General features: G+C 68.6%; 176 protein-coding genes and 2 pseudogenes (1 of these 178 cut by a window edge). 102 read left to right on the plus strand and 76 right to left on the minus strand.

The window, feature by feature from the left end:
• Positions 1-252: 252 nt before the first annotated feature.
• The gene (locus DAT35_RS62160; RefSeq protein ID WP_158501960.1) at positions 253-2,580 is read left to right on the plus strand and encodes a serine/threonine-protein kinase; all 2,328 of its coding nucleotides are present in this window, start codon (positions 253-255) and stop codon (positions 2,578-2,580) included.
• Positions 2,581-2,598: 18 nt separating this feature from the next.
• Here the strand turns inward: DAT35_RS62160 and DAT35_RS30630 are convergent, their stop codons facing one another.
• Together DAT35_RS30630 and DAT35_RS30635 are read right to left on the minus strand one after the other, a co-directional pair.
• Positions 2,599-5,463, minus strand: a complete 2,865-nt coding sequence (locus DAT35_RS30630; protein WP_108072136.1) for a TonB-dependent receptor domain-containing protein — start codon at positions 5,461-5,463, stop codon at positions 2,599-2,601.
• A gap of 35 nt (positions 5,464-5,498) precedes the next feature.
• Entirely contained in the window at positions 5,499-5,948 is a 450-nt protein-coding gene (locus tag DAT35_RS30635) for an HIT family protein (protein ID WP_108071608.1), read from the minus strand.
• A gap of 124 nt (positions 5,949-6,072) precedes the next feature.
• On the opposite strand from DAT35_RS30635, the gene DAT35_RS30640 reads away from it, so the two are divergent.
• The 8 genes from DAT35_RS30640 (at position 6,073) to DAT35_RS30675 (ending at position 19,734) form a co-directional block, all read left to right on the plus strand.
• Positions 6,073-7,722: a carboxypeptidase-like regulatory domain-containing protein gene (locus DAT35_RS30640; protein WP_108071610.1), complete on the plus strand. Its 1,650-nt coding sequence runs from the start codon at positions 6,073-6,075 to the stop codon at positions 7,720-7,722.
• Positions 7,723-7,913: 191 nt separating this feature from the next.
• The gene (locus DAT35_RS30645; RefSeq protein WP_108071612.1) at positions 7,914-8,372 is read left to right on the plus strand and encodes a response regulator; all 459 of its coding nucleotides are present in this window, start codon (positions 7,914-7,916) and stop codon (positions 8,370-8,372) included.
• Between the two features lie 46 nt (positions 8,373-8,418).
• Positions 8,419-12,231 carry a bifunctional serine/threonine-protein kinase/formylglycine-generating enzyme family protein gene (locus DAT35_RS30650; RefSeq protein ID WP_108071614.1) on the plus strand — a complete coding sequence of 1,271 codons (3,813 nt, stop codon included), beginning with the start codon at positions 8,419-8,421 and terminating at the stop codon, positions 12,229-12,231.
• 132 nt (positions 12,232-12,363) lie between these two features.
• Positions 12,364-13,377, plus strand: coding sequence for an ADYC domain-containing protein (locus DAT35_RS30655; protein ID WP_108071616.1), 1,014 nt, complete (start codon positions 12,364-12,366; stop codon positions 13,375-13,377).
• 139 nt (positions 13,378-13,516) lie between these two features.
• Positions 13,517-15,046, plus strand: a complete 1,530-nt coding sequence (locus DAT35_RS30660) for an acyl--CoA ligase (RefSeq protein WP_108071618.1) — start codon at positions 13,517-13,519, stop codon at positions 15,044-15,046.
• Positions 15,043-16,032: a 2-dehydropantoate 2-reductase gene (locus tag DAT35_RS30665; RefSeq protein ID WP_108071620.1), complete on the plus strand. Its 990-nt coding sequence runs from the start codon at positions 15,043-15,045 to the stop codon at positions 16,030-16,032. The genes DAT35_RS30660 and DAT35_RS30665 overlap by 4 nt, the downstream gene beginning before the upstream one ends.
• Before the next feature lie 94 nt (positions 16,033-16,126).
• The gene (locus DAT35_RS30670) at positions 16,127-18,397 is read left to right on the plus strand and encodes a hypothetical protein (protein ID WP_108071622.1); all 2,271 of its coding nucleotides are present in this window, start codon (positions 16,127-16,129) and stop codon (positions 18,395-18,397) included.
• Positions 18,394-19,734, plus strand: a complete 1,341-nt coding sequence (locus DAT35_RS30675) for a hypothetical protein (RefSeq protein ID WP_108071624.1) — start codon at positions 18,394-18,396, stop codon at positions 19,732-19,734. Before DAT35_RS30670 ends, DAT35_RS30675 begins: the two co-directional genes overlap by 4 nt.
• 75 nt (positions 19,735-19,809) lie before the next feature.
• Here DAT35_RS30675 and DAT35_RS30680 read toward each other — a convergent pair whose 3' ends face one another.
• From DAT35_RS30680 to DAT35_RS30690, 3 genes are all read right to left on the minus strand, one after another.
• On the minus strand, positions 19,810-22,026 hold the full coding sequence (locus DAT35_RS30680; protein ID WP_108072138.1) for a M4 family metallopeptidase: 2,217 nt from the start codon (positions 22,024-22,026) through the stop codon (positions 19,810-19,812).
• 198 nt (positions 22,027-22,224) lie between these two features.
• Positions 22,225-23,784, minus strand: coding sequence for a cell wall metabolism sensor histidine kinase WalK (locus DAT35_RS30685; RefSeq protein WP_108071626.1), 1,560 nt, complete (start codon positions 23,782-23,784; stop codon positions 22,225-22,227).
• On the minus strand, positions 23,781-24,452 hold the full coding sequence (locus tag DAT35_RS30690) for a response regulator transcription factor (RefSeq protein WP_108071628.1): 672 nt from the start codon (positions 24,450-24,452) through the stop codon (positions 23,781-23,783). The genes DAT35_RS30685 and DAT35_RS30690 overlap by 4 nt, the downstream gene beginning before the upstream one ends.
• 316 nt (positions 24,453-24,768) lie before the next feature.
• On the opposite strand from DAT35_RS30690, the gene DAT35_RS30695 reads away from it, so the two are divergent.
• The 5 genes from DAT35_RS30695 (at position 24,769) to DAT35_RS30715 (ending at position 31,297) form a co-directional block, all read left to right on the plus strand.
• Positions 24,769-25,986 (plus strand): efflux RND transporter periplasmic adaptor subunit, encoded by a 1,218-nt coding sequence (locus DAT35_RS30695; protein WP_233261820.1) that lies wholly within the window; start codon positions 24,769-24,771, stop codon positions 25,984-25,986.
• Between the two features lie 36 nt (positions 25,987-26,022).
• The gene (locus DAT35_RS30700; RefSeq protein ID WP_108071630.1) at positions 26,023-29,187 is read left to right on the plus strand and encodes an efflux RND transporter permease subunit; all 3,165 of its coding nucleotides are present in this window, start codon (positions 26,023-26,025) and stop codon (positions 29,185-29,187) included.
• 10 nt (positions 29,188-29,197) lie between these two features.
• Complete coding sequence (locus tag DAT35_RS30705; protein WP_108071632.1) at positions 29,198-29,770, plus strand: sensor histidine kinase KdpD; 573 nt, start codon at positions 29,198-29,200, stop codon at positions 29,768-29,770.
• A complete protein-coding gene (locus DAT35_RS30710; RefSeq protein ID WP_108071634.1) occupies positions 29,767-30,057 on the plus strand; it encodes an ATP-binding protein in 291 nt (96 codons plus the stop codon). The genes DAT35_RS30705 and DAT35_RS30710 overlap by 4 nt, the downstream gene beginning before the upstream one ends.
• A 103-nt stretch (positions 30,058-30,160) precedes the next feature.
• Positions 30,161-31,297 (plus strand): oxygenase MpaB family protein, encoded by a 1,137-nt coding sequence (locus tag DAT35_RS30715; RefSeq protein WP_146209959.1) that lies wholly within the window; start codon positions 30,161-30,163, stop codon positions 31,295-31,297.
• A 51-nt stretch (positions 31,298-31,348) separates the two neighbouring features.
• On the opposite strand, the gene DAT35_RS30720 is transcribed toward DAT35_RS30715, so the two are convergent.
• Positions 31,349-31,774, minus strand: a complete 426-nt coding sequence (locus DAT35_RS30720; protein WP_108071638.1) for a YciI family protein — start codon at positions 31,772-31,774, stop codon at positions 31,349-31,351.
• A gap of 153 nt (positions 31,775-31,927) precedes the next feature.
• Between DAT35_RS30720 and DAT35_RS30725 the strand changes: the two genes are divergently transcribed.
• Positions 31,928-32,257: a multidrug efflux SMR transporter gene (locus DAT35_RS30725; RefSeq protein WP_108071640.1), complete on the plus strand. Its 330-nt coding sequence runs from the start codon at positions 31,928-31,930 to the stop codon at positions 32,255-32,257.
• A gap of 4 nt (positions 32,258-32,261) precedes the next feature.
• On the opposite strand, the gene DAT35_RS30730 is transcribed toward DAT35_RS30725, so the two are convergent.
• The gene (locus DAT35_RS30730; RefSeq protein ID WP_108071642.1) at positions 32,262-34,487 is read right to left on the minus strand and encodes an ATP-binding protein; all 2,226 of its coding nucleotides are present in this window, start codon (positions 34,485-34,487) and stop codon (positions 32,262-32,264) included.
• A gap of 238 nt (positions 34,488-34,725) precedes the next feature.
• Between DAT35_RS30730 and DAT35_RS30735 the strand changes: the two genes are divergently transcribed.
• Entirely contained in the window at positions 34,726-35,496 is a 771-nt protein-coding gene (locus DAT35_RS30735) for a hypothetical protein (protein WP_108071644.1), read from the plus strand.
• A gap of 5 nt (positions 35,497-35,501) precedes the next feature.
• Here the strand turns inward: DAT35_RS30735 and DAT35_RS30740 are convergent, their stop codons facing one another.
• A complete protein-coding gene (locus tag DAT35_RS30740; protein WP_108071646.1) occupies positions 35,502-35,918 on the minus strand; it encodes a type II secretion system protein GspG in 417 nt (138 codons plus the stop codon).
• Between the two features lie 222 nt (positions 35,919-36,140).
• On the opposite strand from DAT35_RS30740, the gene DAT35_RS30745 reads away from it, so the two are divergent.
• Positions 36,141-38,108, plus strand: a complete 1,968-nt coding sequence (locus tag DAT35_RS30745; protein ID WP_108071649.1) for a 4-alpha-glucanotransferase — start codon at positions 36,141-36,143, stop codon at positions 38,106-38,108.
• Between the two features lie 9 nt (positions 38,109-38,117).
• Here the strand turns inward: DAT35_RS30745 and DAT35_RS30750 are convergent, their stop codons facing one another.
• Entirely contained in the window at positions 38,118-38,873 is a 756-nt protein-coding gene (locus DAT35_RS30750) for a hypothetical protein (protein WP_233261821.1), read from the minus strand.
• A gap of 91 nt (positions 38,874-38,964) precedes the next feature.
• On the minus strand, positions 38,965-39,438 hold the full coding sequence (locus tag DAT35_RS30755) for a CHRD domain-containing protein (protein ID WP_108071653.1): 474 nt from the start codon (positions 39,436-39,438) through the stop codon (positions 38,965-38,967).
• A 280-nt stretch (positions 39,439-39,718) separates the two neighbouring features.
• On the opposite strand from DAT35_RS30755, the gene DAT35_RS30760 reads away from it, so the two are divergent.
• The 3 genes from DAT35_RS30760 to DAT35_RS30770 all read left to right on the plus strand — a co-directional run bounded on the left by DAT35_RS30760 (position 39,719) and on the right by DAT35_RS30770 (position 43,692).
• The gene (locus tag DAT35_RS30760; RefSeq protein WP_108071655.1) at positions 39,719-41,011 is read left to right on the plus strand and encodes a pyridoxal phosphate-dependent aminotransferase; all 1,293 of its coding nucleotides are present in this window, start codon (positions 39,719-39,721) and stop codon (positions 41,009-41,011) included.
• 175 nt (positions 41,012-41,186) lie between these two features.
• Positions 41,187-42,473 carry an NTP/NDP exchange transporter gene (locus tag DAT35_RS30765; RefSeq protein ID WP_108072142.1) on the plus strand — a complete coding sequence of 429 codons (1,287 nt, stop codon included), beginning with the start codon at positions 41,187-41,189 and terminating at the stop codon, positions 42,471-42,473.
• A 52-nt stretch (positions 42,474-42,525) separates the two neighbouring features.
• On the plus strand, positions 42,526-43,692 hold the full coding sequence (locus DAT35_RS30770; protein WP_108071657.1) for an SDR family oxidoreductase: 1,167 nt from the start codon (positions 42,526-42,528) through the stop codon (positions 43,690-43,692).
• 180 nt (positions 43,693-43,872) lie between these two features.
• Here DAT35_RS30770 and DAT35_RS30775 read toward each other — a convergent pair whose 3' ends face one another.
• Positions 43,873-44,343, minus strand: a complete 471-nt coding sequence (locus DAT35_RS30775) for a hypothetical protein (RefSeq protein ID WP_108071659.1) — start codon at positions 44,341-44,343, stop codon at positions 43,873-43,875.
• A 281-nt stretch (positions 44,344-44,624) separates the two neighbouring features.
• On the opposite strand from DAT35_RS30775, the gene DAT35_RS30780 reads away from it, so the two are divergent.
• Both DAT35_RS30780 and DAT35_RS30785 read left to right on the plus strand, forming a co-directional pair.
• Positions 44,625-49,040, plus strand: a complete 4,416-nt coding sequence (locus DAT35_RS30780; RefSeq protein ID WP_108071661.1) for a DNA topoisomerase 3 — start codon at positions 44,625-44,627, stop codon at positions 49,038-49,040.
• Positions 49,041-49,200: 160 nt separating this feature from the next.
• Positions 49,201-49,773, plus strand: a complete 573-nt coding sequence (locus tag DAT35_RS30785) for a DUF2378 family protein (protein WP_108071663.1) — start codon at positions 49,201-49,203, stop codon at positions 49,771-49,773.
• Between the two features lie 12 nt (positions 49,774-49,785).
• Here the strand turns inward: DAT35_RS30785 and DAT35_RS30790 are convergent, their stop codons facing one another.
• Complete coding sequence (locus tag DAT35_RS30790; RefSeq protein WP_108071665.1) at positions 49,786-51,228, minus strand: phosphatidylserine/phosphatidylglycerophosphate/cardiolipin synthase family protein; 1,443 nt, start codon at positions 51,226-51,228, stop codon at positions 49,786-49,788.
• A gap of 163 nt (positions 51,229-51,391) precedes the next feature.
• On the opposite strand from DAT35_RS30790, the gene DAT35_RS30795 reads away from it, so the two are divergent.
• Complete coding sequence (locus DAT35_RS30795) at positions 51,392-52,435, plus strand: Rieske 2Fe-2S domain-containing protein (RefSeq protein WP_233261822.1); 1,044 nt, start codon at positions 51,392-51,394, stop codon at positions 52,433-52,435.
• Between the two features lie 411 nt (positions 52,436-52,846).
• On the plus strand, positions 52,847-53,650 hold the full coding sequence (locus tag DAT35_RS30805) for a M57 family metalloprotease (RefSeq protein ID WP_108071672.1): 804 nt from the start codon (positions 52,847-52,849) through the stop codon (positions 53,648-53,650).
• Between the two features lie 90 nt (positions 53,651-53,740).
• Here the strand turns inward: DAT35_RS30805 and DAT35_RS30810 are convergent, their stop codons facing one another.
• A complete protein-coding gene (locus tag DAT35_RS30810) occupies positions 53,741-54,124 on the minus strand; it encodes a DUF5335 family protein (RefSeq protein WP_108071674.1) in 384 nt (127 codons plus the stop codon).
• 250 nt (positions 54,125-54,374) lie between these two features.
• On the opposite strand from DAT35_RS30810, the gene DAT35_RS30815 reads away from it, so the two are divergent.
• Positions 54,375-55,523 (plus strand): pyridoxal phosphate-dependent aminotransferase, encoded by a 1,149-nt coding sequence (locus DAT35_RS30815; RefSeq protein ID WP_158501961.1) that lies wholly within the window; start codon positions 54,375-54,377, stop codon positions 55,521-55,523.
• A gap of 96 nt (positions 55,524-55,619) precedes the next feature.
• Positions 55,620-55,940, plus strand: a complete 321-nt coding sequence (locus tag DAT35_RS30820) for a hypothetical protein (protein WP_108071678.1) — start codon at positions 55,620-55,622, stop codon at positions 55,938-55,940.
• A 227-nt stretch (positions 55,941-56,167) separates the two neighbouring features.
• On the opposite strand, the gene DAT35_RS59235 is transcribed toward DAT35_RS30820, so the two are convergent.
• Positions 56,168-56,707, minus strand: a complete 540-nt coding sequence (locus tag DAT35_RS59235) for a hypothetical protein (RefSeq protein WP_108071680.1) — start codon at positions 56,705-56,707, stop codon at positions 56,168-56,170.
• A 311-nt stretch (positions 56,708-57,018) separates the two neighbouring features.
• Positions 57,019-57,204 (minus strand): hypothetical protein, encoded by a 186-nt coding sequence (locus DAT35_RS30830; RefSeq protein ID WP_108071682.1) that lies wholly within the window; start codon positions 57,202-57,204, stop codon positions 57,019-57,021.
• A gap of 751 nt (positions 57,205-57,955) precedes the next feature.
• On the opposite strand from DAT35_RS30830, the gene DAT35_RS30835 reads away from it, so the two are divergent.
• Positions 57,956-58,336: a hypothetical protein gene (locus DAT35_RS30835; RefSeq protein ID WP_108071684.1), complete on the plus strand. Its 381-nt coding sequence runs from the start codon at positions 57,956-57,958 to the stop codon at positions 58,334-58,336.
• A gap of 86 nt (positions 58,337-58,422) precedes the next feature.
• Positions 58,423-58,584, plus strand: a pseudogene (locus DAT35_RS30840) (peptidoglycan-binding protein LysM); the annotation flags it as partial.
• A gap of 128 nt (positions 58,585-58,712) precedes the next feature.
• Here DAT35_RS30840 and DAT35_RS30845 read toward each other — a convergent pair.
• From DAT35_RS30845 to DAT35_RS30865, 5 genes are all read right to left on the minus strand, one after another.
• Entirely contained in the window at positions 58,713-59,063 is a 351-nt protein-coding gene (locus DAT35_RS30845; RefSeq protein ID WP_108072144.1) for a DUF2019 domain-containing protein, read from the minus strand.
• Positions 59,060-60,697 (minus strand): hypothetical protein, encoded by a 1,638-nt coding sequence (locus DAT35_RS58355; RefSeq protein ID WP_146209961.1) that lies wholly within the window; start codon positions 60,695-60,697, stop codon positions 59,060-59,062. Before DAT35_RS58355 ends, DAT35_RS30845 begins: the two co-directional genes overlap by 4 nt.
• A gap of 45 nt (positions 60,698-60,742) precedes the next feature.
• A complete protein-coding gene (locus DAT35_RS30855) occupies positions 60,743-61,561 on the minus strand; it encodes an HNH endonuclease (protein WP_108071688.1) in 819 nt (272 codons plus the stop codon).
• The gene (locus tag DAT35_RS30860) at positions 61,558-62,907 is read right to left on the minus strand and encodes an AAA family ATPase (protein ID WP_108071690.1); all 1,350 of its coding nucleotides are present in this window, start codon (positions 62,905-62,907) and stop codon (positions 61,558-61,560) included. The genes DAT35_RS30855 and DAT35_RS30860 overlap by 4 nt, the downstream gene beginning before the upstream one ends.
• A 198-nt stretch (positions 62,908-63,105) precedes the next feature.
• Positions 63,106-64,248, minus strand: a complete 1,143-nt coding sequence (locus tag DAT35_RS30865; protein ID WP_108071692.1) for an AAA family ATPase — start codon at positions 64,246-64,248, stop codon at positions 63,106-63,108.
• A 187-nt stretch (positions 64,249-64,435) separates the two neighbouring features.
• On the opposite strand from DAT35_RS30865, the gene treZ reads away from it, so the two are divergent.
• Complete coding sequence (gene treZ / locus DAT35_RS30870) at positions 64,436-66,280, plus strand: malto-oligosyltrehalose trehalohydrolase (RefSeq protein WP_108071694.1); 1,845 nt, start codon at positions 64,436-64,438, stop codon at positions 66,278-66,280.
• Positions 66,281-66,306: 26 nt separating this feature from the next.
• Here the strand turns inward: treZ and DAT35_RS30875 are convergent, their stop codons facing one another.
• Positions 66,307-66,912 carry an outer membrane beta-barrel protein gene (locus tag DAT35_RS30875; protein WP_108071696.1) on the minus strand — a complete coding sequence of 202 codons (606 nt, stop codon included), beginning with the start codon at positions 66,910-66,912 and terminating at the stop codon, positions 66,307-66,309.
• A gap of 445 nt (positions 66,913-67,357) precedes the next feature.
• Here DAT35_RS30875 and DAT35_RS30880 point away from each other — a divergent pair, with 445 nt between their 5' ends.
• The 7 genes from DAT35_RS30880 (at position 67,358) to DAT35_RS30910 (ending at position 74,895) form a co-directional block, all read left to right on the plus strand.
• A complete protein-coding gene (locus DAT35_RS30880; protein WP_233261823.1) occupies positions 67,358-68,713 on the plus strand; it encodes a discoidin domain-containing protein in 1,356 nt (451 codons plus the stop codon).
• Between the two features lie 115 nt (positions 68,714-68,828).
• Positions 68,829-70,136 carry an NCS2 family permease gene (locus DAT35_RS30885; protein ID WP_108071700.1) on the plus strand — a complete coding sequence of 436 codons (1,308 nt, stop codon included), beginning with the start codon at positions 68,829-68,831 and terminating at the stop codon, positions 70,134-70,136.
• 163 nt (positions 70,137-70,299) lie between these two features.
• Positions 70,300-71,244, plus strand: a complete 945-nt coding sequence (locus DAT35_RS30890) for an efflux RND transporter periplasmic adaptor subunit (RefSeq protein WP_108071703.1) — start codon at positions 70,300-70,302, stop codon at positions 71,242-71,244.
• Entirely contained in the window at positions 71,234-73,474 is a 2,241-nt protein-coding gene (locus tag DAT35_RS30895; protein ID WP_108071705.1) for a peptidase domain-containing ABC transporter, read from the plus strand. The genes DAT35_RS30890 and DAT35_RS30895 overlap by 11 nt, the downstream gene beginning before the upstream one ends.
• 252 nt (positions 73,475-73,726) lie before the next feature.
• The gene (locus tag DAT35_RS30900; protein ID WP_108071707.1) at positions 73,727-74,053 is read left to right on the plus strand and encodes a DsrE family protein; all 327 of its coding nucleotides are present in this window, start codon (positions 73,727-73,729) and stop codon (positions 74,051-74,053) included.
• Positions 74,054-74,080: 27 nt separating this feature from the next.
• Positions 74,081-74,494: a DsrE/DsrF/TusD sulfur relay family protein gene (locus DAT35_RS30905; protein WP_108071709.1), complete on the plus strand. Its 414-nt coding sequence runs from the start codon at positions 74,081-74,083 to the stop codon at positions 74,492-74,494.
• A gap of 14 nt (positions 74,495-74,508) precedes the next feature.
• Positions 74,509-74,895: a DsrE family protein gene (locus tag DAT35_RS30910; RefSeq protein ID WP_108071711.1), complete on the plus strand. Its 387-nt coding sequence runs from the start codon at positions 74,509-74,511 to the stop codon at positions 74,893-74,895.
• 6 nt (positions 74,896-74,901) lie between these two features.
• Here DAT35_RS30910 and DAT35_RS30915 read toward each other — a convergent pair whose 3' ends face one another.
• Positions 74,902-75,585 carry a methionine ABC transporter permease gene (locus tag DAT35_RS30915; RefSeq protein WP_108071713.1) on the minus strand — a complete coding sequence of 228 codons (684 nt, stop codon included), beginning with the start codon at positions 75,583-75,585 and terminating at the stop codon, positions 74,902-74,904.
• Entirely contained in the window at positions 75,578-76,576 is a 999-nt protein-coding gene (locus DAT35_RS30920; RefSeq protein ID WP_108071714.1) for a methionine ABC transporter ATP-binding protein, read from the minus strand. The genes DAT35_RS30915 and DAT35_RS30920 overlap by 8 nt, the downstream gene beginning before the upstream one ends.
• A 209-nt stretch (positions 76,577-76,785) precedes the next feature.
• On the opposite strand from DAT35_RS30920, the gene DAT35_RS30925 reads away from it, so the two are divergent.
• From DAT35_RS30925 to DAT35_RS30935, 3 genes are all read left to right on the plus strand, one after another.
• A complete protein-coding gene (locus DAT35_RS30925; protein WP_108072146.1) occupies positions 76,786-78,018 on the plus strand; it encodes an MFS transporter in 1,233 nt (410 codons plus the stop codon).
• A 79-nt stretch (positions 78,019-78,097) separates the two neighbouring features.
• Positions 78,098-79,123: an SPFH domain-containing protein gene (locus DAT35_RS30930; RefSeq protein ID WP_108071716.1), complete on the plus strand. Its 1,026-nt coding sequence runs from the start codon at positions 78,098-78,100 to the stop codon at positions 79,121-79,123.
• Positions 79,120-80,025: an SPFH domain-containing protein gene (locus DAT35_RS30935; RefSeq protein ID WP_108071718.1), complete on the plus strand. Its 906-nt coding sequence runs from the start codon at positions 79,120-79,122 to the stop codon at positions 80,023-80,025. Before DAT35_RS30930 ends, DAT35_RS30935 begins: the two co-directional genes overlap by 4 nt.
• 2 nt (positions 80,026-80,027) lie before the next feature.
• On the opposite strand, the gene DAT35_RS30940 is transcribed toward DAT35_RS30935, so the two are convergent.
• Positions 80,028-82,043: a Dyp-type peroxidase gene (locus DAT35_RS30940; protein WP_158501962.1), complete on the minus strand. Its 2,016-nt coding sequence runs from the start codon at positions 82,041-82,043 to the stop codon at positions 80,028-80,030.
• 151 nt (positions 82,044-82,194) lie between these two features.
• Positions 82,195-84,414: a transporter substrate-binding domain-containing protein gene (locus DAT35_RS30945; protein ID WP_108071722.1), complete on the minus strand. Its 2,220-nt coding sequence runs from the start codon at positions 84,412-84,414 to the stop codon at positions 82,195-82,197.
• Positions 84,415-84,653: 239 nt separating this feature from the next.
• On the opposite strand from DAT35_RS30945, the gene DAT35_RS30950 reads away from it, so the two are divergent.
• Positions 84,654-85,061 (plus strand): hypothetical protein, encoded by a 408-nt coding sequence (locus DAT35_RS30950; protein ID WP_108071724.1) that lies wholly within the window; start codon positions 84,654-84,656, stop codon positions 85,059-85,061.
• 12 nt (positions 85,062-85,073) lie between these two features.
• Here DAT35_RS30950 and DAT35_RS30955 read toward each other — a convergent pair whose 3' ends face one another.
• The 4 genes from DAT35_RS30955 to DAT35_RS30970 form a co-directional block, all read right to left on the minus strand.
• Entirely contained in the window at positions 85,074-86,216 is a 1,143-nt protein-coding gene (locus DAT35_RS30955; protein ID WP_233261824.1) for a serine hydrolase, read from the minus strand.
• 96 nt (positions 86,217-86,312) lie between these two features.
• A complete protein-coding gene (locus tag DAT35_RS30960) occupies positions 86,313-87,896 on the minus strand; it encodes a serine/threonine-protein kinase (protein WP_108071729.1) in 1,584 nt (527 codons plus the stop codon).
• Positions 87,897-87,988: 92 nt separating this feature from the next.
• Positions 87,989-88,735 (minus strand): ABC transporter permease, encoded by a 747-nt coding sequence (locus tag DAT35_RS30965; protein ID WP_233261825.1) that lies wholly within the window; start codon positions 88,733-88,735, stop codon positions 87,989-87,991.
• 51 nt (positions 88,736-88,786) lie between these two features.
• Positions 88,787-89,734, minus strand: coding sequence for an ABC transporter ATP-binding protein (locus DAT35_RS30970; RefSeq protein WP_108071732.1), 948 nt, complete (start codon positions 89,732-89,734; stop codon positions 88,787-88,789).
• Between the two features lie 76 nt (positions 89,735-89,810).
• On the opposite strand from DAT35_RS30970, the gene DAT35_RS30975 reads away from it, so the two are divergent.
• Together DAT35_RS30975 and ettA are read left to right on the plus strand one after the other, a co-directional pair.
• Entirely contained in the window at positions 89,811-90,338 is a 528-nt protein-coding gene (locus DAT35_RS30975; protein WP_158501963.1) for an FHA domain-containing protein, read from the plus strand.
• 244 nt (positions 90,339-90,582) lie between these two features.
• Positions 90,583-92,262, plus strand: coding sequence for an energy-dependent translational throttle protein EttA (gene ettA, locus DAT35_RS30980; protein ID WP_108071736.1), 1,680 nt, complete (start codon positions 90,583-90,585; stop codon positions 92,260-92,262).
• Positions 92,263-92,338: 76 nt separating this feature from the next.
• On the opposite strand, the gene DAT35_RS30985 is transcribed toward ettA, so the two are convergent.
• A complete protein-coding gene (locus tag DAT35_RS30985; protein ID WP_108071738.1) occupies positions 92,339-93,289 on the minus strand; it encodes an AraC family transcriptional regulator in 951 nt (316 codons plus the stop codon).
• 145 nt (positions 93,290-93,434) lie between these two features.
• Between DAT35_RS30985 and DAT35_RS30990 the strand changes: the two genes are divergently transcribed.
• From DAT35_RS30990 to DAT35_RS31000, 3 genes are all read left to right on the plus strand, one after another.
• Positions 93,435-94,427 (plus strand): NADPH:quinone oxidoreductase family protein, encoded by a 993-nt coding sequence (locus DAT35_RS30990; protein WP_108071740.1) that lies wholly within the window; start codon positions 93,435-93,437, stop codon positions 94,425-94,427.
• A 190-nt stretch (positions 94,428-94,617) separates the two neighbouring features.
• The gene (locus DAT35_RS30995) at positions 94,618-100,344 is read left to right on the plus strand and encodes an ATP-binding sensor histidine kinase (protein WP_108071741.1); all 5,727 of its coding nucleotides are present in this window, start codon (positions 94,618-94,620) and stop codon (positions 100,342-100,344) included.
• A 152-nt stretch (positions 100,345-100,496) separates the two neighbouring features.
• A complete protein-coding gene (locus DAT35_RS31000; protein WP_108071743.1) occupies positions 100,497-101,099 on the plus strand; it encodes an alpha/beta fold hydrolase in 603 nt (200 codons plus the stop codon).
• 39 nt (positions 101,100-101,138) lie between these two features.
• Here the strand turns inward: DAT35_RS31000 and DAT35_RS31005 are convergent, their stop codons facing one another.
• Positions 101,139-106,790 carry an AAA family ATPase gene (locus tag DAT35_RS31005; RefSeq protein WP_158501964.1) on the minus strand — a complete coding sequence of 1,884 codons (5,652 nt, stop codon included), beginning with the start codon at positions 106,788-106,790 and terminating at the stop codon, positions 101,139-101,141.
• 260 nt (positions 106,791-107,050) lie between these two features.
• Here DAT35_RS31005 and DAT35_RS31010 point away from each other — a divergent pair, with 260 nt between their 5' ends.
• From DAT35_RS31010 to DAT35_RS31025, 4 genes are all read left to right on the plus strand, one after another.
• On the plus strand, positions 107,051-107,872 hold the full coding sequence (locus tag DAT35_RS31010; RefSeq protein WP_108071747.1) for an AraC family transcriptional regulator: 822 nt from the start codon (positions 107,051-107,053) through the stop codon (positions 107,870-107,872).
• Between the two features lie 86 nt (positions 107,873-107,958).
• Positions 107,959-108,699 (plus strand): dienelactone hydrolase family protein, encoded by a 741-nt coding sequence (locus DAT35_RS31015; RefSeq protein ID WP_108071749.1) that lies wholly within the window; start codon positions 107,959-107,961, stop codon positions 108,697-108,699.
• Positions 108,700-109,000: 301 nt separating this feature from the next.
• The gene (locus DAT35_RS31020; RefSeq protein WP_108072148.1) at positions 109,001-111,127 is read left to right on the plus strand and encodes an ATP-binding protein; all 2,127 of its coding nucleotides are present in this window, start codon (positions 109,001-109,003) and stop codon (positions 111,125-111,127) included.
• Between the two features lie 74 nt (positions 111,128-111,201).
• Complete coding sequence (locus tag DAT35_RS31025; protein ID WP_108071751.1) at positions 111,202-111,498, plus strand: cupin domain-containing protein; 297 nt, start codon at positions 111,202-111,204, stop codon at positions 111,496-111,498.
• A 267-nt stretch (positions 111,499-111,765) separates the two neighbouring features.
• On the opposite strand, the gene DAT35_RS31030 is transcribed toward DAT35_RS31025, so the two are convergent.
• Complete coding sequence (locus tag DAT35_RS31030; RefSeq protein ID WP_108072150.1) at positions 111,766-112,146, minus strand: VOC family protein; 381 nt, start codon at positions 112,144-112,146, stop codon at positions 111,766-111,768.
• Positions 112,147-112,509: 363 nt separating this feature from the next.
• Between DAT35_RS31030 and DAT35_RS31035 the strand changes: the two genes are divergently transcribed.
• The 3 genes from DAT35_RS31035 (at position 112,510) to DAT35_RS31040 (ending at position 113,765) form a co-directional block, all read left to right on the plus strand.
• Complete coding sequence (locus DAT35_RS31035) at positions 112,510-113,046, plus strand: hypothetical protein (RefSeq protein ID WP_233261826.1); 537 nt, start codon at positions 112,510-112,512, stop codon at positions 113,044-113,046.
• On the plus strand, positions 113,009-113,335 hold the full coding sequence (locus DAT35_RS61090; RefSeq protein ID WP_233261827.1) for a hypothetical protein: 327 nt from the start codon (positions 113,009-113,011) through the stop codon (positions 113,333-113,335). The genes DAT35_RS31035 and DAT35_RS61090 overlap by 38 nt, the downstream gene beginning before the upstream one ends.
• 154 nt (positions 113,336-113,489) lie before the next feature.
• Positions 113,490-113,765 (plus strand): hypothetical protein, encoded by a 276-nt coding sequence (locus DAT35_RS31040; RefSeq protein WP_108071753.1) that lies wholly within the window; start codon positions 113,490-113,492, stop codon positions 113,763-113,765.
• A 42-nt stretch (positions 113,766-113,807) separates the two neighbouring features.
• Here DAT35_RS31040 and DAT35_RS31045 read toward each other — a convergent pair whose 3' ends face one another.
• The gene (locus DAT35_RS31045) at positions 113,808-114,599 is read right to left on the minus strand and encodes a hypothetical protein (RefSeq protein ID WP_108071755.1); all 792 of its coding nucleotides are present in this window, start codon (positions 114,597-114,599) and stop codon (positions 113,808-113,810) included.
• A 148-nt stretch (positions 114,600-114,747) separates the two neighbouring features.
• Here DAT35_RS31045 and DAT35_RS31050 point away from each other — a divergent pair, with 148 nt between their 5' ends.
• A complete protein-coding gene (locus tag DAT35_RS31050) occupies positions 114,748-116,322 on the plus strand; it encodes a DEAD/DEAH box helicase (RefSeq protein WP_108071757.1) in 1,575 nt (524 codons plus the stop codon).
• Positions 116,323-116,455: 133 nt separating this feature from the next.
• Here the strand turns inward: DAT35_RS31050 and DAT35_RS31055 are convergent, their stop codons facing one another.
• Positions 116,456-117,040 (minus strand): head protein, encoded by a 585-nt coding sequence (locus tag DAT35_RS31055; protein ID WP_108071759.1) that lies wholly within the window; start codon positions 117,038-117,040, stop codon positions 116,456-116,458.
• Between the two features lie 284 nt (positions 117,041-117,324).
• Positions 117,325-118,110, minus strand: a complete 786-nt coding sequence (locus DAT35_RS31060; RefSeq protein ID WP_108071761.1) for a TetR/AcrR family transcriptional regulator — start codon at positions 118,108-118,110, stop codon at positions 117,325-117,327.
• Positions 118,111-118,202: 92 nt separating this feature from the next.
• Here DAT35_RS31060 and DAT35_RS31065 point away from each other — a divergent pair, with 92 nt between their 5' ends.
• Positions 118,203-119,387 carry an epoxide hydrolase family protein gene (locus DAT35_RS31065; RefSeq protein ID WP_108071763.1) on the plus strand — a complete coding sequence of 395 codons (1,185 nt, stop codon included), beginning with the start codon at positions 118,203-118,205 and terminating at the stop codon, positions 119,385-119,387.
• Between the two features lie 133 nt (positions 119,388-119,520).
• Entirely contained in the window at positions 119,521-120,681 is a 1,161-nt protein-coding gene (locus DAT35_RS31070) for an acetyl-CoA carboxylase biotin carboxylase subunit family protein (protein ID WP_108071765.1), read from the plus strand.
• A 1-nt stretch (position 120,682) separates the two neighbouring features.
• Here DAT35_RS31070 and DAT35_RS31075 read toward each other — a convergent pair whose 3' ends face one another.
• Positions 120,683-121,219, minus strand: a complete 537-nt coding sequence (locus tag DAT35_RS31075) for a DUF2378 family protein (RefSeq protein WP_108071767.1) — start codon at positions 121,217-121,219, stop codon at positions 120,683-120,685.
• A gap of 46 nt (positions 121,220-121,265) precedes the next feature.
• Positions 121,266-122,039, minus strand: coding sequence for an alpha/beta hydrolase (locus DAT35_RS31080; RefSeq protein ID WP_108071769.1), 774 nt, complete (start codon positions 122,037-122,039; stop codon positions 121,266-121,268).
• Positions 122,040-122,214: 175 nt separating this feature from the next.
• Between DAT35_RS31080 and DAT35_RS31085 the strand changes: the two genes are divergently transcribed.
• The 3 genes from DAT35_RS31085 to DAT35_RS31095 are packed head-to-tail and all read left to right on the plus strand — an operon-like array spanning position 122,215 to position 126,053.
• Complete coding sequence (locus tag DAT35_RS31085) at positions 122,215-124,323, plus strand: helix-hairpin-helix domain-containing protein (protein WP_233261828.1); 2,109 nt, start codon at positions 122,215-122,217, stop codon at positions 124,321-124,323.
• A 15-nt stretch (positions 124,324-124,338) separates the two neighbouring features.
• Positions 124,339-125,565, plus strand: coding sequence for a lamin tail domain-containing protein (locus tag DAT35_RS31090; RefSeq protein ID WP_233261829.1), 1,227 nt, complete (start codon positions 124,339-124,341; stop codon positions 125,563-125,565).
• Positions 125,553-126,053 (plus strand): thermonuclease family protein, encoded by a 501-nt coding sequence (locus tag DAT35_RS31095; protein ID WP_233261830.1) that lies wholly within the window; start codon positions 125,553-125,555, stop codon positions 126,051-126,053. The genes DAT35_RS31090 and DAT35_RS31095 overlap by 13 nt, the downstream gene beginning before the upstream one ends.
• Positions 126,054-126,083: 30 nt before the next feature.
• On the opposite strand, the gene DAT35_RS31100 is transcribed toward DAT35_RS31095, so the two are convergent.
• Positions 126,084-127,976, minus strand: a complete 1,893-nt coding sequence (locus DAT35_RS31100) for a hypothetical protein (RefSeq protein WP_108071771.1) — start codon at positions 127,974-127,976, stop codon at positions 126,084-126,086.
• A gap of 204 nt (positions 127,977-128,180) precedes the next feature.
• Between DAT35_RS31100 and DAT35_RS31105 the strand changes: the two genes are divergently transcribed.
• The 4 genes from DAT35_RS31105 to DAT35_RS31120 all read left to right on the plus strand — a co-directional run bounded on the left by DAT35_RS31105 (position 128,181) and on the right by DAT35_RS31120 (position 133,747).
• Complete coding sequence (locus DAT35_RS31105; protein WP_108071773.1) at positions 128,181-128,924, plus strand: ATP-binding cassette domain-containing protein; 744 nt, start codon at positions 128,181-128,183, stop codon at positions 128,922-128,924.
• Positions 128,921-130,405 (plus strand): glycine betaine ABC transporter substrate-binding protein, encoded by a 1,485-nt coding sequence (locus DAT35_RS31110; RefSeq protein ID WP_108071776.1) that lies wholly within the window; start codon positions 128,921-128,923, stop codon positions 130,403-130,405. The genes DAT35_RS31105 and DAT35_RS31110 overlap by 4 nt, the downstream gene beginning before the upstream one ends.
• Before the next feature lie 186 nt (positions 130,406-130,591).
• On the plus strand, positions 130,592-131,392 hold the full coding sequence (locus tag DAT35_RS31115; protein WP_108071778.1) for a hypothetical protein: 801 nt from the start codon (positions 130,592-130,594) through the stop codon (positions 131,390-131,392).
• Positions 131,393-131,437: 45 nt separating this feature from the next.
• A complete protein-coding gene (locus DAT35_RS31120; protein ID WP_108071780.1) occupies positions 131,438-133,747 on the plus strand; it encodes a CHAT domain-containing protein in 2,310 nt (769 codons plus the stop codon).
• Between the two features lie 63 nt (positions 133,748-133,810).
• On the opposite strand, the gene DAT35_RS31125 is transcribed toward DAT35_RS31120, so the two are convergent.
• The 6 genes from DAT35_RS31125 to DAT35_RS31145 form a co-directional block, all read right to left on the minus strand.
• A complete protein-coding gene (locus DAT35_RS31125) occupies positions 133,811-134,632 on the minus strand; it encodes a hypothetical protein (RefSeq protein WP_108071782.1) in 822 nt (273 codons plus the stop codon).
• A gap of 14 nt (positions 134,633-134,646) precedes the next feature.
• Positions 134,647-134,787: a hypothetical protein gene (locus DAT35_RS59240; protein ID WP_158501965.1), complete on the minus strand. Its 141-nt coding sequence runs from the start codon at positions 134,785-134,787 to the stop codon at positions 134,647-134,649.
• 29 nt (positions 134,788-134,816) lie between these two features.
• Positions 134,817-137,618 carry a pyruvate, phosphate dikinase gene (gene ppdK / locus DAT35_RS31130; protein ID WP_108071784.1) on the minus strand — a complete coding sequence of 934 codons (2,802 nt, stop codon included), beginning with the start codon at positions 137,616-137,618 and terminating at the stop codon, positions 134,817-134,819.
• 171 nt (positions 137,619-137,789) lie between these two features.
• Entirely contained in the window at positions 137,790-139,556 is a 1,767-nt protein-coding gene (locus DAT35_RS31135) for a M48 family metalloprotease (RefSeq protein ID WP_108071786.1), read from the minus strand.
• Between the two features lie 135 nt (positions 139,557-139,691).
• A complete protein-coding gene (locus DAT35_RS31140; protein WP_108071788.1) occupies positions 139,692-140,717 on the minus strand; it encodes a kinetoplast-associated protein in 1,026 nt (341 codons plus the stop codon).
• 276 nt (positions 140,718-140,993) lie between these two features.
• A complete protein-coding gene (locus DAT35_RS31145; protein ID WP_158501966.1) occupies positions 140,994-141,614 on the minus strand; it encodes a DUF2378 family protein in 621 nt (206 codons plus the stop codon).
• 132 nt (positions 141,615-141,746) lie between these two features.
• Here DAT35_RS31145 and DAT35_RS31150 point away from each other — a divergent pair, with 132 nt between their 5' ends.
• Both DAT35_RS31150 and DAT35_RS31155 read left to right on the plus strand, forming a co-directional pair.
• Entirely contained in the window at positions 141,747-143,516 is a 1,770-nt protein-coding gene (locus DAT35_RS31150) for a hypothetical protein (protein ID WP_108071792.1), read from the plus strand.
• 11 nt (positions 143,517-143,527) lie between these two features.
• Positions 143,528-144,358: a Sir2 family NAD-dependent protein deacetylase gene (locus tag DAT35_RS31155; RefSeq protein WP_108071794.1), complete on the plus strand. Its 831-nt coding sequence runs from the start codon at positions 143,528-143,530 to the stop codon at positions 144,356-144,358.
• 4 nt (positions 144,359-144,362) lie between these two features.
• Here DAT35_RS31155 and DAT35_RS31160 read toward each other — a convergent pair whose 3' ends face one another.
• The 3 genes from DAT35_RS31160 to DAT35_RS62165 all read right to left on the minus strand — a co-directional run bounded on the left by DAT35_RS31160 (position 144,363) and on the right by DAT35_RS62165 (position 150,379).
• A complete protein-coding gene (locus DAT35_RS31160) occupies positions 144,363-146,012 on the minus strand; it encodes a M28 family metallopeptidase (RefSeq protein ID WP_108072158.1) in 1,650 nt (549 codons plus the stop codon).
• 52 nt (positions 146,013-146,064) lie between these two features.
• On the minus strand, positions 146,065-147,027 hold the full coding sequence (locus DAT35_RS31165; RefSeq protein ID WP_108071796.1) for a COX15/CtaA family protein: 963 nt from the start codon (positions 147,025-147,027) through the stop codon (positions 146,065-146,067).
• Between the two features lie 418 nt (positions 147,028-147,445).
• Positions 147,446-150,379 (minus strand): sigma-54 dependent transcriptional regulator, encoded by a 2,934-nt coding sequence (locus DAT35_RS62165; RefSeq protein WP_304466073.1) that lies wholly within the window; start codon positions 150,377-150,379, stop codon positions 147,446-147,448.
• 255 nt (positions 150,380-150,634) lie between these two features.
• On the opposite strand from DAT35_RS62165, the gene DAT35_RS31175 reads away from it, so the two are divergent.
• Positions 150,635-151,864, plus strand: coding sequence for an SdpI family protein (locus DAT35_RS31175; protein WP_108071799.1), 1,230 nt, complete (start codon positions 150,635-150,637; stop codon positions 151,862-151,864).
• Here the strand turns inward: DAT35_RS31175 and DAT35_RS31180 are convergent.
• Entirely contained in the window at positions 151,854-153,266 is a 1,413-nt protein-coding gene (locus DAT35_RS31180; protein WP_108071801.1) for an NAD-dependent succinate-semialdehyde dehydrogenase, read from the minus strand. The two genes, DAT35_RS31175 and DAT35_RS31180, sit on opposite strands and share 11 nt — an antisense overlap.
• Positions 153,267-153,686: 420 nt before the next feature.
• Between DAT35_RS31180 and DAT35_RS31185 the strand changes: the two genes are divergently transcribed.
• Together DAT35_RS31185 and DAT35_RS31190 are read left to right on the plus strand one after the other, a co-directional pair.
• Entirely contained in the window at positions 153,687-155,120 is a 1,434-nt protein-coding gene (locus tag DAT35_RS31185; protein ID WP_108071803.1) for a hypothetical protein, read from the plus strand.
• A 176-nt stretch (positions 155,121-155,296) separates the two neighbouring features.
• Positions 155,297-155,995, plus strand: a complete 699-nt coding sequence (locus tag DAT35_RS31190) for a bifunctional 2-polyprenyl-6-hydroxyphenol methylase/3-demethylubiquinol 3-O-methyltransferase UbiG (protein WP_108072160.1) — start codon at positions 155,297-155,299, stop codon at positions 155,993-155,995.
• A gap of 24 nt (positions 155,996-156,019) precedes the next feature.
• On the opposite strand, the gene DAT35_RS31195 is transcribed toward DAT35_RS31190, so the two are convergent.
• A complete protein-coding gene (locus DAT35_RS31195) occupies positions 156,020-156,493 on the minus strand; it encodes a DofA protein (RefSeq protein WP_233261831.1) in 474 nt (157 codons plus the stop codon).
• Between the two features lie 221 nt (positions 156,494-156,714).
• Here DAT35_RS31195 and DAT35_RS31200 point away from each other — a divergent pair, with 221 nt between their 5' ends.
• Complete coding sequence (locus DAT35_RS31200; protein WP_108071805.1) at positions 156,715-157,461, plus strand: phosphatase PAP2 family protein; 747 nt, start codon at positions 156,715-156,717, stop codon at positions 157,459-157,461.
• Here DAT35_RS31200 and DAT35_RS31205 read toward each other — a convergent pair.
• The 9 genes from DAT35_RS31205 to DAT35_RS61105 form a co-directional block, all read right to left on the minus strand.
• The gene (locus tag DAT35_RS31205; RefSeq protein WP_108071807.1) at positions 157,456-158,724 is read right to left on the minus strand and encodes a GAF domain-containing sensor histidine kinase; all 1,269 of its coding nucleotides are present in this window, start codon (positions 158,722-158,724) and stop codon (positions 157,456-157,458) included. The genes DAT35_RS31200 and DAT35_RS31205 overlap by 6 nt on opposite strands.
• A 193-nt stretch (positions 158,725-158,917) precedes the next feature.
• Positions 158,918-159,541 (minus strand): head protein, encoded by a 624-nt coding sequence (locus tag DAT35_RS31210; RefSeq protein WP_199243049.1) that lies wholly within the window; start codon positions 159,539-159,541, stop codon positions 158,918-158,920.
• A 37-nt stretch (positions 159,542-159,578) separates the two neighbouring features.
• Positions 159,579-160,169, minus strand: a complete 591-nt coding sequence (locus DAT35_RS61100) for a hypothetical protein (protein ID WP_108071809.1) — start codon at positions 160,167-160,169, stop codon at positions 159,579-159,581.
• Between the two features lie 95 nt (positions 160,170-160,264).
• Positions 160,265-160,654 carry a BsuBI/PstI family type II restriction endonuclease gene (locus DAT35_RS62470; RefSeq protein ID WP_108071811.1) on the minus strand — a complete coding sequence of 130 codons (390 nt, stop codon included), beginning with the start codon at positions 160,652-160,654 and terminating at the stop codon, positions 160,265-160,267.
• 35 nt (positions 160,655-160,689) lie between these two features.
• Complete coding sequence (locus DAT35_RS31225) at positions 160,690-162,465, minus strand: protein kinase (RefSeq protein WP_108071813.1); 1,776 nt, start codon at positions 162,463-162,465, stop codon at positions 160,690-160,692.
• A gap of 11 nt (positions 162,466-162,476) precedes the next feature.
• The gene (locus tag DAT35_RS31230; protein WP_369946188.1) at positions 162,477-163,397 is read right to left on the minus strand and encodes a DUF2381 family protein; all 921 of its coding nucleotides are present in this window, start codon (positions 163,395-163,397) and stop codon (positions 162,477-162,479) included.
• A gap of 78 nt (positions 163,398-163,475) precedes the next feature.
• Complete coding sequence (locus DAT35_RS31235; protein ID WP_146209963.1) at positions 163,476-164,054, minus strand: head protein; 579 nt, start codon at positions 164,052-164,054, stop codon at positions 163,476-163,478.
• Between the two features lie 188 nt (positions 164,055-164,242).
• On the minus strand, positions 164,243-164,869 hold the full coding sequence (locus DAT35_RS31240; protein WP_199243051.1) for a head protein: 627 nt from the start codon (positions 164,867-164,869) through the stop codon (positions 164,243-164,245).
• Positions 164,870-164,906: 37 nt separating this feature from the next.
• Positions 164,907-165,497 (minus strand): hypothetical protein, encoded by a 591-nt coding sequence (locus tag DAT35_RS61105; RefSeq protein ID WP_108071819.1) that lies wholly within the window; start codon positions 165,495-165,497, stop codon positions 164,907-164,909.
• A 182-nt stretch (positions 165,498-165,679) separates the two neighbouring features.
• On the opposite strand from DAT35_RS61105, the gene DAT35_RS31250 reads away from it, so the two are divergent.
• The 3 genes from DAT35_RS31250 (at position 165,680) to DAT35_RS31260 (ending at position 169,878) form a co-directional block, all read left to right on the plus strand.
• A complete protein-coding gene (locus DAT35_RS31250) occupies positions 165,680-166,300 on the plus strand; it encodes a DapH/DapD/GlmU-related protein (RefSeq protein ID WP_108072164.1) in 621 nt (206 codons plus the stop codon).
• Between the two features lie 217 nt (positions 166,301-166,517).
• Complete coding sequence (locus DAT35_RS31255; RefSeq protein ID WP_108071821.1) at positions 166,518-167,708, plus strand: nitrogen regulation protein NR(II); 1,191 nt, start codon at positions 166,518-166,520, stop codon at positions 167,706-167,708.
• Between the two features lie 175 nt (positions 167,709-167,883).
• Positions 167,884-169,878, plus strand: a complete 1,995-nt coding sequence (locus tag DAT35_RS31260) for a neutral/alkaline non-lysosomal ceramidase N-terminal domain-containing protein (RefSeq protein ID WP_108072166.1) — start codon at positions 167,884-167,886, stop codon at positions 169,876-169,878.
• An 18-nt stretch (positions 169,879-169,896) separates the two neighbouring features.
• On the opposite strand, the gene DAT35_RS31265 is transcribed toward DAT35_RS31260, so the two are convergent.
• Both DAT35_RS31265 and DAT35_RS31270 read right to left on the minus strand, forming a co-directional pair.
• A complete protein-coding gene (locus DAT35_RS31265) occupies positions 169,897-170,730 on the minus strand; it encodes a hypothetical protein (RefSeq protein WP_233261832.1) in 834 nt (277 codons plus the stop codon).
• Between the two features lie 115 nt (positions 170,731-170,845).
• Positions 170,846-172,171: a serine/threonine-protein kinase gene (locus tag DAT35_RS31270; protein WP_233261833.1), complete on the minus strand. Its 1,326-nt coding sequence runs from the start codon at positions 172,169-172,171 to the stop codon at positions 170,846-170,848.
• A 406-nt stretch (positions 172,172-172,577) separates the two neighbouring features.
• On the opposite strand from DAT35_RS31270, the gene DAT35_RS31275 reads away from it, so the two are divergent.
• Positions 172,578-173,075: a gluconokinase gene (locus tag DAT35_RS31275; RefSeq protein WP_108071825.1), complete on the plus strand. Its 498-nt coding sequence runs from the start codon at positions 172,578-172,580 to the stop codon at positions 173,073-173,075.
• On the opposite strand, the gene DAT35_RS31280 is transcribed toward DAT35_RS31275, so the two are convergent.
• The 4 genes from DAT35_RS31280 to DAT35_RS31295 all read right to left on the minus strand — a co-directional run bounded on the left by DAT35_RS31280 (position 173,060) and on the right by DAT35_RS31295 (position 177,034).
• Positions 173,060-174,103, minus strand: a complete 1,044-nt coding sequence (locus DAT35_RS31280) for a phosphotransferase family protein (protein WP_158501967.1) — start codon at positions 174,101-174,103, stop codon at positions 173,060-173,062. The genes DAT35_RS31275 and DAT35_RS31280 overlap by 16 nt on opposite strands.
• A gap of 68 nt (positions 174,104-174,171) precedes the next feature.
• Complete coding sequence (locus tag DAT35_RS31285; RefSeq protein WP_108071829.1) at positions 174,172-174,798, minus strand: hypothetical protein; 627 nt, start codon at positions 174,796-174,798, stop codon at positions 174,172-174,174.
• A 9-nt stretch (positions 174,799-174,807) separates the two neighbouring features.
• Positions 174,808-176,247 carry an aldehyde dehydrogenase family protein gene (locus DAT35_RS31290; RefSeq protein ID WP_108071831.1) on the minus strand — a complete coding sequence of 480 codons (1,440 nt, stop codon included), beginning with the start codon at positions 176,245-176,247 and terminating at the stop codon, positions 174,808-174,810.
• A gap of 112 nt (positions 176,248-176,359) precedes the next feature.
• Positions 176,360-177,034 (minus strand): TetR/AcrR family transcriptional regulator, encoded by a 675-nt coding sequence (locus tag DAT35_RS31295; RefSeq protein WP_108071833.1) that lies wholly within the window; start codon positions 177,032-177,034, stop codon positions 176,360-176,362.
• A 108-nt stretch (positions 177,035-177,142) separates the two neighbouring features.
• On the opposite strand from DAT35_RS31295, the gene DAT35_RS31300 reads away from it, so the two are divergent.
• The 3 genes from DAT35_RS31300 to DAT35_RS31310 all read left to right on the plus strand — a co-directional run bounded on the left by DAT35_RS31300 (position 177,143) and on the right by DAT35_RS31310 (position 179,778).
• Positions 177,143-177,769: a phospholipase D-like domain-containing protein gene (locus DAT35_RS31300; protein ID WP_108071835.1), complete on the plus strand. Its 627-nt coding sequence runs from the start codon at positions 177,143-177,145 to the stop codon at positions 177,767-177,769.
• Positions 177,766-178,371 carry a glutathione S-transferase family protein gene (locus DAT35_RS31305; protein ID WP_108071837.1) on the plus strand — a complete coding sequence of 202 codons (606 nt, stop codon included), beginning with the start codon at positions 177,766-177,768 and terminating at the stop codon, positions 178,369-178,371. Before DAT35_RS31300 ends, DAT35_RS31305 begins: the two co-directional genes overlap by 4 nt.
• 78 nt (positions 178,372-178,449) lie before the next feature.
• Entirely contained in the window at positions 178,450-179,778 is a 1,329-nt protein-coding gene (locus DAT35_RS31310) for a sensor histidine kinase (protein WP_108071839.1), read from the plus strand.
• 9 nt (positions 179,779-179,787) lie between these two features.
• Here the strand turns inward: DAT35_RS31310 and DAT35_RS31315 are convergent, their stop codons facing one another.
• The 3 genes from DAT35_RS31315 to DAT35_RS31325 form a co-directional block, all read right to left on the minus strand.
• The gene (locus DAT35_RS31315; protein WP_108072172.1) at positions 179,788-180,465 is read right to left on the minus strand and encodes an AraC family transcriptional regulator; all 678 of its coding nucleotides are present in this window, start codon (positions 180,463-180,465) and stop codon (positions 179,788-179,790) included.
• An 80-nt stretch (positions 180,466-180,545) separates the two neighbouring features.
• Complete coding sequence (locus tag DAT35_RS31320; protein WP_108071841.1) at positions 180,546-181,448, minus strand: fatty acid desaturase; 903 nt, start codon at positions 181,446-181,448, stop codon at positions 180,546-180,548.
• A 195-nt stretch (positions 181,449-181,643) separates the two neighbouring features.
• Positions 181,644-182,108 carry a helix-turn-helix domain-containing protein gene (locus DAT35_RS31325; RefSeq protein ID WP_108071843.1) on the minus strand — a complete coding sequence of 155 codons (465 nt, stop codon included), beginning with the start codon at positions 182,106-182,108 and terminating at the stop codon, positions 181,644-181,646.
• 636 nt (positions 182,109-182,744) lie between these two features.
• Between DAT35_RS31325 and DAT35_RS31330 the strand changes: the two genes are divergently transcribed.
• The 5 genes from DAT35_RS31330 (at position 182,745) to DAT35_RS31350 (ending at position 188,368) form a co-directional block, all read left to right on the plus strand.
• Positions 182,745-184,481, plus strand: coding sequence for a HEAT repeat domain-containing protein (locus DAT35_RS31330; RefSeq protein WP_199243052.1), 1,737 nt, complete (start codon positions 182,745-182,747; stop codon positions 184,479-184,481).
• 40 nt (positions 184,482-184,521) lie between these two features.
• Entirely contained in the window at positions 184,522-185,481 is a 960-nt protein-coding gene (locus DAT35_RS31335) for a ParA family protein (RefSeq protein WP_108071848.1), read from the plus strand.
• 35 nt (positions 185,482-185,516) lie between these two features.
• A complete protein-coding gene (locus DAT35_RS31340; RefSeq protein ID WP_108071850.1) occupies positions 185,517-186,587 on the plus strand; it encodes an extensin-like protein in 1,071 nt (356 codons plus the stop codon).
• Between the two features lie 110 nt (positions 186,588-186,697).
• Positions 186,698-187,396 carry a DUF4382 domain-containing protein gene (locus tag DAT35_RS31345; protein WP_108071852.1) on the plus strand — a complete coding sequence of 233 codons (699 nt, stop codon included), beginning with the start codon at positions 186,698-186,700 and terminating at the stop codon, positions 187,394-187,396.
• Between the two features lie 384 nt (positions 187,397-187,780).
• The gene (locus DAT35_RS31350) at positions 187,781-188,368 is read left to right on the plus strand and encodes a DUF6484 domain-containing protein (RefSeq protein ID WP_108071854.1); all 588 of its coding nucleotides are present in this window, start codon (positions 187,781-187,783) and stop codon (positions 188,366-188,368) included.
• Between the two features lie 204 nt (positions 188,369-188,572).
• On the opposite strand, the gene DAT35_RS31355 is transcribed toward DAT35_RS31350, so the two are convergent.
• A protein-coding gene (locus DAT35_RS31355) for an IS5 family transposase (RefSeq protein WP_199243053.1) occupies positions 188,573-189,387 on the minus strand; the annotation gives its coding sequence in 2 pieces (ribosomal slippage) (positions 188,573-189,045 and positions 189,045-189,387; 816 coding nt in all).
• A 141-nt stretch (positions 189,388-189,528) separates the two neighbouring features.
• On the opposite strand from DAT35_RS31355, the gene DAT35_RS31360 reads away from it, so the two are divergent.
• From DAT35_RS31360 to DAT35_RS31405, 10 genes are all read left to right on the plus strand, one after another.
• Positions 189,529-190,818, plus strand: a complete 1,290-nt coding sequence (locus DAT35_RS31360) for a TIGR02270 family protein (protein ID WP_108071858.1) — start codon at positions 189,529-189,531, stop codon at positions 190,816-190,818.
• Between the two features lie 6 nt (positions 190,819-190,824).
• The gene (locus DAT35_RS31365; protein ID WP_108071860.1) at positions 190,825-191,847 is read left to right on the plus strand and encodes a DUF2169 domain-containing protein; all 1,023 of its coding nucleotides are present in this window, start codon (positions 190,825-190,827) and stop codon (positions 191,845-191,847) included.
• Positions 191,844-192,893: a 3-oxoacyl-ACP synthase gene (locus tag DAT35_RS31370; protein ID WP_108071862.1), complete on the plus strand. Its 1,050-nt coding sequence runs from the start codon at positions 191,844-191,846 to the stop codon at positions 192,891-192,893. The genes DAT35_RS31365 and DAT35_RS31370 overlap by 4 nt, the downstream gene beginning before the upstream one ends.
• Complete coding sequence (locus DAT35_RS31375) at positions 192,890-194,215, plus strand: DUF4150 domain-containing protein (RefSeq protein ID WP_108071864.1); 1,326 nt, start codon at positions 192,890-192,892, stop codon at positions 194,213-194,215. The genes DAT35_RS31370 and DAT35_RS31375 overlap by 4 nt, the downstream gene beginning before the upstream one ends.
• A 38-nt stretch (positions 194,216-194,253) precedes the next feature.
• Positions 194,254-195,012 carry an SMI1/KNR4 family protein gene (locus tag DAT35_RS31380; RefSeq protein WP_233261850.1) on the plus strand — a complete coding sequence of 253 codons (759 nt, stop codon included), beginning with the start codon at positions 194,254-194,256 and terminating at the stop codon, positions 195,010-195,012.
• Between the two features lie 150 nt (positions 195,013-195,162).
• Positions 195,163-195,924, plus strand: a complete 762-nt coding sequence (locus DAT35_RS31385) for an SMI1/KNR4 family protein (protein ID WP_233261851.1) — start codon at positions 195,163-195,165, stop codon at positions 195,922-195,924.
• 118 nt (positions 195,925-196,042) lie between these two features.
• Positions 196,043-196,540: a DUF2169 domain-containing protein gene (locus tag DAT35_RS31390; protein ID WP_233261834.1), complete on the plus strand. Its 498-nt coding sequence runs from the start codon at positions 196,043-196,045 to the stop codon at positions 196,538-196,540.
• 1 nt (position 196,541) lies between these two features.
• Positions 196,542-196,964, plus strand: coding sequence for a hypothetical protein (locus DAT35_RS31395; protein ID WP_233261835.1), 423 nt, complete (start codon positions 196,542-196,544; stop codon positions 196,962-196,964).
• A gap of 82 nt (positions 196,965-197,046) precedes the next feature.
• Positions 197,047-198,243 (plus strand): hypothetical protein, encoded by a 1,197-nt coding sequence (locus tag DAT35_RS31400; RefSeq protein WP_108071870.1) that lies wholly within the window; start codon positions 197,047-197,049, stop codon positions 198,241-198,243.
• Positions 198,243-198,998: a ferritin-like domain-containing protein gene (locus DAT35_RS31405; protein ID WP_108071872.1), complete on the plus strand. Its 756-nt coding sequence runs from the start codon at positions 198,243-198,245 to the stop codon at positions 198,996-198,998. Before DAT35_RS31400 ends, DAT35_RS31405 begins: the two co-directional genes overlap by 1 nt.
• On the opposite strand, the gene DAT35_RS31410 is transcribed toward DAT35_RS31405, so the two are convergent.
• Positions 198,999-199,586 carry a DUF924 family protein gene (locus DAT35_RS31410; RefSeq protein WP_108071874.1) on the minus strand — a complete coding sequence of 196 codons (588 nt, stop codon included), beginning with the start codon at positions 199,584-199,586 and terminating at the stop codon, positions 198,999-199,001.
• Between the two features lie 74 nt (positions 199,587-199,660).
• Here DAT35_RS31410 and DAT35_RS31415 point away from each other — a divergent pair, with 74 nt between their 5' ends.
• The 3 genes from DAT35_RS31415 to DAT35_RS31425 are packed head-to-tail and all read left to right on the plus strand — an operon-like array spanning position 199,661 to position 204,718.
• Positions 199,661-200,191: a TspO/MBR family protein gene (locus tag DAT35_RS31415; protein ID WP_108071876.1), complete on the plus strand. Its 531-nt coding sequence runs from the start codon at positions 199,661-199,663 to the stop codon at positions 200,189-200,191.
• A gap of 32 nt (positions 200,192-200,223) precedes the next feature.
• On the plus strand, positions 200,224-201,135 hold the full coding sequence (locus DAT35_RS31420; protein WP_108071878.1) for an ABC transporter ATP-binding protein: 912 nt from the start codon (positions 200,224-200,226) through the stop codon (positions 201,133-201,135).
• A 13-nt stretch (positions 201,136-201,148) separates the two neighbouring features.
• The gene (locus DAT35_RS31425) at positions 201,149-204,718 is read left to right on the plus strand and encodes a M1 family aminopeptidase (protein ID WP_108071880.1); all 3,570 of its coding nucleotides are present in this window, start codon (positions 201,149-201,151) and stop codon (positions 204,716-204,718) included.
• 16 nt (positions 204,719-204,734) lie between these two features.
• On the opposite strand, the gene DAT35_RS31430 is transcribed toward DAT35_RS31425, so the two are convergent.
• Genes DAT35_RS31430 through DAT35_RS31440 form a run of 3 tightly spaced genes read right to left on the minus strand, consistent with a single transcriptional unit; the run spans position 204,735 to position 210,071 of the window.
• Positions 204,735-205,904 (minus strand): NAD(P)/FAD-dependent oxidoreductase, encoded by a 1,170-nt coding sequence (locus DAT35_RS31430; RefSeq protein ID WP_108071882.1) that lies wholly within the window; start codon positions 205,902-205,904, stop codon positions 204,735-204,737.
• Positions 205,904-207,772 carry a LodA/GoxA family CTQ-dependent oxidase gene (locus tag DAT35_RS31435; RefSeq protein ID WP_108071883.1) on the minus strand — a complete coding sequence of 623 codons (1,869 nt, stop codon included), beginning with the start codon at positions 207,770-207,772 and terminating at the stop codon, positions 205,904-205,906. Before DAT35_RS31435 ends, DAT35_RS31430 begins: the two co-directional genes overlap by 1 nt.
• A 16-nt stretch (positions 207,773-207,788) precedes the next feature.
• Positions 207,789-210,071 carry a hypothetical protein gene (locus DAT35_RS31440; protein ID WP_108071885.1) on the minus strand — a complete coding sequence of 761 codons (2,283 nt, stop codon included), beginning with the start codon at positions 210,069-210,071 and terminating at the stop codon, positions 207,789-207,791.
• Between the two features lie 1,450 nt (positions 210,072-211,521).
• On the opposite strand from DAT35_RS31440, the pseudogene DAT35_RS61110 reads away from it, so the two are divergent.
• Positions 211,522-211,988: pseudogene (locus tag DAT35_RS61110) on the plus strand (DUF6310 domain-containing protein).
• Position 211,989: 1 nt separating this feature from the next.
• The gene (locus DAT35_RS31455; RefSeq protein WP_108071891.1) at positions 211,990-212,742 is read left to right on the plus strand and encodes a DUF5953 family protein; all 753 of its coding nucleotides are present in this window, start codon (positions 211,990-211,992) and stop codon (positions 212,740-212,742) included.
• Positions 212,743-212,945: 203 nt separating this feature from the next.
• On the opposite strand, the gene DAT35_RS31460 is transcribed toward DAT35_RS31455, so the two are convergent.
• Complete coding sequence (locus DAT35_RS31460; RefSeq protein ID WP_108071893.1) at positions 212,946-213,998, minus strand: hypothetical protein; 1,053 nt, start codon at positions 213,996-213,998, stop codon at positions 212,946-212,948.
• 209 nt (positions 213,999-214,207) lie between these two features.
• Between DAT35_RS31460 and DAT35_RS31465 the strand changes: the two genes are divergently transcribed.
• Positions 214,208-214,927: a dienelactone hydrolase family protein gene (locus DAT35_RS31465; protein ID WP_108072174.1), complete on the plus strand. Its 720-nt coding sequence runs from the start codon at positions 214,208-214,210 to the stop codon at positions 214,925-214,927.
• Between the two features lie 59 nt (positions 214,928-214,986).
• Here DAT35_RS31465 and DAT35_RS31470 read toward each other — a convergent pair whose 3' ends face one another.
• A complete protein-coding gene (locus DAT35_RS31470; protein ID WP_158501969.1) occupies positions 214,987-215,442 on the minus strand; it encodes a DUF2071 domain-containing protein in 456 nt (151 codons plus the stop codon).
• Positions 215,443-215,649: 207 nt separating this feature from the next.
• Here DAT35_RS31470 and DAT35_RS31475 point away from each other — a divergent pair, with 207 nt between their 5' ends.
• Together DAT35_RS31475 and DAT35_RS31480 are read left to right on the plus strand one after the other, a co-directional pair.
• Positions 215,650-216,186 (plus strand): restriction endonuclease, encoded by a 537-nt coding sequence (locus tag DAT35_RS31475; RefSeq protein WP_108071898.1) that lies wholly within the window; start codon positions 215,650-215,652, stop codon positions 216,184-216,186.
• Complete coding sequence (locus tag DAT35_RS31480) at positions 216,183-216,728, plus strand: hypothetical protein (RefSeq protein WP_108071900.1); 546 nt, start codon at positions 216,183-216,185, stop codon at positions 216,726-216,728. The genes DAT35_RS31475 and DAT35_RS31480 overlap by 4 nt, the downstream gene beginning before the upstream one ends.
• Positions 216,729-216,740: 12 nt before the next feature.
• Here DAT35_RS31480 and DAT35_RS31485 read toward each other — a convergent pair whose 3' ends face one another.
• Positions 216,741-217,541: a M50 family metallopeptidase gene (locus tag DAT35_RS31485; protein ID WP_108071902.1), complete on the minus strand. Its 801-nt coding sequence runs from the start codon at positions 217,539-217,541 to the stop codon at positions 216,741-216,743.
• 87 nt (positions 217,542-217,628) lie between these two features.
• On the opposite strand from DAT35_RS31485, the gene DAT35_RS31490 reads away from it, so the two are divergent.
• On the plus strand, positions 217,629-219,839 hold the full coding sequence (locus DAT35_RS31490; RefSeq protein WP_108071904.1) for a methyltransferase domain-containing protein: 2,211 nt from the start codon (positions 217,629-217,631) through the stop codon (positions 219,837-219,839).
• Between the two features lie 524 nt (positions 219,840-220,363).
• On the plus strand, positions 220,364-220,696 hold the full coding sequence (locus DAT35_RS60100) for a hypothetical protein (protein WP_199243054.1): 333 nt from the start codon (positions 220,364-220,366) through the stop codon (positions 220,694-220,696).
• A gap of 964 nt (positions 220,697-221,660) precedes the next feature.
• Here DAT35_RS60100 and DAT35_RS31500 read toward each other — a convergent pair.
• Positions 221,661-223,988, minus strand: coding sequence for an ATP-binding protein (locus DAT35_RS31500; protein ID WP_108071906.1), 2,328 nt, complete (start codon positions 223,986-223,988; stop codon positions 221,661-221,663).
• A gap of 338 nt (positions 223,989-224,326) precedes the next feature.
• Between DAT35_RS31500 and DAT35_RS31505 the strand changes: the two genes are divergently transcribed.
• Both DAT35_RS31505 and DAT35_RS31510 read left to right on the plus strand, forming a co-directional pair.
• Positions 224,327-226,213 (plus strand): OmpA family protein, encoded by a 1,887-nt coding sequence (locus tag DAT35_RS31505; protein WP_108071908.1) that lies wholly within the window; start codon positions 224,327-224,329, stop codon positions 226,211-226,213.
• 19 nt (positions 226,214-226,232) lie between these two features.
• Positions 226,233-230,686: the 5' portion of an Ig-like domain-containing protein gene (locus DAT35_RS31510; protein ID WP_108071910.1), read on the plus strand. 1,720 nt of this gene lie beyond the right edge of the window; the window shows 4,454 of its 6,174 coding nt (coding positions 1-4,454); its start codon is at positions 226,233-226,235; its stop codon lies beyond the right edge, outside the window.

A 230,686-nucleotide genomic window follows, 5' to 3' on the forward strand; every position in this document is an offset into this window, starting at 1 on the left:
GGGGCTGCACAAAAGTTCAGTGCGAGCCTGTCCTGTGTCGTGGTGCTCTCCGCCCCACCCTGTCCGCGCTGATCTTACGGATCGACCATATATCCGCCCTTGGTGGTCATGCGAACCACCCAGGAGGTTGTATGCCCCTCCTCCGGCGAGCAATGGACATTTCACGCCCGCTCGTCTGCTCACCGGGGCCCCGCAACCGTGGGGAACATCCCGGGTTAGGATGGACGTCCCCGGGCCATGGACTCTCCGCCGATGAACGAACCCCCTCAGTTTCCCCGTCTCCTCGGACGCTACGAGCTCGTGCACCTGCTCGGCCAGGGCGGCATGGGTGAGGTCTACCTCGCCAAGATTTCCGGCGCCGCGGGCTTCGAGAAGCCCTGCATCGTCAAGACAATCCTCCCGGCGCTGCTCAGGGACGCGCAGTTCCTCGACCGCTTCCACCACGAGGCCAAGGTGCTCGTGCACCTCGTCCACTCGTCCATCGCGCAGGTGTACGACATGGGCGAGGCCGAGGGCACCTACTACATGGCCCTCGAGTACGTGGCCGGTGTGGACCTGTCCTATCTGCAAGAGCAGGCGCGCACCCAGGGCCAGCAGATCCCCGTGCCGGTGGCGCTCCTGCTCGGCCAGCGCATCGCCGAGGGACTCGGCTACGCCCACCGCAAGATGGGCCCGGACGGCATGCCGCTGGGCATCGTCCACCGCGATGTCTCGCCCCACAACGTGATGGTGTCCTACGAGGGTGAGGTCAAGGTCATCGACTTCGGCCTCGCCAAGAGCGCCGCGCGCAGCAAGTACACCCTGCCGTCCACCGTCATGGGCAAGCTGGGCTACATGTCTCCGGAGCAGGTGCGCGCCGAGGCAGTCGACCACCGCAGCGACATCTACTCCTGTGGCGTCGTGGTGTGGGAACTGCTCGCGGGCCGGCCTCTCATCGCCCATGGCACCGTGGGCGAGATGATGGCCGCCATGTCCAATCCCTCGGCGCCCGCGCTGCACGAGCTGCGCCCGGACGTGGACCCGGCACTGGATGCGGTGGTGCGCCGCGCGCTCGCTCCCGCTCCCGCGGACCGCTACGCCCGCGCCGACGACTTCGCCCGCGCCCTCAATGAACAGTTCCTGCGCACCTCCTCCAGCCTCGGCGCCGAGGAGGTGGGCAACTTCGTGCGCTCGCTCTGCCCGGAGGCCTTCGCCTCGCAGCGCAAGCTCATCTCCCGTCTCACCTCCAGCACGGGGCTGCGCCGCACGCCCCAGCCCGGTGGCACCCTGGTGCCCATGCACACGGGCCGCCACTCGCCGCTGCCCCCAGGGGTGACTCCTCTGCCTCCGGGGGTGACCCCCCTGGGCTCCGGCTTCGAGCCCACCGCGCAGCACCCGAGAAGCGACCCCGGCACGGGCTTCGAGCCCACCATGGTGCGCTCGCCCAGCAGCACCGCCACGCCCGCTGTCGGTGGGGTGCCCGTGCCAGCGGGGACCCAGCAGATGGAGCGTCCCGACTCCGGGCCGGGCCGCAAGGGGTGGACGGCGGCGATTGCCCTCGGCGCGCTGGGGTTGATTGGTGCCACGGCGGGGGTGACCTCGTTCCTGATGTCGCGCCATCCCGAGCCGCCACCCCCGTGGGTTGCCGAGGACGGACGGCCTCTGCCTCCGCCGCCGCGCGACAGGCCGCCGCATCATCCTCCAGGCATGGAAGACCCCGGCCCGGGCCCGGAGGGGCGGCCTCCGCGCGGTGGACCTGAAGGCGGGCCTCCTCCGGGTGGGATTGAGGGCAGGCCTCCTCCTCCCGGTGGATCCGAAGGCGGGCCTCCTCCCGGTGGGCCAGAGGCCATGGCGCCCCCTCCTTCCGAGTCAGGCACGGCCCCGGTGGACTCCGCTTCCGCCGAACCGACGGCCGTGGCCGAGGTGGCTCCGTCCGCGAAGCAGACCGGATCGCGTCCGCGCACCACGCCCAAGCTCGTTCCCGCCGTCAACGTGGCGGTGTTGATGCCTCCCAATAAAGGTACGTACTACGTCGTTCCTCGTGGGCGCTCGGCCGGGCTCACCCAGGGAATGGTGCTCCAGGTGGTGGCGGCGCCAGTGAAGAATGGCAAGGCGAAGCTGCTCGGCGAAGCGACAGTGGTGGAGGTGTATGCGCGTAAATCGGCAGTGGACCTGGATGCTCGCGCGCGCAACGCTGGAGACGTCGAGCGCTTCCTGGTGCTTCCTTCCTCCGCCGGGGCGGAGCAGGAGGAGGAGTCCAGCGCCCAGGCCGCTACGCCACCCGCCGCCACGCCGTCCGCCGAGGCCGCCGCGAAACCTCCCGAGCCGCGTGAGTTGAGCGGGCGCATCCTCGTCAAGAGCCTCGGCCCCTTCCTTCAGAAGATCGAGCTCACCAACACGGACACCATCCTCTGGAGCGGCTGCATCCTCGTCGCCCGGGGACGGGACGTGTACAAGCTGGGCGGCATGGCTCCTGGCGGCATTCGGGAGATTCCGCTGAGTGGCTTCCAGAAGGGCGGACGGGACGTACCCTTCGTGGGCAAGAACCGGCTCGGGCTCTTCTGCGCCGAGGGCCAGAAGGAGTTCCCCGCGAAGCTGTGAGCTCCCGGCGGCCGAGCCTCAGAAGCTTCCGGTGAGCTGCAGCGAGAAGGTGCGCCCGTACTGGGGTACGGGAGCGGCAGCGCGCTCCTCTCCGAGCGGCAGGAAGTACTGGGTGTCGAGCAGGTTCTGCACGCCGGCGAAGTAGCGCAGGTTCAGGAATTCGCCGGAGAGTCCCACGCTGATCAACAGGGCCTCGCCGTTGCGCGGGCCTTCCTTCGCACTGCCGCGGGCGCTCTGGTAGGTGGCCTGGGTGGCCAGGCGCACCTCGCCGTTGCCCAGGGGCAGCATCAGCCGTCCGGAGGCCAGGTGCGCGGGGGTGGCGGCGGCCACGTCCTCCGCGGCGTTGCGGAGGGTGACGAAGGAGTAGCTCAGATCCACCAGCAGGTAGCGCCCCGGCTGCCAGTGCACGCCGGCCTCGGCGCCCCAGGCGAGCGTCTCACCGGGCCGGTTGGCGAAGGTGATGCACTGCACGGTGCCGGGCACGCTGCCGCACCGGGGTGGCCCGCTCTGTGTCTCCAGCACCACCAGGTTGGAGATGCGGTTGTGATAGCCGGCCACGGTGAGGCGCAGATCGTCCGTCAGGTTGTGCGAGTGCTCCAGCTCCAGGGTGGAGATGCTCTCCGGCTCCAGCCTGCGGGCGGCCACCTGGGTGAGGCCGTTGTCGTTGTAGTCGAGCTCGTAGACGTTGGGCGCTCGGAAGGCGAAGCCGGCCACCAGCTTGGTGAGGCCCTGGTCATAGGGGCGGCCGATGAGGGCCAGCCGCGGGGTGATGGGGGCGATTGGCAGGTCGAAGTACTTGTCCAGGCGCAGGCCCGCCGAGAGGCTCAGCCGCGGATGCGGGCGCCACTCGTCCAGCAGATAGGCGGAGAAGAGCGTGCGCCGCTCGCTGTTCAGGGGGCGCATCCCCTCGGGGCCGAGGCTCTCCTGATCCACGCGCAGCTGGCCCTGTCCCTCCAGGCCCACGGTGAGGCGGTGGGTGGGGGTGAAGTTGAAGAGGAAGCGGGCCTCGACGGAGAGCCAGTCGGCGCGGCCGGAGTCGGTATCGCGCCGGAGGCCGCCGCCCGGCTGCGAGTACATCCAGTAGCCCCGGTAGCGGCTGGCGTCATAGGCGCCGCGCAGCGACAGGCTCAGCCGCTCGTCCAGGGTCTTCTCGTAGCGCAGCTCGGCGAAGCCGCGGAGGTCCTCCACGCGAGTGCCCTCGGCGCCCAGCACCGTGCCGAAGGGCCCGGTGGGGACCTGCTTCTCCCGTGCGTGGAACGAGGCCTGCAGCGACAGGCCGCCGGAGCGGGCCCGCAGCGAGATGCTGGCGGCGCGCTCTCCGTCCATCCCGTCCACCACCGGCAGGCCGTCCCCCATCCGGGTCGTCTCCGCGCCCTGCGTGTTCACCCCCGCCACCGACAGCAGCACCGAGTTGCGTCCCTCGTCCCACGCCGCCGTGCCCCGCAACCGCGTGGTGCCCAGTGACTCCACCGCGGCCGTGGTCTCCACCCTCCGCCCCGGTCCCAGCGAGTCGCGCGGCACCACGTTGATGACGGCGAAGAAGGCTCCCGTACCGTAGAGGGCGCTGCCTGGGCCTCGCACCACTTCGATGCGGTCCACCTCCCCCAGGTCCACCGACAGGTCCCTCGCCGAGTAGCCCTGGCCGGCCCACACATCATTCATGGAGTGGCCGTCCCAGAGGATGAGGATGCGGGTGTTGAGGTCTCCCGGGGGCGCGAAGCCTCTCACGCCCAGGTACGTATACGAACGATCGTTCGAAATGAAGAAGCCGCGCACGCCGGCCAGGGCGTCGGCCAGCGTGGTGTAGCCGAAGGCGCGCAGCTCCTCCTGGGTGATGACGGTGATGGAGGCGGGGGCCTCGTCCACGGAGAGCAGGTTCTTGGAGGCGGCGCGCACCTGGGGCGGCTCGTAGCGCAGCTCGGCGTGGAACTTCGTCTCCTGCGCGGCCACCACCGTCACCTGCTGGATGATGGGGCGCACGTCCTTGCTCTCCACCTCCAGGGTGTGCTCGCCCTCGGTGAGGGTGAGGACGGTGGGGGTGAAGCCGGCGGGGTGGCCGTCCACGCGCACCGAGGCGTTGTCGCGATTGGCGGTGACGATGATGCGTCCGGTGGGTTGCTCCTGCGGGCGCAGCGTCACCTCGAGCGGGACGCTGGTGTCGGCGGGCACGTCCACCAGCACCTGGGACGCGATGTGGCCGGGTGCGCGCACGTAGAGCACGTGACGGCCGGGGATGAAGCGCAGGGTGCTGGGCACCCGTCCCAGCACGGGGCCCTCGGGGGTCTCGGACACCTCCGCACCCTCGGGCGTGCCGGCGAGCTTCACCTCGCCGGTGATGAGCTCCAGCTTGAACTCCTGCACCATGGAGCTGCCCCGCACCAGCTGGATGGACTCCTCCGCGGGGCGGTAGCCCTCCTTGCGCACCATCACCTTGTGGCTCCCGGGTGGCAGCGCGAGCGTCTGGGGGGAGCGCCCCCGCGCGCCCAGGTCCTCGCGGTCCACGAGCACCTCGGCCCCCGCTGGCTCGCTGGTGACGCGCACCAGGGCCACCTTGGGGCGCAGCCGCTCCAGGGAGCGGTGCACCTCGGCCGCGTCCTCGCTGGAGAGATCCTGCTGGCTGAGGTCGTTGTAGTAGCGGTAGGCCTCGTTGTAGCGGGTGAGGGCCTCGTAGCAGCGGGCGATGTTGAAGAGGACGTTGCGGTTGGGGACGAGCCGGTAGCTGGCGAAGTAGGAGCGCAGGGCTTCGATGTACTGGCGCCGGGCGTACGCCTCGTTGCCCAGCTCGAAGGCCACGTCCGCCTCGTCCGCGGAGTTGTTGGCCAGCGCGGCAGCGGGCACGAGCAGCAGCGACAGGACGAGAGAGCCGAGACGGAGCGCGCGCATGGGGACTCCCCATTCTCCCATGGAGGAGTGGAAAGTCACCGGGCCAGGGCGGCCGCCAGGGCCCGGGCCGAGGCCTCCAGCTCGGCCTCCGGACGCCAGTCCCCGGGCGCCGCGTCAAAGGCTCCTCGGCCCCACAGCCGCTGGGGTGTGTCCCGGTAGCGCGGCACCAGGTGCAGGTGGAAGTGACGCAGCACGTCGCCGATGGCGAAGGCGTAGGCGTGTTCGGCGCCGAGCACCTCGCGCTGTGCCCTCATCACCCGTGCGGCGAGCGGTCCCAGCTCCCGCGCCGCCTCGTCGTCGAGATCATACAGGGCCCGCGCATGCCTCGTGCTGGTGAGCACCACCCAGCCGGGCAGGGGGCTCGGCGAGGCCACTCCATGCACCACGAGGCCCGCCGAGCGGGCGAGCACTCCTCCCACCGGCCGGGTGGCGCCGCTCACGAAGGCGCAGCCCAGGCAGGGGTTGTTCACGTCCACGTTGCTCATGGCACGCCACGCTACCAGCGCGGCCCGAGACCGGGCATTCTTGACGCAGACGGGCCGGGTCGGAGAGTGTCGTGAGGCCGCCACGCGCGGGTGACACTCCAAGCATTCCTTTCAAGGTGGGAAGATGAAGAAACATTGGGCAGTCGTGCTGCCGCTCCTGGTCGTCGGGTGCTCGGGCCCGCAGGATGCGAATGGGGACGGCATCGTCGACGGCGTCCGCGAGCCGGACTCCGTGTCGGTGGTGGCTCCGGCCAACCCCAAGGGGACGGTCTCCGGTCAGGTGCTCAACACCCGGATGGAGCCGCTCGCCGACGCCTCGGTGGTGCTCACCATCGGGAGCGCGACGACGGACAAGCCGTTCACGACCAAGACGGACGCCGCGGGCAACTTCATGCTCACCAACGTGCCGGCCGGCGCCGAGGTCCTGGTGACCGTCAGCAAGGAGGGCTACGCCACGCTGCGCGCCTCCGCGACGGTGCCCTCCAGCGCGGGCAACATCCCCATCAACAACGGCAACGCCAACATCGGCGCCCTCGCGCTCGCCGAGACGAAGAGCACCGTGCGCTTCTCGCTCGTCACGCCGTCGGGCCAGCCCGCCTCGGGCGCCCAGGCGTACCTCGAGGCCGTCCCCGCCGGCACCATCGCCTTCAATGGCGGCACGGCCAAGGCGGTGAGCTCGGTGGTGGTGTCGGCCAAGGCGGATGACCTGGGCGTCGTCACCTTTAACAACGTGCCCGCTCCGGCGGAGCTGGCGCGCATCGGCGGCGTGGGCGATGACTCGGGCGGCTACCGCCTCTGGGTGGACCCCGTCGACGTGAACGACGACGGCATCTTCGATGCCGCCGGCTATGCCAACAAGTTCGACGCCTCGAGCCTGCTGCAGTACGGCGGCTCCCAGCTCGTCCGCCTGCTCGCCCCGCGCAACGACGGCGGGGAGGCCTCCTCGGCCTTTGATCTGGTGGCCACCAACGTTCCCAGCCTCAACTATGTGAAGTACCCGGATGGGGATCCGCGCAAGGCCCAGGCGGAGCTCCAGAAGAAGCCCATGCGTAACCTCGTCCGGCCCGGTCAGCCCGTCTACCTCGGCTTCAGCCACCCCGTGGCGAGGGACTCCGTGCTGGCCATCGTGACGGACGAGTTCGGCAAGGAGCCGCTCTCGCTCGTCGTGACGCCGAGCGCCACGGGAGATGTCTACACGCTGGCGGCCTCGTCGCTGCGCGAGGGCCAGGAGTACAACGTCATCCTGCGCGCCACCTCGGCGTATGACGGCACCGTGAAGACCTGGAAGGGCTATTTCGTCACGGGGGACCCCAAGACCCCGCGCTCCCTGCAGGTCGCCAGCGCCGTCTTCAAGGATGGCACCACCGGCACGGCGGGAACGCTGGACCCGGGGGAGTGCGTCATCCTCACATTCAACCAGCTCGTCCTCCCCAGCACGGTGCAGCTCGACGTCGTCATCTCCACGGCGGAGGCCAGCCCGCCCTCCTTCAAGATGGTGCCGGCGCCTCCCCCCTCGGCCCATGTCTGCCTCGCGGAGACGTCCACGAAGTACCCGATCGACTCCACGGACTTCAACGACGCCACCACCCGCTTCGTCTTCACCTACGGCTCCAGCGGCTCGCCGTTGACCCCCATCAACCTCAACACCACCACCGCCAAGGTGAAGGTGGACTTCTCCCGGTTCCAGACCTCGGAGCCGAAGGATTATTACGAGACGTCCTGGGGCTCGCCCGTGAGCGCGGGGACGATCATCGAGGCGCCGCTCTCCCGGTAGTCCGCGGTCAGGCCTCCGGGCGGCACTGCGGCGCCCGGAGGTCCCAAGTCATCATCGCTGTGAGTGGAGTGTCCGGGCCCTGACACGTTTCGAGGGCCCGGGGCCCTCCGGACCCTGGCCTGCACGAGCACATCCAGAGGTGCGTGCATAGCATGGTGCGGCGTTCCCACCTTGTACGAGGGCCCCGCGCCATGACTGTACCATTCACGCAAACCCTCGAAACCAGGACGAATGATGTCGCCGAGCCGGCGGACGCGCCCGATCGCAAGCGGGTGCTCGTGGTCGACGACTTCGATGACGCCCGCGAGATGTACGCGGAGTACCTCGAATTTGTCGGGTTTCAGGTAGAAGTGGCTCGCAATGGGGTCGAGGCCGTGGAGAAGGCCCAGGGGGCCCCACCGGACATCATCCTGATGGACCTGTCCCTGCCGGTGATGGATGGCTGGGAGGCCACCCGGCGGCTGAAGCAGGACCACCGCACCCGCGACATTCCCGTGATGGCGCTCAGTGGCCACGTGCTGGCGGGCAACGCCGAACAGGCGAGGCAGGCCGGCGCGGACGAGTTCGTCGCCAAGCCGTGTCTGCCGCAGGACCTGGAAGACCGCATCCGCCGGATGCTCAAGCCGAGCAAGCCGAAGAACAGGCCCTAGTCCGTCTGTCCGCCCCCCCCTCATCTCGTCTCCGTAGGCACGAACCGTGGGCTCTCCGCCTGCCTCTCGGTCCAACGTCGACGGGTGGACTCCACCCGAGGCGTTCGACGAATACCGCCTGGTGCGACTCATTGGCCGAGGGGCCACGGGACGCGTGTACCTGGCGCATGACACGCTGCTCGACAGGCCGGTGGCGGTGAAGTTCGTACGAGCGCTCGGCACCGGCGCGCTCACCCGCTTCCTCGTGGAGGCCCGCGCCGCGGCGCGCGTCCAGCACCCCCATGTCGTCACCCTCTACCGGGTGGGGCAGCTGGAGAACCACCCCTATCTCATCTCCGAGTTCGTCCGCGGCACCTCGCTGGATGGGTTGCCCCGGCCCATGCCCTGGGAGCGCGTGCTGGCGCTCGGCAGGGACCTGGCGCGGGGACTGGGAGCCGCGCACCGGCGCGGGGTGCTGCACCGCGACATCAAGCCGGGCAACGCGCTCCTCACCGAGACGGGTGAGGTGAAGCTGCTGGACTTCGGGCTGGCCAAGCTGATGGAGCCGGGCTCTCCCTTCCTGGACGTGCCCGCGCCCCGGGTGGCCGGGGAGGGCCCACCCTCGCTCTCGGAGTTGGACCCGGAGGCCGTGGCGGGCTCGCTCGACGGGGTGGAGCTGCCGTCGCTGCCGGAGGGCATGCTGGTGGGCACGCCCTATTACATGTCCCCCGAGGCCTGGGCGGGCGAGGAGCACACGGCCCGCAGCGACGTGTACTCGCTGGGGCTGGTGCTCTACGAGCTGTGCGCGGGCAGGGGACCCTTCCGGCACGTGCCCCTGCGGGAGCTCCCGAGGGTGATGTCCTCCGAGGACGCACGGCCCCTGGCCGAGGCCGCTCCGGGAGTGGACGCGGACTTCGCGGCCGTGGTGGACCGGTGCCTGCGCCGGGCTCCCGAGGAGCGCTTCGCCTCCGCCGTGCCGCTGCTGGACGCGCTGGAGCAGCTCTCCCGGGACGAGTGGGTGGGCACCGTGCCCGAGGGCAATCCCTACCGCGGGCTCCAGGCCTTCGAGGCCGAGCACCGTGCCCTCTTCTTCGGCCGGCGGCGGGAGCAGCGCGAGGTGCTGGAGCGGCTGCGCGCCGAGCCCTTCCTGCTCATCGCCGGGGACTCCGGCGTGGGCAAGTCCTCACTGTGCCTGGCCGGGGTGCTGCCCCAGCTCGCGGACGGCGCGCTGGAGGATGGGCGGCGCTGGCGCGGGGTGCGGCTGATTCCGGGCCGGCGTCCCGCCACCGCGCTCGCCGCCGCGCTGGCCCCCGTGCTGGGTGCGGACGAGGAGGGACTCCTGGCCTCCTTGCGCGCGGACCCCACGGGACTGGCGCGCCGGTTGCGAGCCCACCTGGGCATGGACGAGGGGCTCGCCGTCTACGTGGACCAGCTGGAGGAACTGGTGACGCTCGCGGGCGACGCGGAGGCCGCGCAGGCGGGGCTCGCGCTCGGGAGCCTCGCCGAGGGCGTGTCCGGCGTGCGCCTGCTGGCCACGTGCCGCAGTGACTTCCTCACCCGGCTGACGGCGGTGGCGGGACTGGGCTCGGCGGTGCCCGGGGCGCTCTACCTGCTGCGGGCGCTCGGCCCGGAGGAGATTCGCGAGGCGGTGGTGGGTCCGGCGCGGATGAAGGGCGTGCGCTTCGAGTCCGAGTCCCTGGTGGAGACGCTGGTGGGCTCGGCCTCCGGGGGCGGGTTGCCGCTGCTGCAGTTCGCGCTCGCCGAGTTGTGGGAGGCTCGCGACGGCGCCACGGGCGTCATCACCCAGGCCGCGCTGGATGGGCTGGGCGGAGTGGCGGGCGCGCTGGCCAGACACGCGGACGCGGCCGTGGCGCGCCTGTTGCCGGACCAGCGGACCGCGGCGCGCGGAGTCCTGCTGCGCCTCATCACCGCGGACGGCACCCGGGCGCGCAAGACGGACCGGGAGCTGGTGGGAGATGACCCGCGTCACCGCGCGGTGCTGGAGGCCCTGGTGCGCGCGCGTCTGCTGGTGGCGCGGGAGGTGGAAGGAAGCACCTCCTACGAAGTGGCCCACGAGGCGCTGCTGAGTGGTTGGGGAACCCTGGCCCGCTGGTTGGCCGAGGCCGCCGAGCGGCGGGACGTCCAGGCCCGGCTGGAGGCCGACTCCGCGCACTGGGAGCGCGTGGGGCATGTGAGGGATCTGCTCTGGAGCTCCCGGCTGTTGGCGGAGGCGGCACTGCTCGAGCCCGCGGAGCTCACCCGCCGCGAGCTGGCCTTCCTGGAGGCCTCGCGCCGCACCGTGGTGCGCAGCCGGCGCATGCGGAGGGCCCTCGCCGCGGGCTTCGTGCTCTCGCTGGGGCTCGTCTACGCGGGGCTGCGGCTGCACGAGGAGGCGCAGCGGGACACGGTGGTGCGCGGCTGGTTGTCCGAGGCCGCCACTGCGATGGATGGGGTGCGGCGGGAGCACGCGGCCTTCGCCTCGGCACGCGAGGATGCCTTCGGGCACTACGATGCTGGCCGCAAGGAGGCGGGTGACACCGCGTGGACGCGCACCGTCACGGCGGAGACCGTGCTGCACCGCCGCCTGGACGAAGCGGGAGACTCCCTGGAGCACGCGCTGGTGTTGGACCCCACGCGCGAGGATGTGCGCGACGCCCTGGCCGACTTCCTCCTCGAGCGCGCCCTGCACGCCGAGCAGACGCTGGAGTCCCATGAGCTGCCGGCACTGCTGCAGCGGTTGCGGCTGTATGACTCGTCGGGGGAGCGCTGGCGCCGTTGGACCTCGCCCGCACTCTTGACGCTCGACGTCTCCGTGCCCGGTGCGACGTTGGAGCTGCGGCCGGTCTCCAGGGACGTGGACGGCCACGAGCTCCTCGGTGCACCGATGCCCATCGGGCCGGGGCCGTGGGTGGACCTGACCGTGGCACCGGAAGACTGGCGGATGACGGTACGGGCTCCGGGCCACGAGCCCGCGTTCGTTCCGCTGCGCCTCGCGCGAGGGGAGCGCAGACACCTGGCCCTGCCGCTGCTGCGCGAGGGCGAGCTCCCCTCGGGCTTCGCCTATGTCCCACCGGGACGGGTGCTCTTCGGCAGTGCGGCGGATGCGAGCGTGCGCGGCTTCTTCAACGCCGTGCCGCTGCACCCGAAGGAGACGGTGGGCTTCCTCATCTCCCGCCGCGAGACGACCTTTTCGGAGTGGCTGGCCTTCGTGGAGTCGCTGCCCGCGGCGGAGCGTACGCGTCGTCTGCCACGCACGAGTACGACCTACCACGGCATGCTCCGGCTGGAGCGGGAGCGGGGCACCTGGACGCTGCGCTTCCAGCCGGGCGGAGTGCCCTATACCGTCCGCGCCGGGGAACGGCTGCGCTACGCGAAGCGCGACCGCCGCACCTCGCAGGACTGGATGCGCTTTCCCGTCACCGGTGTTTCGTTCGAAGACGCGGAGGCCTACGCGGCGTGGCTGCACCGGACGGGACGGGTGCCGGGCGCGAGGCTGTGCACGGAGCTGGAGTGGGAGCGCGCCGCGCGGGGCGAGGATGGCCGCGAGTTCCCCCACGGAGACGTGCTCGCTCCGGACGATGCCAACATCGACCTCACCTATGGCAAGGAGCCCGGGGGCTTCGGCCCGGACGAGGTGGGGGCGCACCCCGTGTCCCGCAGCCCCTTCGGCGTGGACGACCTGGCGGGCAATGCCTGGGAATGGACGTACTCGTCGGTGGAGCCCGGTCGCGTGGTGGCGCGTGGTGGCGCCTACTACTTCGCCGCCGCGTCGGCGCGCCTGGCCAACCGCGAGCTGCCCGAGCGGACCCTCCGTGACATCACCGTGGGCATCCGCCTGTGCGCGGACCTGCCCTCCCGTACGATGCCCACTGGGGAGTGACTCCACGGGACACCCTGGGGGGTGATGGCCGTGGACGTTGCAAGTGCCTGGGTACGACATGTCTGGCTTGCCCGTGGGATGGCCACTGCACACCGTCGCGTGTGACGGGGACGGAGTGCAGGAGGGGTGGCGATGCGAGCGAGCGGGTGGTGCCGGGTTGTCGTGGCGGCCGTGGGCGTGGTGGCGTGTGGGGGCGAGGCGCCGGTGTCGCCGGATGAGCACCTCGGGCAGGCCGGGTCGGAGCTGGGCGTGCGCAACGGCTCGAACCTGAACGGGTCCAACCTCAATGGCTCGAACCTGAATGGGGATGAGCTCAACGGGAAGGGGCTTGCCCGGATGCTGGTGTCGGTGGACTACGCGGGGGCGTGGTTCGAGCGGCGGGACACCCGCTGGGACGGGAACGGCCGCGGGTTCGAGTGGCGTGAGGACAGGCTCGACGTGGTGTGGCTGGAGGGCTCGGTCTTTCACGGCCGGTCCCGTGGGCAATTCCTCTCCGGACTGGACTTCGTGCACGCGCGGTTCCAGGGCAACCTGGACGATGGCGGCCGGGTGGAGCTGCGCGTGAATGCCATTGCGCCGGGCTGGGGGACGAACCGGGACGTGTGGACGTACCGGGTCTCCTACCTCGAGCCGGCGGATGGCCGGTGGTACCCCATCTGCCGGGACGCGGACGGGAAGCCCGCGAATGCCATCGCCGTGGCGGGGCGCTGGGACTACCGGCAGGGGCTGCCTGGCCAGGGTGGTGCGAAGTACGAAGACCCGAGCACCTTCACCTTCGCGTGCGAGGGAGCGGCCATCGCGAAGTGCATCCGCTTCGGTTACAAGCCGTGGGCGAGCGTCAACGGCGTGAGCCTGGCGGCGCACCATCAGGCGTGCACGCGCCTCATCCGCGCGGACTACTGCGGCGATGGCACCTCGCACACGGTGAACGGGCAGTGGGTGAACCTGTACGACGCGGCGGGAGTGCAGCAGGACACGGAGAGCTGGGCGGTGGAAGCGGAGTGGGACACCGAGGGCGCGCGCTGCTTCACGGACCACAACCGGGCCCACGCGCCGGTGTCGTGCCCGGGCGCGCCGAAGAAGACGCGGTGCGGGACGCCGGAGTCCTTCTCCGCCGGCACGTTGCTCCAGAGCGAGACGCCGTAGCCCTCGGCCCGGGCGGGTTCCTGGTACGCAAGCCCTTCGGTCCGCCGCCACTCGCGGACGGAGCGGCACTCCTCCGGTTGCGCGAGGCCACAGGAGGGCGTATCGGAGCCCCTCCAGCCTGAGCGGAGGAGCGTCGAGCATGTACCGCGCGGACACGGTCGTTGGTCTCATCGAGCACGGGCGCGAGGGGGACCTCGCGATTGGAGCACCGGGGCGGCCCGGGCTGACCCACGGAGGGCTGCGGGAACTCGCCCGGCGCACCGTGGCGGCGCTCAATGCCATGGGCATCGGGCGAGGGGACCGGGTGGCCCTGGTGCTGCCCAACGGGCCGGAGATGGCGACGGCCTTCGTCACCGTCGCCTGTGGCGCCACCACCGCGCCGCTCAATCCGGCCTACCGCGCGGAGGAGTTCGACTTCTACCTGTCGGACCTCAATGCCCGGGCGCTCGTCATCCTCGAGGGGCTGGAGAGCCCGGCGCGCGCCGCCGCCGCCGCGCGAGGCATTCCGGTCATCGAGCTGGTCCCCGACACGAGTGGGCCCGCCGGCCTCTTCACGTTGAGACCGGAGCGACCGCTCTCCGGAACTCCGGCGCGGGCGGGCTTCGCCGGGGCCGAGGACGTGGCGCTCGTGCTCCACACCTCCGGGACGACCGCGCGGCCGAAGATTGTCCCCCTGCGCCACATCAACGTCACGGCCTCTGCCTTCCACATCGGCCAGACGCTGGCGCTGGGGCGAGAGGACGTCTGCCTCAACATCATGCCGCTCTTCCACATCCACGGCCTCATCGCGGCGGTGCTGTCGAGCCTCGCGGCGGGAGGTTCGGTGGTCTGCACGCCGGGCTTCAACGCACTCAAGTTCTTCTCCTGGTTCGAGGAGGCGCGGCCGAGTTGGTACACGGCGGTGCCCACGATGCACCAGGCGATCCTCGGGCGGGCCGGCCGTAACATCGACGTCATCAAGGCCGGGCGGCTGCGCCTCATCCGTTCGTCCTCCGCGTCGCTGCCGCCGCAGGTGATGCAGGAGCTCGAGCAGGCGTTCGGCGTGCCGGTCCTCGAGAGCTACGGGATGACCGAGGCGTCGCACCAGATGGCCTCGAACCCGCTGCCGCCTCGGCCGCACTACGCGGGCTCGGTGGGCATCGCCGCGGGACCGGAGGTCGCCATCATGGACGAGGCCGGCAACCTGCTGCCCGCGGGCTCACTCGGAGAGGTCGTCATCCGGGGCCGCAACGTCATGGCCGGTTACGAGAACAACCCCGAGGCCAATGCCAAGGCCTTCTCCCAGGGCTGGTTCCGCACGGGTGACCAGGGCGTGCTCGACGAGGCCGGGTATCTGCGGCTCACCGGTCGGCTCAAGGAGATCATCAACCGGGGAGGCGAGAAGATCAGCCCGTTGGAGATCGACACGGTGCTGATGGACCACCCGGCGGTGCAGCAGGTGGTGACGTTCGCCATGCCGCACCCGAAGCTGGGCGAGGAGGTCGCGGCCGCCGTGGTGCTGCGCGAGGGCGCGAGCGCCGGGGAGCGGGAGCTCCAGGACTTCGTCTCGGCGCGCCTGGCGGACTTCAAGGTGCCTCGGAAGATCGTGTTCCTGCCGGAGATTCCCAAGGGAGCGACCGGCAAGTTGCAGCGCATCGGACTCGCGGCGCGCCTGGGGCTCACGTCATGAAGATCGCCATCTTCGGCGCGGGGGCGATCGGCGGGTTCCTCGGGGTCCGGCTGTTCCAGGCCGGCGCGGACGTCACCTTCATCGCTCGAGGGGCGCACCTCGTGGCGATGCGCGCGAGGGGGGTCACCCTCCGGAGCGGCGGGGAGAGCGTCACCGTCCATCCGCGCTGCACCGACAACCCGGCCGAGGCGGGGCCGCAGGACTACGTCCTCATCACGCTGAAGGCACACTCGCTGCCGGGAGCGGCGGCGCAGATGGTTCCCCTGCTGGGCCCCGAGACAGCGCTCGTGACCGGCATCAACGGCGTGCCCTACTGGTACTTCCATGGCCTGGATGGTCCCTACCGCGACCGGCGGGTGGAGAGCGTGGATCCGGGCGGGAAGCTCTGGGAGACCTTGCACCCCTCACGGGCCATCGGCGCGGTGATCTACCCGGCGGCCGAGGTGGTCGAGCCCGGTGTCATCGAGCACATGTATGGGGACCGCGTCACCCTGGGCGAGCCCGATGGCAGCAGGAGCCCCCGCGTCGAGGCGCTGTCGAAGCTAATGATTCAGGCGGGCCTGAAGGCACCCATCCGGCCGCGCATCCGCGATGAGCTCTGGGTCAAGCTCTGGGGCAACCTCGCCTTCAATCCGCTCTCGGCGCTCACGGGGGCGACGCTCGACCGGCTCGCGACACAGGGAGACCTCCGGGCGGTGGCGCGCACCATGATGCTCGAGGCCCAGGCGGTCGCCGAGTCGTTGGGCGTGCGCTTCCCGATCGACGTGGACAAGCGGATCCAGGGAGCGGCGGAGGTCGGCGCGCACAAGACCTCCATGCTGCAGGACCTGGAGCGCGGCCGGCCGATGGAGATCGACGCGCTGCTGGGCGCGGTGGTGGAGCTCGGCCAGCTCGTGGGCAAGCCCATGCCCACGTGCGAGATGGTGTTGGCGCTGGTGCGCGAGCGAGCGCGGCAGGCAGGTTGCTACCCGTCATCCGTGCCATGACGATCGGCCAGCGCTAGAGCAAGGCCGTTTGCGCCCGTCCGGTCATGCATTCGAGGTGCAGATGACTTCCACAACATGGGGTTGGGGATGGGCAATGCGCGCTGAGGCCGTGGCATACAGGTGGGCGGTGCTGTTGCTGGGAATGGCGTTGCTCACCACGGGCTGCGTCACGCTGGCTCCGCCATCCGGCGGGAGCGGCACCATGGCCGCGTTGCGAGAGACGGCGGCCGGTACGCCCCCACTCCAGACGCCCCTCTCTTTCGCTTCCACCGAGCCTGGCGAGCAGGAGCGGCTACACCGCCGACACGGCGAACGCATGCTGGCCTCGAACGTGGCTCTGGTGAGCACGACTGCCTCCCAAGGCCCGCCCTCTTGCGGAGGCCAGGCGGTGCCGGATGGCTGGCCTGATTACTCCTCGTGGTTGGATGAAGAGCTGCTCGCGCCCTTCTTCAAGTGCGCTTCGCCTGCGGAGTTCCTCGCGTTGCAGCGCCGGGTGGACATGCCCCGGCTGGTGGAGGCGTTGGACGACTGGTCCGCCGTGAGGCTCGGCGCGCTGGGACCCATGGAGGCCCCGGCCGCCGAGGTGCTCCAGCGCAAACGCTTCTCCTTCCTCGTCACCGCCACCCGGAAGTACGGGGCCTACGCCCAGGTGCTCTCCCTCTACCTCCTCGACACCGCCTTCGATGACGAGGTGCGCGAGCTGTTGGTTCTGCTGGCGAAAGACAAGCAACTGGAACAGACGCTGGGGCAGATGCGGGCCGTCCGCGAGGCGTTGGAGCAGCGGGGCTTCAAGCTCTCGGGCTACCCGGACCGGGACGAGCAACCCGGTGACGTGCTGCGGGGCCTGGGCCGCGCCGCCGACGACATGGCCTCCTCCATTCCGGTGGTGGATGGGCTTAAGGGCGGGGGAGTGCTCGCCACGCGAGCCCACCTACCACCGCCCTACCAGGAGGCCTTCGACGAGACGGAGCGGACACTCAACCGAGAGCACTTCGCTCCGGGCCACGTGGCGCTGGGCACCTTCGACTCCATGACGTTCGGAGCGCCGCTGGGCTTCTACTACCTGGTGGCGGGAACGGGCCATGGGGCGTACTCGCTGACACAGCGCCAGTACGAGCAGGCCGCACGCGAGCTGGCGCCCGCGTTGCTACTGGGAGCCCTGTACGCCGGAGACAAGGGCATGCGCGCCCTGTCCGAGGCTCGAGGTGCCCCGGGCGCCGGACTCGGAGAAGCGCGAGGGCTGGGAGTACCGGAACTGCGCCTGACAGCCCTCAAGGAGATGGTGCAGCAGTTGGAGGCACGGCTGGGCGTGGAGGGCCTGCGAGAGCTGGCCCGGGACATCCAAGCCAGCCGGGAGGCAGGCCGCTTCGTGGCTGTGGGAGGCGTGGACGCTGCCCTGGCTCTGCGCGAGGCCCGGGGCAACGTGGCCCGGGCACAAGCGATGATGTCCAAGGCCAGGTCCGGGGCCACGGGTGCCTCGGCGGGCAGGAGCGGGGCGGGGACGAGCCCCAGAGAAGTAGCCACCGTGGCGGATGACGCCGCACGTCCCACCAACAGAGCGGCCGGTGCCGCGGAGCGCCTCGGTATGGCCTCGTTGGTGGACGAGCAGGTGGGTCTCACCCAGGAGGTGGTGGAGGCCAGACTGGCGCTGGCGGAACTGGAAGCCACGGGTCCGCGCCTTCCCGCGAACGTGACGGTGCTGGAGAAGCAGCGCCCCTCGCTCGACGCTCCGCCGCTCGGAGCTGAAGTCAACCCGCGTTGGCGCGAGTACGTCGCCTACCGCGAGAAGCGCCTCGGGGAACTCAAGCAGGGCATGGCAGTCGAAGGGCCTCTGCGCTGGGCGCCCTACGAGCGGATGTGGGGGTGGTTCACCCGGGGACTGAACTTCGAGCGCCTCATGGTGAGGTTGCTACAGGCCGATGCGGAATTGCCTCGGGCACAGCGCCGCTATCTCGGGGACTTCAACAAGCCTCGCATCGAGAGGTCCGTGGGCGTGTGGAATCAGGGCACCGGCCTGCGCTTCGCGGATGTGCTCATCATCGAGGAGGGCGCGCTCTCCGGAGGGCCACCGCGTGTCGAGACATTCAGCTTCAAGAGTCGCGACCTCTCGGGGCTGGGGGAAAAAGCTTTGAAGGCACAGATGATTGAGGACGCGAGGGAAGCTCTACACAAGTACGGAGGGACGCTGGACATCCGTCGAGAGTCCCTCCATCCCCTTCTCCGCGAGAGCAGCGAGGTGCCCGTCCAGCGGGTCCGCCTCATCTATGAGCGGGGCGAGCTCAAGCCCAAGGACGTAGACGACTTGAAGGCAGCCGTGGAAGAAACCAAGAGAAAGGTTCCGGGAGTGGAGGTGCTGTTCCAATGAAGGTGCTGAAATTTTACGGTTCGAGGGACGAGGACTACCTCCGGCTGTCGTTCGACGGTGCTTTCAGTCCACAAGCGACACTAGAGAGCGAATTTGCGCCCTTTCTCCAGGCGCTTGAGGAGCACGCCGGTGAGTGGATGCCGGACGTCGTTGAAGGCAAGCGGCGACGGAAGTGCTCCCGCGCCGCCATCTGGAAGTCCCTGGAAGAGGAGCGCGACGAAGACAGCACGACCATCGGGCTCTATCGCACGAAGTGGCCCGCGTTGGACATGACGCTTGGTCTCTGGTTCCCACCCCTGCATCCCAAACTGAGAATCTCCATCAAGGTGAAGCCCCTCTCCTTCTTCGCGGAGACGCAGCGCTGCCGCCACTTCGTGGAGATGGTGCGTGCCTGGGCCTCCCGCTACCCGGTCACTCATGTCAAGGCTCACAGCATTGACGACATGATGTTGGCGGGCTCTCCCAATTTCGGCCGCGACGATGAAACCCTGTTCAGAGACGGTTTCGACAAAATCTACGAGGTTTTCTGGCTCAACGTCTTCGGCCCGAAGCTGGTGGAAACGGTCGGCCGCGAGCGCATGCTGTCTACGCCGGCTCACCGGGTGGAGGAGTTCCCCAACGGCTCCGTCCTCCTGGTGACGTGGCCCACCGTGGCGGACTTCGCCAGCGAGGAGGCGCGCCTTGCCCAGGCCCGTGCGTACGCCCACCTCCGCCCGGACCTCGACTTCGACACCGTGCTGCGCACCCTGCGCGAGCGCAGCGCCACGCTGGCCCCCGTGGAGCCCCGCTTCCATCCGGACGTGGCGCCGCTCCTCTCGCGCGTGGTGGACCGCGTCGCCAGTCACGAGCGCCAGCGAAGGATCGCCGAATTCAACGCCTGGCAGCCGCCCGAGCCCGAGGAGTGGCGCCCCGCCGACTCCGCCCTGCCCTCGGACGATGATGACCCGAAGGGGGCTCTCAAGCTTTACGACACTCTCGCCGAGCACCTCGTGGCCCTGCTGCACACGAAGGCACCCTCCGTCTTCGAGGCGACGCCCGAGTCGCTCACGGACGCCGACTTCTATTTCTGGCGCGAGGAGTTCCCGACGAGCCGCCTGCCGGAAGCCATCAATGACTACGCGGTGCCCGCCATCGGCGCGTATCTGGGCGAGGTGCTGGTGCGCAACCTGGGCGGCAAGTGGATACCGCGCAAGAATCTCATGGAGGCACAGGTGCTCGTGGGCAACCGCGTCTGGTTTCCCTTTGTCCGAGCTCAACGCTACATGCGCTCGCGACAGTCGCTGCTGGACTACTCCCTCACCCGGCTCTACCGCGTGGCCGAGCGGCACCGGGACTGATAGCCATTGGCATCTACGGAGCGCGCACCCCTCCGCCCCACAGGCTGACGGAGCGGAGGGGAGCGTGGGTTGCGGCTAATTCACCGTCAGGTCCACGCCCGTGAAGGCCGAGCTGGCGTTGAGCCGGATGTAATACGTGCCCGCGGTGGGGTTGGTGAGGGTGCACCGCTCGCTGCTGCCCGAGAGGTAGGGCCGGCAGTCGTACAGGGTGGAAGTCGGCGCCGAGCCGAACTTGACGTACAGGTCCGCGTTGCCCGTGCTGCCTCCCGCGTTCGGCGCGATGGTGACGGTCACCGTCGCACCCGCTGGCGCGCTATAGGCCCAGAGTTGCTGGGAGGCGCCGCTGGCCCCCGAGATGTTGGGGTACACATACGGACCCGCGGGCACGGTGAACGAGGCCTTGAGGGTGATGCCCGAGTAGGCGGCGAAGCCCCGCAGCACGATGTAATAGACGCCTCCGGTGACGGGCGTGGGGAAGGTGCAGGTCTCGGTGTTGCCGCCGAGGTACGGCCGGCAGTCGAACACCGTGGAGGTCGGCACCGCGCCGGATTTGACGTACAGGTCCGCGTCACCGGTGCCGCCGGACATCTCGACCTTCAGGTTGGTGGCGCCCACGGGGATGGCGATGGGGTATGCACAGCTGTCGCTCCCGGCCGCGCCGGAGAGCCCGGTGACGGGGACTCCATTGGCCAGTGCGGTGCAGAACGGCGGAGGCACGCCCACGCCCACCGCCTGCCACGCCTGGGTGACCGAGGTCTTCTCCGCGGCGGTGTAGCCGAGCGATGTGGCGGCTTGCTCGGTATAGGTCTTCGCCTGGGCGAGCGTGGTGCTGGATGTGAAGAAGGTCGTGTTGGCGTAGTAGAAGATGCGTCCCGCCTTCTCGATGCCGATGCCGGTGACGGCGATGGTGCTCTTGCCACGCGGGTGCGTCCCGCCCTTGGACAGCATCGCGAAGGCCAGGCTGCTGATGCTCCCGAGGTCGTAGATGCTGGTGGGCGGGGGGGTGGTGTAATAGTCCGCCGCGCCTCCCAGGGCCGGGTCGTCCAGGTAGCGCATCGCATCGCCCGGAGTTCCCGGCGTGTACGCGGTCTCGCCAATCATCCAGGTGGCCGGGCTCATGGCCCAGGTGCCCGTGGACCAGCTCTGACAGAACGCGGCGAAGACATCCGACAGGCTTTCGTTGAGGCCGCCGGGCTCGCCCGCGTAGGTGAGGTTGGACGTGGATTCCGTCACCGCATGGGTGAACTCATGCACGACCACGTCCACGTCGCTGCACAGCGGGCCGAATGTGGTGCCGTTGCCGTCGCCGCACACGATCACGCCCCCACTCCAGAAGGCGTTGGTGTAGCTGCTGCCGTAATGGACGGACGCCTTCAATTGCGCGCCCGCGTTGTTGTACGAGTCACGGCCGAAGACGGCCTTGTAGCAGTCGTAGAAGATGCCGAGGTTGTCGTAGGCAGTGTCCACCACCGGGTCGCCCGTGGGCGCGCCTCCCTCGCTGCGCTTCAAGGTGCCGGGAACGGTGGTGGTGTAGTTGGCCGAGTAGACGAGGCGGTTGCGCACGTTGTGGATGTCCGAGTCGCGCTGGACGGTGGAGCCATCGAGCGCGTTCAGGAAGACGTGGTCCCGCACGGGTGTCCCGAGGTGCTCGCCCGTCACCACCACCTCGTAGGCCAGCTTCAACCGCTGGTCCACGGTGGAGCGGGCGTACACGAGCCGGGGTTCGCCCTCGACACGCACGCCGCCCGGGGTGGACTCGAGCGCGGCGCGCCGGACCGCCTCGGGGGACACCTTCGCCTGACTGGGAGCGGGGACGGACTCGCCGTCGCGCGCCGAGCCGTTGGCCGCGTACACCTTGCCGGACGCATCCACGTGCAGGATGAGCTCATGGCCGAACACGGGAAGTCCGTTGCGCGTCTGCGCATAGCGGATGTGCGTGTGGCCCTGCTCGTCGCGCGTGCTCGACCGCACCACGAGGTCCGAGGCGCGCAGGCGGAACACGGGGGCGATGGCGGCCAGCGCGGTGCCGACCCGCTCATGGTCCTCGCTCGCCGCGAGCCCCTGCACGGGGCCGTTCGCCGAGGCGAGCTGGCCGCGAATCATGAAGGGGATTCCATCGTCGTGCGTGCCGAGCATCTCGGCGGACGGCAGCGCGGCGAGGGCGGAGCGGATGTCTCCGGTGGAGCCGGAATCGGTGAGGCGGGTGCTCTCGTCCTGGGTGGGGCCGGGCGTCTCCGTTCCACAGGCCGCGAGCGAGAGCGACAGACAGGCTGCGAGCAATCGACTGCGCATCAGGGCTTCCTCCACGAGCGGCGGGGCGCCGCTCCTGAAGCTCAGCATGCGGTCCTGACTACCCTGTAAGTCTAGAATTTCATTGAATTATTCAATCGTGTGCGAAATTCACTGGTAGTGAAACGCAGGAAAGGAGGAGCAGCTCGTCCGAGTGGCGAGGCCGTCAGGGCGGAGCTCCAGCTCCACGGGGCCCGGAGCCTATGCGGTGCCGGAGGCCTCGCGCTCTCCACCCTGCGCGGAGTGGGGTGCCAGCTCGCCCAGGAAGTCCACCTGGAGCCCGCCGTACTCCGAGCGTCCCAGCTCCAGGCTCCACCCGTGCAGCACCGCCACCTTCCAGGCGATGTTCAGGCCCAGCCCGTGTCCATGCACACCGCGCGTGCGCGCCGCGTCGCCCCGGACGCGCCGCTCGACGATGCGCGACAGCTCGTTCTCGGGGATGCCGGGTCCGTCGTCGAGCACCCTCAGGCGGAAGGCTTCTCCGCGCGTGCGCTCGAGCACGACGGCGACATGCCCATCGCGCGCGTTGTAGCGCACGGCGTTGTAGACGACGTTGCTCACAGCCTGTTCGATGAGCGTGACGTCTCCCTCCACCCGCACCGGGGATTCCGGGACGGCGCACTCGAGCGCCACGCCGAGCTGCCGCGCGATGGGACGGTGGCGGCTCATGCACCGCTCCACCAGTGCGTTGAGGTCCACCTGCGCGCGCTGGACGGCCGGCTCGCCCGCTTCCAACCGGGCCGCGGCGCCCAGGTTGTGGATGAGCGCCGCCATGTAGTGGGCCTCCTGGCTCGCCGCCGTGACGACCGACACGTCCACGGGCTCCACCCGGGCCGCGCGTTGCTGCATCTCGGCCAGGTACCCCTGGAGCACCGTGAGGGGGATCATCACGTCGTGCGTGGTGTTCTCCAGGAAGGAGCGCAGCGTCTGCTCCCGCTTCTCCTTGAGGTCCATCTGCGCGTGCACCTCGCGCCCGGCCTCGTCGAAGGCGCGCGCCAGCTCGGAGATTTCATCGTTGCCCCGTTGGGTGATGGGGCCCTGATACGCGCTGCGCACGAAGGTCCGCACTTCTCCCGTGAGCTGGCGCAGCCGGCGCACCACCGGGCCCACCGAGAGCAGCACGCCCGCCAGGGCGATCAGCGTGGGGAGCAGCCAGACGTTGGGCGGGGGCACCAGGCCCTTCAAGAGCCCCGGGTCGGGCGGTTCCTGCCGCTGCACGAGCACGAAGGCGCACGGTCCGGAACCCCAGGGCATTCGCACCAGCACCTCGCTCGGCCCTTGCGGCCCGTGGCCGATGGACCTGCTGGCGAGTTCCTCTCCCCGCCGCAGGGGCTCCACGAGCGTCTCGTCCAGGGGCGGAGCAGCGGGGTTGCGGGCCGAGAGCTCGGCGTCGTAGGCGAAGAGCCGGAGGCCTCGCGTTCGCTCCGGAGGCGGTCCCGGGCGCTCACTGAGAGGAGGTGGCGGAGGGCGCTCGCCCGACCAGTCGGGCGGAGGTTCCCGCTTGGGCCCGAACGCGGAGAGAGGAGGACCGCCGCGGCGCGGGGGTGGACCCCGGTCATGGGAGGGGGGCTCGAGACTCCAGGTCTCGGGCGAGGCCTCGCAGCGCTCGCGCCCTCCCGCGAGCATGAACGCGAGGGCATACTCGGAGAGGACGGCCTTGCGCGCGTTCACCTCGACGGCGTTGTGGACCCGCGTCATGACCAGCACGATGGGGATCGCCACCGCGAGCGTCGTGAGCGCCAGGCGCATCCTCAGCTTCATGACTCCTCGCCTTCGCCGAGCCGGTAGCCGATACCCCACACCGTCTCGATGTGCTTGCCGGGGCCCAGCTTGCGCCGCAGCCGGGACACGTGCACGTCCAGCGTACGCTCGGTGCCCTCGCGCTCCGGGTCCAGCACGTTCTCCACCAGCCACTGGCGGGTCACCGCTGCTCCCGGCCGGCGGGCGAGCGCGGCCAGCAGGTCGAACTCCACGCGCGTCAGCTCCACTGTCTTGCCCTGGACGCGTACCTCGCGGCCCTCGAGGTCCACGCAGATTGCGCCTATCTCCACGCCGCCCTGCCGCTGCATCACCGGCCGGCGCAGACGAGCGCGCACACGCTCCACCAGCTCCTCGGGCCAGAAGGGCTTGGTCATGTAGTCGTCGGCGCCCAGCTTCAGGGCCCGCACCTTGTCCGACGTCTCATTGCGCGCGCTGAGGATGAGCACCGGCACATCCGAGCCGTCCCGCAGCTGGCGCAGCATGTCCATGCCATGCGTCCCGGGCAGCATCAGGTCCAGGATGACGAGCCGGTAGGCCGCCACGTCTCCCGATTGCAGGGGCCGACCCTCGGTCCACCACGTGGGCTCGAAGCCCGCGCGGCCCAGGAAGTCGACGATCTGTGCTCCCAGTTGTGGGTCGTCCTCGATGAGCAGGATGCGTTCGCCCATGGGGTGTCCGTCCTCCGTAGTGCTTCATGCCCTGTCGTACGGGAGACCTCGTAAGAGAATCTTAAGGCCTGCTTCCTGGCTCGAGGTCTGGTGGAGCTGGCCTGGTGGACCTCGATGTGCCAGCGGACGGAGCAGCCTCATGCCCGCCAGCCTGCCCCCGCCTCCCTTTCTGTCGTGAACCCCATCCTCCGAGGGACACCGCCAGCAGGCAGGCAGACACCTGGGGAAGGCCAGGAGTGACCATCCTGTCGCTCCAGGGGTGCAACCGAGCCCTTTCGTGCACATCACCACGCGGCGTGTCAGGAGGTGATGGGTCGTGAGCGTGAGGACGGAACGCCGGGGCTCGGGGCGGTGGGTCCCCGGTGGTGGACCGGGCGTGTGCGGAGCCCTCGTCTTGCTAAGCCTGGTGGTGCTCTCGGGCTGCAAGAGAGGAGGCTCGGAGGTATCGCAAGCCCAGGAGCAGGAGCCGGTGGTGCTCGGGTCGGAGGACGTGGTGCGCGTGGAGCAGCGGGAGCTGCGCAACGGGCCCGTCCTCTCCGGCACGCTCCAGGCCCGGCGTGCCGCCGCCATGCGGGCCGAGGTCCAGGGCGCCGTGCTGGAGATGGCCGTCGAGCAGGGCCAGCAGGTGAAGGAAGGCCAGCTCCTCGCGCGCATCGAGGACAAGTCGTCACAGGACCAGCTCCTCGCCGCGGGCACCGCGGTGCGGGTGGCGCGCAATGCCTTGCAGATGGCGCAGACCGAGGAGGCGCGCAATCGCAAGCTGGCCGAAGCGGGCATCATCACCCGGCGAGACCTGGAGCGGGTGGTGCTCGCGCGCTTCCAGGCCCAGGCGCAGCTCTCCGAGGCGGAGGCCCGGCTCGCGCTCGCGCGCCAGCAGCAGGGCCGCACCCGCATCCGTGCCCCCTTCGATGGTGTGGTGAGCGAGCGCCACGCCAGCGCGGGCGACATCGTGCAGCCGGGCGCGCCGCTCTACACCATCATCGACCCCACCAGCATGCGGTTGGAGGCGTCGGTTCCGGTCTCGCAACTGGACATGCTGAAGCCCGGCGCGCGGGTGGAGTTCAACGTCGGTGGCCATGGGGACCGCACCTTCGAGGGGCGCATCGAGCGCATCAATCCCTCGGTGGATCCAGGCACCGGCCAGGTGCGCCTCTACGTCACCCTTCCCAATACCGAGCAGGTGCTGCTCACCGGGCTCTTCGCCGAGGGCCGGGTGGCGGCGCTTCAGCGCGAGGTGCCCGCCGTACCCGTCTCCGCGGTGAACCCGCGCGCCGAGCCGCCCACGGTGCTGCGCGTGAAGGATGGCCGCGTGGAACTCGTGCCGGTGACGCTCGGCATGAAGGATGAGCTGGCGCGCCTGGTGGAAGTGCGCTCCGGCGTGCAGGTGGGGGACGTACTGTTGCGCGGTTCGGCGCAGGACCTGGCCGAGGGCACACCCGTGAAGGTGCAACCGCGCGAGCAACCCCCGCAGAACGAGCCGGGCGTGGGCGGTGGTGGCACTCCTCCAGCGCCCCAGCAACCCACGCCCCGCTGAGCCTCGCGCCCAACCTCACCCAGGGAGAGCCTTCCCGTGTTGATCTCCAATTTCGCCATCAAGAAGCCCATCGTCACCATCACCGCCATGCTGGCGCTGGTGGTGTTTGGTGTGGTGGCGCTGGTGGTGTTGCAGACGGACGAGTTCCCGGACATCCAGCAGCCCATCATCAACGTCACCATCGCCTACCCGGGAGCCTCGCCGGAGGTGGTCGAGCGCGAGGTGGTGGAGCCCATCGAGGACGCCCTCTTCAGCATCAGCGGCGTGGATGCCAAGCAGTCCACTTCCAGCGCCATCGACGGCCTCGCGCAGTTCACCATCTTCTTCGACTTCGAAAAGGACATCCAACAGGCGGCGCAGGACGTGCGTGACGCCATCTCCAGCAAGCGCAATGATTTGCCGCAGGAGATGGAGGAGCCCGTCCTCACGCGCTTCGACCCGGCGGATCTGCCCATTGTCTCGCTGGCCATCACCTCGGACACGATTCCGGCCACGGCGCTCACCCGCATCGCGGACCCGGGGGTCGTGGGCGAGCTGCGCTCCATCCCGGGCGTGGCGCAGGCCTCGGTGGTGGGTGGCATCGAGCGGGAGATGACGGTGTTCGTGCGCCCGGCGGCGCTGCAAGCCTCGGGGCTGAGCATCGCGCAGGTGGTGCAGGCGCTGCAGGAGCAGAACCTCGCGGCGCCGGTGGGCCGGTTGGATGGGCCGCTGGAGGAGACCACCATCCGTCTCAAGGGCCGGCTGGAGACGCCCGAGGACTTCGCCCGCGTCGTCATCGCCGAGCGCGGCGGCCAGCCCATCCGGCTCGGCCAGGTGGCCAACGTGGTGGACGGCTCCGAGGATCCGCGCACCCTGGCCCTCTACAATGGCCGCGAGGCGGTAGGCATCGAGATCATCAAGGCCAAGGGCTACAGCACCACCCAGGTGGCCGATCAGATCCGCGAGCGCATCGCCGCGCTCCAGCCCAAGCTGCCCCAGGGCGTGAAGATGGAGATCGTCCGCGACGCGGGCGTCCGGGTGGAGGCCGCGGTGGGGAACGTGCAGTCCGCGCTCGTCGAGGGTGCGCTGCTCACGGTGCTGACGGTGTTCCTCTTCCTCAACTCGTGGCGCTCCACGGTGATTACGGGCCTGGCGCTGCCGGTGAGCGTGCTGGCGTCCTTCATCAGCGTGTGGGCGTTCGGCTTCACGCTCAACACCATGTCCCTGCTGGGGCTCACGCTGGCCATCGGCATCCTCATCGACGACGCCATCGTGGTGCGCGAGAACATCGTGCGCCACATCGAGATGGGGAAGGACCACTACACGGCCTCGCGCGAGGGCACGAGCGAGATTGGCCTCGCGGTGGCGGCGACGACGTTCTCCATCGTGGCGGTGTTCGTGCCGGTGGCCTTCATGTACGGGGTGGCCGGGCAGTGGTTCAAGCCGTTCGCGCTCACCATCGCGTGCTCGGTGCTGGTGTCGCTCTTCGTGAGCTTCTCGTTGGATCCGATGCTATCGGCATACTGGCCGGACCCGGCGGTGGAGAAGGGAGCGCACAAGGGGCCCATCTCGCGGGTGCTGTCGCGCTTCAATCACTGGTTCGACCGGCAGGCGGACAACTACAAGCGCGTCATCGCCTGGGCGCTGGACCACCGGCTGGCCATGGTGCTGGTGGCGGTGGGCTCGCTGGTGGGGGCGTTGGTGCTGCAAGGCGTCTTCGGCGGAGCGGGCTTCGTCCCGGTGAGCGACCGCTCCGAGGTGGAGATGCTGGTGGAGACGCCCGCGGGCTCCAGCCTCGACTACACGCGGCGCAAGGTGGAGGAGGTGTCCCGCCTCGCGCGCAACCACCCGGAGGTGCGCTACACCTTCACCACCATCGGCACGCCGCTGCCGCTGCGCTCGCCGGGCGTGGACCAGGCGCTGGTGTACGTGCGGCTGACGCCCAAGCACGGCCGGGGAGTGACCCAGGATGAACTGGGCGCTACCCTCCGCCGGGAGATGTCGCGTGTGGCCGGAGCAAAGGTGTCTGTCTTCACCAGCGGCTTCGGCGGAGCCTTCAAACAGATTCAGTTGGAGCTACGTGGGCCGGATGCGGGGGAGCTGACACGGCTGGCCGAGCAGGTGCTCCATGAGGTGGAGAAGGTGCCGGGCGCGGTGGACGTGGGCCTCTCCACGCGCGGGGAGAAGCCGGAGGTGGAGGTGGAGGTGGAGCGTGGCATTGCTGGCCGGCTGAACGTGACGGTGGCGCAGGTGGCGCAGTCGCTGCGCGCGGCCTTCGCGGGGGTGGACTCGGGTGACTGGGTGGACCCCACGGGCGAGACGCGTGATGTGATGGTGCGGCTGGTGCCCGAGGCCCGTGTGCGCCCGAGTGACTTGGAGCAACTCCCCCTGGTGGCGGGTGCGGCACCGAGAGGGACTCCGGCGCTCGTTCCGCTGGGACAGGTGGCGCGCATCCACGAGTCGGTGGGCCCTGCTCAAATCAACCACCTCAACCGCGAGAAGGTCATCAACATCCAGGCCAATGTGCAGGGACGTTCCCTCTCGGAGGTGATGACGGACATCCGGGCCCGGCTGGACAAGGTGCGGCTGCCGCCGGGTTATGTGTTGGGGGAGGGCGGCGAGGCGCGCGACGTGTCTGATGTGTTCGGCCGCGTCTTCCTGGCGCTCGGGGTGGCGCTGCTGCTGATGTACCTCATCCTGGTCATCCAGTTCGGCTCGTTCCTGGATCCCCTGGCCATCCTCATCTCGCTGCCGCTGTCTCTCATTGGCGTGGTGCTGGCGCTGCTGGTGACGGGAGACTCCCTCAACATCATGAGCCTCATTGGCGTCATCCTATTGATGGGAATCGTCGCCAAGAACGCCATCCTGCTCATCGACTTCGCCAAGTGGGCGCACGCGCGGGGCAAGCCCATGCGGGACGCGCTCATCGAGGCGGGGCGCACCCGCCTGCGGCCCATCATGATGACGACGTTCGCCCTCATCGCCGGCATGGTGCCGGTGGCGCTGGGGTCAGGGGAGGGCGGTGACTTCCGGGCTCCGCTGGGGCGTGCCGTCATCGGCGGGGTCATCACCTCCACGCTGCTGACGTTGTTGGTGATTCCGACGGTGTATGAGATCCTCCACGACTTCCGCACCTGGGCCCTGGGCAAGCTCCGGCGCACCGGGGAGCAGCAGGCGCGTGGGCCCGTGCACGGTCCACCCCAGGCGCGTCCGGGAGCCTGAGGGAGGGGCCATGGAGGTGACGGTCCATCAGCGCATCGAGCAGGAGCGGATGCAGCTCCTGGCCCGGGAGCAGGCCGCGCGGGAAGAGGCCGCCGCGCAACAGCGTGAGCGCTCCCGGGCCGAGGCTGCCGAACAGGAGGCCCAGCGCGCCGTCCGCACCCGCGAGGAGGTGCTGGCGGTGGTGAGCCATGACTTGAAGAATCCGCTGGGCAGCATCGCGCTGAGCACCCAGTTGCTGCGGCGGCTGCTTCCCCCGGGCGATGAGGGCGAGCGGATGCGCAAGCACACCCATACCATCGAGCGCTCGGTGGAGCGGATGGACCGGCTCATCCGGGATCTGCTCGACATGGCGAGCCTTCAGGCGGGCGGACTGAAGCTGGACCTGGGGCGCCACGCCGTGGACGACCTGTTGCGCGAGGGCCTGGTGTTGCTCGAACCGCTGGCCATCCAGAAGGGGATTGCCCTGCGCACGCGGCTTCCGGGGGAGCGCAGTTGGGTGGGCTGTGATCGCGAGCGTGTCTTCCAGGTGCTGTCCAACCTGGTGGGCAACGCGCTCAAGTTCACCCCCGAGGGGGGACGGTGACGGTGGAGGCGGTGCCCGAGGAGTCCTTCGTGCGCATCTCCGTGCGTGACACCGGTCCGGGCATTCCCGCCGAGTCCCTGCCCCACCTCTTCCATCCCTTCTGGCAGGTCGAGGGGACGGGCAAGAAGGGGACGGGACTCGGCCTCACCATCAGCCGTGGCATCGTGCAGGCTCACGGCGGGGTGCTGGCGGTGGAGAGCGAGGAGGGGCGGGGGAGCACCTTCTCCTTTACCCTTCCTCGCATCTCACTCTCAGTGGAGCGGGCCCCCGGGCCCCAGGTGCACTGAGCGGGCGGGCGGGCTTCCTTTATCGAAAATTCAACGAGGTGTGCCAGACTGACGCCCCGTCCTTCGCGGGTTGGAGGATGACGCCATTTCGGGGGTGGATTCGATGAAGGACTGGACGAACGGATTCCTGGATTCCATGCGCGAGCAGTGCGATGCGCCGGCGGACGAAGCGGTCCAGAGTCTCTTCGCACAGGGGCAGGTGGGCTCGGCCAACGAGCTGATGAAGCAGCTGGTGGCCCATGAGACGGTGACGGCGGAGCAGCTCCCCGTGCCGCTGCGAGGGTACTTCGAGCAGAGCGCGCGGATGCCCTCGTGGGCGGACAGGGAGCTCATTCGCGAGGGCCAGGCGGTGTTCAGCCGGTGCGGCTCGTTGTCGGTGGTGGCGCTGGTCTGCGCGTCGCTGCCCACCTGCTACGCGGGAGCCCAGGGCGTGCAGGTGCTGCACCTCACCGCGCGGCTGGAGACGGACACCAAGCGCCGCATCGTGGAGACGGCGCAGATGGTGGTGGACGTCATGGGCGAGGGCGGGCTGGAGCCGGACGGCTGGGGCATCCGGGACGCACAGAAGGTGCGCCTCATGCACGCCGCCGTGCGCCACCTCATCCGCCGCAGCGGCCGGTGGAATCCCGAGTGGGGTCAGCCCATCAACCAGGAAGACATGGCCGGCACGCTGCTCACCTTCTCGGTGGTGACCATCCGCGCGCTGGCGAAGCTGGGCTACACCCTGTCGGCGCGCGAGGCGCAGGCCTACTACCACGCGTGGCGGGTGGTGGGGTACATCATGGGCGTCGACGAGCGGCTGCTGCCGGAGAGTCTGGAAGACGGCGAGCGCCTCGCGGACACCATCTTCGGACGCGTGTTCTGCGCCAGCGCCGAGGGCAAGGCGATGACGCAGGCCCTCATCGAGCAGGTCGAGCACATCATTCCCGGCAACCTCTTCGATGGTCTGTGCCGCACGCTCATCCGCTACCTGATGGGGGACCCGGCGGCGGATCTGATCGCCGTGCCTCCGGCGGACTGGACGCGCGCCCTGCTCAAGCCGCTGCGGCTGCTGGGGTGGGTGATGGACGAGGGGGATGAGGCGAATGTGGTGAACGCGAAGCTCAGCGAGCTCTTCGGGCGCAAGCTGCTGGAGGGCATCGTCTGGGTGAGCCGTGGTCACGAGCGCCCGCCCTTCCGCATCCCCGAGTCGCTGCGCGAGTCGTGGAAGGTGCGAGGCCGGGAGCAGCAGCTCAACTGAAGGCGGCGGGGGCTGGAGGGTGGGCTCCCTCCAGCTCCTGGGGCTCTGGCGTCACGCCCTGTGCTGCGCGGACTGCTCCTGCATCTCCTTGAACCCGGCCGCGGCCTTCTGGACATCGGCGGGGAAGTCCGAGAACTCCTGCACCTGGCGGACCTCGATGACCTCGTTGTCCGAGGCGGGGCAGCGCGACGCCCATTCGATCGCCTCCTCCCTCGACTTCACCTGGATCATCCAGTAGCCGCCGAGCACCTCCTTCGCCTCGGAGAAGGGCCCGTCGGTCACCTTGGGCTTGCCACCGGAGAATGAGACGCGCGCGCCCATCGAGGGCGGGTGGAGGCCATCGAGCGAGATCAACACTCCGGCCTTCTTCAGGGATTCGTTGTACTTCATCATCGCGGCAACGGCCTCGGCGTCCGGCATCGCGCCCGGCTTCGCCTTCTCGTATCCCTTGGGAATCATCAGCAGCATGAACCGCATGGTCGGATCTCCTTCTAGTCTCGGGTTGGGAGCTGGTTTCCGGACGGACTCGGCCGTGAACCTTGGCTCTACCCTGACGTCGGACAAGGGGCCGCGAGATCGACACGCCGGATTCTTTTTTCCCCTACCCGCCTACCCTCCAAGGAGGCCTGTTTGAACCCGTACCTGCTGCTTGGCATCTCCATCCTCTCGGAGGTCCTGGGAACCAGTGCGCTGCGAGCGAGCGACGGGTTCACCCGGCCCCTGCCGAGCATCATCGTCGTCGCCGGATACGGCACGGCCTTCTACCTCATGAGCCAGGCACTGAAGTCGTTGCCGCTCGGCTTCACGTATGCCGTGTGGAGTGGCGTGGGCACGTCCCTCACGGCGCTGATTGGCTGGCTGTACTTCCGGGACGCGTTCAACTGGGTGGCGCTCGGCGGCATCGCGCTCATCATCGCGGGCGTCGCGGTCCTGAACCTCAGTGGAGCGGCGAGGCACTGACGGCTCAGGCCTGGGGGCGCTCCGCCGCTTCGAGCGTGAAGTGGAACGTGCTGCCCTGTCCCGGCGTGGACTCCACCCAGATGCGCCCGCCATGGCGCTCGACGATCTTCTTGCAGATGGACAGGCCGATGCCCGTGCCCGGGTACTCCTCCCGGCTGTGCAGCCGCTGGAAGATGGCGAAGATGCGCTCGTAGTACTGGGGCTCGATGCCGATGCCGTTGTCCTCCACGGCGACGGTGACGGTGCCGCCCGCGGACGTGGCGGACACGCGGATGCGTGGAGGCCGCCCACCGCAGAACTTCAACGCGTTGCCCACCAGGTTCTGCAGCAGTTGGGCGAGCTGGCCTTCGTCTCCCTTCACCCAGGGGAGCGGCTCCACCTCCATCCGGGCGCCGGACTCCTCCAGGGCGAGGCGCAGGGAGGAGAGGGCGCGCTCCAGGGACTTCTCCAGCGGCACCGGCACCAGCTCCTTGCCCCGCGTGCCCACGCGCGAGAAGGCCAGCAGGTCGTTGATGAGCGCCTGCATGCGGGTGGCGCCGTCCACCGCGTAGCGGATGAACTCGTCCGCGTCCGCGTCCAGCCTCTCCTTGTAGCGGCGAGACAGGAGTTGCACGTAGCTGGCCACCATGCGCAGCGGCTCCTGCAGATCATGCGAGGCCACGTAGGCGAACTGCTCCAGGTCCTCGTTGGAGCGCGTCAGCTCCTGGGCGCGCTGCGCGAGCTCGGCCTGGGCCTTCTCGAGGCTCGCCAGGAGCTCGGCGGTGTGCTGGCGGGCCCGCTCGGCCTCGGCGCGTGCCGCCTGCTCGCGCACCAGCCGCCGCGCATCCTCCTCCAGGGCGAGCCGCTCGGTGATGTCGGTGCACACGCCCGTCAGGCGCGAGGGTTGGCCGTGCTCGTCCAGTGAGAGCCGGCCGTGGGCCTCCAACCAGCGAACCTGCCCGTCCGGGAGGACGATGCGGTACTGCACATGGTGCTCGGGCTCGCGCAGGGCCACCAGGCGCTGGATGCTCGCGAGCACCCGCTCCCGGTCCTCCGGGTGCATGTCGCTCTGGTAGTCCTGGAAGGTGCCGCCGAAGCTGCCCTCGGGGATGCCGTGGATGCGCTCCAGCGCGGGGGCCCAGGTCACGCGCCCGGCCGGGATGTCCCACTCCCAGGCGCCCATGCGGCCCGCCTCGAGCGCCACCTCCTGCCGGGCCTGGGCGCACTTCACCTCCGCGAAGAGGCGGGCATTGTCCACCGCGAGCGCTGCCCGGCGGGCCAGCTCCTCCACCAGTCGCAGCTCGTCCCTCCCCAGCCGGCGCGACGACTCCGCGGTGGCCACCGAGAGGGTGCCCAACGTCCGTCCGCGGGCGTTGAGGGGCACCACGATCAGCGAGCGCAGGCCCAGCTCTCGCAACAGGCGCAGGTGCTCCGCGTCCCGGGCGGTGGCCACGTACATGTCATCGGTGATGTCGGAGGTGAGCAGGGGCTGGCCGGTGCGCAGCACCTGGGCGATGCTGCTGGAGTTCCCAGCATCCGCCGGGTAGCGCTCGCGCAGCTGGCGCATCAGCTCCACCTTGGCGGGGTCCGCGTGGATGGCCGCCAACAGCCGTGCGGGAGAGGCACCATTCGCCAGGTTCACTCCGCTCCAGTCTCCGAGCCGGGGCACCAGCAGGCGCGCGGTGGCGGTCAGTGTGCTCTCCAGGTCGAGCGAGGCGGAGAGCAGCTCACCGGCCTCGGCCAGCAGGCTCAAGCGCTCCTGGGAGCGCATCACCTCGGTGATGTCCCGGAAGACGTTGATGGCGTACACCACCTTGCCCTGTGTGTCGCGCACCGGGGCCGCGGACACCCGGCTCCACCGCTCCTGGCCCGTGCGCTTGTCGCGGATGCGCAGCACGCGCTCGGTGCCGCACTGGCCCGCGAGCACCTGCCGGCCGGGCAGCGTCTCCGGGCCCACCGGCCTGCCCGCGTCGTCGAACAACTGGAAGTGCTCGGTCAGCGTGGGACCGCCCCAGCCCAGCAACTCCTCCGGAGAGGTGACACCGAGCATGCGTGCCGCGGCGGGGTTGGCGAAGCACAGCGAGTGGTCGGGGGCCTGGACGGTGACACAGTCGCTCACCTGCGCGAAGAGCGCGTTCACCAGGGGGCGGGCGTGCTCGAAGAGCTGAGCCAGCATCTCCGCCGCCAGTCCCTCTCCGGCCCGGGCCGCCGGTGGAGAAGAGGACGAGGGAGGAAGGGCCACCATGCTCATCAGGAACTCCGAATCGAAGAAGACGCTCTGGGGGAGGCTCGAAACCTTTCAACGGGAAGCGGGGCCATCCATCCACACGCATCTGGCAGTGTTCACTGCTGGGTGCTGGTCACTCGTGGAGGGAAACACCCGAGGGGCGGCGTGTGGCGGCCCGGAGGTTTCAGGGGCGGGAGGCCGCCTGGACAGCGGAGGGGCGGACTGGGAACGGCCCGGAAGCCGTGCCATCGTGGGCGGTGCCATGCGCCTCGTGCCCGTTCTGCTCGTCCTGCTCGTGTCGCTTCCGGTGTGGGCCCAGTCGGAGTTGCCGGTGTCCGGGCCGATCCGGGAGCGGGTGCTGGTGGTTTGGGGAGGAGGCCGCACGCGCGAGGAGGCGGAGTCCCTGGTGGAGTCCTATCAGGAGCGCTCGGTGGACTGGGCGCGAGCGCTGGAGGTGGGGGCGGGCTATCCCCGCATCATCGAAGGCGCGGAGGTGCCAGGGCTGCGGCCCGGCTCCTTCATCGTGGCGCTGGGCGTGTGCGAGGTGAAGGCGGGCGAGGAGATGACGAAGGTGTTCACGGCGCTCGAGCCGCGGGTGTCCTCGCGGCGGGTGTTGTGGGACGAGCGGGAGCCACTGGCGTGTCCCTCGCTGTTGCCGGGCTGGTCCTTCGGGAAGAGCGCGCGGACGCGGGCCCCGGGAGGGACGGTGGTGGCGGCGGCGTTCAACTCCGAGGGCGAGGAGGCGGGTGGACGGCAACGGAGCTGGCTGCTGGTGCTTGCGTTGATGAAGAAGGAGGACGTGGAGTCCACTGTCATCGAGCCGCCGGAGGACGAGGCCACCTCGGAGGTGAAGGAGATGCGGGTGGTCCGGGGCGAGGTGGTGCTGGAGGAGGAGCTGATGGCCCCGACGTGTGGTACGCGCATCTGGCGCTTCTCGGTGGAGAAGGGCGCGCTGAAGACGAAGCAGGCGAAGAAGCCGCTGCGGCGCGAGGACTGTGCACGAGGCCAGGGTGAGGCGCCCGCGGACGGTTGAGATACTCAGCGGCCTTCATGGCTGGAGATGTCCGCGTCTTCGCCCTCGCCGCCGGGAGCATCATCCGCGCCCAGGCTCCATACCCGTGGCTGGCCTTCACGGAGCTCATACCCATAGGGATTTCCCCAGGGGTCGAGCGGAATCTGTTCCAGGTCCTGGACTCGCACGAGCGCCCGCAGCCCTTCCTCGGTGGTGGGGAAGCGCCCGGTCTTCGCGTGGTAGCGCCTCAGTGCGTTCAGGATGTTCGGGAGGTCGTGCCTGACGATGTCCGGTTTTGGGGGCTCGAAGTGCACACTGACCGAGAGCATCAAGAGGATGAACCCCAGTGCCAGAACGCCCAGGAAGGTCGCGAGGCTGAGCAGGAGATCGCGCAGGAACGCCTTCCAGTGAAGTTTCGGATGTCCGGGGGACATGTGCGCCATGTCCGGAGCACCTTCACGCCGCGTGCCGGTCGCTCGCGCGAGACAAATCCTGATTCCCAGGACTCAGGGCCCACGGTTCGTGCCCCACCTGTCCGCACGGCCCGGCGCGCGGCTGCCATTCTGTCAGCACCTGCTCAGGGGCCGGGCGGCTTGGGTCGGGAAGGAGTTCCCGGCCCCGCTGCTATCTCCTAGGGTGGAAGCCTCTTCCCCCGGTTCGTGCCAATGCCCCGAGGAATCCTTCCCGAAGACTACCGGCGACACGTGACGGCGGCGCTGGCCGCGCTGAACGTGCGCAATCTGGTGTTGAGCATCCACGACCCGTGCTTCCCGAGCGCTCCGGGAGAGGACATCGGCCGGGGCTCGCCGTACTCGGAGGGGGGCATGCGCTTCCTCGAGTTCGCGCGGGAGCTGGGCTTCAACGGCATCCAGCTCGGTCCGCAGGGGCAGACATCGGAGGACAACGCCTCGCCGTATGACGGGACGCTCTTCTCGCGCAACGTGCTGAACGTGACGCTGGCGTCCCTCACGCACGAGGAGTCCTGGGGAGGACTGCTGCGGCCCGAGCGTGTGCAGTCCATCGTGACGGCGCGGCCCGGGAAGGACGCGAGGGTGAAGCACCGCTACGTCTTCCGAGCCCAGAACGAGGCGCTGGAGGCCGCGTGGGAGAGCTTCCGGCACAAGCGGGCCCAGGCCGTGCCTGGCGGTGCCATCGCCTGGCTCTCCGAGCACTTCGAGAAGTTCCGCCGCGAGCACCACGAGTGGCTGGAGCGGGACGCGCTCTATGACGTGCTCTGCGTGGAGCACGGGCGTCCGTATTGGAAGGAGTGGCCGAGTGAGTGGGACCGGAGGCTGTGGAGCCCGCGTCCCGGTGAGGAGACGGCGTTCGCCAACCGCCGCAAGGTGCTGCTGACGAAGTACGCGGAGCAGGTGGAGGCGTATGCCTTCCGGCAGTTCCTCGTGCACTCGCAGCACGCGGCGCTGCGGGAGCGGACGGCGGCGTGGGGTCTGAAGCTGTTCGGCGATCTGCAGATTGGCTACTCGCCGAGGGATGCCTGGGCGTATCAGGGGCTCTTCGTGGGCTCGTACCTGATGGGGGCGCCGCCCAGCCGCACCAACCCCGAGGGCCAGCCGTGGAACTACCCGGTGTTGGATCCGGGGCAGTACCACGCGCCGCCCGCGGCGACGGGTCCCTACGCGGGGGTACGGCAGCCCGGTCCGGTGTTGTGGTTCATGGGCGCGCGGGTGAACAAGATGCTGTCCGAGTACGACGGGCTGCGCATCGACCATCCGCACGGACTGGTGTGCCCGTGGGTGTACCGGGCGGGAGAGCTGAACGCGCTGAGCGCGGTGCAGAACGGGGCGCGGCTCTTCTCCTCGCCGGACCTGCCGGACCACCCGGTGCTGGCGCGTTGGGCCATCGTGCCGCCGGCGCAGCTGGATCGCTCGGTGCCGCGCTACGCGGATGGCTGGGTGCGCGAGCTGAACCCGGTGCAGGTGCGCCGCTACAGCGCTCTTTTCGATGCCATCATCGCGGCGGCGCAAGCCCATGGGCGCAAGGTGACGGACCTGCTGTGCGAGGTGTTGAGCACGCTGCCGTACCCGTTGCAGCGGGTGATGGAGCAGTACGGGCTGGGGCGCTTCCGAGTGACGCAGAAGGCGGATCTGACGAACCCGAGGGACGTGTACCGGAGCGAGAACGCCGCGCCCCAGGATTGGATCATGGTGGGCAACCACGACACGAAGCCCATCTGGGCGCTGGCGGAGCGGTGGCAGCTGGCGGGCGAGACGAAGGCGCAGGCGGACTATCTGGCGTGGAGGCTGCACCCGGAGGAGGAGGGGCGAGAGGACTTCGCGAAGCGGCTGGTGGAGGAGCCGGGGCTGCTGGTGCAGGCGAAGTTCGCGGACCTGTTCGCCAGCCGGGCGGAGAACGTGATGGTGTTCTTCGCGGACCTGCTGGGGATGAAGGAGACGTACAACGCGCCCGGCACGGTGAGCGAGGAGAACTGGAGCCTGCGCGTGCCCAACGACTACCGGAACGGGTACGCGGAGAAGCTCGGGAGCAACGGGGCGCTGAACCTGCCGAGGGCGTTGGCCCTGGCGCTGCGCGCGGGCGGTGCGGAGGCCCGAGCGCGGCATCAGCAACTCATCTCGGCCCTGGAGCGGCTGGCCGAGCAGCTGCAACGCGGGTGAAGGGCGTGCTCAGTGCTGCACGTCCACCACGAGGCGGGTGGGCTCGTGCAGCTCCATCACGCGGTACTTGTTGGGGTGCTTCACGCCGAGCACCCAGATGACCTCGCCCTCGAAGTCGCACGTCACCTTCATCTCCTCGATGAGGGGCAGCTTGGGCTTGCGCTCGCGCTGGGCCACCGTGACGTTGCCGCCCTCGTGGGCTTGAGCGGGCACCATGCGCACCTGCAGCCAGGCCTGGCCGGCGACGTCCGTGGGGTCGCCCGAGCCGCACTTGATGATGGGCTTGTCGATGTACTCGAGGTGGTAGCCGGGCACCTGGTCGCCGTCGAACTGGAACACGACGCGGTCGAAGCCCTCGTTGCGGCCCTCGCGCACCTCGCGCAGCGTCACCGGTTTCTGGCTGGAGCGCTGGATGTCCACGCGGCCCGCGGTCCACTCGCGGTTCTTCGAGTCCTCCGGCTGGGCGGTCTGGGCGCCCGGGGTGGGGGAGGAGGGGGGCGGAGTGGCTTCGGCAGCGGGCGCGACACCGGCATCGGTGGCCGTACCAGCGCCCGCATCGGCGGTCTGCGCGGCGGGAGTGGCAGGCGCGGTGGGAGTGGCAGGGGCGGGAGCGGCGGGCTCCGCGGGCGGGGGCGGCTTCGTCGGCTCCTTGCATCCCGATGCCACGAGGCAGGCGGCGAGCCCAAGCATCGGCATCCAGCGTCCAATCACCTTCATCATCATCCTCCTGGCGGCCCGCATGGCCGGGGCCTGGCGGGGCCCCATGTGGCACGAGCGGCGCTCGAGTGCCAGCACGATTGCCGGGGAGGAAGGGTGGGCGGAGCCGGGACGAGGCCGGGCCCGCCCGGGGGTCACGTCACTCCGCCTTGACGAGGCTGAACTGGCCGCGGATCTCGCCGCTCTGATTAGCCTCGGTGTGGACGTTCACGTAGAGGAGCCCGTCCTTGAAGGCCTGCTTCTCGGTGTCGTTGAGGTTCTTGGAGCCATTGAAGGTCCCGTTGCGCGAGTCGGCGGCGGAGGGGGTGACGGTGAGGTTGAAGAGGATGGGGCCATTCTCGCCCGTGGCGGCCTGGTGGACGTGAGCCGCGCTGCCGGACACTTCGTGCAGGGCGCTCGACAGTCCGCTGTAGTTGCCGGTGACGGTGAGCGTGTCCCCGTCGAGCGTGGCGTTGGCCGTGCCGCTGGCGGAGGTCGTCACCGCGGGGACCTCGTTGGCGCCCTTGAGCTCGGTGGTCGACACGAACGTGTCATTTCCGCAGCCGGCCAGTCCCAACAGCCCGGCCGCAACCCAGGTCAGCACCACCCAGTGCTTCGTGTTACGCGTGTGCATCGGTTTCTCCTGTCTGTCCGCTTGGACTCATGGGGACCCAGGGTGGGCCTGGAGCCTCAGCGGTCGGGCAGCGTGTCTACCGGACTTCGGTGCATCCTGGCTCCAGGAGGAAGTGAAGTGCCCGCTACCGGGCAGTGTCCTCCGAGGCCAGGGGAGGAAGGGGGCGTCCGGGAGCCGTGGCCGCAGGGGGAGCGGAAAATCCCACGGACCCCCTTGGGATGACGCACCTCGCCGCGTATATGGTTCGCCCGGACGCGGACCCCTCCTTGGAGCGACCCCCATGGCTCTCGACGTTACCCCTCTGTTTGGCCCCCGCCGGGACGACACCGTTGGCACGATGGCGCGCGGACTCGTTGGCAGTGAAATCCTCCGCATCGCGGGGGAGATCCGCGAGCTGGTGGCGCAGGGGAAACAGGTGTGCAACCTCACCGTGGGGGACTTCAGCCCCAAGGAGTTCCCCATCCCCACTGCGCTGGGTGACGCCATCGCCGCGGCGCTGAAGGCGGGCGAGACGAACTACCCGCCCTCGGATGGCGTGCTGCCGCTGCGGCAGACGGTGCAGCGCTTCTACGAGCGCGCACTGGGCCTGAAGTACCCGCTGGAGAGCGTGCTCATCACTGGCGGAGCGAGGCCGATCATCTACGGCATCTTCCGCACGGTGATGGACCCGGGTGACACGGTCGTCTACCCGGTGCCCTCGTGGAACAACAACCACTACTCGCACATGATGGGGGCGAAGCACGTGGCGGTGGTGACGGACGCCGAGCACGGCTTCATGCCCACGGTGGAGCAACTTGCGCCGCATCTAGCGGAGGCGCGGCTGTTGTGCCTATGCAGCCCGCTCAACCCCACGGGGACGATGATCTCCCCCGAGCTTCTGCGGAGCATCGGCCAGCGCGTGGTGGAGGAGAACCGCAAGCGCGAGGCGCAGGGGCGCAAGCCGCTGATCGTGATGTACGATCAGATCTACTGGACGCTCACGTTCGGTCAGACGAAGCACGTGACGCCGCTGGAGCTGGTGCCGGAGCTGGCGCCGTACACGGTGTTCGTGGACGGTATCTCGAAGGCGTTCGCGGCCACGGGCGTGCGCGTGGGCTGGTCGGTGGGGCCGCCGTCCATCATCTCGAGGATGAAGGACGTGCTGGGGCACGTGGGAGCGTGGGCGCCCAAGGCCGAGCAGATCGCGGTGGCGCGCTTCATGGATGACGTGCCGGCGATGTCGAGTTTCCTGGAGACGATGCGGCGGCGGGTGGACGAGCGGCTGGTGGCGCTGCACCAGGGCTTCGAGGCGATGCGGGCGGCGGGGCTGCCGGTGCGCTCCATCGCGCCGCAGGGAGCCATCTACCTGTCGGCGCAGTTCGACCTCATCGGCAAGGCGGGGCTGAAGACGAACGATGACATCCGCAAGCTGCTGCTCGACAAGGCGGGCTTCGCGCTGGTGCCCTTCCAGGCGTTTGGTTTGAAGGAGGACACGGGCTGGTTCCGCCTGTCGGTGGGCGCCGTGTCGATGGAGGAGATCCGCGCGGGCCTGCCGAGGGTGGAAGCGGTGCTGCGCGCGGCGGTGGGGAAGTAGCCGTACCCGAGGGCCGGGAGCGCTTCACGCGAGGTCGTGACGCGCCCCGGCTCGGGGGGGTGCTGGTGGGGCCCATCAGGCTCGGGAATAGTGCGGGGGTGCCGGGGTTGGTGACGGCACGCTCGGAGGGGAGCCAACCCCTTTCCGAGGGCCTTCGGGGATGGCACCGGCACCCATGCTCAAGAGATTCGTGACCGTGAAGGACGAGGAGGTGGGCTCGGTCCTGCTGTCCTTCGTCTACTTCTTCACGCTGATGTGCGGCTACGCCATCCTCAAGCCGCTGCGGGACGAGATGGCGACCGCGGGGGGTGTGAAGAATGTGCCGTGGCTCTTCACGGCGACCTTCGGGGTGATGCTGGTGGCGGTGCCGGCCTTCTCGGCGCTGGTGTCTCGCTGGCCGAGGCAGCGGGTGATACCGCTCGTCTACCGCTTCTTCCTGCTCAACCTGCTGGCCTTCTTCGTGGTGTTGAAGCTGGGGGTAGGACGAGACGCCGTGGCGCGAGCCTTCTTCGTCTGGGTGAGCGTCTACAACCTCTTCGTCGTCTCCGTCTTCTGGAGCTTCATGGCGGACCTGTTCGCGAGCGAACAGGGCCGGCGTCTCTTCGGCTTCATCGCAGCGGGGGGCACGGCGGGAATGCTGGTGGGACCCTTCCTGGTGAAGCTCCTGGCCGAGCCGCTGGGGGCCACGAACCTGATGCTCCTCACGGCGGTACTGCTGGAGGGGAGCGCGCAGTGCGTGCGGTTGTTGTCGCGCCGGGCGTCCGAGGTGCAGTCCCGGGTGGTTGTCGGCGAGGCCCCCGTGGGAGGGGGTATCTTCGCCGGGTTGAGGCTGCTGTTCTCCTCGCCCCTGCTGCTGGGGTTGGGGCTGCAGATGCTCCTCTACGCCGCCACCTCCACCTTCCTCTACAACCAGCAGGCCCACATCGTGGACAAGGTGGCCTCTGGCACCAACGCACGCGCGGCCGCCTTCGCGGACATCGACTTCTGGGTGCAGGTGCTCACGCTCGTGCTGCAGACGGTGGTGACGGGACGCCTCATCCCTCGCTTCGGCCTGGGCGCGGCGCTGGCGGTGGCGCCGTTGCTCACCGCGCTCGGTTTCGCCGGGCTGGCGGTGGTGCCCACGCTGGGGATGCTCATCGGCTTCAAGTCGCTGCGCAACGCCTCGCACTACTCCTTCGAGCGGCCCGGACGAGAGATCCTCTTCACCAGCGTGGACCGCGAGACGAAGTACAAGTCCAAGGGCTTCATCGACACGGTGGTGTACCGCGGCAGCGACTCGGTGAGCGCCTGGATGTACACGGGGCTCGACACGCTGGGGCTGGGCACGACGGGGCTGGCGCTGGCGGCGGTGCCCTTCGCGGGCCTGTGGCTCGCGGTGTCCCTGTGGCTCGCCCGGCATCAACGAGCCTCCACGCCGGCCTCGGCTCCCGCCCTGGCTTCCACCGTGGACGCGGCTCGCTGAGCACGCGGCCCGGCGCTCGTTCTTCTGTTTCACTCAAGAGGGGGTCCATCGCATGAAGCTGTCTCGTAGAGGCGTATTGAAGGGCGCCGCGGCGCTCGGTTCGCTCTGGGCCGTGGGGTGTGCCACCACCCGTGAGAGCGGTGAGGCGCCCCAGGTGTCCGCGCCACGGAGTGGGGGGAGCAAGCGCATCCTCATCCTCGGAGGCACGGGCTTCCTGGGCCCCCAGCTCGTGGACGCGGCGCGCGCACGCGGCCACACCGTCACCCTCTTCAACCGTGGCAAGACACGGCCCCAGCTCTTCCCGGATGTGGAGAAGCTGCACGGGGACCGGGACCCGAGGAACGGCGAGGGGCTGAAGGCGCTCGAGGGGCGCAGCTGGGACGCCGTCATCGACACCTCCGGCTACGTGCCTCGCATCGTGCGGGCCTCGGCGGAGCTGCTGGCGCCTCATGTGGGCCACTACGTCTTCATCTCCACCATCTCCGTCTACAAGGAGCTGCCCCGGCCGGGCATGGACGAGGACTCGCCCCTGGCCACCGTGAGCGACCCCAGCAACGAGGACGTCCGCGAGAACTATGGCGCCCTCAAGGCGCTCTGTGAGAAGGCGGCCGAGGCAGCCTTCCCCGGGCGCACCACGAACATCCGCCCGGGTCTCATCGTGGGTCCGGATGACCCGACCCAGCGCTTCACCTACTGGCCGGTGCGCGTGGCCCGGGGTGGCGAGGTGCTCGCTCCCGGCAGTGGCGAGGACCCGGCTCAGTTCATCGACGTGCGGGACCTGGCCGAGTGGACCCTGCTCGCCATCGAGAACCGGGACCTCGGCACCTTCAACGCCACCGGTCCCGCCAAGCCCCTCACCATGAAGGAGCTGTTGGAGGCCTGCAGACAGGCCAGCTCCGGCGACGCTGCCTTCACCTGGGCCGACGCCGCCTTCCTGGAGACGCAGTCCGTGAGGGCGTGGATGGACATGCCCGTGTGGGTGACGCCCGAGGGCGAGATGGCGGGCATGAGCGCCGTCAGCAACGCCCGGGCGGTGGCGCGCGGACTGAAGTTCCGCCCCACGGTGGACACGGCTCGCGACACGCTGGCCTGGTTCAACGGCCTGCCCCCGGAGCGTCAGGCGGAGCTGCAGAAGCGGGCCGGCCTCAGCCCGGAGCGCGAGCGCGAGGTGCTCGCCGCCTGGCGCCAGCAGCGGGCCGGGTCGGCCCACGCGCGCTGACGGCAAAAAAAATGAGGGATGCCTCGTTTGAAAGCGAGGCATCCCTCATCACTCGACCTCGACCTCGTCTGCCCTCCCCCTCTATCTGGCGGGCAGGAGTCGTTGGGTCGTCAGCCCTGGAGCCCGGCCCCCACCGGTCTCCCAGACTGGCCCCCCGGTGCACCAGGGGGGCTGAAAGTCCTACCAACTGTAGATACCGCCTTCGTCCACCATGGAGTGGACGTCGTGGCTGTGCGCCGACTCCACCAGCTCGTGCCAGGAAGTGGCCCGGCCCGGGCTGAACTCCTGACCTCTGGCGAGCACGATGGGGGCCGCCGCCAGCCGCGGCGACGTGGGCCTCACCGACGCCAGGCACGTCACCCCCGTGACCGCCTCGCGCAGTTCAGCTGTCACCGCGGCCTCCGTCAGCACCGCCAACTGGGACCGCTTCGCCCCCGCGAAGGTCACCAGCCTCGGTACCTCCAGCCGGTTGCCCCCATCGCGCTCGAACTGCCCGGCCGTCCAGGACAGCCGGGCCAGAGTCTTTGTCACCGCCGCATGCAGCTCCCCCCCCACATGCAGGACCACGCCCCCCGTCCCTTCGCCCGTCCGCTTCCCATGGTCCTGATGACGCGACGCCTTCATCCCGTTCTTCTCCACCGTAAGCTGCATGGGCACTTCCCCCCGTGTGGCGCGCCCGTGTGCGCGTTGGTGACAGGAGGGATATTGGCCAAAGTGCGCTCGGGAGTTTTCCTCTCGGACGCCAACCGCTTGCGTAAGAGCGCCAACCCGGTGGCCGGTGTTTCCAGAGGGCAGGCGGCCGATCGCAACCCGCTCCCGGTGTCCGCTCGCCTGCTCTCCGAGTATACAGACATGTAGGCTGAACGGCCTTGCAGGTAGGAGGAGCCTGTGGGGGTATGGTCGGGGCCGTTGGAGGCCGCAGGAGATGAACCATGGGTGATGGAGGACGGGGCGTGCTGGCCGTGGTGGCGGAGAAGCCGGCCATGGCGCGCGACATCGCGCGGGCGCTGGGTGCGCGCGAGCAGGGCGAGGGGTGCTTCCGCGGCAATGGCTACGTGGTGACGTGGGCGATTGGCCACCTGGTGGGACTGGCGCAGCCGCACGAGATGCGGCCGGAGTGGAAGCGCTGGCAGCGGGAGCTGCTGCCCATGCTGCCCAGGGACTGGCCGCTGGTGGTGGAGGAGAAGACGGCGAGCCAGTTCCGGGTGGTGCGCCGGGTGATGACCGCGCCCGAGGTGGACGCCGTGGTGTGCGCGACGGACGCCGGGCGCGAGGGCGAGCTCATCTTCCGCTACATCTACGAGGCGGCCGGGTGCCGCAAGCCGGTGCGGCGGCTGTGGGTGTCCTCGCTGACGGAGGGGGCCATCCGCGACGGGTTCCGCTCGCTCCGGGCCGGGCAGGACTACGATGGGCTGGCGGACGCGGCCAAGGGGCGCAGCCGGGCGGACTGGCTGGTGGGGATGAACCTGTCGCGCCTGTACACGCTGGCGTGCGGGGACACGTTCTCGGTGGGGCGGGTGCAGACGCCCACGCTGGCGATGCTGGTGGAGCGCGAGCTGGCCATCCGGGAGTTCGTTCCCAAGGACTACCTGGAGGTTGTCGCCACCTTCGGCCCGGCGGGCCCCGAGGGTCCCCAGGGCAGCTACCAGGGCACCTGGTTCCGCCCCGCCGAGCCGGGCAAGGAGAAGGAGTGGGATGCGCGCGAGGCCCGGCGCCTGCCTGCGGATGGCGAGGAGGCCGGGCGCGTCGTGGAGCGCGTGAAGACGGGCCGCGCGGCCGTCGAGTCCGTCACCTCCGAGACGAAGCGGATGGCGGCACCGTTGCTCTATGATTTGACGGAGCTGCAGCGCCACGCCAACCGCTTGTATGGCTTCAGCGCCCAGCGAACCCTGGAGTTGGCGCAGGCGTTGTATGAGAAGCACAAGCTGCTGAGCTACCCGCGTACCTCCAGCCGTCATCTCTCCCAGCAGGTGGCGGAGACGCTCCCGGAGGTGGTGCGTGTCATCCGGGCGCCGTGGGAGGCGCTGCTCGCTCCCGGTACCGGAGTGCGCCCGCTGGGGCGCCGCTTCGTGGACGACGCGAAGGTGACGGACCACCACGCCATCATTCCCACGACGACCTCGCCGGAGGGCGCGCGTCTGTCCCCGGACGAGCGGCACATCTACGAGCTCGTCTGCCGCCGGCTCCTGGCCGCGTGGCACGAGGACTTCGTCTGGTCGGTGACGACCGTCATCACCGCCGTCTCCTCGCTGGCCGCGAGCGCGGGCGCGCCGGTGGTGGACCGCTTCCACAGCTCGGGCACGATGGTGGAGCGCGAGGGCTGGAAGGTGCTGGACGTGGGGGGCGGACAGCGGGCGCCGAAGCCGCGCGAGGCGGGGAAGAAGGGGAGCGAGGCCGAGGCGGAGGAGCCCGAGGACGACCAGGTGCTCCCGCCGGGGCTGGCGAAGGGGCAGGCGCGCTCGGTGCGCGAGGTGAAGCCGGTGACGAAGCGGACCCGGCCGCCTCCCCGCTTGACGGACGCGAGCCTGCTGACGGCGATGGAGACGGCGGGGCGGACGCTGGACGACAAGGAGCTGGCGGACGCGATGCGGGAGTCAGGGCTGGGAACGCCGGCCACGCGTGCGGCCATCATCGAGACGTTGCTCGAGCGCGGCTACCTGGTCCGGCGGGGCAAGTCATTCGAGGCGACGGAGAAGGGAATCGGTCTCATCCGGGTGGTGCATCCGGACGTGAAGAGCCCGGCGATGACGGGGCAGTGGGAGGCGTGGCTGCAGCGCATCGAGCAGGGCAGTGGAGACCTGGACTCCTTCCTGCGAGGCATCGAGGCGTACGTCATCGAGGTGGTGGGGAAGGTTCCGCCTAACATCCCCATGCCCTCCATCTCCACCACTCGCTCGAGCAACACCCCGCTCCCTCCAGTAGGGGGTCAGGGTGAGGGGCTCCGCAGGTCCCAGCCCAGGACCCCGCGCAACCCGGCCGCCTCCGAGCCTCTCGCGAGTACCGGGAACACCGCGCGCCCTCCGTTGACGCTCACGAATCCCAACACCGTCCGGCCCGAGCGCAAGCCCCGTGAGCCCACGCCGCCGAACGCGCTGCGCGGGTTGCTCCAGGAGGTATTCGGCTTCCCGGACTTCCGGCCGTATCAGGAGGCGGTGTGTCGCGCCGCCACGGAGGGCAAGGACCTGCTCCTGGTGATGCCCACGGGCGCAGGCAAGTCGCTCTGCTACCAACTGCCTGGCCTCGCGCGCTCGGGCACGACACTGGTCATCAGTCCGCTGATCGCGCTGATGGAGGACCAGGTGGCGCGGCTCCAGTCGCTCGGGCTCGCGGCCGAGCGCATCCACTCGGGGCGGGACAGGGCCACGTCTCGCCAGGTGTGCGCCGACTACCTGGAGGGACGGCTGGACTTCCTCTTCATCGCGCCCGAGCGGCTCGGGGTGCCGGGCTTCGTGGAGCTGCTGGCCCGCCGCACTCCCGCGCTCGTGGCGGTGGACGAGGCCCACTGCATCTCCCAGTGGGGACATGACTTCCGTCCCGACTACCGGCTCCTGGGCGCCCGGTTGCCCCTGCTGCGTCCCGCTCCCGTCATCGCGCTCACCGCCACCGCGACCCCGGACGTGCAGCGCGACATCGTCCAGCAGCTCACGCTCCAGGGCACGGGCAGCGCGCCCGCTCGCACCTTCATCCATGGCTTCCGGCGCACCAACATCGCCATCGAGGTGCGCGAGCTCAACCCGAGCCAGCGCTCCGACGCCATCCGCGAGCTGCTCGCCGAGCCCTCCCACCGCCCCGCCATCGTCTATGCCGCCACTCGCAAGCACGCCGAGAAGTACACGGAAGAGCTCGGTGCCGACTTCCGCACGGGCACCTACCACGCGGGCATGAGCGCCTCGGAGCGGGATGAGGTGCAGTCGGCGTTCCTCGGCGGCCGGCTGGAGGTCATCGTGGCCACGACGGCCTTCGGCATGGGCATCGACAAGGCGGACGTGCGCACCGTGGTGCACGCCGCGTTGCCGGCGAGCCTCGAGGGCTACTACCAGGAGCTGGGCCGCGCGGGCCGCGATGGAAAGCCCTCGCGCGCCGTGCTGCTCCACTCCTTCATCGATCGGCGTACGCACGAGTTCTTCCACCAGCGCGACTATCCCGAGCCCTCCGTGCTCGAGCGGCTCTTCCGCTCCACCCGCGAGGAGCCGGAGCCCAAGGAGTCGCTCGCCGCCCGGGTGCGCCTGGAGTCCGACGTCTTCGACAAGGCGCTCGAGCAGCTGTGGATTCATGGTGGCGTGGAGATGACTCCGGATGAGTCCGTGCGCCGCGGCCGTCCGGGCTGGATGGCCGCGTACTCGGCGCAGCGCGAGCACAAGCAGTCCCAGCTCGAGCACATGGCCCGCTATGCCGAGTCCCATGGGTGCCGGATGCGGCACCTCGTGGCTCACTTCGGCGACGTCCAGGACACCGGCGCTCCCTGCGGCCTGTGCGACGTCTGTGCTCCCGAGTCCTGTGCCACCCTGCGCTTCAGCGAGCCCTCGGCCTCCGAAGCTCAGGCTCTCGCGCGCATCCTCGAGGCCCTCCACGAGCGCGATGGGCAGGCCACCGGCAGGCTCCACCGCGAGCTGTTCGGTGAGGCCCTCCCCCGCCGCGACTTCGAGCGGCTCCTCGGGGGGCTCGTGCGCGCCGGGCTCGTGCGCCTGTCCGAGGACACCTTCGAGAAGGACGGCCAGAGCATCACCTTCCAGCGTGTGACGCTCACGCCCGAGGGCCGCCGCACGCACGCGCCCGCCCCGGGTCAGGTGCAGCTGCCGCGGCCTCCCGACGAGGCCCCCGCACGCAAGCGCCGCGGCTCCCGGGCCAAGGGCTCCCAGGCTGGAGGTGGCCGCCGCACCTCGCGCCGCAAGCGGGCCGCCTCGGGGGCGTCCTCCGCCGGGGCATCCCCGGGTGGCAGGCGCAAGCGCTCGGCTCCCGCGCGGTTCGAGTCCGACTCCGATTCCGAGCCCGAGGTCGAGTACGACTACGACTTCGAGGAGCGGGAGCCCGCGGCGGTGTCCCGGGTCCCTCCGGGCCGCGAGGCCCTGTCGCGGGCGTTGGAGCGCTCCAGGCGCAGCGGGGCGACGCTCGGGGTGGGCTCGGCCTCGCCCCAGCTCGTGGAGGCCTTGCGCGCCTGGCGGCTCTCCGAGGCCCGCCGGCGCCGCGTGCCCGCCTTCCGCATCCTCACGGATCGGGTGCTCGGCGCCATCGCCACCGCGCGCCCCCGGGACGGTGCCGCACTGCAGCGCATCCACGGCGTCGGCCCCAAGCTGGCCGAGCGCTATGGCGACACCATCCTCGCCCTCGTCGGCCGCGTGTCATCCTGAGTCCTACAACTCCCACCGGAGGACGTGTTCTCCGAGGGGGGAGTAGCGGATGCGTTTTTCTTTATGAGAGAGTGAGCCTCCGTTCTCGACGAGGGAAGCGCTCGCTCGCTGGAGCCGCTTTCCTCCGTGGGGGCGCCGATGAGGTGCCGAGGGGAGCGTCATGCCGCCAGAGAAACTGGTGTTTGCCACGGCCATCGAGGCGCTGTTCGTCCGGGAGTTGGGGGCGAACCTCTCCTCCCTTGCCCGGCGGCGCCTGCGCGAGGCGGGGTTGGATCTGGAGCGTCCCCTCGAGGTCTCCTACCCGCTGGAGGAGTGGAAGGCGTTCGTGCGCATCGGTGCCGAGTCGCTCTACGGGCATCTGACACCCTCCGAGGCGCACTGGTGGATGGGCATCCATTTCATGGAGGGCTATCTCCAGACGTCCATGGGCCGCGTGCTGGCGGAGCTGGCCCCGGTGTTCGGCCCGCGGCGGATGCTCGAGCGCATCGGGCAGGACCTGCGCAGCTTCAACAACTTCAGCGAGGTCCGGCTGGAGCTTGCACCCCGGCACCTCGAGCTGTGGGTGAACGACGTCCTGGATGAGCACTCCTCCTTCGTGGCGGGCTTCATCCTCCGGGCCCAGCAGGTGGCCGGTGCGCGCAACGTGCACGTGGACGTCTGGTCCTTCGATGGCACCGCCTGCACCTTCCTCATCCGCTGGAGGGACGCCGTCCCGCAGGCCGCCACCGGTTGAGCCAGCACGGGCCTACAGGTACGGCGCCATCAGCCGGGCCACTCCGTCCCGCAGGCGGATGGGCAGCGGCCGGCGATCCAGCTCCTCCCGGGTGAGCAGCCGGGCCCGCGACAGCCGCTCCTCGATGAGGGCCTCCAGACGCGCGGCGAGCTCCGCGTCGTAGCACTCCACGTCGAACTCGAAGTTGAGCCGCAGCGAGCGCGGGTCCCAGTTGGCCGAGCCCACCAGCGACCACACCCCGTCCACCACCATCAGCTTGGTGTGGTCGAACGGCGGCGCGGTGAGGAAGACGTGGCAGTTGGGACGCAGCACCTGCCACAGCTGCGCGGTGGCGGCCCACTGCACCACCGGAAGGTTGAGCTTCTCGGGCAGCACCACGTCCACCCGCACGCCCCGCAGCGCCGCCACGTTCAGCGCGGTGACGAGCGCCGAGTCCGGAATGAAGTAGGGCGTGACGAGCCGCACCGTGCTCCGCGCGCACGCCAGCGCCCCCAAGAGCGTCCAGCGTACCGTCTCGAAGTCCTCGTCCGGGCCGTCGGGAATCCCCCGGGCCACCACCGGCCCCACGGGCTCCAGCGGGGGGAACCACGTCTCGCCGCGCAGGCGCTCCTTCGTGGTGAAGGCCCAGTCCTCGGCGAACGTCTCCTGCATCTGCCCCACCACCGGCCCCTCCACGCGGAAGTGCAAATCCTTCGCGTCACCGTGGCCGGGCAGGAAGTGCTCGCGGATGTTCATCCCCCCGGTGAAGCCCACCCTGCCGTCCACCACCAGCAGCTTGCGGTGGTTGCGCAGGTTCATGAAGGGCAGGCGCGGCGGCAGCAGCGTGGGGAGGAAACGCGCCACCCGCACCCCGGCCCGGCGCAGGCGGCCGGTGATGGGCGGCCAGTCGTAGCGCAGCCCCAGCGCGTCGATGAGCACGCGCACCTGCACCCCCCGCTTCACCGCGCGCCCGAGCGCGTCCACGAAGCGCCGGCCCGCCTCGTCATTGTCGAAGATGTAGCTGCACAGGGTGATGGAGGTGCTCGCCTCCTCGATGGCCTCCAGCATGGCCGGGTAGGCCCCCGCGCCGGCCTCCAGCGGCAGCAGCCGGTTGCCCGGAAGCAGCGGCCGGGGATGAACCACCTCGTCCACCAGGCGGGCCAGCGAGGCCAGGTGCGCCGCCGGAGGAGCCACCGCCGCCAGGTGCTCGGGGGTGCACGCGGCCACGCTCGGCTTCGGGAGGAACTGCCCATGCTCCTGGCGCAGCGCCAGCGAGCGGCCCCGGCGGCGGATGCGGTTGATGCCCAGCAGCAGGTACAGCACCACCCCCACCAACGGAACCAGCCACACCAGTCCCACCCAGGCCACCGCCGCGCGCACATCCCGCTTGCGCAGCACCGCGTGCCCGGTGGCCAGCAGGTTGGCCACCACCGTGAGCGCCGCCCATACCGTCAGCAGCAGCGATTCCAGCGTCATCCGTCCTCCGCCCGGCCGCGCCGCACCAGGACAGTGGGACAGTATGCGCACGCTCCCTGCTCCGAGGGCGGGCAGGGAAGAGAGCTCCGTCCAGCATCCTGCAGAGGCCCGCCCGGCGGAAGTGCTCCCGAGAGGGGGGCGTATACTTCTCCCCATGGAGCCCATGCCCGACGTCACCCACTTCTTCCACCCCGTCCTCTCCGCTCGGAAGTTGCGGGACAAGCCGGTGCGCGTGGAGCTCGCCGGCCGCGCTTACGTCCTCTTCCGCGATGCGCAAGGGCACCCGGCCGCGCTCGCCGACTCGTGCCCGCACCGCTTCGCTCCTCTCTCCGCCGGCCGCGTCACGCGCGAGGGCCGCCTCGAGTGCCCCTACCACGGCTGGCTCTTCGACGCCGATGGTCACGGCCGCAGCCCCAGCCAGCCCGACCTCAAGCGGTGCGACGCGCGCTCCTTCCAGGTCGTCGAGCGCTTCGATTGCCTGTGGCTCGCCGCTCGTGACACGCCCCTGTCCGCCTTCCCCGACTTCGCTCCCCCGGGCTTCGAGTTCAACGGCTCCTTCTCCATGCTCTTCCGCGCGCCGCTGCACGTGACGCTCGACAACTTCAGCGAGGACGAGCACACCCCCTTCGTCCACACCCGGTTGGGGTGGAACCGCGTCCAGGCGAAGGACATCGAGTTCGAGGCCCACAACTTCGACGACCGCACCGAGGTGCGCTACCGCGCGCCCCAGCGGCCCTCGTTCCTCATCCCCCTGCTGCTGTTGCGCAACGGGGACTTCTTCCACAACCACTGGGTGACGCGCTTCGATCCGGTGCGCACCGACTACACCATCACCTGGACGGGCCCCTCCGGCGAGCAGCGCCCCTTCACCAACCGCGCCATCATCTTCTTCGTGCCGGAGACGGCGACCACCACGCGCCTGCACACCTTCTCTTTCGGCCAGCTCCACAACGAGCGCCTGCGTCCGCTGATGCCGCTGGTGCGCCGCGCCGCGGTGGCCCTGGCCTGGTACGAGATCCGCGACGACGCCCTCTTCATCCCCCTCGTCGCCCATACCCCCTACAGCATGAAGGGCATGCGTCTGGGCAAGTACGACAAGCCTCTCATCCACCACCGCAAGCTGCTCGAGCGCATCTACTTCGCCCAGCCCAACGCCAGCGCTCCACTCGCCCCCCCCACCAAGCTGCCCGAGGCCGCCAACGGCTGAGCGTCCGCCGCGCCGCGGCACGCGGCTCCCCATGCCCCGTCACCAGGTGCTGGCGCCCTTTTTTGACCGCACGTGTGGCCGCCTTCACGAGGGGCGGGTCTTCCCTTCACGGGGCCGTGTGCCCGCTGTCCGATTGGCAAACATCGGCGTCCGAGAATCGGACGGTGCGGTTGCTCGACACTCAAACCCTTGAGGAGCAAAGGGTTTGATGTGAAAAGTGTCAGGACTCTTTACGAGAAATCCCGGAGAGTCTGGAGCATCCCCACTCCATCGTGATTCGCGTCGAACTCCATTTCAGAGGAGATGGTTTCCTGGCCCGTGAGTTGCTCATGGCGGGGGGCGCGTGGCTGCGGCTGGAACCCCCCAGGCGGCCGCGTCCCATTCCCCGTCGTCCCCCTGAAAAGGAAGTCCATGCGCAAGCTCTCCATGGCGTTGCTGGCTGGTGTGGCTCTCGTTGGCTGTGGCGGTCCCGAGGTCGCCGAGCAGAAGATTCCGACGTTCGAGGAGTTCCAGGCCCAGGCCATCAAGTCCGAGGACAACGTGTTCGTTGTCAACGGCGACGAGGCGGTCGAGGGCATCGAGGGCCTGAAGGCGTACTATGACAACTTCGTCGCCAACGGTGACGTGGGCACTACCCAGGACGGCCTGGCGGTGTACTACATCGGCGGCGACATCAAGTGGAGCGCCACCCAGGCGCGCAACCTCACCTACTGCGTGAGCTCCTCCTCGTTCGGCTCGTCGCGCTACAGCAGCGTGGTGAGCGCGATGAACAGCGCCACCGCGGCCTGGGAGGCCACCGCCAACGTCAACTTCGTGCACTCCAGCACCTACGACTCCAACTGCACCGCGTCCCAGTCGGCCGTGCTCTTCGACGTGCGCCAGACGTCCGACACGAGCTACCTGGCCCGCGCGTTCTTCCCGAACTCCAGCCGCTCGGCCCGCAACATCCTCATCAGCACCAGCGCCTTCGGCAGCATCTCGCCCTGGACGCTGACGGGCGTGCTCCGCCACGAGCTGGGCCACACCCTGGGCTTCCGCCACGAGCACACCCGCTCCACCGCCTCCGGCTGCTACGAGGACGCCCAGTGGCGCGCGCTGACCAGCACCTACGACCGCTCCTCCGTCATGCACTACCCCCAGTGCAATGGCACCCAGACGGGCGACCTCGTGCTGACCAGCCTGGACAAGTCCGGCGCCAAGTCGCTCTACCCGTAATCCGTCCGCTCGCTTGAGCTGACAGGGGCCGGGGATGCACGCCTCCACATGGGGCGTGGCGTCTCCGGCCTCGTCCTTTTCCACGCCGCGCTACGCCGGGGGTGGCGGTGGCGTGGCCTCGTCGAGCAGTGCCTCCTGCTCGAAGTAGATGTGTGTCTTCGCATGGTCCGAGTCCTCGATGTCGAGGCACTCGAGCTCCCCCTGCTCGCTCTCCTCGGCCCAGAGGTGCTCCGGGTGGGCGATGCGGTGGGTGAGCTCCTCTCCCGGGTGGCCCACCGTCACCTCGATGGCGCCCAGGTCGCTGCCCTTCTCCTCGAGGGCGATGTCCACCAGGGGCAGGCTCCCGGCCACCGTCTGGTCTCCGAACTCCGGATTCTCGGCCTGGATGCGCACCTCGTGGTCGCGCTCGATGGCGCTCAACAGGGAGAGGTAGTCGGCCCACCCCTCACGGGGAATCTCACGCATGTGGTTCATGGCTCGGCTCGCGGGACTGGTCCATGGCTCCTGGAGACAAGGTGTGGAGCCGGAGCGAGCGGGCACAACCGGGCGGGCGTGGAGCAGGAGGTGCGTCGCCTGTCTGGTGGGCGAGCGCGAGGCCGGGCCGCGAGCCCTCGGGGCGCAGGTTTTCCCAGGATGTCCGGTCCCGGGAGGAGGGAAGAGCGACGGGTGTGCCTCGTTCGAGCACCGGCCGTGGCATGGTCCAGCCGACATCCAGGAGGAGCCGATGCCACGCCATCCCGCCTACGCCCCCTCGGTCTCGGGCATGTCGAGCTCGCTGTACTCGGGGCTCGCAGAGCGCCTGTCGAGCAGGTCCGGTGAGGTGTACCCGCTGCACGTGGGGGACACGTGGATGGAGCCGCCCGAGGGCTGCCGGATGGAGGACTTCCGGGTGGCAGAGCACCCCGGCATGCACCGCTACGCGCCGGTGCAGGGGCTGCCGGGGCTGGTGGACGCCGTGGTGGAGCGGGTGCGCGCGAGGACGGGCGTGCCCACCGAGCGCTCCCAGGTGCTCATCACCACGGGGGCCACGGGCGCGCTGGGGGCCATCATCGGAGGGCTGGTGGCGCCGGGCGAGGAGGTGCTCATCCTCGCGCCGTACTGGCCGCTCATCTCGGGAATCGTCACCGCGTTCCACGGCCGGCCAGTGCCGGTGCCCTTCCTGGACTGCGACGGCCCGGAGGCGCTGGTGGAGGCGGTGCGCGAGCGCCTCACGGAGCGCTCCGTGGCGCTCTACCTCAACACGCCCAACAACCCCTCCGGGCGCGTGCTGCCGCGCTCATGGGTGGAGGCCCTGGCGGAGCTCGCGCGCCGCGAGGGGCTGTGGCTGCTGTCGGACGAGGTGTACGAGGACTACGTCTATGCGGGCGAGCACACCTACGCCCGCGCGCTGGCGCCGGAGCGGACGCTCTCCTCGTACTCCTTCAGCAAGGGGTACGGGATGGCGGGCAACCGGTGCGGCTACGTGGTGGGGCCGGCGGAGGCGGTGGCGCAGCTGCGCAAGGTGAGCACGCACTCCTTCTACAGCGCGCCCACGGCCGCGCAGCTCGCGGGTGAGCGCGTGCTCCGGGGCCCGGGAGAGGCCTGGGTGGCCATGGCCTCCGCGCAGTACCGCGACACGGGGACGAAGGCCGCCGCGCGCCTGGGCATTCCTCCGCCGGAGGGCAGCACCTTCCTCTTCCTGGACGTCTCCGCGCACCTGGACGAGCAGGGGCTTCCGGGGCTGTTGGAGCGGTGCGTCGAGCACAACCTGCTGGTGTCCCCAGGGCCCAGCTTCGGGCCGTTTCCCCACCACATCCGGCTGTGCTTCACCTGCTCGCCGCCGGACGTGGTGCTGCGCGGGGTGGAGGTGCTGGCGCGGGTGCTCGGCCGGTAGAGGAGGCGCGGGTTCCCATCCGGTGTCCGCTCGGTGCATCCTCGGCTCCACTGGAGGGGACTTCCACCCGACCGTCAAACTTCCGAAGATTGAGTCATGCCTTCCATCCACTTCATCTGTCGTGATCGACTCAACCTCCACCGCGTTTCCGATGACGGCGAATACGAAAGCGGGAACTGGGGTGTCACGGCAGCCGATGCCGAGAAGCTCATCGGAGGGATGATCTACCTGCACAACACGAAGTCCGAGCGTTCCTACTTCGGCGGCAGGATCAAGATGGCCCGCCCCGTGGTCACCGACGACGCCCGCTCCGTTCGGTTCGTCTTCCGCATCGAACCGCTCCAAGAAGCCAGAGAGGTTCGCTGGACGGGGGCTGACCACGGCATGGCTTGGACGAGCGGTGTGGTGGAGGACTAACGGCAGAGGATCGTTCGCCATGGCCGGGGCATTCACCTCATTCCCCGAAGCTCGTTAGTTTCTCTCCAGCGGCCCTGGCGAGTTCATAGGGCATCACCCGGAGTCCCTAACCGGCCTACACCCTCCCTTCCCCTTTGTGGGGTGGGCATGGTGAGGCCGGTTTTTTGTTCCCCAGGGGGAGCCTTGAAGGGCTCCCCCGGGGCACCGGAGGGGCCTTGATGGGCGAACTACCAGCGCCCGTTACGGCCACCCGCGAGCTTCTCCATCCGGTTCATCAGCCTCATGATGGGGGAATCCTCCAGCCGGTTCATCAGCCTCATGATGGGGGAATCCTCCAGCCGGTTCACCAGCTTCATGGCGGGGGACTCCGCCAGCTGGTTCGCCAGCTTCATGGCGGGGGACTCCGCCAGCTGGTTCGCCAGCTTCATGGCGGGGGACTCCGCCAGCTGGTTCGCCAGCTTCATGGCGGGGGACTCCGCCAGCTGGTTCACCAGCTTCATGGCGGGGGACTCGTCCAGCCGGTTCGCCAGCTTCATGGCTGGGGACTCAAACACCGCAGTCATGCTCTCGATGGCTTCCGAGAGCGACGGGCTCAAATGGCGCAGTTCCTTTGGCCGAAGCTGGTTCGTTCCAGGTGGAGGACTCACTGGGGTTTCCTCACACCGGGTGGACTTGGCGCGAACATGCATCAGCGCATCGCGGTACGACTCACCGTTGCGCACGCTACGGGCACGGGCCGCCTTCTTCTGCTTCTTGTTTCCCTTCATCTGCGGGTCTCCTTCGGGCATGGCAAGGCCAGAGGTCCGTGCACCGCGCCTGCCGCCCGTCAGGGGCCGCAACAACCATCCGAGGACTGAGTCCCCTTGGCCCTTTGACTAGGCTCCGCACGGGGAGCCGATAAGGGTTAGGCGTGGATGTGACGCCCGTAGGATTCACTGTTGATCAGCTTCAAATCAGTGTCAACCGCTAAGGCCCCCAGGAGCCCCGGAAGGGCCAACCCGCTACCCCAAGACCCCCGGGGCCCCGAAAGAGGCCCAGCGGGGCACCTGGAGGCCCTGGAGGGCATTGCTGGGGGCCACTACCGCTGCCCGTTCCGAGTCTTCAGCATTGGCTCGGGTGAGAGGAGCCTTTGCTCCCAGGTGCGTAGGATCACCTTCAGGAACGCCAAGTACGACACCACCACAAGGAACGCATTCACCGTGGACGGGTCCTTAAGCCTCTCGACGACGGACACAGCAACACCCGCAACGTCAGCAACAGCCATTGTGTACCTCCCGCAGGGCAACCTGCTTCCTGCCCACTACATGAAGCGCGGGGGGGACACCCAATCAAGTTAACGACCTACTAGGTCATGCTCCCTTATGGGTGAGCGCCCGAGGGACTGCCTCTTTCAAGAGCGAAGAACCTGCTTGGCGTGACTTCTTGGGTCTTACTGACGCGAGAGCATCTTGGCTCCCGAAGATGAAGTTCTCTCAGCCTGAGTGATCATTTTCGGCTGATTTTCGGCTGATTTTCGGGCGTGAAGGAAGGCCGGTCAGGCTGCTCTGCTTTCCGTATCCGAGAGCAACACTCCCACGGCATCCCGCTCGGATTCCGCGTGCTCCACCCGGGCAGCTAGGTAGCGCATCCGGGACCGCTCGGACCCATCAAGGCCCCTCTTCGCTTCCCGTAGTGCCCGCTCCGCCCGCTGGAGTCTCGCCGCTAGTTCCGCTCGCCTATCCACGCCCATAGACCCGCCTCTAGAATTTCGATGGTGATTTTCGTGGGGCCTAACGTGCCCCCTCGGGTCGAAGGTTCCCCCCGTGCCCCCGAGCCTTCCCAGCACATTTCGGGCAACCCCCACCCCAGCCCATCCGCGTGGGAGCCTGTAGAAGGCCCCGAGAGCGGCAGGAGCAGGGGGCCGATGGGACAGCAGGAAGACCGGAACGAAGCCCAGCGGGCCAACCAGAGGCCCTGGAGGGCATCCGCGAAGAACAGTGAGGGAGGGGGGTTGCGGGACGGTCCGTTTCTGGTAGTTGGGTCTTCACGGCCCCCACAGGTTCTACAGCGCGCCCACGGTCGCGCAGCTCGCGGGCGAGCGCGTGCTCCGGGGCCCGGGAGAGGCCTGGGTGGCCATGGCCTCCGCGCAGTACCGCGACACGGGGACGAAGGCCGCCGCGCGCCTGGGCATTCCTCCACCGGAGGGCAGCACCTTCCTCTTCCTGGACGTCTCCGCGCACCTGGACGAGCAGGGGCTCCCGGGGCTGTTGGAGCGGTGCGTCGAGCACAACCTGCTGGTGTCCCCAGGGCCGAGCTTCGGGCCATTTCCCCACCACATCCGGCTGTGCTTCACCTGCTCGCCGCCGGACGTGGTGCTGCGCGGGGTGGAGGTGCTGGCGCGGATTCTGGGACGGTAGAAGCAACTTTCCCGACCCATGGCTCGAGAATTTCTCTGGATTTGTTACTTGAGCTCTCCCCCCAGGGTTCGGCCATGAACTACCGCATGAAGACGCCGGGCGGCCAGCACGTGGTGATGTTCGCCGGCTGGAAGAACGGCAAGCCCCAGTTCATCGGCTCCAACAACGTGAACGCGGATGGCTCGCAGCGCATCACAATTTCGTCGATGAACTACCCCATCATGTCCATCCACCAGTACCGCGGCTGAGCGGAGCCGCGCGAGACAGGGGGGGCGCTCGAGGGCGGTTCCCCGGGACCTGGATGGACGCGCGGTGCCGGTACCCCACACCGGCACCGCGTTTTCTTTTGGTGCGGTCACCCCGCTGGGCCTTGACCTTATTTTGGACCCAGATCCCAGACCCCTTCGTCCCATCGTTTCAATGACTCGGCCGCTTCGAAGGCAATCAACCCTTCTCCTTTTGCCGCCTCTTCCAATACGGCCCTGGCCTCTATCGTCCGGCGAGGAAGAAGGTAAGTGGCTGCCAGGGTTCTTACGTCGACGTCCGGATGCTTCAAGAGCGTGGCGAATGCATCCCACCCTTCATCGCCAAGCGTCCGCAGTTTCTTGGCTGCTGCGATGTATTTTTTAGCGTGCCTGTTGCCGGTCTTTGCATCTCCCCTGAGAACTGCCGCTGTTTGGGCTGCGACATTGGATGCGAAATCCTGAAGGAGCTTTTCGAGCATCATCCCCATATGCCCTTCCTGACATTCTCAATGGCGAGCAATCCAAACTGCCGCTGCGCTTCGTAGGCTTGTGTGCTCAGCCACTGTCGGACGGTGAGTGTTTCGGAGTGGGTGATTCTAGGGCGTATTGACGAATAGAACGCGCTGATGCGCGCGTGCAGTTCGCTGTCGAGTGCAATGATGTTCTCGGCATTGTGAATCGCCTCGGCGCCGAAGCGATTGGTATTGCGCTGCTCGACAATGTGATGCCATGCCTTGCCATTGCCAGCTCTTCCCATGAATCGTTTGAAGGCCCTGAATGATTTGAAGGCCCGATGGACATTGGAGAGGATTTCGCCCCCACTGGCGGCTATGCGTCCACCACTCCCGCTCCTGGAGGCCATCGCCACAACGTGGCGTGGTAGCACAACGCGAACCGTGTTCTCGGGCACGGAGGCAATGACACGCTCGGCACCGGTTGCTGAGTCCAATAGGTGCACACGAGTGCTGGCTTCGGCCGCGCGCGAGGCTTGCCCGAAGCCTGGCAATTTCGGCGCCTTGGACGCGAGCGCCACTGTTTCACCTATCGCCGCAGTCCCCACCATGACGAGAATTCGCACGCAGTTGGGGCCGATGACGCGGCTGAACCTCTCGCCTATCTCGCGCAGTTCCACGAAGGTAGAGGCTCGCGGCGCGTCCTCATAAAGCTGCGCATAGGCTCGGAGCAGGTCGAAGAATTCCCATCCAAGGTAGGCCCACATGATCACGGTAAACGCGGTGGCCACGCCCTTGGAAACCGGCTCGGGCGCTAGCAAGAGCGCCATGTAGCCTGCGATGCCGATGCTGACAGTCGCCAGCAGCAGCGTGGGGTTGAGCATGGCCCGAAGTTCGGCGTTCACACCTTCCAGGGCTGGGCCCACCGCCAGTGCAAGCGCAATGCTGCGTTTGTCGTCATCTTGCAGGCGTGGCCCGTCTTCAAACAGCGTCAAGCAATCGCCAGGAGTGCCGCGCCGCTCGCAAAACCGCCCATAGGACTGCGCCAGGCCTGATTGCCACGCTTCGCCACTCAACGGCGAGGAAGTCAGTGCCAGCTTACGGCCGATATACAGTGGAGGACATGAAGTGGACACCCGAAGCGGTATGTTGAGCGCCAGCGTTGTCACGGCGTCTGTGAACTCCGCATCCCCTACCCGCACCGGAGCAAAGTTCGTGGGCAGCGTGGCGAAGACAGCTTCGCCCTCGTCTGCATCTTCTTCATCGGCATCTGTTTCCAGCGCCCATGCGTCCGACTCCTGGGCCTCTGGCGGGTGGTAGCGGTCCACCATTGGTCGCCCGCCGGAGGGAGCTCCCGTGGCGCACGCGGTAACCATCATCAGCACTGCCATGGCCAGGGCGCCAACTCGCAAGTGCCGCCGCTCACCTACAGGGCGCGAATCGACAGACTGGGAAGAGGACATTGCCGCACCTCTCTGGGCGAGCCACCCGAATTGGAAACCACAGCCCCAGAGATTATAGAGAGGGGCTGACAATCCACCGCTTTCAAGGTCAGGAGGATGATACTGCCCGGCAAGGAAAGAGAGGGTTACCAACAGCATGAATCGGTCCTTGGTTTCGATGTTCTGGAACGCACTGGAGGCGCCTTCGTCCCAGCGTTTCAATGACTCGGCCGCTTATAGGGCCCTTTCTGACAGACTGCCCTGACATCAGGGGAAGGGCAGGCGGAGCTCGAGTTGGTGCTTGTTGCGGAGCACGGCGGGGATGAAATGGTCGAGCGCGTCGTGCGAGAGCCCGACATATTCCTGGCGAGGGTTGAGCAGGGACAGCAGAGCGCGTGACCATTCGTGTCGCGCTTCGACGATGTGGCCCTTTTGGATGGCTGCGCGGATGTCGTCAGTTCTCGGCTTCACGTTGAGCTCGACGTGAGCGCCGTACAGATCGAGGAGATCGGGCCGATCCAGCATGCAGACCTTGATGGTCATTGCTCCCCGGCGGCTTCCATTGCGAGGTCTGGGGTACCACTTGCCCGTCGCTGTAGTGCCGTGGGGCATCCTGACGAACTGGATGTGCTCGATGCCTGACTCTATTGCCGGGTCGATGAGAAACAGCCGCTCCTTGCCAGGAGGAGGCTGACCCTCCAAAAGGGCCTCGCTGCCTTCAGCGAGCGGGAACTTGTCAGACTTGGCGGGCGGCTGATTGCAGTTGCGACAGGAGAAGAGGAGGTTCTCCCAGGTCCAGGCGAGCCACCAATAACCGTGGTCCTCGTGGGCGCCGGGCTTCCGGTCCGCTCGTGCCTTGGGCCGGAAGTGCTCGACATCGTTGCGCTTTGACTGCTCGCGATGTTCGCAATAGCAGCACTTGTAGTGCTGAGCACGCCAGAGTGTGTCGTGGGCAACCTTGTAGTGACTACCGATATCGTCCTGGGTTGGCCGGCGCGTGGCGGCGATGGTCTGGACTCTGGGTAGCTCGGTGGCCCTGGCGGATGTGAGTTCCGCGGGTTCCGCACCCCGATGGATACGGATCATGACGGCTCTTTATCCCCAGTGGTCTGCTCCGGTGGCTCCTGGATACGCTCGACGGGCTCCCATCCGGGGTCGACGCCAGCTGCGGCGAGGCGCTTCTGGATATCGTGCATCTCCTTGTCTTCCGCATCGCTCCGGAGTGGGTCGGCGATGAGGAAGCTGTAGCGCTGGAGGTCCTTGCCGAGGTCGGATGGGTGGAGCCGGTCGATGCCGAAGAAGGTGCGGTAGATCTCGCTGCCCGTGAGCAGTGCCGGGGATTCCGGGCTCTCCTGGGCGACGACGTTGCCGTCCTTGTCGGTGCCCAGGATGACGACCTCCTCACGCGACAGTCCGGGCAGCACCATGGGTGAGTGCGTCGTCACGATGAACTGGAGCCTCGGAAAGATGCGCTTGAGGGTGGGGATGAGGCCGAGCTGCCACTTGGGGTGGAGGTGCAGGTCGATCTCGTCGATGAGCGCCAGCCCTTCCATCTCAGAGAGCGGGATGGGTCCACCGTTCTCCCAGAACATCTGGCCAATGATATCGGCCACCCAGGCGATGGTGCTTTGGTATCCTTGCGAGAGCCAGGTGGCCGGTAGTTTCAACGTCTCCGGGCCGATCTTGAGACCAAAGCTGTGCTTCTCGACGAGCTCACTCGGGGACTTCGTCCCGCCACGCCCCTTCAATTCGACGTCCGTGGCTCGTGGGAGCAACTGGCTTTCAATGAGTGCCGCACGCAGGACCTTCGTGAACTCATTGGGTTCTTCAAAAAGATCCGCGAACCCTGTTCCGATGATACGCCCACGCTCAAATAGCGAATTGAGCCTGCTCAGAATCGGATCTTCTGCCTTATCGCTTGCAAATGGACGAGGCAGCAAACGGGAGGTGCCATACCCTGCAACGAACCAACCCTTGAGGTTTTGCGCTTGCGCGTCCTCGATGGGATCGATTGCGCGATTGACGTCGTGCTCCTCGGGGTTGGTCCAGTAAGTGGAGCGTCCCCTGAGGATGCTGTGCCCGGGATGGATTGAGAGGTTCGATATGATGGCCGGTGGGGACAGAGGCCTCCTGACAAGCCCGGGGTACACTCGGCTTGCATGTTGACATTCGCCGAATGTGAACGTGCCATCGATGTTCGTGGGTTCGCCTGGGCGTCTTCGGTCAGGCAATGCAGGCACGTCCGCGAGTTGATTGGCTCGCACGTAGCCGCTCGCGGCCATCGCGATGGCCTGCAGGATGCTCGTCTTGCAGAGCCCGTTCTCGCCGGTGAGAACCGTCCACATCCTTGGCCGTCCCTGAGCGTCCCGCAGCGAAAGGCGGAAGTCGCGCAGCAGCTTGAGGCCGGAGATGTTGATGTCGAGGAGGTACATGATGTCCCGAGTCGGGCCGGAAGGGCCGTACTCTCTAGGGGCATCATAGTCACGGCATGCTCACAGAGCGCCGATAACCGACATGGGAGTAAAGCGGGGACGCTCGGATGATGCTGGGACGAGCCTCATCCTGACCCCTTTCCAGAGGGAGAGGGGACGTCTGCTTCTCCGCTGTGCTCGTTCGTGCGCCGTGCCCGCTCAGCGGGTGACGACGCCCACCTGATCGCCCTCGAGCACCAGGCGCACCGTGGACACCTCCGGCTCGCCGAAGTGGTCGTAGGCCGCGCGCTCCAACTGGGGCACCAGCGCCGCGCGCAGGCCGCGCGCTCCTGTCTCGCGCTTGAGCGCTCGCTCCACCACCCACGCGCGTACCGCCGGCTCCACTTCCAGCGTCAGCCCCTCGTGGGCGAACTCGCGCTCGTAGCCGCGCAGCACGTTGTCCTCGAGGATGCTCCCCAGTGTCGCCGCGTCCAGCGGAGAGAAGGAGACGATGCGGTTGAACCGTCCGATGAGCTCCGGGATGAAGCCGTAGCGCGCGAAGGCCGCCGTCTGCTCGACTTGGTCCTCCGTCACCTTCTCCGCGATGGCCGCCTCGCGCTTGCGCACCTCGCGCCCAAATCCCATCCGCTCCTTGTGCCCTCCCAGCTCCTCCGCTGTGCCCTTCAGTCCGCTGAAGGCCCCACAGGCGATGAAGGTGAGCGCCGACAGCTCCATGGGCATCGGCGGCGTGCGGCTGGTGAAGCCGAAGTCCGGTGGGAAGTCCGCCTTCGGCGCGCTCAGCAGGTTGAGCAGGCCCCGCTGCACGCCGAAGCCACTCACGTCCTTGGTGGTCTGCTGTCCGGAGAAGCGGGCATCGGAGCGGCTGGTGGCGAGCTTGTCGAACTCGTCCATGCAGATGGCCCCGCACGCCGCCCATGCCACGTCCCCTCCCGCCGCCTCGTACAGCCGCGAGAGCATGGTGGACACGTCGTCGCCCACGTAACCCGTCTCGGAGAACTGGGTGGCGTCCACGATGAGCGTGGGTACGCCCAGAATCTCCCGGAACAGCAGCTCCACCAGGAACGTCTTCCCGCTGCCGGTGGGGCCCAGGAAGAGACAGTTCTCGCGCGTTCCCGGCTCGGGGGCGATGCCCTCCAGGTGGATGCGCCGCAGCCTCTGCACATGACGGTAGGCGAGCACCGAGGCAGCCCTCCGCGCCTCCTGCTGGCCCCGATAGCCGAGCTCGGAGAGGCGGAGATCGATCTCACGGGGAGAGAGCTCCTCCAACGCGGCGACGCGCTCGCGAACGGAGGCGCTGCGCTGGATGGGAAGGGCCTGCAGGTTGTCGGGACGTGAGCTCATGAAGTGGTTGGCATCTTTCCGTCGGGCCATGGCACTGGACAAGCGTTGCCTGCCGACACCGCCAGTGCCCGCCCGCTCTCGGAGGGGGCGTACACCGTACGCGTGGGGGGTTACCAGTGAACATCTCTTTGCCTCGTAAACCACGAAGAGGCCTGCGCGAAACGTGGGGGTGGATAAGTAGGTGCATATGGAACGAGCAGCGGACACGCGAAGTCGGGTGCCTCGCCTGGGCGCCTGGGTGGAGCCGGGGCAGGGCGTGCGGTGGCGCGTTTGGGCTCCGGGGCACCAGAAGGTAGAGGTGGTGTTGCAGGGGAGGGACGGGCGGCCTGGCGCCTCGCTGCCCCTGACGGACGAGGGCGGAGGCTTCTTCTCCGCGGCCCTCGCCGGAGAGGGCCCGGGAGTGCGCTACATGCTGCGGGTGGATGGGAAGGGGCCCTTCCCGGACCCGTGGAGCCGTTCACAACCGGACGGCGTGCACGGCCCCTCCGAGGTGGTGGTGCCGGACTTCACCTGGACGGACGCCGGGTGGACGGGGCCGGACCCGGAGGCCCAGGTCCTCTATGAGGTGCACGTGGGCACGGCCACGCCCGAGGGCACCTTCGAGGCCCTCATCCCCCGTCTGCGCTCGCTCCAGGAGCTGGGTGTCACCACGCTGGAGCTGATGCCGCTGGCCAGCTTCCCGGGCGCGCGCAACTGGGGCTACGACGGGGTGGACCTCTTCGCCCCGCTGGCGGCCTATGGCGGCCCCGAGGGCCTGCGGCGCCTCGTCGACGCGGCCCACGCCCAGGGGCTCGCGGTGCTCATCGACGCCGTCTACAACCACTTCGGGCCGGACGGGAACTACCTGCGCTGCTACTCGCCCTTCTACTTCACTGGCCGCCACCACACGCCCTGGGGCGAGGCCGTCAACTACGACGGCGAGGGCTCCGAGGTGGTACGCGAGCTGGTGCTCTCCAACGTGGAGATGTGGATCCGCGACTACCACGCGGACGGGCTGCGTCTGGATGCGGCCCACGCCATCCTGGACGACGGCTCGTCCCACCTGCTCGGGGAACTCGCCGAGCGCGCCCGGGCCTCGGCTCCCGGCCGGCGGGTACTCCTCATCGCGGAGGATGAGCGCAACGACACGCGCCTGGTGCGCCCGCGCGCCCGGGGCGGCCATGGATTGGACGGCGTCTGGGCGGACGACTTCCACCACCAGATGCGCCGCGCCTTCGCCGGGGACAACGAGGGCTACTACCGCGACTACACCGGCAGCACGGAGGACCTCGCGCGCACGCTGCGTCAGGGTTGGTTCTACGAGGGGCAGGTGTCCCAGGTGTTCGGACGTGCGAGGGGTACGCCCGCGGGGGACGTGGAGCCGTGGCGGCTCGTGCACTGCATCCAGAACCATGACCAGGTGGGCAACCGGGCGCACGGCGAGCGGCTGGGGGCGGACGTGTCTCCGGCGGCCTTCCGTGCCATGAGCACGCTGCTGCTGCTGTCGCCCTACACGCCGCTGCTCTTCATGGGACAGGAGTGGAACGCGAGCACGCCCTTCCTCTACTTCACGGACCACCACGCCGAGCTGGGCAGGCTGGTGACGGAAGGGCGGCGCAAGGAGTTCGCCGGCTTCAAGCGCTTCGCTGGGGACACGGTGCCGGATCCGCAGGCCGTGGAGACCTTCACCCGCTCGAAGCTCGACTGGAACGAAGCTGGACGCCCGGAACACGCCGGGGTGCTCGCGCTCTACCGCGAGCTCCTGCATCTGCGCGCCACGGAGCCGAGTCTGAGGGAGCGCCGCCGGGGAACCCATGACGCGCGGCCCTCGGGCCCGAACGGCTTGATACTGGAGCGCCGCGGCCCCGGAGGCTCGCTCCTCGTCCTCGTCAACGTCCGGGGGACGCTGGAGCACCGCCTGCCCTCTCACGCCGGGTTGGTGCTGTGGACCGAAGCGCCCCGCTTCGGCGGCACCTCGGTGGAGGCACCGTTGCGAAGCGGGGTCGTTCGACTCGAGGGGCCCTCGGCGGTGGTGATCCGCCTCACGGACTGAGCCCCTTCAGGAGCGCTGGGCGGTGATTAGAACGCGCCGCCCAGGTTGAGGCCGAAGTTGACGTTGTTGCCGCTCTGGCCCGCTCCCAGGTTCTCGCCGCCGAGGATGCTGTAGGTGGCGCGCGCGCCGGCCCTGACCCTGCCGATCTTGTAGTCGACGCCCGCGGCCAACGGCACCTCGGTGACGAAGTCGTTGCTGTAGCGGAACTCCGCGGCATTACCCGGGTTGAGGACGCTCACGCCGAAGCCCGCGCCGACGAAGGGCTGCAGGCTGCCGTTGTAGCCGAGCTCCGGCCCCACCTTGGCGAGTGCGCCAACGTTGTGCCGCCACAGCCCGTCACCCACGTTCACGAACGGGGCGCGCGAGCCCTGGTAGCCGAGCTCCACTCCCAGCAGTGGCAACGGCCTCGAGTCGGCCTGGATGCCCAGGGACGTGCCCAGGCCCGTGTCCCTGCCGATGTCGCCCGTGTAGTAGTTCAGGCCGCCCGTCAAGGAGACACCGAGGTCGCGGGTGATGCCCATCTTCTCCTTGTGCTCGTTGTAGATGTGCTCCTGCTGTGCGGCGAACGCAGGCATGGCCAGCAGCGTGGCGGCGGCGACCGCGCCGAGCCCCCAGCTCTTCTTGCCTCTCATGGTGTTGCCTCCCTGTAACCCCCCCGTTCGTTCGGAGGGTCCGTCAAAAACTGGGCGCGGGCGCGGGTGACTGGAAGCGCCCCCTCCCCACCCTCTTTCCGTCACACCCCCTCCAGGCAGCCGGTGCTCCGCTCCTGGGGCCGCCCGGAGCTAGGCACCCTGGAACCGACTTGCTATGCAACGTGCGCCCTGCTGACCTCCAAGGTCTCCAGGCGAGCGACCGGCGCCAGGCCCACCCGGGCCGGACGCCACGGCACCTGATGCCTGGGGTCCATCGGCCCGATGGAACCTCACAGGGAGGGCTGCATCTTCAAGTCCTTGAAATTACTGGGGAAATCCCCAGGAATTGATTCTGGCATCGAGTGTTTCGTCGCCAACACGAGGGATGGGCGCGCCGGGAATTTCCGCGGGTGTGCTGGTCCCCCCAACACGAGGAAGCGACACAGTGAATCGAACCAACTCCCGCCGTGGGCGGCTGTCCGCCTTCGCGCTTGCCTCTGCTGTCACTCTCACCGCCACGCATGCGTTGGCGGCCGGCGGCTTCGTCTCCGCCAAGGCGAGTGGTGATGACGGCAACAAGCCGGCCAACGCCATCGACGGAAGTCTGTCCACCCGCTGGTCTTCCGAGGGCAGCGGTCAGTGGCTCCAGGGCGACCTGGGTGCCGAGAAGTCCGTGAGCGCGTTGGACATTGCCTGGTACCGGGGCAATGAGCGCGCCAGCTCCTTCACCATCTCCACGTCGACGGACGGCAACACCTTCACGCAGGCGTTCTCGGGCACCTCGTCCGGAAAGACGGCCTCCGCCGAGCACTTCACCTTCCCGGCGAAGAACGCCCGCTATGTGCGCGTGACGTTCACCGGCAGCCCGCAGACCACCTGGGCGAGCATCTCCGAGCTGGCCGCCACGACTGGCACGACCCCGACGCCGACCCCCACGCCGACGCCGACTCCCACGCCGACGCCGACGCCGACGCCGACGCCGACTCCCACGCCGACGCCGACTCCCACGCCGACGCCCACGCCCGAGTCGGGCAAGGACGTCTTCGGCGTCTCGATGATCTACCCGACGAAGGCGGGCGGAGAGACGTGGTTCCTCAAGGACGACCCGCTGCATGACGCGCGCTTCGATCCGCAGGACACCATCACCAAGAACGCGGATGGCTCCTGGAAGATGAAGAGCAGCCAGGTGCGCATGGAGGCCTTCACCTCCACGGGCTACGACACGAAGAAGATTCCTACGTATGACCCGGACGTGTTGGCGAGCCGTGGGTACATGCAGGCGCCCAACGACTGGAAGAACATCGAGATGACGGGCTTCGTGAAGGTGAATGTCGCCAGCGACATGACCGACAACTTCGCCTGGTACGCCCGCGGTGGCCGCCACACCGACTCGCTGGCCTGCGAGGGCACCTCGTACAAGGGTAGCCTGCACTACGACGGCCGCGCCCGTTGGCAGAAGGAGTCCTGGCACGTGAGCTACGACCAGACCCCGTACCAGACGGCCACCACGTCGCTGAAGGGCCGCTGGGTGGGCTTCAAGTCCATCATGAAGAACACCACCTACAACGGGAAGCCCGCGGTGAAGCTGGAGCTGTGGCTCAACGACAACGCGGACAAGGTGACCTGGAAGAAGATCTACGACACCACGGACTACGGGCAGATCGGCGGCGACAACAAGCACTGCGGCGCCTCCGTGGACGGCATGCCCATGACCTGGGGCGGCCCCATCGCCACCTTCCGCTGGGACAGCACCTCGGACGTGGACTTCAAGTGGCTGAGCGTGCGTGAGATCGCCGAGTAGCCATCGTCTTTCCCTTCACGGGTGAAGTACCGGGCGCGGGGAGTGTGGCTCCCCGCGCCTTTTTTCATGCTGTAAAGATTGGGTGCGGCCGCGCGGGCGTCTATATGGGCGCGACATGGAAGCACTCGACCGTTTCTTCCACATTCGTGAGCGGGGCTCGTCCATCGGGACGGAGCTGCGCGCGGGCCTGGTGACGTTCCTGACCATGGCCTACATCCTGTTGGTGAACCCGCAGATTCTGTCGGAAGCGGGGATGCCGGTCTGGGATGTGACGGTGGCCACGGCGCTGGGCGCGGCGGTCGGCACGCTGATGATGGGGCTGCACGCGAACTTCCCCTTCGCGGTGGCGCCAGGCATGGGGCTGAACGCCTACTTCACCTATGGCGTGGTGAAGGGGCTGGGGGTGGACTGGCGCTTCGCGCTGACGGCGGTGTTCATCGAGGGCCTGCTGTTCATCGTGTTGTCCTACGGCGGCATCCGCACCCTCATCCTCAAGGCCATTCCGCCTCCCATCAAGCTGGCCACCACCACGGGCATCGGGATGTTCCTGGCGCTCATCGGGTTGAAGAACGCGGGACTGGTGGTGGACAGCCCGGCCACGCTGGTGCAGCTGGGAGTGCTGCACGCGCCCATTCCGCTGCTGGCGCTGGCGGGGCTGGTGATCATCGGAGCCCTGGCGTCGCGCAAGGTGAAGGGCTCGCTGTTGATTGGGATTGTCGTGGTGGCGGTGTCGGCCTGGGTGCTGGGGCTGGCGAAAGCGCCCGAGTCCTTCGTGAGCGTGCCGAAGCTGCCGCGCGAGACGTTCTGGGCGTTCGACTTCTCGCAGGTACTGACGGGGAAGTTCCTGACGGTGATGCTGACGTTCCTGTTCGTGGACGTGTTCGACACGGCGGGCACGTTGCTGGGCGTGGGACGCGTGGGCGGCTTCCTGACGCCGAGCGGCGAGTTGCCGGGAGCGGGCCGGGGTTTCCTGGCGGACGCGGTGGGCACGACGCTGGGGGCGATGTTCGGCACCAGCGCGGTGACGTGCTACATCGAGTCGGCGGCGGGCGTGGAGGAGGGCGGGCGCACGGGGCTGACGGCGGTGGTGGTGGCGGTGCTCCTGCTGCTGTCGCTCTTCTTCGTGCCGACGCTGGCGGCGATTCCGCCGGTGGCGACGGCGCCGGTGCTCGTGGTGGTGGGCGCGTTGATGATGAGCGGGGCGCGCGAGCTGGAGTGGGGCCGGATGGATGAGGCGCTGCCGGGCTTCCTGACGATTGCGCTGATGCCCTTCACGTACTCGATCGCCAATGGCATCAGCGCGGGCATCGTGTCGTACGCGGCGCTGAAGCTGCTGTCGGGGCGCCCGCGCGAGGCGCACCCGGTGGTGTACGTGCTGGCGGGGCTGCTGGTGCTGCACTACGCCACGGGCGGCGCGGCCTGAAGCCTTCCGTCCGCGCCTGGCCGCCTGCCGGGGGGAAGTGCTCGACCACGCAGGGGCTGGGGGCGGACCGTGCTCGTGGTATGGGTGCTAGCGGCCGGGCCAGCCACCCTGGCCGCCCATCCCCCGGGCAGGCTTCCTGACGGGCGAAGCAGAGGCAGCGAGCGTGGAAGGCAAACCGTCGATATTCCGCAAGGAGGCGCTGGAGTACCACCAGCACTACCGCCGGCAGGAAGGGGACGTGCTGCTGCTGGCGCCGGGCTGGACGCGCTGGACGTTTTGGGTGCTCGTCTCCATGCTGGCGGTGGGTGTGCTCATGTGCCTGGTGGGGACGGTGTCCGAGTACGCCGTCGGGCCCGCGCTCGTCCGGGTGGAGCAGCGCCGGGACGTGATGGCGCAGAGCGCGGGAGTGGTGGCCAGCGTGGAGGTCCAGCCGGGCCAGCGCGTGGCCGCCGGACAGCTCCTGGTGACGCTCCAGACCGAGGAGGAGCGCTCCGCCCTCGTGCGCGTCGAGCACGAGATGGAACTGCTCCTCGTGCGCTACATGAGGAACCTGTCGGACCAGACCGCCCGCCAGGCGCTCACCACGCTGCGTGCCGAGCGCGAGCTGGCCCAGGCCCGGCTCGAGGCTCGTTCCCTCCGGGCACCCGTGGCGGGAGTCGTGGGGGACCTGCGCATCCAGCCCGGCCAGTACCTGGCCGTGGGCACGCTCGCGGCGTCGATCGTGGAGGACGATGCGTCCGCGTACCTGCTGGCCCTGCTTCCCGGTTACTACCGCCCCTTCCTGCGCCCCGGGATGCCCCTGCGGGTGGAGCTGGACGGCTTCCGCTACGAGTACCGTGAGCTGACCATCGAGTCCGTGGGCGAGCAGCTCATCGGCCCTGGAGAGCTCAAGCGCTACCTGGGGCCGGACCTGGCGGACACGGTGGAGATCTCCGGCCCCATCGTCCTGGTGCGAGCCCCCATCCCCTCGCGGACCTTTTCCGCCAATGGCCGGGTGCTGGGATACTTCGAGGGCATGCCCGCGCGAGTCCAGGTCGCGGTGCGATCCGAGCCCATCTTCGTGGCCATGATTCCAGGGCTCAAGGTGCTCTTCTCCCATGACGACTGAGCAGGGTCCTGATGGGCACGAGCCTGGGTGGCTGATGCGGAGGTTTCCCGCGCTCGAGCGGCTGCGGCAGCGGCGGAGGGCACTGCCCGAGGTGCGCCAGTTGTCGGCCACGGACTGCGGCGCCGCGTGTCTGGCCATGGTGCTGGGCTACTACGGCCGGGAGCTCAGCCTGGATGCGGTGCGGGAGGTGACGGGCCCGAGCCGTGACGGCATCTCCGCGCGCACGCTGCTGGAAGCGGGCCGCCGGTTGGGGCTTCGCGGGCGCGCGGCCTCCGTGGACATGGATCGACTCCCCCACCTGCCGGCCGCCTCCATCCTCCACTGGGACTTCAACCACTACGTCGTCTTCGAGCGCCTGGTTGGGGGCCAGGTGCAGATCGTCGATCCCGCGCAGGGCCGGCGGCTCGTCTCCATGGAGGGCTTCAGCCGGCACTTCACCGGCGTGGTGCTCCTCTTCGAGCCGGGCGACGACTTCCAGCAACAGACGGCCCCTCGTGCCGGAGCCTTCCGCTACCTGCTGCCGTTGCTGCGCCAGTCGGACACGCTGGGGCGCATCGTCGTGCTGTCGGCGGTGCTGCAGCTCTTCGCGCTCGCCGTGCCCGTCCTCACGGGCATGGTGGTGGACCGGGTGGTGCCTCGCGGCGACTACCAATTGCTGGCGGTGCTGTCGTTGTCGCTGGCCACGCTGGTGATCTTCCACCTGGTGTCCTCGCTGCTGCGCGGCCATCTGCTGTTGGAGCTGCGCACGCGCATCGACACGAGCATGACGCTCGGCTTCCTGGACCACCTGGTGGACCTGACGCTCGCCTTCTTCCAGCTGCGCCCCGCGGGCGACCTGATGATGCGCATGAGCACGCAGGCGCTCGTGCGGGAGCTGCTCTCCTCCACCGCCATCTCCACCCTGCTGGATGGCACCCTGGTGGTGCTCTTCTTCGGCATCCTCTTCATCGCGAGCCCGTGGATGGGGCTGGTGGTGCTGGGGCTGGGGCTCCTGCAACTGCTCATCTTCCAGGCCACGCGCGAGCGCCGCCGGAGCCTGCTGTCGCAGAGCCTCGAGCTGGATGCGAAGAACCAGAGCTACCAGATCGCCATGCTCACGGGCATGCAGACGCTCAAGTCGTTTGGCGCGGAGCAGCGCGCGGTGGAGACCTACTCGCACCTCTTCGTGGACGTGCAGAACGTGGCGCTGCAACGAGGACGGCTTCAGCTCCAGGTCGATTCGTTCTCGAGCGCCCTGCGCCTGGCCTCGCCCCTGGTGCTGCTCAGCCTGGGGGCCTGGCAGGTCCTTCAGGGGAGACTGACGCTGGGGGAGATGTTGAGCCTCAACGCCCTGGCCAGCGCCATGCTGGTGCCGCTGGGCAACCTCATCGGCACGGCGGGCCAGTTCCAGCTGCTGGGCAGCTACCTGGAGCGCATCAACGAAGTGCTGGATGCGCCCCCCGAGCAAGCCAAGGACAAGCCCGGCCTCCCGGCGGAGCTCAAGGGCGCCATCGAGCTGGAGCGGGTCTCGTTCCGCTACAGCATCAACTCGCCGACCGTGGTGCAGGACGTGTCGCTGCGCATCGAGCCCGGACAGATGGTGGCCATCGTGGGCCGCTCGGGCGCGGGGAAGTCGACGTTGGCCAACCTGCTCCTGGGGCTCTACCTGCCCACCTCGGGGCGCGTGCTCTATGACGGGGTGGACCTGGGCCACCTGGACCTGCGCTCCCTGCGCTCGCAGATGGGCATCGTCCTGCAGGATCCGTCCTTCTTCGGCTCTTCGCTGCGGGACAACATCACCCTGGGCAGCCCGGGGCTGCCGCTGGAGCGCGTGGTGGAGGCCGCGAAGCTCGCGCAGGTCCACGACGACATCCTGGCCATGCCCATGCAGTACGACACGCTGCTGGTGGACCGGGGCCTCTCCCTGTCCGGCGGGCAGCGGCAGCGGCTGGCCCTGGCGCGAGCACTCGTGCACCGCCCGGCGGTACTGCTGCTGGATGAAGCGACGAGCGCGCTGGATGCCATCACCGAGACCCTGGTGCAGACCGCGCTGGCGGGCCTGCGGTGCACGCGCATCGTCATCGCCCACCGGCTGAGCACCATCCGCAGCGCGGACCTCATCGTCGTCATGGACGCGGGGCGGGTGGTGGAGATGGGCCGTCACGAGGAGCTGCTCGCGCGGGGCGGCTTCTACTCCCAGCTCGTCCTGGCGCAGGTGGAGCAGAAGGCGCCCGTGTCGCGGGCGGGCTGAGCTTCGCCTCTCACATGCTTGTCACCGCCGCCGCGGGTACCCCACTTGACGCACGGCGGTTTCATCTTTAGGGTCGACAGTCGATGGTCTTCCTCATCGCCAGCCTGATGACCGCCTGCGACTCCTGTTGTCGCGGCATGTGTCGCTAGCTGACGGTTCGTAGGACGCCTCTCTTCCCCTCGGCTTCACCCCTCAACCGTGTGCGCGCGCGAACCTTCGCCGTGCCCGCACGCCCATGCACAAGGCAGCTCCATGTCTCGATTCCTGCTCATTGAAACAAGGGATCCCTTCGAGAGCGCGGACGTGTTCCGCACCTTCGAACTCGCGGCGAGCCTCGTCCGGGAGCGGAACACCGTCACCGTGCTGCTCGTGGAGAACGGAGTCTTCGCGGCCCGCGAGTCGGCTGTCTCCGGCCAGGTCGCGCTCCTGGCGCGAGCCGGTGTCACCGTGCTGGCCGACGACTTCTCCCTCAAGGAGCGAGGCATCGACCCGGGCCGGTTGGTGCCCGTGGTGAGTCCCTCCTCCCTCGATGTCGTCATCGATCACCTCGCCGGCGGCCACAAGGTTCTCTGGCACTGACTCCCCTCTCACCTTCCCGAGCTGTCCATGTCCGATGTTCCGATCATCACCTTCGTGCTGAACGATCCACCCTATGAGTCCGCACGCTCGACGACCGCGCTGCGGCTCATCGAGCTCGCGCTCAAGCGGGGGTTCCACGTCAACGTGTTCGCCTACGAGGGCGCCGTCTCGCTGGGCTTCTCCCGGCAGTCGCCGCACGCCAACGCCGTGCACGGCCGCGACGCCAAAGAGGAGGACCATCCCAATCCCAAGGACTGGATTGGCGCGCTCCTCGACACCGCCGCCCTCCAGGGCACCTTCCTCGACTGGGTGAACTGTGGGCTGTGCGCCGACGAGCGCGGTGTGGGCGAGGCCATCCCCGGTTTGCGGCGAGGCAGCCCCGCCGACCTGCTCAAGTTCGCGGAGGCGAGCATCTCGACGCTCGTCATTCCCACCCGGTAGCGGCGGAGCACTCCATGGCGAAGAAGATCCTCAACGTCGTCGATGTCGCGTACCGGGCCACGCTCGAGGAGCAGGACGACCCGGTCCTCTGGCTCACCCACGCCCTCAAGAGCAGCGGTGCGGACATCGCCGTGCTCCTGCGCGGGGCGGCGGTGAACTACCTCGTCCAGGCGCAGGATGCGGCGGGCCTGTCATTCGGCGGGCGAGCGCAGACGCAACCTCCTCAGCTCTCCAGCGAAGTGTCCCGGCTCATCGAGAAGGGCGTGGCCGTGCACTACCTGGAGGAGGATGTCCGTGAGCGGGGTATCGCTCCTCAGGAGCTCATCGCGGGCGCCCTCCCGCTGCCACGCACCCAGCAGGCCGAGCTCCTGGGCGCGTTCGATCAGGTCTGGAAGTGGTAGGGCGCGTCAGGTGTCGCGGGAGCGCGCGGAGCGGGACGCCGTGCGGTCGAAGCGGGCGGCGAAGCCATCCCCGATGAGCTGGACGAGCTGCACGAGCACCAACAGCACGACCAGACACCCCAGCATGACGTCGGTGCGGAAGCGCATGTAGCCATACTTCACCGCGAGGTCGCCCAGGCCGCCGCCGCCCACCGCACCCGCCATGGCGCTGTAGCCCAGCAGGCTGATGATCACGAGCGCCTGGCCGCGGATGAGCGACGGCAGGGCCTCGGGGATGAGCACGCGGAAGATGATGCGCGAGTGCGTGGAGCCCATGGCGACGGCGGCCTCCACCAGTCCGGACTCGACCTCCCGCAGGCTCTGCTCCACCACGCGTCCCATGAAGGGGATGGCTGCTACCACCAGGGGAACGATGGCGGCGGTGGTGCCGATCGTGGTGCCCACCAGCAGGCGGGTGAGGGGGACGATGGCCACCATGAGGATGATGAACGGGACGGAGCGGCCCACGTTGACGAGCGTTCCCAGCACCCGGTTCAGCACCGGCCGCTCCCAGAGCCCGCCCCGGTCGGTGACCACCAGCAGCACGCCCAGGGGCAACCCGGCCAGCAGGACCAGCACCGCGGCCACCGACGTCATGTAGAGCGTCTCGCCCGTGGCGACCCACAACGAATGCAGCAGCTCGTCAGACATGGGCGCGCTCCTCGGGTGACAGTCCCTGCTCCCGGAGGAAGGCGAGCGCCTGCTCCACCGCGTCTGGTGTGCCGGTGAGCTCGAACAGCAGCCGACCCATCCGGGCTCCGGCCACCCGCTCCAGCGAGCCCTCCAGGAGGTTGGCGTCCACGCCGAAGCGCCGCGCCATGGTGGTGACGACGGGCTGGGTGGCGCGCTCTCCCTGGAAGGTCACTTCCACCAATCGGCCTCCGGGGCTGACCTGCCAGTCCCGCGCGGCGAGCGGCGCGTAGCACAGCTCATGCAGCCGCGTGCCGGGGCGGGCGAGCAGCTCGACGACCTTGCCCTGTTCCACCAACCGGCCCCGCTCCAGCACCGCCGCCGAGTCGCAGATGTCCTTCACGACCTCCATCTGGTGGGTGATGAGCAGGATGGTCAGCCCCAACTGGCGGTTGATGTCCCGCAGCAGTCCGAGCACGGAGCGGGTCGTCTCCGGATCCAACGCGGAGGTGGCCTCGTCGGACAACAGGAGACGTGGCCGGGGTGCCAGGGCCCGGGCGATGCCCACCCGTTGCTTCTGGCCTCCGGAGAGCTGCGCGGGGTAGGCGAGGGCCTTGTCCTCCAGCCCCACCAGTTTCAGCAACTCGCCCACGCGCTCGCGGATGCGCTCGCGCGGCCAGCCGGCCACCTCCAGCGGGTAGGCGATGTTGCCGGCCACCGTCTGCGAGGAGAAGAGGTTGAAGTGCTGGAAGATCATCCCGATGCCCTGCCGGGCCAGGCGCAGCTCCCGAGGACCGAGCGCCATCATGTCGCGGCCGTCGACCCGCACCTCGCCGGAGGTGGGACGCTCGAGGAGGTTGATACAGCGGATGAGGGTGGACTTGCCGGCGCCGCTCTGGCCGAGCACTCCGAACACCTCACCGGGCGCCACGCGCAGCGACACGTTCCTCAGTGCCGCCACCTCCCGCCCGTCCTGCCCATACACCTTGCTCACGTCACGAAGCTCGATCACACACCACGACCACTCCGGCTCCCTCGCGGTCGAGGCCCCTGTTCAACGAGGCCTCCCGTCACCGGCGCGCAGAGGGGTGCCGGATGGGGGCTGCGCGGCCGGAACGAAAAGGGGTTTGGGCACACTTGCCGTCATGCCGCATGATGTCAAGGCAGGTGGGACGAGGCGGTCGTCTGCTCGCGCCCTGTTCTCGAGACTGGCGGGTGGGCATGAGGTGGTGGCCGTCGGGTGGGCTCTGGCGTCATCCGGATTTCCTGCGGCTCTGGGGGGCGCAGATCGCCAGCGCCTTCGGCAGCAGGATCACGCGCACGGCCCTGCCCATCATCGCCATCCTGTCGATTCAAGCGACGCCCACGGAGGTCGCCGTTCTCTCGGCGCTCAGCGTCGCGCCCGGGGTCTTCGTGGGCCTGTTCGCCGGGGGGCACATCGATAGAACCGCGAAGCGGCCTCTCCTGGTGGGCGCCGACCTCGTCCGGGCGCTGCTGATCTTCACCATTCCCTTCGCCGCGTGGCTCGGGGTGCTCTCGATGCCCCAGCTCTACGTGGTGGCGGCCACCGTCGGCGCTGCCACGACCTTGTTTCAAATCGCCGACAACAGCTTCCTGCCCGCGCTCGTTGGCACGGGCCTGCTGGTGGAGGGCAACGCGAAGTTGGAAGCGACGGACTCCATCGCCGAAGCCGCGGGGCCCGGGTTGGCGGGCGTGCTCATCCAGGCCCTGACCGCGCCCGTCGTCGTCATTCTCGACGCGCTCTCCTATCTCTGGTCGGCCTTCATGTTGAGCCGGATCCGGGCCACGGAGCAGCCCGCCACGGTCGCCGAGTCCGGTACGAGCGTCTTCGGTGACATGAAGATCGGCTTCCGAGCGAGCCTCGCGCACCCGCTGGTGGGTCCAACGCTGATCTCCGACGCCATCATGTACTTCTTCGGTGGCTTCTTCCTCGCGCTCTACATGTTCCTCGCCTTGGAGACGCTCGGTCTGTCTCCCGCGACGGTGGGTCTGATCATCAGCGTGGGCGGGGTGGGAGCCTTCGCCGGGGCGTTGATCGCGAACCCCCTGGGACGTCTCGTGGGAATGGGATCCGCGATGGCCATCTCGCTCGGCGTGGGACAAGCGGCGAACCTGTTCATCGCGCTCGCGCTCCACGCCAGAACGCTGGCCATCCCGTTCCTCGTCCTGCAGCAGTTGATCGGCGACGCGTTGCTCGGGGCCTATGTGGTCCACTCCATCAGTTTGCGGCAGCGGGTGTTGCCCCACGCCGTGCTGGGACGCGCCAACGCGACGTTCCACGTGGTCACCGGTCTGATGCTGCCGGCGGGCGCGCTGCTGGCCGGGCCGTTGGCGGGTGCGCTCGGCATTTCTCCGGCCATCTGGATCGGCGCCTGTGGCGGTCTGTTGGCCGTGCCTGTGTTGCTGAGGTCACAGATTCTGCAACTGCGTTGAAACTCGGCACGCCTGGGTGGTCCCTGGCTCGCGCCTCTCCTAATGTCTGGCCGGTCGCGACAACTTCCTGGGAGGGGCAATGGACATCTTGCAAGAGTTGGGGCTCGCGGGCTTCGGGGCGGGCATTCTCTTCGGGGCTGTGGGCTGGTTCGTGGTGCGCTGTGTGCTCACCGGGTTCTTCACCGTGGACCAGAGTGAGCGAGCGGTGAAGGTCCGCTTCGGACGCGCCGTGCGGCTCGCGGGTGAGCCCACCACGAAGGTGGGCCCGGTCAGCGAGGGTCTGGCGCGCACGGATGAGGATCGCTACGTCTACCCGCAGCTCGAGGTCATCCCGCCGGGAGGCCCGTACTTCAAGTGGCCCTGGGAGCGAGTGGTGAAGGTCTCGGTGGCCACCCAGACGCTCAACATGGCCTATGACCCCGAGTCCTCGACCGCCAACCAGGGCGGCACGGTGCTCGACGCGGTGACGAAGGACCAGCTCAACACGGGGCTCACCGGGCAGATCCGCTACCGCGTCTCGGAGCAGAACCTCTACGCCTACCTCTTCGCGGTGAAGAACCCCATCGCGCATGTGATGGGCTACTTCATCTCCATCCTGCGCGAGCGCATCGCCAGCTTCGAGGCGCCACCTCCTCCTGCGGTGGAGGAGGGGACCCTGGAGGCGGTCGAGGCCACCGCCGTCTCCGGTGTCTCCATCAACGACCTGCGCAAGAACCTGCGCGACCTCAACGAGCACATGGACCGCGAGTGCCGGGGCAGTCTGTCGCGCTATGGCATCGTCCTGGACGCCTCGCTCATCACGGGGATTGATCCGCCAACGGAAGTGGAGTCGGCGCTCGCGGCGATCAATACCGCGCACAACCACGTCTCGTCCGACATCAGCCTGGCGCAGGCCTCGGCGGACCAGAAGATCGTCCAGTCCCGCCGGGCGGTGGAGATCGAAACCCTGAAGGCCCAGGCGGAGGTGGAGCCGTTGAACGCGATGGCCACGCAGCTCACCCTGCTCAAGCAGAGCGGGCCCGGCGCGCTGGACGCGTACCTGCGCAACATCCGGCTCGGCCTCTTCTCCAAGGCCCACCATGTGGTGATGGGGGTGAAGTCATGATCGGCTTCCTCGTGGGCGCGGTGCTGGGCTTCATCGGGTTCGCCGTGGGCGTCCCCATCTTCCTGGCCCTGTGCCGGATGTTCGGCCTCTACGCCATCGTGGAGGAGCGCACTGCCCGGGTCTATGTCTTCCTCGGCAAGGTGGTGGCGGTGCTGGACGAGCCCGGGCTGCACCTGCTGTGGGTGAAGCTCGGGTGGCGGGCCTTCCTGGTGAACTGGGTGGGGCGCTGCCACGTGCTCGACCTGCGGTTGGACCAGCAGTACCTGCGCAGCCAGGCGGTGAACTCCGAGGAAGGCGCGCCGATGGGGATCGGCATCTGGTACGAGATGTACATCTCGGATCCGCTCAAGTACCTCTTCGAGAACGCGGACCCGCGCGGCTCGCTGGCGGCCAACGTGAGCAACGCCACGGTGCGCTGTCTGTCCAACATGAAGCTCTCCACCATGTTGGAGAGCCGGCATGGCATGAGCCGGACGGTGCGCACCGAGGTCTCCCCCATGTCGCACGCCTACGGCTACCAGCTCGGCTCGGTCTACATCCGCAAGGTGCACTTCCGGGACGAGGGGATGATCCGCCAGATTGAAGAGAAGGTGGTGAACCGGTTGCGGCAGGTGACGTCGGCCATCCGCCAGGACGGAGCCAACCAGGTGAGCATCATCACCAGCACCGCCGAGCGTCAGGCCGCCATCGCCTTCGCCAAGGCCGCGGCCCTGCGTCCGCAAATCGTGGGAGCGGCGCTGCAGAAGATCGTCCAGGACCCGGCGGTCGCGGCGGCGATGTTCGAGATCCTGGAGCTGCAGCGGCTCCAGGAGAGCTCCGCGAAGGTGACGCTCGTCCCGGATGGACAGAAGGGCGAGCTCCTCGCGCAGCTCCTGGTGGCGGCCCAGACACCCGTCCGGTGACGTTACTTCGCCAGCATCTCCAGCGCCGAGATGGAGGGCGCGAAGAAGAACTCACCGCCGGTGGGGATGACCCAGTCCCGCTCCGCCGGGTCCATCATGTTGGTGGACACGCGTTGCAACTTGGGATTGCCCTGGTTGTCCACGAACGTGAGGTTGAACTCGCGGATGCGATCCCGGGCGCCCTGGGCGTTCGGGTTGTTGTTCTGGCCGATGATGGGATCATGCCCACCCGGCTGGGTGGCGTCCGGGGGTTGGCTCGACTCCTTGAAGTTCGGGTTGTTCACCCAGGCGCGGGTGACGAACTCGAACTGGTCCACGAGCGAGGTCTCGTAGGCCACGAAGATGAGTCCGCGGCCGTCCTCGAGCCCCCCGGTCCTGGACGGGCGCCGGTCGTGCGAGTCGGGCTTCGGGTTGTTCGGCGTCGAGTCCGATGCCGGCCCGTAGGGGATGCCTCGCCGCAGCATGCGGTGGGTCTGGGTCGTGGTCTCGTTGAGGAGGGTGGGCGGGATGTTGGGCGGGACGGAGGTGGACTCGTCATCGCGCGGATACACCTTGCGGATGTGCGCGGTGAAGGGGCAGTTGCGTCCCGGCGTGTCCGCGAGCGCTGGCGGGAAGAGGGTGCCCGGGTGCCGGGGGTCCTCGTCCGTGCTGTCGAAGGGGCCGTGCGGGTCCGATGGCAGCAGTGCCGGGGAGTCCTCCTGGTACTCGAAGTTGTTGTTCGCGCTGTCGTCGATGGCCATGGACGGGTTGTCCCGATCGTTCTTCGTGGGATCGGGGTTCCGGGTGCGCCGGATGGGCGCGCCACTGCGCCAGCGGCCGACGAATCGCGAGCCGACGAGGTCCGCGGCGGAGTCCCCCACGGGCACGCCCGGAGGAGGGGTCACGGTCTGTGGAGGCGGCGTTGGCACCTGGAACGTCTGGGCCACCTGCTTGAGGAACTTGTGGAACAGCCCCACGTTCTGCCGCAGCCGGCGGATGAGGAGGTAGGCGCCGTCATCGGCCCAGTCCGGACCCGCCTTGGCGACGGGGCCCGGGTCCTCGAAGGTCTTCACGCCATCGGTGTTCGGGAGGCCGCCTTCGTAGCCGAACACGAACTCCCCCGGCCAGATGAGCTCGGATCCGGGCTTGCCCTGCTCGCGGTTCTTGGGATTCTGGCGGGGCGTCAGGACGTCATGGGGATCGCTGGTGAGCCGCCCACGGACGCCTGGCTGCGAGATGCCATCCAGGAAGCCGAAGTGCTCGTGCCCGGCCAGCTTCTTCTTCGCGGGCAGGTTGTGGCCGAGCTGCACCTTGACCTTGCCGAAGTCCCTGAGCCCGGGCCGCCCGCCCTCTCCCCTGAGGAGACGGAAGAGCGCGGAGCCCTGCTTCTCCTTCACCTCGCCTGCGTCGTCGCTGGCGATGATGACCACCAGGTGGAGCTCCTCCTGGGTGCCGCCGAGGACCCAGTTGTCCGGGTGGCCTTCGGCGGTCTTCTGATCATCCCCCGAGGGATCGCCCAGGATGCCCTGCTTGGAGCGGCTCGCCATGCCCTGCGTGAACGCGGGATCCGTGAAGTTGAGGTCGAGGGTCGGGTCGAACTTCTTCAGGACCTCGAGCCCCCGGGCGGTGAAGGCGAGGTTGATCCACGTCGACTTCAGGCCGATGGGATCCTGCTGTTGCCGCGAGCGCATGGCCTTGAAGAGCCGGTTGAAGGCCACCACCTCGGCGGTCGTGGCGATGAGGGGAATGGTCTCCCGGAGCCAGGCCTTGAACGCCTTGACGGTGGGGAATTCCTGGTCGGCCGTGGCGCCCGGGTGGTCGTTGCGTTTCAGGGTGAGGAACACGAACGCCTGGTGGTCCTTGTTGAAACCTCCCAGGATGTTCCCCTGGATGTTGCCCACGTGGAGGACCGGTTCCTTGGAGGCATCAGGGAACGAGGGATCGTCGTCCTCGTCGAAGATGGGCTCTGGGAAGGGGGCCTCGCGTACTGGCTCCACGGCCGCCGGGGCCGAGGTATCTCCCGGAGCCTCCCGATTCATGGGGCTGAGGGCTTCAAGGGGCGAGGCTGGCTCTTCTGGAGCTGCTGCGGTGTTCCGTGGATCGATGTCGTCCTTCATGGTCGTTCTCTTTCGTGTGTCAACCCCCGCTGACACTAGGAGAGAGTGCCGTGATGGGATTTGTGAGCCGGGCTCAGGTGGATGACGGAGGGGATGCATGCTCCGCTCCACGTGGAAGAACCACCGTGAAGGTCGAGCCCTCGCCGGGTGTGCTTTCGACGGAGATGGTGCCCCCATGGGCGTCGATGATCTGCCGGGCGATGAAGAGCCCGAGTCCGAGTCCGCCATAGTGGCGCTCGGAGACGGCCCGCTCGAACTTCTCGAAGATGCGCGTCTTGGCCTCGCTCGGGAAACCGATGCCCTGGTCCCGCATGACGAGCCGCACCGTTTCCGGCTCGGGCTCGACCCGGAGCTCGAGCGGTTTTCCCTCACCGAACTTGATGGCATTCCCGAGCAGGTTGGCGACGAGCTGCTCCAGCCGGACCCGGTCCCACCATCCGACAGCGGGACAGTCGAGCTGAAGCTCCAGCGGGGAGCCGCAGCGCGCCAGTTGCTCGCGCGAGCCCTCCACCACTTCCTGGACCACCTGGCAGAGATCCACCTCTTCCCGCGACAACTCGAAGCGCCCCGCGCCGATGTGCGAGACATCGAGGAGCTGCTCGATGAGCAGGTGGAGCCGATCGGCCTGGGCTTCGATGCGGGGCAGCTCGCGCAGCAGGGCGTCGGTCTGGACCCCTTGCGCCGGTGCCTCATGGGCCAGGCGGCGAAGCGTCGCGAGGCGGAGCTTCAGGGACGTGAGGGGCGTGCGAAGCTCATGCGCGGCGACCATGAGGAAGACATCCCGGATGCGGATGGCCTCCTGGGCTTGTTGGTACAGCTGGGCATGGTCGTACGCGATGGTGGCGCGCCGGGCCATCTCCTGTGCCAGCTCGAGCTCCTTCGGCCCGTAGCGCCTTCCCGGCTCCCCCGAGCCCAGGGTGAGCACTCCGATCATGTTTCCTCGCGAGACGAGCGGCACCGCGATGGCGCTCCGGGTTCCGAGGCCGAGGATGAGTTGTGCATGCTCCTCGCTCACGCACGTGGCCCGGATTTCATCCGGCGTCATCTCTGGGTAGAGGTGGGGCTGGTGGGTTCGCAGCACCTCGCTGGCTGGACTGGGGCTGTCCACCTGGGCCGGGTAGCGTTCGGCGAGCGTGTCGAGCAGGGGCCGCTTCATGGGGTTGATATGGGCCCCGGCGATCCGGTGGATCCGATTTTCCGTCACCACGTCGATGACGCACCAGTCGGCGAGGTAGCGCACGCACAGGTCCCCCAGACGAGAGAGGGTCTCGCTGTAATCGAGCGTCTCGGAGAGGATGACACTGGCCTCCGCGAGGAACGAGGCGTTGCGATGGGCCTCCGCGAGGTCATGGGTTCGTGCCCGGACCTGCCGGTGCAGGGCCTTGTTCCAGACGATGACCGTCCCCACCACCACGCTCACGCCCACCGAGAGGAGCGCCACGATTCGCCAGAAGAGGGGGGAGAGGTAGAACGGCGTCTCCCACGGGTAGACCCAGCGCTTCCAGATGTGTTGCCGCTCCTCCTCGGTGAGCTGGTCCAGTCCCTTCTGGACGATGCGGAGCAGGATCGGCTCGTCCCTCCGGACCGCCATGGCCAGCTCGTACTGGTAGGGGATTCTTCCCGCCACATGGAGGTTCGTCAGGTTCTCCTGGGTGATGTGGTAGGACGCGGCCGCGACATGGACAATCAGTGCATCGACCTCGCCCGTCGACACGCGCATGAGTCCGTCGAGATCAGTGGGAACGGGGACGAGCTGAAGCTCGGGATGGAAGCGCTTCAGATACTCGTGGGCCCCGAAGTTCTCGCCGACCGCGATCCGCATCCCCGTCATCTGCTCGAGCGTGAGCGTGTCCCAGGTTCCCCGGCGCACGACGATGATCGTCGGGATGCGGACGTACGGCTCGGAGAAGAGGAGGTATTGCGAGCGCTCGGGGGTCCGGGTCAGCCCGCTCGCCAGGTTCGCCCGCCCCTCGCGCAGGTTCTGGAGCAGCTCCCGGATGTTGACGGCGGGCGCCCTGCGGAACGTGAAGCCGAGCTTCTTCTCCAACAGCCGGGCGTAGTCCGCGGTGATGCCGCTGAACTCCCCCCGGTCGTTGGTGAAGGACAGCGGGGGGTTGATGTAGGGCTGGAGCACGAGACTGCCGGAACGGCTCTCGAGCCACTCCCGCTCCTCCGGGGTGAGTACATCCGAGGCGCGCTCGTGGAAGAGGCCGAGGCCGAGCACGAGGGCCGCTCCGGCCAGGAGAACCAACCCGGTGAAGAGCAGCCATCGTTGAGCCCGTCCCCGGAGCATAGGAGCGCCGCTCCTCCCTTACGCAGTCACGAGAGCGGAATCCGAGGAGCCTGGGTAGGGGTATCCCGCTGAAGTGGTTCGAAGCGAACGGGGCTGTGCAGGCTCGGCACGTGGTGTGGGGGGAGCGGGCCGGACACGCTGGTTTTGAGCAGTCGCCGGGGCCGCCTGGTCTCCAGGAGGACAGGCGCGGGTTGGCGGGCCCGGGCCCCGGGTGCACCTTTCGCGGAAGGAGGTCTGCCATGCGCTCACGGACCGTACTCGCCGGGCTCACCGTGGCCACGCTCGCCCTCGGGGCGCGGGCGGCCGAGGACTCCACCCCTTCGAAGCTCAAGGCGGCGGAGGAGAAGGCCACTCCTGGAGATCAGTTCACGAACAAGGACGCGGGTGTCGTCAAAGGCACGGTGAAGGGCGCCACCGGCAACGTCATCACGCTCGACGTGGGCAGGAAGGAGCCGCTGGTACAGGTCATCGTGAAGGACGAGCACGCGGTGCCCATCGTCCAGGAGGGCCAGCGGCAACCGCTCGCCCTCCAACAATTGCGGGAGGGCATGCCCGTCCGGACGCACTTCCGCAACGAGGGCGGAGTCCGCGTCGCCACCTCCATCGAGGTGCTCGAGCCCGCCAAGGTGCAGGGTCAGAAGCGGTAGGTCTGGCTCCGCTCACCGCGCGTTGGGCGTGGTCTCGAAAGGCCACGTGCGCGACGCGGTGGGGGCGCCAAGCCACAGGTCCGCGAGCTGCTGCGCGAGCCTCCACGGCTCTCCGCCGGCGCGATTCGTCAGGACGATGACCGTGAGCCGCTGCTGGGGGTACTTCACGATGGCGTTGGTGAAGCCGCACGTCTCGCCGTGGTGCGAGAGGCGCACCCGTCCCTCGTCCTCGTCGATGAACCAGCCGAACCCGTAGCGCGCGGACGAGCCATCCGGCAGTGCCGCCGGCGTCCACGCGAGCTTCTGGGTGTCCGCACCGACGAGCGTGTGCGCATCCAGCGCCGCGTTCCACGCCACCAGCTCCGCCACGGACGCGTAGACGCCACCATCCCCCAGCACGGCGCTGGTGGGGCTCTGGTCCCGGGGGCGGACGCCGTTCGCGTCGACGACATAGCCGTAGGCGCGCCGTGCCACCGTCGAGATACCCGCCTCGTACGCGACCGCTGTCTGCATGCCCAGCGGTGCGAAGACGCGCTCGTGCAGGAACCGGGCGAACGGCATTCCTCCGGCCTTCTCCACGATGAGGGAGAGCACCGCGTACCCGGAGTTGCTGTAGCGCACCGCGCTTCCGGGCGGGAAGTAGGTGTGGTCCGCGCGGGCCAGCAGCTCGAGGACGTCCCGGTCCTTCACCTGCACGGTCTGGTTCTCGGGGACGAAGGCCTCGTAGTCCCAGATGCCCGACGTGTGGTTGAGGAGGTGACGGATGCGGACGTCCCGCAGGTACGCCGGGAAGCCGGGGAGCACGTCCACCACGCGGTCGTCGTAGTGGAGCTTGCCCTCCTCGACCAGCAGCATGATGGCCGTGGCCGTGAACTGCTTGGTGAGCGAGGCGAGGCGGTACTGGGTCTCCGGAGTGGCGCGGGTGCGCGCCTCGAGGTCCGCGAGGCCATAGGCACGGCTGAGCACGACCTGCCCCTCGTGAATCACGACGACGCTGGCGCCGGGGCCCTCCGGGTGGTCATAGGCGGCGAAGAGCGCATCCACGGCCCGCTCGTCCGGGGCGGTGGGCGCGCGGGTGTTCGACGTGGCCGTGGCACATCCGGCGAGCAGGGCGAAGGTGGCGAGGAGTGTGGCTGCGAGGGACTGGTCGTGCATGGGGCGGAGCAAGCCATCCTCCTGGCCCATCCGCCAGCCTCACGCCCTCCCGCTTCCGACGCCGCAGGATCCCTCTCCCGGAGGGACGAAGGGCCCTCAACGGCCCATCTTGATGTCGAGCGGCGGGTTGTTGGGGCGGCGGGGTGGCTTCTGCGCCGTGATCTTGGGGGTGAGCTTCACCGAGACCTCGGGCGCATCCCCGGCGGACACCCGCTGTGACACCGGCTCATAACCGTCCAGCCTCAGCGCCAGCGTCACCGGCGGTGCATCCGGCTCGAGCGGCAGGTCCATGGGCGTCTCGCCGTATTGCTTCCCGTCCACGAGCACCAGCGCGCCCGTCGGCTCGGAGATCACCTTCAACGTCACCGGCTGGGGTTCCGGAGCCTGCTCGGGCTGCGGTTCGAGCTGGGCCTGTTCTTCCTGCTGACGATTCGTCAGGGACGCCGTGTCCCTGGCCGGATGCTGGCGCAGGAGGATGATCGCGGCCCCCGCGACGACCAGCAGCGTGCCCAGGCCGGCCACCACGGGCACCACCGGGAAGCGCCGCCGCGTCACGGTGTCCGGCGCGAGCGTCTGCGTGTGGTGGCTGCTCTTCGACCTGGAGACGGGGCTGGGCGTCCTGCCGGTCGGTGTTCCCGTGGACGCAACGGGCACCTGCTGATGCGCGTGCGAGCGCACGCTGCTGCGCGACGAGTTGGACTTCGAGTCCAGGTCCGTGTCCTCCGCGAGCTGGTCCAGCGTGGACGGGTCCTCCTCGCGTGAGATGCGCTCCGCGTACAGCTCCCGCAGCCACGCGGACAGGTGCGCGTTGCTGGCCGGCAGCCGGTGCTGGAGGATGTAGTCCTCGATGGCCAGCCGGAAGGCCCCGCAGTCCGGGAAGCGCTGCTCCGGCGTGCGCGCCAGTGCCTTGAGCACCAGCTCGTCGAGCCCCGGCGGCAGCTCCGCCTGGAGCTGCGAGGGCTGCGGCACCTGGCAGTCACGCACCAGCCGCAGCGTCATCATGTCCGTGTCGCCCTTGAAGAGGCGCCGGTTCGTCAGCAGCTCCCACAGCACCACGCCCAGGGCGAACAAGTCACTGCGCGCGTCCACGTCCTGGCCGTTGGCTTGCTCCGGCGACATGTACGGGTACTTGCCCTTGAGCACCCCGGTGGCCGTGTGCGACGCGCTCCCCGCCGCCTTCGCCACCCCGAAGTCGATGACCTTCACGCCTCCGTCGAAGCCCACCAGGATGTTCTGCGGCGACACGTCCCGGTGCACCAGTTGCAGCGGCCGGCCCTGCTGATCTCTCGCCTGGTGCGCGTGGTGCAGCCCCGCCGCCGCCTCCGCGATGATGCGCAGCGCCAGCCCCACCGGCAGTGGCCTGCCCTGGTTCCGGGCGAACTTGTCCAGCCTCCGCACGTCCTCGCCCTGCACGTACTCCATGGCCAGGCAGTGCCGGCCGTCGATCTCCGTGAGGTCCAGAATGGTGATGAGGTTGGGGTGCGCCAGCCGCGCCACCAGCCGCGCCTCATCGAGGAACATCGTCAGGAAGTCCTCGTCCTCGGCCAGGTGCGGAAGGATGAGCTTGAGCACGACCAGCCGCTCGAAGCCCGCCCCCTGCTCGAGGGCCAGGAAGATCTGGCCCATCCCGCCGGAGGCAATCTTGCGCAACAACTGGTACTTGCCGAAGGGGACTGCCATGACGCGTCACGATAACCCGGGTTCCAAGAATCCGCGAATGTCCTTTCCCGTACAGGTTGTGAAAGCAGGCAACCAGACGTCGCGGAGTGCACTCAGGCTTTTAGTTTGTAGCCAGAGCGCAATGCGGCCCAGGCAACACCGGTGGCAACCAGTGCGAGTGCAACGAGGATACTGGCGCCCAACAATGGCGAGAAGCCGCTATTTCCCAGCATTCCGTAGCGCAGGCCCTCGACCATGTAGACCATGGGGTTGAAGAGGCTGATGTGGTTCCACGGCGAGGGCAGCTCGCGCACCGAGTAGAAGATGCCGCCGAGGAAGGTGAGGGGCAGCATCACGAAGGTGGGGAAGAAGTTGACCTGTTCGAACTTCTCGGCCCACACGGCGGCGAGGATGCCCAGCACACTGAAGGTGTACGAGGAGAGCAGCAGGAAGAGGAGCGTGGCGGGGGCGTGCTCCAGGCGGAAGCCGGTGAAGAAGGTGGCCACCACCCAGGTGAGCCCGCCCACCATGAGGCCGCGCACCATGGCTCCGCCGATGAAGCCGGCCAGCAGCTCCATGGGCCCCAGCGGCGCCACCAGCAGGTCCACGATGGTGCCTTGAATCTTGTTGATGAACAGCGAGGAGCTGCTGTTGAGGAAGGCGTTGTTGGCCAGGCCCAGGAAGACGAGGCCCGGGACGATGAACTGCAGGTAGGGCACTCCCTCCACCTCGTGCACGCGGCCGGACAGCGAGTAGCCGAAGACGAGGAAGTAGAGCGAGGTGCTGATGAGTGGTGAGAGGACCGTCTGGCCCGGCACGCGCATGAAGCGCCGGACCTCCTTCACCAGCAGGGTCTTCATCCCAAGGGTGTTCATGATGTCGTCGGGGTCGGGGAAGGGGAGTGGGGCCGCTCAGGCGGCGTTGGGCGTGGCGGCGGGCTTGCCGCGCAGGATCTCAATGAGGATGTCCTCCAGGCGCGAGTGACGCGTCTCCACGTCCCCCACCGGGAGGCCCTGGGTGTAGAGGGCGCGCAGGATGTCGCCCCCGGGAGCGCCGCCGTCGCGCTCGGGATAGGTGAGGGTGCGGCCATCTGAGGAGAGCGTCGCGCCCGCCTTGCGCACGAGCTCGGGCAGCGTGCTCACGACTTCCGTGAAGGCGACGATGAGGCGCTTCTCGCCCAGCCGGCGCAGCAGGGCCTTCTTCTCCTCCACCAGCAGCAGCCTGCCCTCGTTGATGACGCCCACCCGGTCCGCCAACTCCTCGGCCTCCTCCAGGTAGTGCGTGGTGAGGACGATGGTGGTGCCCTCGGCGGCCAGCTTGCGCACGTAGTTCCACAGGTCGCGGCGCAGCTCCACGTCCACGCCCGCGGTGGGCTCGTCCAGGAAGACGAGCCGCGGCTTGTGCACCAGCGCCTTGGCGATCAGCAGCCGGCGCTTCATGCCGCCCGACAGCGCGCGGGTGATGGCGTCCGCCTTGTTCTGCAGGTTGAGCGCGGTGAGCACCTCCTTCACCCGCGCCTCGTCCCGGGGCTGCCCGTAATAGCCCTGCTGGATGTAGAGCGACTCGGCCACCGTGAAGAAGGGGTCGAAGTTGATCTCCTGCGGCACCAGCCCCACCTCGTAGCGCGGGCGCACCGGGTCCGCGTCCAGGTCGTGCCCGAAGACGCGGATCTTCCCGCTCGTCTTCTTCACCAGCCCGCACACCGAGCCGATGAGGGTCGTCTTGCCGGCGCCGTTGGGGCCGAGCAGGGCGAAGATCTCCCCAGGGCGGATGCTGAGGTTGACTTCGGTGAGGGCCGTGAGCTTGCCGCCGTAGGTCTTCGTGAGACCCTGGAGCTCGAGCGCGGGAGGGGTGGACATGGTGACAGAGGCCTTTACCACCACCACGGCTCGCGAAAAGGACTGACCGCGTTACATTGGGGGTGGAATGCTGACCGTGAAAGAACTGAGGGTGATGGCGGGGCGCCTGACGGAGCCGTTCTTCTGCCGGCAGATTGGCCCATTCGCCTTGGTGCAGAAGCCACCGAAGCCCGTGGTGGAACAGATGGCGATGCGGCTGGGGGCGCAGCGCACGGTGATGGGCGCCGGCATGGGCAGCCTGGAGGCGCTGCAGGTGTCGATGCTGCTGAACTTCGACATTCTGCAGGTGGCCACGCTGCCGCCGCTGCGCACCCAGGACGCACTGTCCGTGGGGCGGCTGCCGAGCTGTGACCTGGTCATCAACGATCCTTCTGTGTCCAAGGAGCACGCGCTGCTGAGCTGGCTGGGGCCTACCTCCTCCTGCCGGGTGAGAGACCTTCGGTCCACCAACTTCACCTACCTCAACGGCCAGCCACTGGCGCCCGAGCGGGAGTACCTGGTGCGGGATGGGGACCTGGTGCGCTTCGGGGACGCGGATTTCGCCTTCTTCCTGGCGAAGTCGCTCCATACCCGGCTGTTGCGCAGCGGTCCCGTCGCCGGATAGCCCGGCGCGTGCCAGCGGCCACGGCGTCCCGCCTGGGGGGCGGGGGAGCCTCGGGGCCCCGGGGGGAATCGGGCTCCGGGGCGGACGTGGCGCGCGGCATGGGCTGTTCTGAGCCGGAAGAGGCGGAAGCCCGGTAAACACGTGTCCGGGAACAGCAAGCGAGCGGCCGAGCGCCTTGAGCGCGCTTGCGCTCCTTGGTATCCGCGAGCGTCTACGTCACCGAGTCGGAGGCAGAAAGAGCACGATGGCCCAGAACTTCATCTTCACCATGCAGGACCTGCGCAAGGTCAAGGGCGGTAAGGACATCCTCAAGGGCATCTACCTGTCCTTCTTCCCGGGCGCGAAGATTGGCGTCATCGGCCCCAACGGCTCGGGTAAGTCCACGCTGCTGCGCATCATGGCGGGCGTGGACACCGAGTTCTTCGGCGTGGCCAAGCCGGACCCGAGCGCCCGGGTGGGTTACCTGGCGCAGGAGCCGCAGCTCGACTCCTCGCTGGACGTGAAGGGCAACGTGGAGCTGGGCCTCAAGCCCATCCGCACCCTGTTGGATCGCTTCAACGAGGTGAGCGCGAAGTTCGCCGAGCCGATGAGCGACGCGGCGATGGAGAAGCTGCTGGCCGAGCAGGGCAAGCTGCAGGACGCCATCGACGCGTGCAACGGCTGGGAGCTGGACCGGACCCTGGAGATGGCGATGGACGCGCTGCGTCTGCCGCCCGGGGACGCGGACGTGACGAAGCTGTCCGGCGGTGAGAAGCGCCGCGTGGCGCTGTGCCGCATCCTCCTGGAGAAGCCGGACCTGCTGCTGCTCGACGAGCCCACCAACCACCTGGACGCCGAGAGCGTGGCGTGGCTGGAGCAGGCCCTCAAGGAGTACAAGGGCACCATCGTCTGCATCACCCACGACCGCTACTTCCTCGACAACGCGGCCGAGTGGATTCTGGAGCTGGACCGGGGCGAGGGCGTGCCCTGGAAGGGCAACTACTCGAGCTGGCTGGAGCAGAAGCAGAAGCGGCTGGAGCTGGAGGAGAAGTCGGAGAGCGCCCGGCAGAAGACGCTCAAGCGCGAGCTGGAGTGGGTGCGCGCATCGCCCAAGGCCCGCCAGGCCAAGAGCAAGGCCCGCATCACGGCGTACGAGGATCTGCTCAACCAGACGCAGGAGAAGAGGGATCCGACGGGCGAGGTGACGATTCCGCCCGGGCCGCCGCTGCGCGGGCTGGTGGTGGAGGCCAAGGGGCTGCGCAAGTCCTACGGGGACCGGCTGCTCATCGACGAGGTGAACTTCAAGCTGCCGCCGGGCGGCATCGTGGGTGTGATTGGACCGAACGGCGCGGGCAAGACGACGCTGTTCCGGATGCTCACGGGCGCGGAGAAGCCGGACGCGGGCGAGCTGCGCATCGGCGAGGCGGTGAAGATGGCGTACGTGGACCAGAGCCGCGACGCCCTGGCCGGAGACAAGAGCGTCTTCGAGGAAGTGAGCGATGGGCTGGACTACATCGACCTGGGCCGCGCGGGGCAGATGCCGAGCCGCGCGTACCTGGCGGGCTTCGCCTTCAAGGGACAGGATCAGCAGAAGCGGGTGAAGGACCTGTCGGGCGGCGAGCGCAACCGCGTGCACCTGGCGAAGATGCTCAAGAGCGGCGGCAACCTGCTGCTGCTGGACGAGCCCACGAACGACCTGGACGTGGAGACGCTGCGGAGCCTGGAAGATGCGCTGCTGAACTTCGCGGGCTGCGCGGTGGTCATCAGCCACGACCGCTGGTTCCTGGACCGCATCGCCACGCACATCCTGGCGTTCGAGGGAGACAGCCGGGCGTTCTTCTTCGAGGGCAACTTCCAGGACTACGAGGCGGACAAGAAGAAGCGCCTGGGCCCCGAGGCGCTGGAGCCGCACCGCATCCGCTACCGCCCGCTCACCAAGAGCTGAGGTCGCGCGGAGTCGTATCGCGGTAGCCCCGAGAGCCCCTCTCTCCCTCCTCCGGGGAGAGGGGCCGCGGGTGACCTCAGCTCGACGTGGAAGCGGAGGGGGCCTCGCGCTCCTTGAGCCGGCGCCGGAACGAGCCCGGCGTTTCTCCCACGTGCCGCTTGAAGGCTTTGACGAAGGCGCTGTCGGTCTCGTAGCCCACTGCCTGCGCGATCGCACTCGCTGACTCGGCCCCCTCGGTCATGAGCTGCATGGCCTTGTGCATGCGCCAGCGCGTCAGGTACGTCAGGGGCCCTTCTCCGACGAGTGATTTGAAGCGTGCCGCGAACACCGAGCGCGACATGCCCGCGGTTCGCGCCAGGCTCTCCACCGTCCAGGGCTCTTGCGGCCGCTCGTGGATCCGCTGCAGGACGACGCCGAGCTGTGGATCCACGAGCGCCCGGAGCCACCCTCCCTGTTCGACGGGCAGGGACGCCACGTAGGTCCTCAGTGCCTGGACGAGCAGCACGTCACCCAGACGGTTAGCCACGGTCTCATAGCCGGGCTGTTCAGCTTCCATCTCCGAGGCCACGAACTGCATCGTGGACTCGAGCCACCGCGTGGCGATGCCTCCGTCGCCTTTCACATGGAGGATCGGCGGCAGGCTCGCGACGAGCGGGCTCAGCGTGGTCCCCTCGAAGACGAAGCGCCCGCAGACGATCGTCGTGGGTGCTCCCGCTCCGCCGTAGCGGATGACCCCTCCGCAACGTCCTCCCCGGTTCGCGTAGATCTCACTGGCCGCAACGGGCCGCGTCCTCGGACTGTCCTTGAGCGCGTAGGGGACCCCACCGAGGATGAAGACGAAGTCGCCGGCCGCGAGCATGTGCTGCTTGCCTTGGAGCTCGAGCACGCAGCTTCCCCGGGAGACCACGTAGAACATGCCCACGGTTCGCGCGTCGACGCGCATGCCCCAGGGCGCGCTCATCTCCATCCGGCCGTTGATCATGCTCCGCAAACGGATGCTGCTCAGCGTGTCCGCGAGAACGTCCATGGCCCTTCCTCCAGGACGATTGGACCATACATACGGACGTCCAGCCAGTGATCGTCCGGAACCTCGGGACTACCTTCCTTCATGACCCTGGCGCCCGGTGCGCGGACCCTCCCGCCCCGCGAACAGGTCCACAACGGAGACAGACATGAAAGCGATTCGATTGCTGCGTTTTGGGGGACCCGAGGAGCTGCGGCTCGAGGAACTCGCGCCCCCCGTTCCAGGTGACGGCGAAGTCCTCATCCGCGTGCACGCCGCCGGCCTGAACTACGCGGAGTTGTTGCAGCGCGAGGGCCGCGTGCCGGGAGGGTCTCCTCTGCCGTTCACGCCGGGCTACGAAGCCGCGGGAGTCATCAGCGCTGTGGGGGGAGGGGTATCGCATCTCCGGAGTGGCGCTCGCGTCGTGGCGATGCTGCCGGCCCAGGGAGCCCTCGCGGAGCTGGCCCTCGCGCCGGCCTCTCTCGTCACTCCCATGCCCGATGAGCTGTCTTTCGAGAAGGCCGTGGCCCTGCTGAACCAGGCGCCCACCGCGCTCGCCGCGCTTCGCATCGCGGCTCAGCTGCGGGAAGGAGACACGGTCTTCATTCCCGCGGCGGCGGGCGGCGTCGGCTCCTTTCTGAGCCAACTCGCGAAGCAGCTCGGCGCGGGGCGCGTGGTCGCTGGCGCAAGCACCGAGGAGAAGCGCGCCCTGGCCCGGCGCCTCGGAGCCGACATCGCCGTCGATTACACTCGAGCGGACTGGCCCGAGCGCGTCCGGGAGGCCACCGGCGGCCGTGGCGCCGACGTGGTCTTCGAGCGAAGCGGCGGTGAGGTCTTCTCCCAGAGCCTTCGAGCCCTGGCTCCGCGGGGAAGGCTCGTCGTCTTCGGAGTCGACAGCCTGCGGGGCACGCACGTGAGCAGCGAACAGCTCGGGCAGATGGTCTTCCAGAATCAGTCCCTGGTCGGCTTCGCGTTCCCGGCTTTGCCGCCCGACGTCCAGGCCGCCACGCTCCGCGAGGTGTTCGAGCTCGTGGCGAGCGGGAAGCTCCAGGTGGTCATCGGCCAGACCTTCGCGCTGCATGAGGCCGCGGACGCGCACCGCTCGCTGGCTCAGCGGAAGACCTCGGGCAAGGTGGTGATTCTCCCGAACGCACCTGCGTGAGGGCCGCCCGTGCCTGCCCCCGCGCCTTCCTGGCGGGCGGCAGCAGGAGGGGCCAGCTTCCACCCCCCTGTCTGACCCACGGCGTGCCCCGGAATCGCTCCGTCCAAATGTTGAGCAAGGCGGGGAGCCGCATTCGGGGGCTTCGCGGCCTGGACGTCAGGGCGCCTCCCTCCCAGGCGAGGGGTTCGCGATGCTGGAAGCACTCAGCACGGAGCGGTTACAGGAAATCTACTGCGGGCGCCGCTACGTCGTGCTGCGAGGATGGAAGCAGGACGGCGAGCCCCTGGTGCTCAAGAAGGTCCGCTCCGGTCCCCTGCAGTCCAGCAGCAGCGCGATGCTGCACCATGAATACTCCATGCTGCGCTCCCTCCATGGAGCGGTGACCGGCGTGGCCCGGCCCGTCGCACTGGAAGAGGACGCGGCGAAGCTGCCAGCGCTCGTCCTGGAGGACGCCGGTCCCCAGAATCTCCAGGAGTGGCTGCACCGGCGGCCGGTGGCCATGGATGCCTTCCTGGAGCTCGCCGTCCAGTTGGCGGGCATCATCGCGAGCCTCCACCACCAGCACGTCATCCACCGCGACATCAACCCCACCAACATGGTGGTGAGCGCGAACGCTGGCAGCCATCACCTCACCATCGTCGATTTCGATCTCTCCACGAAGGTCGCGGGGCTCGCTCCTCCGGGCGATGTGCCAGGGGAGCTCCAGTGGGCCCTGCCCTACGTCGCACCCGAGCAGACCGGGCGGATGAATCGCCCCATCGACCACCGCGCCGATCTCTACTCGCTGGGCGCCACCTTCTACGAGCTGCTCACCGGCCTGCCTCCCTTCGTCTCCACGGACCCCGTCGAGCTGGTGCATGCCCATCTCGCCCGGCCGCCCGTTCCACCCGCCTTCGCCAACCCCGCGGTTCCGAAGCTGCTCTCGGACGTCGTGCTGAAGCTGCTCGCGAAGATGCCCGAGGAGCGCTACCAGAGCGCCGACGCCCTCCTCGCGGATCTCCTCGAGGCCCAGCGGCGGCGGGCCTCGGGCTCCCTGGGCTCGTTCGAGCTGGGCAGGCTCGATCTGGCCCGGCAGCTCTCCCTCCCCGAGCGGCTCTACGGCCGCGAGCACGAGCAGGTGGCACTGGGTGAGGCGCTGGAGCGGGTGCGCCACGGCGCGAGCGAGGGAGTGCTGCTGGTGGGCACCGCCGGCATCGGCAAGTCGACGCTCGTTCACGACCTGAGCCGGAAGGCCGCGCCCGGAGAGAGATTCCTCCGGGGCAAGTTCAACCAGCTACGGGGCAATGTGCCCTATTCGGCCTTCGTGGAAGCCTTCCACGGGCTGCTCCGCGAGCTGAGGGAAGAGCCCCAGGAGGTCCGGGACGTCTGGCGGGCCCGGTTGCTGTCGGTCCTGGGCACCAACGCCCGTGTCATCATCGACGTCGTGCCGGAGTTGGAGACGCTCCTGGGCGAGCAACCCGCGGCCACCCGGCTCGAGCCCGTGGAGGCGGCGACCCGGCTCCACCTCGTCTTCCAATCCTTCATCCAGGCCCTCACCGCCGAAGAGCACGCGCTCGTGCTCTTCCTGGATGACCTGCACTGGGCGGACCCCGGCTCGCTCCAGCTCATCAAGAGCCTGGCCACGGATCCGGAGTCGCGCTACCTCCTGTTCGTGGGGGCCTACCGGGCAGAGGAGGTCGACCCGAGCCACCCCCTCGTCTCCATCTTCGAGGCCATCCGCGCCTCCCAGGCGATGCGCCTTCACTCCCTCTGGCTCTCTCCCCTGGGCCTGCCAGACCTCACAGAGTTGTGTGGCGACACGTTCCGCCAACCCCTCGAGCGCGCCCGTCCGCTCGCGGAGCTCGTGTTGCGCAAGACGGCGGGCAACCCGCTCTTCGTCAGCCGGCTACTGCGCTTCCTCCACCAGTCCGGCCTCCTCACCTTCGACCTCGAGCAGAGCACCTGGAGGTGGGACCTCGCCCGCATCGAGCAGGTGGAGGTGACGGAGAACGTGGTGGAGTTGATGATCGCCTCCATCCGCCGGCTGCCCGAGCGTGCCCAGCACGTCCTCAAGGTCGCCGCCTGTCTGGGAGACCGCGTGGAGTTGTGGTTGCTCTCGGCGCTGGTGGGCGAGTCCTCCGTCGATGCGGCGCCGGCGCTGTGGTGCATCCTGCACGAAGGGCTCCTCCTCCCGGAGAAGGAGGGCTCCCGGCATCCCCGCGGCGGCGAGCCCGGGACGGCCCCGGAGCCCCTGCTCCAGGACGCGACGTACCGCTTCGCACATGACCGGGTCCGGCAGGCCGCGTACTCGCTGCTCTCCGACGAGCAGCGCACGCGGATCCACCACGAGGCGGGACGGCGGCTCTTGCGAGCCTCTTCTGGAAGCCTGCTCGACGAGCGGCTCTTCTCCATCGTGGATCACCTTCACCTCGGCTTGGGCCTGGTGACCGGGCTGGAAGAGCAGATCGAGCTGGCCGGGCTCAACTGTCAGGCGGGTCTCAAGGCCAAGGCTTCCTCCGCCTTCGGTGCGGCCCTGGTGTACCTGATGCGCGGCATCGCGTTACTCCCCCGGGAGCAATGGCCCCAGCGCCACGAGCAGGTCTTCCTCCTGCACAGGGAGGCGGCGGAGTGTGCCTATCTCGCGGGCGAACCGGTGCTGGCCGAGGAGCTGGTGCGGACTGCCATGGAGCACGCCACCTCCCTCCTGGCGAAGGTGGACCTCTACGTCCTGCAGATCCTCTCTTCCCTCCTGCGCGCGGATCATCGGGAGGCGCTCCAGTGGGGACACGAAGGGCTGCGGCTGGTCGGACTGGAGCTGCCCGAGCGAGACATTCCCCAGGCGCTCGCGGCCGAGCTCGCCGAGGTGGAGGTGAACATGAGGGGCCGCTCCGTGGAGGAGCTCCTGGAGGCGCCGAAAATGGAGGACCCCGGGGGGCTCGCCTGCGTGCGGCTCTTGTCGGAGCTCGTGACCGTCGCCCTCCTGGTGGACCCGTCCCTCTTCGCCCTGATCAACACCCGTGCGCTCAATCTCTCGCTGAAGCTTGGCAACAGCCCCTGGACGCCCGTGGTGTACGCGTGTCACGGCATGGTGCTGTCCATGCAGGGCGCGCACTCGCCCGCGTATGCATTCGGTTGCATGGCGGTGGCGCTGGCTCAGCGGCAGGGAGATCCGCGCCAGGAGTGCCGGGCGCTCATCTCGCTCGTGCTCCACACCAACCATTGGCGGGCGCCCCTGCGCACGAGCATGCAGCTGCTGCGCCGTGCCGTGACCACGGGGCTGGCCAGCGGAGACATGCAGTTCGCCGCCTACGCGCTCACCACCGGAATCTCCGCCGAGTTCGCGCTGGGCACCGAGCTCACCCGTGTGTTGACCTCCATCGACACCTGTCTGTCCTTCCTCAAGAAGAGTGCCGTGCAGGTGGCGAGCGATTCGGTCGTCTTCTGCCGTCAGGCCATCCGGGCCCTCCAGGGACTCACCCACAAGCCCGCGCGTTTCGACGACGACGACTTCGACGAGGAGGAGGCGCTCGCCTCGGCCCGGGCGATTCCCGCGTCGTTCTTCACCTACTACCAGCTGCGCCTCCAGGTCGCGTATGTGCTGGGTGACTTCGACGAGGCGTTGAAAGCCTCCCAGGCCGTGGTCCCGTACCGCGGCTACTTCCAGGGCTTCATCGGCTCGGTCGACTACAACGTCTACAGCTCGTTGGCGTTGGCGGCCCACGGTGGCGCCACGCCCCCGGAGCGGACCGAGACCCTGGCCCGGATCGCCGCCAACCAGAAGCAGCTCGGCGCCTGGGCGGAGGAGACCCCGGAGAACTTCCGCCACAAGTACCAGCTCGTCGGTGCCGAGGTCTCCCGCCTGGAGGGGCGGCACCTGGAGGCCATGGAGCTCTATGACGCCGCCATGGATGGCGCCCACGCCGAGGGTTTCCTCCAGGATGAGGCGCTCGCGAATGAGCTGGCCGGGCGCTTCTACCATTCGCTGGGCCGCAAGCGCATCGCCGCGCTTCACCTGCGAACCGCACTGGAGCTCCATGCCCGCTGGGGCGCGCCCGCGAAGGTGTCGATGCTGGAGGAGGAGTTCCCCGACCTGAAGCCCGTGGGGGGCAGGGCCTGGAGCGCTTCCGCCGCCGCGCATGGGAGTGGTGTGTCTCCGGGGGCCTCCCTCGACCTGCTCAGTCTGCTCAAGGCGTCCGAGACGCTCGTGGGCGAGGTGGTGTTGGACCGCCTGCTCGAGAAACTGATGGCCGTGTGCTTCGAGGCCGCGGGCGCCACGCGCGGCGCGCTCGTGCTGGACGAGGCGGGCTCCCTCATGGTGCGCGCCGTGGGCGCCATCCCTGAGCCCGTCACCCTGGAGCGCGTCACCCTGTCCTCCTCGGCCCAGGTTCCAGTCTCGGTGGTGGAGCACGCCTATCGTACAGGCGACACCCTCGTCCTGGCCGATGCCGCCCACCAGGGCCGCTTCGTCAACGACCCCTATGTCGCTCAGCGCACCGTGAAGTCCGCCCTGGCCGTGCCCATCCAGCGCCACACCAAGACGGTGGGGGTGCTCTACCTGGAGAACGACCTGGCCACCCGCGCCTTCACTCCCGAGCGCGTCGGCGTGCTGCGCACCCTCTCCACGGAGATCGCCATCTCCCTGGAGAACAGCCAGCTCTTCGAGCAACTGAAGGTGGAGGTCCAGGAGCGCAGGCGGGCCGAGACGGCCGTGCGCTTCCTGGCCGAGGCGGGTCTGACCCTGGCCGAGTCGCTGGACCTGGAGCCGATGCTGTCCAAGGCGGCGCGTCTGGTGGTGCCCTTCCTCGCCGATTGGTGCACCTTCACCGTCATCGACAAGGGAGAGCGGCTGCGCCAGGCGGCCATGGCCCACGCGGACCCCAAGAAGGAAGTCCTCCTGCGCGCGCTGTTCGACCGGTATCAGACGGACTGGAACTCTCCGGCGTCCATCGGCCGCGTCCTGCGCACGGGCCTGCCCGCCCTCCGCCCGGTGCTCTCCGACGCCATGTTCGCGGAGCACGGCTTTGGTCCGGATTATGTCGAGAGGATGAGGAACATCGGGGCGAAGTCGGCGCTGCACGTGCCCCTCATCTCCCGGGGAAAGACATTTGGAGTCCTCAGCCTCGTCTCCGGCTCATCCGGCCGCCGCTATGGCGAAGCGGACCTGCATCTGGCACAGGAGCTGGCGCGCCGGGTCGCCATCAGCATCGACAACGCACGGCTGTACAGCGACTCGCAGGATGCCATCCGCCTGCGGGACGAGTTCCTCAGCGTCGCCTCGCACGAGCTCAACACCCCCCTCACCTCGCTGAGGCTCGTCGTCCAGGGCCTCCTGCGGAACATCCCCCCGGGCCTGCCCGAGAGCTCCGTGCGTGCCATGCGCACCATCAACCAACAATCGCTCAGGCTGGCCAGGCTCATCGAGGAGCTGCTCGATGTGTCCCGCATCCAGGCGGGGGAGTTGGATCTGGAACTGGAGCAGGTGGACCTCGCGGACGTCATCCAGAGCGTGGCCGAGCGGCTTCGCGAGCCGTTGGCGCGGGCGGCCAGCACCCTGGTGTTGCACGTCCAGAGGCCAATCGTCGGGCGCTGGGACGCCGCGCGGCTGGCTCAGGTGCTGGTCAACCTGCTCTCCAATGCCATCAAGTTCGGGGCGGGCAAACCCATCGAGCTCGCGGCGGGTGTGAAGGACGGCACCGCGTGGTTCTCCATCCGCGATCAGGGCATTGGCATCGCACCCGACCGCCTGTCCCATATCTTCGAACGCTTCGAGCGGGCCGTGTCCGTCCGCTCCTATGGGGGCCTCGGGCTGGGGCTCCACCTCGTCCGGGAGATCGTCACAGCGCTCGGCGGCACCGTCCACGTGGAGAGCTCCGTGGGGACCGGCACCGCCGTCCGGGTGGAGTTGCCGTGCACCGGTCCTGTTGTGAAGGCGCGGTAGCCCGGAGCACACCCTCCGAACCAGACACAGACGCATGACGCGGACACGTGGCTGCAACTGGATGATGTCAGCCTGACCCGGAACTGAAGGGGCGCGAAGGTTGGCGGATTCAGGATGCGGGCTTCCGTCCACGATGTATTGTCGTTGGCGCCATGTCACCCCACATCCTGTTCCTGCCCGGTGCCGGAGGCGCCGCGTCCTTCTGGTATCCGCTCGGCGCGTTGCTGCCGTCGAGCTGGCGCAAGACCTATCTGAGCTGGCCGGGGCTAGGTCTCGAGCCGCATGACCCGGCCATCCAGAGCCTGGAGGATGCGGTCGCCCATGCCGCCAGCAAGCTGGAGCGCCCGAGCGTGGTCGTGGCGCAGTCCATGGGGGGCGTCGTCGCCGTGCGGCTGGCGCTCGCCCATCCGGAGCGCATCAGCCATCTGGTTTTGACGGCCACCTCTGGCGGTGTGGATATGGCGGGCTTCGGCGCCAGTGATTGGCGCATTCCCTATCGCGCGGAGTATCCGAACGCGGCGGACTGGATTCTCACGGAGCGGACGGACCTCTCGGCGGAGCTCCACCGTATCGCCATCCCGACGTTGCTCCTCTGGGGGGATGCCGATCCGATCAGCCCGGTGGGGGTCGGCCGCCGGCTCGAGCAACTGCTGCCCAGGGCCCGGTTGCGGGTGCTGGCGGGCGGAGACCATGCGTTCTCCCGCGACCGCGCCGCGGAGATCGCCCCGTGGGTCGCGGAGCATCTTCGCGAATAGAGGCCTGACGGTCCTTGGAGGGCATCATGCTCTGGCGCTTCACGCCGTCTCACATCTGGCCAGACAGACTTCCGGCCTGGGTGAGGGGGGACCGGCACATGGCAGCTCCACCGTCATGGTGGTCCTCACACCGGGCTCGCTCTGGGCCCGCACCGAGCCCCCCAACGCGGAGACGATCTCTCGCACGATGTGGAGACCCAGTCCGAGGCCTCCATAGTGCTCCACCGACACCGCGCGTTCGAAGCGCTCGAAGACATGAGGGAGGCGGTCGGGCGCGATTCCGATGCCCTGATCCACCACCCTCAGGCGCGCGGTGTCCTCCGTGCGCTCGATGAAGATGTCGATGGGTTTGCCCGCTCCGAACTTGAGGGCGTTGGACAGCAGGTGGGTGACCACCTGCTCCAGCCGGGTGCGGTCCCAGCGGCCCACCACGCCAGGCTGGAGATGGAGGGTGAGCGGGCAGTGGGCGCGGGAGAGCGCTTCGTGCATGCGCTCGAGGACATCCTGGACCACGGTGGCGAGCTCCACCTGCTCGAGCTGGAGGTAGAGGCGGCCGGCCTGGATCCGGGTGACGTCGAGCAGCTCTTCGATCAACCGGGCGAGCCTGCGAGTCTGGGCCTCGGCGCCGCGGATGCTCCGGGCCAACGTCTCGGGCATTCCAGAGCCGCTCCGACGGAGCAGTCCCTGCACGGAGAGCCGGAGCGAGGTGATGGGCGTGTAGAGCTCGTGAGCGGCAACGGAGAGGAAGTCGTCACGCAGTTGGATGGCATCCTGGGACTCGCTGTACAGCCGTGCGTTGTCGATGGAGACAGCGGCCCGGCGCGCCAGCTCCTGCGCGAGGGTCAGCTCCGCTTCTCCGTAATGGCGTCCCGCGGCCGCCGAGGCGAAGATGATGGCCCCCAGTGTCTTGGAGCGAGCCACGAGCGGAATCACCATGCACGTGCGAAGGGTGGCCGCGCGAAGGAGCTCCAGGAAGGTGGCGTCCCGGCCAGGGTTGACTTCCTCCAGGCGGGACTCGTCGATGTCCGGAAGGAGGAAAGGCTTTCCCGTCCGTAGCACATGGGTGAGCGGGTCCTGCGTGTCCCAGCTCGGGGGATATTTCTCCATGAGCTCGCGCAGGAACACCTCCTTCGTGGGCTCGACATGGGCGAGCGTCACCGGACGGATCCTCCCGTCCTTCTCGAGGACGGTGACCACGCACCAGTCGGCCAGGAAGGGCACCACCGAGCGGGCCACCTTGGCCAGGGTGGTCTCGAAGTCCAGCGACTCGGCCAATGCCAGACTCCATTCGGCCAGGTAGCGGACGCTCTTCTCCGCGCGCTTGCGTTCCTCCACTTCAATCCGTGACTGCTCGAAGAGGAGGCTGTTCTCCAGGGAGATGGCAATCTGGGAGGAGAGCAGGCGCAGGAGGCGGACGCGCTCGGGGGTGAAGGCGCGGGTGGCGAGGTTGTTCTCCAGATAGAGGACGCCCACGGTCCGGGTGGAGCGTTGGATGGGAATGGCCAGGGCGGACTTCACGGAGTGGAGGGCCACATAGCGGTCGGAGGAGAACTCGCCGTGATGGGCGGCATCCGCCAGGACGACGGGGTCTCCCGTCCGGAAGGCGTGTTCGAGCAGGGTGATGGGGGCATGGCTCGACGTGTCCAGGGGCGTGTTCAACAGCGAGACGGGCTCGGACACGGAGCCCACGGCACGTACCCTCCGGGTGCCCTTGTCGTCGAGCACGAGGACCCCGCGCCGGGCTCCGGCCGCCTCGAGACACACCGCCATGAGCTTCTCGAGCAGACGGTCCAGCACGACCTCGCTCACGAGCGTCTCCGAGGCCTTGAAGATGCTGAGGAGATCCAGCGTGGAGCCACCCGATTCGGTGCTCTCCGCGGTGAGGGCCGGGGCCGTCCAGGCCACCGGTTCAACCGATACCAGGTCGGGGAACTCCTCCTCGAGGGCGGAGACCTTGGCCGAGGCTCCCCACCGTGCATACCCCTCGAGCGCGGCGCGCAGGGAGACGTGGGCGAGGCGCTTGCCGCCGATGGAGCGGTAGTAGCGGCCGGCCAGTTCGTTGGCGAGGGCCTCGTCCTGGAGGAACTGCCCGCGATGGGCTTCTTCGATGGCGCTGTCGTAGAGCCGCAGGGCCTCCAGGTGGCGGCATTCGAGGCGGGCGAGCTCGGCGCTGATGAGTTGATGCTTGTGAAGGATGTTCACCGGGCGGTTGTTGGCCCAGAAGGCGAACTGGCGCTCGTGGGCCGCGAGCTCCTCCAGGAGTTGGGCCTTCTGTGTGGGCTGGCTTCTGCTGCAGCGGGCCGCGAGGGTCAGCGCGGTGTAGAACCGGCAATCCACGAGGAGGAAGTTTCCCTGGACAGGGATGCGCTGGATGAGCTGCTCCACTTCACGTGACATCTCCCAGGCTTCTTCGAGGTCGCCCAGGAGATAGGACACCTGCATGCGCAGCATCCTGTAGACGCAGAGAGTCCAGGTCTCGGCCGCGAATGTGTTTGAGTGGAGAAACGTCTCTTCATCGAACTCGTCGTCGTCGAAGCGGGTCCGTCCATGGGTCCGTTTCTGCAGGCATCGGATGGACTGGCGGTAACCGAGCACCGCATTGAACAAGCTCGGGTAGTTGATCCGTTGGGCGAAGGCGAAGCTCTCCTCGAGCTCGGAGAGCAGCTGGGAGAACCCGGCGCCCGCGGAGTACAGGGTGTACACCACCATGGCGGGCGAGTAGCAGGCCAGGTAGAGATCTCCGCTCGCGAGCGCATCGGCGAAGACCTGGCGGTAGAGCGGTATGGCCGTCCGGAGCGGCGCGCGCCAATGGTCTATGTTCGCCGCGAACGCGATGAGCGTCTTGCTCCGCTGCCGGCGATCGGGATAGCGCTGGCACAGCTCCACACCCAGGCGGCCAAAGGCATGGCCGGACTCGTAGTCACCCAGGATGGTTCCGAGCACCAACCCGTACAAGACATAGGAGGCCGGGGTGTAGAGGGTGTTGCCATGTTTCAAGGAGAGGTTGACGGCGCGGGCATTGATGAAGCCGAACAGGGACGAGTCGACGTAGTAGGCCACCGTGCCGAGCTCCGAGAGGAGCCTCGCGCACAGGAACTGCTCCGGGTCCCTTGCCTGGGGCGCTTCGAGGAGCTCCGCGAGCGGACGGCCCCGCAGGTTGTCCTTCACCGCGGCGAGCTCGGCCGAGAGGGCCCGGGCGGCGTCTTGTATCTCCGGTAGCTCCACACCGAACAACCGCAATCCCTCGCGTCCCCACTGGAACGCCTCGTTCATGCCGAGTCTGGCCAATGCCGCGAGCATCCGGAGGGTGTAGAGGTCCGCCTTCTCGAGACGCGTCACGGCGTGGCTCAGCGCGGGGGTGAGGAGCTCCTCGGCGAGCTGCTGTGCGCCCGCGAGCTGGGCACACTCCGCCGCCTCCCGGTGGAGCCGGAGGGCCAGCTCATGGTTCGAGAGCCACGCTCCCCGTGGGAGGAAGCCGATGCCTCTCGTCAGATATTCCAGCGCGGACTGGAAGGCTGATGAGGCCTTGGCCTTGCTCCCCGCCCGGAAGTTGAGCCGGGCCAGCTCGAGCCGCTCCGCCTCCTCCGTCACCAGCTCCGCACCGCGGTCCAGGTGCTCCACGGCCTCGAAGAGCCGCTCGTCGAGCTCGCGCCCGGAGCTGCCCCGCAGCCGGCGCCCCGCGTCGAGGTGGATGCGTTTCCTCTGCTCCTCGGACAGGAGCGAGTACGCGGACTGTTGGACGCGGTCGTGTGCGAAGCGCGAGAACCGGGCGCTGTTGGGCTCGGGAACGAGGAGCCCCTCCTGGAGGGCGCTCCAGAGCGTCCCGGCCGCGTCCGCCACGGACATGCCCTCTACCGACGCGAGCAGCTGGAGGTCCACCCGGTTTCCCAGACAGGCCGCGACCTCGAGGGCCCGTTGGGTGCGCTCGGGAAGCTGACGGATGGCCGCGATCATCAGCTCGACGACGTTCTCGGTGACATCCGTCTGCTCGATGCGGGCGAGGTTCCACTGCCAGGTCCCGAGGTCGGCGTCGAAGCGCAACAGGCCGGACTGCTGGAGGTATCTGAGGAACCGGATGACGAAGAGGGGATTGCCCGCGGTCTTGCGCAGCACGCACTCGGCCAGGGGCCTCACGAACCCGGACGTACTGTGCAGGATGTCGCGGCAGAGCGCCGTGAGGGCTTCGAGGTCCATCGGGGACAGGTCGATGGAGCGAACCGTGGCTCCCATTGCCTGGAGGGCCGTGAGCATGCGGGCAACCAGGTGCTCTGGCCCGACCTCATCGGCCCGGTAGGCGCCCACGAGCAGGATGTGCCGGGCATTCGGGTCCGAGGCGAGACCCTGGAAGAGCTTGAGCGAGGCGGGGTCGGCCCACTGGAGATCATCCAGGAACAGCACGAGCGGGTGCTCGGGTGTAGCCAGAGCCCGGACGAATGCCCGGAAGGTCAGATGGAGCAGGTTCTCCGCATCCGCCGGGAGGAGCTCCTCCACGGGAGGCTGCGGCCCGATGAGCTGCTCCAGCTCCGGGACGATGCCCAGGAGGATGTGGCCCTGGGTTCCCAGTGCGCTCATCAGGAGGCTTCGCCACCTGTCCTGGACCGTGGCCGGTTCATTCAACAATCGGTGGACCAGACCCTGGAAGGCATCCTCCCAGGGGGCATAGGGCACGTTGCGCTGGAGCTGATCGAACTTGCCCGAGAGGAACCAGCCCTTGCGTCCGAGGCGTGAGCGCAGCACGTGGACGAGCGCCGACTTGCCGATGCCCGCGGGGCCGGTGACGAGCACGGTCTCATGCGTGCCCGTCCGGACCCGCTCCAACGCGGCCTCGAGCGCCGCCCGCTCGTGCTCTCGTCCATGGAGCTGCTCGGGGATGGAGAGCTGCCGGACCAGGTCGAGCCGGCCCAGCTCGAAGGGCTCGAGCTCCCCCGAGCTCTGCTGCCGCCTCCATGCTTCTTGAAGATCGGCCAGGAGGGACTCCGCGCTCTGGTAGCGCTCCTCGGGCATCTTGGCGAGCAGCTTGAGCACGAGGTCCGAGAGGAGCCTGGGGACCTTGGGATTGGCGAGGGCCGGGGGGAGGCAAGGGCTCGCGAGATGGGCATGTACGAGCTCGACGGGGTCGGTCGAGGTGAAGGGCGGCTGGCCGGTGAGCAGCTCGTAGAAGGTGGCGCCCAGGGAGTAGAGATCCGCGCGGTGATCGACGGGGCGGTCCATGCGCCCGGTCTGCTCGGGAGCGATGTAGGGCAGCGTCAGCTCGAGCTCCCCTTGAATGCTCGCGATGGGGGCGTCACCGGTGGCCTTCGTGGCGAGGTCGAAGTCGATGACGGTGAGGCGCGGTGGCCCGGTCGCGATGACGAGGTTGGAAGGATTGAGGTCGCGGTGGATGACGTGGCGCCGGTGGAGTCCTCCGAGGATTTCCGCGAGTTGGAGTGCCAGCCGCAGGAAGGTGTCAATCCCGGGAGGATTGCGTCTCAGCCACTCCCGGAGATCTTGAGGCCCGGCGTCCTCGAGGACGAGCGCTGGGTCCCCGGCTACCTCTTCCAACGCGAGTGGCCTCACCACTCCAGGCACGCCCCAGTCCTTCAGCTCCCGGAGCAGCTCGAACTCGTGGTGGAGCATCGCGAGGCTGCTGGCCGCGAGGGGGCCCTGCCGGGGCTTCTTGAGCACCCGGGAGACCCCTTCTTCCGTCAGCACTCGAGTCACCACGAACCGGCGCCCGCGGTGGAGTTCCCGCACTGCCCGATAGGTGGAGGATGAATTTCTCCCGTCGGGTGGCTGCTGCGCCATGCACTCCCTCCCGGGTGGGAAAGCCTTCTGAACATCTAGCCGGGAGTGCCTTCTGGGGAAGTGATGTGGGCTGTTCCCCATCCGCGGCGAAGAACGCTTGGGCGCGGCGTTGGAGCACGGGGAAGGGGCCCGGCGCTCGCAATGGCTGCCGTGGTAGAAGGCCTGGCATGTTCCTGGCTCTGCCACCTGCTCCCGCGCTCGCCTCCTTGGCGCTGGGCTACTGGTTCGTTCAGGACCTGGAGGGCGCCCACGCGGGTCGCCCCATCCGGACGAGTCCGCACCCCGCGGCCGTGCTGACCCTCCACATCGGGCGTCCGAACGTCAGCGAATCGGGAGCCGCGGTACCCAAGGCGTCGCTGCTGGGCCTGCAGAGCGGTGTGCGGAGCTGGTTCTCCGGCCCCGATTCCTACCTCGTCATGGTCATGCTGACGCCCCCGGGCCTCGCGCATCTCTTTCCAGCGACCGGCCCGGAGTCCGCCGATCGTCTGCTGGACCTGAGCGCCCTGGTGGGCGGACGCGCGGTGGATGCCCTGATGCGCGACCTGGCGGGCGCCTGGGCACCCCGGCGTATTGCGGCTCGGCTGGAGCGCTGGCTGCTGGGACGCCTCGAGGCCACGAAGCCTCCGGCGGAGCTCGCTCGCTTCTCGGCCGCCTGCGACACGCTCCGGCAGGGGGCACGAATCGACGATGCCGCCCGGGTCGCCGAGGTCTCGCCCCGGCAGCTCGAGCGCTGGTTCCAGACGCACCTGGGTGTGGGGCCCAAGCGTCTTCTGGGTCTGCAGCGGGTGCAGGCCAGCCTCCACGCCGTGCAGACGGGCCGGAGCGATCCACTCGAGGGTTTCAGCGACCAGGCACACCAGGTCCGCACATGGCGGCGCCACCTGGGAGTGACGCCCGGTCAATACGCCCGGTCCTCCGCCTCGGAGCTGGCGGCCTACTTCACCCGGGACCCGAACGCCGGGCCCGAGGGTTTCACCCATTACCTCTGAGCCCCGCGCCGGGCGATGTCGCGTTCGTTCAATACGACGGCCCGGGCCGCACCTAGGTTCACCCTCCTCACTGTGAAGGAGGGCCCATGCCGGCCGATATCTCTCCCAACCTCCATACGGAGTACCTCGACTACGCCGAGGCGGATGCCGTCTTCGAAGCCTACGTCGCCTACCCGAAGGAATCGGGCCACCCCCGTCCATGCGTCCTGGTCGCTCACGAGTGGAGCGGATTGAACGGCGCCACGCGCGCCACGGCGGAGAAGCTGGCGGGGCTCGGCTACGTGGGCTTCGCTCTCGATGTCTATGGCAAGGGCGTGCGTGGCTCCGAGACGGGTGACAACTCGAGGCTGATGGGTCCGCTCATGGCGGACCGGGCCCTGTTGCGCCGACGGCTGTTGGCGGGGCTCGCCGCGGCCCGACGGCATCCCGCAGTCGACACCGGGCGGATGGCGGCGATCGGTCACTGCTTCGGTGGGCTCTGTGTCCTCGACCTGGCGCGAGCCGCGCCGCCGGACCTTCGCGGCGTGGTGAGCTTCCACGGTGTGCTCCAGCCGCCGGGCCTCGGGGCACAGGCGCCCATCACCTCCAGGGTGTTGATCCTCCACGGCTGGGAGGACCCGGTGGCGCCCCCGGCGGATGTGGTGGCGGTGGCTCGCGAGCTGACCGGAGCGGGAGCGGCCTGGGAGCTCCACGCCTACGGTCACGCCCAGCACGCCTTCACCTTCAAGGGCGCGAACATGCCCGAGCGCGGCATCGTCCACCACCCTGAAGCCGACCGGCGCTCCTGGGCCGCGATGCGGACCTTCCTGACGGAGGTCTTCTCCTAGCTCCCGAGGACTGACTCGCTCTCCTGGAGGGCATCAGGGCCTTGATGCCACGAGCGATGGGGGAGGGTGAGCTTTTCGGCCCGCAGTCCTAGCGGGCCTCTTCCTGCACGGTTCCGCGCGGAATTTCCGTGACCCACCCCGTGTCCGGAAGCGCCAATTTCGACCGCGCCCCCCCATGGGCTTCGGCGCATGTCGGTCGCACAGGAGCCGCATGACCGCGGCCAGCAAGCCTGGTCGGCACGCCACCATGCAGACATCCTCACGTCCCCGCACTCCCCTGGCGCGGTCCACGCTCATCAAGATGGGCGTACGCATCGCCGTCGTCATCGCGCTGAGCACCCTCTTCAGCTACCTCCACATGCTTCACATCCTGCGCACCGAGGCCCTCGCGCAGTTGGATCAGCATGTGGCGGAGCGCGGCCAGCGAGAGCAGGCCATCTTCCTGTTGGCCGAGGACAACCACGCCATCCTCAAGAAGGCCCTGGAAGAGAAGATCCGCGCCTACCAGCACGAGGACGTGAGTGCTCGCTTCGACAGCCTGTTCGCGCTGATGCCCGATGGCGCGGTCCGCAACCGTCCCGAGCACTTCGACGGAACGCGGATGCCCTGTGTCTTCGTCCCCAAGGGCGTGCCCGTCGACATGGACATGCGCCGCCGGCTCCTGGCCGCGTACGAGGTGCTGCTCCAGTACGGGCCCGCGTTTCATTCGCGCTTCATGGACTCCTTCATCACGCTGCCCGAGGGGTCTCTCGCGATGTACTGGCCGGAGCGCGCCAACTGGATATTCGAGAGCGAGCCCACCACCTCGATCATCACCCAGGACTTCTTTCCCGGCAGCCTGCCCGAGAACAACCCGCAGCGGCTGACGACCTGGTCCCCCATCTACAAGGAGCCGGTCTCGCAGTGGGCGATGTCCACGGTCACCACCCCGCTGGACATGGATGGTCGCCATGTCGCGTCAATCAGCCATGATGTCCCGATCGAGGAGTTGATGGCCCGCACCATCAACGACCACCTGCCGGACTCCTACAACGTCGTCTTCCGGGAGGACGGCAAGCTCATCGTCCATCCGGCCTTGAAGGGGGAGGACGCCGCCAGCCAGGCCACAGTGGAGCAACAGGCCCATCTGCGGAGCATCATCGAGCGGGTGCGGACGCGCCCCTCCGGCGAGGCCATGCTGGAACTGCCCGAGTACGGGGAGTACCTCGCCGTGGCACGGCTGAAGGGCCCGGGTTGGTACTTCGTCACCGTCTTGCCTGAGAGCGCGGTGTCCCGCCCCGCCTTCCAGGCGGCGCGCATCGTCCTGCTGCTCGGCATGGTGTCGCTGTTCCTCGAGCTGGCCATCGTGTCCTGGGTGCTCAGACAGCAGATCACCCATCCGCTGGTCGCCTTCACCCAGGCCACCGATCGCGTGGCGGCCGGAGACTTCAAGGTCGAACTGGACACCACACGCGAGGACGAGCTGGGGCAACTGGCTCGCGCCTTCCGGCTCATGGCCGATCAGATCCAGCGCCGTGAGGAGGACCTGCGCCAAGCCAACGAGGGACTGGAGCATCGCGTCGAGGAGCGCACCCGGGAGCTCAAGGAGGTCCACCAACAATTGGTACAGACGGCGCGCCGCGCGGGCATGGCGGAGATCGCCACCAATGTGTTGCACAACGTTGGCAATGTATTGAATAGCGTCTACACCTCGTCCCAGGTCGCCAGACAGCGGTTGAACGAGATGCGGCTCGAGCATGTGAGCCGGGTCGCCAACATGCTCGATGAGCGTCAGCCCGACCTGTCATCCTTCCTCACCCATGACGAGCGTGGACGTCACCTCATGCCCTTCCTCAACAAGCTGGGACAGAGCCTGCAGGACGACCGCCAGGATATTGTCACCCTGCTGGATGACGTGGGCCGGTACACCGAGCACATCGGAGACATCGTCAAGGTGCAGCAGAACTACGCCCGGACTCCGCGATTGCATGAGCCGGTCCTCCTGTCGGGGCTGGTGGAGGATGCCCTGCGCATCAACGCGGCCGGGCTCGTCCGTCACCAGGTGAAGGTGGAGCGGCAGCTGGCCGACCTTCCGCCGCTGCTCACCGACAAGCACAAGACCCTGATGATCCTGGTCAACCTGGTCAGCAACGCCAAGTACGCCATGGACTCCGTACCCGTGAGCGAGCGGCGTCTCATCGTCAGGTTGGAGCGCACTTCCGACAACCTCGTGCGGATCCTGATTCAGGACAACGGTATGGGCATTGCTCCGGAAATGCTCACGCGCATCTTCCAGTATGGCTTTACCACCCGGGAGGAGGGACACGGGTTCGGACTGCACTCCAGCGCCCTGGCGGCCCAGGAATTGGGAGGCTCCCTCACCGTCCACAGCGATGGGCCGGGGCTCGGGGCCACCTTCACGCTGGAGATGCCGTATCTTCCTGCCTAGCGCTGGGAACAGCCTCGACGCGGCGTGCCACACCGTGAAATGCTGACCGGCGTCCCCATGGGTAGAGGAGCTACATGACAGTCGTGAATCTACAGGCGTTCGCGGCGGGCCTGCCTGACGCGTGGCGCTCCCGCGTGCTCGGTCAGGTCGGGCCAGCGCGGATCAAGGTCCTCCGGATGGACTCGCTGGCCTACGAGGAGGAGCTCCACGACTACAACGAGGCGTTGTTGGTCCTGGAGGGCGAGATGGCACTGACCGTGCGTGGCGAGCCAGTCCACGTGCGCGCCGGTGAGCTCTATCTGGTCGAGGCCGGTACGCCGCATGCCGTGGCGCGGGGAAGTCACGGCACGTTGGTGATCGTGGACGTCTGAGTGTTACTACGTGTCGGGGATCAGCGAGACTGCGGACTGCCGGCCCGGCGCCGGTTCCCCGGCTGGAAACACCAACAGGCGTGAGTGCACTCCGAATCCTGCTCCGGGGGCCGTGCCTTCTTATACGGTGTGCCTCACTACCGCGACGTGCGCGACGGGCTATCACTTCGGGTCGACCACCCACGTCGATGCCTGCTACTACTCAGGCCTGAGTGCCACGATTTGCGTGGCCAATTCCTGAGTCCCACTCCACTGGCGGGTGAGCCATCACCAGCCGCCGTAGGGAACGGTGATGGCCTCCATGTAGTGACCCGACGGATCCTGGAAGTAGACCCCGCGGCCCCCGTCGTGGGTGTTGATCTCACCGCGGCGCAGGCCGCGCGGGTCGGCCCAGTGTTCGATCCCGCGCTCGCGGATCTTGGCGATCAGCGCGTCGAACACGTCCTCCGACACGAGGAACGCGTAGTGCTGGCTGGGGAAGTCGGTGCCGGGTTCGGCGTAGTCGAGCGTCACGCCGTTATCCAGCTTGACGGCGAGGAAGTGCCCGGCGGGTTTCGGCTCGGGGAGCCCGAGGAGCTCGGCGAGGAATTGCGCGGAGCGCACCTTGTCCTTCGCGGGGACAATCGTATGGTTGAACCGGACGGTCATGGATGGGTCCTTGTGGTACCGCATCGCTGTGCCACCGGACGGCTCGTCGGCGTCACTCGATGCTGGCCCTGAGTTCAGCACGCCCAAGGGACCGTCGGCAATCTGGTAAGGGGGTGAGGCTTCAACCGCCACATTCCATGCCAATGAGCTCCCGCTCGCTGCACCTGCTGCCACTGCGTGCCCCTGGAGCCCGGACGCAGCTTGAGGGCTTGGAGTTGCTGCTGGACAGCCCTTCGCGCGAAGGGAATATTCGCCCGATATGGCAGCGGCTTCGATTCCTTGGAGGCTCACGGTCTTGAGCCTTGGCCTCCTCCTTGTTTCTTGTGATGTTCCCTCCGAAACCCAGCTCGCGACGGTGAAGCCATGACGTCCTTCTCCGTTTTTTCAGATCCACAAGAGGTGATCGGGAGGCTTTGGAGCGAGGATCCGCCTCCTGAGCAGAAACGGATTCTGGCGCTGGCGCGAGATGCTATCTTCTTCGTCTGGTTTACCGGCCAACGGTATCACTTCGAAGACTTCCGCAAGGCTTTCGAGTCTGGCGCTCCCTCTCCCGCGCGCGTAATTGGCACTGTCGAACCAGCTCAAGATGGCCTCGCGAACCTCAAGGAACGCATGGACAGAACGGCGGGGTTCTTCACGAAGCTTCGCGACGAGGCCGGGTCCACCGAGGAGAAAGCGCTGATCCAGGTGATTCTCGATACGCTTCACTTCATCTCTTCAACCGGTCAGCACGGCACCTTCGGTGAGTATCTCGAGGCCGTCGAGACGAATGCACCCCCTCATGTCGTTGCCTCTTTCGATACGAGGGGGGACGCTGAATCTTGGCTCAGAAACCATCCCAGTCCCCCCCGAGTTTGCCCACGTGTTGATCGAGAATCGCTTTCACAATGTGTTCTATGACCGTGAAAGGAACTTCCGTCGCCTGCTGCCCGAACGCAGTCTCGAGTACTACCTGGCTGATCTCAAAAAAGAGGCGCCTCCCGTCGCGACCGCGTCTTTCGCTAGCCTCGAGGAAGCAGAAGCATGGTTGAAGGCGCAGCCCTCGCCCGCCAGATGGGCGTGGGTGTCGATTGCCGGTGAGTTCTACCTCGCCGTGTATCATCCCAACATCAACCACCGGGCCCTCTACCCGCTTTCCATGTCCAACGGGTACGAAGAGGAAGACGACGAACCACAGGAGGGCCAGTGAGGCCGCAGGCTACTTCTGGCCGCTCAGGGCGATGACGAGCGGGTTCTCCCGGTATTTCCGCCAGAAGGCCCCGCCGTATTTCGGAGAACCTCGGGCCTCGTGCCAACATCGGCCGTTGTGCAGGAGGAGGTCGGCCTGTGTTAAGGCCTCTCGTATGAAGCTCCTGCCAGTCCTCGTTGGGATGATGCTCGTTCTCGCTGGGTGCCGACGCGAACCGCCCGCGCAGCTCGTCGCGCAGTTCGCGCGGGAGTACGGCTGTCCGGCGGCTCAGGTCACGGGGGATAAGGTCGGTGGGGTCTGGAGCATGGCGGGGTGTGGGAGCTTCGCCGAGTATCGCTGCGACGCGAGTGGCACCTGCCTCCAGAAGATTGGCTTCTTCGTGCCCCCATCCCCTCGTCGCGACGCGGGGACGGAGGCCCACGCGCCGTAAAGGTGGCTGGGCTGGAGATGATGCGAGAATGCCCTGCGCTGCTCACGGTTCGAGCGACTGGGCCGGCGATTGGGGCTGCATGGATACCGTGTAGCACTTGCCCTGGTGCTCGTAGAGATCCTCCGGGCACGGTGCCTTCAGCTCGTGAGGCACCCAGCAGCCGCCATTGATTTCCATCTCGACCCGGGGTCTGCAGGGAGGGCGCTTCTGCCCTTTGTAGGGCTTGCTCGGCAAAGGATGAGCGAGGGCAAGAAGTCCCCCATCAACGGGGCCCAGGAGCGAAAGCTCCGTCAGTGGAACCTGGGTGTCCGTTGGCACCTCTTGGCTCACGGGCGCGGGCTCGGCGTTCGCCATGGGGTCAGGGCTGTCTGGTGGTTGCGAGGCGGGGAACAGGTGGGCCAGGACGAAGAGCAGGGCGCACGCCGCAGCGGCTCCAGCCAGTGCCAGAGCCAGACGCCTCCGGCCGCGAGGCTCATGGGTGGTGGGCACGTGCTCGGCCATGCGCCTCACTCCGTCGCGCAGGTCCTCGAACGCGAACACCAGCTCCTCCGCGGAGCGTTTGCCGGGGGCAAAGGTCCAGGGGGAGCGCTCCACCTGTACGGCGAGATAGTTGGGATCGCCCGAGGAGATGCAGCGCATCTCCCAGTCGCTCCTGGGCACCGAGTCGTCTTTGGCGGGTTTGAGCACCAGGGCCGCCGCGCCGCTCGTTTCGTGCGTGGCCCGGTAGAGCTCCCCCTGGCCTGGCGGGTCTTGCTGCACCTGCTCGTGGAGCTGGTACGGCCCCAACTGCTCCGATTCCTCCCATCCCGATTCGGACTTCTTCTCCGTTGTCACGTGTGCTCCTCGCTTGCTTCCCCGCCTACTCGGGGACTGCTGCCCTTGTTTGCACCGGGCCGCGCCCCCGCTCCAGGAGTTGCATGGTGGCGCTCGGGCGTCCTACCCAGGTGGCGCCCGTGTACCCCGGCGTGATAGCCCCTCTCCCGTGAGCAACTCCTTCAAGTCCCTCGGCCTCTCTCCTGAATCTCTCGGCGCGGTGCGGCGCGCCCGCTTCGTCTCGCCCACGCCCATCCAGGCCCAGGCCATTCCCCCGGCGCTCGCCGGGCGGGATGTCATCGGTTGTGCCGTCACCGGCACCGGCAAGACCGCGGCCTATCTGTTGCCCCTCGTCGAGCGCCTCGCCGGTGCGCAGGGCCCGGCCGGGCTGGTGCTCGCCCCCACGCGCGAGCTGGTGCAGCAGATCGCCCAGGAGGCCGCCTTCTTCGGTGGCGCGCGTGATGTCTCCCAGGCCGTGGTCATCGGTGGCACGGACATGGCCGCGCAGGTGGAGGTGCTCCGCCAGCGTCCCTCCCTGATTCTCGCCACCCCGGGCCGGCTGGCCGACCTGTTGAAGGCGGGCGCGGTGAGCCTCTCGGGGGTGCGCATGCTCGTGCTCGACGAGGCGGACCGGATGCTCGAGATGGGCTTCATGCCCGAGCTGGAGCAGATCCTCGCCGCGCTCCCCAACGGGCGTCAGACGCTCCTCTTCTCCGCCACGCTCGGCCACAACGTGACGCGCTTCGCCCAGGAGGTACTGCGCCGGCCCGTCCGGGTGGAGGTCACCCCGAGTGGGACTCCCGCCGCTCGCGCCGTGCAGCGGGCGTACGAGGTCGAGCCGGCGGAGAAGTACCCGCTGCTGCTCAGCCTGCTCGCCAGGGACCAGCTCAGCGCGATCGTCTTCACCCGCACCCGCGAGCGCGCCGACAAGGTGCTGGAGGTGCTCAAGCGCGCGGGCCACAAGAGCGCCGCCATCCATTCCGACCGCACGCAGGGTCAGCGCCGCCAGGCGCTCGAGGGCTTCCGCAAGGGGCAGTACCGCTGCCTGGTGGCCACCGACATCGCGTCGCGCGGGCTGGACGTGGAGGACATCGGCCACGTCATCAACTTCGACCTGCCCCACTCGCCGGAGGACTACGTCCACCGGATCGGCCGTACGGCTCGGGCCGGCGCGAGTGGGCGTGCCTCGAGCTTCATCACCGAGCGGGACGAGGAGACCGTGCGCGCCATCGAGCGCATCATCCGCATGTCCCTGCCTCGCGCCGAGGTGCCGCGGGAGGACCCCGTCTTCGTCGAGGAGTTGGAGGCGTCCCAGCCCGAGCAGGATGAGCTGGACCTGCTGGAGCCCGAGGTCCGCACGCGGCCTCGTGCGCCGGAGACGACCCGCGCACGCCCCGCCCGTGTGAGTGGTGGGCGCGAGACTCATGAGCGCCGTGGCGGGGAGAGCAGCCGCCGTGAGGCACCGGGCCGGGGCCGGGGTTCCGCTCGCGGGGCGGCGCGCCCGGATGCCAGGGAGGGCGGGCGCGAGCGCGGCACGGCTCCTCGCCGGAAGAGAGAGGGGCTCCCCCGTTCGGAGCGAGCGCCCCGGCAGGAGGGCTCCCGTCGAGGGTCCGGCCAGGAGCGGAGTGGCCCCCGTGGCACGAAGCGCCCGGGTGGTAGGGGCGGAGAGCGCAGGGGCGGTCCTTCACGCGGGCCGGGCCCGTCTCCACGCGGCCGTGGTGGCGGAGGACGGCGGGGCCGGTAGGCGAGGGCGTCGGCTTCTGTAGCAAGGAGCCGACTCCAGAGCGGCCAGCAACTGCGTGCAAGCCTCGTCCCGCGACTCAATGCCAAACCTGGGTCTTGGTTGCTTGGAAGACGCCCCCCTCGGGTCGCCGCCTCTATGGCCCCGTCCCCTCTTTCTCTTTCTTCCTCTTGACAAGGGAGAAGGGGAAAAGGGCACGGTGATTGATATTTCGGTAATACACCGCGAGGTATCGCTCGCCGCCGATCTGAATGACGGTTTGGGCCGGGGGCTCGGCCTGACCGTTGAACCAGGCGTCTGCCTCCCCGCGAGTATTGAATACAACCGCTGCTGGCGGGAGGCCATCCCGCATCATCTCTTCGAGATGGAATTCAAGGGTTGGGTGTGGAATCAGCGCGCGGTAGTTGCGATCTCGAAAATACACAACAATGTGGTATTCGTCCGCAACCAACACATAGGCTGAGCCAGGCGGCCTTGGATTCGCTGCTAGCCAGGCATCTGCATCCTCTCGGGTGTCGAACGCAGCAACCACTCGAGCTGGAGCGTCTGACTGGATATCCTTCCGATAGTCTTCGAACTGGTCGGACAAGCCATCCCGCCAGATGAACCAGAGCGCGTCGATGGCGAGATCAAGCAACTCCTTTTCCTCTGATGACGGGGAGCTGTCATGACTCTTTCCCAGGAGTTCCTGCGCTTGAAGGATGCGGTCAAGAATCGTCACGGAGCCACCGCTACCTTGTCGCCTTGAGGCTTGCAAACAGCTTCGGACGATACCAATGCAGTCATTGGCACCAAGATACCGCGTCGGACAGAAGAGTCCGCAACCGAGCCGTCTCCGCAATGAGACTGAGCAACAGGTCGCCCGCATCCGTCTCGCCCCCGTGGCACGAAGCGCCCGGGGGGTAGGGGCGGAGAGCGCAGGGGTGGTTCTTCACGCGGGCCGGGCCCGTCTCCGCGCGGCCGTGGTGGCGGAGGACGGCGGGGCCGGTAGGCGAAAGCGCCGCGTCAGGGGCCGGACGGACCGGGCCGTTCCGCGCGCGCCTGGATGAGCACCTCGATGCCATCCAGGACTCGCTGCAGGCCGAACTCGAAGGCGTGCTGGGGATCGTGGGCCGCACCGTACGTGGCTCCCGCCGCCGCCCCGACCCTGGCCGCCGTCGGATAGCGGCTGGCGTCGAGGACCTTCTCCAGTAGCGGGGCATGTACCGCCCACCACTGCTCGTCCGTCATGCCGGTGTGCTGCTCGGCCTGCGCGGCCTCCACCGCGCGGCGTGCGGCGCCTTCCACGTGTCCGGCCACCAGGCTCACCACTGAGTCCATCTCCACCTCGGTGAGGCCGATTCCGGAGACCGCGCGCAGCTCGTAGTCGTACTTGGCGATTAGGTTCGGCCCCATCACCGGCCGGCTCGTCGCGATCTGCAGCATCCACGGGTGCCGGTGGTACAGCGCCCAGTTCTCCCGGGCGATCTGCTCGAGCCGGGCCCTCCATCCCCCGGCCACCTCCTCGGGTCTCGCCGTCTCGCCGTAGACCGTGTCCAGCATGACGTCGATCAACTCCGCCTTGCTCGGCACGTACGTGTACAGCGACATGGTGGCCACCCCCAGCTCGTCGGCGACCCGCCTCATGGACAAGGCCGCCAACCCCTCCGCATCGGCCACCTCCAGCGCTGTTCGGGCGATCTGCTCCACCGTCAGGCGGGGCTTGGGGCCTCGCTTCGGGCGCTGCTGACTCCCCCACAGCAGCTCGATGGTTCGCTGGGGATCTCCACTTCCGCTGTACTCGGTGCTCACCCCCTCATTCTGCCCTCTGATGAAAACTCTGTACGCCGTACGGTTTTGTGTTACGGTTAATTCCGTACCGCATACGGAGTTTTGAGGTTCGCATGGGCTCGAAGCAGTTGGTGGACGAGGAGATTCGACCCTTTCGCATCGCGATTCCCCAGGCCGAGCTGGACGACCTGCGCGAGCGGCTGCGCCGCACCCGGTGGCCGGATGAGATACCGGGAGCCGGTTGGGAGTACGGCGTGCCACTGGGCTACCTGAAGGAGCTGGCCGAGTACTGGCGCACCACCTACGACTGGCGCGAGCACGAGGCGCGGCTCAACGAGTTCCCGCAGTTCACCACCACCATCGACGGGCAGAACATCCACTTCCTGCACGTGCGCTCGCCCGAGCCCGACGCGCTGCCGCTGATCCTCACCCACGGATGGCCGAGCTCGGTCGTGGAGTACCTCGACATCATCGGCCCGCTCACCAACCCCCGCGCCCACGGGGGTGACCCCGCGCACGCCTTCCACCTGGTGATTCCCTCCCTGCCGGGCTACGGGCTCTCCGGGCCCACCCGCGAGGCCGGATGGGGGACTCGCCGCGTCGCCAAAGCCTGGGCCGAATTGATGAACCGGCTCGGCTACCGGCGCTATGGCGCCCAGGGGGGCGACTGGGGTTCGTGGATCTCCCGCGAGCTCGGCTTGCTTGCCCCCGAGCGGGTCATCGGCGTGCACACGAACGGGCTCATCACGTTCCCGTGTGGGGAGCCTTCCGAGCTGATCGGCCTGAGCGACATCGATCAGTCCCGGTTGGCGTACATGGACCACTACATGCGCGAGCTGTACGGCTACAAGAAGATCCAATCCACCCGGCCCCAGACGCTGGCCTACGGTCTGACGGACTCGCCGGTGGGCCAGCTCGCGTGGATTGTGGGGGTGTTCAAGGAATGGACTGACTCCACCGACACCCCCGAGGATGCCGTCGACCGGGACCGGCTCCTCACCAACGTGACGCTGTACTGGCTCACCCAGACGGCCAACTCGTCGGCGCGCTCCTTCGTCGAGACTCCGGACTCCCCTGATGAGGTGGATTTGTCGGTGGAGGTGAAGCCGTCCACGGTCCCCACCGGCGTGGCGGTCTTCCCCCGCGGCATCCTCCGGCCCGTGCGCCGGTTCGCCGAGCGCGACAACAAGAACATCGTGCACTGGTCCGAGTTCGACCGGGGCGGCACCTTCGCAGCCCTGGAGGTGCCCGAGCTTCTCATCGGCGACGTGCGGGAGTTCTTCCGCGGCTTGCGCTGAGCACGCCCCGAGGGGGTCCCTGTAGGTGGAGGGATGTGTCCGGGTTTTCACCCCGGGCCCCATCGGGACGTGGGAGGAGCCCCGGGGCGCGTTATGGTCGTGTGCCGCTCAGGAGGCCCGCCCGAGCCCGCCCATGAACGTCGTCTTCATCTCTCCCCACTTCCCGCCCCAGTTCTTCCACTTCGTCACCGCCCTGCGCGAGCGCGGGGTCAGCGTCCTGGGCATCGGCGACGCCCCCTACGACTCCCTCCGCCACGAGCTGCGCGAGTCCCTCTCCGAGTACTTCTTCACCCCCGACCTCCACGACTACGGCGCCCTCCTGCGCGCCACCGGCTACCTCACCTGGCGCCACGGCCGCATCCATCGCATCGACTCGCTCAATGAGACCTGGCTCGAGGTGGAGGCCCGCCTGCGCGAGGACTTCCACGTCCCCGGCCTCCTGCCCGCGGACATCGCCCGCCTGCGCACCAAGTTGGGCATGCGCGATGTCTTCAAGAAGGCGGGCGTCCCGCACCCCGATGGCATTCCCCTCAAGGATGCCGCCGGGGTGAAGGCCTTCGCCCGAAGTGTCGGCTACCCGCTCGTCCTCAAGCCCGACGTTGGCGTCGGCGCCGCCCGCACCTTCAAGGTCTCCTCGGATGCCGAGGTCGATGCCGCTTTCGCCTCGCCGCTCCCCCATTACGTGGCCCAGGCCTTCGTGAGCGGCACCATCGTCACCTATGACGGGCTCGTGGACCGTGACGGCCACATCGTCTTCCGCCTCAGCCACGAGTACAGCTCCGGCGTCATGGAGGTGGTGCTCGAGCAGCGCGACATCTCCTTCTGGAGCCTCCAGGAGATTCCTCCCGAGCTCGAGACGCTCGGCCGCCGCGCCGTGGCCGCGCTCGGCCTGCGCGAGCGCTGGTTCCACCTGGAGTTCTTCCGCCTCTCCGATGGCAGCTACGTCGCCCTCGAGGCCAACCTGCGCCCGCCCGGCGGCTTCATGACGGACATGATGAACTACGCGTGCGACATCGACGTGTACCGGCTCTGGGCCCGTCTCCTCACCGGCGACGACGTGCGCGACTTCCGCTACACGCCGAAGTACCACGTGTGCCACAGCGCCCGGCGCGCCAACCGGCGCTACCGCTACTCCCACGCGGAGCTGGTGACGAAGCTCGGCGACGCGCTCCTGCTGCACCGCGAGATGCCCGCCGTCTACCACAGCGCCATGGGCAACGAGATGTACCTCACCCGTCACGAGGACCTCGCCTCCATGCACGAGGCCGTGAACCTCATCCAGGCCCCCGCCTGACTCAGCGCTCCGTCCAGGTGAGCACGTAGGTGGTGCTCTCCTCTTCCTTGCGCACGATGGACGCACGGGGCTCCTCCGCGCCGCTGGCCCGCAGGAAGCCGACGAAGAGCGCCTCGGCGTAGCCCGGCGTGTCCAGCACCGAGTTCATCCACATCTCGTAGCTGCAGGGCCCCAGTTGCGTCAGCCGCACCTCGGTGTAGTTGTCCGAGGCCCGCAGCGCCTGGGCCATCTGGTACACCGTGCGCCGCGGGCCGAGCAGCCTCAGCAGCCTCATCAAGGCCCGTCCCACCAGCGTCTGGCCGTAGCCCTCCACGTGGTGCGCCGCGAGCTGGCGGAAGGCCTCTTCGCGCTGCAGGCCCGGGTACACCTCCTCGACGATGATGTGGAGGCACCGGTGCCACATGACCGCCCGGTACGCCGGGAGCAGGGGCCGGTCCAGGTCCAGCCCCACCTGCCGCAGCCGCTCGCGCAGCCGGGGCGTCACGCGCTCTCCCACTCCATGCCGGAGTAGGCCCTCCACCACCTGCACGAAGACCATCCGGTCTTCTCGCTTTACCTCGCGAGGCCGCACCTGGACCTCTCCGTCATCCCAGCAGCCAGCCCATCGCGACCGGCAGCCGCCGCTGCCACGCGGTCTCGTGGTGGAGCCCGCCCGGCTCGAGCACCAGGGCCAGCTCGTGGTCCGCGTACCCCAGCCGCTTGAGGTGGAAGTAGAAGTCGCGCGTGGCCTCTCCGTAGGGCAGCGGGACGCCGCCGGGGTCGATCCACTCGTCCGTCCCGGCGTCCAGGTAGATGCGCGACCAGCGCCGGCTGTGGACCGTCCAGTGCTGGAAGAGTTGGTACTGGCTCCACATCACCGAGGGCGACAGCGCCCCGATGCGGCCGAACACCTCGGGGTACCTCCAGCCGAGGTACAGCGACATCAGCCCGCCCAGCGACGAGCCCATGACGGCCGTCCACTCGGAGCCCTGGCGCGTGCGGTAGACGCTGTCGACGTAGGGCTTGAGCGTCTCGACGAGGAAGCGGGCATAGGCCTCGCCCCGGCCGCGCCTGTGGCTGCGGGGCTCGTCCCAGGGCGAGTACTCCTCGACGCGCCCGGGTCCCGAGTCGATGCCCACGATGATCCACGGCTCCGCGCGGCCCTCGCCCACCATGTTCTCCAGGGTGAGGTTGGCGCACCAGGTGTCGAAGAGGGCGGACTCGGGGTGGGCGAAGACGTTCTGCCCGTCGTGCATGAAGAGGACGGGGAAGCGGTGCTGGGGGGCCTGCTCATACCCTTCCGGCGTGTAGATGCGCACGGTGCGGGTGAAGCCCTCCTGCGGGGAGTGGAAGTTTCGGATGATGTGCACGTGACCCATGGGGGGTAGGGCGCCGACGGGCGGCAGGGCCGAACGATAGTAGGCCCTGGCATCTCCGGCCAACCCTCTGCGAGACGGAGCCGCTACGCCCGCGGTGTGGGCGGGTGCGGGCCTCGCGTCCCCAGCCTGGATGGGCTGTCCCACCCCGGGACACCTCGGAGGTGGGGCGCCCGAGGTGTCCTCGTTGGTCTCCTTCGTGCACAGCGCCCGCCGCGTGCGACGTGCCCGCCTGCCTGCCCTGCTGATGATGTGGTTGCTCCTCGCCGCGCCCGGCGCGCGTGCCGAGCCGTATGCGGTCGAGCTCGTCATCGAGGACGAAGCGGACCTGCGTGCGCTGTACGAGGAGGGGGTGCTCCCGGAGGAGGACTTCGAGACGCTGCGGGAGCTGCTGCGCACGGGCGTGGACCCGGGCACGGCCACGCGCGAGGCGCTGTACGCGCTGCCGGGACTCACGTGGGCGCAGGTGGATGCGCTGCTCGCGTACCGGGAGCAGGTGGAGGGTTCCTTCGCGCCCGAGGACCTCGTGGGCGCCGGGGTGCTCACCGCGGAGCAGCTTCAACGGTTGAGGCCCTTCCTCGCGGGGGAGGAGCGCGGGAAGGGGGTCGTCTCCGGGCGCGTGCGGCTGTCGACCGCCTATGGCGCGGCGGATGCGTTGGTGCCTCCGGTGCTGCTCCAGGCCCGGATCGACGGGCCCCTGGGATTCCAGGGCGGAGGCGTGGTCTCGCTGACCCGGCGCCGCCTGGGCCCGGTGCGCTACGACTCGCGACGCCGGGCGCTGGTGGCTGGACTTCCCAGCGCGGCGCTCCAACTGCCGAAGCTCCACGTGGGCTGGGAGGGCGAGCACGTCTCGGTGCTGGTGGGGACGTACCGGCTGGGCTTCGGACAGCGGCTCACCCTCGACACCACGGGCCGCCCGGCACCGGAGGGCTTTATGCCCGACGACGGCTTTCGCGCGCCCAGCGGCTCCGAGCGGCGCTGCATGCTGACGGGAACGGGCGCCTGCACGAGCGAGCGTGAGCAGGGACGCGTCACCCCGGACTTCGGCTGGACGGAGGGCTTTCGCGGCGTGGTGGGCACCGTGCATGGGCAGGCGGAGGGCGTGGTGCTGTCGTTCACGGGATTCGGCTCGTACCAGTCGAGAGACCTCTCCCAATACGAGCTGTTGGACACGAAGACCGGCAAGGCCCTGGACGTGCTCGCCGTGCTCCCTGGGATGCAGGTGCCAGGAGCCGCGCGCTTCGTCTCGCGCACCCTGCCGGATGTGTTCCACGAGCTGGCCGGAGGCGGCCATGCCTCCGTGGGATTCTCCCCGCGAGCCCGTGTGGGACTGACGGGGTGGGGCGCGTGGCCGGTGTGGGCGGTGGAGGGCGTGTCGCTCGACTTCCAGGAGCACTCCCGCTACCCCGAGGGCGGTAGTTACGGCGCGGTGGGCGTGGAGGCCGCATGGGGCTCCGGGCCGGTGGACCTGTTCTTCGAGGGGGCGCACTCGGGCAGTGGCTTCGGAGCCGTCCAGCGTACGGTGCTCGGTGATTCGAGACGGGAGCTGGAGCTGACGCTGCGCTACTACGGGCGCGACTTCACCAATCCCTACAGCCGCGCCGTCTCCGGCCCCGACGAGTCCGAGGGCCTGCGCGCGAGCAACGAGCTGGGCGCCCGGCTGCGCTACCTCCATCGCACGGAGGACGGTGCGTGGCGCCTGGTGGGACGGATGGATGTGTGGACGCAGCCTCCCGGGGGCGAGGCTCCTGGCGCCGTCCACCTGGGGGCCTCCGCGCGGGTGGACTACGTGGGCGTGCCGGAGCTTCAGCCCTCGGTGTGGGTGGAGCATCGCAACAAGGACCTCGGCCAGAACGGGCCCGGGCTGTGCTTCTCGGGAGACACGGAGTGCGCCGGCGAGCAGTACCGCGTCGCGGGCCGCGTGCGATTCGAGGCCACGGAGAGCCTGTCGCTGGCCGTGCAGTACCAGCACACCCTGGTGGGCACCCGCCAGCGCTCCGAGACCTTCCAACAGGATGGCCGGGCCCAGCTGGAGCTCCTCTTCCGTCCGCTGCCGTCGCTGCGCCTTCACGGGCGCGCGAGCTGGCAGGACGAGGACCTCTCCGAGAACACCCGGCTCACGCAGACGCTGCGCGCCTCGCTGGAGGTGGCGTGGGCCGCCGTCTCCGGGCTGACCGCTCGCACACGGTACGAGCTCGCGCTGGACCTGAAGGCGCCCGTGGGCTCGCGCACGCCCCCCGCGCCGCCGCAACACCTCTTCCGGCTGGAGCTGGAGAGCCGTTTCTAGATGGAGCCGACCTTGATGCAATCCGTACCCATTCGTTGTCTGTCCATGGCCCTGGTGCTTGCCAGTGGTGCCTGTGACCTTCCCTTCACGGACTCGGAGCCCGCCTGCGAGGGGTGGAAGCCCGGAGACGTCGTCATCACCGAGCTGCTGCCGGACCCCGAGGGCGCCGACACCGGGCAGGAGTGGGTGGAGCTCCACAACCCCGGGCGCTCGGCGGTGGACCTGCGCGGGCTGCTGCTCTACGCGGCGCGCCCGGATGGCTCACAGGAGCGGGCGTACCTCTTCGAGGCGTCCGTGCCCGTGGCGGCTGGTGACTACGTGGTGCTCGGGGACGTGCGCTCCGGAGCTCCTCCAGCCCACGTGGACCACGCGTATGGTGACACCCTGGGCTCCCTGGGGAACTCGGGAGGGCTCGTCGGGCTGCGCTGTGGGGACGTCGTCGTGGATGAGGTCCACTACAGCGGGCCTATCCGTTCTGGTGTGGCGCGCATCTACGACGGAAGGCTCGTCCCGGACGCGGCGGACAACGACGACGCGAGCCGGTGGTGTGACGCACCTGCCTCCGCTTCGGGCACTGGAACGAGGGCGAGCCCCGGTGAAGCGAACCCGGCTTGTGCGAGTCCGCTCGGAGGCTCGGATGGCGGTGTGTCCGCTGACGCGGGGGTGAACCCGGATGCGGGAGTGCCTGCGAGTACGTGCCTCTCTCCACGCATGGGGACATCCCGGAGCCTGTCGCGTCCCCGCCCCGGTGACCTGGTCCTCACGGAAGTCATGGCCGATCCCAAGGCCGTGGCGGACACCTCGGGTGAGTGGGTGGAGGTGTATGCCCTGCGCGATGTGGACCTCAATGGTGTGATCCTCGCCAACGAGGGCAGTGGCCGGGCCGTGCTCGGCGACTCGAGGTGTCTGGAGTTGCGGGCGGGGTCGTACGGAGTGCTCGCGCGCAACGGCGACTCCACGGTCAACGGGGGACTGCCTCCGGTGCTGGGGACCTTCTCGTTTGGTTTGAGCAACAGCCCGGAGGCGCATGCGCTTCGCCTGTCCCTGAACGAGGTGCTGCTCGATGAGGTGTCGTGGATGAGCGCCGCGACGCCCGGTGTGTCCCGGCAGCTCGACCCGGCGCTCAGGGACTCCGCGCGCAACGATGCGCCGGAGAGCTTCTGCCTGACCCCCAAGGATGTTCGCTATGGCCTGGGCGACTGGGGCACCCCCGGAGCGGAGAATCGTCCATGCGCTCCGTGAGTGGCTGGCGGGTGTTCCTGGTGATGCTCGGGCTGGTGCTCATCTGCCTGTGCGCGTGCGGCTCGGAGTCCGCCTGTGGCCCGGGCGCGGGCGTGGTGTCGCGGGTCGTGGACGGTGACACGCTCGTGCTCCAGAGCGGTGAGCGCGTGCGCTACCTGCTCGTGGACACCCCGGAGACGACGAACGGCAAGCACGAGTGTTTCGGCTCCGAGGCCCGCGACTTCAACCGCTCGCTCGTCGAGGGGCGCAACGTGCGGTTGGAGTATGGCGAGGCGTGCACCGACCGCTATGGGCGGCTGCTCGCGTACGTGTCCGTGGACGGGCGCGAGGTGAACTCGCTCCTCGCCGAGGGTGGATATGCCTGTGTCCTCTACGTGTCTCCCGCGGGCAGGTCGCGGCGCGCGGAATTCGAGGCGCTCGAGTCTTCGGCTCGGCAGGCCGGGCGTGGGATGTGGGGCACGTGCTCCGCCGTCCCGTGTGCACGGTGAGGAGGGGAAGACCCTCTCCGTTTGAAAAGGTCACACCAGGTACGCGGAGGGCAGGAACTTCTTCTTGTAGTCCTTGAACTGCACCTGGATTCCCTGCAGCGTGCTGTAGAGGAGATCGATCTCGAGCTCGGTCAGGGTGCCCTTGAGGATGGTCGCGGGGCAGGAGGTCTTCGGCTTCCCCTGTGCATAGAGCTCGTCGAGCCACACCTTGAGCTTGTCCAACGAGGACTGCTCATTGGCCCCGTACAGGCCGATGACGTTCTTCGTCAGCAGCCGGAAGAAGAAGGGGTAGCCCCCGTCCAGCGCGTCGTGGAGCGCCGAGTGGTCGGTCGCCGAGAACAGGAACGCATCCAGCTGCTTCTCCTGAAGAGCGATCCGGTCCTTGTGGAGCTGGGTGTGTTTCTGTTTGGCATCGGCCAGCTCGGTCTCCAGCGTCGTCACCCGGTTCTGCCAGTACTGGTTGTTGGGGAACTTGGTTTTCTTCTCGCGAGCCTCCGCCAGGCTCTTCTCGAGAGTGACCGGGTTCTTGTTGCTGCTCAACGCACTGGCGTCCTGCCACCACTGGGTAATGCCATCATCCAGTTCGTTCTCCCGTGCCTTCGGGAAGGAGCCGCCCACGGTCACCGGGAGCATGCGTGCACCGGTCTCCGAGGTCCCTTCCTCCAGGTAGATGGTGGGCACGCCGAGGTAGGCTGCCTTCTCCATCTCGCCCGAGCGCAGGCCAATCTGCACGAGGGGGATGCCTTGTGCCGACAGGCGCCGGAAGAGCTGCCACAGCAGGAAGAGCTGCCGGATACGCCGCTTGGGACCGCCGAACCATTCATGGCGGTTCCAGAAGTTGATGAGGTTGCTCTCCTCCCCCTTCTGGTAGGCCGAGGCCTCCTTCTTGGAGCTCACGGCCAGGTACTCGTCGAAGAACAGCTCGTCGCCGATCGGGATGACACTGAAGTTCATCTTCTGGGCGATGAAGCGCACGGTCTCGAAGAGCTGCGGTGTCATCAAGTGGTGCGGGTTGCGCTTCTTGCCGTGGAGCTTCCAGAACAGCTCGTCCACGAGATGCCCGCGCTGCTTGCGCTGCTTGAGGTCCTCGAGGTCCTGGGCGGACAACTTGCCCAGCTCCTCGCGCTCTTTCTTGTTGAGGCTGCGCACCCAGAGAAGGATGACTCCGTTGGGCTTCTTCTTGAGCTCCGTCGCGGCCAGCGTGTGGGCGAGCCGTTTCGAGCGGCCGGCCGCGTCCTGGTGCAGGGCGGAGTGGTTGATGGAGGTCCAGATGGAGCGGAGCACCGAGGGGAGCTTGTCGTTGCGGATCTTCTTCGCGACGAGGCGGGTGCTCGCGCCTACCTCGACGATATTGGCGCACTCCTTGGCGTTGATGTAGGGCAATCCGGCCGTCTCGTACCACTGCTTCAACAGGGCCCTCTGTTCCTGCTCCTTCTGGGGCCCGCCTTCCTTCTCGAAGAGCCTGGCGTTGACGAGCCACTTGCAGACCTGGTTGGGATCATACGAGCGCTTGCCGTCCTGGGCCCGCCCGTTGCCGACGGGCAGCGGGCGCACGAGCGCGAGCCGCTCCAGGTCGTCGCGCTTCTTCTTCTCCGTCTCCTGCTGGTAATCCGCGCTGCAGACCACCAGGGCGACGAGCCGCTCCTTCGGGACGCCGAGCCCCCGGTACAGCTCCAGCTTCTCCAGGCAGCCCGTGTCCTCGGGGGAGGTCACGAAGATGAGGCGGCTGGAGGGTTCCACGACGAGCGCCATGCCGACGCCGTAGGTGTCGCCGGACTGATTGGAGTTCTGGCAGATAATCTGCCCCATGGGAGCCAGGGTGTTCGTGTTGCATCCGGGACACTTGGCGGACCAGACGTCGTGCTTCTGCATGCTGATCCGGCCGCAGGCCTTCTTGATGCATTTGAACTTTGCCCAGGCCATGTGGTGCTCCCGCTCTGAATGGAGGAATCTCGACCAGGGCTGACTGTAGGGCTACCCGTTTCCTGGGTGCAATCCGCGGCACCCCCTGTGTCAGAGGTGTCTTGTGAGGGAAGCGCGGTGGCGTTCTCGGTGAAGAGGGCTCGGGCCCGAGGGCAATCGCGCTATGACCTGGAAACGGCCCGCACGGCCGGAGGAGGGTGCTGGGTGTTCGCGCTCGAGGGCGTGTCCAAGCGTTTCGGTGAGACGTGGGCGCTGCATCCGCTCGACCTGCGTGTGCCCGAGAGTCGCACCACCGTTCTTCTCGGCCCGAGCGGCTGTGGCAAGTCCACCCTGCTGCGCCTGATGAACGGCCTGCTCCGGCCCGACACCGGTCGCGTCCTCTTCCGGGGCCAGCCCCTGCGCGACGAGGACCTGCTCACCGTCCGCCAGCGCATCGGTTATGCCTTGCAGGGTGGTGGGCTCTTCCCGCACCTCACGGCCGAGGGCAACGCCACCCTCATGGCCCGCTATTTGAAGTGGTCCGGGGACCGCGTCCGCGCCCGGCTGCACGAGCTCGTCGAGCTCACCCGTTTTCCTTCGGAGGCCCTCGGCCGCTACCCGGGCCAGCTCTCCGGGGGACAGCGCCAGCGCGTCAGCCTCATGCGCGCGCTGATGCTCGACCCGGATGTGCTCCTGCTCGACGAGCCGCTCGGCGCGTTGGACCCGATGATCCGCTACGAGCTGCAGGGAGACCTGCGCGACATCTTCGCCCGGCTCGGCAAGACGGTGGTGCTCGTCACCCATGACCTGGGCGAGGGGGCCTTCCTCGGTGACCACGTGGTGTTGATGCGCGAGGGCCGCATCGTCCAGGAGGGCCCGCTCGCCGAGCTGGAGCGTGCTCCCGCGGACCCGTTCGTCACGCGCTTCTTCCAGGCCCAGCGCCTGCCCTTCGAGGGCCACCACTCATGAGGGGGCTCGCCGCTTGTCTGCTGCTCGTGCTCGCCGCGTGCTCCGGTGCCTCCTCGGAGGAACGTGGGGTGCGCGTGGGCTCCAAGAAGTTCACCGAGTCCGTCATCCTCGGCGACATGGTGATGCAGCTCGCCCGGAGCACCGGCGCTCGGGCCGAGCACCGGCGCGAGCTCGGAGGCACCCAGGTGCTCTGGCAGGCGCTGCGGCGCGGGGAGATCGACGTCTACCCCGAGTACACCGGCACGCTGCGCCAGGAGATCTTCGCCGGCCGGCCCCTGCCCGATGACGAGGCCCTGCGTCAGGCACTCGCCGCCGAGGGGCTGCGCATGAGCGCGCCCCTGGGCTTCAATGACACGTATGCGCTCGGCATGAAGGAGGCCGAGGCCGAGCGTCTGGGCATCCGGACTCTTTCGGACCTGCGCCAGCACCCGGAGCTGCGCTTCGGTTTCAGCAACGAGTTCATGGATCGCGCCGACGGCTGGCCCGCCCTGCGCTCGCGCTATGCGCTGCCCCAGCGGGACGTGCGCGGGCTGGACCACGATCTGGCCTACCGGGGCCTGGAGAGCGGAGCCATCCAGGTGACCGACCTGTACTCCACCGACGCGGAGATCGCGTACTACCACCTGCGCGTCCTCGAGGACGACCTGAGGCACTTCCCCGCGTACGACGCCGTGCTCGTGTACCGTGCGGACCTGGCCGAGCGCGCTCCCGAGGTGGTGGCCGCGTTCCGCCGGCTGGAGGGCCGCATCTCCGAGCCCGAGATGGTGGAGCTCAACGCCCAGGCGAAACTTCAGCGTGTCCCCGAGTCCCAGGTGGCCGCCATGTTCCTGGAGCGGGAGCTCGGCCTGACGGTGACGGTGAGTGACGAGAGCGTCCTCGCGAGCCTGTGGCGCCACACGCGCGAGCACCTGTTCCTGGTGGGCCTGTCGCTGCTGGCGGCCATCGCGGTCGCGGTGCCGCTGGGCGTGCTGGCGGCGCGCAGGCCGAGGCTCGGGCAGGGAGTGCTCGCGCTGGCGGGTATCATCCAGACGGTGCCCTCCCTGGCGCTGCTGGTGTTCATGATTCCGCTGCTGGGCATCGGCTCGAGGCCCGCCATCGTGGCGCTGTTCCTCTACAGCCTGCTGCCCATCATCCGGAACACCGCGGCGGGGCTCTCGGGTATTCCCGCGGAGGTGCGCGAGTCCGCCGAGGCGCTCGGGCTGCCGCCGGGTGCTCGCCTGCGCCTGGTGGAGCTGCCCATGGCGGCCCCGTCCATCCTCGCGGGCATCCAGACGTCCGCCGTCATCAACGTGGGCACCGCCACACTGGGGGCCCTCATTGGTGCCGGGGGCTACGGACAGCCCATCCTCACCGGCATCCGGCTGGATGACACGGCGCTCATCCTCCAGGGGGCCGTGCCCGCCGCGGTGCTCGCGCTGCTCGTCAGCGGGCTGTTCGAGCTCATCGAGCGGCTCGTGGTGCCCCGGGGGCTGCGGCTGTAGGCTCATCCGGCTGTGAGGCAAGTCTCAGTTTCGTCTCACGTCTTGACGCCATGCGGCGATGAGCGCCCGCGCGACGCAGGCGGTTTGGAGATGTCGAGACTGGTGCTAGGGTTCAGGAGCCCTTGGCAGGGCGCTGTCCCTGGGGGGCGACCCGGATGTTTCCTCATCTCTCGCAAGGAGCAGTCCATGGGTTTGTGCAGTGATCCCGCCATCACCTATCTCAAGCGTCTCGGCTACAACGTCGTCCGGCTCCCGCGTGAAGGAATCCAGCCCCTGCATCTGCTGGGTCAGCAGCGAGGGACCGTGGAATACCTCGGCTCGCTCGAGAAGCTCATCACCCAACCTCCATCCGAGCCTCCAGCCATCACCCGAGACCAGGCCGCGGCTGGCATCAACGGCCAGAAGACGGAAAACCTGTCGTTCAGCATTGGGATCAACATCCTCAAGAGCGTGCTGGCGCAGTTCGGCGCCGGGGCCGGTATCGAGGCCCAGTACAACCAAGCGCGCAAGGTGCGCTTCGAGTTCAGCAACGTCCTGGCCGACTCCGTTGAGCCCCTGGCCGTGGGTCAGTTCCTCAAGATGGCCGAGGTGGATGCCGACAACCCGGTGCTGAAGCAGTACGTACTTGGCAATGGGCGCCTGTATGTGATTACCCAGGTCATCAAGTCGAATGAGTTCACTGTCGCGGCCGAGAAGTCGGGTGGTGGCAGCATCCAGCTCGACGTGCCGGAGATCCAGAAGGTCGTCGGCGGCAAGCTGAAGGTGGAGGCCTCGGTCAGCAGCCAGAGCACGGTGACATACAAGGGCGAAAAGCAGCTCGTGTTCGGGTTCAAGTGCTTCGAGATCGGCGTGAAGAACGGGGAGATCACCCTGTTCGCCTCCCAGCCTGGTGCCATCGCGATGGCGCTCGATGCCGCTGGAGGTGTCATGCCGAGCGATTCCGCCCTCCTCGACGAGGGCGGTCTGCTGGACCTCGAGGGCTTCTGAGGCCCGGCCAGAACTGACTGACACTGGGGTGGAGGAGGACGGACCATGTCAGATGATGACAAGCGGCACATGGAGCTGGCGCGGCTGCTCGTGTCCTTGTTTCCAGGACGAAAGCTGAATGGCTTCCTGGTTGGACTCCTCCACTCCCTCTCAGGTAGGTATCGATTGCCCAAGGAGCTGCGAGGGGATCGTGTTCCTTCCAGCTCCAAGCTCGCGCGATTCATCGGCACCTTGGACCGAGAGCGTCACATCCATTCGTACTTCTGGGACCTGCTCCGCCGGGAGCGGCCATCGCGGGTGGGTGACATCGACCGCGTGGCCCGTCTGTGGGAAGAGGAGGGCCATTGGAAGGGGCTCGAAAGTCTCCGGTTCCCGGCCGGCGAGGTCTTTCCCCAGGTGGCTCGTGGGTCGAGCGACAACAACGGGGCCCCGCCTCTGTCCTTTACCCTCTCTCATGGGGACCCCAAGTCCGACCCGGAGCCGTCCTCCCCCTCCCGCCTGGTGAACACCGGGCTCAGCGAGGCCGAACGGCCCGAAAGCCCGTTGGCCTCGGACCAGTGCCTCGTCACCAGCCACGCATATTTCTTCTGGCTGGAGGTGGGCGCGTGGATCGAGGGCTCCATCGAGGATGAGCCCGTATCTCTTCCCGAGGATCTGCCGTCCGGAGCACGGCTCCGGGTCGTGCTGTTCAGCAGCCCGGGGGGGCTCGTGCTGCAGCCAGACGCGGATCAAGGAGTGTTGTGCATCGAGGGTGATGGCCGCGTCGTGGTGGAGCGCCCGGCCTGCGTACCTCCGGCGCTTCAGTCGCGGGAGTTGGCGGACCGGCGATTGTTCTTCCCGCTTCGCACGCCCCAGGCGCCGGGCACCTACCGGCTGCGCTGTAACATCCATCATGAAGGGCTCCTGGTGCAGTCACGTGACGTAGTGCTCACCGTGGCGGAGCAGCCCCAGCGCCAGAGCGAGGCGCTGCGCTCCCGGGTGGACTACGCCCTCTCCCAGACCCTCAGCCCTACCCACCTGCGCCAACTCGGCTCCGCTACGCTCAGCGTGCTGCTCAACGACGACGACTGGGGCACCCATGGCTTCCGGTTCGTGGGCGGCGATGACTACCGCTCCTCGGTCCACCTGGACGACGCCATGCTCCAGGAGATGATCAGTCTGGCGCGTGGGGCATTCCGGCGCGCTTCCTGGGGAAGCAAGGAGCGTTACGAGGCGCTCCCCTCGCGTCCTCCCTACCGCTACCAGGGCGCGCAGTCGGAGGCGCGGCTGCGCGAGGACCTCGTGATGATGGCGCGCATTGGCCGCCAACTGTATGACCGTGTGGCCGAGCAGCTCGGCCAGGGCGCGGACGGTGCGGATGCGCTGCGGGAGCGGATGCGCCTTCCCGGGCACATCCAACTCGCCCTGAAGCAGGGGGCCCGTCACCTGGTGCCTATTTCGATCTTCTACGACCATCGTCTCGACGTGGCGTTGAAGGACTTCACCTTGTGCGAGGCGTTCATCCGCGCTTCGGTGGCCAGCGAACCGTTGGAGAAGAGTCCGTGCTTCCAGGGCGATTGTCCTCACCGCGAAGACCGGGATGTGGTCTGTCCGAGTGGCTTCTGGGGCTTCCGGCACACCCTTGCGCTTCCCTTCGGCATGGCGGCCCAGGGCGAGCGGGGGCTGATGGATCTACCCGGCGTGCTGCGCATCCGTGACACGCCCGCGTTGCTCATCGCCGTGTCCGAGGACCCCGACTTCGTATTGCGCGACAACCATCTCATGCGGCTGCAGGCCATGTCGGGAGTGGCGCCCATCCAGGTCGCCCGCAGCCGCGAGAAGGCCCTGGAGTTGCTTCGTCAGCAGGGCAGCCACCTCGTGTACTTCTACTGCCATGGCGGGGTCGACGCCGAGACCCGGGCGCCCTTCCTGCAAGTCGGCCCTCTCACCGACCCGTATATCTTTCGGGATACCTTGAGAGTGTATGACATTCGTTGGCGCGACCCAGCTCCCCATCCGCTGGTCTTCATCAACGGTTGTCACACCACCGAGCTCGAGCCCGAGCAGGCCATCGAGCTCGTATCGGGCTTCGTGGAGCGGGCCGGAGCGGCGGGGGTAATTGGCACGGAGGTCACCATCTTCGAGCCTCTGGCGGTTGGCTTCGCCTCCCGCTTCATGGACGCCTTCCTGCGACGGAGACTGTCGCTGGGTGCCTCCGTGCGCGAGGCGCGCCTCGGCATCCTGCAGCACGATTTCAACCCACTCGGGCTCGTGTACCTGCCCTTCGCCCTGTCCTCCCTTCATCTCGCGGGGGAGGCCAGTGAGGGCACATCCGTGGCGGGTGGGGCGGGAGCTCTGGTCACTCCGCCAGCCTGAGCGCCGGCCAGGAGGTGGGGTTGGTGTTCCTCCCACGAAAGGTGTGGTCGGGAGGTTGTCGGCTCAGATGGCGCGCCGGGCCCGTTGCCGCCGGGCCGCCATCACCGCCAGGGCCAGCACGAGCAGTGGCACGCCAATCACGACAGGCCACAACCAGAGCGGAGGTCCGGCCTGCACCACCGCGCGCAGCTCCGTGCCCTTGCTGGTTTCGTTCGCCAGGTCCACCAGGTTGTACTTCCACTCCACGGTGTCCTTCTTCTCGTTGAGCGTGCCGTTGGTCTCCGGGATGGATTGTCCGTGCACTCGGACGATGTAGTAGTGGTTGCCGAGCAGCGCCCGGGCCATCTGTGTCCCGAAATCCCTGGCTGCCTGCTCCGCCGGATTCTTCGTCCCATTCGGAGTCCCGGGTTGCTCCTTCGGCTCGCCGAACTGTTGCACGAAGACGTACTCGCCGAGCCCCCGGCGCTCGATGCGGAAGGCGAACTCCGCCTTTCCCTGCTTCGCCGTGGTGCTGCGGTCCATCGCCCGCTTCTGCAACTCGCCCAGCCGGGTGGCGTCCTTCACCGTCAGGTCATAGACGAGGTGCTGCTGCCCGTCCTGCTCGTACTCCCGGAACTCGAACTTCGTCACGTCCGGGTCCTTCTTCAGGTCCTCCTCGGTGGCCCGGGCCTCCGCGCGCATCTCCTCCAAGGGGTCCTTCCCCCTCGCCCGTGCGAGGTCGAGGAACGACTTCGGCAGGCCCACGTCGAACACCACGCGTCCCGAGCCATCGGGGAGGATCCACAGTTCCTGGAGGAGATCGAAGCAGCCGGTGAGTGAGAGGAGCGCCAGCGGTGCGAGCAGCCACCGCAGGCGCGGCAGGGGGCGGGCAGAGCGTGAGTCCATGGCCCCCGATGTTTTCACACCCCGAAGAGGGATGCTCCAGGTTGCGCACGCACGTGGTGATTGGCCCGCTGGACGTGACTCTGGAGGAGCACCGGATCGTCCACCGTGGGAGGCTCGATCCAGGAGTCCTCGAGTCCCCCGGGCTTGATGGCCATGGACGTTGGTCGAGGTGCACTCCTGCCTACTACCGGGAGGCGAGCGCGGCGTGGGCCGCGGCCAGCCGTGCGATGGGCACGCGGTACGGCGAGCAGGACACGTAATCGAGCCCGAGCCGGTGGCAGAAGGAGATCGTCTTCGGGTCTCCGCCGTGCTCGCCGCAGATGCCGAGGTCCAGCCCCGGCCGCGTCTTCCGGCCGAGCTTCACCGCCAGCTCCATGAGCGACCCCACGCCCCGCTGGTCGAGCGTGGCGAAGGGGTTCTCCGGGAGGATGCGCTTGTGCAAGTACTCGCTGAGGAAGCCTGTCTCCGCGTCGTCGCGCGAGATGCCGTAGGTCGTCTGGGTGAGGTCGTTCGTCCCGAAGGAGAAGAACTCCGCCTCCTCGGCGATCTGATCCGCCGTGAGCGCCGCCCGGGGAACCTCGATCATCGTCCCGAACTGGTACGCCACCTTCTGGCCCTGCTCCTTCATCACCGCGCGGGCCTCGGACTCGAGCGTCTCCTTCTCCACGCGCAGCTCGTTGCTGTGCGCGATGAGCGGAATCATGATCTTCGGCAGGACGCGCATGCCCTCCCGGGCGCACTGGCAGGCCGCCTCGAGGATGGCCCGCACCTGCATGCGCACGAGCGACGGCAGGTGGATGCCCAGCCGCACCCCGCGCAGGCCCAGCATGGGGTTGGCCTCGCGCATCGACTCCACCGCCTCCAGCATGCGCCGCTTCCGGGCGAGCTGTTCCTCCAGCTCCGCCGTCCCGGGCCTTCCCTTCCGCAGCTCCAGCCGCGTCTCCAGCTCGGTGACGTCGTGCAGCAGGCCGTCGTGGTTGGGGAGGAACTCGTGCAGGGGTGGGTCGAGGAGGCGGATGGTGACGGGCTGGCCCTCCATCGTCCGGAACAGCCCGAGGAAGTCCTCCCGCTGGAAGGGCAGCAGCCTCGCGAGCGCCTCGTCACGCTCGGCGTCGGTGCGGGCCAGAATCATCCGCTGCACGTGTGGCAGACGGTCCTTCTCGAAGAACATGTGCTCGGTGCGGCACAGCCCGATGCCCTCCGCGCCGAGCTCCCGGGCCTTCCGGGCATCGCGCGGGTAGTCCGCGTTCGCGTACACGCCCAGCTCGCGGAAGTCATCGGCCCACTTCAGGAGCTTCAGGATGTAGGGGTCCTTCAGGTCCGGAATGAGGGTCTCGAGCCGGCCCGCGAAGACCTCGCCGGTGGTGCCGTCGATGGACACGGTGTCCCCCTCGCGCAGCACGCGCCCGGCCACGGTGAGTTGCCGCCGTTCGCAGTCCACCTCCATCTCCGAGACCCCCACCACCGCGGGTTTGCCGAACTGTCTCGCCACCAGCGCCGCGTGGCTGGTGCGCCCGCCTCGGCTGGTGAGGATGCCCCGGGCCGCCAGCATGCCGTGCACGTCGTCCGGCTTCGTCTCGGGCCGGACCATGATGACGGCCTTCTTCTCTTCCCGGCTCCAGCGCTCGGCGGTGTCGGCGTCGAAGGCCACCACGCCGCTGGCCGCTCCGGGTGACACGTTCAGCCCCGTGGCGAGCAGGTCCCCCCGCTCCCGGGCCGCCTTCTTGTCGTCGGGCGCGAACTGCGGATGCAGGAAGAAGTCGAGCTGCTCTGGCTTCACCCGGAGGACGGCCTCCTCGCGGCGCAGGAGCCGCTCCCCGACCAGCTCCACCGCGATGCGCACCGCCGCCTGGGCCGTCCGCTTGGCATCGCGTGTCTGCAGCACCCAGAGCCTGCCCTGCTCGATGGTGAACTCGACGTCCTGCACGTCCCGGAAGTGCCGCTCGAGCTTCTGGCAGATGCGCCCGAGCTGCGCGTAGAGCTTCGGGTGCAGCTCCTTCAGGGCGGAGATGCGCAGCGTGGGGCGGGCGCCCGAGACCACGTCCTCGCCCTGGGCGTTGGAGAGGTAGTCGCCTTCCATCTCCCGCTCGCCGGTGGACACGTTGCGCGTCGTCACCACGCCCGTGCCCGAGTCCTCCCCCCGGTTGCCGAACACCATGGTGACGATGTTCACCGCCGTCCCCAGGTCATGCGGGATGCCAGCGGCGTTGCGGTAGTCCACGGCGCGCTTGCCCTTCCAACTGCGGAAGACGGCCTCGGTGGCCAACCGGAGCTGCTCCACCGGGTCCTGCGGAAAGTCGCGGCCGGCCTTCTCGCGGATGAGGCTCTGGAAGGCCTCGGTGATGGCCTTCAGGTCCTCGAGGGGAAGCGCCGAGTCGTTCTGGAGGCCCCGCTGGTGCCGGTACCGCTCCAGCACCTGCTCGAAGGGCTCATGGGGTAGTCCGAGCACCACGGTGCCGAACATCTGCACCAGCCGCCGATAGGCGTCCTGGGCGAAGCGCGCATCCCCCGTCTCGGAGGCGAGACCCTCCACGACGGCGTCGTTCAGCCCGAGGTTGAGCAGGGTATCCATCATCCCGGGCATGGAGAACTTCGCGCCGGAGCGGCAGGACACGAGCAGCGCGTTCTCCGGGTCCCCGAACGAGCGGCCGGTCCGCTTCTCCAGCTTGCGCAGGGCCGCGAGCTCCTGCGCCCAGAGGCCCTCGGGGAACCGGCTGCCCTCGGAGAGGAAGGCGTTGCAGGCCCGGGTGGTGACGACGAAGCCGGGCGGCACGGGGAGCCCGATGCGGACCATCTCCGCGAGGTTGGCCCCCTTGCCGCCGAGGAGGTCCTTCATGTCCGCGCGGCCCTCGTCGAAGAGGTACACCCACTTCTCCCGGGAGGCCGGGCGGGCGTGGGAGCTCCGGGGCGAGCGGGCGAGCCGGGGTGAAGGGCGGGACCGGGTCCGGGTCTTGCGGAGCGGGGTCTTCCGGGGACGGGTAGGCATGGGGGCTCCGTGGGACTGCGTGAGGACCACGCAAGGGGAGCCACGTCACTTCCCGCGCCAGGACGCCCTCCGAGGGAGGGAGCACCGCCCGGCGTGCGATTCTCGAGGCCCCTTTCCTGGAAGCTGGGGGTGGGGCGCTCGGCCGCGCAAGCCGGGCGGGCGGTGGACGGCCTACCGGAGCACGAACAGGGCGAAGACCAGGCCCGCCCCGAGCACCAGCACTCCGAGCACCCGGTTCCACAGGCCGGTCCAGGAGGAGATCTCCTCCCCGTCCTCGGTGCGCACCTGCTTCAGGTCGACCTGTTGCGAGACGCCGCGGCGGAACCAGCCCACCACCTGCACGCGCTGCTGGGCCAGCTTGCCCACGCGCCGCGCGGCGAACCACCAGTTGCCCAGCGGGCCGAACGGCGACTCGTAGTTGAGCAGGATGAGGCCGCCCTTGGGGTCCTCCAGCGTCATGTCCTCGCCGAGCTTGTTGCCCGCGTCCGCGCGTCCCACCACCGTGCCCTGGAGCGTCACCGGCCGCCCCTTGAGCGGCGAGGCATACGGGTCACTCATCAGCTCCAGCACCGACGTGGCCTGGGCCTCGCCCGTCGCGCCGAAGCTGTAGAAGCCCTTGAGGGTCATTCCCAGGCCGATGCCGAAGAGGGTGAGCACCAGGAGCGCCCCTCCGACGCCCACCTGACCCACGGCCATGCTCACCAGGCCGCTCATGATGAACAGGGCCGCGAGCAACTGGGGCGCGAAGTAGATGGCGAGCTCGAGGAAGAAGGTGCCGTACATGCGCTGCATGTCGAGCGCCTGGCCGTACAGGTCCACCTTGTCGAACGACATGAGCGGGCGCTGGCCCAGGGCCGAGGCCTGTTCGCCGAGGGCGCGGATGCGCTTGCCGGTGAGCGGGTGGGTGGAGCTGATCTCACTGACGGCGGCCCACGGGTTGTACAGGTCGAACAGCATCACCTTCTCGATGCGCTGCACGCCCTCGAGCGAGACGGCCGCCCGCAGGGGAGCGGCCCCCTCCTTCGGCAGGGGCGCCGCCACGGAGGAGCCCGCCTGGGCGTGGGCGAGTGCTGGCGTGGGAGTGGACGGCGAGCCCTGGGCGACCTGGAAGGCGAAGCCCGCGCTGGCGGCGGACTTGGGGTCGGCGATGCCCATGGCGCGCGTGCCGCCGAGGAACTTCTCCGTGAAGTCCGTCTTCTCCTGCCGGGTGATGCCGTAGGCGACCTTCACCAGCGCCATGGACAGGGCGTTGGGGTTGCCCGTCTCCGCGGCGGCGAACTCGTCCGCGTAGTACTCGCGGGTGCGCGACAGGTACATGAGCAGGTACTGGGACACCCACCAGAACAGCAGCGCCACGAGCGCCAGCGGCATGGCGGGGCGCGAGTTGTTCTTGCCGCGGATGTTCTTGGCCACCACGTAGATGGTCCACAGGATGTTGAGCAGCGTGGCGGCCACCGTCATGACGATGAAGTCGCGGTGGATGATGTGGCCGAGCTCGTGCGCGTAGACGGCCTTGAGCTCCTCGTCGTCGAGGTAGTGCATCAGGCCGCGGGTGGTGACGAGGCGCGCGTTGTTGCCATGGCTGCCGTAGCAGTAGGCCTGCGGCGTCTGGTCATCGATGAACTTGAGGCGGGGCGCCTGGATGCCGTGCTTCTGGCAGACGCGCTCGACGAAGTCGGCCACCGCGGGCCGCTCGTTGCGGAGCTCGTCGAGCGACATGTTCCGGGCCGAGTAGAGCCAGCGCTGCGCCAGGTCCATCAGGAACGGGGAGAGGAGCCAGGAGAGGAAGGCCCAGCCCACGGTGACGGCGATGGCGAGCAGGAAGGTGGCGGCGCCCGCTCCCCGCGAGGCGATGGAGATGGCGGCGAACGTCGTGAAGACGAAGCCGCCCATGAATGTCAGGGTGACGATGGACGCGAGAAGTGTCTTGCCTCTCAACGGAGAACCCCCCCTTTGAAGACCGGCCGCCGTGGATCGGCGCTGACCGGCGTGGCACAGAGCCGCCGGCAGCATAGCGCACCGAGAGGGGAGGGCGGTGCCAGTCCCGGCGCCGCCTACGTCCAGAAGAGGGGACTACTTCCCCTTGGTGTAGTCCCTGCTGGCGATGACGCCCTGGACCTCGGCCAGCGCGCGAGCCCCCGAGGCGGACTCCAGGGCCTTCTCGGCGATGGCCTGGACCTGACGCTTGGCCTCGGCCAGCTCTGTCTGGAGCGTCTGGATGCTCTGCGCCTGCTTCGCGTTGGTCTCCTTGAGCGAGGAGATCTCCATGCTCGCCACCCGCTGTGCCGTCTCGGCGTCCTTCTGGGCCAGCGTGAACTTCATCTCCCACTCGGACTTCACCCGGTTGCCCGCGATGGCCGCCGCCGCGTCCGTCTCCTTCTTCAGGGCCACCGGGAAGTCCGCCACCTGCTTGCGCAGGTCCTCCAGCTCCTTCTCCCGCAGCTTCAGTGCCTCCTCGCGAGTCGCCCACTCCTTGTCGAGCTTCTCCTTGCGGTCGCGCTCGGTGGCGGCCTGCTGGCGCAGCTGCTCGGCGAAGGCGTCCTGCTCCTTCTTGCGCTGGAGCTGGATGTTGTAGGTGTATTCCTCCTCGGCCCGCTTGCGCGCGACCTCGACCGCGTCCCGCTCCGTGGCCAGGTCCGTGGCGAACTTCGTGCGCGTGTCGGCGATCTCCTTCTGGAGCCGCTCCATCTCCGCCTGGAGCTCCTCCTTCTTCCGGTCGTACTCCGCCACCAGCACGTCGACAGCGCTCGCGGCGGTGTCCTTGCCGTGCAGCTCCGCCAGCTCCGCGGTCTTGAGCTGGATGGCCTCGTCGAGCTTCTGCAGCTCCTCGACGAGCGACATCACCTGCTCGTTGATGCCGGCCAGCGTCTTGTTGATGGTGAGGCCCGCCTCGGTGACCTTCTTGACGGCGGACTCCGCCGTGAGGCTGGACACATCCGCGAGGACGTTCCTGGCGTGGGACTGACGTGCCTCCTCCTCCTTGGCCGGGACCACGGGCTTGTTGCGGCTCTTGCGGGCCAGCTCCTCGAAGGCGGCCTTGGTCTGCTCGGCGGAACGGTTGCGGGCGGCGACTTTGCGGGCGGCGGTGCGGTTGGCCATGGCGTGATGCTCCAGGTGGGTTGAGGCCCTCTCAGGTTGGGCCTGGGTGTGGTGTGGGAATTCCTGGCCCCCTCTCTCGGGCGGCCATGCGCAAGGAATACCCAATGGGTCTGACATCGCCGGGGCTCTGGCGTGGCCTTTTCCGCGGGTTCCGCGCGCCCGACCTGGGATGTCAGACCCCCCTGTCCATGGAACCTGGTGGGTCCTGCTCTCGTACCTGCCTCAGTCCTCGTCCTTGAGCAGGAAGTCGTGGTCGAGGTAGCTGGAGTCGCCGGCTCAGAAGGTGACGTGGAAGACGGACGCACCGAGCGTGGCGTCGTGGTCCACCAGGTTCATCCGGACGCCGGACACGCCGGCGGCCTGGAAGGCGGTGGTGAGCGCGCCGCGGGTGAAGTGGGGAGGCTCTCCGTGGACGCCGGGCAGCAGGAGGAACTCCGGGAGCGGCCGGATGACGAGCTCCCAGCCGGCATGCGCGGGCCGCTCGTGCACCGAGACGCCGAGGAAGTTGTTCATCATCCGGAACTGGTGGGACAGCCGCGACAGCATGCGCTCGGGGCCTATCGCTCGGGCATGAGCGTTCATCGCCGCGCCCAGGCGGGACTGGAGCGTCTTCTCCATGAAGCGCCGTCCGAGCGCGACATGCGCCCGGGACGGGCTCAGGTGCGGGTAGAGCGCATCGGACAGGACGTGGATGGCTCCCACCCAGACGGCACCCGGGTAGGCCGCGTGGAGGGGCTCGTGAAGTGAGAGCCCCAGTCCGGCGAGCGCCTCCTGTGCCCGTGGCTGGAGCAACTCGACGTCGGCCAGCAGGTGCTCCAGCGCATGGCCGAACACGACGGGCTCGCGCCGGATGGCGTGGTGGGAGGTGCTCCAGGCGCTGTGGGTGTGCTGTTCCATGTCTCCATGACACACCCGGCTCATTTCCGCTCTTTTGTCCCTTCATGAAGAAAGATTGAGCGCGCCCCCCGGCGGTGTTCCCGGGCGGGGAGGCGGCTCCCGAGTGTCCACTCCTGGTATGTTGGACGGGTCATGGAGAATTCCCCCCCATCCAACCGTTGGCTTTCCTTCCCCCGCGTCCTCTGGGTTTCCCTGGGGGCCGCACTGGCGCTGTGCCTGCTGGTGGCCAAGGCGGGCTTCATGCCCGACGACTTCGTCTACCTCGGCATCCTCGGCAAGGTGCCTCCTCCGGCGCCGCTCGCCAATTCCGCCTTCGACCTCTACCGCATCGCCGCGGGGGACGCCGTCGCGCAGCATGCGCTCGTCGAGAAGGGCGTCTTCCCCTGGTGGGTGGTGCCGGATCTCAAGGTCGCCTTCTGGCGGCCGCTCTCCAGCGCGCTGCTGACCCTGGACTACTCGCTCTTTGGCACCCAACCGCTGGGCTACCACGCGCACACGGTGCTCTGGTACCTGGGGCTGGTGGCCCTGGCCGGCGTGCTGCTCTGGCGCGTGTTGCCCGGGGCCGTGGGGGCGATCGCGCTGCTGCTCTTCGCCATCGACGATTCGCATGCCGCCACGGTGGGGTGGTTGGCCAACCGCAGCGCGGTGGTCTCCATGTTCTTCTCCCTGGTGAGCCTGTGCCTGCACCTGGAGTGGCGCGAGAAGGGCCGCACCTGGGCGCTGCCCCTCTCGGTGCTCGCACTGGCGGTGGCCCTCGCGGGGGGCGAGACGGCGCTGATCGTCCTCGCCTACCTCCTGGCCTATGAGCTGCTGGCTGCCCCGGGGCGGCCCGCAGAGCGGCTCCGCGCCCTCGTGCCCACCGCGCTGGTGCTGATCGTCTACATGGGGGTGCACCACCGCTTGAACTACGGCGCCTCGGGCTCGGACATGTACATGGATCCCATGGACAGCCCCCTGGCCTGGGTGAAGGAGGCGCTCTTCCGGGTGCCGGTCAACCTGGGCGGACTCCTGCTCAACGCCCCGGTGGACTTCGTGGGCGAGGCCCGCTTCGAGCTCCCCCTGCTGATCGTGGGGCTCGTGGCGCTGGTGCTGGTGGGGCTCATGGTCCGGGCCTCCTGGTCCGGCCTGGAGGAGACGGAGCGCCGTCACGTCCGCTGGCTGCTGGCCGGCGCCTTCCTCGCCACGTGGGGCGCGGCCTCCACCTTCCCGTCCTCGCGCACGCTGTTCGTGCCCAGCATGGGGGCCGCGGTCGCCATCGCCATGGTGTTGCACCACGCCTGGCGCAAGCGGGAGCGCTCCTGGCGCGGGCGGACCCTGGCCATCGGCGCCGGTGCCCTGGTGCTGCTCCATGTGGTCGCCGCTCCGTACGTCTGGTGGAGCACCCTCAACCTGTTCTCCCTCATCTCCGCTGGCAACGATCGCATCCAGACGCGGTTCCAGGAGAACCTGGACCTCAAGCGTCTCCCCGAGCAGCGCGTGGTGCTGATCAACGCGCCGAACGCGATGGTGGGCATCTATGCGTCCGTCCAGTGGTGGGCGACCGGCAAGGCGCTTCCGCGCGCCTGGTGGACCCTCTCCTTCGCCGAGGGCCCGCACCACGTCACCCGCACCGGGCCGTCCACGCTCGAGCTGGAGCTGGAGCGCGGCCGCTTCCTCACCACCATTGGCGAGCGCATCCACCGCTCCGGCCGCTTCCCCCTGGCCACCGGGCACGAGGTTGCCCTGGAGGGCATGAAGGTGAAGGTGCTGGAGGCGGACGAGCAGGGCGTGAAGAAGGTGTCCTTCACCTTCGACGTGCCGTTGGAGGATCCCTCGCTCGTGCTGCTTCACTACAACAACCGGAAGCTGCAGCGCTTCGTGCCTTCGGCGCTGGGGACTCCGGTGTCGTTCTCGTTCCTGTAGGGGGGCGAGGCATGAGCCAGGAGCTTCGACGTGCCGCCGAGGTCCTCCGCTCCGCCCGGGCTCTGCTCATCGGAGCGGGGGCGGGCATGGGGGTCGACTCGGGTCTGCCCGACTTCCGGGGCACCCAGGGGTTCTGGCGTGCCTATCCCGCATACGCGAAGCTCGGGCTCGACTTCGCGTCCATGGCCAACCCCCAGTGGTTCGACAGGGACCCCGAGTTCGCCTGGGGGTTCTACGGTCACCGGCTCGGGCTGTACCGTGCGACGACTCCCCACCCCGGCTTCGCCCTGCTGCGCACCTGGGCCTCGCGCATGCCGCACGGGGCCTTCGTCTTCACCTCGAACGTCGACGGCCAGTTCCAGAAGGCGGGTTTTCCGGAGGAGCGCGTCGCCGAGGTCCACGGCTCCATCCACTTCGTGCAGTGTCTCGGGAGCTGCGCGGAGATTGCCTCCGCGGCTCCGTACTCCGTGGATGTGGATCCGCAGACCTTCCGCGCCAGGCCGCCCCTGCCCACGTGTCAGCGCTGTGGCTCGCTCGTGCGGCCCAACATCCTCATGTTCGGGGATTGGGGGTGGAACGAGTCGCGCAGCGAGGCCCAGCAGCAGCGGCTCATGCAGTGGCTCGAGTCGGTGGCGCCCGGCACCCTCGCGGTCGTCGAGTGCGGTGCCGGCACGGCCATCCCCTCCGTGAGGCGCTTCTGCGAGAGCGCGGCGGCGGCCAGGAAGGGGACGTTGATCCGCATCAACGTGCGCGAGCCCCAGGTTCCCGCTGGCGGCATCGGTCTGCCGCTGCGGGCGCTGGAGGCGTTGAGCGGAATCGCGGAGGAGCTCGAGCGGGAGTGAGCCCTCAGGGGGTTGCGGGCGACGCGACGGGCCCCTCGGTCCGCGCGTAGCGCCGGAAGAAGCTGTCGGCGTTCCAGCTCGGGCGCTGGGGGGCATCGGCCACGCGCTGGGTGAGGTCGGCGAGCAGATTCACGAAGCGGACGGCGGCCTCGCGGTCCACGGGCTGTGACAGGTCGTCCGCGGGCCCATGGTAGCGCTCGAGGAGCCAGTCCTTCTCCAGCCGCTCCTCCTTCGAGCCCTTGCGGTAGCCGGCCGCGAAGGACAGCGCGGGCACGCCCTCGAGAATGAAGCTGTACTGGTCGCTGCGGATGAAGCTGTTCGCCTCGGGCTGGGGATCGCGCATGAGCTCGATGCCCAGGTGCGCGGCGCTCGCCTTCAGCGGCGTGCCCAGCGTGGACTCCCCGGCGCCGTAGGCCACCAGCCCCTTCAGGGGCATCAGCGGCAGGAACATGTCCATGTTGAGGTTGGCCACCATCCGGCCCGCGCCCTCCGGCGGCCGCGCGGCGAACCAGCGCGAGCCCAGCAGTCCCTTCTCCTCGGCGGTCGTGGCCACGAAGAGCACGCCGCGGCGCGGCTTCACCTTCTGCTCCTGGAAGCTCCGGGCCACCTCCAGCAGCGCGGCCACACCGGCGGCGTTGTCCATCACGCCGTTGCAGATGCGGTCCCCCTCGGTGGCTTCCGTCATGCCGATGTGGTCCAGGTGTGCCGACAGCACCACGGACTCACCGGCCAGCGCCGCATCGCTCCCGGGCAGGCGCCCCACCACGTTCTCGGAGGTGAGCCGCGACTGCTCCAGTGAGACATCGCCCCGGAGCGAGACGGGAAGGGCGAAGTGCGGCAACGGCTTCCGCTTGCCGTCCAGCTCCAGGATTTCCTCGTAGGTATGGCTACTGCCCGCCAGGAGCGGGTTCATGAAGGTCGGGTTGATGATGGCGAACATCAACGTGTCGCTGATGTCCTGCAGCGAGGGCTCCGCCAGCATCATCGCCGGGCGCTGTTGGCTCTCGATGATGCGCTCCCAGGGAACCTCCGCGGTGCGCGGGTTCAGCAGGGCGAGCACGCCCACGGCGCCCGCCCGGGTGTAGGCCTTGGAGAGCTCGGCCATGGAGCTGTAGTGGGCGGCGAGGTTCTCCGGCACGCCCGGCGGCGCGCCGCCGAAGAGGACCACGACGACCTTGCCCTTCACGTCCAGGCCCGCCAGGTCATCGTGCCCGGTCTCCGGGATGGTGAGGCCGTACCCGACGAAGACGAGCCCCGCGTCGAGGTGTCCCGAGCGGCCCGTCAGCGGGCTGAGAATCAGCTCCTGGTCGAGCGTCAGCGGTTGCTCCTGGCCCTCGCGGACCAGGGCCATCCGGCTCCGTGCCTTCGCCACCTGGCGCGAGACCAGGGAGACTTCCTGGAAGTAGCTCTGGCCCGCGCCGGGCTGGACTCCGAATTCCGCGAGCTTCGCCGCGACGTACTCCGCCGCGCGGTGGTGGCCCGCGCTGCCCGTCTCGCGCCCCTCCATGTCATCCGCGCCGAGCACCTCGACGTGGGACCACCAGCGCCGCGCGGCGGGAGTGGGTCCCTTGGCGAGCGCGAGGGTGGGGACCAGCAGGAGCAGCGAGGTCCAGGTTCGAAGGTGACGCGCGGTTCGTCGGGTGTGCGGGGTCATGTGATGGACCCTACGCACGGCGCCCGGGGACATTGCGAGCCCCTTCGGGGGCTCAGGTGGGCGAGAGCTCGGGCTTCATCACGTCCGCCCTCGGCGCTCCCAGCGCCAGTCCCGCCGCGCTCAGCCGCACCAGGGCGATCCACACCAGGTCCGCCAGCAGCAGGTGCACCAGCTGCATCCACGCCGGGGCCAGCAGCAGCACGTTCACCATCCCCGCCACCAGTTGCAGCGCGTACAGCACGCCCAGCTGCATCGCCGCCTGCTTCACGGCGGGGGACGGCCGCAGCTTCGCCACCGTCGCCGCCGAGAACACCACCAGTGCTCCCACCAGCACCGCCAGCATCGGGTGCACCATCCGCAGCCTCAGCAGCAGGTGCGACGTGGGCGACATGTCCTGCCTCAGCCCGTGCGCCAGGCTCGACGCCGGGAAGAGCGTGTCTCCCAGCGCCGCGATGGCTCCGCTCACCCCCAGCACCAGCAGGCCCACCAGACTCCCCGCCACCAGCCACCCCGCCAGGCCCTGCCGCCGCCACGTCAGCTGCTCCCGGCCTCCCGCCCACCACGCCGTCAGCGTCATCGTCCCCACCAGCAGGAACGTGTTGATGAGGTGCGCCGCCATCCACCACGCCCGCGCGATGGACTCGTTGCCCGCCACCATCTTGAAGAGCACCAGCCCCGCTCCCACCGCCGCCTCCGTCAGCATGAAGACGAGCGAGAAGACCGCCGCCTTGCGCACCGGGTGGCCCTTCGCGTGCGCCCGCAGGCCCCACACGCACAACGTCACCGCGAGCACCAGCGCCAGCCCGCTCGTCACCCGGTGCGTGTACTCGATGAGCGTCTGCACGCTCGGTGCGCGGGGCACCACCTCGCCGTTGCATACCGGCCAGTGGTCTCCGCACCCCGCCCCCGAGCCCGTGGCGCGCACGAAGGCGCCCCACAGCACCACGGCCAGGGTGTAGACGAGGGTGGTCCAACTGAAGACGCGGTAGGCACGGGAGGACACGGGAGAGCTCATCCGGCCCCCTCCCTAACTCACTTCGGCCCCGGCCGCCGCCTCCGAGTGTCTCCCTCCCGCGCGCCTACACTCCGCACGGCTGCTTCCTCGGACCTCCTCCGCTCATATCCACCCGGGTGTCCGGAAACCCCCCGGCGTCTTCGGCACATCCAATGGATGCACCGTTGGATATGCCTGCCTGCTTCTGGAGGCCCTTGGATGATTTCCAAATGGCCTCAACGGGCCCGAAAATGTTGGCACGCCATCTGCTAAAGTGTTGCCTTGGAAACAACTTCGAGTTCGGGCGCTTCGGCGCTCGAAGCGCTCCGTGGGTCGGGGGCCCCCCCACCTCGGCCCACGAGCGCATCTTTTCGCGGGTGTCGTAACCACGCACCGCGGGTCGGGTTCGCCCCCTGTCCTGGCCCGCGGTGTTCTTTTTTCAGCCCGTGATGCGCAGCCGGTCCGCCCCCAACATCGACGGCAGTGGCCCGAAGGCGAGCGAGCGCTCGATGACGTTGCGCAGCTCGCGCACGTTGCCCGGCCACGCATGGGCCACCAGCGCCGCGAGCGCGTCCGGCCCGAGCTGCGGCGGCTCCTGCCCCTCGGGGGTGAGCTGGGCCACGAAGTGGCGCGCCAGGGCGATGATGTCCTCGCGCCGCTCGCGCAGCGGAGGCACCCGCACGGGCACCACCTGCAGCCGGTAGTAGAGGTCCTCGCGGAAGCGGCCCTCGCGCACCAGCTGCCCCAAATCCCGGTGCGTGGCGGCGATGACGCGCACGTCCACCTGCACGGGCCGCGTCTCGCCCAGGGGGAAGATTTCTCCGTTCTCCAGGAAGCGCAGCAGCTTGGGCTGCACCTCGAGCGGCAACTCGCCAATCTCGTCCAGGAAGAGCGTGCCCCCGTGGGCGGCGCGGATGACGCCCGGATGGTCCGTGGCCGCGCCGGTGTAGGCCCCGCGCCGGTAGCCGAAGAGCTGGCCCTCGAAGAGCTCGCTCGGCACCGCGGCGCAGTTGAAGGCCACATAGGGCCGCTCGGCCCGCGCCGACAGCCGGTGGAGGCCGCGCGCCACCACTTCCTTACCGCTGCCGGACTCGCCGGTGACGATGACGGTGGCGCGCGAGCCGCTCAGCCCCGCCAGCTCCGTCTTCAGCCTCCGCATGGCGGGCGAGGCGGCGATGAAGCCGGGCACCTCGGGCGCTCCATTATCGGGCTCGCGCAGGGGGGGCTCCGTCTGGGCGAAGCCCCGCAGCTCGGCCACCTCCAGCGCGAAGCCAGCCAGGCGCGCCAGCGCGGTGAGCAGCGCCCGTCCGTCCGCGGGCAGGGGGCCCGCCACGCCCAGGCGCAGCCGGCGGCCACACCCGTCGCTGAGCTCCACCCACTCGCTGGCGGGGAGGTCGGCCTCGCCCAGCAACGGTGTGGCGTGGCCCTGCGAGTCCAACTCCTCCAGGCGCGGGGCTCGGCCGGGGAAGAGCCCCTCCAGCACCGCCACCAGCTCCCGCTGGATGAGGGGCGCGCCCATGCCGCGCACGGCGAGCCGCTCGAAGGGCACCAGCAATGACTCGGCCCCCAGCCGGGGCGCGGCCTCCAGGGCGGGGGAGGACTCCTGGACGGGGAGGAGGGCCGCGTTGAAGTTGAAGTCCGGGGGCGGGGTGATGCCGTGGCGGCGCAGCTCCTCCTGGCTCTGGAGGAACCAGGAATCCGCGCCCGGCTCGCCCGCGGCGCGCACCACACTGGCGAGCGTGCGGCGGGTGAGGGTGGCCTCCGTGATGTCTCCGGCCAGGGTGAAGGTGGCCAGCGAGGCCTCCAGCTTCTCCCGGGCCTCACGCGTGCGGCCCTCGCGCGCGAGCAGCGAGCCTTCGTGCCGGTGGAGCAGGGCGGTGCTCCAGGCGGAGGGGAACTGCTCCAGCAGGGCCCGGGCCCGGCGCAGGGCCGCGCGAGCCTCCGGCAGATGCCCCGCGGCGGCGCGCGCACCCGCCTCGGAGACGATGCAGTCGCGCCGCAGGTAGGGCCAGCCCCCGACCTCCAGGGCGCGGGCATGGGCGGCGGCGAAGCCCTCCGCGGCCCGATGTGCGTTGCCCTCGGCCCAGTCCGCCAGCGCCGCCACCCAGCGCCCGTAGATGCGGGTGAGGGCCTGCTGGATGGGCCCGGTGTAGCCCGAGAGCCGGGAGGCCAGCCGGCGCATGTCCGCGTAGCGGCCGGAGATATAGAGGAAGCGCGCTCGCTGGACCGCGAGGGGGTGTGGCGTCCAGCTCAGCTCCTCCACCACCGCGTCGCCCTGGTCCAGCACCGCCTCGGCCTCGGCGAAGCGAGCCAGCCGCAGCAGGGCATCCGCCTCCGCGCGCGCGGCGAAGATGAAGGAGAAGCCTCGTGGCAGCTTCCCACCCCAGGCAGTTTCGCGGGCGCGGCGCAGCAGCGCGAGTGCCTCCTCGGGCTCGCACGCCTCGTCCAGCCGGCGCTGCGCGAGGAAGGCGAGGTTGCGCGCCTCGAGGAAGCCATAGCCCACGCGCGCCGCCGCCTGCGCCACCTCGCGGAAGCGCCGGGCGGCTTGCGAGGCGTCGCCCCGGATGGCGGCCTCATGTGCGAGCCCGTCCGAGGCCAGCAGCTGCATCGTGGGGTCCGACACCCCGGAGAGGGTCTCCTCCAGGCGCCCGTGCTGGCGGGAGATGAGCTCGGGCGCACCCAGGTAGAAGGCCGCGGCGAGCTCCGCCATGCGCAGCTGACAGTGCACCTCCATGCCCGGATAGGGGTTGGCGCGCAGCAGGGCCTCGGCGCGCGCCACGTGCACGTTCACCTTGCCCGCGTCGAAGATGCGGCCGTCCGGAGAGGCGAAGAGATTGGCGGCCACCGTGTGCACGTGCACCGCGACGGACTCGGGCAGCTGGCCCGCGTCGGCCTCGGCCAGGTGGGGCAGCAGCATGGCGAAGGCGCGCCGCACGTCCTCGAAGCCCCAGCGGTACACATAGGCCAGGCCCGCCGCGGCCAGGGCGCGCGCTCCCGTGGAGGGCAGCTCCCCCAGGGCCAGCATCGACAGCAGGGCATTCTCCGCGGCGCGCCAGTCGCCCCGCTGGATGAGCACCAGACAGGCGGTCAGCCGGGAGCGCTCCTCGGGCGTCATCTCCTCGGGATGCGAGCCCGTGGCCAGGCGGGGAGGAGGGGGTTGGGCCAGGGGGCCGCCGCCCTCGGCGAGCTGCCGCAGGGCCTGCACCACACGTCCCCGGGGCCGGCGGGCCTGGGGCGCGGCTTCCGGGAGCTCCCAGCGGTACACCGTGAGCGGAGTCACCCCGAGCTGGCGGGCGAACGCCGCACGGCTCAGCTCTCCACGCAGCGCGCGGATGGCCTCGGGTCCGAATCCTTGTGCTTCATTCCTGGTCACCACAACTGCCCCCTGATGTCCCACCGCCCGCTCTTCCTTCATCGGTCATTTGGAGAGGAAGGGCAAACCGACGGGGCTGCGAACAGGCGGGCGCGCCGCATCCATCCCTGGAGAGGAAGGAATGGGCGGCCCGCGGCATGTCCGACCTTCTGGTGGAAACAGCCGAATCGTGGGCAGGATGAGGGACGTCCGGTGTACCTAACACCGAGACACGCGACACACCGTGACACGCCGCGCCGTTACCCGGAATCCGCCATGGCTCCGCAACCGCCCGCTCCCCCGCCCGAGTCCCCGCTCCAGAAGCACCTGCGTCGCGTGCTGGAGGCCCTCGCCGAGGGCCAGAAGCGCCATACCGAGAGGAAGGCGCAGTGGGAGCGCTACGAGGCCCAGGACCGGGATAGGTGGGCACGGCAGCAGGCCGAGGGGTGGGAGCAATGGGCACAGAAGCACGCCCAGGGGGTGGAGCAGTGGGCGCAGAAGCACGCCCACGGCGTGGAGAAGTGGGCCGAGGGCGTGGAGAAGTGGGCCGAGGGCGTGGAGAAGTGGGCCGACGGCCTGAGCAAGAAGGAGCGCCGCAAGTGGGAGCGGCGCAGGGAGCGGGAGCGGTGGCGTGAGGAGCAGCGGGCCCTGAAGCGCAAGCGGCAGGCCGAGGAGGCCAACCCCTTCATGGGGTGGGTGTTCGTGCTGGCGGCGCTGGTGACGGCGGGGATGGCGGTCCTCCACATGCGGGAGTTCTGGTGGCTCATCTTCGTGGCGCTGGGCCTGGGCTCGTCGGCGGCGGGCATCCTGGGCCGCGTGCGGGACAGGGCCCGGCTGCAGGAGGGGGCGGTGGAGGGCACGGCCTCTCGGGAGGATGCCCTGGAGCCGGAGCCCGAGGCTCCCGCCAGGACCCAGGCCTCCCAGAAGACCGAGGCATCTCCACCTCAGGAGTCCGAGGACCCGCGGACGGCGCGGGTGAACGCGCTGTGCGACAAGCTGCTCGCGGAGCTGCGCTCGGGGCCGGGGCTGCTGCGCGAGGTGGTGCACCAGCCGGAGCAGACGGTGGAGGGGCTGCGCAAGAGCTGCCACGAGCTGGCGCGCCGGGAGCGGGAGCTGCGCTCGCTGAGCACGCCCGAGGACGAGCGCCGGCTGGAGGAGGAGCGGGGGAAGCTGGCGGCGCGGGTGGAGTCCGAGCGCGACGAGGTGGTGAAGGAGCGGCTGGAGAAGACGCTGCGGCTGCTGGACGAGCAGCGGGGGCAGCGGGCGGAGCTGGCCACGTCGGCCTCGCGGCTGGAGGCCGAGCACATGCGCCTGTACTACACGCTGGAGAACCTCTACACGCAGGTGCTGCGGGTGCGCTCGGCGGACGCGGCGAGCGCGGACGTGGCGGGCGCGGGCCTGCGCCAGAGCGTGGAGCAGCTCGGCCTGGAGATGGACGCGGTGGCCGAGGCCGTGGAGGAGGTCCACCGCGACGGGCCGCCCCGGCAGCGCGTGCCTACTCGTTAGCCTGGGCCGGCGTCTTCCCCGGCGGCGTGGACGCGGGGGACACCCGGCGCACCGTCTTGATGTTGAGGAACTCGAGGATGCCGTGGCGGGACAGCTCGCGCCCATGGCCCGAGGCCTTCACCCCGCCGAAGGGCAGGCGCGTGTCGCTCGCCACCATGCCGTTGACGAACACCGTGCCGGCCTCCAACCCGTCGATGAAGAGCTGCTGCTCGGCCTCGTCGCGCGTCCACACGGCCGAGCCCAGCCCGTAGGGTGAGTCGTTGGCGATGCGCAGCGCGTCCTGGGCGTCCTTCGCCCGGAAGAGGACGGCCACCGGGCCGAACATCTCCTCGCGGTACGCCGGCGAGCCCGGGGGCGGGTTGGCCAACACGGTGGGCGGGTACCAGAAGCCGGGCCCGGTGGGCTTGAGTCCCCCCAGCAGCAGCTTCGCTCCCGCGGCCACGCTCCGCTCCACCTGCGCGTGCAGCCCGTCGCGGATGCTCTCCATGGCGAGCGGGCCCACCTCCGTCTTGGCGTCCTTGGGGTCTCCCACCACGGCGCGGCGCATGCGCTCGACGAAGCGACGCTCGAACTCGGCGTAGATGGGCTCGGTGGCGATGAAGCGCTTGGCGGCGATGCAGGACTGGCCGTTGTTGATGAGGCGGGCCTTCACCGCCGTCTCCACCGCCGCGTCCAGGTTCGCGCTCGGCAGCACCACGCAGGGGTCGCTCCCGCCCAGCTCCAGCACCACCTTCTTGAGCTGCTGGCCCGCGCGCTGGCCCACGTCCCGGCCCGCGCCCTCGCTGCCGGTGAGCGTCACCGCCTTGACGCGTGGGTCCTCGATGATCCGGCGCACCGCCGCCACGTCCACCAGCAGCGTCTGGAAGGCCCCCTTCGGGAAGCCCGCGCGCACGAAGAGCTCCTCCAGCGCGAGCGCGCACTCCGGCACGTTGTGCGCGTGCTTGAGCAGCCCCACGTTGCCGGCCATGAGCGCCGGGGCCGCGAAGCGCACCACCTGCCAGAAGGGGAAGTTCCACGGCATGATGGCCAGCACCGGCCCGAGCGGCTGGTAGCGCACGAAGCTCGTGTCCGGCGGGGTGTCCACCGGCTCGTCCGCCAGGAAGCGCTCGGCGTGATCCGCGTAGTACCGGCAGGCGGTGGCGCACTTCTGGGCCTCGGCCCGCGCGGCCTCCAGCGGCTTGCCCATCTCCTCCATCATCATCCGCCCATAGCGCTCCGCCTCCGCCTCCAGCAGCTCCGCCGCCCGGCGCATCCACCCGGCGCGCTCGGCGAAGGCGGTATGTCGGTAGGTGTGGAACGTTTCCACGGCCATTCGCAGCCGTGTCTCCACTTCCTCCTCGGAGTGGGGGGGAAAGGTGCGCAGTGTCCTGCCTGTGGTGGGGTCGACAGTGGCGAACGCCATGTGGGGCTTTCCTCCAGGGCGCGGGAGTGTGGGCACGGCGCCCGAGGGCCACAAGCCGCAGGTGCGGGCCCCGTTCACACCTTCACGTGTTTTCCAGACAACAGTGTCGCAGTGGGTTTTCACCCCGAGAGGACATGTTTGTCACACCTGCCCTTGAATACACGTTTTCTGATTCATTCTTGAAGCACCGGTTTCAATTCCGACGCGTTCTGTCCGCTCCCTCTGAAAATCGGGCTTTCCTTTGTTTAATAACAGCGTCATGTTTCAGCGTTGACGGCATGCCTGAGAAGGCATTCCAGTCTTTTCGCGGACTTGGGGGGTTGGCGTGGTTCCTGCTCTCTAGAGTTCTGCAAGTCGGGCCGGTGGGGTGGCCGCAACGTTGCTTCTCCGACCTTGTAGAAACTTTTTTCTGAGGAACACATGCGCTTCAATCTCCGCCACATCGTCCCGGTCGCCCTGCTCTCTCTGGTGGGGTGCGGTGTCGAGACCCCTGCTTCCGAGGCGCAACCCGCCGCGGTGGAGGAGGTGGGGCAAGTGCAGTCCATGCTCCAGGCCTCTGACTGCCAGGGCTGCCTGGCGGGCACGGAGAACACCCGCTTCGTGAGCGGCTTCACGCGCGAGCAGGTGACGAGCGACATCGCCCACTACAGCATCCGCCTGCAGGTGGGCCCGGACGCGGCGCATGACATCATCGTGCTGCACCGCGTGGTGAAGGAGCAGATTCCCTGGTGGCCGGCGCGCGCGCCCGAGTCCGTGCTCATGGTGCACGGCGACGCCTGGGACTTCCGGGGCGCGTTCATGGCCAGCACGCTGACGGCCCAGGTGCAGGCGGACCACTCCATCGCCGTGTACCTGGCGCAGCAGGGCGTGGACGTGTGGGGAATCGATCTGCGCTGGACGCAGGTGCCGGCGGAGACGCAGGACTTCACCTTCATGAAGAACTGGAACCTGGGCACGCACGCCAAGGACGTGGGCACGAGCCTCACGGTGGCGCGGGCGGTGCGCGCGCTCACGGGCAGCGGCGCCGGCAAGATGAACCTGCTGGGCTGGAGCCGCGGGGCGCAGGTGGCCTACGCCTATATGAGCGCGGAGACGGACCTCCCGCCGGGGCTGCGCAGCGTGAGCGGCTTCATCCCGGTGGACATGGTGATGCACTTCGGGCCCGAGGCCGAGCAGCAGCGCCAGTGGGCGTGCGTGCGCGCCACCGTGGGGGACATGCTCCTCAAGAGCGGCCGTTACGAGGGGAACCTGTCCGGCAGCGGCGCGGGCGTGCTCATCATGCAGGTGGGTCAGGCGGCCATCTACTGGCCGAACACCCAGGCCCAGCTGCCGGGCATGGAGCTGCCGCCGATGACGTACAGCCAGCTCGGCGTGACGGTGGGGGCGGCCACCTACATGTTCCTCTCCAATGAGCAGGCCGGCATCTACCCGGCGGTGCCCGGCTACCACTTCGCCGCGGGCAAGTTCGATCCGAACAACGCGCTGACGGGGCTGCAGCAGGTGACGGACCGGCAGTTCTTCGACTTCCTCAGCTCCGCCCACCCGTACCAGAGCTTCACGGAGCAGGTGGAGGGCGATCAGCTGCTGTGCGGCCAGAAGGATCTGCCGTACGACGACAACCTGTCGGAGGTGAAGGTGCCGGTGCTGTACGTGGGGGCCGCGGGCGGCTACGGCAGCTACGGCGAGTACTCGGCGAAGAAGCTGCTGGGCAGCAAGGATGTCACCATCCTCCGGGTGCAGAAGTTCCAGGAGGCGTTCCGCGCCGCGGACTACGGCCACGCGGACCTGTTCCTGGGCGCCAACGCCAAGACGGACGTGTGGGCCCCCATCTACCAGTGGATGAAGAAGCACTGAGCTGGTGCGCGGGGCGTTGCCGTCGCCCTTGTGCCCGGGCCTCGCGGAGACGCGGGGCCCGATTTTTTTGGGGGGGGAATCTCCTCTCCGCGCGAGGGGGTCCCCGCTCTCTCATGGCTCCTTAGATTGAGAGCCCACGCTCCGGGATGGCCCCGGGCGAGAGCGAGGGCCCCACCATGGTCGACAACATCTGGACCGAGTTCGCCAGGAGCTATGACGTCATCTGCTCCCAGCTCAACTGCTACCAGCGGATGGTCGCGAAGGTTCTTCGTGACACCGAGGGTCGCAGGTACGTCATCGACGCGGGGTGTGGCACGGGGTTGGTGAGCCAGCCGCTCGTCGAGCGGGGGCATACGGTGGTGGGCTTCGACAACAACCTGGCGATGCTCGGGCTGGCCATGGTCAGACAGGCCGGGATGCCGGAGGAGGCGCGCCGGTGGTGGAAGGTGTTGGAGGGGGACGTGCGCTCCTTCCCACCCGGAGTGCCGGGCGAGGCGGACGCCGTGGTGCTCAACAACGTCCTCTTCTACGTACGCGAGCCGGAGCTGGTGCTGAGGCAGTGCTTCGAGCACCTCAAGCCGGGCGGCGTGGTCATCGCCACCGGACCCCGGCAGCGGCCGGACCTGCACAAGGTGATGGTGCGCTCCATCGAGGAGTGGAAGGCGGAGGGACGCTGGGACGAAGCGCTGCGGGCCGCGGCCGCGTACCACGTCGACGTGACGCGCCGGCTGGTCACCGACCCCACCGAGATGGTGACCTTCTTCGAGCCGGACGTGCTGGTGGACACGCTGCGGCGCCTGGGCTTCTCGCGCGTGCTCGCGGCCGACAGCGAGGACTACTACGGCGAGAACTTCTACGTCTGCGTGGCGCGGTAGGGCCATGGGCCGCACCGGCTGGGACTAGCTGACGAGTCCCAGCAGGCGGGCATCGTTGATGATGCGGTTGCCGTCCACCTTCATCTTGCTGGTGAGGAAGGGCGCGATGCCCTCCGCGCTCTTGTGCAGGCGCGCGTAGTTGTTGTCGTAGATGCGCGTCACGATGAGCTGCGCCGAGGCGATGATGCGCTGGAGGTTGTGCTGCAGCTCGTTGCCCTCCATGAGGAGGTGGAGCTCGCAGATGTACTTGCGGTGGTCCTCCAGCAGTTTGAAGAGGCCCTTGCGCTCATCTCCGTTGGGGACCCGCGCCTTGGCTCCGGTGGTGATGACGACGCACAGCTGTTGCCGGTAGGCCTCGTAGGCCTCGCGGAAGCGCGTGGCCACCACCTGGAGGTCCTGCGGGGTGGGGGGCTGCTCCCAACGGATGAAGAAGACCTTGTTGATGAGGCCCGTCTTGTAGTTCGGAGGGGAAACGGTAGCGGAAGCGAAAGCGGACATGGGGACCATCACTCCCAGAAGCGGGCCGGCAAGGATGCCCGGTCGCGGTATTCCGAGCGCACAACCCGGGTGCTCGAATCGGGAATGTGGTGCTCCCGGACGCCAATCCCAAGCCCCGCACGACACGGTCTGCCGCCGAGCGCACGAATGAAGCGCGCACGGTGTCTGACATTGCACGGAAGCCTGGTGCGCTCCGGTGGGAGAACACCTAGGGTGTGCGCATGGGACTCTCACCGCGCGAGCTCCGCGGGCTGCTCCACGGGTGGCTGGGGGCGGATGGCATCGGCCTGCTGGCCATCCTGTTGGCGCTGCTTGCGCTGGGGCTGGGCTTCATCGCGCTGTCGGACGAGGTGCGTGAGCAGGAAACCCAACACTTCGACGAGCGCGTGCTGCTGTCGCTGCGGCGTCCGGACAACCCCGGGGAACCCATCGGGCCCCGGTGGCTGGCCGAGGCGGCCCGGGACGTGACGGCGCTGGGCAGCCCATCGGTGCTGGCGCTGGTGGTGTGCGCGGTGAGTGGCTTCCTCATCCTGGCGCGGCGCTGGCGGACACTTGCGCTGGTGGTGTGCTCGACGGTGGGAGGCGCGGTGGTGAACTCGCTGCTCAAGCGCGTGTTCGCCCGGCCGAGGCCCTCGGTGGTGCCTCACCTCACCCAGGTGCTGTCGGAGAGCTTCCCCAGCGGGCACGCGATGCTGTCGGCCATCGTCTACCTGACACTGGGGGCACTGCTGGCGCAGCTCGTGGAGGGACGGTGGCGCAAGGCGTACCTGCTGAGCGTGGCACTGGGCCTCACGCTGCTCATCGGGCTGACGCGGGTGTACCTGGGAGTGCACTACCCCACGGACGTGGTGGGCGGGTGGATGGCGGGGCTCGCGTGGGCGCTGCTGTCGGCGCTGGTGGCGCGCGCGGCCCGGAGGCGCAGCCCCGGGCTCCGAGAGGAGTCCCGAGGCCACACCGCGCCCTCATGAGCCGGAGAAGAGGGGCCCGTGCGGGAGCACCGGCAGCCGGATGCAGAAGGCCACGCCCTTGGGGTGGTTGTCCTCCACCCAGATCCACCCGCCGTGGGCCTGCACGGCGCGGCGGCAGAAGGCGAGCGCCAGCCGGTTGCCGCCCTCGGCCCGCCCGGAGCCGGGCGTGTGCGCATCGGGCAGGTGGGCATCGAAGAGGTTCGCGCGCGCGGCGGCGGCGATACCGGGGCCCTCGTCCCGTACCCGCAGCTCCAGCAGGCCGGGCTCGGGGTTGGCGGCCTCCAGCGTTATCTTGCTGCTGCCCAGCGCGGTGTACTGGAAGGAGTTGTCCAGCAGGTTGACGAGCGTGCGGCGCAGCAGCTCGCGATCCGCGGTGATGAGCGGCTCCGCCAGCTTCACGGACTGGATGAAGCGGCGCGGTGAGCTCACCAGCCGCTGCTGGAAGTCGCGCGCCACCTCGGAGAGCAGCAGGTTGACGTCGAACCGGGCCGCATCGAAGGGGAGGGAGGACTCGTCGCCACTGGCGTCCAGCAGATTGGACACGGTGCGTTGCAGACCGTCCGCCGCGTCGCGGATGTCGCGCGTGGTGCGCTGCAGCTCCTCGTGCAGGTGCGGGCGGTAGAGCATGAAGGTGGCGTTGGTGAGGATGCTGGTCAGGGGCGCCTTGAAGTCGCGCATCACCCGTTGGATGAGCTCGTCCTTCTGGTGCTGGACGCTGGCCAACGTGTCGCGCTGCGAGCGCAGCTCCTCCTCGCGCCGCTCCAGCTCGCGCACCCGCAGCCGCAGCAGCAGCTGGGCCTCCACCTGGCGCCCGAGCACTCCCAGCGCCTCCGCCTGCTCCCGGGTGAGCTGGCGCGGCTCGTGGTCGATGACGCACAGCGTGCCCATGTTGAGCCCGCCCAGGCCCCGGATGGGGATGCCAGCGTAGAAGCGCACGTGCGGCCCCTCGGTGACGAGCGGATTGTCGTGGAAGCGCTCGTCCTTGTGGGCGTCCTCCACCACGAAGAGCTGCTCACCCAGGATGGCGTGGGCGCAGAAGGCGAAGTCGCGCGGCGTCTCCGGGGTGTCCAGGCCGACGCGGGACTTGAACCACTGCCGGTAGTGGTCCACCAGCGACACCAGCGCGATGGGCGTTTCGCACAGGCGCGAGGCCAGGCGCGTCAGCTCGTCAAAGCCGGCCTCCGGCATCGTGTCGAGGATCTCGAGGGTATCCAGCGCGGCGAGGCGCGCTTCCTCCTGGGGATGGGGCGGGGCAACCTTCATGGGTCGTTCTCCGGAGGGGAGACTCGCGCCAACCATGCCCGACCCCATGGATGCTTCCCAGGACTTCTTGTCCCGGGGCCCGGCTGTCCGCCCGTGGTCCTTCCGGCACGGGGTGCTCGGTCCTCCACATATCTCCGGCATCCAGGCTGCTGGGTTCATGCCGGACGGGGTGACGAGGGAGGCCGCGAGGGCGTCAGGAGTGCGGCCCGGGCTCCTCGGACCGCTTCTTCTCGTCCAGCGACTTGCGCCACTCCTTGAGTCCCTCAACGAGGGAGAAGGAGTGGAAGGCGAGATGGTCGATGTTGCGATGATATGCCGCAAGGTATGGCTCACCTGCGAGCTGGATGATGGCCTGTGAGGGCCGCTCGGACAGGCCGTAGAACCAAGCCCTGGCCTGCTCCCGCGTGTCGAAGCTGGCCACCGGCGGAGGCGGACGGCCGTCCTGCATCATCTCCTCGAGGTAGAACTCGATAAACGGTGTGGAGGGCATCTTGCGGACGTTGGTGTCCCGCCAATAGTAGACGGTGTGGTATTCGTCCGCGATCAGCACCGCCGCCCTATGGGGTGGTTTGGGGTGGTTCTTCAGCCACGCCTCTGCCTCATCGCGCGTCGCGAAAGAGGCGATGACCATCGCGGGCCCTTCTGTCCTGAGATCCTGACGGTAGTCGTTGAATTCATACTGCTGGCCCGTCGTCTCGATGAATCGGAGCGCTTCGGCCGCGGTGAGAAGCAATTCCTTCTCCTCCGCAGACTCGGTCTTCTCATGAATCAGGCCGAGGAGATTGATGGCTTCGAAAGTGGGGCTTTCGTTTTTCATGTATCGCCTCCGTGCTGCGGGAGCCGAGGATGGCTCGTCAGGATGCAAGGAGCACTGCGGGTGCGAGGACCACGAGCCCCGCTCCGGCGGAAACCGTGACGAAGGCAACCCCGGCGATGACGACAATGCTGCCCACCAGAATGCCCTGGTGATGGCGCTTCAACCAGTCGACGGCTTCGTCCACGGCCGAGAACTCCTGGCGCTGACGGCCCTCCACCTCCTGGCAATCAGCATAGGCTTGTTGGCATTGCGTGGTGCACCACGCCAGCTTTCCACCCTTTCCCCTTCCCCCGGACGTCGTATGTCCGAAGCCCCGAGGCAGAGGGCGGTTCATGCACATCTTGATGCACTGGTCGTTCTCCGCGTCACAGTCGCGCTGGTAGGTCTTCGCGACGCGCACGATGCGGCCATAGGTCGATTCACGGGCGCTCGTGGGAAACTGGTACCACGAGAGGTCGAACTCCTCGGCATGCCGCCAGTGCTCGGTGACCTGGCCGCCGGGTGACTCCTCGAGGACGAGCACGTAGCGGGTGAGCTCCTCGGCGGACGGCGAAGCGGTGTAGCGGGTGGCACTACAGGAAACGAGCAGCAGGCAGAGGGTCGAGGTGATGAGTCTTGCGGGCGTCATACGGGTCTTCAGGTGGAGGCCTTGGTCCGCGGTGGGGGATGGGCGCCGTAGCACGTGGCGTGATCCGGGCCAACGTCTTCGGGCGAGTACCTCTACTACCAGTTGCGAGCACCAAACCTCGTAGGGCCGAAGGAATGAATGATGGGGAACCTGCTTAGGGTCTTCCTGTCCATGAAGGCCGTGACATAGACGAGGCCCGCCCGAAAGCCCGTGAGCAGCTTCCTCAATTCAGCGTGGCGTTTGGGATTGACCGGGCTATGGCTCGTCACCGCTTCGCTCCCGGAAAATCTTCGTGACCGGCGGCAGCGGCCGGCAGCTTGAGATTCCGGTGGTGCAGTGCTCCTTCTGAGATGCTCATGAGAAGAAGGCAGCTGCCCTCTCCCAGGGCACGCTTGTCGGTGTCCGCATGCGTGTGGACGGGCTGATGGCGAACGCCCTGGTGAGGACCGCGAATGGATGGACCTGGAAGCGAGGAGCCGCCTCATCGCTCAACCCAGGTCGCTCCGAAGGGGCAGGGAACTCAGGGCCAGCGCTCGACTGGGCTCACGGCCAGCTTATGGTCCCGAAAGGCGACACTCGGATTCAGACTGGAGCCTTCGTCGATGCCGATATACCCGTCCTCCCCGTCGCCCAGCACGATGCACACAGGGTACTTCCTGCCATCGGGCAGCACGGCCAGGGTGTAACGGCCCATGACGGCCGGCCTTGACCTCCCAGGCCCCCGATCGGTGATGCCGGGGCCCATCCAGAGGCGACCGTGCAGCAGCGTCCCCTCGGGCAGATTGCCGGCTCCCCTCCTGATGCGGCTGATGACAGGAGCACCCTGGCGGGTGCCGATGTCGGTCATATCGACGGGCTGGTTGGAGTCCAGGGTGGCATACAGGGGGCTGGCCGTCGAAAGTTTCAACTTCTCGAACATGGCCTCTTTCGCTTCCTCGGAGCAATCGGCGGGCTCTGGAGGCTTCACCTGGGCGGCGGGACAGCCGAGGCCGACGACGGCGCACAACCAGGCGGCGAGGAAACTGGAGGGAGTAGAGCGGGGAGGGGTGGACACGGGTGGGCTTCCTTTCTCGGAATGGCCAGACCCGGGCAGCAGTGCCTCGGGTGGGGACGCGAGTGTGGAGTGTGCTAGCCACAAGGCAAGGCCGAGCACGGTCAGGCTCGCGAGCAGGGCCAGGGGCCACCTCGCGCGGCGCGGGCGCCCAAGTGTGGCAGGGGCTTCCTGCCGTGCCTCTGCCTGGTGCTCTTCTTTCCTGGGCGGCCGAGCCTCTTGCGGGACCTCGTGTGTCACGTCTGGCAGCCGAGCGACCTGTGCCGACTCCTGGGGCGGCGGCTGCGCCGTCGGGTTGCCGCTGGCGGGGAAGAGCGGCACCTTCCAGGCGCTGGATGTCCGCTCCCTGCCCGCGTTCCACAGGGCCTGCAGCAGCGCCTCGGTGTCGGAGTAGCGGTCCTCGGGCCGCTTCTCCAAGAGCTTCAGGGCGATGTCGCTCAGGGAGCGCGGCGCCCTTGGATTGAGGAGATGGGGCGCCTTCGGGGGAAGGGTGGCGATGGCCGTCAACAGCGTCTCGTCTGGCAGCTCGGGGTTGAAAGGGTGGAGGTCGGTGAGTCCCTGGTAGAGCAGTACCCCGAGCGCGTAGAGATCCGCGGGGACACCCCCCTGGAAGGGGATGTTCTGCTTCCACAGCTCACTGCGTGTGTAGGCGAGGACTTCTGGCGGCAGCAGGTGGATGACGCCAGGCGGAAGGCCCAGCGTCTTCGTGAAGGCCCCCGGCAGGCGCACGTTGCCGAAGTCGATGAGGAAGGGTCGGCCGTCCTCCCTGCGAATGAGGATGTTCTCCGCCTTCAAGTCCCGGTGGTACACGCCGCGCGAGTGCAGCACGCCCACCGTGCGCACCACCTCGGAGAAGGTGTCGAGCAGACCGGCGGCATGGGTTGGCGTCCTCCAGCGCCACCCGTGCCAGTTGTCCCCGTCCACGAAGTCCATCACGAAGAAGAGGTAGCCCTTCTTGGGGTGGGGCCAGCAGTCCACCGCGTACACGCGCAGAAGATTGGGAAGGGGCGAGTACGTCAGCAGAGCCGCCACCTCTCGTGTCATCCGCCAGGAGGTCTCCTCCTCTCCTTCTTCCTCCTCGGAGGAGAGGGGCCGCAGCGCCATCTTCATCGTGAAGAAGAGGCCGTCGCGCTCCACCTTGAAGACGCGGCTGGAGCCTCCGACTCCCAGGCGCTCCACGATGCGCCAGGGGCCCACCATGTGGCCAGGCAGGAGGTGGTCCGGGTGCAGGGCTTCCGTCGTCATGGACCGACCTCCTAGAGTTTCACTTCGAGGATGGGAAGTTGCCGGGCGCCGCTCTTGTCCATGACTTCCAGGCGGAAGTCCTGGCCCTCCATCCAAGAAGGCGCCTCCGTCTCCACCGCCACGAGTCCCTCCTCACCGGGCCCGAGCTGTGCCTTGTTCATGTGCACGGCGAGCACCTTCACGGGAGTGCCGTCCGTCCGAGTGAGGTGAGCCTCCTCCGGCGCCCAGGGTCTCTGCCCCGGAAGGTTGTGGACGCGGACGACAGCGAGCGCCCAGGATTTGGCGCGATACCCCTCGCCCTCCATCACCTCCAGTCCATGCGGCGCACCAGGGGGTATATTCGCGATGCGCTTAGCCCGTACTCCGTGCTCGTCGAGCCGTCCTGAAAACACGAGCCCCACGGGCCCACTCATGGCCTGGAGCGCCGCGAACTGAGCGTCCTTCTCCGCCAGCGCCGCCTCCAACGCCTCGACAGTGCGCGGGCGGCGCACCACCTCCACCAGGGTGTCCACCAGCGAGGGGTGGGAGACGAGCGCGAAGGTGGCGTACGCCGGCGCAGCGCCGTCCTTGTAGCGCACCCGCACGATGAGCCGCTCCTCGGGGCCCGGCTCCACGGTCATTTCGAGGATGAGCGTGCGGTCGCCCACATCCACCAGCCGGAAACGTGTCATCCGCCCCTCCACCTCCACCGAGGCTCGGTCGATGGATGCGCCGAAGCGGAAGAGGGTGAGGGTGTTGGCCGCCACCCGCACCTCCGGCACCGGCTCGTCCGGGCTGTTGGGGACGACGACTTGCCGTTGCTGCTGCTCACGGGTCGGGGGTTGGGCTCGGGCTGTCGCGGGCGTCCCGAGGGGCAGGGCGAGGAGAATCAGGAGCGGAAGGGGCGATGGTAGTGCCAGGGCGGATAACCTCTCCGGTCCACCGTAGCAGATGTTGTATCCAGGACGACCAGTGACTCCAGCGCCCCTGCCTCGTGCCGGAAAGGGGTGACGCGGGAGGCCGCGAGGGCGTCAGGAGTGCGGCTCGGGCTCCTCGGACCGCTTCTTCTCGTCCAGCGACTTGCGCCACTCCTCGAACTTCTCGAAGAGGGAGAAGGGGTGGAAGGCGAGATGGTCGATGTTGCGATGATACGCCGCGAGGTAGGGCTCGCCCGCGAGGTGAATGACGGCTTGCGAGGGTCGCTGGGGCCGGCTGTAGAACCAGGAGCTGGCCTGCTCCCGTGTGTCGAAGCTGGCGACCGGAGGAGGAGGACGGCCGTCCTTCATCATCTCCTCGAAGTGGTACTCGATGGAGTGGGTGGAGCGCAGCTTGCGGAAGTTGCTATCACGGTCATACATGACGACGTGGTACTGGTCCGCGACCAGCACGAGGGCCATGTAGGGCGGTTTGGGGTGGTTCTTCAGCCACGCTTCCGCCTCTTCGCGCGTTGCGAAAGAGGCGATGACCATCTCGGGTCCCTCGGTCCTGAACTCCTGGCGGTAGTCATCGAATTCATACTGCTGGCCCGTTGTGTTGATGAACCAGAGCGCGTCGGCTGCGGTGAGAAGCAACTCCTTCTCCTCCGCGGACTCGGTCTTCTGATGAATCAAGCCGAGGAGATTCATTGCCTCAAGGATGGGGCTTTTGGGTCTCATGTGATGCCTCGGTGATGTGGAACCGAGCAGGGCTCGTCAGGATGCCAGGAGCACCGCGGGTGCGAGGACCACGAGCCCCGCTCCGGCGGAAACCGTGACGAAGGCAACCCCAGCGATGACGATAATGGGGAGGAGAGTGACCTCTACTGCGAATGCGGTTCGGGCTCCTCGGGCTCCTTCTGGGTCTTCTGCTTCTCGCGCCACTCCTTGAGTCCCTCAACGAGGGAGAAGGGGTGGAAGGCGAGATGGTCGATGTTGCGATGATACGCCGCGAGGTATGGCTCACCTGCGAGCTGGATGACGGCCTGTGAGGGCCGCTCGGACAGGCCGTAATACCAGGCCCTGGCCTGCTCCCGCGTGTCGAAGCTGGCCACCGGCGGAGGCGGACGGCCGTCCTGCATCATCTCCTCGAGGTAGAACTCGAGAGTGGGAGAGAAGTTGAGCTTGCGGGTGTTGGTATCCCGCCAATAGTAGACGGAGTGGTATTCGTCCGCGATCAGCACCGCGCCGCTTCGGGGCGGCTTGGGATGGTTCTTCAGCCAGGCCTCCGCCTCTTCGCGCGTCGCGAAAGAGGCGAGCACCATCTCGGGTCCTTCGGTCCTGAGATCCTGCCGGTAGTCCTCGAAGTCATACTGCTGGCCCGTCGTTTCGATGAATTCGAGCGCGTCGGCAGCGGTGAGAAGCAACTCCTTTTCCTCCGCGGACTCGGTCTTCTCATGAATCAGGCCGAGGAGATTGATGGCTTCGAAAATGGGGCTTTTGTTTTTCATGCATCGCCTCCGTGCCGCAAGGGCGGAGCAGGGCTCATCAGGATGCCAGAAGCACTGCAGGGGCGAGGACCACGAGCCCTGCTCCGGCGGAAACCGTGACGAAGGCAACCCCGGCGATGACGACAATGCTGCCCACCAGCAGGCCCTGATGATGGCGCTTCAACCAGTCGACGGCTTCGTTCACGGCCGAGAACTCCTGGCGTTGGAGGCCCTCCAGCTTCCGGCAGTCATTGTAGGCTTGTTGGCATTGCCCGCGGCACCACTGCTCCTTTCCACCCATCTTCCGCCCTCCAGACTTGATGTGTCCGAAGCCGGGAGGCAGAGGGCGGCGCATGCACATCTTGATGCACTGGTCGTTCTCCGCATCACAGTCGCGCTGGTAGGTCTTCGCGACGTGCACGATGCGTCCATACGTCGATTCACGGGCGCTCGTGGGAAACTGGTACCACGAGAGGTCGAACTCCTCGGCAGGCCGCCAGTGCTCGGTGACCTGGCCGCCGGGTGACTCCTCGAGGACGAGCACGTAGCGGGTGAGCTCTTCGGCGGACGGCGAGGCGGTGTAGCGGGTGGCACTACAGGAAACGAGCAGCAGGCAGAGGGTCGAGGTGATGAGTCTTGCGGGCATCATACGGGTCTTCAGGAGGAGGCCTTGGTCCGCAGTGGGGGGATGGGCGCCGTAGCACGTGGCGTGATCCGGGCCAACGTCTCCGCTCGCTGACCGGCGCTGGCCGCGCGCCATCGTGGTAGTCAAAAGCCGTGGATGATCTCGACGCCCGCCGACGCGAGCAGCACAAGCAGCGCCTCTCCTGGATGCCGTGGCTCTACTTCACGCTCAAGCCGCGCCACCGCGCCTGGGCCGAGGCCTGGCAGAAGGAAGTCCAGGACCGCCTGCGCGAGCTGGAGACGGTGGAGATCGCCGAGGGCTGCTTCATCTCTCCAGAGGCGCAGCTGTTCGCCGAGCCCGGCCGGCCCATTCGCATCATCGGCCCCGGGGTCAGCATCGCCGCCAACGCCTTCGTGCACGGGCCCGTGGTGCTCGAGGCCGGGGTGAGCATCAACGCGCGTGTCAGTCTGGATGGGGGGGCCGAGGGCATCCGCATCGGCGAGGGCAGCCGCATCGCCACCGGCGCCACCCTCTATGCCTTCGATCATGGTCTGGCCCCGGATCGGCCCGTGCGCTCCCAGCCCGTCACCTCTCGCGGCATCGTGCTGGGTAGGGACGTGTGGGTGGGCGCCAATGCCGGCATCACCGATGGGGTGCGCATCGGCGATCACGCCGTGGTGGGCATGGGGGCCGTCGTCACCCGGGACGTCCCCCCCTGGGCCATCGTCGCTGGCGTCCCCGCTCGCGTGATCGGCGACCGCCGCGACCGCCGCCGCTCCGGCGCTCCCGACCCCTCCTGGCCACCATCTGACGATTCGGAGGGATAACTGCCCGACTTTTCTCGGGATTCCTGTCAACTCCTGAGAAAACGGAAGCAAAGAACGGCGCTCGAATTGACGCCGATTCATTCGCGGGCCTTATGCTCTCCAGCAAGACAGGGCCCGCTCGGTGGGGGAGGCGTGCGCGGGAGGGGTCCGCAGGAGCCGGTTGGGGAAATCCGTCTCCGAGAGCAGCAGCCGTCTCCCCGGGGGAAAGGAGCGCGGTATGTCATTCCAGCAGCTGTCGCAGGCCATCATCGCCTTCGATGTCGAGAGCCCCTCCTCTGAAGCGCTCTCGCGTGCCGGAATGAGGGTGCTCGCCGCGAGCCTCCGCTCGGGGTTGTCGGCGGATGCCCTGCGCTACCACTTCCTGGCCGAGCAGCTCAGCGAGGTGGTCTTCCACCTCGACGGCCTGGGGAACCTCACCTTCCTGGGCCCCACCTGGACGTCCCTGACCGGCCTGGCCGTGGAGGACGTGCTCGGGCAGCCGCTGGTGGAGATGGTGCATCCGGAGGATCGGCCGCGTGTGCGGGCCCTGCTGGATGCGATCGCCGCGCGCGTGCAGGCCTCCTTCCGGCTCGAGCTGAAGCTGCTGGCCTCGGGGGGGCCCCGGTGGGTGGAGCTGGCCGCTCACAGCTCTCCGACGGGGCAGGGCGAGGTGTTGGGCACGCTCGCGGACGTCACCGAGCGCCGGCTGCTCCAGGCGCGCATCCAGCAGACGGATCGGCTGGCCACCCTGGGGATGCTCGTGCCGGGCTTCGCGCACGACATGAACAACCCGCTGGCCTTCATGCTCGCCAACCTCGACTACCTGCTCTCCAGCATGGGGGATGTGGCGGGTTCGGCTCCGGCGGGCCAGGTGGCCGAGTGGCGCGAAGCGGTCGGCGAGGTGCGCGAGGGCGCCGAGCGGCTGCGGCAGATCATCGGCCACCTGCGCAGCTTCCGGTCGGAGTCGGGCCAGGGGCCGGTGGACGTGAACACGCTGCTCGATTCGGTGGGGCAGATGGTGTCCAGCACGCTGCGCATGCGCGGCCGCCTGGTGCGCGACTACGGTGCCCGGGCCCTGGTGGTCGGCAGTGAGAGCGGGCTGCGTCAGGCCCTGCTCAACCTGGTCCTCCACGCCGTGCTGTCCCTGCCCGATGGCGGGGACACGGAGGAGAACGAGGTGCGGCTCGTCACCCGCGAGGATGGCGGGGGCCAGGTGGTGATCGAGGTGCATGACACCGGCGCGGGCATTCCACCCGAGCAGCTCGGCCAGGTCTTCGAGCCGCTGTACACGCCGCGTGAGGCGAGCAGGCCCGGGCCGGCGCTCTCCGTGTGCCGGGATATCGTACGGTCGTTCGGCGGGAGCATCACCGTGACATCCTCGGTGGGCCGGGGGACCGTCTTCCGGGTGACGCTGCCCAGGGTCTCCTGAGCTGGGCCGCCGACCAACCCTGCATCGCCTCTCGCTGGTTCCTAACCTACCTCCAAGAATGGCCGCTTCGGCCGTCCTGGAGGTGTGTGTGCATTCGTCCATCATCCGTCTGGGGGTGCTCGTGCTGGCACTGGTGCTCGCCGCCTGCGGCCACCGGGGCCCCCGCGAGGGCCAGATGGGTGTCGGGCTCCCCGTGGGACAGGGCGGGCAGGGACTCGGCGGGGCCTGTGCCGGGCGGCAGTCGTTCCTCGTCGGCAGCGGCATCTACGACATCACCGGCCCCGCCGCCGAGGTGGGGATGATGGGCTACGTGAGGGTGGATCAGCAGACGGAGGGCATCCACCAGCGCCTGCGCTCGAGGGCCTTCGTCATCGCCTCGCCGTGCAACGGCAAGCGCGTGGTGTTCGTGAGCGCGGACCTGGGCATGGTGTTCCAGGGGGTGAAGCAGCAGGTGGTGGAGCGGCTGCGGGCCACCTTCGGGTCGCTCTACTCCGATGACAACGTGGTGCTGAGCGCCACCCACACGCACAGCGGGCCCGGGGGCTATTCGCACTACGCGCTCTACAACCTGAGCACGTTCGGCTTCGAGCCGAAGAACTTCGAGGCCATCGTCAACGGCATCTACCAGTCCATCGTCCGGGCCCACGAGCACCTGGGGCCAGGCCACATCACCCTGGCGGCGGGGGATCTGCTGGACGCGAGCCGCAACCGCTCGGCCGTGGCCTACCAGCTCAACCCGCCGGAGGAGCGCGAGCGCTACGCGTACGACACGGACAAGCGGATGACGCTGCTGCGCTTCACGAAGGACTCGGGCGTGGAGGTGGGGCTCATCAACTGGTTCGCGGTGCACGCCACGTCGATGGGGAAGGACTACCGCTACATCAGCGGCGACAACAAGGGGTACGCCTCGTATCTCTTCGAGAAGGCGAAGGGCACGCGCTACGACGCTACCGGAGACACCTTCGTGGCCGCCTTCGCCCAGGCCAACGAGGGCGACGTGACGCCCAACATCTTTGGAGGCGAGGACGGTGGCGGCAAGGACGACTTCGAGAGCACGGAGATTTCGGGCCGCAAGCAGTACGAGCGCGCGGCCTCGCTCTACTCGAGCGCCACCACGCCCCTCACCGGTGGGGTGGACTACCGGCACGTCTACGTGAAGATGGATGACGTGGAGGTGCGGCCCGGCTTCGCGGATGGCACGGCCCGGCACACCTGTCCGGCGGCCATTGGCATCTCCATGCTGGCGGGCGCGGAGGACGGGCCGGGCGTGGGAGTCGAGGGCGCGACGTGCGCCGCCATCCATGACGTGTGGAGCGCCTTCACCTGCACCACCACCACCACGCCCTGCCAGGCGGAGAAGCCCATTGTCCTTTCGATGGGCTCGATGAAGCCCTTTCCATGGAGCCCCGAGGTGCTGCCCCTGCAACTCGTCACCGTGGGCAATGTGGCCCTGGTGGCGGTGCCCTTCGAGCTGACGACCATGGCCGGGCGCCGCCTGCGCGAGACGGTGCGTGAGTTGCTGGCCCCGGCGGGAGTGACGGAGGTGGTCATCGCGGGCCTCTCCAACGCCTACTCGGGCTACGTGACCACGCGCGAGGAGTACGCCCGGCAGGAGTACGAGGGCGCCTCCACCCACTTCGGCCCCTGGACGCTGGCGGCTCTCCAGCAGGAGTTCGACATGCTGGCGCGGGCCCTGCGCGAGGGCACGTCCCTGCCTCCGGGTCCCACGCCGCGCGACCTGTGCCACCAGCAGAGCCAGCTGCGCCCTGGCGTCCTCTTCGATGACAAGCCGCTGTGGGCGGACTTCGGGGACGTCTTCCGTGACGCCCGTGCGTCCTATGCGCGCGGAGAGACGGTGCGCGTCACCTTCTGGGGCGGGCATCCGAAGAACGACCTGCACATCCAGGGCACCTACCTGCGCGTGCAGCGCCGCAGCGGGCTGCTGTGGGAGGACGTGGCGTACGACTGGGACTGGGAGACGAAGTACACGTGGCGCCGCGCCTGGTGCCTGCCCACCCTGGCGTGCTCGCATGTCACCGTCGAGTGGACCATTCCCCAGGACGCGCGCCCGGGCACCTACCGCATCCTCCACGAGGGCGATTGGAAGTCCGGCTGGGATGGCCGGGTGCGCCCCTACCAGGGCACCTCGCGCACCTTCACCGTGCGGTGAGCCGGGCCGGGCCGGTGCTCATCGGCAGGTGTGATCCGCGTTGCAGCCCTTCTTGCACTGGACGCATGCCTCGCCGCCCTTCCCGCACCTGCTCTGGGTGTTGCCCGCCTCGCACGTGTTGCCCGAACAGCAGCCCGAGCAGGAATTCGCCGTGCAGCGGCACGCTCCGTCCACGCACTCCTGCCCCGGAGCGCAGGCCGCGCCGCTGCCGCACCTGCACTGCCCGTTCACGCAGCGATCCGCGCCCGGTTCGTTGCACGCGGGATTGGTGCCGCAGACGCAGACCCCCCGTGAGTCACATGCGTCGGCTCGCGCGGGGTCGCACGTCACGCAGGCGATGCCGCCCGTGCCGCAGGTATTGAAGGTGGTGCCCGTGCAGTGGCCCTGCACACAGCAGCCATCGCAGCCGATGCAGAAGGTGCCTCCATCCGGAGTGCCATTCGGTTGCTCGGATATCGGCTCCAACTGGAGGGTGACCTCCACCTCGTACCCGTCGCGGACCTGCGCGCCGCCCTCGCCTCGCGCCACCACGACGTCGTTGCGCAGGCCCTCGATGAACACCTTCGCCTGCACGCCGTTGGCGACGTCTCCCAGCAGCACGCGCAAGGTCTCCCCGCTGTAGAGCAGCCGCTCGGGTTGTTCGGGGAGCACGTGGGGCCCGAAGGCATCTCCGCCCTCCACCGAGCCCCACACCCGTACCTGCGTGAGCAGCAGGGTGGGATCGAACTCCGTCGTCACGTAGAGCGCCGTGCCCGAGGCCCTGGCCGGGTCTCGGCAGGCGCTCAGCAGCAACACCGTGCACACGAGCACCGGCCAACCTGCCCAGGTCCCTTCACCCGATCCACGCATCATGGCCCACATGAGGGTATCCACGACGCACAGCGGCCGTCCCACCCAGACGGCGGGGCCGTCCAGCGGGAGACGTTACGGTCTCCCCGTGTGCCGGGAACCGGACATGCGCGGACGCTCAGATGAGCGCGAGGGCTTCTTCGGCCGCGGTGGACTGCTGCACCGCGGAGGGACGGCGCAGGGGACGCAGCCGCAGCAGGAGCTCGCGCAGCCGCGGCGAGGGGTTGGTGAACTGGATGCCCACGCCGGGCGACATGCGCCAGGTCCTCGCCAGCGTCGAGTCCACGTGCCGCACCACCTCGCCCACGCACTCCACCTCCTCGCCGCCAATCAGCAGGGTGAACTCGAGCCGGGTGAAGAGCGGCGGGAAGGGCTCGGCGCAGCACATGAAGACGCCGCCGCGGCTCAGCTCGTTGCAGTGCACCACCACGGGGCTCGTGCCATTGCCGCGGCGCACGCGCGCCGTCCAGGTGGGCGCGGGCGTGGGATCATTGGGCTCGGGCAGGGTCGGCGTCGCGGGGATGGGCATGCTCGGAGGACGGGGCGGGGGCGCGGACCGGACGGCGGGGTGCGCCCTTGGGGCGGGCTGGACGGCGGCGATCAGGGCCTTCTTGAACTCGAGCGCGCTGGGGAAGCGCTCCGCCGGATTGCGGGCGAGGGCGCGCATGATGGCCCTGGAGAGCGGCTCGGACACGGTGGGGACGAGCTCGTGCGGAGGGTAGAGCGGGGGCGGCGGCGCCGACGAGAGCACCATCTCCGCGAGCTGCCCGCGAGGATAGGGGAGCTGGCCGGTGACGAGCAGGTAGCCCGTCACGCCCAGCGAGTAGACGTCCGCGCGCCCATCCACGGGCTGGCCGGTCCACTGCTCCGGAGACATGTACGCGGGAGTGCCGAACACCTGTCCGGCCATCGTCTGCTCCTGCTGGGGCGAGGGGCGCAGCGCCTTGGCCACGCCGAAGTCGAGCACCTTGAGCGTGGGCGTCTCTCCCGGGCGCGCCACCATGAGGAGGTTGTCGGGCTTGAGGTCGCGGTGCACCACGCCGCTGCGGTGGACGGCCTCCAGCGCGTCACAGCCCTGCACGAGCAGCCAGGTCAACAAGCCCGGCTCCATGGGGCGCGGCAGCCGCGACAGGGGCGTGCCCGCCAGGTACTCCATGACGAAGTAGTGCAGGCCGTCCTCCGACTCGTTGATGTCGAAGATGCGGACGATGTTGGGATGGCCGATGAGGTTCACCGTGCGCGCCTCCGCGTAGAAGCGCGCGCGCAGCCGGGTGTCCTGGGCCAGGTACGGGTGCAGCACCTTCACCGCCACCCGGGCGCCGATGATGGTCTGCTCGGCGAGGTACACCGTGCCCATTCCTCCACTCCCCAACATCTGGGTGAGCCGGTAGTGGCCGAGTGTCCGGCCCCGCAGGTCCACCAAGGCGGGCGTCGTCGAAGGCACCTGGCGCGGCGCCGGGCTCGAGGACTCGGCTCCGCTCCAAGTGTTCTGGGCGGCACACGGGGTGCTGGCGGGATGTTCTGACGAACAGTGCTCGCAGTGCATGGTGGCCGAGACTGGGTTGGGGATGAACGGCAGTGAACGACTTGCAAGTGTCATGCACCGTCGGCGGGTGGATGGAAGCGGCCTGGTCTGTGTCGCAGGGAGTGCGCGACGACGGGAAATCGAGCCATTGCAATGACCGCCAGCACACGCGGGTCTCGCCCTCGGGTTGCATGCTCAATTCGTTCAGTCGGGCGCGAGGAGGATTGATCAAAACTTCCACATCTGGCGGGTTTCGATCGATCTTCTGTTCTATCCGCCTGAGAGACGACAGGTGTCGTGTGGAGTAGGGCGGGAGGACACGCGCATGGTCGTCATCGTGATGGGAGTTTCAGGGTCGGGGAAGACGACGGTGGGCAAGCGGCTCGCGGAGGTGCTCGGGTGGCGCTTCGTGGACGCGGATGACGTCCACCCACCCGGGAACATCGCGAAGATGACCGCGGGAATTCCGCTCACGGACGAGGACCGGGCGCCCTGGCTGGCGCGGCTGAGGGACGTGGTCCAGCGCGCGCTGGAGTCCGGGGAGAGCCTGATGCTGGCGTGCTCGGCGCTGAAGCGGCCCTACCGGGAGCTGTTGACGGTGGACCCACGGCAGGTGCGGTGGGTGTACCTGCATGCGCCTCGCGAGCTCATCGCCGAGCGGCTGAAGCAGCGGCGGGGCCACTACATGCCGTCCACGCTGCTCGACAGCCAGCTCGCGGCGCTGGAGGCGCCTGAGGACGCCCTGTCGGTGGACGTCTCGGCGGACCCGGATGCGGTGGTGGACACCGTCCTCCGGGGGCTGGGACTTCAGAGGCCGGCCTGATGGAGCGCGGGCCACACGAAGGGCGGCACCGGCCAGCGCTCCCGCAGGCGTGACTCCAGCGACTCCAGGGTCCGGGCGAGCCCCGGGAAGCCATCGGTGGAAGCGAGCAGGGCGTGGCAGCGCGCGAGGTGGTGCAGGAGGGCGGCGCGTTCCGAGAGGCCCGGAGCCCACTCCCGGTCTTCCTCCAGCACGCGCGGGGGCAGCCACTGGAAGAGGTTCACCGTGCGCGCCAGCGCCACCGTGGCGCGGGCCAGGGCCCACTGCGAGTCCACCTGGGCCGCCTCGCACTGGGACGAGAGGGTGATGCGGTAGGTGATGTCGGCGCGGGAGACGAGCTCGTCCGGGAAGGGCACGGTGACGAGCCACATCAGCGCGTCGTACAGCGCGTGACGCATGCCCGCGTACTCGAAGTCGAGCAGGCGCGGGCCACCCGGGGCGAAGAGGACGTTGCCCGGCGCCAGGTCTCCGTGCGTGAAGGTGAGGAAGGGCCCCGGGTCGGCCAGCGTGCGGGCCACGGTCTCGAGGTCCTCGTGCAGGCCGGGAGCCGCCGCCACGCCCACCTCCGAGAGCCAGCGCAGGAGCCGCCCCTCGTGCTCGAGCAGGAAGCGCGCGTTCTCCACGCGGATCCGCTGGTGCCGGGGAGGCAGCGCCTGGCGGACGAGGTCGTACTCGGATTGGAGGCCCATCGTCCGCGCATGGAGCTGTCCGGTGAGCCGCGCGGTGGCGAGCAGCCCTCCGGCGGCCGCGCGTGCGTCGTCTCCGCGCAGCAGCTCCTCCAGCGAGCGCCCCCGTCCCAGGTCCTCCAGGACGAAGAGGCGCGCGTCCACGTTGCCCGCGAGGAAGCGGGGGCCCAATTCCGGCGCGCGGCGGGTGACGAACTCCGCACCTGCCCAGTCGTCGAGCCCGCATACCGGCTCGTCCCGGAAGTGCTTGAGGATGACGCCCGGCACCGGGCCGCCCCGCACCTGGGCGCGCACCACCACGCTGCGCGTCTGCGTCTTGAGGAGCTCGGGCGCGCTGAGCAACACCGGACGGCCCCAGGCCGCCGACAGTGCACGTGCTCCCTGGGCCAGGAGGGGGGCGAGGTCCGGCGCGCTCAGGACCGGCGCTCCACCGTCGCGCCCAGCCGCTCGAGCAGCTCGCGGTACCAGGTGAAGGCACGCTCGGTGCGTCCTGGCAGGGCCTTCGTCCCCCACAGCACGGTGAAGGTATGACGCGTGTCGCCCTGCGTCTTGGTGCGCTGCGCGTCCTTCACCGCGTTGGCGCAGGGGCCCTCCGCGTCGAAGAGGCACAGCAGGCCTTCCAGGTCGATGGTCTGCCCGGAGGCGTTGAAGACATACGAAGCCCCCGCAGGCGCGATGCCGATGCGCAGGGGGAGCTTGGCCCGGCCCAGGTCCACCACGCTGATGGGCAGCCCGCTGTGCAGGGACACCGCGTTGCACACGTCCACCGCGGCGTTGATGGTGCCGAGCGAGCCATCCCCCGCGGCCCGCACCAGGTACTCCGAGGCCGGCTTGCCCCGGCCCGTGGGCTTGTAGCCGCCGTGGCGCAGCAAGTCCCTTACCGCGCCGCGCACGGCATCATCTGCGCTCAGGGGCGCCGGCGCATCCGGCTTCAGCAGCGCCACCAGCCACTCGGGCGAGGGCGAGGCGGACAGGGGCGAGGGAAAGGTGGCCTCGAAAGCCACCACGTCCAGCAGCGGATGCGGATCAACGGTGAGCACGGCGCCTTTCTACTCGAAGAGACGGCTGGCCATGCGTGCCATCTTCTTCGCCTTCTCCGTGTACGGCGGGAAGAAGGTGTTCAGCAGGAAGAGGGGGCCCTGACGCAGCACGGCGCGCTCGTGGCTGAAGGTCCGGAAGCCGTACTCCCCGTGGTAGTTGCCCACACCGCTCTCGCCAATGCCGCCGAAGGGCAGCTCCGCGTTGCTCAGGTGCACCACCGTCGTGTTCACGCACGTGCCGCCCGCGGACGTCTCCTCCAGCAGCCGCTCCACCGCCGCGCGGTCATGGCTGAAGATGTACATGGCCAGGGGCTTGGTGCCCGCGCGGATGTGCCGCACCGCCTCGTCCAGACGCTCGTAGCGCAGCACCGGCAGCACCGGGCCGAAGATCTCCTCCTCCATGATGGGCGAGTCCGGCTTCACGTCCGCGAGCACCGTGGGCGCGATGTAGCGGCTGGCCGCGTCCACCGTGCCCCCCACCGCCACGCGCACCCCGCTGGCCACCGAGCGCTCCAGCAGCCGGTTCACCCGGGTGAACTGCGCGTCATCCACCATGCGGCAGAAGTCCGGGTTGGCCTTCCGCGCCTCCTCGGTCTTTCCGTAGAAGTGCTCGATCGTCTCTCGCATCCTCGCGAGGAACTCCTCCTCCTTCGCGGCGGGCACGAGCACGTAGTCCGGCGCCACGCACGTCTGGCCGCCATTGAGGAACTTGCCGAAGGCGATGCGCTCGGCGGTCGCCTTGATGTCCGCCGTCGAGTCCACCACGGCGGGCGACTTGCCCCCCAGCTCCAGCGTCACCCCGGCCAGGTGCTTCGCCGCCGCCTCCATCACCTTGCGCCCCACCCTCGGGCCGCCGGTGAAGAAGAAGTGGTCGAAGGGCAGCTCCAAGAGCGCCTGGCTCTCCTCCGCGCCGCCCAGCACCACCGTCACCTCGGACGGATCGAACACGTCGCGAACCAGCTGCGCCATGAAGGCGGACGAGTGCGGCGTCTTCTCGCTGGGCTTGAGCACCACGCAGTTGCCCGCCGCCACCGCCGCCACCAGCGGGGAGATGGTCAGCTGGAAGGGGTAGTTCCACGGCGAGATGATGAGCACCACGCCCTTGGGCTCGTAGCGCACCTGGCTGCGCGTGCCGGCGAGCAGCACGGGCGCGCCCACCTTGCGCGGCTTCATCCACCGGCCCAGGTGCTTGATGGCGTGGTCGAGCTCCATCAGCACCAGCAGCATCTCGCTGCTCTCCACCTCGGCCGCCGGCTTGCGGAAGTCCGCGTGGATGGCCTGGTAGAGCGCCTCACGCCGCTCGATGATGGTGGTGCGCAGCTTGCGCAGCCGCTCGATGCGCTCCCTCGCGCTCGTCCGCGCCATGTCCCAGCGCCGGGCCCGCAGGCGCTCGAACGTCTCCTGGAAGGGGTTCTTCCGAGCCTGTTCATCCATGCTCACCACGCGCATCGGTCGTCTCCTCGGGTTTCCGTTACTCGTCTTCGGTTCGTGCCGTTCCCAGGCTCTACGTCATCCTCTAGCGGGCCAGCTTGGGCACGGCGATGGGAATGTTCACGGCTCGTCAGCGGGCCTCGAGCCCGCGCAGGAGGCCGCCGAGCGCCTCCGTCAGCTCGCGGGTGAAGTCCACCCGCAGGAGATTGAGGTGCGGGGCGGCCGCGTGGACCTCGCGGGCCACGGGCGCCAGGTCCGCCATCTGCCGCAGGCCCACCACCAGAGCGTGGATGTGCAGGAAGAGGCGCGCGCCCTCGCCAGGCTTCAGGAAGGGCAACCGCTTCTCCAGCAGCGCGCCGGCCCGCACCACCGCCTCCAGCAGCCGCTCCTTGAAGCCGCGCACCTGCTCCACGGTGACGTTCTGCTCCAGCACCGTCTGCAGCCGCGCCAGCAGGCGGGTGAGCATCACCTCGCCCTCCAGCGACTCCGCCACCGTGCGCGCCACCCTCGCCCCCGTCCACCGGCCCTCGCCGCGCGTCAGCGTCTCCTCCAGCCGCGCGAACCACGCGAAGAGCTGCTCCTCCAGCAGCGCCAGGAAGAGCGCCTCCTTGGTGGGGAAGTAGATGAACACCGTCCCCTTGGCCAGCTCCGCCCTCTCCGCCACGTCCGCCATCTTCACCTCGTCGTACGAGGTGCTCCGGTACAGCTCCAACGCCGCGTCCAGCAGCTGGCGCCGCCGCGCCTCCTTGTCCTCCTCCTTGCGCGCCCGCTGCGGCAACACTCGCTTCGTGTTGTTGCTGACCATGGGTCATCAATTAAGGAGGGCTCGAATTCCCTGTCAAGTGACCCCAGGTCAGCTCTGGCGGCCAGTGGGAAGCTCGCGACAATCCGGCTGGTGTGCGAGTATGTAGGCATGCGGCCCATCCAAGCGGAGTTGCTCGACGGCGGCGCGCTGTACCGGGAGGTGGTGCTCGGCAAGCTGGCGCATGCGCGCGAGTCGGTGTGGATCTCCACGGCGAACGTGAAGGCCATGTACGTGGAGCAGGCGGGGCGCTTCGTGCCGGTGCTGGAGGTGTTGGACGGCCTGGCGGCGCGAGGGGTGGCGTTGAGGCTGCTGCACGCGGAGCTGCCGAGCCGGCCGTTCCGGGCGGAGTTCGACAAGCGCTCGCGGCTGGTGAAGGGAGGGCTGGAGCTGAAGGTGTGCCCGCGGGTGCACTTCAAGACGGTGCTGGTGGACGGGGCGTGGGCCTATCTGGGCAGCGCCAACCTCACCGGAGCGGGGTTGGGGGCCAAGGGCGAGGACGCGCGCAACTTCGAGATGGGCTTCGTCACCGAGGACTTCGACGTCATCGACCGGGTGACGGCGCTCTACGAGTCGGTGTGGAGCGGGGCCGAGTGCCGGGGCTGCCGGCTGCGCTCGGTGTGCCCGGATCCGATCTTGCCCGCGGGCGTGGACTCGAAGAAGAAGGGGCCGCCGGGTGGCATCCGCCTGGGCAAGGCGCGGCGTCTGGTGCGCCGCCGCACGGAGAAAGCACGATGAAGCTCTACTACAGCCAGCACACCCGGGGTCACCGTCCCCGCTGGGTGCTCGAGGAACTGGGCATCCCGTACGAGCTGCACCGGTTGGACCTGCGCAAGGGCGAGCACAAGTCGCCCGAGTACCAGCGGATCCACCCGCTGGGCCTGGTGCCCGCGCTGGAGGACGAGGGCCGGGTGCTGGTGGAGTCCGGGGCCATCTGCCTGCACCTGGCGGACAAGTACCCGGAGAAGACGCTGGCTCCGGCGCCCGGCACTCCGGAGCGGGGTGAGTACTACCAGTGGGTGATGTTCGCCCTGGTGACGCTCGAGCCATCCCTCTCGACCTTCGCGTCGCACACGCGCTTCCTGCCCGAGGCCGAGCGTCAGCCCGTGCTGGCCGAGCGCGCGAAGCAGCAGTTCCTGCCCGCGCTGCGCATGGTGGAGCAGCGGATTTCGGGCCGCGAGTACATCGTCGGCAATGCCTTCTCCGTGGCGGACGTGCTCCTCTCCGGGGCGCTCTCCTGGGGGACATTGCTGGGCTTGTTCGCTGATTTCCCCGGGCTGCAGGCGTACACGCAGCGCCTGATGGAGCGACCCGCAGCGAAGCGCGCCTATGCGGACTAGGACACGCCTGTCCATTGTCCTCGGGATACCGGGGGGCCGGTACAGACCCCATGAGTGGAATGTTACAGTCGACTTCCGATGACGGCGGATTCCTCCGGGCCGAAGGCCCTGCGTCGGGTGAAGAGGAAGAACTACTTCGTCTGCGCGGCCATCCTCGCGGGGGGAGTCGTCGTCCAGGGCGTGGTGTCGGATGACATTGGCTCGGCGTTCCTCCTCGTGCAGCTCGGGTGGAGCGTGGGGTTCGTGGTGCTCGGGCTCATGGTGGGAGCGGGGTGGATTGCCGTGAAGTCGTCGGGGTTCGGGTCCGGGCTCGTCAGCCTCGTGGGAGTGACGGCGCTCATCCACCTCACGGGAGGGCCGTACAGTCCCTTCTTTCCGCTCCTCATCGGCCTGCCGCTGGCCCTCGCCATGTTCACCCCGGACACGCGGACGCCCACGATTGTCATCACCGGAGGAATGCTGGGCGCGGTGGTGATGCTGGATGGGATGGCTGGCATGCCGCTGCGCAGGATGCTGTTGCAGGTGTCGGGCTTCGGTGTGCTCGGGGGCGTGGCCATCGTCGGGTCGCAGACGTACCAGCGCATGCGGGGCGCGGAGCGGTCGGCGCAGCAGGAGCGGCTGGAGGCGCTGGAGCGGCTCGCGGAGAGCGAGCGTCTGCGGATGCGCGCCGAGCGCGAGCGCACGGAGGTGGAGCGGCTGGTGATGGTGGGGCAGCTCGCCGCCGGGGTGGCCCATGAGGTGAACAACCCGCTGGCCTTCGTGAAGTCCAACCTGTGCTTCATCGAGGACGAGCTGAAGCGGGAGAGCACGACGCAGGACCGGGCGGAGCTGTACGACGTGCTCGCGGAGACGCAGCAGGGCGTGCTGCGCATCCAGCAGATCGTCTCGGACCTGCGGCGCTTCTCCCGCGAGGGAGATGAGAGTGGTGAGCAGGGAAGGCCGGAGGACGCCATGCACGAGGCGAAGCGGCTGGCCTCGGTGCGTCTGCGCGGCCTGGGCGAGGCATCGCTGGACATCGCCCCGGGGCTCCCGGCGGTGCGGTTGGGACAGCGGCACCTGGTGCAGGTGTTGCTGAACCTGCTGTTGAACGCGGTGGACGCGGTGGAGACGGCGGTGCCCGCGCGCCGGGCCCTCATCTGGGTGAGGGCGCAGACGGTGGACGGCAAGGTTCAGCTGGAGGTGGAGGACAACGGCCCGGGGATTCCTCCGGACGTGTTGCCGAAGCTCTTCGAGCCCTTCTTCACCACCAAGCCGCCGGGGAAGGGGACCGGGCTGGGGCTCGCCCTGTGCCGCGAGTACGTCTCGCGCGCCGGGGGCACGCTCCATGCCGAGAATCGCCCCGAGGGCGGAGCCCGCTTCGTGCTCGTGCTGCCAGCGGTGCCGAAGCCCGCCTCGGCGGCGGCCTGAGGCGCGGAGCTAGGGCGTCTTGCGGTGGCGGGCCCGCCAGGCACTGGGGGACTCACCCGTCATCTTGCGGAACAGGCTGCTGAAGTGCTGGAGCGATGCGCACCCCACCTCCACGGCCACGGCCGTGAGCTTGGCGTCGCTCTCCAGCAGGAGCGCCTGCGCGGTGCGCACCTGCACCGTGTTGAGCTCCGTCTGGAAGGAGGTTCCGATGTCTCGCAGGCGGCGCTGGAGCGTGCGCTCGGACATGCCCAGGTCCCGGGCCACGTCCGCGAGGTTGGCTTCCACCAACCGGGTGCGCAACACCCGGTGCAGCTCGTTCAAGAGCGGCGTCTGCCCCATGAGCTGCGTCACCAGGTCGTTCAGCTCGTTCATGAGGGCGCGGGACTCGTCCTCGGGACGGCCCAGCCAGGTGAGCGCCTCGAGCGGATCCGCGAAGGCCCGGGTGGGGTAGCTGGAGCTGACGAGGCTGTAGAAGCCGCCCACCACCGCGCCTGCCATGCCCTCGGGCCGCACCAGCGCCTGGCGCTTCACCGTCTGCGCGAAGCCGGAGATGCGCGGCATCATGTACTTCACCAGGACGGACAGGCCGTTGGCGTCCGGAGCTTCCACCCGGCGTGCGTCCACCAGCGACACATGGGGGACGGCAGGCGCCAGCTCCACGTCCAGCACCTGCGTGAGCCGCTGAATCTGCGCCTCACCCGGCCTGCCCCAGACGGTGAACCCGCACACCTCGGGTGAGGCGTACCAGTGGAGGAAGCTCTCCCCCGTCAGGTAGCGGCCGATGGGGTCTCGGAGGTAGTCGTCGAGTCCTTCTGCGGAGCGCACGGCGCGGCAGCATAGCTCCGGATGAGCCGCGCCACCCAGGACGGATGGATGGGGGCCAGCGGAGTCTGGAGGGTGGGCGAGACGAGTCCCTCGGTGGCCAGGCGTGCCGTCAGGGCCGGCAGCTCCCGCCAGGGGGCCTGGGGCCGCAGGTGGTGGGCCTGGTGGTAGCCCGCGTTGAAGCACAGGAGGTTGTACAGGGTGGAGGTGGAGGTGACGCCCAGGGCCTCCTTCCGGGTGGCGTCCGTCTCGTGGTGGGCGGCGAGGTTGAGCAGGTGGATGGACATCTGCCCCAGGAGCATCATCCCCAGGTAGGAGAGGGCCAGCCAGGGCCGCCACAGGGCCAGGGCCACCAGGGTGCCCTCCAGCAGGATGAAGTCGAGCACCAGCTCCGTGCGCTGGCCCTTCTTCTGGCCGGCGACCTTCCAGACCTTGGCCAGCAGCGAGTAGGGCCAGAGCCAGGGCGTGAGGGTGGAGCGCACCAGGTACGTCAGCGCGTGCTCGCCGGGACGGCGCCGCCCCCAGTCGCCCTCTCCATCATTGTATCTGTGATGGTTGAAGTGGTGGATGTGGTAGCCGCGGTAGGCGAAGCCACACGCCAGGCCGAGGGTGCGTGACACCAGCCAGCGCAGGGCTCGCGGCCGGGCGATGGGCACGTGCATGTGGTCGTGGAGCACGGCGTAGTTCCAGAACAGGAGCACGAAGCCGAGCACCAGCATGGCGGCGCGTCCCAGCATGGGCAGGGCATCCCAGCTCAGCAGCAGAGCGGGAGCCCACGCCCACCAGAGGGCGTGGACGGCGAGATGAGAGACATCGAGCGCGGGAGGAGTGGAGAAGGGTCGTGTCATGCCGCGTCGATGTACGGACGCACGATGGGCGCCGCTTCATCGCGGGCGCCAATCGGTTGCATCAATGCGAAGACGCGAGCCTTTCCCGCCCTCGTGCGCGAGCGCGAGATGGGGAGTTCCCGAGAGACAGGACAACCATAGCGAGCAGACGAGGGAGGCCCCCGCCGGGTGCTCGCATGGCGGCCGTACCGGGGCTCAGTCCTCGCGGCGGAGCGTGGCGGCGACCATCGATAGGGCGCGCAGTTGCGTGGCGTTGAGCTTGCGCACGTGGCGCATCAACCGCCTCATCTGCGGCTCTTCGGGTTCGGAAGGCTCGGGTGGCTCGACCCAGGTGGGGGGCTGCGCCGAGCCGAGCGCCAGCAGCGCATCCGCGGGCAGGCGCAGCGCCACGCACAACCGGCGCAGCGTGGGGACGCTCGGCATCAACAGTCCGCGCTCCAATCGTCCATAGACCTCCGTGGCAACACCGATGCGCTCGGCCACGTCCGCCTGGGTCAGCCTCGCGTGCTGCCGTGCCTCGCGCGCCGCATCTCCCAGCGCCTTGGACAGTTTCTGTTTCGCCTCGCGTTTTCCCCGTGGCGGGGCGTCCTTGCCGCGCGTCGCGCGCCGGGACGTGGAGGACTGCTCGGGGGGGGCTGGAAAAGTAGTCTTCGACGCCATGGATCCTCTCGGCTCCGTCCTGACTCCGTGGGTTATATGACTTCTGGAGTAATGTGTCAGCGGATAACTTTTCGAGTTGGTTCCGAGTCGACACCCCACCCGGGCTCCGTCATGGGCTGGAGGCGGCTCGTGCTGCGCGGGAGAGGGGAAAGAGAGAGGCATCACGGAGAGGCGGGTGCCTCCCACGTCCAATGCCCACACCCGTGTGGTCTGCCGCGGTGTCACCAGCACCGCGCTCATGCACGAGTCACCCGGGTACCTGCCCGGATGGCCCGCCGTGCTTCATCTTACCTTTCAGCTTGAGTCTGAGCGCCCCACCTGTCAAGTCACGCACCGTCGAATGACTGAGGAGGGGGGCTGCGATTCCGGCCTGGCACCCACCCGCGCGGCCCGGCGTCGCGCTTCGTGCGGGCATGGGGTGGCGATCGCTCGGAGGCCCGAGAAATCGGCCCCGGCGCGATTGTCAACCCCCGAGGTGGGACGATGCGGAAAAGTCCCAACCATTTCAGGGGTTTACCTCTCATGAAGGTCTGACATATGGTGACGCGCTCCCGGGGGTTCCCGGGTACCGGAGTCCCCGCGTTCCCAGGTGCGGAGGGCTTCTGGCGTGCCCCGGTAGGGAGGGCTGTTCAGGCCGTGAGCGACGAGCGTCCGGACGCGCTGCTCAAAAGCGCACTCGAAAAGATCGTCTACTTCGAGGCTCGTGCCGAGCAGCTCCATCACGAGCTGACGTCCACGCACGAGGAGATGGAGCACCTCAAGCGCGAGCTGTCCCAGTCGGAGGAGCGCGAGCTGGCGCTGCGCCGCGAGGTGGCGGAGCTGGAGGTCCGCCTGGGCCGCCTGAGCGCCGACCGCGACGAGCTCACCCGCCTCAACCAGGCCCTTCGCACCGAGCGCAGCCAGCTGCTCGGCAAGTTGCTGGAGGCCAGCCGCATCCGCGCCTCGGACCGGCCCGAGCGCGAGGAGGACGATGAGGACGGCCTGGGCATCGACCTGGCCTCGTTCATTTCCCAGCTGCGCAGCGAGGCGCTCGGGCGTCCGGCCGAGGCCGTGTCGGTGCCCGCGCAGTCCGCTCCCGCATACCCCTGGCCCGCGCAGTCCGAGCCCGAGCCGGCTCCCGCGCTCGCGGTGGTGGCGGCCTCCGCGGCCGCGACCCCTGTCTCGCCCGTGGTGCAGCACGCCCAGCGCCTCTACCTGGAAGGGCGTCTGGCGGTGAGCCCCGGGCAGATGGCGGAGCTCTCCGGGGGCAACGACGAGTCGCTCTTCGGCTTCTCCGTGCGCGAGCTGTCGGCGCCGGATGCCACCTCGCGCGTGCGCGCCGCCGAGCGCCTCAAGGCCCTGGGCCAGTCCGCCGCCGCCCCCGCCCTGGCCACCGCGCTGCACGCGGAGAAGGATGCTTCCGTCCAGGTGGCCCTGCTGGCCGCCTTCGCCGAGGTGGGCAAGGAGCAGGGGGCCTCGGTGGTGTCGCCCCTGCTGGCCTCCTCCGTCCCCGAGGTCCGCATCGCCGCCCTCAAGGCCCTGCTGGCCCTGGCTCCCCAGGAGGCCGCGCCCCACCTCGCCCAGGCCGTGAAGGACCCCGACCGCTCCGTGCGCCGCCGCGCCTCGCTCCTGGCGCTCGGCCTGGAGGGGGAGAACGCGCGCCGTCTGGGCGAGGAGGCCATCCACGACCCGGACGCCGAGGTGCGCAGCCTCGCCGCCCTCGCTCTGGGGGCCGGCAGCGGAGAGAACGCTCGTTCGCTTTTGCTCGAGGCTCTGAAGGACCCGGAGGTGCGCGTGCGCCGCTCGGCCGCGCAGAGCCTCTCGCGCATCCTCGGCCAGGACGTCTCCGCCGTGGTGGACATGGACGAGGGCCGCCGCCGCCGCGAAATCCGCCGGCTCGCCGCGCTCCCCGTCCAGCCCGTGCGCGCCTCGCTCGCCCCGAAGCCCCCTCCGCCCGTGCGTCTCGTCGAGCCCGCTCCCGTGGCCGCGCCTGCTCCGGTGGCCGCGCCCGCCCCGGTGGCCTCCGTCCGGGCTCCGGCTCCGGCCGCTCCGTCCGGGCCTTCCGCGCGCCCCGTGCCCGCTTCGCCCACCGTCCACCGTGCGCCGGCTCCGGCCGTGAACGCCGCTCCGGTGCGCAGCGCGGCCCAGGCTGTCCGGATTGCCGCCACCCCCGCGGCCGCACCGCGTCCCTCCGCGCGTCAGGCCGCTTCCTCCCCGGTGGAGGCCCTGTGTGGGCCCTTGATGTCGGAGATTCGCGCGGCCATCCGGGGCCGCTCGCTTGGGGAGCTGACTTCCGGTATCTCCGCGTCCGCCGAGCTGGCCGAGGAGGCGCTCGCCCTGCTGGTGGCCAGGGGGGCGATCATACGGAGGGGACACAAATACTTCGCCGCTTGAGGCAAGGTATGTCCCCCGGGGATTCGACGAAGGGTTCTTCATGGACGCGCCGACGTACAGCTCCAAGCAGGTGGCCGAGATGCTCGGCCTGCCACCAAAGTCCATCGCCTCGGCGCTGAAGCAGGACAGCTACACGGGGACCGAGGTGTGGGCCCTGCGCGCGCAGCTCGGCGCTTACCCGCCGTCGCTCGGCCGCCGCAAGCAGCTCTTCCTCAACTTCAAGGGCGGCACGGGCAAGACGTCCCTCTCCACCTCCTACGCCTGGCGCCTGGCGGAGCTGGGCTACAACGTCCTCATCGTGGACCTCGACAGCCAGGGCCACGCCACCAAGTGCCTGGGCTTCGAGGGCGAGGACTTCGACAAGACGCTCCTCAACGTCCTGGTGCGCAAGGCGCCCATGGCCGAGGTCATCCAGAAGTCCTCCCTGCCCAACCTGCACTTCGTCCCCTCCAACCTCACCATGTCCACGGTGGACCTGGCGCTGATGCCCATGGCGGGCCGCGAGTTCAAGCTGCGCAACGCCCTCAAGGACGTGGAGTCCCAGTACGACGTCATCGTCTTCGACGCGCCTCCCTCCTTCGGCCTGCTCAACCTCAACGCGCTGATGGCGGCCAACGACCTGTTCGTCCCGGTGCTGGCCGACTTCCTCTCCTTCCACGGCCTCAAGCTGCTCTTCGAGACGGTGCAGAGCCTGGAGGAGGACCTCAACCACGTGCTGGACCACGTCTTCATCGTGGTCAACTCCTTCAACGCCACCTTCAAGCTGGCGAAGGAGGCGCTCGAGGCCCTCCAGACGCACTACCCGGAGTACCTGCTGCCCACCATCATCCGGCAGTGCACCAAGTTCGCGCAGGCCTCCAGCGAGGGCCGGCCCGTCTTCGTGGCGGACCCCGGCTCCAAGGGGGCCACCGACATCGAGGCCCTCATCCAGAACGTGCTTCCGCGCTTGCGGGCGGGCTCGGCTCCCGGTAGCGATAGCGGTTCGCAGCAGGCCGGTTGACGTCCACCCCTCCTCCTCCGCTTTCAGGCTCGCCCATGAAGAAGGCCTTCGAACAGAACGTGTCCCGCGCCAAGCCGCGCCTCCGTCTGGGAGCATTCACCGGCGTCGTCGACCCCGCCGCCCCCGAGGAGACCCAGGAGCCCGAGCAGGTCCAGGCTCCCGAGCCCGAGCAGCTCGCGGCCCCCGAGCCCACCCGGGCCCCCGAGCTGCCCTCCGTCACCAACGACCTGTCCACCGAGGTCCGTGCCCGCATCGAGCGCGCCCGCGCCCCGCGCCCCACCGCCTCCGAGGTGATTGACGCCGCCCTTCGCGCGCAGGCGCACCCGGAGCCGCACGCCGTGGAGATGGCCGCGCCCGTGGCCCAGGCCTCCGTCACGACGGTGGCCCGCGTGGAGGCTCCCGAGCACGAGGTGGAGGTGCAGACGCCGGCCCCGCCGCCCCGCGAGGACGTGGACACGCACGCGCGCCGCGAGCGGCTCAAGGAGCGCCTCAAGGCGGTGCGCGAGAACCCGCGTCCCGAGCCCCTGCCCGCCAGCGTCGCCGAGGCCGGAATGCGCGCGGTGGAGCGCATCTCCGCGCTGCAGAGCGAGCTCACCAAGGTGAAGGCGCTCAACCTCTCGCTCACGCAGGACCTGGAGGTGTCCCGGCGCCAGGCGGAGAAGGCCACCGAGGAGGCCCGCCTGCGCATGGACGAGGCCCGCAGGCTCGCCACCGAGATGGAGGGCCGCGTGAAGCTGCTGGCCGACCTCGAGCGCGAGCTGGCCGCGCTGGAGGGCGAGCGCGACGAGGCCCTGCTCTCCCTCCAGGAGGCGCGTCAGGCCATGCAGGCCCAAGCCCAGGAGCGCACCACGCTCGAGGCCGCCGTCGCCGAGGCCAAGAAGGCGCTCGCCGACAGCCTCTCCGAGGAGGAGCGGCTCGCCAGCGAGCTGGAGTCCGCCAAGGACGAGGCCGCCGTGCTTCGCCGCGCCGTGGATACGCTCCAGGGTGAGCGGGACGTGCTGGCCCAGCAGGTGGCCTCGCTCACCGCCGAGCGCGCCGAGCTGCTCGAGGCCCGCAAGGCGCTCGAGGCCGTGCACCGCGCTCTCAGTCAGGCCGTGGCGCGCTGACATCCTCCCACTTCGGCCCCGGGAGTGTGTCCCCGGGGCTGTGGCCGCGAAGTGAGTGGCCGGGTCTTTTTCCCGTCATCAGGGCCGGACCTGCACGAAGGACCACTCACATGAAGCGCAAATTTCTTCTCGTCGCCCCCCTGCTCCTCGCCGCCTGCGGTGGCGGTAGCTCGCTCAGCCTCGACATCAACAGCGATGACGCGGCCGAGAACACCTCGCTCTCCACTGTCCGCGCACTCGGCGAGTCCGTGGACCTCACCACGGTGAAGTCGGTCAAGGTGACCGTGAGTGAAATCTGGGTGCACGTGGAGGGCCAGGAGGCCCAGGACGACGTCGAGGGCTCGAAGGTGGACGACTCCGACAAGAAGTGGCAGCAGGTGTCCTCCACGGAGACGGCCATCGACCTCATGACGGTGCGCAACCAGGCGACGAAGCCGCTCGGCGACATCACCGTGCCCGAGGGGAAGATCACCCAGATTCGCCTCAAGCTGAAGGGCACCGCCGCGGAGGGCAGTGACAAGTACCGCATCGCGGGCGCCGTGGAGGAGACCAATGGCACCGTGTGCGATCTCATCGTCCCCAAGAGCGCCATCAACCCGGGCGTGAAGATCGAGGGCGTCTACAAGGCCATGAAGATCGAGGCCGGTGGCAAGCACCACGCCATCATCAGCCTGAAGCTCAAGGACTCGGAGAAGCTGGCCGACGGTGGCGCCACCTGCGCGTACCGGCTCAACCCGGTGCTGAAGGTGAAGAAGTTCGAGATCGAGGACAAGTCGGGCGACGACAAGGGCGACGACAGCAAGAAGTAGCCGCGCGCTCCCTCGCCGTACTTTCGTGAGCCCGCCTGGGTCCTGGTGACCCGGCGGGCTTTTTCACGTCTGGCAGCCGGTGCGCACACCCCATACGGACCGCAGATGGAAATGCGGGCAACACACGTCATGCCGTCAGCGTCCGACGTCGACGCCTGGTTTCGGTATTTCAGCCCGGTTGCACTTTGAGTGTGGCCCTTCATCCCCAGCATGCCTCATGCATCGCGAGTCAGCCCGGGCTGGTAGGGTCGCCCGGTAGAGACACGTTCAACTGCTAGCATCGCTGCGCCGGGGAATTCGGCTCCAGCAAGGGCTGGAGGCTTTGCCCATCCAGGTCGTCCATCCAGCGCCCTGTTATTGCATTTCGCAGAGGGGGGAGTTCCCATGAATCGCCTGTTGTCTTTGCACGCCTCCTCACCCGAGGTGACGTTGGAGCCTCTTTGGGAGAGCCGCCTGGGGCGCATCATCGGGACGGACGGCGAAGGCCGGCCGGTGGTGGATTTCGAAGGCAATCCGGTGGGCCCTCGCGTGGCGCGCAAGGCCGTGCGGTTGGACGCTGTGGGACTTCAGGCCGCGATCGAGACGCGTCAGCCGGTGGAGCTCCGCTTCGAGGATGGAGACCCGCGGCACCCCATCATCATGGCCCTTCTGCCCGTCGCTCCGAGGGACGCCCAGCCGAATGCGTTGCAGGCTGCGCTGGAGGAGGCCGCCGAGTCACGCGCTCGCGTCATCCAGGGCCAGGACGGACTCGCCCTGCGCTGTGGAGAGGCATCCGTCACCCTGCTGCGCAACGGGAAGGTCTCCCTGAAGGGGACGTCCGTCGAAACGACGGCCGAGGGCACACTCCGCCTCAAGGGCATGTCCGTCCAGGTCCACACGCCGGGTGTGCAGGCCGCCTCGGCATACGAGGAGGAAGCCCGGCCTTGGGAGGCAGGATGCCTCCTCCCGGGAGAAGACGCAGCGGACGTCTAGCTTATCCAGAGTCAGGAGCGTCTCACCCTGCGGTGCGGCCGCGCGAGTCTGACGCTGCTGCGCAGTGGACGCATTCTCCTCAAGGGGACGTACGTGGAGACGTGCGCCGAGGGCGTCATTCGCCTCCGGGGCGGCTGGGTTCAAATCAACTTAAAACTCGTTTCAAAAATGGACCAGAGAGGGCGGGTAACATGCCCTGCCTGCTCAGGGCCCATCGCGTAAGTGGCGCTCCAGCTCCCGGTAGAGGATGAGGCAGCAGCCGAGACGGAGAAGCGCGAGGTGCATTTGAGCGCTTCGCTCCTCGCGCACCCGCAGGCGTTTCATCTTGTGAAGCCACCCCAAGGAGCGCTCCACCACCCAGCGATGACGCCCCAGCCGCTCCTTCGACTCGATACCCCTGCGTGCGATGCGGGGGATGATGTGGCGCCGGCGCATGTTGCGTCGGACATCGGGGTAGTCGTACCCCTTGTCGCCATGTCCTTTTGCTGGACGCCTCCTGGGCCTGCCGCGTGGTCCTTTGATGGGGAGGATGGCGTCGAGGAGCGGCAGCGCCTTGCGCTTGTCGTGCACGTTGGCCGCCGACAGCAAGACCGCCAGTGGCAGTCCCTCACGGTCTACGACCAGGTGGTGCTTGCTGCCCGCTTTCCCTCTATCTGTTGGATTCGGGCCCGTCTGTTCCCCCCTTTTTCGGCCCGCACGCTGCTGGAGTCGAACACGGCCCGGCTCCAGTCGATGAGCCCTTGTTGGCCCAGCTCGTTGAGCAACTCCCGTTGTAGCTTCTCGAACACCCCCGCTCGACTCCACTGGCGCAGCCTTCGCCAGCACGTTGCCCCACTGCACCCGAACACCTCGGCTGGCAGGTCGCGCCAGGCGATACCCGTCTTGAGCACGAAGATGATGCCCCGCAGGCACGCCCGGTCATCTCGAGGAGGACGACCTCTCCCTCTCCAATGTCGGTGTCGTGGCAGGAGTGGAGCCACCCGCTTCCACAACTCGTCCGGGACCAGTTCGCGCTTCATGCCTCGCGAAGGTGCTCACCGGAAACGTAGTAGGCATCCCCCTCACCTCCGAGGTTCATTTCTGAAACGAGCTGAGCAGGTAGGTCATGTCACCTGCCTGCCCTGGTCCATTTTTGAAACGAGTTTTAAGGGGGCGGCGTCATGGTGTTGGTGGACGTGCTGGAGGAGTACCTGGACGAGGCGGCCTTCCGGTGGGTGCAGTGGGAAAGGGCCCTGGTGGCACCGGACTTCACGCTGGCGGAGACGGCGGAGCGCGAGGAAAGGCTGCTGGCGCACCTGGAGGGGCTGGAGGACGAGGACGCGCTCGACACCGTGGTGCGCCCGGCCTTCGACTCAGAGGAGGCGTCACGTATTTCGGCCGCGGCCCACGCGCTGCTGGCGCTGGGGGAGGTGGAGGAGGTGCTGGTGCGGCTGCGAGGGGCGGAAGCGCCGGCCCGTGCCGCCATTCTCCGGGCGTTGGAGGTGAGTGAGGCACCGGGCCTGGGCGCACGCCTCCTGGAGTTGCTGAAGCTGGAGGACTCGGCCCCGCAGGCCGGAGTGCTGGAGGCACTGGCCTTCCGCCAGGAGGCGCCTGCCGAGGTGCTGGCGCGCTTCTTCAGACATGACGAGCAGCGGGCGCGGGTAGCGGCCCTGCGCGGGGCGGTGCCGCTGCCGGAGGAGGTGGTGCGCAGGTATTTGCCCTCGCTGCTGGACTCGGCGCACTCCGGCATTCGTGCGGCGGCCATGGAGGCGGGACTGGCCTCCGGAGTGCGTCTGGCCTGGGAGGCCTGCCGCAAGGCGGTGCAGTCGCCCGGCGCGTATGCCCGGGAAGCCATGGTGCTGCTGGCCCTGGGCGGCGATGAGGCGGAGGCATCTCTCCTGGTGGACTGGCTGGAGTCTGCCGAGTTGCGTGCGGACGCCCTCTGGGCCCTGGGCTTCAGCGGCCGGGTGGCGGCCATGGAGTCCTGCGTGAAGTATCTCGAGGTGCCCGAGGTGGCGCGGCTGGCGGGAGAGGCCTTCGCGGCCATGACGGGCCTGCGGCTGGAGGGCGCCCATGCCCTGCCTCCAGGCGAGCGGCCCGAAGGCGCTCCTCCTCCACCCGAGGAGCAGGAGAGTCTGGACGCCGACCTGGTGCCCCGGCCGGAGGACGACCTGCCCTGGCCGCACGTGGCCGCGGTGAGGGCCTGGTGGGCGCAGAACCAGACGCGCTTCGCGAAGGGCACGCGCTACCTCATGGGCCAGCCCTTCAGTGGCCCGGTGCTGCTGGAGGCCCTGGAAACCAGTCCCATGCGGCGCCGGCACGTACTCGCGCGGGAGTTGGCCATTCGGACCCGGGGCCAGCACAACATTCCCACCCGCGCCTTCACCCACCGCCAACGTGAAGCCCTCGCCCGGGCCCGAGCCACCGCCGCCCTCGTCCGTGGCACGCCCCTGGTCTCCACCCTGCGCTGACGTCCCATGCCTACCCTCGAAAACCTCACGCCCTTCGCGGCCACCGACTTCCTCTCGTTGACGAAGGAGGGCGAGGAGTGCCTCGTCCTCGTCGTCGCCGGCAGCTTCGTCCTGCCCCCGGCCGGGCGCGCCACGAACGCACCTCTGGCGGTGCGCGAGGAGCACCTGCCGCCTGCCACCACGGACACGTATTGGGGCGAGCCGGAGAAGTCGAGCCTGCGCTACGAGTCGCAATCCGCTTACATGCGGCCCGGCACGGACGTGCTGCTGCACGGCCAGGCCTGGGCGCCCCGGGGTCGCAAGGTGACACGCACGCAGGTGGCGGTGCGGGTGGGCACGCTGGAGAAGCGGGCCACCGTTACCGGCACGCGCGTCTGGTACCAAAGCCTCATGGGGCTGAGCGCCTCGGACGCGCTGCCCTTCGAGTCCGTGCCGCTGCGGTACGAGTACGCCTTCGGCGGCACCACGGCCTCGGGCCAAGAGGCGCGCAACCCCGTGGGCCGCGGCTTCTACACGAGCGCCAAGGAGGCGGTGGAGAAGCCCCTTCCCTCCGTTGAGGCGCCCGAGGCCCTCGTGCGCGGCTGGGCGGACAGGCCACCGCCCTGCGGCTTCGGCCCGGTGGCGCGACACTGGCCGCCGCGCCGGGGTTGGGCGGGGACGTACGACGCGGCCTGGGTGGAGAAGCGCGCCCCATTCTGGCCCCGGGACTTCGACGAGCGCTTCTTCCACGCTGCGCCCGAGGGCCTGCGGGCCTCGACGCACCTGCAAGGAGGAGAGCCGGTGGTGCTGGAGGGCGTCTCCCCCGACGGGCCCCTGGCCTTCACCCTTCCCACCTACCGGCTGCTGGCCCGCTGCACCTTCGCCGGACGGAGGGAGAGGCGGCGCATGGTGCTGGACACAGTGCTGCTGGAGCCGGAGGAGCGCCGCCTCGTCCTCACCTGGCGGGTGAAGTTTCCCGCGCATCGGCAGTTGGCCCTGCATGAGGTGAGCACCGTGCGGCTGCTCTTGCCCGGGGAGGACGCGCCATGAGTGGAGCGCAGGTAGTGGGGCTGGGACTGTGCACGCCCGTTGGCACCTCGACGCACATGACGCTGGCGTCGCTGCGCGCCGGCCTGGTGCGCTTCAGCCGGACGGAGGTGCTGGACGAAGTGGCGGAGCCCGTGCGGGCCTCGCGGCTGAGTCTCCTCGACACTTCCCTCTCTCGCACTCAACGCATGGCGGCGCTGGCCCGCCAGGCCCTCGCCGGGGTGCGGCCACTGCTGGCATCCCTCCCCCCAGGGCGAGTGCCGCTGTACCTTGGACTGCCCGAGGCGGGGCTGGGCGCCCGGGTGGAGCAGGAGGCGCTGGTGCCGGCGCTACTGTCCGAGTCAGAGGGACGGCTGGAAGTGGTGAAGGTGCACGAGTCCGGGCGGGCCGCCTTCTTCGAGGCCCTGGCCTCCGCCCAGAAGGACTTGCACTCCGGCCGCGCGGGGGCGCTGGCGCTGGTCGGCGCGGTGGACTCGCTGGCGGACGGCGCTTCGCTGGAGGCATTGGCCGCGGCACGGCTGCACCTGGGGCGCCGGAATCCAGACGGGAGGATTCCAGGCGAGGCGGCGGGCTTCGTCGCCCTGGCACGGCCGGGCGCCCCCAAGTCCCTGAAGCTGGAGGCCACGGGCGTCCTGCTGGGCACGGCCCTCGCGGTGGAGCCGCGGCCCTTCTTGCAGCGCGGCCCCAGCCTGGCCGAGGGGCTGACGGAAGTCCTCCATACCCTACGGCGAGACGCGGTGACGGGCGCGCGGCGCGTGGACGCCGCCCTGGCATGTCAGCCCGGAGACTCTTTCTGGAGCACCGAGTTCTCCCGCGCCTACCTGCGCAACGCCGCCCTCCTGCCCGAGCCCCTCCGTGTGCACGTCGCGGGCGAAGGACTGGGGGACGCGGGGGCCGGCGCGGGCCCCGTCATGCTGGGCGTGGCCCTGCATCGGGCGCGCTGGCATCAGCCCAGCGCACGCAGGACACTCGTCTATGGCAGTGCCGATGGTGGGCGCATTGGTGCCTGCGTCGTGGAGATGATTCGAAGCACCAAGGAGGAACCATGAGCAAGGTCTTCGCCAACGGCCGCTCCATCCTGCACAAGGGGAGCGGCAACACGCACACCTCGGCCGCGCCCGACGTCTGCAAGGTGCCGACGCCGGGAGGGCCGGTGCCCACGCCCTTCGTCAACTCGGCCCAGGACTCCATGCTCACCAAGGGGAGCAAGAGCGTCACCATCAATGGCCACCCCGTGGCGCTGACCGACTCCGAGCTGAGCACCAGCTCGGGCGATGAGCCGGGGACGGCGGGCGGCCTCATCTCCTCCAAGTTCAAAGGGAAGATGGCCTGGGGCAGCGGCAGCGTGGACGTGAAGATTGAAGGCAAGGGCGTCGTGCGCTTCCTCGACGTCACCCTCCACAACGGCAACTCGTTCAACACCACCTTCATGTCGAATGGGTATAACGGGACGGGATTCGCCTACGCGGATGACTTCGAGGGCGCGTGCATCATCTGCCAGAAGGACCCGGACAGCCATGCGGTGATTGAGCGGCAAGAAACAGAGGAGGGCCAAAGCCTCGACATCGCAAAGAAGATTCTTGATGACCTCAAGGCGAGCGAGGCCAAATGGGCCGAGGCAAACCAAAAGCTCGCAATGAAGGTCGCCGAACTCGAGCGCATTCAGCGTCAAAATCAGAAAATCAACCAATCAACCCTGGATTCGCGAAGGGTGCAAATCACCGCACTTGAGCAGGAGCGCGATGAGCACGGGAAGCATCGTCGCGGGTCTGGCGGGTACATGGTCGGGGTCATGGTGTGCCGCAACGGCGAGAAGTTCGCCGCAGTATCAGGTGGCGAAACGCCTCCCGGGTTCAAGGCCATCGCCGAGGCTCACGGTTGCGAGGTCATAGAGGAGCCCGCCATGTTGAATGACTTCATGGCCAGAAACCCAAGATGTGCCGCAGGAGATGCTGAGGCCATCGCAAAAATGACAGAGCAGTGGGATGCCACGGAGCGAAAGATCAGACAAGAGAAGCCTGGATACAAAAACAAGCCCGGAAGCTGTGCAGGCGCAAAGCTCATCGGAAAGAGTGGTCACGTCGCGAACTCAATGACCGAGATGTACTTCGCTTTCTCCGGCACAGAGAAGTTCAACTTCGAGGTATTCTATCGCGGCCCCGGCGACTACTCTCCATCTCAGAGTGAGGGGACTTGGAAGCCTCCGCGCGCCGCCGCTATCAATAGAGGGGAGGGCGGCGAGCATGTCGAGCAACGCGTCAAAATGCGACGCAAGTCGGAGGAGACTGTGCTCTCCTGTCAGACGTGTCAGGACACGCTTTTCATGGCCCGCTGCGACCTCGAGGTGCAGACGTGCAACAATTCCAAATGACCTGGTCAGAGATTCTCAAGGCCCCCCCTCCCTTGACGATGAGGGGCTTGCTCGCGTTCATGGAGCGCTGGAAGCCCGGGAGCACTCAGGGTTTCGAACCAGCCACGGCCGAGCAGATTGCTGCCTTGGCCAAGCCACATGGAGGGCTCAATGCACTGCCACGCGTGTATCGCGAGTTCCTCGAGACCATGGGGGCATCGACGGGCAACTTGCGATTGAAGGCTGGCACGACCTCGATTTCGGCTCTGCTTGAGGACCGCGAGGACCCTCAACGAGAGCGGCCCGATGCTCGCCGCTACCTCAAGTTCACCATCGGTGAGGAGCACCCCGAGGAACGCTACCCGGACGACTTCTTTGATCTCACCCATCCAACACCCGACGGGCGGGACGCGGCAATTATCCGCGTTCACGAAGAGGACTTAGTGCGCGGCAAGGGCGCAGTCGAGCAGGCCTTCCCGACTTTCTCCGACTGGCTACGAACGATGGTCATAGCCAGAGTCGTCTTTGCGACTGACCCAGAAGAACAAACGCAGTACTACAACCTTGGTCCAAAACCCGAGACTCCGGCCAGGACGTACGAGTTCTTCACTCGCATAGGATTCTCGCTCACTGAACTCGGGGCTTCATTAGACGTCGTCCCTCTCGAACACCCGGAACGCGGCGCAATCGCCCTTGTCAGCGCGCCCTCGACATCAATTCCAAGAACGGGTGTGGAGTTGCGCGCGCGTGACAAGTCCCAACAGGCACTCCTAAACGAAGTAATTGAGGACCACAAGCAGGAGTTGAGCGGTGGTTGACGAGGGTCGTCGTTCACAGGGTCTGGCGGAAGAAACCGTGCTTTCCTGTCAGTCGTGCCAGGATACGCTTTTCATGGCCCGGTGTGACCTCGAGGCGCAGACGTGCGGATGACCTGGTCAAAGCTTCTTGGGGCCCCCCCTCCCTTGTCGATGCCGGGCTTGCTCGCGTTCATGGAACGATGGAAGCCCGGTAGCACCCAGGGCTTCGAGCCGGCCACGGTCGACCAGATTGCGGCCCTGGCCAAGCCCCATGGAGGGCTTGACGCGCTGCCACGCGTGTATCGCGAGTTCCTCGCGACCATGGGCGCATCGACCGGCAGCTTGCGGTTGACGTATTACGGCACGACCTCTATTTCGGCGCTGCTTGAGGATCGAGAGGACCCTCAACGAGAGCGGCCCGATTCTCGCCGCTACCTCAAGTTCGCCATCGGCGAGGACGACTACAACGGCCGCCACCCGGACGACTTCTTCGAACTCTCCCGTTCGACATCTGACGGACGTGACGCGGCAATCATCCGCATTCACGAAGAGGACTTGGTGCGCGGCAAGGGTGCAGCCGAGCAGCCTTTCCCGACCTTCTCCGATTGGCTACGAACGATAATTGTGTCCAGGGTCGTCTTTGACACCGACCCGGAGAAACAAACGCAGTACTACAGCCTTGGGCCGAAACCCGAGACTCCGTCCAAGGCCTACAAGTTCTTCACTCGCTTGGGATTCTCGCTCACCGAACTCGGGGCCTCGTCATCAGTGATTCCTCTTGAGCACCAGGAGCGCGGCGCAGTCATCCTTATCAGTGCGCCTTCAGCATCAATCCCAAGAACGGGCCTGGAGTTGCGTGCGCGCGACAAGACCCAGCAACAGTTCCTGGATGAAGTAATCCAGGACCACAATCAGGAGTTGAGCGGTGATTGACGAGCGTCGCCGTTCACATGGTCTGGCGAACTTAACTCAACGCCGCGTCGCTGCGCTGGAGACGGTGATGGTGCGTCACTTGGAACAATGAGGGGCCGTAACATGCGACGGCCGCGGGGTGGCCAGCCGTGATGCGTACCTCGTGGGCCAGCCCGCGCACCGCATCGAGTACCTGCGAGGCAAGCCGGCGGAACTGGGCCCGGCCGGATTCGGCCCCATTGCCAGTCACTGGTCTCCGCGGCTGGAGCTGGCCGGGACTTTCGACGAGGCATGGCGGAAGACGAGACACCCGCTGCTGCCACGCAACTACGACGAGCGCTCCGCCCTCTGCTCGCCTGTCGACCAGCGGCCGTCGCGCCGCCTCGTAGGTGGAGAGAAGATGGCCCTGGTGCATCTCACGCCTCGGGGCTCGCTCCACTTCTCGCTGCCACGTCTGCATTTTGGCTTCACCACCTACTTCGGGGCCATCCGGCGCTTCCACGTGGCCACCCTGGGCACGGTGGTCATCGAGCCTGAGCTGAAGAAGGTGCGCATGATTTATCAGACCGGCTTGAGGGTCGGCCCACGAGAGACCGACCAGCTCGACTTCACAGTCGTTACCTCGAGGACGGATTGAGATGAGCACCGACGTGAAGCTCGTGGCCTCGGGAGCACGTGCGCCCGTAGGGACGACGGCCGAGAGCGTGGCGGCGGCCGTGCGTGCGGGCATCAGCCGCGTGCGGCGTCTCCTGGTGCCGGAGTTGGGGCGCCAGTCCGCATCGTTCCTCGCGCGGGACGCCCTGCTGGACCCAGGAGAATGGAGCGGTGCGGCGCGCATGGCCGCACTCGGGGCGGCGGCGTTGGCAGAGGTCCTCGGAAAGCTGGCGCCTGCACTGACGCAGTGGAACGCCGAAGTGCCGGTGCTGGTGGGTTTTCACGTCTGGCGGTCCGTGGAGCATCCGGGCGGACGGAGGCCTGTAACGAGGGGCCGGCCGAGCCATCGCAGCCTCTGGTGTCACCCGGGCGAAGAGGCTGGGAGCCATTGCCGTACCTGGGGGTGAGGCGGAGCTTTACCGGCGAACCCGGGGGGCTTGGGGGCCTTCCGGCCAACCTCACCCTCCGTGCTGCGCAAAGGAGTCAGAAGTGGCCCTGGACCTCTTCAAGGAAAAGGGTGTCTCGCTGGATCACCAGAAGTTCACCTGGAAGGATCTCACGCGGCGCACCTATAGCAAGCTGGACGACGATGCCTTCACCCGCGTCCGCGTCATCCTGATGAACGGCATCGAGTCGGAGGCGCTGCGCTTCAGCCACGCCTTCGCCCGGATGAACCGGGAGCTGCGCGAACCTCTCGCCATCATCCGCCGGGTGGAGCAGCACCAACAGACCCTGGTCAACTGGATGAACCCGCCGGACCAGTCTCCTCTGGAGACCACGCTCGGCTTCGAGCAGGTGGCCATCGAGGTGACGGCCAGCGTGGCCCAGCACGAGCCGGATCCGTACCTCGCCCAGGCTTATCGCTTCGGCATGCTGGAGGACTTCGATCACCTGTACCGCTACTCGGCGCTGTATGACCGGTTGGAGGGCAAGGACCCCAACTACCTCATCCAGAGCTACTCGGACATCATCCCCGGGCGGCCCACCGCCATCGAGCACCGCCACCCACTGGACGACGTGCGCCGGTCCTATGACGCGCGCACCGCCGCTCCCCTCTCCAAGATTCACGCGCTCACCATCACCGCGGCCGAACACCAGACGCACGACTACTACATGACCATCGGGCCCCTGTTCACCGACCCGGTCGCGCGCATGCTCTACGCGGAGATCGCCTCCATCGAGGAGCAGCACGTCACGCAGTACGAGTCGCTGAGCGACCCGGACGAGTCGTGGCTGGAGAAGTGGCTGCTGCACGAGGCCGTCGAGGTCTACACCTACTACAGCTGCCTGCAATACGAGTCGAACCCGCGCATCAAGGAGGTCTGGCAGCGGTTCGTGGACTACGAGCTGGGACACCTGCACTACGTGATGGGGTTGTTCCAGACGCACGCGAGGAGGGACCCCGCCGAGGTGCTGCCCAAGGAGCTGCCAGAGCCCATCCGCTTCGACAGCCACCGCGAGTTCGTGCGCCAGGTGCTGCGCGACGAGCTGGGCCTGAGCGCCAATGGCACCGAGTTCGTGCCGCGCGCCGCGGAGTCCGAACGCACGCAGCGCTACCGCCAGGAGCTCAACGCGGAAGGCTTGCCGTCGGAGATCGCCGCCGCGGGCTACCGCTGGCGCCCGGGGACCGAGCTCTCGGATGAGGCCGAACGTCTGGGCACCCTGTCCGAAGGGAGGATTCAGTAATGCAACGCAAGTCGAGCGAGATGGGGTTGAACCGGACCGGCATCAGGACCTCGCCGGTGCACGGCAAGAAGGAGATCGAAGGCGCCGAGAAGGCGCTGCCGAGCAGCCCGGGGGATGCCTCGGGTATCTGGAAGGTGCGCCAGGAGCTCGCACGGGAGTCGGAGGGCCTGGGTTCGGTGCCGCCTCCCAACCTGAAGGGCCTGGCCAAGGCGGCGGCGGACCTGCTGAAGGGCGGCCGTGCCACCGTCTTCATCGACAAGCTGGGCCAGCGCGCAGGCTTCGAGCGCGTGGGCGTGCGGTTGTACGAGGCCGCCCTGTCCAAGCTGGACGTGTTTGGCACGTGGGATGGCGGGCCCTCGCGGGAGCAGCTGGAGAAGATCCGCCGCGATGAGCTGTCGCACTTCGCGCTGGTCAAGAGCACCATCGAGAAGCTGGGCGGAGACCCCACGGCGCTCACGCCCGCGGCGAACCTCCAGGCCAACCTGTCGGAAGGCGTGCCGAAGGTGCTGGTGGACCCGCGCGTGAACCTGCTCCAGTCGCTGGAGGGATTGTTGACGGCCGAACTCGTGGACAACGCGAGCTGGGAGCTGCTCATCCAACTGGCGCGCGAGCTGGGGCACAGGGAGATCGCCGAGGACTTCCAGCGCGCGCTGGACGTGGAGCAGGAGCACCTGGCACTGGTGCGCAGCTGGCTGGCGGCGGGGACGCGGCTGGAGGCGACGGTCGGCCAGGAGGCGGCCGGCGCCCCGGCATAGCTAGAACGAGGAACCCGGCTCCTGGAGGAAGGCCACTTCCTCCGGAGTCGACTCCCGGCCCAGCACGGCGTTGCGATGGGGGAAACGCCCGAAGCGCGCGATGATGTCGTGGTGGTGCCGGGCGTACTCCACCGTCTCGGCGGTGGTCGGGTCCCGCGGGTTCTGCAGGGCGAGCGACTCGAAGAGGGACACGGCGAGGCGCTGGTCGTGGAGCTCCTCGCTGTGCTCGAAGGGCAGGTAGAAGAACCACCGCCACACAGGGGGCAGGGGGACGTCGAGCCCGCGGGCGAGCGCGTGACGCGCCACCTCGCGGGCCTGGGCGTCCGTGGCGAAGGCGCGCGGCGATTCCCGGAAGAGGTTGCGGGGGAACTGGTCGAGCAGGAGCACGAGGGCGAGGGCTCCGCGGGGCTCGTCACGCCAGGCGCTCAGCTCGCCGGCGGCGGCCTTCTCGTGCGTGGCGAGGAAGCGGCGGGAGCACTCGGAGTCGAAGGCCGGGTCGCGCTCGAACCAGCGGCCACGGGGCTCGGTGTAACCCGGCTCGGACGGACGGCCGAACCAGAAGGTGAGGATGTCATCCACGCTGGCCATGGCGCTCTCCTGGGATTGCGTTTCGGGTACCCGCCCCCCAGCTTCCCACAGCGAGCCTCGATGGAGATCGACCGATGCGGGAGCAATACAATCTGGAACATCCGGCCCTCACGAACCTGAGGAACCCGTCGCTGCGCAGGGAGTCGCTCGTGGCCCTGGGGACCTTCGGGGCGCTCACCGCGGGCGCGGCCGTGCTGGGAGGAGGGGCCTCGAACAGAGGACAGCCCTGGTACCGGCGGCTGCGCAAACCTCCCTTCCAGCCGCCCTCCTGGGTGTTCGCCCCGGTGTGGACGGCGCTGTATGGACTGATGACCTTCTCCGCGTGGCGGGTGTGGAACCGGCCCGCGGGCCCCAAGCGCTCGTGGGCGCTCTCCCTGTGGGTCTTGCAGCTGGGCTTCAACGCCCTCTGGTCCCCGCTCTTCTTCGGCAAGCATCGCAAGCGAGCGGCGCTCACGGACATCGCCGCACTCGGAGTGAGCCTCGCCGCATACACCGCGACGGCACGCAGGGTGGACCCCCTGGCCGCGTGGATGATGGTGCCCTATCTGGGCTGGGTGGGCTTCGCCAGCGCGCTCAATGAGGAAATCGTCCGGCTCAACCCGTGATGTCATGATGCCCTCCCCACTTCGGAGGGCTCATGGAACTCCGCATCCAGAACCTGTCCAAGCGCTACCCCAACGGGACCCAGGCGCTCCAGGACGTCACGCTCACCATCTCGCCGGGCATGTTCGGCCTGCTCGGGCCCAACGGTGCCGGCAAGTCCACGCTGATGCGCACGCTGGCCACCCTCCAGGAGGCCGACAGCGGCAGCGCCTCCCTCGGTGACATCGACGTGCTGAAGGACAAGGACGCCGTGCGCCGCGTGCTCGGCTACCTGCCCCAGGACTTCGGCCTCTATCCGAAAGTCACGGCGGAGGACCTCCTCACCCACCTGGCCACCCTCAAGGGCATCTCCAGCGCTCGCGAGCGCAAGCAGGTGGTGGATGCGCTGCTGCATCAGACGAACCTCCATCACGCGCGCCGCAAGCAGCTCGGCGGCTTCTCCGGAGGCATGCGCCAGCGCTTCGGCATCGCCCAGGCGCTGCTCGGCAATCCCAAGCTGCTCATCGTGGACGAGCCCACCGCCGGCCTGGACCCCGAGGAGCGCGTGCGCTTTCACAACCTGCTGAGTGAAATCGGGCAGGACGTCATCGTCATCCTCTCCACGCATATCGTCTCGGACGTGCGTGACCTGTGCCCGCAGATGGCCGTGCTCAACGGGGGCCGGGTGCTGCTCACCGGCGCGCCCGAGGACATCATCTCCCGCCTGGAGGGCCGCATCTGGAAGAAGTTCGTGGAGAAGGCGGAGCTGCCGAAGCTCCAGGCCGAGCTGCCCGTCATCTCGCACCGGCTGCTGATGGGCCGCACGCTCGTCCACGTCTTCAGCCAGGGTGCTCCGGACGCGTCCTTCTCCCCGGCCGTGCCGGACCTCGAGGACGCTTACTTCGCCGCCATCAAGGGCCACCTCGCGCAGGAGCCCGCTCCCACCCTCCAGGCCACCGCGGGCTGAGGAGCCACCCACCATGCTCTCCATCGCCCTCTTCGAGCTGCGTCAGCGGCTCAAGATGTTGTCCACCTGGGTGTACTTCGGCGTTTTCTTCGCGCTCGCCTGCCTCGCGATGAACGTGGCCGGAGGCGCCTTCAAGAGCGTCATGGTCGGGGGGACCGGCGGCAAGGTGTTCGCCAACTCGCCCTACACGCTCACCAGCATCCTCTCCCTGCTCGGTTTCGCCGGGGTCATCATCACTGGCGGAGTCATGGGGCAGGCCGTCTATCAGGACTTCGCCCACGGCACGCACGCGCTCTTCTTCACCGCTCCCATCTCGCGTGCCCGTTATCTGCTCGGCCGCTTCCTCGGGGCCTTCCTCACGCTCGTCGTCATCTTCTCGAGCATCGGCCTGGGCGTGAGGTTCGGCAGCACCATGCCCTGGTTGGATCAGAGCCTGGTGGGCCCCACCGTGCCGGGCTCGTACCTGCGGCCCTACCTGCTCAGCATCCTGCCCAACCTCTTCTTCACCGGCGCGCTCTTCTTCGGACTGGCCGCGCTCACCCGCCGCATCCTCCCCGTCTACGTCACCAGCGTGGTGCTGCTCGTGGGCTACCTCATGGCCGGCAGCCTGCTGCGGGATCTCGACACGAAGTGGGTGGCCTCGCTGGTGGACCCATTCGGAATGAACGCGCAGCGCGCGGTGATGGAGTACTGGACGCCCGCGGAGAAGAACTCGCGCCTGCTGCCGCTCGAGGGCTGGTTCCTCGTCAACCGGCTCTTTTGGGTGGGGCTGGGCGCGGCGATGCTCGGCTACACGCTCCTGCGGTTCCAGCGCACCCACTCGCTGGCGGGGGGCCGCGCCGAGGCCTCCGCCGAGTCCGCTTCCACGCAAGCGCCGCTCATGCCCCCCTCCGTCTCGCGCGACTTCCGGGGCGGCACCTTCCTGCGGTTGCTCCCGCGTCTGGCGTGGCTGGACCTCAAGGAGACGGTGAAGAACGTCTACTTCCTGGTGATGGTGCTGGCCGGCGTCATCATGGTGTTCGGCTCCACGCGGCTGCTCGGCGAGATGTACGGCACCTCCGTCTACCCGGTGACGTATATGGTGGTCGAGGTGGTGGGCGGCAGCTTCGGCCTCTTCCACATCATCATCATCACCTTCTATTCGGGTGAGCTCATCTGGCGCGAGCGCGACGCGCGCATGCACCAGCTCTACGACGCGCTTCCCGTGCCCGGGTGGTTGCCCTTCCTCTCCAAGCTGCTGGCGCTCATGGGTGTGCAGGTGCTGCTCAGCGCGGTGCTGCTCGTCTGCGGCGTGCTGGTGCAGCTCTTTCGCGGCTACACCCACCTGGAGCCCGGCCTCTACCTCGCGGACCTCTTCGGCTACCGGCTGGTGGACCTGTGGTTGCTGTGCATGCTCGCGGTGTTCGTCCACGCGGTGGTGAACCACAAGTACGTGGGCCACTTCGTGATGGTGCTCTACCTGTTGGTCAGCCAGTTCGCCTCGGAGCTTGGCTTCGAGCACAACCTCTACAACTACGGTGGCACGCCCTCTCCGACGTACTCGGACATGAACGGCTTCGGGCCCTTCGTCGCGCAGCTGGTGTGGTTCCGCGTGTACTGGGCGCTCGTCGCGGTGGCGCTCGCCATCGTCGCGCACCTCGCGTGGGTGCGTGGCACGGAGAGTGATTCCCGTTGGCGGCTGCGGCTGGCTGGCGCGCGGGCCTCGCTCCCGGTGCGGGTGGGCCTGTCCCTGTCCCTGGTGGGGGCCGTGGCGGCGGGGGCCTTCATCTTCCACAACACCAACCGTCTCAATCCCTTCAAGACGGAGCATGAGCAGCTGACCGAGTCCGCCGACTACGAGAAGCAGTACAAGAAGCTCGAGAAGGTGCCGCAGCCGCGCATCGTCTCGGTGAAGGTGCAGGTGGACCTCTTCCCCGAGGAGCCGCGCATGCGCGCCCGGGGCACCTTCGGGCTCGTCAACAAGACGGCCGAGCCGGTGAAGACGGTGTACGTCAACCTGCCCGTCGAGCTGAAGGTGTACCGGCTGGTGGTGGCGGGCGCGGAGTCGCCATCCGAGAAGGACACGCGGCTGGGCTTCTACACGTACACGCTGCCCACACCGCTGGCGCCTGGGGCCTCGGCCGAGCTCCAGTTCGAGCTGGGCCTGGAGCCGCACGGCTTCCGCAACAAGGGCGCGGAGACGTCGCTCGTGGAGAACGGCACCTTCCTGCACAGCACCCTCCTGCCGAGGCTGGGCTATGTGGCGGACGAAGAGCTCTCGGATGACGAGGCCCGCAAGAAGCAGGGGCTCGCGCCCAAGGCGCGCATGGCCGACGTGAACGACCTGGAGGCCCGGCGCAACACGTACCTTGCCTCGGACTCGGACTGGGTGACGTTCGAGGCCACGGTGAGCACCTCGCCGGATCAGATCGCCATGGCGCCCGGCTACCTCCAGCGCGAGTGGACGGAGAACGGCCGTCGCTACTTCCACTACACGATGGACAGCCCCATCCTGAACTTCTACTCGTTCCTCTCCGCGCGCTACGAGGTGAAGCGCGACTCGTGGAACGGGGTCGCCATCGAGGTCCTCTACCACCCGGGCCACGCGTACAACGTGGAGAAGATGATTCAAGCGGTGAAGGACTCGCTGGACTACTACACGAAGAACTTCGGGCCCTATCAGCACCGGCAGGTGCGCATCCTCGAGTTCCCTCGTTACGCGAGCTTCGCCCAGTCCTTCCCCAACACCATTCCGTACTCGGAGAGCATCGGCTTCATCGCCAAGGTGGACCCGAATGACCCCAAGGACGTGGACTACCCCTATTACGTGACGGCCCACGAGGTGGCGCACCAGTGGTGGGCCCACCAGGTCATCGGCGGCGACGTGCAGGGCTCCACGATGATGTCCGAGACGCTCTCGCAGTACTCGGCGCTGATGGTGATGAAGAAGAAGTACGGCGAGGAGAAGATGGGCCGCTTCCTGCGCTACGAGATGGATGGCTACCTGCGCGGGCGCGCCTTCGAGCGCAAGCAGGAGATGCCGCTGATGCGCGTGGAGAACCAGCCGTACCTCCACTACAGGAAGGGCAGCGTGGTGATGTACGCACTGCAGGACTACATCGGCGAGGACAACGTCAACCGCGCCCTGGCCACGTACCGGCAGAAGGTGGCCTTCCAGCAGCCGCCCTTCACGAACTCACCGGAGCTGCTCGCCGAGCTGCGCGCGGTGATGCCCGAGCACCTGCGCTACCTCATCCAGGACTTCTTCGAGCGGATAACCCTGTACGAGAACCGGGCGCTCAAGGCCACGTACACCGAGGTGGCCGGCGGGAAGTATGAGGTGAAGGTCACCGCGAAGGCGCACAAGGTGGAGGCCAACGGCACGGGCACCGAGTCGGACTTGAAGCTCGACGACTGGATGGACGTGGGCGTGCTCGACGCGGACGGCAAGCCGCTCTACCTGGAGAAGGTTCAGGTGACGAAGGAGGACGTGGAATTCACCGCGCTCGTGGACAAGCTGCCCGCGAAGGCGGGGTTGGATCCGCTCAACAAGCTCATCGACCGCAAGCCGGACGACAACACGGTGGCGGTGGAGAAGCTCTGAGAGCCTGGAGCGGCTGTCACGAGCGGAGGACGGCCGCATCGCCTATCTCGGCCTCGTCGAGGCCAGCCCCGAGATCCATGTGCAGGCTCGGAGCAAGCGCGTGCCGCCGCCGCCAGAACTCCTCGCCCGCCCAGCGCCGCTCCTGGGCGTAGTGGGCGTGGCGTGCCTCCAGGTAGCCGGAGAACTCCTCCTCCCGTTCTCGCGCGTAGCCCTCCAGCGCCTCGCGGTCCCCTGCCAGGGAGGCCAACAGGGCGCGCGCCGCCGCCTGCCCCGTGCGCAGCCCCTTGACGATGCCGCTCGAGGACAGTGGGTCCCACATGGCCGCCGCGTCCCCCACCGCCGCCCAGCCCTCCCCGGCCGCGCGCTCCAGGCGGCTCGTCTCGCAGGGGCGGACATGCAGCCGCTGCACCGCCGGCAGCCCCCCCAGCCCCCGCGTCAGGTGACGGGTCCTGGCCAGCAGCGCGCTCCACCCGTCGGGCCGCAACGCGTTGTGGTGCTCCAGCACATCCACATCACTCATCAGGGTGAGGATGAGGCGCCCCTGGGGCAGGGGCGCCGTGTACCACCAGCCCGAGGAGGTGGCCTCCACCCGGAGCAGGTGCTCCTCGTGGCTCGGAGGCCTGTCCACGACGGCCGACACGCTGCAGAGCTTGTCATGGGTTTGCCGCCGCACGCCGCAGGATCGCGCCACTTGTGCCGAGCGTCCCGTCGCATCCACCAGCACCGTGCAGTGCAGCTCCCTGGGTCCCTCGGGAGTGCCGGCCTGGAGCCGCCACCCGCGCCCCTCACGCTTCAAGTGGGTGACGCAGGCGTTCCGCCACAGCTCCACGCCCTGTGACTGCGCATGGCGCGCCAGCAGGCTGTCCAACTGCCGGCGCTCCACGTGCCAGCCCGGGCCGTAGGGGTTGGTGAGGAAGGAGTGGTGGTGGGGCTCCTCCGAGCCCCAGGTGGCTTCCAGGCCGTACGAGGCCAGGAAGCCCTCCGTCTCCAACGGTTCAGGGGCGAGCCACCGCCGCAACTCGGCGAACGCCACCGGGGAGAGTGTCTCCCCAGGGCGCCAGGGCGAGTAGTCCGTGCGCTCCACCACGCAGGTGGACACCCCCGCCCTCACCAGGGTCAGCGCGGCGCTCAGCCCCGCGACCCCGCCGCCCACCACCACGGCTTCGTATGTGGCTCGCCCGCTCATTACTTGCTCCGCTCCTGCGTCTCGAAGAACTGCTCTCCCTCCTGGATGACGAAGCCCAGGCTCGACCACTTCTGTTTCATCTGGATGTACATGGCCAGGTCCTTGGCGGGAGTGTCCTCCGTCTCCTGGGACGTGAGCTCCGGCTTCAGTGCCTCGACGTCGGCCACCTTCTCCAGCTCGCGCGTCCAGGAGACCATGGCGAGGTCCCCCTTCTTGGCGAACACGTCATCCGGCCGGTGGGCGCACCACCACATGTGGTACATGCGCTCGCCGTCGTACGGGACGTGCGCGGCGGGGTAGAGCTGCTTCTTGCACTGGAAGAAGTCCGCCTGCCAGGGCAGCGCCATCTGCTGGGAGAAGAAGCCCGGGCGGATGGGCAACGTGTCCGCGGCGCTGGGGAAGACGTTCCCCGAGTGCTTGACGCGGAAGGGCGTGCCATACAGCTCGGGCCTGCGCACCATCCAGCTGCAGTCGATGCCGGGGAAGAAGGGGCCTCCCACCGAGCTCTCCATCGCGGCCCGGTCCAGCCCCTCGGCGGTGATGGCCGGGGGAATGGCCTTGGCCGCCACCGGGTCCCAGTCCTCCTCGAACTCACCCGCGGCCCAGCGCTCGAGCACCGCGAACTGCACGCGCGTGAGGGTCATGAAGTAATCCGGCCCGGGCTGCTTCTCCAGGTCCGTGTACCTGTCTCCCAGTCCCTTGGGCATGAGCAGGGGCTCGTTGCCGGTGTTGGTGGAGGGGTTGCGCATGTAGCCGAAGATCGTCCTGCGCAGGCGCTTGCCTCGGCTGGAGGAGATCGAGCCCAGGTCCTGCTCCACGCCCGCGAGGCTCGTATGGAAGGACTTGGAGGCCTCGGGGTTGTGCACCTGGCGCTGCTGCAGGGCGCGATCGAGCAGAGGGTAGACCTCGTGGAGGAAGGAGGGCTTGTAGCTCTTGAACTTGTTCCCCTGGGCGTCCCAGTCCGCCCGCTGCGCCGCGAGCCGCGCGAAGAGCCCCTGGAAGAAGAGGCCATCCGTGTCGAAGAGCTTCACCTCCTGGGGGGAGCGCACCGCCACGTCCCACAGGGTGTCCAGCAGGCGGACGGTGATGCCCACCGAGGGCGCGAAGTCGGGCGGCCCCACCAGGACCCAGGCCCCGGTGTCACCCTCCAGCTTCGCCACCTGCGTCTTGCCATCCACCACGTAGGTGACCTCGGCCGACACCGGCCCGTCCGACATGTCGTCGAACCAGAAGTCGTTGTTCACGTAGTTGTTGATGAGCGTGCCGGGCTTCGTCGTCGCGGCCTCGCCGTTCCCGCCGAGCACGAGCAGGTTGCCATTCTCATCCGTGCGCAGCTCCCCTAGGGACTTGATGGGGATGTGGCTCTTGGTGTTGGTGAAGGGGACCGGCGGGGTGTTGCGGCCCGAGATGGATTTCGCACCCGGGTCGATGACGAGCAGCCTCTCCCGGTCCGCCGCCGGCACGTGGCTGTTGCGCAGCCGGTTCTTCGTGTCATGCACGCCAATCTCGGTCTCCGGACCCTTCCATTGGCCGTCCGCGCCGTCCTGCCCGTCGAACTTGAAGAAGGCGGCCTTGCGGTTGGCCAGGTGGGCCTTCCAGGTGATCTGGGTGATGCCCTGGCTGCCGGCGGTCACCTCGCGCACGGGGACGATCCGGGTGCCCTGGAGCTCGTACTCGAAGATTCGGAAGCGGGCCGCCTGGCGCTTGATGCGGCCCTGGTTGTCCTTGAAGGGGCGGAACTTCTTCTGGGCGGCGTCGTAGTTGGGCGGCTCGTTGGGCCGCTCGGGACCGATGAAGAACTCGGTGGGGGAGTCGCCCACGCGGGCGACTCCGATGGAGGGGTGGATGCGGAAGAATCTCTGGCTCATGGTTCAGGCTCCGTTCTCAGTGGGTTTCCTGGTCAAGCTGGTCGAGGAGGTCCAACAGGCGCTGCTTGTCCTTCGCGGGCAGGCTGCGGTCGGGGGGCATCTGGAAGCCGGTGACCTTGGCCTGGGTGGGGTTCGGGTCGATGCGGTCGAGCATGGGGCTGGTCTGGTCCGCGATCATGTCCTTGCTGAAGACGTCGAAGCGGATGGCGCCATGGCAGCGGTAGCAGTACTTGTTCAGCAGACCCACCAGCTCCTTGTCCTCTGCCTTGGAGGTCCACTTCAGCGGGGTGGGGGTCGGCTTGCGCGTCGCGTGGAGCGGGTGGTTGAAGTTGGCGAACTCGAAGGCGCGCGTGATGAGGTCCGGCTCCGGCTGGACCGAGCTCTGGTGCAGCTGCAGCCACTTGTCGGTGGCGGCGAGCTGGAAGCTCTGGTTGTTGATGCGCCGCTGCATGTCGGCGATCTCGCGGTTGAGGGTGCGAATGATGTCGAAGGCCGCGGCGTACTGAGGTGACTTCGTATCCTTGCCGGCGTCGAACAGGGGGGCCGGGGCGTCCGGCCTGGCCAGGGCGGGGAAGTCGCCATCCGTGAGGCGGTCCATCCAGTGGTCCGTGTCCAGGAGATTGAGGATGGCCTGGCCCTTGAGCGAGCCGTGGCAGGTGTCGCACCCATTGGGCACGAAGTAGGGCGCCGCGCCGGCCGTGTCACCCGCGGCGACCAGGTTGCCCGCGTCGAAGAAAGCATCCAGCTGGTAGGAGAGCTTGTAGCCCTTGTCCGAGGGGCCGAAGTCCACCCAGTAGATGCTGTCGACCTCCGCGCACTCCTCCTTGGTGGCCGTGCAGCGGGTGACGAGGGCCACCTGGGTGTTGACGGAGCCGTTCTTCATGTTGCCGGGGGTGACGATCTTCACCTTGCCCCATGGGGAGTCCTTGAGCTGTTCGGTGGGCGGGGTGCCGCCATAGGGGCTATGGACGGGGGGGCTGGTGAAGTGGTTGAAGAGGATCCACGCGCTCTCCACCTGGTGCTTCGCCGCCTCGGAGTTGGGGCGGGAGTTGATGCGCACCAGGCGGCGCCAGCCGATGTTGCGCTTCTCGGGAGCCACGGAGAAGTTGACGATCTTGGGCGCGAAGAAGCGGGAGACGAGGATGTCCCCCTGCTTGCGGGGAGGAGGGGTGGTGCCGCCGGAGGTGGGCTCGACGACGGTCCACTGATTGCCGATGCCGGTGAAATAGGTGGTGACGCCCTGCGCGCTGTCGGGGCGGTGCAGGTAGTCCCCCTTCGACGACTTGAGCATGAGCTTTCCGTTGGTGGACTCGGCCGTCCAGTCGTTGCCGGGGCCCGTGTTGAAGGTGGTGACGCCCTGTGCGCTGTCGGGGCGGTGCAGGTAGTCCCCCTTCGACGACTTGAGCCGGACCTTGTCTCCCACACACTCGGCGGTCCAGAGGTTGCCGGTCCCCGTGGTTGAGGTGGTGACACCCTGGGCGGTGTCAGGACGGTTCAGCGAGTCGCCCTTCCAGGACTTGAGCTCGATGGACTTGCCACAGTAGGGGAAGGCCGACGCAGGGGCCGAGGTGCGCTCGACGACAGTCCACTGATTGCCGATGCCGGTGTTGAAGGTGGTGACGCCCTGCACGCTGTCGGGGCGGTGCAGGTAGTCCCCCTTCCACGACTTGAGCATGAGCTTTCCGTTGGTGAACTCGGCCGTCCAGTCGTTGCCGGGGCCCGTGTGCCAGGTGGTGATGCCCTGGTTGCTGTCGGGGCGGTGCAGGTAGTCCCCCTTCGACGACTTGAGCCGGACCTTGTCTCCCACACACTCGGCGGTCCAGAGGTTGCCGGCCCCCGTGGTTGAGGTGGTGACACCCTGGGCGGTGTCGGGACGGTTCAGCGAGTCGCCCTTCCAGGACTTGAGCTCGATGGACTTGCCACAGTAGGGGAAGGCCGACGCAGTGGGCGGGTTGGAGCCGCCGCCCATCAACTTCTCAGGGGCCTCGAACTCCACGACCTCGGGAGAGAGCTCCGAGTAGCCGAGGTAGTTGAGCAGCTCCTGCATGTTGGCCTTCGACTCGATGGTCGCCGGCGTGAGGAAGTTCAGCGTCTTGGCGAGTTTCTTGTAGTAGGCCGAGGCCTCCGCCGCGCTGCCGTTGTTGAGAGCGCTGGGCTTGGCCGGGGGAGTGGCGGGCTGGGCGGCGGCTGTCGAGCCCAGCAGCAGGAGCGCGGAGAAGAGGCCCGCCCGTACGCGGCCACCTCGGTGGCGCGGGCGGGTGGGGGGTGAGACATGGCAGGGAGGTTTATGGAAGGGCATGCGGTTCTCCGGCTCAGGTGCTCTGCGGAATTGGCGTAGTGCACGGGATGCGCCAGGGCGACGCGCCGCTGGGAAGAGGGCTCTCGCGAGGGGAGCGTGTCGTGGTTCCCTGGGGGGGAGGCACATCAGGAGGGAGGGCTGACACGTCAACGCGACGGGTGACATGTCAGCAGCCGCGGTTGACGCGTCGGCGCGGCGGTGGGTGCGCGCCATTGTGGAATACCTGACATTGCCCTCGCCGGGCGCTGCGCGCCCCGCTGCGGTCGCGCTGACGGAGTTGCAAGGAATTGGCGGGGCACCGGAGCCTCCGCACCACCATGCGGTACATGCACCTGGGGAAGGGAGAGAAGCAGCGCGCTATCCAGATGCTGGAGGAGGGGCGGGGAGAGTCTCCGGCGTGGAGACATTGTGGAGACGCGCCGGGGCCTGAAAGCACCGGGGCTGGAAACCGCTGAGATTCCAGCAGCTTCCGGCCCCAGTTTCAGTGTCCCCGACGGGATTCGAACCCGTAGACGAGGCGATAGAAAACCCCAAGCAGGACGCGCAGTTACCCGCTATCGCCTTGATTGCCCTCGGGTTCTTCCGTCCCGTCCCGTCCCACGCCGTTCCCCCGTGTGCAGCCTCTAACCCCGCTGGAGGGGCACACTGAGGGCACATGCGCCCCCCCACCTCCCCGCCTGCGGCCATCCCCACGCCGGGCGGAGCGCGACTGGCGGGGCCTCCGCACTGTCCGCGAGAGCGCGCCTGCTGGCTCCGCTATCGCCCTGGGAGCCCTCCACAGGCCTGGTTTGCGGCTGCCGTGTGCCGCTCCCCCCGCGTGCTCGTCCCTCGCTGTCGGTGCGGGCTGGCATACTCCCCAACGGGCCCGACTTGAGCCTGCCCCCTCGCTTGATGAAAGGACGTGACGATGCGCTTGCGAACTTGGAGCGCGCTTCTGGTGCTTCTCTCCGCCTGCGCGAGCGCGCCCGCCCCACAGCCGATGCCACGGCCCCACGCCTTCGCGTCGACTCCCACTTCTGGCCCTCGCATCCGGCTCGTTTCCGCGCCGATGGAGCCGGCACCGGAACGGTCGTGGATTGGAAAGGCGGACCTGGACAAGGCCAGGGCACTGCTGTCCCGGGCGCGCAAAGACATCGAGCCGCGTCAGTGGGAACAGTTGGACCGCAAGCTCACCGCAGCGGAACGGGCCTTCGAACGGTTCTCCCGCGCCGCGAGGACGAGCGGGCAAGCCGCTGAGGTGGAGAGGGGAGTCGAGGGCCTCGCGCAGGCTGGACGCGCCGGGTCGTTGGCTGAAGCGCTCCCCCGAGTGGGCGCGTTGCTCGCGGTCCTCGTCCTGCTCTATCCCTCCAGCACCGCCGGGCCGGAGATCGACCGTCGCCCGGAGTGGGTGGTCGCTCAATGGGAGTACGAGGCCCGTCTGCGGGAGGTGTCGGAGGCCTCGCGGCGGCTCATGGTGGAACTAGAGGCCCAGCCTCGTGCGGCGAAAACACCGGCCCGGGAGCCGTCACCGCGAAATCAGCCCGCGACCGCCCTCACCCAGGAAGAAGACGACCCGAGATGCAAGCCCATCCCCTTGCCGCGCCACCTTGGCGGGCATGACCCGCACAACGAATGCGCCGACAAGATGCCGGGCAACACCTTCCCTGGGGGGATGTGTACGTGAATGGGAAGAGCTTCGACGCGCTGCAACTGGCTACGCGCACGCTCTGGGAGGTCAAGACAGATGACTTTGAAAAGCAACCACTTCGGTCACAGGATTTCTTTGTAAAGGTCAAATTGCCGGAGATGAAGCGCGAAAAAGAACTGGCAGAAGAGTGTGGATATAACTTTGTCGTTGGAGTCCGCAGTCAGGCACACAAACAAGCGTTGCTCCGAGCAGATCGCAACCTCAAGGTCGTTATCATGGATTGGTGTTGAAATGTCGGCCATCCAAGACTACTTCAACCTCATCGTCTACGCGCCTGCGCTCGTGGGCCACGATGGGCGCCCTCTCGCGGTCGTTCACGGTATGGAGCGCGCACTTCCCGGCTTGCGGTTGGGGTGGACGACTTCTGAAAAAGAAGACCTCATTGCATTGCCTGATCGCGATGAGTGGGTCGCGGCAGACAGTACAAACGGCGGGTTTCCGTTCCTCTGCAACGATGAAGACCACCACGTCGTGACACTTACCGGGTGGGAAGGCCCGGCAGGCCCCTGCGACGAGCCGCAGTTTGAAGTCCATGCAAGGCTGCCAGTGAATGCCACGGTAGTCGCGGCAGCGATGGGTGTATTGGAGGCGGTGGCGGAAGGCGCACACGCCCGGTGGGGGCATATGACGCCCTTCCGTGCAGCGGGGGACATCGCCGAGCAGACGGCGCCCACGTTGGCCGGGCCACCTTCTCCACCCCGGGGGCTGCCCGCTCTCAAACTCTTCCAGCACATCCGCGCGCCGGAGATTCCCTATTACCTCGGGTGGCTGAACTACTGGTCTGCCGCTGCCGCACGGGCCATCGGGTTCCCGGACCCGGCCCGCGATGCTGAGCTGCTTTCGCGCTCACGGCGTACCGCGACGGGCGGGTGGGTTGTCAGGCTCACCGAGGCGCCGCTCGACCTGGACAACCCTGCCCACCTGGACGCGCTTAAACGGGCCTACGAGCGCTTCCCGGAGATCGGCGGGCGCTCCACCCTTTGAGGCTCGGCACTGCGCGCAATGGGCTTGACCCGGTTACGTGGCTCTCCCGCACTTTGTGTGATCGACGTGCTCACATGCGGAACAGGGGACAAAGGAAAAGCCCAGCAACCCCTTGAGATTGCTGGGCCTTCCTGGTTGTCCCCGACGGGATTCGAACCCGTGGGGGAGGGGAGTCCGCACTCGGCGCGCGTGGAGTATCGCGGTTACTTCGGCACGGTGGTGCAGCACCCCGACTTCGCGCAGCGCACGTACCCCTGCGAGATACAAGCGGAGTCCTCGGTGCAGGCGGGCCCCTGGCCCGGGTTGCCGCACTGGCCGCCAGAGCCGCTGGAGCCGGAGCCTCCCGCGCCACACTGGCCCACCGCCTGGAGCGTCACGTTCGGGCAACGGTTGTCGACGAAACAGCCATTGTCATAGGTGGAGCTTGTCACGTTGCTCGGGCAGGTCGTCCGGGTGCCGGGCTGGCCCGAGGCCGCGTGCGTCAGGCAGATGCTCACCTGGGAGAGGTTGCAGCTCGAGTCGCAGCTGAGCATGACGGACTCGGGGGCGCCGAAGGCGGCCCGCAGGTCCGTGGCCGCCACCGTGCCGCCAATGTTCTTCGTCAGCAGCTCCGGCGTGCCCTGGTCACCCGGCAGCGCCAGGAGCGAGGAGAGGGCCGAGGAGAAGTAGGTGCCGGAGTCCAGGCCGGTGCAGCTGCCGTGCTTGGGCCACTCGTGGTCCGCGAGGAAGTCATTGTCGGACACGTAGCCGGGGCCATACGTCTTCATGTCCGCCGGAATGGTGGAGGGATCGGGGTCGCACCCGGGAGTCGGGTGCTTCTGGCAGGAGCTGTAGGGGGCGCAGTACTGGGGCCAGCCGGCCCCGGCCTGCTGGGCCTGCGCGTCCGTGTAGTTGGGCCAGAGGCCGTGAATCGTCAGGTGGGTGGCTCCGAAACTTCCCTGCAGGCCCTGGCACTCCTCCTTGCTGGAGTGGGTGCAGCAGAAGTTGGGAGACCAGGAGAGCGCCAGCACATAGAGCCCGAACGTGGCCGCCGTTCCGGGGCCTCCGTTGGGGCTGGCCGAGGTGGACTCCGCGCCAGGAGTGACACCCGCGGCCAGGGGACGCAGGTTGAACTCCTGGGCGACCTTCTCGGGGTTCGCGCGGACTGCCTGGGTGGCCTGCTGTGTCGACCGCGAGGACTCGGGCGCGGCGGGAGTCGTACGGACACAGCCCGCCCACAGACTGGCGAGGACGAGACTCGAAAGGATGCGGCACATGTGAAGCCTCCTGGGGTAGATGAGCCGCGCCTACTCCACCACACGCATGCCGTCCCCGTGTGTCGCGGCTGTCTGGAGGCGTGTTCTCCACGACGATGTCCGGGGGCTTGATGTCCTGGGCGAGGTACTTCAGCTTCCTTTCATTGAAGATTCTTCAAGTGGCCCGAGTGACGAGCAGGGCACCATTGCAAGAGCAAGGGAGCAAGACGATGAGCACACGCGGCGAGTGGGTTGAGCTGGGCGGTGGATTGCGGGGCTATTACGCGCGGCCCGAGGGGGCGGGACCGTTTCCGTCGGTCGTGATCTACATCGAGGCATATGGCCTCAACGCGCATTTCAAGCGGCTGACCGAGCGCTTCGCCGACGCGGGCTTCGCCGCGGTTACGCCCGACATCTACGGCGGGGCCATCTACGAGTACGCCGATCTGCACAACGCCATCGGCCACATGAAGCGGATGAACGACGACACCGTCCTGGCGCAGACGGAGAGGACGCTCGACTTTCTGGCGGGCCGGGCGGAAGCCAATGGCAGCGCGGTCGCGGTGATCGGGTTCTGCATGGGTGGGCGTTATGCATTCCTTGCGAACGCCGCGCTGCCGTCGCGTTTCAAAGCGGCGGCTGCGTTCTACGGTGGCGGCATCGGCCCGGTTGAGGACTTCTTCGGCCGCAAGACCCTGCTCGATCGCGTTGGGGACATGCAGGCGCCGATACAACTGTGGTACGGCGCGGAGGACCAATTCATCCGACCGGAAGAGCATGGCCGCATCGCCGAGGCGATGAGCAGGGCTGGCAGGCAATACACCATGACGGTGTTCCCCAGGGTCACCCATGGCTTCTTCTGCGAGGACCGGGCGAGCTACGACAAGGACGCCGCGCAGCGGTCGTGGCGTGCCACCACGGCGTTCTTCCACGAATACCTGGGGGCCTGACGGCGCCGTCAGCGCGGGTGGGCCCCTCCAGCGAGGTGTCCACCCTGCTCCCTCCCGGGTCAGGGGTCTTTCGTCCGCCAATCCCAGGAGGGATTGCCTTCCAACTTCGCCAGGAAGCGATCCGACCGGATCACAACGCCATCGTCATTGTCGATCCAGTACTTCGCCAAGTGTCCCGCGAAAACGCGCAGCAGGCTGGGGAGCAGTGCACGCAGAGCGGCGTGGTTGAAGCCGAAACGGAAGTCCCTATCCCGGAAGGGGACGGCGGAGACGAACGCCACCCGGCGGCCGTCCGCGAGCACGAAGGTGTCGGGCTCGAAGCCTGGCGGCAGGTGCCATGCGAGCGCCTCGGGTGTCACGGCGTAGGTGACGATGGCGAAGTCGAGCAGGAGCGTCGTCACGTCCCACGGGCCGCTGACGGGGCGCGGGACGAAGAGGGCCGGGGTGGCAGTGCTCGACTCGGGGTCTGTGGCTGTGCGGTCATCGGGATGACGCCGGATGCTACTCCGTGCCATGCGGACCTCTCTCGACGGGGACAGCTCCCGTGGGCGGGTGACGGGACAGGTAGACCCATCGACTTGACGTGATAGGTTCTCACGATGGATACTCATGACCGGGTGCGTGGGGTCGTGAGCAATGAATGGCGGGAGGCGAATTCAATGCATGTCAGAGGGGCTGGTTAGCCTCAGGGAAGATGGGGGGCGTTGTCGGGGAGGTGGGGCGTGGAAGCGGGGGAGGAGAAGTACGTCGGATGGATCCGGTCGATGGGCTGGTCGGGGCTGTGCGACCTGTGGGCGCGGGTGCGGATGGGGCAGGAGCTTGGGGAATGGCCGCCAGGGAGGGCCTTCGAGTTCCTCATCCTGCGAGCGTTTCAGCTCGAGGGGGCGCAGGTCATCTGGCCTTACAGGGGTGAGTGGGAGCAGGTGGACGGGGCTGTGTACGTCGATGGGCTCTCGTGTCTCGTCGAGTGCAAGCACTGGCAGGAGCCCCTGGACTTCAGCCCGATCGCGAAATTCAAGGCCCGCGTCGATCGACGACCCGCGGCCACTATCGGTCTGTTGTTCAGCGTGAATGGTTTCACCTTGCCCGCATTGCGCGAGGCCCAAGTGCAGCCCGTGCGCAACGTCCTGCTGTGGGCGAAGCCGGATGTGAGCCTCGCCCTGCGGCGAGGCATGCGTGCCGCGCTCAGGGTCAAGTGGCGGAAGGCCGTGGAGGAAGCCGCGATGGATTACGAGCTCAAAGGAGAGGACTTCCGATGATTCCGGTCCTGATCGTGCGAGGCAAGGCGATGGTCCTGGTGTTCCGCAAGCTGCTCGAGCCGGAGTTCGGACGCGAGTTGCGTGTGCTCGAATCGGATCATGCCGGCGATGGCGTCTCCCTGGCGCGGTCCATCCTCCTCAACCGCAAGTCCATCGTGGCCCTGGTCGCCGATGCGAAGCCGGAGGAGGTCCGGGAGACGCATCGCTCCATCGTGTATCTGTTGATCAGTGTGGCCTGCGCCGACTTGTGGAAGATCACCCTGATGGTGCCGCAGATGGAGGTGCTGCTCTTCCTGGATCGGGGCGTGCTGCGCCAGGTGCTCGGGCGGGAGCCGACGGAGGAGGAGCTGACTCGCGGCCGGACGGAGCCCCGGCGCGTACTGGAAGAGCAACTCGGTCTTCAGAAGTGGGAGCTCGACGAGGAGCTGTGCCGGCGTCTGGAGACGGTGGACGTGAGTTCCCTGGCCGAGCACCCCGCCGTTCAACAGGTGCGTCAGTTCTTCCGGGACCACCGCGAGGGACGGTCCTCGTTGAGTCTCTGAGTCGTTCCAGGTCTACCGGTAGGAGAGGCTGCCCACGGGGCTTCGGGAGGTCACCAGCCGCCGGCGCCGGACGATGGAGCTCAGGCCCAGCCACATGGCTCCGAGCGACACCGCCATCCACACCGCCGCCCAGAAGGGCGCGGGCAGGTACGTGAGCTGTGCCATCGCGTGCGCGTCGGAGACGCCCACCTCCAGGCCGTAGCCGAACAGGCCCTTGATGTCCTGCAGTGCCAGGAGGCATGACAGCGCGGCAATCCAGACGACGAGCCCTCGCCGCAGCCACACCGGACCCTTCCATGCCACCAGTCCCAGGAAGGCCCCCATGCCGGCGATGAAGCCGAGTGTGAAGAGCCCGTCCGACTGGGACGAGCCCGTGGCGAGCGCATGGGCGGCACCCGGGTCCCGTGCGAGCAGGGGTACCCAGAGCACGGCCACGCCCACCATCCAGACCACCAGCCCCCACAGCAGCGCACGTCCGCTGCGCATACGGCCGGCCGCCACCAGCAGCAGGGCGCCCGCCACCGAGGAGCCCACGTAGCCTCCCGAGGCGATGAGCAGCTCCTTCCAGAGCGAGCCGGTGAGGGTGTGGTAGGTGAGCCCGCCCGTGGCCGGGCTGATGGTGACGCTGCTCACGTGCGAGCCCAGGGCCCAGGCCGTGAGGGCATGTCCGCTCTCGTGCATGAGCGTCACGAGCAGCCGGAAAGGGTACAGCCACACCGTCTGCCACAGGAAGAGGCTGGCCGCCGCGGCCAGCACCAGGCACACCAGCAGGGCCCGGGTGGACATCGGCGGAGGCTCGGGGACGGGGCGCATGTCACCTGGACGCTAGCACGGGTGTTTTCGTTCCGCCGGGACCCCGGCTCGGTGGCTCGCCGGACTGACTGGTAGAGTGGCGCGCCCATGGGGAATCCCTCGAGCACCGCCCAGAGCTATGCCGCCCAGCACCGCGGCGACGCGGACCACTACGCCACCTACTTCGCGGGGATGGATGCCTCCATGCAGCAGAAGGTGGCCCTCACCACCGCTCACTTCCCCACGCGCGGCCGTCTGGCCGACATGGGCAGCGGCTCGGGCCGTGGCACCTATGACCTGGCCTGTCTCTATGGCGGCCTGGAGTTGGTGGGCGTGGACATCAATCCCGTGTCTGTGGACATGGCCGCCTCCTCCTACCAGCGCCCCAACCTGCGCTTCGTGGTGGGTGACATCGCCGACCCTGTCTTCCCTCCGGAGTCGCTGGATGGGGTGCTCGACTCGTCGGTGCTCCACCACGTCACCAGCTTCAATGACTTCTCGCTCGCGCGCCTGGAGACGTGTCTGGACAACCAGGTGCGCGCGCTGCGCACCGGCGGCGTCATCATCATCCGCGACTTCGTCATCCCGGACGGGCCCGAGGAGGTGTTCCTCGACCTGTCCGAGACGGATGGGGCCTCCGATGGTCCGGTTTCGGGTCTCTCCACCGCCGCGCTCTTCGAGCGCTTCGCCCGCGACTTCCGCTGCAGCGTCAACCGGAATGGTCCGGTGCCGTATACGCGGCTCGCCTCGCCCCACGCGGGGCACGTCCGCTACCGGCTCGCCCTGCGCGCCGCCAACGAGTTCGTCCTCCGCAAGGACTACCGCACTGACTGGGACGTGGAGCTGCTCGAGGAGTACACCTACTTCTCCCAGGCCCAGTTCGAGGCCTCCTTCCGGCGCCGCGGGCTGCGCATCCTCAGCTCGATGCCCATCCGCAACCCGTGGATCCTCGCCAACCGCTACGAGGGCCGCTTCCACCTGAGCGACACCGCGGGCCAGCCGCTGCCGTTCCCGCCCACCAACTACCTCATCGTCGGGGAGAAGGTTCCCCCGGGCGCGGGTGTCGAGCTGCGCGAGGAGCACAGCGCGCCGCTCCCCGCGCCCCACTTCCTGTCCCTCAGCGCCTGGCGCCACGAGGACGGCCGCGTCTTCGAGCTGGTGGAGCGTCCGGGGCGCACGTTGGACGTGCTGCCCTGGTTCCGTCAGGACCGCCAGGTGTTCGTGCTGGCCAAGAAGGGGTTCCCCCGGCCCATCGTCAACGCGTGCGCCAATCACCCCAACCTCGGGGGCGCGGCGCTGTCCGGCTACATCACCGAGCCCCTCGCCGCCATCACCCATGCCGGAGAGGCGCCGGACAAGGCCATCGCGCGCATCCTGCACGAGCGGGCCGGGCTCTCCGTCGACAGCATCCGCGCCCTGGGCGAGTCGGTGCGCTACTTCACCTCGCCCGGCGGGGTGAGCGAGCGCGTGTCCGCGTACCTCGTGGAGGTGGCTCCGACGACCGGGCTGCCCGCGCCTGATTACGGGCCGTTCACCAGCTCCGGCTCGGTGCGTGAGCTGGATGCACGTCAGGTGATTCGTGCCTGCCACGTGGGCGGCATGGTGGACGCGCGGTTGGAGATCAACCTCCACCGCCTGCTGCGCCACCTGGGCACCTCGCCCGGGCCGTGGATCGGCGCTCCCATCCAGCTCACCGAGCAGTCCGGTGGGCCGCCGTGGGCCCAGGACGCGCTCGTTCCCGGGCACCGCGTGTCGTTCTCTCTGCACGAGGAGGGGACCACCGGCTATCTGGACCTGCGCACCGGCACCTTCTCCGAACGGGACTCGGCGGGGCACGTCCTGGCGAGCGTGCCGCGCGAGTACCTCGTGCCCCGCGAGGCCAGCCGCAACACCGCCGTGGCGCTCCCGGTGGTGCGGACGCGGGAGGGCTTCCGGGTGGGCATCGAGCACCGGGAGCTACCGGTGGTGCAGCACTTCACGGGAAGCGCCAGCATCGCGGTGTCGCCGGCCTGGCGGCTGCCCCGGACGCTCACCCACCTGAGCCAGGTGCCCGCCTTCATCGCCGAGCGCCTGCGCGAGGAGTTCTCCGTCTCGGTGCGGAAGGCCTGGGAGCTCGGCGGCTCGTATCACGCGACCCCGGGTGTCACCCCCGAGCTGGTGTGGCCGTTCGCCGTGGAGGTCGAGGCCGGCTCGGCCGAGGATCCCCGGCTGCACTGGGTTCCGCTCGAGGTGCTCCTCGGCGAGCTGGACGGGGTGCTGGACGCACACCTGCTGGTGGTGGCCTGGCGGCTGGCACACGCGCTGGGTGTGCTGGGGTGATGCGCTCCGGGCATGATTTTCTCTGGCGCCACGAAGAGTGTCAGGGCCTTGCGCGACCTCAAGTCGCTGATAACCCGGGAAAGAACACCTCCATGAAGTGTGTGCTTCTCGTCTCGTTGCTCGTTGTGGTGGGTTGCGCCGCGTCGCCCCACGCCCCCGCACAGGACGCCGACGCCGCCAGGGGTCCCTGGGCGGAGGTGCCCGCCGTCGAAATGCCCACGGGGGACACCTCCATCCCCATTGCGTTGCTCCGGGACGTGGCGGACGCGCTCCTCAAGCTCCCTGGCGCCAAGGTGTGTGATTCGTTGAACCAACGGCCCACCGTGGGTCTGTCCACGGAGTACTGCTCGACAGTCTATGTCGCGGGAAACCGTCACTCCCTCTCATGGCGGGTGACCGAGCCCGTCGGGGGAAACCATGAGAGTTGCGAGCCGTTCTATGTGGTGGAGGATGCCGACTACCCTGCTTCACAAGTTTGGGTCGTGGGGTACGTCCACAACCATCCTTGTGGGGCGCCTCCCTCCTTGAAGGACCTCAGGAACTGGCCCACGGATGCATTCAACCCTTTTGTTGCCATGGCGGAATTCCGGCTGATCGCGGGCCACCTGACGGCTTCTGGCGAGCCGGATCCAGCAGTTCACGAGAACACGGCCATTGAAATGGCCTCGGCCGTGGTGGCGGAGCTTCAGGACGGCACGCGCGTCTTCCTGCGCTACTTTCCCACGGGCGAAGTCCAGCAGTGGAGCAACGTGAATGCTGGCTGGGTCACCCTCGGCAGGTGTTCGCCACGACGAGCCAGCCGCTCTCTGATACCCCAATGCAGTCCTGATGAACCTCTTCAGTTGCTGCGCGAGTAGAATGCATTCAGGGTGGGTCTTCCCGCCTCGTCCCACTGCCGGGCCCGCCCGGCGTGAATGTGCCGGGCCTTCCCGGTGCGGAGACATGCAGTGGACAATACAGACCAGCTCCAGCACGCCCTCGGACGTGGCCTCTCGGCCCTTCTCCGGACGGCATCCTCCACCCTCGTTTCCACCGAGACTCCTGCTCTCATGGCAGGTGCCAGTGGGTTTTCTTCCGAGCCCACCCAGGGAGCTCCTCTCCGGCTGCACCGCTGTTTCATGTGGGGGGTTGTGGTGCTCGCGGCGGTGCATTGGGGATGTGTCTTCCCCGCCGCAGCCAAGAAGCAAGTTGTCGAATGGCCGGACCCGGACTCGACCCCGCTCGTTGGCGCGCCCATGGAAGCGGGGGCTGTGCTTGCCGCGGCGGCTGCCGTCCGTGAGATGGTGAAAGAGAATAAAAGCCCACGACTCTTCCGAGGATGTTCCAGTCCCGAGCAGGGACTGGACGTCGCCATCTTCAAGGATCCAAAGACGGGCCTGTACTACGTGGTCTTGGATGAACGTTTTGATCGGTGCGGAGGGCCGGGGTACGTGCGTACGCTCGATGGATGGTATGAGTACGCGGTGACCGCTCAAGGCGAGGTGCTGGGCAAGGCGCCACGCATGGATTTGGCGGCGCCCCCCCCTCCCTCTCCGAAACCTGCTCCACCCACGCAAACCCCGCCACCTGCCGTTTCGCCTCCGGCAACGGAAGCCGGTACGCCCGTGCCGATGCCATCACCGGAGCCTGCTCCGCCGCCTTCGCAGCCGGAAGCCAGTACGCCCGCGCCGACGCCATCGCCAGTGCCCACTCCTCCTCCACCCGCGCCTGCGGCCGCGCCTTCTCCCGCATCGTCACCAGCCGCCTCCCCGGTGCCGGGGATTCCCGGGCCAGCTTCCGCCAATCCGGAAGGGCCATGAAGGCTCGCGACCTTTGAGTGGATTACCCCGAATGGGGGGAGGGCGCGTCGTGCTCCGGCTCCAGGCTCAGCGGCAGCCGCACCGTGGCCACCGCTCCACCTCCCTCGCGCGGGCGCAGCGAGATGCATCCCCCGTGTCGGCGGATGATCTCCCGCGACACGTACAGCCCCACGCCGATGCCCGAGATGTTCGTCAGCTCGCGCCGGTCTCCGCGCTCGAAACGCCCGAAGAGCTGCTCCTCGTCTTCCACGCGCAGGCCGATGCCCCGGTCCGCCACCACCAGCTCCGCCTCGCCGCCGGGAAGCACCCGCGTCCACACTTCGATGACGCCTCCCGTCGGGCTGTACTTGATGGCGTTGGACACCAGGTTGTGCACCACCTGCTCCATGCGCAGCTCGTCGAACTGGCCCACCAGCGGGCGTGCGGTGAGCTCCAGCGTGTGCAGGGGCGAGGCCCCCACCAGTCCCACCGCCACGCGCTGCACCACCTCGGTCAGGTCCATCCGCGTGCGTTGCAGGGGCAGCTGCTCCAGGCCGAGCTGCGACGCATCCAGGAGCTGATTCACCAGCCGCGTCACCCGGTCCACCTGCCGGCTCAGGTTGTCCAGCCGCTCCCCGTGCTCGCTCCCCATCTTGCGCCTCAAGAGCTGCACCTGCGCCTTGAGCGCCGTGAGGGGCGTCTTCAGCTCGTGCGAGGCGATGGACAGGAACGCGTCCTTCTCCCGGCTGGTGCGCTCGATGGCTTCCATCTGCCGGGAGAGCTGCCAGGCCATCCGATCGAATGTCTCCGCCAGCTGGTTCAGCTCGCGCGGCGCGTCCCTGCCCGCCTCGGAGGCGCGCGCCGTACGGTCCCCCGCGGCCAGCCGTGCCGCCGCGTGCGACACGCCCTGCACCGGGGCGAGGATGGTGCGCGAGAGGGCGAGCGCCAGCAGCACCGCCGCCACCGTGGCCAGCCCCATCGTGCCCAGCAGGCTGAAATAGGCCTGATCCACGTCGTGCTGCAGCCGGGTGCCCGGTTGTTCCACCACCACCCGCCAGCCCAGCGCCGGCACCTCCACCATGCCGAAGTGATGAAGGGCTCGCAGGCGCAGCAGCGTCACCGCGCTCCGAGCGACCTCGTAGCTCCCGGTGCCACCGGTGCCCACTGTCTCCAGCGATTGCGCCAGCGGCGTGCCGAGGATGTTGTGCACTCGCGGCTCCCCCTGCTCGGCCGAGTCGAAGACCACGCCGCCCCGCGCATCGGTGATCAGGATGCGCTGCTGGCTGTCGCCCACCTGTGCCCGGGCGTGCCGGTGGAGCCGTGGCAGATCCATCGTGGCCAGCACGTAGCCCGCGTATTGCTCTCCGTGGCGGATGGGGGCCAGCGTCACCGCCAGCGGCCCCTGGGCTCCGCCGCGCCCCAGGAAGCTGTCGCGCACCAGGGGCTCACGGGCCTGCTGGACTTCCCGCACATAGGGCTGGTCGGAGAAGTCGGTGCCCGCCCGCGGGTGGTCCGTTGCGTCGCGGCGGGGGGAGACGGCGAGCGCGACCCCCTCCGGACTGCCCACGTAGGCGTCGAGCACCTCCGGCGAGTAGGTGACGAGCGCATCCAGCTCGCCCTCGAGGACGTGGCGGCCTGGCAGGTGTCCCTCCGGCGAGAGGCTCGCCGAGAGCGTGCGGGCCAGCTGCGAGACGCCACTCCGGGCGTGCATGAGGCTGCTCTCGATTTCACCCGCGACCCCCTGGGCGGCGTGCAGGTTCTCCTCGTCCACCTGCCGCACCTCGGAAGCGTAGCGCTGGCGGCCCTCGGCCCCGCCCACCACCAGCAGCGGGATGACGGCCCCCAGCGTGAGCGCCGAGCCGAACGCTCGGCCGATGGACACGTCCGCCAGGGGCAGGGGCAGCAGCGGGCGCAGGCGCCCACGGACCTGGGGAATGAGCAGCACCACCTGCAGGATGAGCGCCGACAGCAGCCCATTCACCGCCTGCTTTGGCCCCACCACCAGCACGACGGGCAGGGGCATGTGTTGCAGCAACCCGTAGGTGAGCAGGAAGTACAGCGGGCTGAGCGCCCAATAGCACGCGTCCGCCGCCACCGGAGTGAGGCGCCGGCGCAGTGCCCCCACGAAGACTGCCTCGAGGACCATGTTGAGCCAGCCCCACGGGTGGCCCCACATCCAGATCGTCCTCACGCCGGACACGGCTCCCGCAAGTCCCCCCGCCACCGGCCCGAAGAGCACTGCCGCGGTGAGCACCAGCAGCGGCCCAAACAGCAGATGCACCCCGGGCAGTACCTCCAGGGCCGCCAGGTTCAGCACCCACCCGATCAGCCCGAGGCCCAGGCCATACCCGATGCGCCTCAGGACGCTCATCCGTGTCCAGGGTGCGCACCTGCTGCCGTCCCGGCAACGCTTCTTTGCCCGAGGGGTACACTGGCGATAGAAGAGGCGGGTTGACTGACCGACAGGGCTGGCGAGCACGCTGGACGTCTCCAGCGAGGGTGGAAGCCAACCCGAGGTACCTCGAAGGACGGGCGAGCGTGCGCCACATCCTGAACGAAGCCTGGACAGCCCGCGGCAGGTGGGGTCTGTATGCGCGCGGCGTCCCGGCGCCGGACGGGGAGGCATGCTCCTCCCTCGCTGCACCCGGGCTGCGCCGCGGGGCGGTCCAGCTGGAGACGGACCCGCAGGGGCCCCGATACGGAGAACTCATGAGCCATATGAAGCCGTCCCTTCACCGGGGGACGATGCGTGGTGCGCGCCCCTCGACGCGTTGGTCGGGAGCCGTGCGCCTGTCCGCTGCTGTCTCCCTCCTGCTCGCCTCGAGCGCGCTCGCTCAGCCCACGGGCCTGCCCGGCTTCGAGCTGGAGCGCCTGGAGCTCAACCCCAACGGCCGGGGCTCGCTGCTGATGGGGACGGGCGAGCTGCTTCCCAAGGGCGGCTTCCGCGTCTCGCTCGCGGGGCAGTACGAGAATGATCCCCTGGTGATGTACCGGGATGGCAACCGGTTGGGCTCGGTGGTGAGCGACCGGGTGACGGCGCACCTGCTGGCGGCCTGGGCGCCGATGCACTGGCTGGAGCTGGGAGTGCAGCTGCCGCTGGTGGCCTGGCAGCGGGGGGATGACCTCTCCGCGCAGGGCGTCGGGGCACCGGCTGGGACGGGTCTGTCCACGCCCTCGGCGCACGTGCGGCTGGGGCTGCTCGCGCAGCGGCGGGAGGCTCCGGTGGACCTGGCGCTCGAGCTGGGCGTGGGGTTGCCGGTGGGCAGCGTGGACACGCTGTCGCGGGACGGCCTCGTGCGCATCACCCCCAAGGTGATGATGGGCCGGAGCTTCGGCTGGATGCGTGCCGGTGTGGAGGTGGGCGCGCTGGTGCGGCCCGCGGTCGTCCTCGGCGACCAGGGCCAGGTGCAGGACGAGCTGGGCAACGAGCTGCGCCTGGGCGCGGTGCTGGCCACCCAGGGTGACGGGCTGCGCGGCGAGCTCAACGTGCGGGGCACCGTGCCGTTCACGCGCGAGCCGAAGTCCCTGGAGGTGCTGGCCGGTCTCCGGCTGCCCGTGGGCGAGTCGGTCGAGGCCTACGCGCTGGGCGGCCCCGGTTTCGGTGACGCCCCGGGTACGCCCTCGTTCCGCGTGCTGCTCGGCGTGGCCGTGGGCGGTGGGGATCGGTCGGCGGCCGTGCGGCGCGACGACGACGGCGATGGCGTGGAGAACGCCGACGACGCCTGCCCCACCGCGGCGGGCCCGGCCGAGCGCCAGGGCTGCCCGGTGAAGGACGCGGACCAGGACGGCACCGAGGACTCCGTGGACAAGTGCCCCACGGAGCCGGGTCTGGCCTCGCGCCAGGGTTGCCCGGTGAGGGACTCGGACAAGGACGGCATCGAGGACGAGCGGGACCGGTGCCCCACGGAGGCGGGTCCGGCCGAGCGCTGGGGCTGCCCGGTGAAGGACTCGGACCAGGACGGGGTCGAGGACGAGCGGGACCGGTGTCCCACGGAGGCGGGGCCGGCCTCGCGCTGGGGCTGCCCGGTGAGGGACTCGGACAAGGACGGGGTCGAGGACGAGCGGGACGCGTGCCCCACGGAGGCGGGCCTGACGGAGCTGCGCGGCTGCCCGGCGAGGGACTCGGACGGTGACGGCGTGGCGGACCACCTGGACAACTGCCCCGCGGAGAAGGGCGAGGCCAGCAACGCGGGCTGCCCGGCGGCGCAGAAGCAGCTCGTGGCCATCCAGACGGGCAAGCTGGAGATCAAGGAGTCGGTGTTCTTCGCCACCGGCAAGGCCATCATCCAGCCGCGCTCCTTCAAGATGCTGGACCAGGTGGCGAAGGTGCTCGGCCAGCACCTCGAGGTCGACAAGGTCATCATCGAGGGCCACACCGACGACCGCGGCAACGCGGACGCCAACCGCAAGCTGTCGCAGGCGCGGGCCGAGGCGGTGAAGGGCCATCTCGTGAAGAAGGGCGTGGAGGCGTCGCGCCTGGACGCGAAGGGCTACGGTCCGGACCGGCCCATCGCTCCCAACAAGACGGAAAAGGGCCGCGCGGCCAACCGCCGCGTGGAGTTCATCATCGTCACCGCCGAGCGCGAGCAGAAGTAGCCGGAAGGAATCGATGCATATGAAGAACGGACTCTTCAAGAAGTGGCTCGCGGCGGCGCTGTGCGTGCTGGCCCTCGGCTCGACGGCGGCGCTCGCCGAGCCGGACTCGTTCGGGGTGGGCACCGGACGCGATCTGGCTCTCTCGGTGACGACCGCCGGCAACGTCATCAACAGCTACGCCCCGGTGACGGGACCGCTGGCCCCGGGGGATATGTCCATTCCAGTGGGGACGTGCGTGGGGGCGGCCTCCTGCTTCTCGGCGGGGGACCTGGTGATGGTGCTCCAGACGACCGGCATCGTCCCGGTGCCTGGTTCCGGAGGGACCACCGCCGTCGACATCTCCAATGACCCGGTGGGCCGCTGGGAGTTCGCGCGGTTGGCCTCGGGGACGACTGGGACGACGCTGATGCTGACCGCACCGCTCGTCTACGCCTACGCGGCCAACGTGACTCAGGTCATCCGGGTTCCCGAGTACACGACCGTCACCCTCACCGGGCCCGGGAGGATCACCCCGTTTCCCTGGAACGGAAGCGTGGGCGGAGTCATCGCGTTCCTGGCCACGGGCACGGTGAGCAACGCCGGGCAGATCAACGCCAGCGGCCTCGGGTTCCGCGGGGGCGCGTATGTGGATGACGATTCCGGTGCGTTGGGTTGCACGGGTCTGGATGACTCCGCCCCGTCGGGTGCCCAGAAGGGCGAGGGCATCGCGAACGTGCGTTACGGCGCCACGCACACCGGGCGCGGCAACGTGATCAACGGTGCGGGCGGCGGCGTCTGCTACAAGTCGGGAGGTGGAGGTGGCGGTAACTATGGGGCCGGTGGTGTGGGTGGGCGCTCGGATGGCGCCAGCGATGGGGCCCGGCTCGTCGGTGGGTTGGGGGGCACGGCGCTCGTCTATTCGCTGCTGAACCACCTCACGCTGGGTGGTGGCGGTGGAGCGGGTCATGGCTCCGACGGCACGGGCGTGGCGGGCGGGCGGGGCGGTGGCGCGATCTTCATCCGGGCCAACCAACTCACGGGCGCTGGCTCCATCCAGGCTTCGGGTGGCTTGGGAGGTGTCTCGAACTCGGATGGAGGCAGTGGCGGTGGCGCGGGTGGTTCCATCTATCTGCGCTTCGTCAGCACGGCCGCGTGTGGCTCGGTCTCCGTTAATGGAGGCATTGGTGGCAACGTGAACTCCACCCAGGTGGGCCCCGGTGGTGGTGGTGGCGGCGGACGGGTGTTGTTCCAGGCCGCGACGGGAGGCACCTGCAACCTCAACCTCATCGGCGCCGCACCCGGCACCCAGCTGGATACCACGGCGCCCGACAGCAATACCTACGGAGCCAGGCAGGGCAGCAACGGCGTTCCCGTCACGCTGTCGGGTGGCTTCGTCGTGCCGCCCGTGCCTTCGGTGGTCACGCCTGCCAACGGCAGTATCACCAACAACCCCAGGCCCCCCATCACCGGTACGGCGAGGCCGAGCACCACGGTGATCATCTACATCGATGGGGTCGAGATCGGCCGGACCATCTCCGATGCTGCCGGTAACTACAGCTACACGCCGATCACGAACCTCTCCGAGGGGAGTCATCAGGTCCAGGCGGCCACCGAGGTCGATTCGGTACTGAGCCCCAAGAGCACGGCCAACACCTTCACCGTGGATATCACGCCGCCCCCGGCGCCGGTGGTGAGCACGCCCGCGAACGGGGCCGTGATCAATGTGTCCAAACCGGCCATCACGGGCACGGCGGAGCCCAACAGCACCGTCACGGTCATCATCGACGGTACGGCGGTGGGCACGGTGACAGCGACTGCGGCGGGCAACTGGAGCTACACGCCGGCCACGGCGCTGCCGGACGGTCCGCACAATGTGAAGGCAACGGCGAAGGACGCGGCGGGCAACACCAGCCCCGATTCCAACACGAACACCTTCACGGTGGACACGGTGGCGCCCACGGCCCCCACGGTGACGGCTCCGACCGAGGGCGCGTACCTCAAGACGAACACGCCGGTCATCACGGGCAAGGCCGAGGCCAACAGCACCGTCACGGTCATCCTCGACGGTACGGTGGTAGGCACGGTGGTGGCGGATGCGGCGGGCAACTGGAGCTACACACCGGCCACGGCGCTGACGGACGGTCCGCACAATGTGAAGGCGACGGCGAAGGACGCGGCGGGCAACACCAGCCCCGAGTCCGCCGTGCGCAACTTCACCGTGGACACGGTGGTTCCCGTGGCGCCCGTGGTGGTCTCGCCCTCCACGGGCTCGGTGCTGAAGAACCCCAAGCCGGCCATCACGGGTACGGCCGAGGCCAACAGCACCGTCACGGTCATCCTCGATGGCGTTCCCGTTGCGGTCGTTCCGGCCGACGGTTCGGGCAACTGGAGCTACACGCCGGCCTCGAACCTGCTGGACGGTCCCCACGAGGTGAAGGCGACGGCAACGGACGCCGCGGGCAATACCAGCGTCGAGTCCAACACGAACACCTTCATCGTGGACACGGTGGTGCCCACGGCCCCTGTCGTGACGGCTCCGGCCGAGGGGGCTCATCTCAATGTACCCCGGCCGGCCATCACCGGCACGGCGGAGGCGGGCAGCACCGTCACGGTCATCATCGACGGCACGGTGGTGGGGACGGTGACGGCGAATGGCTCGGGTAACTGGAGCTACACGCCGACGACGGACCTGGCGGACGGCGCGCATCAGGTGAAGGCGACGGCGACGGACGCGGCGGGCAACACCAGCCCCGAGTCCGCTGTGCGCAACTTCATCGTGGACACGCTGCCGCCCCCGGCCCCGATTGTGACCACGCCCGCCAACGGCGCCCACGTCAAGACGCCCAGGCCGGTCATCCGTGGCACGGCGGAGGCCAACAGCACGGTCACCGTCTACATCGATGGCACGGCGGTGGGGACGGTGACGGCGGATGGCTCGGGCAACTGGAACTACACGCCGACGACGGACCTGTCCGACGGCTCGCATCAGGCGAAGGCGACGGCGAAGGACGCCGCGGGCAACACCAGCGTCGATTCCAATACGAACACCTTCATCGTGGACACGGCCGCGCCCGTGGCCCCTGTTGTGACGGCTCCGGCCGAGGGGGCTCATCTCAACGTGCCCCGGCCGGTCATCACCGGCACGGCGGAGGCGGGCAGCACCGTCACGGTCATCATCGACGGAGTGGCAGTAGGCACGGTGGCGGCGGATGGCTCGGGTAACTGGAGCTACACGCCGACGACGGACCTGGCGGACGGTGCGCATCAGGTGAAGGCGACGGCGACGGACGCGGCGGGCAACACCAGCCCCGAGTCCGCCGTGCGCAACTTCATCGTGGACACGCTGCCGCCCCCGGCCCCGATTGTGACCGCGCCCGCCAACGGCGCCCACGTCAAGACGCCCAGACCGGTCATCACTGGAACGGCGGAGGCCAACAGCACGGTCACCGTCTACATCGATGGCACGGCGGTGGGGACGGTGACGGCGGATGGCTCGGGCAACTGGAGCTACACGCCGACGACGGACCTGTCCGACGGCGCGCATCAGGCGAAGGCGAAGGCGACGGATGCTGCGGGTAACACCAGCGTCGATTCCAACACGAACACCTTCACGGTGGACACGGTGGCTCCCATCGCCCCTGTCGTGACAGCTCCGGCCGAGGGCGCTCACGTGAAGACGGCCACCCCGGTCATCACCGGCACGGCGGAAGCGGGCAGCACCGTCACGGTCATCATCGACGGAGTGGCGGTGGGCACGGTGGCGGCGGATGGCTCGGGCAACTGGAGCTACACGCCGACGACTGCGCTGACGGACGGCCCGCACAACGTGAAGGCGACGGCGACGGACGCAGCGGGCAACACCAGCCCCGAGTCTGCTGTGCGCAACTTCATCGTGGACACGGCGGCCCCCATTGCCCCTGTCGTGACGGCTCCGGCCGAGGGGGCTCATGTGAAGACGCCTACCCCGGTCATCAGTGGCACGGCGGAGGCCAACAGCACCGTCACGGTCATCATCGACGGAGTGGCGGTGGGCACGGTGGCGGCGGATGGCTCGGGCAACTGGAGCTACACGCCGACGACGGCCCTGGCGGACGGTGCGCACCAGGTGAAGGCGACGGCGACGGACGCCGCGGGCAACACCAGTGCCGAGTCCGCTGTGCGCAACTTCATCGTGGACACGGCGGCTCCCATCGCCCCTGTCGTGACCACGCCCGCCAACGGCGCCCACGTCAAGACGCCCAGACCGGTCATCAGTGGCACGGCGGAGGCCAACAGCACGGTCACCGTCTACATCGATGGCACGGCGGTGGGGACGGTGACGGCGGATGGCTCGGGCAACTGGAGCTACACGCCGACGACGGACCTGTCCGACGGCGCGCATCAGGGGAAGGCGACAGCGACGGACGCCGCGGGCAACACCAGCGTCGATTCCAACACGAACACCTTCACGGTGGACACGGCCGCGCCCGTGGCTCCCCTCGTGACGGCTCCGGC

Source organism: Vitiosangium sp. GDMCC 1.1324 (assembly GCF_003044305.1).
Classification (GTDB): domain Bacteria; phylum Myxococcota; class Myxococcia; order Myxococcales; family Myxococcaceae; genus Archangium.

Bases quoted from the DNA above. Each gene is read 5' to 3' on its own strand.
- DAT35_RS31405 (WP_108071872.1), top strand. From the start codon at position 198,243: ATGCAACGCAAGTCGAGCGAGATGGGGTTGAACCGGACCGGCATCAGG.
- DAT35_RS31425 (WP_108071880.1), top strand. From the start codon at position 201,149: ATGCTCTCCATCGCCCTCTTCGAGCTGCGTCAGCGGCTCAAGATGTTG.
- DAT35_RS30760 (WP_108071655.1), top strand. From the start codon at position 39,719: ATGGCTCTCGACGTTACCCCTCTGTTTGGCCCCCGCCGGGACGACACC.
- DAT35_RS31420 (WP_108071878.1), top strand. From the start codon at position 200,224: ATGGAACTCCGCATCCAGAACCTGTCCAAGCGCTACCCCAACGGGACC.
- DAT35_RS30660 (WP_108071618.1), top strand. From the start codon at position 13,517: ATGTACCGCGCGGACACGGTCGTTGGTCTCATCGAGCACGGGCGCGAG.
- ppdK (WP_108071784.1), bottom strand. From the start codon at position 137,618: ATGCCTACCCGTCCCCGGAAGACCCCGCTCCGCAAGACCCGGACCCGG.
- DAT35_RS30845 (WP_108072144.1), bottom strand. From the start codon at position 59,063: ATGATGCTCGAAAAGCTCCTTCAGGATTTCGCATCCAATGTCGCAGCC.
- treZ (WP_108071694.1), top strand. From the start codon at position 64,436: ATGGAACGAGCAGCGGACACGCGAAGTCGGGTGCCTCGCCTGGGCGCC.
- ettA (WP_108071736.1), top strand. From the start codon at position 90,583: ATGGCCCAGAACTTCATCTTCACCATGCAGGACCTGCGCAAGGTCAAG.
- DAT35_RS31275 (WP_108071825.1), top strand. From the start codon at position 172,578: ATGGTCGTCATCGTGATGGGAGTTTCAGGGTCGGGGAAGACGACGGTG.
- DAT35_RS30820 (WP_108071678.1), top strand. From the start codon at position 55,620: ATGCCTTCCATCCACTTCATCTGTCGTGATCGACTCAACCTCCACCGC.
- DAT35_RS31485 (WP_108071902.1), bottom strand. From the start codon at position 217,541: ATGCGCCCCGTCCCCGAGCCTCCGCCGATGTCCACCCGGGCCCTGCTG.
- DAT35_RS30895 (WP_108071705.1), top strand. From the start codon at position 71,234: ATGACGACTGAGCAGGGTCCTGATGGGCACGAGCCTGGGTGGCTGATG.
- DAT35_RS30805 (WP_108071672.1), top strand. From the start codon at position 52,847: ATGCGCAAGCTCTCCATGGCGTTGCTGGCTGGTGTGGCTCTCGTTGGC.
- DAT35_RS30640 (WP_108071610.1), top strand. From the start codon at position 6,073: ATGAAGAAACATTGGGCAGTCGTGCTGCCGCTCCTGGTCGTCGGGTGC.
- DAT35_RS30630 (WP_108072136.1), bottom strand. From the start codon at position 5,463: ATGCGCGCGCTCCGTCTCGGCTCTCTCGTCCTGTCGCTGCTGCTCGTG.
- DAT35_RS31250 (WP_108072164.1), top strand. From the start codon at position 165,680: ATGCCGTGGCTCTACTTCACGCTCAAGCCGCGCCACCGCGCCTGGGCC.
- DAT35_RS31385 (WP_233261851.1), top strand. From the start codon at position 195,163: ATGCCGGGCTTGCTCGCGTTCATGGAACGATGGAAGCCCGGTAGCACC.
- DAT35_RS31030 (WP_108072150.1), bottom strand. From the start codon at position 112,146: ATGACCGTCCGGTTCAACCATACGATTGTCCCCGCGAAGGACAAGGTG.
- DAT35_RS31305 (WP_108071837.1), top strand. From the start codon at position 177,766: ATGAAGCTCTACTACAGCCAGCACACCCGGGGTCACCGTCCCCGCTGG.
- DAT35_RS30645 (WP_108071612.1), top strand. From the start codon at position 7,914: ATGACTGTACCATTCACGCAAACCCTCGAAACCAGGACGAATGATGTC.
- DAT35_RS31365 (WP_108071860.1), top strand. From the start codon at position 190,825: ATGCCTACCCTCGAAAACCTCACGCCCTTCGCGGCCACCGACTTCCTC.
- DAT35_RS30735 (WP_108071644.1), top strand. From the start codon at position 34,726: ATGCGCCTCGTGCCCGTTCTGCTCGTCCTGCTCGTGTCGCTTCCGGTG.
- DAT35_RS31145 (WP_158501966.1), bottom strand. From the start codon at position 141,614: ATGGAACAGCACACCCACAGCGCCTGGAGCACCTCCCACCACGCCATC.
- DAT35_RS31370 (WP_108071862.1), top strand. From the start codon at position 191,844: ATGAGTGGAGCGCAGGTAGTGGGGCTGGGACTGTGCACGCCCGTTGGC.
- DAT35_RS31340 (WP_108071850.1), top strand. From the start codon at position 185,517: ATGAAGAAGGCCTTCGAACAGAACGTGTCCCGCGCCAAGCCGCGCCTC.
- DAT35_RS31100 (WP_108071771.1), bottom strand. From the start codon at position 127,976: ATGGCCTGGGCAAAGTTCAAATGCATCAAGAAGGCCTGCGGCCGGATC.
- DAT35_RS30670 (WP_108071622.1), top strand. From the start codon at position 16,127: ATGCGCGCTGAGGCCGTGGCATACAGGTGGGCGGTGCTGTTGCTGGGA.
- DAT35_RS31435 (WP_108071883.1), bottom strand. From the start codon at position 207,772: ATGAGCCAGAGATTCTTCCGCATCCACCCCTCCATCGGAGTCGCCCGC.
- DAT35_RS31460 (WP_108071893.1), bottom strand. From the start codon at position 213,998: ATGTGCCGCATCCTTTCGAGTCTCGTCCTCGCCAGTCTGTGGGCGGGC.
- DAT35_RS30925 (WP_108072146.1), top strand. From the start codon at position 76,786: ATGAGGTGGTGGCCGTCGGGTGGGCTCTGGCGTCATCCGGATTTCCTG.
- DAT35_RS31260 (WP_108072166.1), top strand. From the start codon at position 167,884: ATGGGTGTCGGGCTCCCCGTGGGACAGGGCGGGCAGGGACTCGGCGGG.
- DAT35_RS31470 (WP_158501969.1), bottom strand. From the start codon at position 215,442: ATGGCACGGAGTAGCATCCGGCGTCATCCCGATGACCGCACAGCCACA.
- DAT35_RS31160 (WP_108072158.1), bottom strand. From the start codon at position 146,012: ATGACCCCGCACACCCGACGAACCGCGCGTCACCTTCGAACCTGGACC.
- DAT35_RS31110 (WP_108071776.1), top strand. From the start codon at position 128,921: ATGAGGGGGCTCGCCGCTTGTCTGCTGCTCGTGCTCGCCGCGTGCTCC.
- DAT35_RS31415 (WP_108071876.1), top strand. From the start codon at position 199,661: ATGCGGGAGCAATACAATCTGGAACATCCGGCCCTCACGAACCTGAGG.
- DAT35_RS30940 (WP_158501962.1), bottom strand. From the start codon at position 82,043: ATGAATCGGGAGGCTCCGGGAGATACCTCGGCCCCGGCGGCCGTGGAG.
- DAT35_RS62470 (WP_108071811.1), bottom strand. From the start codon at position 160,654: ATGAGGCGGCTCCTCGCTTCCAGGTCCATCCATTCGCGGTCCTCACCA.
- DAT35_RS31225 (WP_108071813.1), bottom strand. From the start codon at position 162,465: ATGACGACGGAAGCCCTGCACCCGGACCACCTCCTGCCTGGCCACATG.
- DAT35_RS30690 (WP_108071628.1), bottom strand. From the start codon at position 24,452: ATGGGCGAACGCATCCTGCTCATCGAGGACGACCCACAACTGGGAGCA.
- DAT35_RS31205 (WP_108071807.1), bottom strand. From the start codon at position 158,724: ATGAAGGTTGCCCCGCCCCATCCCCAGGAGGAAGCGCGCCTCGCCGCG.
- DAT35_RS31255 (WP_108071821.1), top strand. From the start codon at position 166,518: ATGTCATTCCAGCAGCTGTCGCAGGCCATCATCGCCTTCGATGTCGAG.
- DAT35_RS31335 (WP_108071848.1), top strand. From the start codon at position 184,522: ATGGACGCGCCGACGTACAGCTCCAAGCAGGTGGCCGAGATGCTCGGC.
- DAT35_RS30875 (WP_108071696.1), bottom strand. From the start codon at position 66,912: ATGAGAGGCAAGAAGAGCTGGGGGCTCGGCGCGGTCGCCGCCGCCACG.
- DAT35_RS30810 (WP_108071674.1), bottom strand. From the start codon at position 54,124: ATGAACCACATGCGTGAGATTCCCCGTGAGGGGTGGGCCGACTACCTC.
- DAT35_RS31155 (WP_108071794.1), top strand. From the start codon at position 143,528: ATGAGCCAGGAGCTTCGACGTGCCGCCGAGGTCCTCCGCTCCGCCCGG.
- DAT35_RS30970 (WP_108071732.1), bottom strand. From the start codon at position 89,734: ATGTCCACCCCTCCCGCGCTCGAGCTCCAGGGTCTCACGAAGACCTAC.
- DAT35_RS30635 (WP_108071608.1), bottom strand. From the start codon at position 5,948: ATGAGCAACGTGGACGTGAACAACCCCTGCCTGGGCTGCGCCTTCGTG.
- DAT35_RS30715 (WP_146209959.1), top strand. From the start codon at position 30,161: ATGAAGGACTGGACGAACGGATTCCTGGATTCCATGCGCGAGCAGTGC.
- DAT35_RS30945 (WP_108071722.1), bottom strand. From the start codon at position 84,414: ATGCTCCGGGGACGGGCTCAACGATGGCTGCTCTTCACCGGGTTGGTT.
- DAT35_RS31465 (WP_108072174.1), top strand. From the start codon at position 214,208: ATGAGCACACGCGGCGAGTGGGTTGAGCTGGGCGGTGGATTGCGGGGC.
- DAT35_RS30865 (WP_108071692.1), bottom strand. From the start codon at position 64,248: ATGAGCTCACGTCCCGACAACCTGCAGGCCCTTCCCATCCAGCGCAGC.
- DAT35_RS30815 (WP_158501961.1), top strand. From the start codon at position 54,375: ATGCCACGCCATCCCGCCTACGCCCCCTCGGTCTCGGGCATGTCGAGC.
- DAT35_RS30775 (WP_108071659.1), bottom strand. From the start codon at position 44,343: ATGCAGCTTACGGTGGAGAAGAACGGGATGAAGGCGTCGCGTCATCAG.
- DAT35_RS30860 (WP_108071690.1), bottom strand. From the start codon at position 62,907: ATGTACCTCCTCGACATCAACATCTCCGGCCTCAAGCTGCTGCGCGAC.
- DAT35_RS30785 (WP_108071663.1), top strand. From the start codon at position 49,201: ATGCCGCCAGAGAAACTGGTGTTTGCCACGGCCATCGAGGCGCTGTTC.
- DAT35_RS31075 (WP_108071767.1), bottom strand. From the start codon at position 121,219: ATGGTCTTCGTGCAGGTGGTGGAGGGCCTACTCCGGCATGGAGTGGGA.
- DAT35_RS30795 (WP_233261822.1), top strand. From the start codon at position 51,392: ATGCCCGACGTCACCCACTTCTTCCACCCCGTCCTCTCCGCTCGGAAG.
- DAT35_RS31440 (WP_108071885.1), bottom strand. From the start codon at position 210,071: ATGCCCTTCCATAAACCTCCCTGCCATGTCTCACCCCCCACCCGCCCG.
- DAT35_RS31070 (WP_108071765.1), top strand. From the start codon at position 119,521: ATGAACGTCGTCTTCATCTCTCCCCACTTCCCGCCCCAGTTCTTCCAC.
- DAT35_RS30675 (WP_108071624.1), top strand. From the start codon at position 18,394: ATGAAGGTGCTGAAATTTTACGGTTCGAGGGACGAGGACTACCTCCGG.
- DAT35_RS31185 (WP_108071803.1), top strand. From the start codon at position 153,687: ATGCGCTTCAATCTCCGCCACATCGTCCCGGTCGCCCTGCTCTCTCTG.
- DAT35_RS31240 (WP_199243051.1), bottom strand. From the start codon at position 164,869: ATGAAAAACAAAAGCCCCATTTTCGAAGCCATCAATCTCCTCGGCCTG.
- DAT35_RS31320 (WP_108071841.1), bottom strand. From the start codon at position 181,448: ATGACACGACCCTTCTCCACTCCTCCCGCGCTCGATGTCTCTCATCTC.
- DAT35_RS31395 (WP_233261835.1), top strand. From the start codon at position 196,542: ATGAGCACCGACGTGAAGCTCGTGGCCTCGGGAGCACGTGCGCCCGTA.
- DAT35_RS61105 (WP_108071819.1), bottom strand. From the start codon at position 165,497: ATGATGCCCGCAAGACTCATCACCTCGACCCTCTGCCTGCTGCTCGTT.
- DAT35_RS30770 (WP_108071657.1), top strand. From the start codon at position 42,526: ATGAAGCTGTCTCGTAGAGGCGTATTGAAGGGCGCCGCGGCGCTCGGT.
- DAT35_RS31350 (WP_108071854.1), top strand. From the start codon at position 187,781: ATGAATCGCCTGTTGTCTTTGCACGCCTCCTCACCCGAGGTGACGTTG.
- DAT35_RS30665 (WP_108071620.1), top strand. From the start codon at position 15,043: ATGAAGATCGCCATCTTCGGCGCGGGGGCGATCGGCGGGTTCCTCGGG.
- DAT35_RS31090 (WP_233261829.1), top strand. From the start codon at position 124,339: ATGCAATCCGTACCCATTCGTTGTCTGTCCATGGCCCTGGTGCTTGCC.
- DAT35_RS30720 (WP_108071638.1), bottom strand. From the start codon at position 31,774: ATGCGGTTCATGCTGCTGATGATTCCCAAGGGATACGAGAAGGCGAAG.
- DAT35_RS31095 (WP_233261830.1), top strand. From the start codon at position 125,553: ATGCGCTCCGTGAGTGGCTGGCGGGTGTTCCTGGTGATGCTCGGGCTG.
- DAT35_RS31010 (WP_108071747.1), top strand. From the start codon at position 107,051: ATGTTCCTGGCTCTGCCACCTGCTCCCGCGCTCGCCTCCTTGGCGCTG.
- DAT35_RS31290 (WP_108071831.1), bottom strand. From the start codon at position 176,247: ATGCGCGTGGTGAGCATGGATGAACAGGCTCGGAAGAACCCCTTCCAG.
- DAT35_RS30740 (WP_108071646.1), bottom strand. From the start codon at position 35,918: ATGGCGCACATGTCCCCCGGACATCCGAAACTTCACTGGAAGGCGTTC.
- DAT35_RS30905 (WP_108071709.1), top strand. From the start codon at position 74,081: ATGTCCGATGTTCCGATCATCACCTTCGTGCTGAACGATCCACCCTAT.
- DAT35_RS31195 (WP_233261831.1), bottom strand. From the start codon at position 156,493: ATGTCCGCTTTCGCTTCCGCTACCGTTTCCCCTCCGAACTACAAGACG.
- DAT35_RS62160 (WP_158501960.1), top strand. From the start codon at position 253: ATGAACGAACCCCCTCAGTTTCCCCGTCTCCTCGGACGCTACGAGCTC.
- DAT35_RS31120 (WP_108071780.1), top strand. From the start codon at position 131,438: ATGTCAGATGATGACAAGCGGCACATGGAGCTGGCGCGGCTGCTCGTG.
- DAT35_RS31325 (WP_108071843.1), bottom strand. From the start codon at position 182,108: ATGGCGTCGAAGACTACTTTTCCAGCCCCCCCCGAGCAGTCCTCCACG.
- DAT35_RS31265 (WP_233261832.1), bottom strand. From the start codon at position 170,730: ATGATGCGTGGATCGGGTGAAGGGACCTGGGCAGGTTGGCCGGTGCTC.
- DAT35_RS30685 (WP_108071626.1), bottom strand. From the start codon at position 23,784: ATGAAGCTGAGGATGCGCCTGGCGCTCACGACGCTCGCGGTGGCGATC.
- DAT35_RS30915 (WP_108071713.1), bottom strand. From the start codon at position 75,585: ATGTCTGACGAGCTGCTGCATTCGTTGTGGGTCGCCACGGGCGAGACG.
- DAT35_RS31025 (WP_108071751.1), top strand. From the start codon at position 111,202: ATGACAGTCGTGAATCTACAGGCGTTCGCGGCGGGCCTGCCTGACGCG.
- DAT35_RS31295 (WP_108071833.1), bottom strand. From the start codon at position 177,034: ATGGTCAGCAACAACACGAAGCGAGTGTTGCCGCAGCGGGCGCGCAAG.
- DAT35_RS31505 (WP_108071908.1), top strand. From the start codon at position 224,327: ATGAGCCATATGAAGCCGTCCCTTCACCGGGGGACGATGCGTGGTGCG.
- DAT35_RS31015 (WP_108071749.1), top strand. From the start codon at position 107,959: ATGCCGGCCGATATCTCTCCCAACCTCCATACGGAGTACCTCGACTAC.
- DAT35_RS31455 (WP_108071891.1), top strand. From the start codon at position 211,990: ATGTCGGCCATCCAAGACTACTTCAACCTCATCGTCTACGCGCCTGCG.
- DAT35_RS30965 (WP_233261825.1), bottom strand. From the start codon at position 88,735: ATGAAGACCCTGCTGGTGAAGGAGGTCCGGCGCTTCATGCGCGTGCCG.
- DAT35_RS30830 (WP_108071682.1), bottom strand. From the start codon at position 57,204: ATGGCTGTTGCTGACGTTGCGGGTGTTGCTGTGTCCGTCGTCGAGAGG.
- DAT35_RS31310 (WP_108071839.1), top strand. From the start codon at position 178,450: ATGACGGCGGATTCCTCCGGGCCGAAGGCCCTGCGTCGGGTGAAGAGG.
- DAT35_RS30950 (WP_108071724.1), top strand. From the start codon at position 84,654: ATGCGCTCACGGACCGTACTCGCCGGGCTCACCGTGGCCACGCTCGCC.
- DAT35_RS31020 (WP_108072148.1), top strand. From the start codon at position 109,001: ATGGGCGTACGCATCGCCGTCGTCATCGCGCTGAGCACCCTCTTCAGC.
- DAT35_RS31175 (WP_108071799.1), top strand. From the start codon at position 150,635: ATGGCTCCGCAACCGCCCGCTCCCCCGCCCGAGTCCCCGCTCCAGAAG.
- DAT35_RS30935 (WP_108071718.1), top strand. From the start codon at position 79,120: ATGATCGGCTTCCTCGTGGGCGCGGTGCTGGGCTTCATCGGGTTCGCC.
- DAT35_RS31115 (WP_108071778.1), top strand. From the start codon at position 130,592: ATGGGTTTGTGCAGTGATCCCGCCATCACCTATCTCAAGCGTCTCGGC.
- DAT35_RS30680 (WP_108072138.1), bottom strand. From the start codon at position 22,026: ATGCGCAGTCGATTGCTCGCAGCCTGTCTGTCGCTCTCGCTCGCGGCC.
- DAT35_RS31410 (WP_108071874.1), bottom strand. From the start codon at position 199,586: ATGGCCAGCGTGGATGACATCCTCACCTTCTGGTTCGGCCGTCCGTCC.
- DAT35_RS30705 (WP_108071632.1), top strand. From the start codon at position 29,198: ATGGAGGTGACGGTCCATCAGCGCATCGAGCAGGAGCGGATGCAGCTC.
- DAT35_RS30910 (WP_108071711.1), top strand. From the start codon at position 74,509: ATGGCGAAGAAGATCCTCAACGTCGTCGATGTCGCGTACCGGGCCACG.
- DAT35_RS59235 (WP_108071680.1), bottom strand. From the start codon at position 56,707: ATGAAGGGAAACAAGAAGCAGAAGAAGGCGGCCCGTGCCCGTAGCGTG.
- DAT35_RS31200 (WP_108071805.1), top strand. From the start codon at position 156,715: ATGGGACTCTCACCGCGCGAGCTCCGCGGGCTGCTCCACGGGTGGCTG.
- DAT35_RS31125 (WP_108071782.1), bottom strand. From the start codon at position 134,632: ATGGACTCACGCTCTGCCCGCCCCCTGCCGCGCCTGCGGTGGCTGCTC.
- DAT35_RS30790 (WP_108071665.1), bottom strand. From the start codon at position 51,228: ATGACGCTGGAATCGCTGCTGCTGACGGTATGGGCGGCGCTCACGGTG.
- DAT35_RS31140 (WP_108071788.1), bottom strand. From the start codon at position 140,717: ATGGCCAACCGCACCGCCGCCCGCAAAGTCGCCGCCCGCAACCGTTCC.
- DAT35_RS31345 (WP_108071852.1), top strand. From the start codon at position 186,698: ATGAAGCGCAAATTTCTTCTCGTCGCCCCCCTGCTCCTCGCCGCCTGC.
- DAT35_RS31065 (WP_108071763.1), top strand. From the start codon at position 118,203: ATGGGCTCGAAGCAGTTGGTGGACGAGGAGATTCGACCCTTTCGCATC.
- DAT35_RS30885 (WP_108071700.1), top strand. From the start codon at position 68,829: ATGGAAGCACTCGACCGTTTCTTCCACATTCGTGAGCGGGGCTCGTCC.
- DAT35_RS30755 (WP_108071653.1), bottom strand. From the start codon at position 39,438: ATGCACACGCGTAACACGAAGCACTGGGTGGTGCTGACCTGGGTTGCG.
- DAT35_RS61100 (WP_108071809.1), bottom strand. From the start codon at position 160,169: ATGACGCCCGCAAGACTCATCACCTCGACCCTCTGCCTGCTGCTCGTT.
- DAT35_RS31360 (WP_108071858.1), top strand. From the start codon at position 189,529: ATGGTGTTGGTGGACGTGCTGGAGGAGTACCTGGACGAGGCGGCCTTC.
- DAT35_RS31500 (WP_108071906.1), bottom strand. From the start codon at position 223,988: ATGAGCGTCCTGAGGCGCATCGGGTATGGCCTGGGCCTCGGGCTGATC.
- DAT35_RS30655 (WP_108071616.1), top strand. From the start codon at position 12,364: ATGCGAGCGAGCGGGTGGTGCCGGGTTGTCGTGGCGGCCGTGGGCGTG.
- DAT35_RS30765 (WP_108072142.1), top strand. From the start codon at position 41,187: ATGCTCAAGAGATTCGTGACCGTGAAGGACGAGGAGGTGGGCTCGGTC.
- DAT35_RS30960 (WP_108071729.1), bottom strand. From the start codon at position 87,896: ATGGCAGTCCCCTTCGGCAAGTACCAGTTGTTGCGCAAGATTGCCTCC.
- DAT35_RS30990 (WP_108071740.1), top strand. From the start codon at position 93,435: ATGAAAGCGATTCGATTGCTGCGTTTTGGGGGACCCGAGGAGCTGCGG.
- DAT35_RS31300 (WP_108071835.1), top strand. From the start codon at position 177,143: ATGCGGCCCATCCAAGCGGAGTTGCTCGACGGCGGCGCGCTGTACCGG.
- DAT35_RS30745 (WP_108071649.1), top strand. From the start codon at position 36,141: ATGCCCCGAGGAATCCTTCCCGAAGACTACCGGCGACACGTGACGGCG.
- DAT35_RS59240 (WP_158501965.1), bottom strand. From the start codon at position 134,787: ATGGCCATCAAGCCCGGGGGACTCGAGGACTCCTGGATCGAGCCTCCC.
- DAT35_RS31165 (WP_108071796.1), bottom strand. From the start codon at position 147,027: ATGAGCTCTCCCGTGTCCTCCCGTGCCTACCGCGTCTTCAGTTGGACC.
- DAT35_RS31210 (WP_199243049.1), bottom strand. From the start codon at position 159,541: ATGAAAAACGAAAGCCCCACTTTCGAAGCCATCAATCTCCTCGGCCTG.
- DAT35_RS30995 (WP_108071741.1), top strand. From the start codon at position 94,618: ATGCTGGAAGCACTCAGCACGGAGCGGTTACAGGAAATCTACTGCGGG.
- DAT35_RS31040 (WP_108071753.1), top strand. From the start codon at position 113,490: ATGAAGCTCCTGCCAGTCCTCGTTGGGATGATGCTCGTTCTCGCTGGG.
- DAT35_RS30900 (WP_108071707.1), top strand. From the start codon at position 73,727: ATGTCTCGATTCCTGCTCATTGAAACAAGGGATCCCTTCGAGAGCGCG.
- DAT35_RS31375 (WP_108071864.1), top strand. From the start codon at position 192,890: ATGAGCAAGGTCTTCGCCAACGGCCGCTCCATCCTGCACAAGGGGAGC.
- DAT35_RS31480 (WP_108071900.1), top strand. From the start codon at position 216,183: ATGATTCCGGTCCTGATCGTGCGAGGCAAGGCGATGGTCCTGGTGTTC.
- DAT35_RS31035 (WP_233261826.1), top strand. From the start codon at position 112,510: ATGACGTCCTTCTCCGTTTTTTCAGATCCACAAGAGGTGATCGGGAGG.
- DAT35_RS30750 (WP_233261821.1), bottom strand. From the start codon at position 38,873: ATGGGGCCCCGCCAGGCCCCGGCCATGCGGGCCGCCAGGAGGATGATG.
- DAT35_RS31180 (WP_108071801.1), bottom strand. From the start codon at position 153,266: ATGGCGTTCGCCACTGTCGACCCCACCACAGGCAGGACACTGCGCACC.
- DAT35_RS31190 (WP_108072160.1), top strand. From the start codon at position 155,297: ATGGTCGACAACATCTGGACCGAGTTCGCCAGGAGCTATGACGTCATC.
- DAT35_RS30955 (WP_233261824.1), bottom strand. From the start codon at position 86,216: ATGCACGACCAGTCCCTCGCAGCCACACTCCTCGCCACCTTCGCCCTG.
- DAT35_RS31000 (WP_108071743.1), top strand. From the start codon at position 100,497: ATGTCACCCCACATCCTGTTCCTGCCCGGTGCCGGAGGCGCCGCGTCC.
- DAT35_RS31380 (WP_233261850.1), top strand. From the start codon at position 194,254: ATGAGGGGCTTGCTCGCGTTCATGGAGCGCTGGAAGCCCGGGAGCACT.
- DAT35_RS30855 (WP_108071688.1), bottom strand. From the start codon at position 61,561: ATGATCCGTATCCATCGGGGTGCGGAACCCGCGGAACTCACATCCGCC.
- DAT35_RS31150 (WP_108071792.1), top strand. From the start codon at position 141,747: ATGGAGAATTCCCCCCCATCCAACCGTTGGCTTTCCTTCCCCCGCGTC.
- DAT35_RS31430 (WP_108071882.1), bottom strand. From the start codon at position 205,904: ATGAGCGGGCGAGCCACATACGAAGCCGTGGTGGTGGGCGGCGGGGTC.
- DAT35_RS30930 (WP_108071716.1), top strand. From the start codon at position 78,098: ATGGACATCTTGCAAGAGTTGGGGCTCGCGGGCTTCGGGGCGGGCATT.
- DAT35_RS31080 (WP_108071769.1), bottom strand. From the start codon at position 122,039: ATGGGTCACGTGCACATCATCCGAAACTTCCACTCCCCGCAGGAGGGC.
- DAT35_RS30730 (WP_108071642.1), bottom strand. From the start codon at position 34,487: ATGAGCATGGTGGCCCTTCCTCCCTCGTCCTCTTCTCCACCGGCGGCC.
- DAT35_RS30780 (WP_108071661.1), top strand. From the start codon at position 44,625: ATGGGTGATGGAGGACGGGGCGTGCTGGCCGTGGTGGCGGAGAAGCCG.
- DAT35_RS30985 (WP_108071738.1), bottom strand. From the start codon at position 93,289: ATGGACGTTCTCGCGGACACGCTGAGCAGCATCCGTTTGCGGAGCATG.
- DAT35_RS31490 (WP_108071904.1), top strand. From the start codon at position 217,629: ATGGGGAATCCCTCGAGCACCGCCCAGAGCTATGCCGCCCAGCACCGC.